The organism is Streptomyces sp. NPDC037290, assembly GCF_055603245.1.
This window is the reverse complement of record NZ_JBVJVZ010000007.1, coordinates 56098-267222: the sequence shown is the minus strand read 5'-3', so window position 1 is coordinate 267222 and position 211125 is coordinate 56098. Positions and strand designations below refer to the sequence as shown.

The following is a 211125-nucleotide window of genomic DNA, read 5'->3' as shown; positions in this document are numbered from 1 at the left end:
GGAGGCGATGGTCAAGCAGGGCAAGTCCCTCATCCGGGTGACACCCGAACGCTGGGGCCCCATCGCCACCGGCGGATTCCCGGCACGGCTGATGTCCGACGACAAGTGATCACCACCCCCACCGGAGCCCCCGGACGGAGTCCGGCGCAGCGCCCCGAAGCCTGCGCAGCAGTGCGAGGGACGCAGACAAAAGGGGCCCGGGAGGCGATGGTCAAGCAGGGCAAGTCCCTCATCCGGGTGACACCCGAACGCTGGGGCCCCATCGCCACCGGCGGATTCCCGGCACGGCTGATGTCCAACGACAAGTGATCACCACCCCCACCGGAGCCCCCGGACGGGGTCAGCCGCGTTCGACCATCGCCTCGATGCCTGCGAGCAGCAGGTCCAGGGCGAAGTCGAAGTCGCGGTCCAGCATCTCGGCGACCGTGTCCCCGCCCCTGGCCGCCATGAGGTCCCTGGACTCCTGGACCACCTCGGCGGTCTCCGGGGCCTCGGTCACCATGGCCATGGTCTGCTCGTAGTACTCGTCGGGGCTCAGCCCGGTGTCGGCGATCCGGGCGGAGAAGTGGCCCTCGATCGTGCCGTAGCCGTACACGAACTGGAAGACGGCCGAGATCGCCCCCGTCACCCCGTGCGCGGGCAGCCCCGCCCGGCGGACGACCCGCTGGACCACCCGGGAGAAGGCCAGCGAGTTCGGGCCGATGTTGAGGTAGCGCCCCGCCAGCGGTGACAGCCAGGGATGGCGCACCAGCAGCGCCCGGTACTGCGCGGCCAGCCCCCGCAGCTGCTCGCGCCAGTCCTCGCCCTCCGTCTCCGGATCGGGCAGCCGCAGCTCCCCGAAGGCCGCGTCCAGGGCGAGTTCGAGCAGGTCGTCCTTGGTGTCGACGTACCAGTACAGGGACATCGCGGTGACGTTCAGCTCACCGGCGAGCCGGCGCATGGAGAACTTCTCCAGACCCTCGGCGTCCAGCAGCCGCACGGAAACGGTCGTGATCCGCTCCCGGTCCAGCCCCGAGGGCTGCCCGCCACTGCGGCCGCCCCGACGGGCCCTCCCCTCCAGCCAGACACTGGCCCGCGGAGACCGACCTGCTTCCTTCGTCACCGGCGCACCTTTCTAGTTTTCGGCCACTGGTCCAACCTAAGGGGGCGCGATCAGCCGCGGACAACCCGCACCCGCACACATACCCACGCCCCCCGAGCTCTTAGGCGGCCTTCCGCTCCGCCCGCCTGAGCAACCCCGCCGCCACGAACCCACCGGCGAGCACCGCGACCGCCCCCACCAGCTGGCCGGCCCCCAGCCCCGCCGACATCGACTCCCCCGACGCCACGGAAGAGCTGAGCACAGCACCGAGCACGGCGACACCGAGCCCGTTGCCGAATTCGGCAAGAGTGCCGTTGATCCCCGCCCCCACCCCCGCCTTCTCCGGAGGAATCGCGCTCATGATGGCGTGCGCCATCGCCGGGTTGGCGACGGCGCACCCCGCGCCGATCAGCACCAGTCCCAGCAGGGTCCCCGCATAGCCCCCGGAGTCCAGCTCGGCGATGGCCGTGAGCCCCGCCGACATCAGCACCATCCCGAGCGCGATGGACACCGGCGTACCCAGCCGGCCGGACCACTTCGCCGACACGCCGGTGAAGTTGAGCAGCACCACGGTCAGGGCCAGCGGAGCGGTGCGCAGGCCCGCCTCCAGGGGGCCGTAGCCGAGCACGAACTGCAGGTGCTGGGTCAGCAGGAACAGCGCTCCTCCCATGCCGAAGGTGATGAGCACGGCCCCGGCGACCGCCCCGGTGAACCGCCGGTCCCGGAAGAAGTGCGGGTCGAGCATCGGGTCGGCGATCCTGCTCTCCCACCAGGCGAACAGGCACAGCACCACGACCGCCACGAGCGCGGGAGCGAGCACGCGCGCCGACGTCCAGCCGTGGACGGGGCCGGAGATGATCGCGTAGACGAGTGAGGCCATGCCGATGGTGGACAGCAGCGCGCCGAGCAGGTCGGGGCGCTCCCCTCGGGGGTTCTTGGATTCCGGTACCAGGGCCACGACCGCCACGAGGCCCAGCACCGCCACCGGAAGGTTGATCAGGAAGATCGCGCCCCACCAGAAGTGGTTCAGCACGAACCCGCCGATGAGCGGGCCCGCCGCGAAGCCGAGGGCGGCGACCGCGCTCCAGATGCCGATCGCCTTCGGCTGCTCCTCGGGCGTGAAGATCTGCATGGCCACGGCGAGGGTGGTGGTCATCAGCAGCGCGCCGCCGATGCCCATCCCGGCCCGGGCGGCGATCAACTCGGTGGTGGAACCGGCGAGTCCGGCCACCAGTGAGCCGGTGCCGAACAGGGCGAGCCCCGCGATCAGCATCTTCTTCCGGCCGTAGCGGTCGGCGGCGCTGCCCGCGGTGAGCAGCAGACCGGACTGCACCAGGGAGTAGGCGTTGATCATCCACTGGATGTCGGAGGTGGCCGCATGCAACTCGCGGGTGAGCGAGGGGATGGCCACGTTCAGGACGGTGTTGTCGAGCAGCACGGTCAGCTGGGCCAGGCAGATGACGCCGAGGATCAGCCAGCGCTGAGGGTGGCTTTGGGGCGAGGGCGTGGGCGAGGACGTGGACATGTTGTACACCGTATATCTGTGACTATACGGTGTACAACTCGGTTTTCCGTCAGCTCTTCTTCTGTGTGAGGTCGTAGAAGGTGGCCGAGCCGACCGTGACCTTCCTGAAGGTGCTCTCGACCCACGAGGTGATCCGGGACGACGTGCCGTTGCTGTTGCCGCCCATGCCACCGCGCATGCCTGAGCCGGCGATGAAGTAGTGGATCCTTCCTTCCTCCACGTACTTCTTGAACTGCGTCAGCGTCGGGGACGGGTCGGTGCCGTTGAAGCCGCCGATCGCCATCACCGGGTCACCCGTCGCGAGCTGGTAGCCGGCCGCGTTCTGCGAGCCGATGGAGGCGGCCACCCAGGTGTACCTCGAGGCGTCCTTCTCCAGCAGTTCCCTGGCGGCGGAGGAGACGTTCGCGCCGTTCAGCAGGCCACCGGCGCCACCGCCGCCCATGCCGCCTCCGCCCATCCGGCCGCCACCGGGGAAGCCGTTGCCGTTCCGCTGCCCCTGCCGGCCGGGCATGCCGCCGCCGGGGAAGCCGTTGCCGTTCTGCTGCCCCTGCCGGCCCTGCCGGCCCTGCTGGCCCGGCATGCCGCCGCCGAAGCCGCCCCGCATGCCACCGCCGGGACCCCGGCCGCCGCCGAAGCCCATCATGCTCGCGCCCGCCGGACCGGCCGTCGGGATGGAGCCGGTGTGTGCGGAGTCCACCGTGCTGAGGGTGTACGCCGTCGGACCGGCGAGCGCCGCCACCAGGCCCACCGCCGCCGCTCCGAGGGCCGGCTGCCGGGAGATCCGCCCGGCGAACACCAGGCCCAGCGCGGCCGCCAGACCGCCGACCAGCACCAGCCACTTCAGCCAGGGCAGATAGGAGGAGGTGCGGTTGAGCAGGACGTATCCCCACGCCGCCGCGGCCACGACGGACGCGGCGAGGGTGATCGACGCCCAGGTCTCCTTGCGCTTCTCCCAGAGCAGCCCGGCGCCCATGCCGACGACCGCCGCCAGGTAGGGGGCGAGGGCCACCGTGTAGTACTGGTGGAAGATGCCCGCCATGTAGCTGAACACCGCCATGGTGGTCAGCAGCGAGCCGCCCCAGACCAGGAACGAGGCCCGCGTGACGGACGTGCGGCGCAGCTTCCGGGTCGCCCACAGGCCCGCGGCCAGCAGGACCAGCGCGGCCGGGAGCAGCCAGGAGATCTGGCCGCCGATCTCGGAGCTGAACATCCGGTCCCAGCCGGTCGCTCCCCAGCGCCCCGTGCCGCCCGCGCCGCCGCCCCCGCCGCCGACGCTGCCGGTCTCGTCGCCGTTGATCCGGCCGAGGCCGTTGTAGCCGAAGGTCAGCTCCAGGAAGCTGTTGTGCTGCGAACCGCCGATGTAGGGACGGGAGGAGGCCGGCCACAGCTCGACGATCGCCACCCACCAGCCGCCGGAGACGACGAGCGCGACGGTCGCGAGGCCCAGCTGCACCAGGCGCCTCCTCAGCCTCACCGGACCGCAGACGGCGTAGACGATCGCCAGCGGCGGCAGGATCAGGAACGCCTGCAGGGTCTTGGCGAGGAAGGCGAAACCGATCGCGGTCCCGGCCCACACCAGCCACTTCGTCCGGCCGTCCTCCACCGCTCGTACGACGAAGTAGCAGGCCAGTGACATCAGGAGGGCCAGCATCGCGTCCGGGTTGTTGAACCGGAACATCAGCGCGGCGACCGGGGTGAGCGCCAGCACCGCGCCCGCGACCAGCCCGGCCACGGGGCTGAACCGGCGCCGTACGGCCGCGTACACGACCGCCACCGTGCCGACGCCCATCAGCACCTCTGGCGTGAGGATCGCCCACGAGTTCAGGCCGAAGATCCGGACCGACAGTTCCATCGGCCACAGGAACGCCGACGGCTTGTCGACGGTGATGGCATTGCCCGCGTCCAGCGAGCCGAAGAAGAACGCCTTCCAGGACGTGCTGCCCGCCTGCACGGCCGCCGAGTAGAAGGAGTTGGCGTAACCCGAGGCGCTGAGGTCGTACAGGTGGAGCAGGAGGGTGGCGGCCAGCAGGCCGAGGAGGGCCGGGCGCGCCCAGCGCGGGTCCTCGGGCCGGCCGCGCCACAGTCTGCGCGTCAGCGGCAGCCCGGGCCCGGCCTCCTCGGGAGTCTTCGGGGGAGCGGTCGTGGCGCTGTCCTGGTGGATGGTCATCGGGGGTCCTCCGGGTCGGTGTCGTGAGGGCGCACCGGCTGCAGTCGCATGGTGGCGTCCCTCCAGCTGCCGTCCGCGGCTTCACCGGCGCGGACCTGGGTGGCCGGGTACGGCTGCCGGTACGGCACCGGCTGCTGGGGCAGCGGTGTGCAGGGAGCCGCGGGGCTGGTCGTGCCGTAGGCCGGCGAGGGCGGGGTGTGCCCCACGACCGCCTCGGAGGGGCCGTTCCCGTCCCGGTCCGGGAAGACCCAGGCGCGGAAGAGCAGGAACCGCAGCACGGTCGCGGCGAGGTTGGCGGCGATGAGCACCGCCAGCTCGGTGGAGTGCGCCGGGCGGTCGGCGGCCGCGTTCAGGGCGGCCAGCGAGCCGCTGGTCAGGGCGAGACCGATACCGAAGACGACCAGGCCCTGCGCCTGGTGGCGTACGGCGCCGCCCCGGCCACGCACCCCGAAGGTGAGCCGGCGGTTGGCGGCCGTGTTGGCGACCGCCGAGACGAGCAGCGCGAGGGCGTTGGCGATCTGGGAGCCGGAGAACTGCCGGAAGACGCTGTAGAGCAGGAGGTAGAAGAGGGTCGACAGACCGCCGACCACGCAGAAGCCGACGAGCTGGCGGGCCAGCCCGGTGGGCAGGTTGGTCAGGTCGCGGTCGCGCGGGTCGTCGCCGAAGGGCCGGGTGAGCCGGTCCAGTGGCAGCGAACCGGTGGCCAGGGCCTTGCCGATGCGCCAGACGCCCCTGAGGTCGTCGGTCGCGGTCTTCACGAGGTGCACGGTGGAGTCCGGGTCGTCGACCCAGTCGACCGGCACCTCGTGGATACGCAGCCCCGCCCGCTCGGCGAGCACCAGCATCTCGGTGTCGAAGAACCAGCCGCTGTCCTCCACCAGCGGCAGCAGCACCTGCGCCACGTCCCGCCGGATGGCCTTGAAGCCGCACTGCGCGTCCGAGAAGCGGGCCTGGAGCGAGCCCCGCAGGATGAGGTTGTAGGCCCGGCTGATGAACTCCCGCTTGGGGCCGCGTACGACCCGGGAGGCGCGGGCGAGCCGGGAGCCGATGGCGAGGTCCGAGTGACCGGAGATCAGCGGTGCCACCAGCGGGAGCAGGGCGTTGAGGTCGGTCGACAGGTCGACGTCCATGTAGGCGAGGACCGGCGCCTCGGACGCGGACCACACGGTCCGCAGCGCGCGCCCCCGGCCCTTCTGCGCCAGGCGGAAGTTGGTGACCTCGGGGATGTCCGCCTCGAGCCGCGCCGCCACCAGCGGGGTGGTGTCCGTGGACGCGTTGTCCGCGATGGTGATGCGGAAGGCGTACGGGAAGGTGCGCGTCAGATGCTCGTGCAGTCTGCGGACGCACGGCTGGAGGTCCTTCTCCTCGTTGTAGACGGGGATCACTACGTCCAGGACAGGCGTGCCGGCGTCTGTGGCCGGGAGATGCTCCCGCGCCGGCAGGGTGCCGGGAGAAGAGTCGGTTCGCATGGAACCGACTCAACTCAAGCGCCCTGTCGCGCCCGTGTGGTGGCACTGTGCTGTGCCTGTGAGTGCGACTGCCAGTTGGATTCGGGCGCCGGCCGGGGAACGGCGGGGGCGAGCGCCGGCAGATGCACGGTGAACACCGTCCGCCCCGGAACGCTGTCGACGGTCACCGCGCCGCCGTGCGCGGCCGCGACGGCCTGCACGATGGCGAGGCCGAGGCCCGTGGACCCCGTCGCCCTCGACCGCGCGGAATCCCCTCGGGCGAACCGCTCGAAGACATGCGGCAGCAGGTCGGGCGGAATCCCCTGCCCGTCGTCCTCGACGTCGACGCACATCCACGGCCCGCGCCGCTGTACGCGCGCGGTGACGGTCGTACCGGGCGGGGTGTGTTTGCGGGCGTTGCCCAGCAGGTTGACCAGCACCTGCTGGACGCGGGCGGCGTCCGCGGACACCAGGGCGGGCTCGTCGGGCAGGTCGAGCCGCCAGGTGTGGTCCATGCCGGCGGCGCGGGAGTCGCTCACGGTGTCCACGACGAGCGGAATCAGATCGGTCTGCTCGAACTGCAGGGGCCGTCCGGCGTCCAGCCGGGCGAGCAGCAGCAGGTCCTCGACGAGCAGGGTCATCCGCCCGGCCTCGGACTCGATCCGACCGAGCGCGTGCCGGGTGTCGGGCCCGACCTGCTCCCGCCCGCGTCTCGTGAGTTCCGCGTACCCGCGGATGGAGGCGAGCGGAGTGCGCAGCTCATGGCTGGCGTCGGCGACGAACTGCCGCACCCGCGTCTCGCTCTGCTGACGGGCGTGCAGGGCGCCGTGCACATGGTCGAGCATCCGGTTGAGCGCGGCGCCGACCTGGCCGACCTCGGTGTGCGGGTCGCACTCGGACCCCGGGACCCGCTCGCTGAGGTTCACCTCCCCGCTGTGCAGGGGGAGTTCGGAGACCCGGGTGGCGGTGGCGGCGACCTTGCGCAGGGGGCGGGTGGCGACGCCGACGAGTGCGTATCCGGCGATACCGGCGGCGACGAGACCGGCGGCGGTGACGCTGATCTCGACGAGGATCAGGGTGCTGATCGTGTTGGTGACCGTCTCGGTCGGCAGGGCGACGTAGTAGGTGCCACCCGCTCCGGGGACGTACCGCACGAGGTACTCACCCAGGCCCGGGATGCCGACGGTGTGCATGCCCGTGGTGGGCACCTTGTTCAGGGCGGCCTTCTGCTCACCGTTGAGTTCGACGGCGTCGTTCCGCTGGAAGGGGCCGTTGTCGGCGGGGGTCTGCCGGGCGATGACCGCCCGGGTGACCGTGCCGCCGGTGCCGACCTCGGCGGCGATCGTCTTCGGCTGCGTCGGTCCCCTGACGAAGCCCGTGAGCCTGTCCGACAGCCTGGAGTCGTTCATGCCGCCGGGCCTCATGGGCCCCGACAGACGCTTGCCCGCCTCCGCGACCTGCCCGTCCAGCTGTTCGTACAGATGGGTCCGCAGTGCCAGCGTCGTCACCGTGCCGATCACCGCGGACACCACGGCGATCAGCACCACCGACGCGACGACGAGCCGGGTCCGCAGGGTGCGCGGCTGCCCCGCTCGTCGCTTCTGCCGCTTCTGCCGTTGCTGGGGACCGGGCCGTCGTCGCCCGCTCATGAAACGGCGGGCTTGATCAGATATCCGGCCCCCCGCCGCGTGTGGATCATCGGCTCGCGCCCGGCGTCGATCTTCCGCCGCAGATAGGAGATGTACAGCTCGACGACGTTGGCCTGCCCGCCGAAGTCGTACGACCAGACCCGGTCGAGGATCTGCGCCTTGCTGAGCACCCGCCGCGGGTTGCGCATGAGGAAGCGCAGCAGCTCGAACTCGGTGGCCGTGAGGTGGATGGACTCCCCGGCCCGCGACACCTCGTGGCTGTCCTCGTCGAGCGTCAGGTCGCCGACGACGAGCACGGAGTCGGACCGCCGGTCGGCGGCACCGGACCGCCGGATGAGCCCCCGCAGCCGGGCCACGACCTCCTCCAGGCTGAACGGCTTGGTGACGTAGTCGTCCCCGCCTGCGGTGAGACCGGCTATACGGTCCTCGACGGCGTCCTTGGCGGTGAGGAACAGGACGGGCACGTCCGGCAGTTCACGGCGCAGCCGCCCCAGCACGGTGAGCCCGTCCATGTCGGGCAGCATCATGTCCAGTACGACGGCGTCGGGCCGGAACTCACGGGCGGTCTGGACGGCTCCCTGCCCGTCTCCCGCACTCCTGATCTGCCAGCCCTCGTAACGAAGGGCCATGCTCAGCAGTTCGGTAATCGACAACTCGTCGTCCACCACAAGCACTCGGACGGGGCTCCCGTCCGGCCTCAGCAGTTCGGTGCGCCCCTGGGGCGAGGTCGTGGTCATGGTGGACACCTTGTCGCCGTCCTCTGAGAGGAGACTTTCCCGAATCTGTGAATCCCCTGAGAAACCCACAGGCCCCCCTCAGGGAGCACCTGGGAGGCGCACCGGGATCACGCCGGGCGGTCGAAGGTGTGGCCGTGCTCGACTCGGGCGATGTGGATGGCGTACCGCTCGTACCACCGCTCCCGCCCGCGCCGCTTGGCCGCGACGTGCGCCGGGTGGTCCCGCCACCGCTCGATCCCGGCGAGGTCCCGGAAGTAGGCGACGGAGATCGCGAGGCCGCCGGGGGTGTGGGCGAAGTCCTCGCCGAGGAAGCCAGGGACCTCGCGGACGAGACGGGAGAGGTCTTCGGCGGTGCGGGTGTAGCCGTCGGCGTCGTCGCCGGTGCGGGCGGACGTGAAGACGACGGCGTAATAAGGGGGTTCGGGAAGGGACGCGGGCCGGGAAGGGGTGTCCGTGCGGTCGCTCATGTCAACCACGGTCGCTCGTAAGGCCGTTCGCCGTCCATGGGCCTTACCGAAAGGGATCCGTACGGGATCCGAGTCTTTGCCCACGCCGCCGTTCACCTCGCCGGCCGCGGCCGGAAACCCTCAGAACAGCCCCTCCTGCGGCTGTGGGAACTCCCTGAGCGGAAAGGTGAGTCCAGCGGCACCCGAAGCGGCCGGGGGCACCAGATCCCAGCCGGTCATGAGCCGGGTGTCGAGAACGACGACCCCGCGCCCGTCCATCCCCAGGTGCAGATCGGGCCCGGCGGCCGCGACCAGCGCACCGCTCACACCGCCCCCCGGCACGAGCTCCACCACCTCCCCGAGCGCGGCGGCGGCACCGGTGAGGCCGAACGCCCCGACGTGGTCGGTCACTTCACAGGGCTCGGGGCGCAGGGACTCCGGCCACCCGCTGAGCGCAACGGCCCGGGCGTGCAGCTCCCGCAGCTCAGCCGCCCGCTCCCCTGGGCCCTGCGGCAGCGCCGCCCGCACCGCCCGCTTCTCGGCGTACGGAATCCGGTCCGGCACCTGGAGCGCGGCCCGCAGCAGCTCCTCGGTGCGCCGGGCCGCCATCAGCGGACCGGTGCCGAGCCAGCTGAAACAGACGGCACCCTGCTCCAGCAGCCGGGCGGCGCCCCGCTCGACCGCGGTGATCCCGACCTTGACCATCCCGGGTCCGAACCACGCCAGATACACCCGGTACGGCCGCGGATCGTCGGCGATCGTGTCGGCGGCCACGGAGTGCGCCCGGTCCAGCCGCGCGCACTCCTCGCACCGGGCCCCCGTACTCCGCCCCGGCACCACGGCCCGCACCGGGCAGGGGTGACCCCGCGCCCCCACACACGTCCGCACACCCCCTTCCGGCACCGCGAAGCCGACCCGCTTCCCCCAGGGCAGCGCACTGCGCCGCCCGCCGTCCCACACCAACACGGGACCATCGGGCGTCCAGCGCAGCCCCGAGCACTTCCATCCGTGTGCCATCACTGGTGAGAGTAGGTGGGGGGTCTGACAACGGTCCCGGTGGGCGCAGTCGCTCGACGCGTGACAAGAGGATGCCGTTCACCCGGCGGGGACAAGGGGAGGCCGTTCACGCGGCGGGGGACGGCGGGTGCCGTTCACTCGACGGGGGACAGGGGGATCGATTCGGCAGCCGTGGACACGGCCACCGCCGCGGGCCTGCGCCCCCGCCCCGCCAGCCGGCAGCTGACGCATGCGGGGTGCCCCTGCCGGGCCTGTGTGTCGCGGTCCCGCATGCCCCAGTGGCCCCACGACCGGACACCCGGCGGTTTGCCCCAGCCGGCCAGATGCAGCACCCACGTCACCAGGACGCTCACGGCCACGACGGCGAGCCCGCCCCCGACCACCGGCAGCGAGGCCGTACACACCCCCAGCCCCACCACACCGCTTCCCACGGTCGCGATGCCGAAGCCGGTCCAGCCGGCGATCGTGTGACCCTCGTCGTACAGACTCATACAGCCGCCTCCGGGGAGAAGTTTCCCTCACGAGCTAAGAAGTTCATCTCACCGAATATCTCACGAGCTAAGGGATTCCGAAAGATGCACGGCACGCCGCGACCGCCCGCCACTCCGGCCCAGGCGCTGTCGGCGATGGACCACCTCATCGCCGCCCACCTGATCGGACAGCAGGAGCTGGCCCGCCGGCTGGGCCTCACCGTCACCGACCTGACCTGTTTCGCCTTCGTCCTGGAGGCCGGCGACGACCTGCTGACGGCGGGCGACCTCGCCGCCCGCGCCCACGTGACGACCGGCGCGGTGACCGGCATCCTCAACCGCCTCGAACGCGCCGGCTACGTCACCCGCCGCCCCGACCCCACCGACCGCCGCCGGGTCAGGGTGGCCGCCGTACCGGCCGCCGTCGCCCGCGTGGAGGCGGTGTACGCGGGTCACTACGAACGTCTGACGACCCTGTTCTCCGACTACTCCCCCGAGGAACTGGCGAGCATCACCGACTGGTTCACCCGGGCCACGGCCCTGGCCCACGAGTACCTGGAGAAACTGAACCGGAACGACCCGGGCGAGGAGTGCTGACCGACGACGTCGGCCACCACGCCGGACGAGAAGCGTCCTTGTCCGTCTGTCAGTCCTGGCGGCACCGGCCGCCACGGCGGGACGTCTCACGCGGAAAGATCCTGGCCAGCGTTGGCGGATTCGTCCAGGAGCATCAACAATGGGAGTTGATGGCCGGATGCGCCGGATGCCATGCCGAGCGGTCGGCTCGGGTGGGCGGGCGGGCGCGCGCCAAACCCTTTTCCACAGGCCGGTGTGAGTCGACGCGCGAGTGATGCGTCCTGATGGCAGCCGGGAGGACGATCGTGGCACTCACCCAAGCGGATCTGCTCAAGATCGGCGACGCTGACCTGGTGGAACTGTTCCGCTCCAGCCCGTCGGGGGAGATCCCGAAGGGGCCGCTGGAGGGGTCGGCCTTCCTCCGGTGGGGGGACAGCTGGCCGGTCCGGTCACTCAGCCGCCTGGTGCCCCTGCTCCTGTGGCGGGGAAAGGTCTTCGTCCCCGACGGGTACCTGAGCAACCGGATGACCGCGTTCGACTTCCTCGGCATCGTGGCACAGGTGTACATCGGTCCGAGCCTGGTGGACAGTCAGGACTGCATCGTCATCGACTACTCCAGAATCTCACTGGTTGCCCGAGGGGTTCGCGATGAAATACGCGAAGTGAGCCCTGGACTGTATCTGGGCGTGGTCTGGCTCCTGGGGGCCAGGGTTGCCTGGTTCTCCCTGAGGGTGCCGGAAGGCGCCGAAGCGATGGGGTCGCAGGAATCCGCAACCGCGTGATGCAGAGCGAAGGGTTCGAGAACCATGAGCCCAACGGGTATACGTGCTCGTAGGCCGGCCCCGCCCGAGGGGCGCGGAGCAAGAAGGCGGCCCAGGGCTCTGCGATGGACGTCAGCCACCGCGGCAGCGGCCTGCGCGGCCCTCGCCCTGCCGGTGGCCGGCACCGCGGCACCGGCGCTCGGTGCCGCACCGGTCGCCGTGCAGGGAACCGTCACAGGGGCGGGGAAGCCGCTCGGAGGTGCCCGGGTCACGCTCATGGCCGGGTCACGCTCCGGAGTCACGAAGCTGGGACAGGCAACGGCCGATGCGCATGGTTCCTTCCGGCTGACGTACACGAAGCCTGCTGACGGAGTGCTCTATCTCGAGGCCACACCCGCGCAGGCGCACAAGCTGCGGCTGCGCTCGGTCGTGGGGTTCGGCGCGGGCGGCGGCCTGCCCGAGCGGGCCGTGAGCAAGGTGACGGTCAACGAACTGACAACGGTCGCCGCCACGTACGCCCTCGCCCAGTTCAGCGACCACCGCGGCATCACCGGACCCAGCCCGGGACTGCAGAACGCCGCCGCGACCTCGTTCAACCTGGCGGATCCGGCAACGGGCAAGCCCGGCGGTCCCGTTACCGGCGACAGCGCCAACAGCGACACGCGAGCGACGCAGAACACCCTGGCCAACCTCGTCTCCCTCTGCGTGACGGACAACGCGCGCTGCGACAGACTGCTCCAGCTGGCGACTCCCCGCGGCGGGACCGTGCCCGCCGACACGGTGCAGGCGGTCCTCAACCTCGTCCACGATCCGACGCTGTCCCCGGGCCGCCTGGAGGCCCTGGCACGTTCCGCAGACGTCTTCACGCCGGCGCTCACCTCAGCTCCCAGGGACTGGATCCTGGCCCTGCGCTACAGCGCGCCGCAGGTCTACGCCCCGGGCCGCATCGCGTTCGACGCCAAGGGCAACGTATGGGCGTCCAACAACTGGAAGCCGGGCACCCGGGACCCCAACCCCTACGTGACCGTGCAGGACCCCATCGGCCGGCCGACCCTGGGCAGTCCGATCAGCGGCGGTGGCATGAAGGCCGGGGCGTGGGGACTCGCGATCGCTCACGACGGATCCGTGTGGGTGCCCAGCTACGGCGGCAACGCGATGTCGAAGTACTCCGCCTCCGGCACACCGCTGTCACCCTCCGGCGGCTGGACGAACGGCGGACCGAACAAGCCGCAGGGGGTGGCCGTCGACCAGCACGGCAACGTGTGGTTCGCCAACTCCCTCGGCCTCAAGGGGAAACCCGGCGGGGGCAACGTCATCGTCTACCCCCACGGTGACCCGACCAAGGCCGTCGTCATCAACGACAAGAGCTTCAACCATCCGTTCGCCGTCCAGATCGACGGCCAGGGGCGGGCCTGGGTCACCAACAGCCACTTCTCCTTCGAAGAGATCAGGCAAGCGGGGCGACCCGGCAAGGTCGGTGGGAGTGTCACCGTCATCGGCCCCGACTTCAAGGCGGTCACGACCACCACCGACCGTTCGCTCCAGGGCCCCGTGGGCCTCGCACTGGACTCCAGGGGCAACGCCTGGGTCGCCAACTACTTCAGCAGCACGATCACCGAGATCCGGCCGAACGGCACGGTCGCGGGCGCCTACCGGCTGCCCAAGAGGGTTTTCCCCTGGTCGGTCGCCATCGACGGCCAGGACCGCGTGTGGGTCGCCGGTTTCGGTGACTCCTCCGTGTCCCTCCTGTGCGGGGTGAACAGCGCGGCCTGCCCGCCCGGCTCCTCCGCCGGCACCGTCCTGTCTCCCGCCCAGGGCTTCCGGAACAAAGCGATCCAGCACCTCACGGCCGTGCAGGTCGACTCTTCGGGCAACGCCTGGGCGGCCAACAACTGGTCGAAACTCGTCCCGCCCACCGGCGGAACGGGCCTGGTGGAACTCATCGGCGTCGCCACCCCGGTCTGCACCCCCCTGACCCCGCTGCCCGTGCGCTGTTGATGTCAGACATTGATGTCAGGGGGTCGTCGCGTTACCGCTGGGGCCTGCAGCCAAATGGCTGACCAGTCATGTCGATACATCATCGACCAATACTCAAACCGTACATTCCTCACTGACCAGCTAAATCTGGTGAAAAACGAGAGGTAAACAACGTGAGGAAGACCTTGCGGTTTGTGACCACACTGGCGGCGGCAGCTGCTGTGAGCAGCTTGGGTGCCGGCAACGCCCACGCCCAGGACGGCGGCGGACTACTGTCCGGACTCCTGTCGCCCGTACTCTGCGGCCTGCATCCTGCGACCTGCCTTCCGCCCCCGCCCGCCGGAGGTGGAATCACCGGATACCAGGTGATCGCGCCCGACAACATCGGGCTTGCTCCGGGTGCCTCGGTCACCTCGCTTCACGGACCATGCCCTACCGGAAAGCGCGTCCTGAGCGGCGGCGCGACGGTGTTGAGTGGCACAGCGAACAGCCTCCGCATCGACGAGTCTGGTCCGAGCGCTGACGGGACCAGCTGGACCCTGTCGGCAACGAACGAGGGAACCGACAATGTGAACTTCAATTTCTACGTCATCTGCGCGAACGCGGCCGGCTGACTCCGGAAGAGCATGACCACAGCCCAGAGCTGGTTCGCCTCCCCTCACGGGACCCTGCGGGCAAGGGGTGCTGCGGCAGGGCCACCTCCCCGGCGCGACGTTGAGCGAGCCACGGACGGGCTGATCTTCACCACGACGACCGGTCGCGCCACCGACCCCCGCGGCCTGAACCGGATGCTCACCACCCTGCGCCGGGACGCCGGCGTACGGCGTGTGCGAGTGCACGATCTTCGGCACACGTGCGCGTCGCTCCTGCTCGCTCAGGATGTGGACGCTCGCACGATCATGGAAACGCTCGGGCACAACACGATCATGATGACGCTGGACACACAGTGATCGGCGTCTTTGGACCGCGTTGATGTCAGCCGTTGATGTCAAAGGCCCTTCAGGATGATCCTGAAGGGCCTTTGATCTGTGTGCACTCGGCAGGATTCGAACCTGCAACCTTCTGATCCGTAGGATCGGGCGGGCTGCTGGGCGGGGGCTCCGCCCTCCTCCCGGCTGATCGCTGATGATCGCGATCAACGGCCTCTGTGTGCCGTCGTTGCCGTCAGCACTGAACAGTGGCACCGGCAAGCACCGACTCCCGGCATGCGCAGGACTTCAGGCTCAGCCCGGCTGAGAGTTACAACTTTCTCTACGGGTTCAAGGCGGCTCGCCCCGTTCACCGCGCGCGACGTGGGCGCCTGAGCCAGAGAAGGGGTACGTCGTGGCTGGGGCGGTCGGCTCCACGGCCTTACGGAGCCACTTTGGCGCGAGCCTCGAAGCAGTTCCGCCGACCTTCGTGCCTGAGCCTGGGCCCCGGGCGAACAGGAGACGTGGATCTTTCAGAAACCCCACGATTGATCTTCCGCTTGCACATACTGGTGTGCACCCAGTGACTGCGGCTGCGAGGCCGCCCGAGCGAGTGGTGAACGCCGTGAGCACTCCTATCGCGCAAACCAACCGACTGTTCGTCAGCTACGCCCACGCCGACAACAATCTTTTTGATGACGCCGTCGCTTCCTTTGTGCGAGACCTGCAAGGATTCTACACCGCAAAAACAGGAAACGAACTCTCTGTCTTTTTTGACCGGGAAAGCATCGGATGGGGCGAGGAGTGGCGGGATGCAATTGACACTGAACTCAGAAACGCATCCATTTTCATGCCAATTATTACCATGCAGTACTTCAACCGCCCGGCCTGCCGCGACGAGCTTAACGCGTTCCACAGTAGTGCGGGCCGCCTGAACGCTCGATACTTGATTCTTCCCGTTGTCATTTCAGGAGCAAGGTCCATCAACACGGATCATCCAATTCCGGAGGTTGTGACGATCGAATCGCTTCAGTACCGGGATCTGGAAGACGTGTTCCTCGCTGGGCCAGGAACGAGTGAGTGGCGAAGGGCGATCAGCGGCCTTACCGACGAACTAATCTCGATCATCTCTAAGGCCGAAGCAGCCATGGCGGAGGCCGCCGCTTCGGAGGCGGCCGAGCTTCCAGACCCGTCGGGTTTTAACGAGGATGACGACTTTCTCGAAACCGTCGCGGAGATCGAAGCAATAACGCCTCTAATGGACTCCGAGCTGACGCAAGCCCTTACGGACCTGCAAGCTTGGATTGAGATTGCCACCGAAAGCATGGAGGGATTCGGCCCAGGTAAGTCGACACAGCAATTGAGAGCGGCTTCCATGCTCATGGCGGACAAGATCCGAGAACCATCGAAGCGGCTGCAAGAATCAGGCATTCGCCTGGCATCTTCGGCCGAAGTAGCCGACGCGGCAATGAGCGCGCTCGTCAGGCAAATCGCGCAGGTGGAGGCCCCAGTAGCCAAGGATATGGCCCAGAAGATCGTCACTTCCACTAAGTCTGGGTCCTCTGAACTACGCACAGTAACACAGCAGATGTCCGAGTTCTTGACCATGTTGACCATGGTCGAACTCATGAGCGCTCCCTTGCGCAAGGCGATCAAGCCCGCGCGCATCGGGATCACCAAAATTCAGGATGCCGTTCGCGTGGTCGATCGCTGGGCGAACATTCCGGACCTCTGACACGGGAGTGCCCCAGGCTGAAAGGCCTACATCAAGAGGGCGGGCGTACCGGGCGGCCGTGAGCCGTCTGAGTCGGGACGGCCTACGCGAACCCGTGGGGCCAGGAGGGGTAAAGTCGCTGCCCGCCAGCAAGGTCACTGCGCGGCTCCTGGGGCGTCACCGCTCAGCAACAGCCGCCCCTATCCGGACTGACGCCGGACACACTGAGCCCGTGAGGTCGCAGCAGGTGAAGGGTCTGGCTCTGTGCCAGACCACCTCAGTTTCCGTCTCATTCAGTGAGGTTCAAGAGGTCAGCCAAGATAGGGCCCCTCACGGTGCTCAAGGAAGTGACGGATCCGGAGCCGCTGCGTGTGATGCATCGGCAGTTGATCAATCTCCTCAGGCCGGACGAACCGCAGCTCCGTGGACTCGTCCGAGATCGCGAGCCGACCCCCGACCACGCGGGCGGTGAAGCAGACGTTGAACTGCCTGCGCACCTCGCCGTCCGAGTAGGCGATGATGTGGCGAGGGTCGGTGTACGTGCCCACGAGCCCGGTGATCTCCACGTCCAGACCCGTTTCCTCCTTCACCTCGCGGACGGCCGTTCCGGGAAGTGAGTCGGTCATCTCCATGCCGCCACCAGGGAGCGCCCAGAGATCGTTGTCCCGGCGGCGCTGGAGGAGCACCCGCCCCTCGTCGTCGGTAACCACGGCCGACGCGGCGACCACCATGCTGTTCGGCTCCGGTGCCGCCGGGTCGTCGTAGTACTCGGTCCGTGCCATCGTCACCCTTCTTCGCTTACCGGCGTCGCGGTCTCCCACACCGCGTCGAAGCTGCTGGCGTAGGTGTCGAACATGCCGCCCGCTCCGCTGCGCCGAAGATGCCACACAGGTGCACCGTAGGCGTTCACACCCCAGACGTGGGCGTTGACCATCACCTCGTCGTCCGCTCGATAGATCGAGTTGTAGAGCGTGGTGGCATGGGTCCGCACCTCGATGCCAGGTACCCCGGCAAGAGGGCGATAGTGCAGGAGGGCGAGCCGGCAACGGGACTCGATCCCATGGCCGAACCTCTCTTCGGCACCCCGCTGTTGGACATTCGTGCTGTCCGGGTCGCCGACCGCGATACGGACCGCACACCCGTCGGCAGCTCGCTCTCGCAACAGCTCGTTGAGCCGCGGGTACGCCTCGTGCAGGAAGACTGCGGCGTACACCAGCACGTCGATGTGCTCGCGGGCCTGGGTCATCAGGTCCACGAACGCAGAGACGGGGACGTCCGCCCGCTGGTCGTAGAGCGTCACAAGTTCCGGGCTGACAGCACGGGCAGGGCGTGCCTGCCTGAGTGATGGCCATAGAGCATGCACGTCTTCTCCTAGTGTTTCCGCTGCCAGCATGGCCGTGACACGACGCGGCGTACGCCCCAAATTGACCCATCGTTCGACGGACTTGGGATCGACTTCGACCTTGTCCGCGAGCGCGGTGTACGTCCAGCCGCCTGCCGCCATGGCCGCACGTAGCCTCTCGTTCGGCATCCCAATCTCTCCCAACACTCGGGGACGGCACTAGGGACGTTCTACCCGACGCGGGACGTCCCGAAGTGGTGTTTGTCGGAGGTTCCGACGTCCCGATGAGCGGCAGGATGCTCGTGCGCATGGCGAGCAACCAGCAGACCAGACCAGGCATCGGCGAACTGGCGAAGGACACCGCCAGTGGACGAATCGGCGTCGTCATGGGTGAGGTCGGCGCCAGGGTGCAGATAAGGCCCGTCGGCGGCGGCGTCGAATGGGACGCCCTGCCGGACAACGTGGTGGCCCTGACCGCGCGGGAGGAACTGAGCGCCCGCCTTGCCATCCGCAACGGCATCAGCCGGAACGGCCTTTGATGCGCGTCATCGGCCGGTATGCGGGGGTTCTCTTCATCATCATGATCAGCGGGTCCTGTGGCCTGGTGATCGGCATGGCCCTCGGTACCAGCCAGTAGACCGGCCGCCCGAATGGGGTGCCACCTTCCTTGGCTCCCCCTTCCCCGTTCGGGCCGGCCTTCCATCCCACTCGGTCGTCCTCGTCCACGCCTCGGCGACCGATGGAGGCGCAAGTGCCAGAGCACAGCGACACTCAAGGAGTACTCGCATGACAGCAACGGCCAACGACCAGAGGACCGGTCGCGCGGTGGCTGGTGAGGACCTGTTCGACAGCCTCGCCCACTTCGTGGTCGCCCACAACGGACAGCCGCGTGAGCGCGCCGAGCGGATCGCGGACCAAGCGGTGGCCTTCGTCGTCACGGCAGCGACCGCCACCGTCCCCATGGTCCCGTCGGACGACGTGGACTTCGGCCTGCACGCGCTCATCCTGCACACGAAGGAGTACGCCGAACTGTGCGAGCGGTTCGCCGGCCGTTTCGTCCACCACAACCCCAAGCCGGGTGGAGGGGCGCGTGACCCGAAGAAGGTCGCCGCCTCGGCACACGCGATGAAGGCGGCCGGGTTCATGGTCTTCGACGATCTGTGGACCGTGGACGGCACGAACCTCGCGCAGTGCGACTCGGACTGCGGCCGTCCGTACGGTCAGGCGTAGCGACACGACACCAGCGACGCGGCCGGCCTCGACATGCGGTCGGCCGCGTCGCCCGGAAGGAGAACAGACGTTGTCCGGGACACCCCCTGAACTGCCGATCGTCGTGCTCGACGCACTCATGCCCACGGCTCAGCGCCTGGTCCTCAACCGCCGGGGCTCCATGGTCTGGGGGGTGGAGAGCCATCGGGGCCACTACGCCGTGAAGGTCGGTTACCCCATCGAGGAAACGGCCGACTGGCCTGCCCAGCCCTGGACGGCGCTCGCACCCGCACGCGAAGGCGCCGTGCTGCACCGCCTCGGCTTCCACGACTTCGCGTACGGCGAATGGGAAGGCGGTACCTGGAACTACCAGCCCTGGCGGGAAGGACCGGACCTCTACCAGCTGTGGGAGCCCTGCCGTACGCCGGACTCGCACATCGAACCGCACACCAGCGTGGCCCTCGGCTGCGTGGAGGCACTGGTCGAACTGCACGCCCAGGGCTGGGCCCACGGCGACGTGCAGCCCGCGCACTTCATCATCGGCCCGGAACGGACACACCTCATCGACCTGGCCTTGGCGCGCGGCGGACACGTGCCCGAGGGGTACGACTTCCCGTTCCGCGGCTGCCTCGTCCACTACGAGGCACCGGAGATCGCGCGCAGTGTGCTCGAGACCGGAGAAGCTGAGGCGACGCAGCAAGCAGACATCTACGCGCTCGGCGCATCCCTGCTCATCTCCGCCACGGGCTGGCGGGCCGTCGAATACCCGGACGACGCACCGCGCCCCGTGCAGCGACAGGCGGTGGCAGACGGCAAGCGTCGGCCCGTCAAGGCCCGTGGTGAACTGGGTGAGCTGATCGAGGCCATGCTCAGCAATGCTCCCGAAGACAGGCCCACGATCTACGAAGTCGGTAAGGCTCTGAGCTGAGTCCGACGCGCCGGCGCTCGCCGACGGTGCATCCCACAACGAAGACCAACCACACAAAGACCGGATCACCCCTCAGCCTGGACAGCATTCCGGTTTCATGACCTCCGCCACACCTGCGCGTCCCTGCTCCACGAACAGGGCGCCGACGCCCGAATGATCATGGAGGTCCAGGGCCATAGCTCCATCCGCGTGACCATGGACATCTACACGTTCGTACGGCTCGACTCCCAGCGGTCCGCCTTCGACCGCGTCGGGGATGCGCTGAGGGGTGACAGCAACGATCCAGATGATGACGACGGCGCGGCGGGCGTCCCGGTAGCCGTCTGATCAACCCTGCCTCCGCCTTCTGAGGCGGTTGCCGTCAAACATCGCCGTCAAGGAAAAAGCCAGAGGCCCTGTGGATCTCTCCACAGGGCCTCTGGACTGTTGTGCACTCGGCAGGATTCGAACCTGCAACCTTCTGATCCGTAGTCAGATGCTCTATCCGTTAAGCTACGAGTGCTTGTGTTCTTTTGTTTTGGTCTCCGTTTCGGTCCTTTCGGCCCGTCCCGGCGACAGGAAGAACATTACATGACTGCCGCCGACATGTGAAATCCGATTGGCACACCCCTTGTGACCTGCACAAATGCCCTGGGAGCGAGGATGGGGCAGGGCAGGGCCGGGAACGCCGAAGCCCCGGTCCTGGGGACCGGGGCTTCGGGATCGGTGCGGAGGCGGAGGGATTTGAACCCTCGATGGGCTGTAAGACCCAAACCGCATTAGCAGTGCGGCGCCATAGACCGGACTAGGCGACGCCTCCAGCACAACCGCTCACGCGAGCGCGCGAGTGGTGCGTGCAGATGATGACACAGCCGAGCGGCCTGTCACCAATCGCCCCCCACGGTACTAGGCAGTCGGGCCGCAGGGCAAAGGGCTTCTCTCCGGCGAGGCGCGGCGCAACGTCCGGGGGGCGGAGGCGTTGGGCAGGGCATGGTCATTCTTCTTCCGCGAGGTCCGGTCGGGGGCGGCGCCGGGCCGGTGCTCGCCGCCGTGTGCGGTCTCCTCGCCCTCTGCGCCGTACCCGCCGTCGCCGCGCCCGCCGTGCCGCCGCCCGTGCGGTCCGGGGACCGGAGCGGTGATCACCTCACCGTCGTCGTGCGGCAGACCGGGTCCGGGCGGGACGGCACGTACGAGCTGTCCTGCCATCCGGCCGGCGGCAGTCACCCGGACGCGGCCGAGGCCTGCCGGGCCCTGGACGAGCACACGCGCTGGGGGCGGGACCTCTTCGCCCCGGTGGCGCCCGGCACCACCTGCACCATGCTCTACGGCGGACCCGCCACCGCCCGGGTGACCGGTACCTGGGCCGGGCGCAGGGTCGACGCCGGCTACGACCGCAGCGACGGGTGCGAGATCGGACGCTGGGACGGGATGGTGCCGCTGCTGCCGAAGCTGGGCCCGACGACGGCCTAGGCGGCCCGCCCGCGCGACGGGCGAAATCACCGGTCCGGTAAAGGTCCGGCGAAGGTCTCGCGGAGCCGTAGCCGGTGCCGCGGCCGTGGCGCGGCCGTGGCGAAGCCGGTACCGGAGGCGGTACCGGCGGCGGTGCCGGAGGCCGTGGGCCGCATGCGGTCACGCGTTCGGTGTCACTTCGTCGTGGGACCTCCCTCTCATCCGGCGTCGCGAGCGCAACGGGTGCGCTTAGACTCCCTCGCGTGACACGTCGCGGGCCGGTTGGCAAGATGGCCCGAGCGGTCGGCAAGGTGCGGTAACAGGGAGGAAGGCGTCTCGTGAGCAGCAGGCCATCCCGAGGCGCTGCTCGCCTCGCAGCCATACTCGACGCGCTGCCGGACGCGTTGGTCCTGGTCAACGCCAACGGAACCGTCGTCAACGCGAACACCATCGCGCTGGAGGCCTTCGAGGCGCCCGGCACCGCGCTCGTCGGGCGAGGGCTGCTCGATCTGCTGCCGGAGTTCGACTCACGGCTCATCCCCGGGTCGATGCGGCGTCCCGCCCACATGGATCCGCACGGGCGGACCAAACCGACCCGGATGATCGCGCGGCGTACCGACGGGGCCGAGTTCCCGGTCGAGGTCACGAGCGCGAATCTGGAGAACGGCCAGCAGGCGTACGACGGTTACGGCTACACCGGCGACGAGCTGCTGATGGTCGTCGTACGGGACCTGTCCGGGACCGTCGACACCGAGGCCGAGCTGGCCCGCTCGCAGCGGCAGACCGAGATGATCCTGCGGGCCGCGGCCGAGGGCGTCGTGGGCACCGACACCGAGGGGCGGATCGTCCTCGTCAATCCGGCCGCCGCCCAGATACTGGGCTACCGGGCCGGCGAGCTGGGCGGCAAGGAGCTGCACACGCTGGTGCTGCACTCGCGCCCCGACGGTTCCCCCTTCCCCTACGAGGAGTCCCCGCTCGCCGACACCCTGCGCTCCGGGCGCAAGCACCGGGTGCGTGGGCAGGTGCTGTGGTCCAAGGGCGAGGACAGGGTCTCCGTCGACCTCACCACCGCTCCGGTGCGCGACGGGGACCAGCTCGTCGGCGCCGTGATGACCTTCACCGACCGGCGCCCGTACGAGGCCCTGGCCGAGGAGAAGGCGGCGCTGGAGAAGGCGCACGCGCAGGAGGTGGAGCGGCTCACCGAGGAGCACGCCTCCGACCTGACCGCGCTGCGCCAGCAGCACGTCACCGAGCTCGAGGAGCTGCGCGAGAAGCACGCGGAGCAGCTGGCGGCCGGCGAGGAGCGGTACGCCGCGCTCGCCGAGCGGGAGAAGGACCGGTACGAGGCGCTCGCGGGCCGCCACGAACAGTTGCTGACCCTGCTCGGGCAGTCGCTGCGCGGGCCCCTTGACGAGCTGCGGCGGGAGCTGGCCGCGCTGGCGGCGGACGACGCCGGACAGCTGTGGCCCGAGGCCAACCAGGTCCTCCATCACCTGTCCGCCGGGTACGCGCGGATCACGACCCTCATCGACAACGTCCTCGGGTACCAGCGGCTGGACGCAGGCGCCGAGGACATCACCCGGACGAAGGTGATGCTGGACGCCGTCGTCGCCGCGGGTGTGGACGGGGCCGTCGAGCTGATCGGCCCCGGGCGGGTGCAGTTCGCCGTGCACGCGCCGCCCATCGAGGCCGAGGTCGACCCGCAGCGGCTCGCCACCGCGCTGGCGCATCTCGTGGCGGACGTGGCCGGCGTCGACGCGACCGGCAACTCTCCCGTCTCCGCGGGCGGTTACCTGGACAACACCGTCGTGGTCGCGGCCGCGCAGCGCGGTGAGGTCGCACGGATCGAGGTGCGCGGACCGTACGCCGGAGGAGACGCGGTGCACGAGCCGATCGTGCGCGGGATCGTGCGGGCCCACGGCGGCGTGCTCCAGACGCACGAGGTCCCGGGCATGAGCGGCAGCGCGTATGTGCTGGAGGTGCCGCTCGGCGGTGGCGCCGGGACGGTCGCCGGCCAGGTACCGGTGCAGGCGGCGCTTCCGGCCGGGCCGGGCACGGGCGCGGCGGAGCCGGACGAGCAGGCCTCGGGCGGCGGTGAGCCGGTCGCCGAGGAGGCGGCCGGCGGCGCCGAGCAGCCGGCCGGTGGCGGACGGCGGCGGGCCCGGCGGGCCTCCACGGACGCCTTCCTGGACAGTGACGTGCCCGGCGCGGGCCAGGCCGGTGAGGCGGAGGGGCCCGTACCGACGGGACGGCGCCGCAGGCGTGCCGCCGCGCCCGCCGAGGAGACCGGCGCGGTCCCGGCCGAGGGCGCGGACACCACGTCCGGCGGTACCGGGCGACGCCGGGGCCGGCCCGCCGAGAACAACGCCGGTGACGGGACGGCCGTGAGCGAGGGCGCGGTGGTGACGGCCGCCGAGCACGCCGCCGGGGCCGCCGCCTCGGGTACGGGCCTCGGTTCCGCCGTTCCGCCCCAGGGCGTGCCCGCGCCCTCGGGCCTGCGCGCCGCCCACGACTCCGGCGCCCCCCAGGCCGCGCTGCCGCCCGCACTGCCCGCGGTGGCCGGCGAGCAGGCAGTTCCCGGTGCGCAGGCCGTTCCGGCCGAGGGTGAGCAGCCGACCGGGCGGCGCCGGCGTGCGCTGGCCGCCGCCGCGGAGCGTGCCGCGGCCCAGGAGGCGGGTGCGCGTACGGTCTTCGCCCTGCCGCCGGCCGAGGCCGACCGCTCACCGCAGTCCGCGGACGCGGCGAACGGCGTGGGTACGGTTCCCGCGGCTGGTCCGATTCCGGCGGCCGGCGGGGTTTCCGGCGCGGGGGCGCCTGTCGTGCCCGCGCCTGTCGCGCCTGGGGCGGGTGCGCCCGTCGGGCCCGGTGCCGGGCTCGTCCCGGCCGCCGGTGCGGGTGCCGTTCCGGGAGCCGGTGCGGGTGCCGTTCCGGGAGCCGCCGAGGGGCAGCCGCAGCTTCCGGGGCAGGGCGCCGGACAGGTGCGGGTGCCGGCTCAGCCGGCGCCGGCCGCCGCGGGGGTGCCCGGTGACGACGGCCGGCACGACGCCGTACCGCTCGACCAGGCCTCGGACCACACTCCGCCGCAGCCGCATCCGACCAGCGCGCCGACCGGCCGGCGCCGCCGGGCCGCGGCCCAGTCCGCCGAGCCCGCCCCGTCGACGGCACCGGAGGCACCGGGCACACCGGCGGGCGCACAGCCGGCACCGACGCCTCCCGCCCAGACGCCTCCCGCCCCGCTGCCACCGGCACAGGCCGCTCCCGGCCAGGTGACTCCCCCTCAGGGGGTTCCCGTCGGTCCCGGGCAGGGCATCCCCGTGCAGCAGCCGCCCGCCGCGGCGGCCGCGACTCCGCCCGGGGGCGTTCCGAACGGCGGGCCGCTGCCCGCGCAGGCCGCTCCCGGGCAGGTGCCGCCAGCCGCACAGGCGCCCAGCGTGCCCCAGCAGTGGCCCGGCGCGGGCACACCGGTACCGCAGACCGGCACGCCGGCCCCGGGTACCCCGCTCCCCGTGGAACGCGCCGGTGTCCAGGCGCCGCGGACCGCACAGCCGTTGGCCGCCGAGGACGCCGCGGTCGATCCGAACTCCACGCAGGGCCGTGCGATCAGTGTGCGCACGCTCGGACAGGGCGTGCCGTTCTCGCGGCAGGCCGCGCAGGTGCAGCAGCCGACGGCGACCCCGCCGCCGCACACGCCGGGCGGATCCGGCCGGCGGCGCAAGCTGGGCACGCCTCCCGACCCGGCCCAGCGCACGGAGCAGCAGCCGGAGCAGGCGGCGCTGCCGCGTCCGCCGGCCGAACCGGCGCCCGCGCAGCCGTCGCTCGGCGGCCGGCCGGTCTCCGCGCCGGCGCAGCCGTCGCTCGCCGGGCAGTCCCGGCTCGCCCCGGCCACCGAGGGAGCCGGGCGTTCGTACGCCATAGGCGCGCCGGACGCCGATGCCGCGGAGGGGCCCGAACCGCTGGACGGCCCCGGTGGGGCGGTCGAGGTCGCGGACGCGCCGTTGCCACAGCCGCTCGACGACGAGCTGCCCCCGGAGCCGCTGGACAACCCGCGCCGGCTGCTGGTGTGGCCCGCGCCGGACGCGACGACCCAGCAGGCGCTGAGCGACCGTGGCTACCGGCCGGTGATCGTGCACTCCCGTGAGGAGGTCGACGCACAGATCGCGGCGTTCCCGGCCGCGCTGTTCGTGGATCCGCTGACGGGTCCCATCACGCGTACGGCCCTGCAGTCGCTGCGGCAGGCCGCCGTCGCCGCCGAGGTGCCGGTGCTGGTGACGGCCGGGCTCGGGCAGGCGACGCGCGAGGCGGCGTACGGCGCCGATCCCGCGGTCCTGCTGAAGGCGCTGGCGCCGCGCGACAGCGAGCAGCACCCGCCGCGGGTGCTGCTCATCGAGGAGCACGCGGAGATCGCGCTGGCGCTGACCTCGACGCTGGAGCGGCGCGGGATGCAGGTGGCGCGGGCCGCGAACGACAACGACGCGGTGACGCTCGCGGGGCAGTTCCGGCCGAACCTCGTGGTGATGGACCTGATGCAGGTGCAGCGGCGGCAGGCCGGCTCCATCGGGATCATCGACTGGCTGCGCGCCAACGGGCAGCTCAGCCGCACCCCGCTGGTCGTCTACACCGCCGCCGTCGACCAGGCCGACCTGCCGCCGCTGGCCTCGGGCGAAACGGTGCTGTTCCTCGCGGAGCGCTCCACGAGTACGGAGGTGCAGGGCCGGATCGTGGACCTGCTGGCCCGGATCGGCACGAACTAGGCGGCGCCCGGGCGCCGATGCCGGGTGGCTTGTCCCATCGGGCGGCTGTGGGCTTCAGGGGCCGCCAGGGTCTGTCCTGGGGCCGGCGTACCACCAGCCTGCGGGCCGCCTCGCGCTGTGGGCGTCGCCGGCGCTGCTGCTGACCGGCCCCGCCTGCGGCCTGTCGACCGCGACCGCCGGACTCTTCGGCCGGTCCGGACTGTCCTCCAGCGCGGTGGCACCGCTGTCCGGCGGCCTGGTGGACCGTTTCGGCGCCGCACGTGTCGTCGGCACGGCCCATCTCCTCGCGGCCGTGGCCGTGCCGCTGTTCCGGCTCGGCGGTCACGCCCTGGTGGCGCTGTTCGCCGCCGCGAGCGCCGTCCACGCCGCGCTGGCCGCCTCGCGCGTCGCCAACCAGACCCTCGCCCCACCACGAGGTCCACCCCGGCCACCGCCAACACCGCCTACGTCGTCTCCGGCTTCGCCGACGGCGGCCTCGCCTCCGCCGCCACCGCGGGCCCCGCCTTCGGCCGCCGGGGCTGGGCCGGGGTGTGCGCGGTGGCGGCCCTCCGGCTGCTCCCGGGCTGGACGTCCACGCTGCGTCGCCACTGAGCGGCGCGGCCGGGACGGCGCAGGACGCCGGGGCTACGGCGCGTGCCGGACGGTAAGGGCACACGGGCGGGGCCGCGGGGCGCTGCGCACCACGGGGTCAGCCCGAACCGACGACCTCCATGGCTGGTGCGGTCACCCCGGCGGCCTCCCGCGCACCGCCGGCGACCACCGCGCACGTGACCGCGATCGCCAGGGCCCTCCAGCCCCAGGAGGCGAACACGATGACGGGTGCGACGAACACCGAGTGGACGGCGGACGCGGCAAACGCCCCCCGCGCCCACCCTCCGCCGATCATCGGCCGAGGTACGGCCGCCCAGTGGGACCACCACAGTCCGGCAGCCACCGCCGCGATGCCGGCCATCAGGACAGCGGCCAGCCGGGCCACATCGGCATCGGTCACGCTGTCGGGGTCCAGTACGGTCGAGTCGGTCGTGTGCACGCTCAGTGCAACCGCAGTCCATACGACGGCGGCCGCACTCAGCAGGGAAGCAAGAACCGCTGCGCGCCGCCGGCTCCAACTCGGTCCGGAATGGGTGGAGTTCGATTCCATGACTCATTCTAGCCCGGGTGTGCGCATCCGGGCCGGCATCCGAGGAGAGCGTGGGGCCGTGCGAGGTCACGTCACCGTGATCACGTCGAGCTGGCCCAGCCTGTGCGCTTCGCGGATCTTCTTCTTGTCGAACTTGCCCACGCTCGTCTTCGGCACCGACTCGACGATCGTCCAGCGCTCGGGCAGCTGCCACCTGGCGATGCGGCCCTCCTCGGCGAGGAACGCGCGCAGGGTCTCGAAGTCGGCGGTGGCGCCCTCCCGCAGGACGACCGTGGCCAGCGGGCGCTCGCCCCACTTCTCGTCGGGCACGGCGACCACCGCGGCCTCGGCGACGTCCGGGTGGGACATCAGCGCGTTCTCCAGATCCACCGAGGAGATCCACTCGCCGCCGGACTTGATGACGTCCTTGGCGCGGTCGGTGAGGGTGAGGAAGCCGTCCGGGGAGATGGTTCCGACGTCACCCGTCTTCAGCCAGCCGTCCTCACTGAACTTGTCGGCGGGACACAGGGGTTCGGCGTCGGGACCGTTGTAGTAGGCACCGGCGATCCACGGGCCGCGCACCTCCAGCTCGCCCGCCGACTCGCCGTCCCAGGGGAGGCGTTCGCCGCCGGGGCCGGTGAGGCGGGCCTCGACTCCGGCCGGGAAGCGGCCCTGGGTGAGGCGGTAGGCGAACTCCTCGTCCGTTCCGGCCGCGTGGGCCGGCGGGCGGGAGACCGTGCCGAGCGGGGAGGTCTCGGTCATGCCCCAGGCGTGACAGACCCGCATGCCGAGGTCGTCGAAGGCCGCCATGAGGGAGGGCGGGCAGGCGGAGCCACCGATGGTGACCTGGGTGAGGGACGTCACGTCGCGGGGCCGGGCGGTCAGCTCGGCGAGCAGGCCCTGCCAGATGGTCGGTACGGCCGCCGCGTGGGTGGGCTTCTCGCGTTCGATCATCTCGGCGAGCGGGGCGGGCTGCAGGAAACGGTCCGGCATCAGCATGTTCACGCCGGTCATGAAGGTCGCGTGCGGCAGGCCCCAGGCGTTGACGTGGAACTGGGGCACCACGACCAGCGAGGTGTCCTGGTCGGTCAGGCCCATCGACTGGGTCATGTTGACCTGCATGGAGTGCAGGTAGATCGAACGGTGGCTGTACACCACGCCCTTGGGGTCACCGGTCGTGCCGGAGGTGTAGCACATGGCGGCGGCCTGGCGTTCGTCCAGCTCCGGCCAGTCGTACGTCGTGGGCCGGTCCGCGATCAGCTCCTCGTACTCGTGCACCCGCGCGGTGGCGCCCGCGAGCGGCGTACGGTCGCCGGGGCCGGACACGACGATGTGCTCCACCGTCGGCAGCTTGGGCAGCAGCGGCGCGAGCAGCGGGATCAGCGAGCCGTTGACGATGACGACCTTGTCGGCCGCGTGGTTGACGATCCACACCAGCTGCTCGGCGGGCAGCCGCAGATTGAGCGTGTGCAGCACCGCGCCCATGGACGGGATCGCGAAGTAGGCCTCGACGTGCTCGGCGTTGTTCCACATCAGGGTCGCCACCCGGTCGTCGCCCCGGACGCCGAGTTCGTCCCGGAGCGCGTTGGCCAGCTGTACGGCACGTACGCCCGCCTCGGCGAAACTGCGCCGCTGCGGCTCGCCCTCCCCGGTCCAGGTGGTGATCTGGGACCGCCCGTGCACCAGCGTCCCGTGCACGAGGATGCGGGTGACGGTCAGCGGTACGTCCTGCATGGTGCTCAGCACGGAGTCCTCCCGGGGCGGCGTTGCCTACGCGGTGGTAGAGGTAGCGCTGATTCTGCTCACATACCGCGCGGTATGTCACTAGGGTGCGGGCCACCGGGGAGGAAAACGGAAGGAAATTCCGCGCTAGCGGACCAGTCCCAGCTCAGGGTCCTCACGCAGCTTGGCGAGCGCACGCGACACCGCCGACTTCACCGTCCCCACGGACACCCCGAGCACCTCGGCGGTCTGGGCCTCGCTGAGGTCCTCGTAGTAGCGCAGGACGACCATCGCCCGCTGCCGGGCCGGCAGCTTCATGACCGCCTGCCACATGGCGTCGTGCAGCGCCTGCCGCTCGGCCGGGTCGCCGGCACCGGGCACGGGCTCCGGCTCGGGCAGCTCGTCGCAGCTGAACTCGTCCACCCTGCGCTTGCGCCACTGCGAGGTCCGGGTGTTCAGCAGCGCCCGGCGCACATAGCCGTCCAGCGCCCGCTGGTCCTCTATCCGCTCCCACGCCACGTAGGTCTTGGCGAGCGCGGTCTGCAGCAGGTCCTCGGCGTCGCTCGGGTTGGCGGTCAGTGAGCGCGCGGTGCGCAGCAGGACCGGCTGACGGGCCCGCACGTACGACGCGAACGACGGGTAGGCGGGGGTCTCCCCGCCCTGCCTGTGCCGTGGGTGCGGGAGGGTCTGCCGCCTTGGTGCGGCGGCGGCCGAGGCGCTGGTGCAGACGGGTGTGGTCATGGCTCCACGCTAGGAGCGGGCTCCCCGTGGGCGGATCGCCCGCAGGTCCCTAAGCGGGGTCCCCCTCAGGTTGTAGGGCTGGGGCCGACTCCACCTCCTGAAGGTGGACGGCGGATGCATCCCGTCTGCGGGTACGACCCTGACTCGGGGTGCGGGCCGGGGCCGGCCGGCGGAACTCCGAAGCGCGGTTCCCAGGCGAGGCCCGCTCCTCCGGTCAGCCGTCCCCCGTCAGCACCAGCCCCGACGTCGGCACCCCCGTACCGGCCGTCACCAGGGTCCGGGCCGCGCCCGGTATCTGGTTCACCGCCGTGCCCCGCAGTTGGCGCACCGCCTCCGCTATGCCGTTCATGCCGTGCAGATACGCCTCCCCGAGCTGGCCCCCGTGCGTGTTGAGCGGCAGCCGCCCCTCGGCCACGAGGTCCGCCGCCTCCCCCCTGCCGCAGAACCCGAACTCCTCCAGCTGCATCAGCACGAACGGCGTGAAGTGGTCGTAGAGGATCCCCACGTCGATGTCGGACGGGCCGAGCCCGGACGACCGCCACAGCCGGCGGGCCACCACGCCCATCTCCGGCAGGCCGGTCAGCTCGTCCCGGTAGAAGCTGGTCATCTGCTCCTGCGCCCGGCCGGCGCCCTGGGCGGCCGCCGCGATCACGGCGGGGGGATGCGGCAGGTCCCGGGCCCGCTCCAGGGACGTGACGACGATCGCCTGCCCGCCGTCGGTCTCCTGGCAGCAGTCCAGCAGCCGCAGCGGCTCCACGATCCAGCGGGAGGCCGCGTGTTCGGCGAGGGTGATCGGGCGGCCGTGGAAGTACGCCGCCGGGTTCGTCGCCGCGTACGCGCGGTCCACCACGGCCACGTGCCCGAACACCTCCGGCGCCAGCCCGTACGCGTGCAGATACCGCTGTGCCGCCATCGCCACCCAGGAGGCCGGGGTGAGCAGCCCGAACGGCAGCACCCAGCCGAGCGCCACGCCCTCCGCCGAGGGCTCCCGGTGCTGCACGCCCGCGCCGAACCTGCGGCCCGACCGCTCGTTGAAGGCGCGGTAGCAGACCACCACCTCCGCAACGCCCGCCGCCACCGCGAGCGCCGCCTGCAGGACCGTCGCGCAGGCCGCGCCGCCGCCGTAGTGGACCCGCGAGAAGAAGGACAGCTCGCCCATCCCGCACGCCTGGGCCACCGTGATCTCGGGGCTGGTGTCCATCGTGAACGTCACCATCCCGTCCACGTCCGCCGGCGCCAGCCCCGCGTCGTCCAGCGCGGCCCGCACCGCTTCCACGGCCAGCCGCAGCTCACTGCGCCCGGAATCCTTGGAGAACTCGGTGGCGCCGATCCCGGCGATCGCGGCGCGTCCGGCCAGGGTGTCACGGCTGCGCACGCTCATGAGCGGCCCTCAGGGACCGTGACCGTCACCGTGCCCGTCACATGTCTGCCGAGGGCGTTCGCACCGATGACCCGCACCGTCGCGGTGTCGCCGTCGACCGCCTCGATGCTGCCCGTCAACACCATCGTGTCCCCCGGATAGTTGGGCACACCCAGCCTGATCGCGACCTTGCGGAGCACCGCCGCCGGGCCGAAGTGGTCCGTGATGTACCTGCCGACCAGTCCGTTCGTCGTCAGGATGTTCATGAAGACGTCCGGTGAGCCCTTCTGCCTGGCCAGCTCGGCGTCGTGGTGGACGTCCTGGTAGTCCCGCGACGCGATGGCGCCCGCCACGATCAGCGTCCGGGTGACCGGGATCTCCACCGGGGGCAGCTGCTCCCCGGCCCTCACCGTTCCACCACCCGGAACACCGGCAGCGTCAACTCCTCGTCGCAGGACTGGAATTCGAGGCGCACGGGCAGCCCGATGCGCACCTTGTCGTACGACATCCCCACCACGTTGCTCACCATCCGCACCCCCTCGGCGAGCTCGATCAGGCCGACCGCGTACGGAGGTTCGAAGGCGGGGAAGGGCGGGTGGTGCATCACCACGTACGAGTAGACGGTCCCCTCGCCGCTCGCCTCGACCGTGTCCCAGTCGAGGCAACCGCACGCGTTGCAGCCCGGCAGCCAGGGGTGGCGCAGGGTGCCGCAGTCCGCGCAGCGCTGGATGAGGAGCCGGCGGGCGGCCACCCCCTGCCAGAAGCCGGCGTTGTCCCGGTTGACCACCGGGCGGGGGCGCGGGGCGCCGGGTTCCCGGCGGGCCGGGGCGTACTTCAGGATGCGGAAGCGGTGGGTGCCCACGAGGGCGCCGTCGACCCGGACGTCCGTGCGGGTCGTGACGAAGTACCCGGTGCCCAGTTTCGTCGTCTTGCGGCCGGAGACCGACTCGATCACCGAGTCGAACGTGATCCGGTCGCCCGGGCGCAGGGGCCGTAGGTACTCCTGCTCGCAGTCGGTGGCCACGACCGACGTACAGCCCGAGGCGTCGAGGAGGGCCAGCAGCTCGTCGTAGGCGCCGGTGCGGCCCTCGTGTCCGGACAGGCCGCCCATCGTCCAGGCCTGGAGCATGGTGGGCGGGGCGATGGCCCCGGGGCCGCGGTAGGCCGGGTTGGTGTCGCCCATGGCCTCGCACCAGTGCCGGATCATCGGTGCGTTCACCGGGTCCTTGCCGACCCCGGCGACGGCGGCGGGGCGCCCCTGGTACGCCCTGAGTCGCGCGCCGAGCTCGTCGGGAACCACCTCTGCCGTGCTCATCGCCGCTCCCTCGCCGCCCCGGGCCGCGTTCCTGTGGGCCTCGCGTGCCTGAAAGAACCGTTTCTGACTGTCCGTCAGATAACGGCGGGTGTCAAGGTCGGCCGCCGGCGCTCGCGGGAAAGACGGCTGCGCGGCGGCACCGAAGCACCGCCGCGCAGACGCGTCACGACCCCTGAGCACACCCCACGAGGCCCCTTACCGGAAGGGACCTGAGCCGAGGCTCACCACAGCCGGGTGAAGTGGACGGCCACGTTCTCGTTGCCCTGCTGGATGGCTGTGAACGCGGAATGGCCGACCTGGGCGCTGTTGCTCTGATTCGAGGCGCCGGGGCCTACCGCACTCTGCTGCGTGGTGGACGAGTTGCCGCTGTTGTTGTGACCGACTCCGCTGCCGATGAGGGACGCCACACCCGCGTTCGATCCGTTGTCCGCGAAGGCGCCGTTGTCGGCTGCCGCCACGCCGCCGAAGAGGGCGGCTGCGAGCGGGAGCGCGGCGACGGCGGCGAGAACGCGGACGGTACGGATGCTTGCCATGTTGTTCCTCCAGAACCAAGCACTCGGCGGCCCTGGTGCCGCGAGTACGTGAAGTACGGCTTGCGTCAGGGCAGTTGGCCGACCGCTCTGACTGTCTTGGACGACGTCGCGAGATCAGAGTTGCCCACCGAATCCCCGGCGAACCACCCCGGAAGCCGCCATTCGCACGCAAGCGTGATGACAAGTCGATAAACCCCTATCGTCACCTTTCGCCTCCCCAGCCCCCAGGAGAGATCAGGAGGACACCCTCAGCCCTCAAGCGGGACAAGGGGTGAATCGTCCCTTCGCACATCCGGCCAATTTCTCCCCATCCGGCGCGTCGCCAGGGACCGCCCTTCCCTTTTTCGAACATGCATACGAACATGAAGGCATGGCCACCACCGACCGGCAGGCCACGACGCTGGCCCTCGCACACGCCCTGTCAGCCGCCGAACGCGGACTGGCCGTCCTCCCCCTGTCCCGCACGAAACTCCCGGCCCTGCGCTCCCCCCACCGCGACGACCCCGACCCCACCGGACCCCGCTGCCACGGGGAGTGCGGCCGCCTCGGCCACGGCGTGTACGACGCCTCGACCGACCCGGTCCGCATCCGGGAGCTGTTCACCGCCGCGCCCTGGGCCACCGGCTACGGCATCGCCTGCGGGCTGCCGCCGTACCACCTGATCGGCGTCGACCTGGACACCAAGTGCGGCACCGACTCCTCGACCGCGCTGCGCGAACTTGCCCTGCGCCACCTGTTCACCATTCCGGAGACGGTCGTCGTGCGCACCCCGAGCGGCGGCCGCCATCTGTGGCTCACCGGTCCGCCGGACGTCGTCGTACCGAACTCCGCCGGCCGCCTGGCCCCCGGCATCGACATCCGTGGCGCCGGCGGCTACCTGGTGGGCCCCGGTTCCCGTACCGACCACGGCATGTACACGACCGCCCCCGGCACCGCGCACCTGGCCCCGGCGCCCTGCCCGCCGTCCCTGCTGCGCCTGCTCGTGCCACCGCCCCGGCCTCCGCACCCGGCCCCGGCCGCTCCCGGCGACCACGGCCGCGGCCTGGTCCAGTTCGTCCTCTGCGCGCACGAGGGCCAGCGCAACACCCGTCTGTTCTGGGCGGCCTGCCGCGCCTACGAGAACGGCATCGGCCCCGCCCTGGTCGACCCCCTGACCGAGGCCGCCCTCAACACCGGCCTGTCGGAGCGCGAGGCCCGGGCGACGATCGCCTCGGCGGCACGGATGACGGGGCACCGGCCGTGACGGCCGGAAAGCCGGCCGCACACCCGCGAAGGGGCGCCCCCTTGGGAGCGCCCCTTGCCAACATCCGCGGTGGGTGTGGGATTTGAACCCACGGTGACTCGCGCCACGACGGTTTTCAAGACCGTTCCCTTAGGCCGCTCGGGCAACCCACCTCGCTCCACTCACCTGGGGCGGAGCGGGTACAGCGTACCGGGATCGGGCGGCGGGCGGGGGCGGTGGTCCCGCACGGGGTCCACCGGATCCGTCCCGCCCAGGCGACCTCGCGGCCCCACCCCGCGCCTGGCCGGGCTTCTCAGGAAGCGACGACGGAGATGCCGTCCCCGAGCAGTTTCAGCCCGAGGACGAAGAACAGGACGGCCATCACGGCGACATTGTGCCGAGCTGCCCATTCCCTCCAGTCGCCGAGCGTGGTCCTGGCCCGCTCTCCCCCGAGGAGAAAGACCGCCAGCGGGATCAGCAGGCCGAGGGTGGCGATGACGACGAAGATCGCCAGTGCGGCGGTCTGCTGCCCGACCGGTACTCCCGCTGAGCCGATGGCGGCGCCCGCGGCGATGGTGAGCGGTGCGTTCTTGGCGTTGAGAGCCGCCAGGGCCACTCCGAGCGCGAAGGTCTTGACCGGCGTGAGGCGGTCGATCGCACCCATCCACTTCGGCAGCCGGGCTTGCGAGGGATCCCTCGGGCGCCGGTGCCACTGCCGGGCGCCGAAGACGACGAGGAACACGCCCAGGGCGAGCTTGAGCGCTCCCACCCAGGTGGCCGGGTGCTTGTGGGCGGAGGCACCCGCCGGGGAGGCGATCGCCAGCATCACCGCACCCAGCACCGCGAGTCCCACGATCCAGCCGACGGTGAACAGGACGCCGTTGAGACGTCCTCGGGGCGTGGCGAGCACGAGGATGACGGCGATGATCGGGAGCGGGCTGACCGCGACGGCCGCCGCGAAACCCAGCACGTCACCGAGAACTGCGCCCATGACTGCCTCCGCACCTCGGCCACCCGGACGAAACCGGCAGCCCGCCGCCCGTGCCGCAACCCGATGTGCCGGGACGCAACGGCACCTGCGCGGCCGTTCGCACGGCCCGCACCGACGTGGCGGCCTGGCGCCGTTTCCCGCGTGCGAACAGCTCCAGCGCGCGCGAGGGTACTCCGCCCGGCCCCGTGAGACCGGCCGACATGAGCGGTCAGTTGTCGCCCACGCGCGCGCCCAGCGTCAGCTGCACCGTGTGCTCCTGGCCGTCGCGCTTGTAGGTGATCGTCACCTTGTCACCCGGCTTGTGGGTCCAGATCTCGCCGATCAGGGTCGGGCCGCTGTCGATCACCATGTCGTCCAGCTTGGTGATCACGTCGCCGGGCTTGAGGCCCGCCTTGTCGGCCGGACCGCCCGACTCGACCGCGGCGGCACCGGCCGCACCCTGGTCGGTGATCTTCGCGCCGTCGCTGGAGTCCTGCAGCGAGACGGAGGCGCCGATCTTGGCGTACACCGGCTTGCCGGTCTTGATCAGCTGCTGGGCGACGTACTTGGCCTGGTCGATCGGGATGGCGAAGCCGAGGCCGATCGAGCCGGACTGGCCGGAGCCGCCGAAGCCGCCGCCACTGCTGCTCGACTGGATCGCCGAGTTGATGCCGATGACCGCGCCGGAGGCGTCCAGCAGCGGGCCGCCGGAGTTGCCCGGGTTGATCGAGGCGTCGGTCTGCAGGGCGCTCATGTACGACGCCTTGCTGGTGGAGCTGCCGTCGCTGGAGGCCACCGGGCGGTTCTTGGCGCTGATGATGCCGGTCGTCACCGTGTTGGACAGACCGAAGGGGGCGCCGATGGCGATCGTCTCGTCGCCGACGGCCACCTTGTCGGAGTCACCGAGGGCGAGCGGCTTGAGGTCCGACGGGGCGTTCTTGAGCTTGATGACGGCGACGTCGTACCCCTGCGCGTGGCCGACGATCTCGGCGTCGTACTTCTTGCCGTTGGGGAACGTGGCCGTGAGCTTGCCGCCGTCGACCGCGTCGGCCACCACGTGGTTGTTGGTGACGATGTGGCCCTGGGTGTCGAAGACGAAGCCCGTACCGGTGCCGCCCTCGCCGTTGCTGCTCTCCGCCTCGATGGTGACCGTGCTGGGCAGCGCCCTGGCGGCCACGTTGGCGATGGTGCCGGGCGCGCGCTTGACCTGCGCGGCACTGCTGTCGGAGGCGGAGACGGTGGTGGAGCCGCTGCTGTCGTCGTTCTTGGCCAGGGTGTAGCCGAGGCCACCGCCCAGGCCGCCCGCGACCAGCGCGGCCACCAGGACCGCGGCGACGAGGCCGCCGCGCCCGCTGCGGGGCCTGGGGGCGGGCTGCTGGTACGACGCTCCCCAGCCTGCGCCACCCGCGCCACCGAAGCCGGCGGCACCGCCGTCGCCGTAGGCCGCGCCGTCGCCGTACGGCGGGGTGGCCGGCGGCGGGGGCGGCCAGGAGCCGGTGGCCCCCGGGGCGCTGGGCGGCCCCGCCGGTGTCCCGGCGGCGGCCGACGCGTCCCCGGGCACCGGCGGAAGGGGAGCCGTCGGCGCGCTCCCCTCGGGTGCGGGGCCCTGCGGGGAGGCGGGAGAGGCCACCGGCACGGGAGGCGCCGACGGGGCCGGGGGTACCTCGTTGCCCTCGTTCTCGGTGCTCACAGCTCTTCTCCTCGATCCACGGCTGTTGTCCCGTTGTATGCAGTCAGCTTTTCCCACGGGCCGTCAGAGCACGATAAGCGGTGGCTGTGGGTCCGGGGGTTCTCTTTATATAAGACCTTCTGGGCAAAAGTTATATAAACGCACAGATGGGTGCCGTCGTTCGCCGGACGGACGCGTCCGCGCCGCCACGCGTACCCCGCGACGGTGGCACCATGACGCGGTGACCCACGCACCACAGCGCTCCATCCAGGTCGTAGCCCACCGAGGCGCCTCCGAAGACGCTCCCGAGCACACCCTGGCCGCCTACAAGAAGGCGATCGAGGACGGCGCCGACGCCCTCGAGTGCGACGTACGGCTGACCGCCGACGGCCATCTGGTCTGCGTCCACGACCGACGCGTGAACCGTACCTCGAACGGCCGCGGTGCCGTCTCGGCGCTGGAACTGGCCGATCTCGCCGCCCTCGACTTCGGCTCCCGGAAGACGCGTGACGCCTGGCGCGGGCGGGACGAGGAGCCCGACTGGGTGCACCGGCCGGAGGACCCGGCGGACACCTCCGTGCTCACCCTGGAGCGGCTGCTGGAGCTGGTCTCGGACGCCGGGCGGCGGGTGGAGCTGGTCATCGAGACCAAGCACCCCACCCGCTGGGCCGGGCAGGTCGAGGAACGGCTGCTGACGCTGCTGAAGCGGTTCGGGCTGGACGCCCCCGCCTCCGCGGCCGAGTCCCCGGTGAGGATCATGAGCTTCTCGGCGCGCTCACTGCACCGCGTGCGTGCCGCCGCGCCCACCCTGCCGACCGTCTACCTGGTGCAGTTCCTCACGCCGCGGCTGCGCGACGGACGGCTGCCCGCGGGCGTGCGGATCGCAGGGCCCTCGATCCGCATCGTGCGCAACCACCCCGCCTATGTGGAACGGCTGAAACAAGCCGGTCACCAGGTGCACGTATGGACCGTGAACGAGCCCGAGGACGTCGACCTCTGTGTGGACATGGGCATCGACGCCATCATCACCAACCGACCGGGCGCGGTCCTGCGCCAGTTGGGGCGGGTGTGACCTCAAGAGACCGGTAAAGAGCTGTGCGCAGCCCTTGACCCGGCTGTGCCGCTGCTGAATCCTCCCTTCTCGGCCACACCACTGAAATCCAGCCATACGACGACCAGAGGAAAGGCCTTCGTCACAGGGAGTGCTCCGGCGCGTTCGCTCCGTGCAGGGCCGTTGCAAATGCGTCACCGGAAGGGGATTGGCCGGTTTCCGGTACAGGCCAATGGGGCATCCACACCGTGGCGTGGGGCAAAGGAGGTCTCGGGGGTGGCGTTGGTGGTGGCACAGGAGGTGCCCACGTCGTCGAGCATGGCCGTACCCCATGGCCCTGCGGGCGTGGGGAAGGCGAGGCACCGGATGCGTTCACAGTTGCGCAGCGGTGGCGTGGCCGAAGCGGTCATCGACGATGCCGTACTGATCCTTTCCGAACTGTTGAGCAACGCCTGCAAACACGGGCGGCCGCTGGGTGACGCGCTCTCGGGCGACGGTGACGTGCGCGCCGCGTGGCGGGTCGACCCACGGGGCCGGCTGGTCGTCGAGGTGACGGACGGCGGCGGTCCGACCCGGCCGGCGCCGGCCACCCCGTCGGTGACCGCGCACGGCGGCCGCGGGCTGAACATCATCACGGCCCTCGCCGACGACTGGGGCGTCCGGGACGGCGTCCGCGGCGAGGTGACGGTCTGGGTGGTGGTCCACGAGGACGTCCACGATCCCGACGCCGGGGCGCGCCCGGACGGTTTCGCTACGCGCGTCACGGCACCCGTTCTCGCGGACATGGCCGACCTGGACTTCGCGGACGCCTTCGAGGACCTGGACTGACCTTCGAGGACCTGGACCGGCCTTCGAGGGTCTCGACTCGGCCTCCGAGGACCTGGACCGGCCTTCGAGGGTCTCGACCGGCCTTCGAGGAACGGGAAGTTGTCCACAGGTTCACTCCCCTGGCGTCCCGCGGGCGTGCGTTGTCCACAGGTTCCCGCCGGTCATGGCCCGAACGGCTAGGCTCGCGCCCGTACCAGAAGAGCCGTAACCGGGAGACACCCACGATGGCCAAGAAGCGACCCCAGACGAAGGCCGAGCGGCCGCAGCTCAGTGATGCAGAGGTCCCGGTGGTCGGCGCCCGCGAGCCCTGCCCCTGCGGCAGCGGCCGGCGCTACAAGGCGTGCCACGGCCGGGCTGCGGCACACGCGGCGACCGAGCTGGTGCACCGCCCGTTCGAGGGGCTGCCCGGTGAGTGCGACTGGGTGGCGCTGCGCGAGCTGGTGCCGGCCGCGACGGTCGAGCTGACCCTCAAGGACGGCCTGCCCGAGGGCGTTCCCTCGGTCACGCTCGCCACGGTGCTGCCGATGGCCTGGCCCGCCCTGCGCCGCGACGACGGCTCGGTCCTGCTCGGCCTGCAGAACGACACGTCGTCCGGCGACCTCAGCCGCGACCTCGCCGACACCCTGCAGCGCGCGCTCCGGGCCGACCCCGGCACCCCGGTGCAGGGCCGCCGCGCCCCGGCCGGCGGCCCGCGGCTGCAGGAACTGCTCGACCCGGAGGCGCCGTTCGAGCCGGTCGTGCACGAAGGATTCGAGTTCTGGGTGCCGGACGCGGAGAACGCCACGCCGGAGGTGACCGCCTCCCTGGAGCGGGCCAACGCCGCCGCCATCCCGACGGCGAAGCTGACCGGCGTGGACGCGGCGTACTGGTGCCAGACCCCGGAGAAGAACCACCTGCGCTGGGTGATGCCGCATCCGGAGGAGCAGCTTCTGGACGCTCTCGCCCGGCTGCACGCGGCGGGCCGCTCCAGCCTGGGCGAGGGCACCCGGCTCGTGGGCTCCTTCCGCGCGCACGGCCTCACCGTCCCGGTCTGGGACCTGCCGAGCGGGGTCACGGCGGACGACGTGGAGAAGCCGGCCGCCGAGTTCGCCGAGCGGCTCGCCGCCGCCCTGACCGCCACCGAGCCGCTCACGGCGGACGAGCGCCGGGCACGCGGCGGGCTGACCAACCGGCAGGTCACCCTCAGCTGACGGCACGCGCGGGTCGCGACTGAACGGTCGGTAAGGCACGGAGCGGCCCGCGCACCAGGTGACTCCTGTCACAACTCCCCGCTGTGACAGGGAAATCGGTGGCCGAATGACCCGGGCGGAATTTGCTAACCGCCGATCTCTTGTTACCGTTCCAGTAGCCCGGTTGCTGGTGCATCCCCCGTCGCCAGCAACCGGGTCTTTGTATCTCCGCGAGCGCCACACATCGCGTCGCGGGCCGTCAACTCCCCTTCTGTACGACGGAGTTGCTGTCACGGTCCGACGAATCACTGCCCGAGCGCAGCAGCAGGGCGCCGTCGGTGCCGCGCGAGGCGAACTCGGTGACGGCCGTATAGCCCTCCGGTCCCCCCTTGCTGCGCTGACGGGGTGTCTCGCAGGTGGCGGGCTCGTCGTCGGTGCTCGTGACACAGCGCATCTGCAGCGTGTGGCCGTCCGGCCCCATCAGGCTCAGCACGGAGTCCAGCGGCTTGCCGGTGGCGTTGCGGTAGTAGGTGCGGGCCCAGGTGTCCTTGCCCTGGGTCAGCACACACGTCTGCGCCTCGATGCCGTCCGGCGAGGTGAGCTGGGGGCCGCACCGCGCGGCGGTGGCCAGGCCCAGCCCGAGCAGCCGGGACGCCCCGCCGGACGGCACGATCTTGCCGTCCGCGATCCCGACGCCGTCGTCGCTTCCGGCCGTGCCGTCCTCGGTGGCGCCGGCGCCGTCGTCGCTTCCGGACTCGCCCTTTCGCCCTGGCTTCTCCCCGCCGTGCGGCTTTGCGGCCGCCGCGTGCCGGGCCGCCTCGCGCACCTGCTCCGCGGACGCCACGGCCAGCGGCAGCACGACCGCGGCCGTCACGACGCCGAGCAGCGCGAGGAGCCGCAGCCTTTGGGAGTCCGGCCCGCCCCGCTGTGGCGATCTGCGGCCGTGCCGCCCGGAGTTTCGACGGCTGTGTCCCCCAGAAATTCGCAGCATGTGCGGAAGATAACGATCGGGCGCGGCTCGCCCGCCTCGACCGCGCCGGAGATCCCTACAACTCGGGTGCGCTCACACCCGTACGAGTGAGGGCGTCGACCACGGCGTCGACGACGGCCTCCACATCGGGCACCCAGGGCGCGGCCGAGCCGGGCAGCGGGGCGCGCTCCCAGCGGACGGCGCCCTGGCCGGTCTCGGACGGGGGCAGGGCGAGATAGCCGCCCTCGCCGTGGAAGCGCAGGGAGCCGGGGACGAAGTCCTTGGCGTAGAGCAGTTCGCCCAACTGCTCCATGGAGTACGGCTTGACGAGCAGCGCCCAGCGGTTCGGCGAGGCGATCACCGGGCCGAGGCGCATGCCCCGCCGGTCGAGCAGGGCGAGGGCGCGTGAGGCGGCGAGCGCCGGCAGGCTGACCGCGCAGGGCGCCCTGCCTCCGGTGGCCAGGACGATCGGCGCGCTCGGCCGGTTGGCCCACCACCAGCGCACCATGCGCGCGTCGGTCGTGGCCGCGAGCAGGCCGGGGTCGAAGGGGTGCGCTCCGGGCACCGTGCACTCCGGGTCGGGGCAGGCGCAGCGGGCCCGTCCCTGCGGGTCCGGAGCCACACCCGGGAGTACGGGCCACTGCCACTCGGTCGCGAAGGTCAGGGCCGCGCCGATCAGCTCAGGCCGCCCGCCGTTCCGCCTGGACAGGAGCCTGCGTCGCCTTCCGAGGATCTCGCGCATGAGCGCTCGTTCCTTTCCGTTGCACCGCTGGCAACACCGTGGTCCACATCACACCATGTGTCGATCACTTCACTGTGCGTACCTGTTGGCGCATCACACCCCTGCGCACGGCAGGGGGAACCCCAGGGGGTCGAGCATGGGCCGCGTCCGCGTCCTTGGTGCATCCGTCAAAAGCACGGTGCGGCGCGAGGGTGGCGAAGTATGGCGTTTTGCCGTCGCGCGTGTTTCTCTCCGCCTCCGCCAGGGAGGATGGGGCTCGGCCGTCGGTGACTATGACGCCCGGGTCCGTCGCCAGGTTCCGGGTGGCCCCCAACCACCCCTGGCCTTCTCCGAGTACGTACCCATCACGACCGCTGTGACGCTCTGTGGAGCAAGGCCAGTCGACCGCAATGAACCGTTACCCGAGGCAGTTTTCAGCCAACTTGGCAGTAAGGCAAGGGGTTCGGAAGAAACCCTCACCAACCCCATGGACACCAGGAATCCCCGCAGGACAATGCTGGACATCCCCTCACGAGTGCGTGTACATGTGGAGACACTGCTAGCGGCGCAGAATGACATGGGGGTTTGCGATGCTTTTCAGCAATACGCACCGGTCTGAAGGCCGGACGCCATGAACGCCCCGCACCCACCGAAAGTGGCCGGAATCGATCCAACGGTTCCCACGCCCGCACACACTGTCGCGCCCGCAACCCCCTCCCCCAGCGCCTCTCCCGTCCCCGCCCCCCACGCCCCCGCGCCCGGCGCCGTCCTCCAGGACCGGCTGGCCGGCTGGGTCTCGGACCTCACGACTCTCCACGAACTCACCGAGCGCCTGTCCCGCACGGACACACTCGAAGGCGCCCTGCACGAGCTGCTGCGCGCCGGAGCCGCCCTCGTCGGCGCCCGCCGCGGCCTCGTCGCCCTCGAGCCCGGCGACGGCCTCGGCCCCCGCACCACCCTCGGCCTCGGCCTCGGCCGCGCCGACCTCGGCCACATCGAGACCGTCCCGCGCGGCGCGCTGCCGTACGACACCGGCACGGCCGACGAGATCGTCCACCCCGACCTGCTCGCCGAGGACGGCCTCGATCCCCGGCACCGGGAGGTGGCCGTCCGCCTCGGCTACGCCGCCAGCTACGCCCTGCCCCTGGCCACCCGATCCGCCGGCCGCCTCGGCGCCGCCGTCTGGTTCTACGACGAGCCCGCCGAACCCCACGAGCGGCAGCGCCATCTCGCCGGCCTCTACCTACGGCACGCCACCGAGCACCTCGCCCGCCTGCTGGAAGTGGCACGCGCACGCGCGTGCGTGGCGATCCTCACCGAGGAACTGCTGCCCACCCGGCTGCCCCGCGTGCCCGGCGTCCAGCTCGCCGCCCGGCACCGCACCGGCCCGCGCGGCGGCGGCGACTGGTACGACGCGCTGCCGCTGCCGGAGGCCGCGCTCGGCCTCTCCGTCGGCTCGGTCACCGGCTCGGGGCCGAGCGCCGTGGCCGCGATGGGCCGGCTGCGCGCCAGCCTGCGCGCGTACGCCGTGATGGAGGGCGAGGACCCGGTGGCCGTCCTGTCCGACCTGGAGCTGCTGCTGCGGCTGACCGAGCCCGCCCGCTCGGCCACCGCCCTGTTCGCCTACTGCGAGCCCGCCCTGCGCAAGGTCACCCTCGCCGGCGCCGGCCACAGCCCGCCGCTGCTGATCGGCGAGCGCCGCACCGAGTTCGCCGAGACCTCCGTCTCCGCACCGCTCGGCATGCTCGCCTGCTGGGAGGCGCCCAGCGTGGAGATCCAGGCCGAGGCGGGGGAGACGGTCCTGCTGTACACCGACGGGCTGCTGCACCGCACCGGCGACTCGATGGACCGTGCCTTCGCCCGGCTGCACTCGGCCGCCGCGAGCATCCCGCGCGCGGTGCGCCACGACCCCGGTGCCGTCGCCGACCACGTCCTGCGCACCGTCCTGCCGGACGGCCTGGACGCGGCCGACAGCGTGGAGGACGTGGTGCTGCTGGCGGCCCGGTTCGACTGAGCCCACCTGGCATGACCGGGCATAACAGGGCATCCGGCCCTGCTCCGCTCCTGGTACGACCGTACGATGATGGAGGTCCCCGCTCGGCCACAAGCAGGAGCGTCGCGGGCCCCGGGGGAGATCACAAGGCGTATCGAGGAGGATCACGTGTCCGACGAGCTCAACCCGGCTGTGCCCGACTCCGCTACCGCGGAGGGCCCCGAGACCGAGTCCGAGGAGCCCATCAAGCAGCGGAAGAACGGCCTGTACCCGGGCGTCTCCGACGAGCTGGCCGAGAACATGAAGTCCGGCTGGGCCGACACGGAGCTGCGTGACCTGAAGCCGATCCCGCAGGCCGCCGAGACCGCGCGCCGCCGCGCCGCGCTCTCCGCCCGCTTCCCGGGCGAGCGCCTGGTGATCCCGGCGGGCAACCTGAAGACCCGCTCGAACGACACCGAGTACCCCTTCCGGTCCTCCGTCGAGTACGCGTACCTCACCGGCAACCAGACCGAGGACGGCGTCCTGGTCCTGGAGCCGAAGGCCGACGGCCACGAAGAAACGATCTACCTTCTGCCCCGCTCGGACCGCGAGAACGGCGAGTTCTGGCTCTCCGGCCAGGGCGAGCTGTGGGTCGGCCGCCGCCACTCCCTCACCGAGTCCGAGGCGCTGTACGGCATCCCGGCCGCCGACGTGCGCGAGCTGGCCGACCGGCTGCGCGAGGCCACCGGCCCGGTCCGTGTCGTACGCGGCCACGACGCCGGCATCGAGGCCGCCCTGACCGACAAGGTCACCGCCGAGCGCGACGAGGAACTGCGCGTCTTCCTCTCCGAGGCCCGGCTGGTCAAGGACGACTTCGAGATCGGCGAGCTGCAGAAGGCCGTCGACTCGACGGTCCGCGGTTTCGAGGACGTCGTGAGGGTCCTCGACAAGGCCGAGGCCACGAGTGAGCGCTACATCGAGGGCACGTTCTTCCTCCGCGCGCGCGTGGAGGGCAACGACGTCGGCTACGGCTCCATCTGCGCGTCCGGCCCGCACGCCTGCACGCTGCACTGGGTGCGCAACGACGGCCCCGTCCGCTCCGGCGATCTGCTCCTGCTCGACGCCGGCGTGGAGACCCACACCCTCTACACCGCCGACGTCACGCGCACGCTGCCGGTCAACGGCACGTACAGCGAGATCCAGAAGAAGATCTACGACGCCGTGTACGAGGCCCAGGAGGCCGGCATCGCGGCCGTGAAGCCGGGCGCCAAGTACCGCGACTTCCACGACGCCGCCCAGCGCGTCCTCGCCGAGAAGCTCGTCGAGTGGGGCCTGGTCGAGGGCCCGGTCGAGCGCGTCCTGGAGCTGGGCCTGCAGCGCCGCTGGACCCTGCACGGCACCGGCCACATGCTCGGCATGGACGTCCACGACTGCGCCGCCGCGCGGACCGAGACGTACGTCGACGGTGTTCTGGAGCCGGGGATCGTGCTGACGGTCGAGCCGGGACTGTACTTCCAGGCCGACGACCTGACGGTGCCGGAGGAGTACCGGGGGATCGGGGTCCGGATCGAGGACGACATCCTGGTGACGGAGGACGGCAACAGGAACCTGAGCGCCGCGCTGCCCCGGCGGTCGGACGAGGTCGAGGCGTGGATGGCCTCGCTGAAGGGCTGATCTGAGATTCAATGGCCGGGTACCTGGGGGAGGTGCCCGGCCGTCGTCGTCTGCGGGTCCGTCCGTGGCTGGTCGTGCAGTTCCCCGCGCCCCTCACGGGGCGCTGCGCTCACGGGGGTGGAGAAGTGGACGATCTCTGGGCCGGCTTCGGCGTCGACCTGCATCTGGAGCCCGACTCGGCGGAGGGGCGCCGTATCGGGCTCGAGCGGGCATTGCGCAATGCCGTGCGGGACGGGCGGCTCGTGCCCGGGACCCGGTTGCCTGCCACCCGGCGGCTCGCCACCGAACTCGGCATCTCACGCGGCACCGCCAAGGCCGCCTACGACCAGCTCGTCGCCGAAGGCTATCTGACGGCGCGCCAGGGATCGGGCACCCGGGTCGCCGAGCTGCCGACCGTCGAGTCGGCCGAACCCGGCGCGGCGACACGCACGCGTGCCCCGCGTTTCGATCTGCGTCCCGGCAGCCCCGACGTCGGCGCGTTCCCGGCGGCGGCCTGGCTGCGCGCCCTGCGCGGGGCCATAGCGACGGCCCCCTCACTGGCGTACGACTACGGCGACCCGCGCGGCCGGATCGAGCTGCGCACCGCGCTCTCCGGCTATCTGGGCCGGGCGCGCGGGGTGCTCGCGCCGCCGGAGCGGATCGTCATCACCTCCGGGTACGTCCAGGGCCTCGCGCTCCTCACGCGCGTGCTGGACGGTGCCGCCGTGGCCATGGAGGACCCGGGGCTGCCGTTCCACCGGGAGGTGGTGCGGCGCAACGGCGGAACGGTCCTGCCGGTTCCCGTCGACGCGCGCGGGCTGCGCCCCGAGAAGCTGGGCGAGGCGGCCGCCGTGGTGGCCACCCCGGCGCACCAGTACCCGACCGGCGTGACCCTGCACCCCGAGCGGCGCCGGGCGCTCGGCGACTGGGCACGTGCGCGTGGCGGGCTGATCGTCGAGGACGACTACGACGGGGAGTTCCGCTACGACCGCCAGCCGGTGGGCGCGTTGCAGGGCATGGCGCCCGGACAGGTGGTGTACCTCGGCACCGCCTCCAAGACGCTCGGCCCGGCGCTGCGGCTCGGCTGGATGGTGCTGCCGCCCCAGCTGGTCGACGCGGTCGCCGACGCCAAGCTGCACAGCGACCACCACACCGAGACCATCGGGCAGCTGGCGCTCGCCGAGCTGATCGACAGCCATGCCTACGACCGGCACGTACGCGCGTGCCGGCTGCGTTACCGGCGCCGCCGCGACCAGTTGCTGGACCGGCTGGGCGCCGGGCGGAGCGTGCACGGGATCGCGGCGGGGCTGCACGCGCTGATCGACGTGCCCGACGAGACGGAGATGCTGGCCCGCGCGGAGGCCGAGGGCCTCGCCCTGGGCGCCCTGGGCGACCACTGGCACACCCCCGGCCCCGGCCGGCCGCAGGGCCTGGTCGTCGGCTACGGCACGCCCCGGGAACGGGCCTATCCGGAGGCGCTGGAGGTCCTGGCCAAGGTGCTGGACATGGGCTGAACCCGCCGAGCCCGGGCTCAGAGGACCGGATCGTCCTCGTGCAGGACCCGCTGGAAGAGCCGGCAGTCCCGCCACTCCCCGTCGATGTGCAGGTACTTCGGCGCCATGCCGATCGGTTCGAACCCGCACTTCTCCAGGACCCGCTGCGAGCCGGCGTTCCGCAGCAGGGTGGACGCCTCGATCCGGTGCAGCCCCACGGTGTCCCGCGCGACCTGGCACACCCGCTCCACCGCGGCGCTGGCAAGGCCCTGTTTCTGCTGGTCGGCGGCCACCCAGTAGCCGAGGGAGGAGCTGCAGAAGGGTCCTCGGACGACCCCGGTCAGGGTGATGGTCCCGACGATCCGCCCATCCGCCGCCTGGAGCACCCAGGGCACCGCGGCGCCCTCGGAGAACAGCCTCAGCACCCCGTCGATGCGCTTGCGCTGCCCCGCCTCGGTGAAGAAGGACTCCGGCCGGCGCGGCTCCCACGGCCGCAGGTGATCCCGGTTGTCCGCATAGGCCGCGCACAGCGCGCCCGCGTCGGCCTCCGTCACAAGCCGTAGCGTCACCCCGGCCGCTATCTCCCCGCTGTCGATTCGCATGCGGTCACTATGCCGTCCCTGGGCCGTCCCTGGGCCGTCCCTATGCCGTCAACAGGGAGGGATCCTTCTTCCACTTGAGGATCTTGTCGAAGCTGACCACCGTGCCGACCCGGCCGGGCCTGGGGCCGATGTGGACATGGTCGGCGAGTTCCCGGATGAGACAGAGCCCGCGGCCGTGCTCGGCATCCGGGCAGGCCGGCCGGATCTCGGGGGCGCGGGCGAGGCCCGGTCCGGAATCGGCCACCTCGATGCGGCACTTCTCGCCGTCGAGGTACGCGGTCACCCGGTACGCCTCCGAGGAGCCGCCGCTCAGGGCGTCACCGCCGTGCTCGACGGCGTTCGCGCAGGCCTCGCTCAGGGCGACGGACAGGTCGTAGGAGATCTCGGGATCGACGCCCGCCGTCTCCATGGTGCCGATCAGCAGCCGTCGGGCGAGCGGCACGCTCGCGGCCTCGCGGCGCAGATGGAGTGACCACCAGATGCTCATGCTCCAGCCTCCTGGCCGCGGCTCGACATACCGATACGTATTGCCGCCCGTAGGCGGACGTAAGCACACCGTTGACGTGACTCCGCCCATACAGCCGATGCGCGACGGGAGGAATCGGTGTATGAGGGGACGTTCCCGCGGCCCTGCCATGGGACGCCGGTAAGCGCAGTGCGATGATGAGGCCGCCATGACTGCCCCCCAGCCGCGCACGGCGCGCCCCGGAGCGGGGCTCCGGATCCTGCGGGCCGCGGTGTTCGCCGCGGTCTGCGTCGCGCTGGCCGCGTGCGGGCACACCCTTGCCTCCTGCGCGGGCGTGCCGCTGTGGTCGCTGGGCGCGGGCTTCCTCGGGTGCCTGCTGCTCGTGGCGCCGCTCGCCGGGCGGGCCCGCTCGCTGCCGGGCATCGCCGCGCTTCTCGCACTCGGCCAGACCGCGCTGCACACGCTGTTCGGACTGGGCCAGCACGGGGCCGCCATGGCCTCGGGCGCAATGGTTTCGGGCGGCACGGGGGGAGCGGCGCCGGGTGCGCGCGGCTCCTCGCTCGGCGACACCGCGCTGGTCGAGCAGGCCGCGCGCTTCCTGTGCGGGTCGAGCCCCGCCGCCCTGACCCCGGGGCGCGCCTTGCACGTCCTGCTCGCCGCGCACCTCATCGACCCCTCGGGCCGGCCCATGAACGTCATGCGCGGCATCCACCCCGCGCACGACGCCGGCGCCTCCTTCGCGGGGCTGCTGCCCTCGCTGCCGATGCTGCTCGGCCACGTCCTCGCGGCCGTCGCCGCCGGCTGGCTGCTGCGCCGCGGCGATCTGGCCCTGCTGCGGCTGATCGAGCTGTCGACGCATGGAGTCACGGAGGGGGCGCTCGTACGATCCCTGCGCGCCGCTCTCGCGCTGACGCACGCCCTGTGCGCCGGGCTGCTCCCCGCCGCCGGACCCGGCCCGCGCGGCCGTCGTAGCGCCCGGGACGAGGCACCCGGCCCGCACACCACCGCACTCCAGCACACGGTGATCCGGCGCGGACCGCCGGCCGCCGGTTTCCTCCTCGCCGCCTGACGCGACGCGCACCGCCACTCCACGAAGAGGCTGCCGCCGTCGCGCGGCACGCGCGTGCGCACCCGTGCACCCACCGAGTGACACGGTTCCGCACCCGCATACCTCTCTTCGTCACCTGAACTCTCAGAGTGGAGTGCTCCTGCCATGCAGGCTTCTCGTATCGCCTCCCGTCACGCCGTCTCGCGCCGCGTCGTCTCCCGTGTCGCCACCCGTGTCGCCGCCGCCGGCGCCGTCGCGGGCACGGCCGTACTGGCGCTGTCCGCCCCCGCCTTCGCGCACGTCACCGTGCAGCCGGAGACCCCCGCGGCCAAGGGCGGCTACGCGGTCGTCGACTTCAAGGTCCCCAACGAGCGCGACAACGCCTCGACCACCAAGGTCGAGGTCAGCCTCCCGGCCGGCCACCCGATCGCCTCGGTCATGCCGCAGGCCGTCCCCGGCTGGAACGCCCAGGTCACCAAGGCCAAGCTGGCCAAGCCGCTGACCCTGCACGGCGAGAAGATCGACGAGGCCGTCACCAAGGTCACCTGGACCGCCGCCGACGGCAAGGGCATCCGGCCCGGCTACTTCGAGAAGTTCCCGCTCTCCCTCGGCGCCCTGCCCGAGAACACCGACCAGCTCGTCTTCAAGGCGCTCCAGACCTACTCCGACCACGAGGTCGTGCGCTGGATCGAGGTGCCGCAGACCGGGCAGGACGAGCCGCAGAACCCGGCACCGGTGCTGGAGCTGTCCGCCGCCACCGACGACCACCACAGCACCGGGAGCGCCGAGGACGCCTCCGAGAAGACCGGGAACGCGTCCGCCGCCACCGGCTCCCACACCGACACCACCGCGCGCGTGCTCGGCGTGGTCGGCATCGTCGTCGGCGTCGCGGGCGTGGCCTACGGCGTCCTCGCGGGCCGCCGCCGCACCGTCTGAACCCCACCGCTTCCGCACCGCGCAGTACTCACGTCTGGGATATTTCTCTATGCGCAAGAAGACCTTCGCCGCGGCCGCGCTGCTCGCCGCCGCCACGCTGACCCTCTCCGCCTGCGGCAGCGGGAACGACGGCACCTCACCGGTCTCCGTGGTCTCGGAGGAGTCCGGCTCGGGCAAGGCCGCCACCGTCCTCGACCAGCCCTTCGAGAAGCCGGATCTGGTCCTCACCGACACGCACGGCAAGAAGTACGACCTCCGCAAGGAGACCAAGGGCCGTCCGACCCTGCTGTACTTCGGCTACACCCACTGCCCCGACATCTGCCCGACGACGATGAGCAACATCGCCGTCGCGAAGAAAGCGCTGCCCAAGGCCCAGCAGAACGATCTGCAGGTCGTGTTCGTCACCACCGACCCCGGCCGTGACACGCCCGCTGAGCTGGGCAAGTGGCTCAAGGGCATCGACCCGCAGTTCATCGGCCTGACCGGGGACTTCGCCACCATCCAGGCCGGCGCCCGCTCCGTCGGTATCTCTGTCGAGCCGACCACGAAGGACAAGAACGGCAAGCTGGTCTCCGTCCACGGCACCCAGGTCATCGTCTTCTCGCCGAAGACCGACGGCGGTTACGTCCTCTACGGCGAGGACGCCACGGTCGACGACTACACCAAGGACCTGCCCAAGCTCGTCAAGGGGGAGAAGCCGTGAGGCACCGCCCCGCCGTCCTGACCGCGGCCGCCGCGCTCGCCGGCGCCCTGGCCCTCGCGGGCTGCTCGGACTCCGGGTCCGGGTCCGGGTCCGCGACGGCCGAGCTGTCGGTGAACGGGCCGTACATGCCGCAGCCGGTCTCCGCCGACATGGCGGCCGGCTTTCTGACGATCACCAACAAGGGCGGCGCCAAGGACGAGCTGACCGCGGTGACCAGCGATGTCGCCGGCCAGGTCACCATGCACAGCACCATGGGCGGCGCCATGCGGGAGCAGACCTCCTTCGCCATACCCGCCCATGGTCAACTCGTGTTCAAAAGCGGCGGCAACCACCTGATGTTCGAGAAGCTGAAGCACCAGCCGAAGCAGGGCCAGACGGTCAGCGTGAAGCTCACCTTCGCCAAGTCCGGGCCCCTCACCGTCGAGATGCCGGTGAAGTCCGCCACGTACAACCCGTCGACCGGACACTGAAGGAGGGACCCCCCACCGTGACGCGGACCCACACCCCCACGCTGCACAGGGGCAGCCTGCGCACCCTGGTGCTGCTGCTCCTCGCCGTCACCGGCGCACTGCTCGCGGGTGCCGGACCGGCCTCCGCACACGCGGCGCTGACGGGCAGCGACCCCGCGCAGGGGGTGGTGGTCAAGCAGGCACCCAGCCAGGTGGCGCTCACCTTCTCCGAGAAGGTGGCGATGAGCGACGACTCCCTGCGCGTCCTCGACCCCAGGGGCAAGCCGGTCCAGACCGGCGGACCCGCCAACCTGAGCGGCACGACCTACGCCGTGAAGCTCAGGAGCGGCCTGGGCAAGGGCACCTACACGGTCACCTACCAGGTCGTCTCGGCCGACAGCCATCCCGTCTCCGGCGCGTACACCTTCTCCATCGGGGCGCCCTCGCAGACCGTGGTCTCCGACGCCGGGCCGGCCGCGGGCGGCGGGGTCGTGGGCGGGCTCTATGCCTTCGGGCGGTACGCCTCGTACGCCGGCTTCATCGTGCTCGCGGGCGGCGCGGCCTTCGTGCTCGCCTGCTGGCAGCGCGGCGCGGGCGTACGGTCCCTGCAGCGGCTGGTCGTCGGCGGCTGGCTCACGCTCACCGCGGCCACCCTGTGGCTGCTGCTCCTGCGCGGCGCGTACACCACCTCCGGGGAGGTCGCCGACGTCTTCGACCTCGGCCTGCTCGGCCAGGTGCTGCAGACCAAGACGGGTGCGGCGCTGGTGTCCCGGCTGCTGCTGCTCGCCGCGGCCGCACTGTTCATCGCCGTCCTCTTCGGTGCGTACGCCAAGCGGGAGGAAGGCGAGGAGAAGCGCGATCTGACGTTCGGGCTGGCGGTCGGCGGTGTGGTCGTCGCGGCGGGGCTCGCGACCAGCTGGGCCATGGCCGAGCATGCCTCGGTCGGGCTCCAGCCGGGCATCGCCATGCCGGTCGACGTCGTCCATCTGCTCGCGGTCGCCGCCTGGCTTGGCGGGCTCACCGCCCTGCTGGTCGCCCTGTACCGGGCACCCGCCGAGACACCGGTCCAGTCCGCCGCGGTCCGCCGTTTCTCCCGCGTGGCCTTCGGCAGCGTCGTGGCGCTCGTGGCGACCGGCACCTACCAGTCCTGGCGCCAGCTGGGCTCCTGGTCGGCGTTCACCGACACCCGGTACGGGCAACTGCTGCTGGTCAAGATCGGCCTGGTGGCGCTGCTGGTCGGCATCGCCTCGGTGTCGCGGCGCTGGACGGGCCGGCTCGCCGACACCGTCGCCGCCGCCAAGAAGAAGCCCGCGAAGGAGCGCGAGAAGGAGGCCGCGAAGGAGCGCGTCTCCGCGACGAAGGCGGCCGGAAAGAGCGGCGGCTCGGAGGACTCGAAGCGCGCCGCCGAGCTCGCCCGGCAGCGGGCCGCGATGGACGCGGCCCGCCAGAAGCGGGTGCGGGACGGCGATCCGAACCGCTTCGGGCTGCGCCGCTCGGTGCTCGCCGAGGCCGGTGTCGCGGTCGTCCTGCTCGCTGTCACCACCTGGCTGACCCAGACCGAGCCGGGCCGCACCGAACTGGAGGCCAGGGCCGCCACCTCGTCCTCTGCCGGCTCCGCGACGGCGCCCTCGAACGGCGCGCTCACCCTGGACATGCCCTTCGACACCGGCGGCACCGACGGCAAGGGCGTCGTCAGCATCGACCTCGACCCCGCGCGCGTGGGCGGCAACGAGATGCACGTGTACGTCCAGCGGCCCAACGGCCGGGCCTTCGACATCCCCGAGGTGAAGGTCGAATTCACCCTCGAGGCGAAGAAGATCGGCCCGCTTCCCGTCACCCCCGACCACATCACGACCGGCCACTGGTCGGCGAGCGGAGTGCAGATCCCCATGGCCGGCGACTGGAAGATCGCCGTCACCGTGCGGACCTCCGACATCGACCAGGTGACCGTCTCCAAGAACGCGCAGATCGGCTGAACGACACCATGCCCGACCAGTCCATCCCCCAGGCCCGTACGCCCGAATCCGCGGTGGCGGAGTCCGCGCCCGGCGGCGGCGCGGGCATCTCCCGGCGGACGCTGCTCGGCACCGCGGGCGCCACCGGTCTCGTGCTCGGCGCGGCCGGCGGGGCCGTGGGCTATGCCTCCGCCCCCGCCCAGGCCACGCCGCTGACCTCGGTGGGCTCCGAGCGGGCGATGTTTCACGGGAAACATCAGCCCGGCATCAGCGAGGGCCTCCAGGCACGCGGTCATCTCGTCGCCTTCGACCTGGCGGCGGGGGCGGGCCGCAAGGAGGCGGCGGCCCTGCTGCGTCGCTGGTCCACGACGGCCGAGCGGCTGATGGCGGGCGCGGCCGCACCGCACGACGACACCGATGTGGCCCGCGACGCCGGCCCCTCCTCGCTCACGATCACCTTCGGCTTCGGGCACTCCTTCTTCGGCAGGACCGGCCTGGAGAAGCAGCGGCCGACCGCGCTGGACCCGCTGCCGGACTTCTCCTCCGACCATCTCGACAAGGCGCGCAGCGACGGCGACCTGTGGGTGCAGATCGGCGCGAACGACGCCCTGGTCGCCTTCCACGCCCTGCGCGCGATCCAGAAGGACGTGGGGGCCGCGGCCCGGCTGCGCTGGCAGATGAACGGCTTCAACCGCACTCCGGGCGCCACCGCGCACCCCATGACGGCCCGCAATCTCATGGGCCAGCTGGACGGCACCCGCAACCCGAAGCCGGCCGACTCCGACTTCGACAAGCGGATCTTCGTGCCCGCCCCGGGCGAGCCCGCCTGGATGGCGAACGGCTCCTACGCCGTCGTACGCCGGATCCGCATGCTCCTGGACGACTGGGAGAAGCTGTCGGTGCCGGCGCAGGAGGCGGTCATCGGACGCCGGAAGTCCAACGGGGCGCCGCTGTCCGGCGGGGACGAGACGACCCCGATGGACCTGGAGAAGACCGACACCAAGGGCGCGTACGTCGTGCCGCTCAACGCGCACGCGCGGATCACCCGGCCCGACAGGAACGGCGGCGCGGCCATGCTGCGGCGCCCCTTCTCCTACCACGACGGCTTCGACGCGGACGGCACGCCCGACGCCGGTCTGCTCTTCGTCTGCTGGCAGGCGGATCCGCTGCGGGGCTTCGTACCGGTGCAGCGCAAGCTCGACCGGGGCGATGCGCTGTCGCAGTACATCCGGCACGAGGCGAGCGGGCTGTTCGCGGTGCCGGGCGGGGCGGCGGAGGGGGAGTATGTGGGGCAGCGTCTGCTGGAAGGGTGATTTTCCGGTTCCAAACCACCCGGTCGTGTGGTGGTCATGAGACACCGAGGCTGCTCGGCTCTGCGCCCATTAGGGTGAGGACATGCCAGCGAGCTATGCGTATCTCGGCCCCGAGGGCACCTTCACCGAGGTGGCCCTGCGCACGCTCCCGGAAACGGCCACCCGGGAGCTCGTCCCGTATGTGTCGGTTCAGTCCGCGCTGGACGCGGTGCGGACCGGCGAGGCCGAGGCGGCGTTCGTACCGATCGAGAACTCCGTCGAGGGCGGCATCACCACCACCCTGGACGAACTGGTCGCGGGCGAACCGCTGATGATCTACCGCGAGGTGCTGCTGTCGATCACCTTCGCGCTGCTGGTCCGGCCCGGCACGAAGCTCACGGACATCAAGACGGTCTCCGCCCACCCGGCCGCGCAGCCGCAGGTGCGCAACTGGATGCGCAAGCACCTGCCGGACGCCACCTGGGAGTCGGCCGCCTCCAACGCGGACGCGGCCCGTCTGGTCCAGGAGGGCCGCTACGACGCCGCCTTCGCGGGCGAGTTCGCAGCCGGCCGGTACGGCCTGGAGGCGCTGGAGACCGAGATCCATGACGCGGAGAACGCGCAGACCCGGTTCGTGCTGGTCGGCCGTCCGGCCCGGCCCGCCGCGCCGACCGGCGCCGACAAGACCTCGGTGGTGCTGTGGCAGCGCGACGACCACCCCGGTGCCCTGCGCGATCTGCTCGGCGAGTTCGCCTCGCGCGGGATCAACCTGATGCTGCTGCAGTCCCGGCCGACCGGTGCCGGCATCGGCAACTACTGCTTCTGCATCGACGCCGAGGGGCACATCTCCGACCGCCGTATGACGGAGGCGCTGATGGGCCTGAAGCGGATCTGTCTCCAGGTGCGTTTCCTCGGCTCCTATCCGCGCGCGGACCTCGGGCCGGCCGAGGCTCCGGCGACCAGGGCGGGGACCTCGGACGAGGAGTTCATGGCGGCGGCGGACTGGGTGGCACGGTGCCAGGACGGCCGGTTCTAGCCAGTCCTACCTGCGTATCATCGTTATCCACAGAGGTTATCCACAGGTGCCCTTCTCGACCTGGGGACAAGTCGACAGACAAGGCCGACCGAGTCGACAAATCGCCCTGCGGCCCACAGATCGGGTCACCGTCACCTGGGTCACCCTTCGTCCACCTGTTTCCTTTGGTTCATCTTTCAGGGCGACCGTTTTCCACCCGAAAGCAGGTGTCGAGGCGGTTTGACCCAGGAATTCTTCCCTCCGTTCCTCACTTCCGGAGTGATCAATTCCGAAATCCACAGACCTTCCACACAGCCTGTGGATAACCCAGCGGGGGATGTGGATTTCTGTGGACAACCAGCTCGCCAAGTCCCGTTCTCCACAAGGGGATCCAGTCAACCCGGCGCCCCGGAGATGCCCCGTCCCAGGGAGTGAGACACTTTTCCTTGACACGCTCGGCAATTACCGCATAGCGGAGCGTAAGCCGCGAATGGGAACACGTCGGAATAGAGATTCGTGAGCGGCAACCCAGCACCGGTAGCCTTGGCCTCGTGATTGACCTTCGCCTGCTCCGTGAGGACCCCGACCGTGTGCGCGCGTCCCAGCGCGCCCGTGGAGAGGACGTCGCGCTCGTCGACTCCCTCCTGTCTGCCGACGAGCGGCGCAGGTCCTCCGGCGTCCGCTTCGACGAGCTGCGTGCCGAGCAGAAGCAGCTCGGCAAGCTGATCCCCAAGGCCACCGCCGACGAGAAGGCCGAGCTGCTCAAGCGTGCCGAGCAGCTGAAGGCCGACGTCAAGGCCGCCGACGCCGAGCGCGACGCGGCCGACGCCGAGACCCAGGAGCTGCTGCTCCAGCTCGGCAACCTCGTCCACCCCGACGTCCCGGTCGGCGGCGAGGAGGACTTCGCCACGCTGGAGACGCACGGCACCATCCGTGACTTCGCCGCCGAGGGCTTCGAGCCCAAGGACCACCTGGAGCTGGGCCAGCTGCTCGGCGCGATCGACGTCGAGCGCGGCGCCAAGGTCTCCGGCTCCCGCTTCTACTTCCTCACCGGCGTCGGCGCCCTGCTGGAGCTGGCCCTGGTGAACGCGGCGATCGCCCAGGCCACCGCGGCAGGCTTCACCCCGATGCTGACCCCGGCGCTGGTCCGCCCGCAGTCCATGGCCGGCACCGGCTTCCTCGGCCAGGCCGCCCAGGACGTCTACCACCTCGACAAGGACGACCTGTACCTGGTCGGCACGTCCGAGGTGCCGCTCGCGGCCTACCACATGGACGAGATCATCGACGCCGACAGGCTGCCGCTGCGGTACGCGGGCTTCTCGCCCTGCTTCCGCCGCGAGGCCGGCTCGCACGGCAAGGACACGCGGGGCATCTTCCGCGTGCACCAGTTCGACAAGGTCGAGATGTTCACCTACGTCGCTCCCGAGGACTCCCAGGCCGAGCACCAGCGGCTGCTGGAGTGGGAGAAGCAGTGGCTGACCTCGCTGGAGCTGCCGTTCCGGGTCATCGACGTCGCCACCGGCGACCTCGGCGCCTCGGCCGCCCGCAAGTTCGACTGCGAGGCGTGGATCCCGACCCAGGGCAAGTACCGCGAGCTGACCTCGACCTCGGACTGCACCGAGTTCCAGTCCCGCCGCCTGTCGATCCGCGTCCGCGACGGCAAGCAGGTCAAGCCGCTCGCCACGCTCAACGGCACCCTGTGCGCCGTACCGCGCACGATCGTGGCGATCCTGGAGAACCACCAGCAGGCCGACGGCTCCGTCCGGGTCCCCGAAGTGCTGCGCCCGTACCTGGGCGGCCGGGAGGTCCTGGAGCCGGTCGCCAAGTGACCGGTTTCCCCTACCGATTGATCGCCACCGACCTCGACGGAACGCTCCTGCGCTCCGACGAGTCGGTCTCCGAGCGCACGCGTGACGCGCTCGCCGCGGCCACCGCGGCGGGCGCGGCCCACATCGTCGTCACCGGCCGCGCGGTCCCGTGGACCCGGCACATCCTGGACGACCTCGGCTACGACGGCCTCGCGGTCTGCGGCCAGGGCGCCCAGGTGTACGACGCCGGTGCGCACCGCCTGCTGACCTCGGTCACCCTGGACCGGCAGCTGGCGGGCGTGGCCCTGGCGAAGATCGAGGCCGAGGTGGGCCCGCTGTACCTGGCGGCCAGCCGCGACGGCCTCGACGGCGAGGTGCTGGTCGGCCCGGGCTACGCGGTCACGGGCACACTGCCCGCCACGCCCTTCACGGACGCGTCCGACCTCTGGGCGGCTCCGCTGGGCAAGATCTACCTGCAGCATCCGACCATGAGCGACGACGAGCTGGCGGAGGCCGCCCGGCAGGCGGCCGGAGGCTTCGTCACCGTGGCCATGGCGGGTGAGGGCATCGTGGAACTGCTCCCGCTGGGCCTTTCCAAGGCCACCGGACTGTCTCTCGCCGCCCGCCGCCTCGGTCTGAAGGCCGCCGACACGATCGCCTTCGGCGACATGCCCAACGACATCCCGATGTTCGCCTGGGCCGCTCACGGCGTGGCCATGGAGGGCGCCCACGAGGAGCTCCGCGCGGTGGCCGACGAGGTGACGGCGTCCAACGAGGACGACGGCATCGCGGTGGTGCTGGAGCGGTTGCTGGGCTGAGATGTCCGGCTTCTTCTGCGGAGGATGCACGGATCGAACGTGCGCGGGGTCGCCCCCGACCATGGCTTAGCAAGCCAGTGCCTTACCACTCGGCCAATCCTCCGGGAGGGCGGCCCACGCGAGAGACACATCGCGTGCTCGAAGCGGCCGCCCCGGGCAGCTCCTGGAGCTCCACGGTGGGGTAACTACACCGGAGCCGGCCTCGGGCTGCCCTGTCGGGAGCTGGGCGTACTGCCGTGCATGGACATCGCCCACCTCCTCTCCCAGAACGCGGCGCCGGGAGGTTCCCGGCGGGTGGGGCACAACCACTCTGCCCCGCCGCCGAGTTGAGCGCCACCGAATAAGGCGGGCGCTATCGGCGGCGCCACCGGCGTCTGCGCCCCTTGCTGAAGAACCAGCCCGCCGGCGGCTCGTCGGAGCGCCACGGCTGTGGCCCCGGCTCCTCGGCCCGCCAGCGGGCGGCGAGCATCCGGGCCCGGGCGGACGGCTCGGAGGTCTCGGCAGCGCGTATGAAGGCCTCGTCCAGGACCAGCCCGTCCCAGGCGTCGGCCTCGGGCTGCTCGCGCCCGTCGTTTCGGGGCGTCTCCTCCGCCATCACCGGCCTCCTAGCCGTACATCCACTGTGCCCAGTGTGCCGGGGACGGGGTGAAGCCCCCGTCAAGGCGCCCCGGGCCTACTCCTCGCCCGCCAGCTTCAGCGACCGCAGCTTCTGACCGGCGTACCAGGTGGCCAGCACGGTGACCGCGACCAGCAGCACGGTGGCCGTGGACAGGCCGACGTCCGAGGTCACCAGGTCACCGCCGGCGATCTTGTGGGCGACGGCCAGCGACCACTGCTGGACGCTCAGCGTGCGCGCGCCGGGCACCAGGGAGCCGAACAGGGCCTCCCAGACGAGGGCGTAGACGAGTCCGAAGACCACCGCGTGCCGGGAGACCGTGCCGAGGAGCAGGAACAGCGCGGAGTACGCGATGGAGCTGACCAGGGCGGCCACGGTGTAGGCGACGGCGATCTGCTGGCCGTTGCCGTTGAGGATCAGGCCCGCGATCAGCGTCGGCAGTGCCGAGAAGACCATGGTCACGCCGATGGCGACGATCAGCTTGGTGAAGATGATCGTGGTCCGCTTCAGCGGCTTGGACAGGAGGTAGACGACGGAGCCGTCGATCTCCGGGCCGATCGCACCGGTGCCCGCGATGACGCCGATGATCGGCACCATCGTGGCGATCGCGAAGCCGCCGAGCACGTCCGCGGCAATCTGGTCGTCGGCTCCCGTCAGGCCGCGCACGGCCACGGAGAGCACGATCAGCAGCAGCGGCAGCGCGCCCAGGATGAGGGCCCGACGACGGCCGAGCAGGGCCCGGTAGGTGAGCCGGGCGACGGTGGGGTCGTACATATGGGCCTCCTACGCCGCGACCAGGTACGAGAAGACGGACTCCAGGGACTCGTCGGACGGCGAGACCGTGAGCAGCCGGATGCCGTGGTCCCTGGCGACCTTCGGCAGCAGCGCGGTGAAACGGCCGAAGTCGACGGCCTGGACGCGCAGCGCGCCCTCGGTCAGGTCGACCTCGATGCCGGCCGTCGAGGGGTCGGCGATCAGCACGGCCGCGAGGGCGCGGTCGTCGCTGGAGCGGACCAGGTAGCGGTGCGGGCGGTCGGTCATCAGCCGGCGGATCCTGCGGAAGTCGCCGCTGGCCGCGTGCCGTCCGGCGACGACGACCTCGATGTGCCGGGCGAGCTGTTCGACCTCTTCGAGGATGTGCGAGGAGAACAGCACCGTGCGGCCCTCGTCGCCCATCTTCCGCAGCAGGTCCATCAGTTGCATGCGCTGGCGCGGGTCCATGCCGTTGAACGGCTCGTCGAGCAGGAGCAGCGACGGGTCGTGCACCAGCGCGCTCGCCATCTTCACGCGCTGCCGCATGCCCTTGGAGTACGTGGAGATCTTCCGGTCCTGCGCGTACTCCATCTCGACCGTGGCGAGGGCGCGTTGGGCGGCCTTGGCGCCGAGTCCGTGCAGTTCGGCGTTGGCGACGACGAACTCGCGGCCGGTCAGGAAGTCGTACATCGCCTCGCGCTCGGGGACGATGCCGATGTGCCGGTAGATCTGCTCGTTGCGCCACACCGGCTGTCCGTCGAGGGTCACGGTGCCGGTGGAGGGGGCGAGGAAGCCGCCCATCATGTTGATCAGGGTGGACTTGCCGGCGCCGTTGGGGCCGAGCAGGCCGGTGACACCGGGGCCGATGGTCATGGTGATGTCGTTGACGGCGACCACGTTGCCGAACCACCGGGAGACATGGTCGATGCTGAGCGTGGTCACAGTCCCACCTTCTTGTAGCGGCGCATCAGCAGGCCGTAGCTGCCGGCGATCAGTGCGAGCACGACCAGGACGTAGACGACGCCCTGCCCGGCCGACGGTTCGACCGAGCCGGGGTTGCGGGCGGTCGCGCCCAGGAAGGCCGACTGGACGCCGTCGATGAGCGTGACGGGCGAGAACAGGCCGATCCAGGGGATGGCGGAGGTGTGGTTCTGCACGTTGGCGATGGCCTGGAGCGTACTGACCGCCCCGTAGGAGATGATCATCACGGCGATCACCGCGGCGATGCCGAAGCCCCGGCGCGGGGTGACGGCGGCGATGACCAGGCCGATGCCGGCGAAGAGCAGGGAGAGCAGGGCCACGGAGACCAGTCCCTCGGCGAATTCCTTCGTCTGGTGGGCGAAGCCCAGTTTCGAAAGCAGCGCGCCCACGTACATCACGAGCAGGGGAGCGGCGGTGAGGATGAAGATCGCCGAGGCGAGCGCGGCGAACTTGGCGCGGACGTAGTCGGCGGTCTCGATGGGCCGCGAGAAGTACAGCGGTACGGTCTTGAAGCGCAGGTCGCGGGAGACGGCCTGGGGTGCCTGCGCGGCGACGTACAGGCTGATCACGGCCTGCAGCATGATCGCGTAGCGGGTGTAGGCGACCGGCAGTTCGTGCGCCTTGGTGGCGACCGCGACGGCCACCATGATGGCCGCGGGCACGCACATCACCGTGAACAGCAGCATCGGCAGCACCTTGGACTTGGCCGAGCGGCCGAGGCCGTAGGCGCCGCGCAGGGACTGCGAGTACAGCGAGCGGCGGGCGTAGGCGCGGCCGAGGCGCGGGCCGTCGTAGCCGCGGTAGCCGATGTCGTGGATGCGGGTCTGGTCGCCCGCGGGCGAGGTCAGGGGCTGCTCAACCGCCATGGCCGACGGCCTCCTTCCGTTGCTCGTCGTCGCTGTCCTGCTCGTCCGCGCTGGTGAACACCTCGGAGATGTGGTGCCGGCGCTGCTCCATGCGCACCAGGCCGAGGCCGAGGTCGGCGACGACGTCCCGGATCAGGTCGTGGGTCTCCTCACCCTGGGCCGTCAGCAGCAGGATGTGTCCGGCGCCGGGCAGGCCGGCACCCTCGTTCTCCGTGACCACTCCGCGCGCGTGGAGGGCGTCGCGGACCGCGCGGGTGCCGTCGGGGTGGGTGTCGCTGTCGGTGACCTCGATCGCGAGGGTGGTCGTGGTCTGCGTGAAGTCGGTGGTGGAGCTGGAGCGCAGCAGCTTGCCGCCGTCGATGACGACGACGTGGTCGCAGGTGCGTTCCAGCTCGCCGAGCAGGTGGGAGGTGACCAGGACCGAGATCCCGAACTCGGTGTGGATGCGGCGGATGAGGCCGAGCATCTCGTCCCGGCCGACCGGGTCGAGCCCGTTGGTCGGCTCGTCCAGGAACACCAGCTGCGGGTCGTGCACCAGTGCCTGGGCGAGCTTCACGCGCTGCTTCATGCCGGTGGAGTAGCCGCCGATGGGGCGGTAGCGCTCCTCGTACAGGCCGACGTGGCGCAGGGTGTCCGCGGTGCGCTCGCGCGCGGCGGTGGGCGGCAGGCCGGACATGCGCGCCATGTGGACGACGAACTCGGTGGCCGAGACGTCGGGTGGCAGGCAGTCGTGTTCCGGCATGTAGCCGACGCGCTCGCGGATGGCGCCGCCCTTGGTGGCGACGTCGAGGCCGAGCACCTCGGCACGGCCCTCGCTCGCGGGGGACAGACCCAGCAGGATCTTGATCAGGGTGGACTTGCCGGCGCCGTTGGCTCCGACGAGTCCGGTCACACCGGGCCCGATGTCCACGGACAGCCGGTCGAGCGCGGTCACCCGGGGGAACCGCTTGCTCAGGCTTTCGGTCGCGATCACAGTCACGCCTACGACGGTAGTGATCCGGGCCACGACCGTCGTCAGACCTCAGAGCCGTGTTCGCATCAGACCCAGGTATTACGGGGCCCTAAGGGATGCCCCACCCAGGGGTCCCCCCTGACGTGTCCCCGGCCTTCCACCGCTCCTATTGACGCCGCCTCTAACAACTGTCACATTCACCAGTGTCAAGTTACGGACGCGTACCGCAGTCGGCGCAGGAGTCGACGGCACGACGGGACGGGGCGGCATGACGACGGCAGTGAGCAGCGAACTCTCCGTGGAGCTACGGGGATTCAGGCGGGTGCAGCGCCTCGCCTACGAGTGCGCGGAGGCGGTCGCGGCGCGCCTCGAGCCGGGCGTGACCGAGCGCGAGGCCGCGCGGATGCAGCGGGAGTGGCTGCGCGAGCGCGGGGTGCGGGACTGGTTCCACCTGCCCTTCGCCTGGTTCGGCGACCGCACGGCGTTCGTGAACTTCCGCATACCCCTGCAGTTCTTCCCCACCGACCGCGCCCTGGCGCCCGGCATGCCGTTCATCCTGGACATGGCGCCGGTGTACGAGGGATACACGGCGGACATCGGCTACTCGGGCTCGCTCGGCGTCAACCCGGTGCAGGACCGGCTGCTGGCCGACCTGGAGGCCCACCGGGAGCTGATCCTGCGCGAGGTGCGCGAGCGGCGCCCGCTGCGCGAGATCTACGAGGACGTGGACCGGCTCATGGTCCGCCAGGGCTACGCCAACCGGCATCGCGCGTACCCGTTCGGCGTGATCGCCCACAAGGTGGACCGCGTGCGGCAGCGCCGTTTCTCGCCCCGCCTCTTCGGGTTCGGGACGCAGTCGCTGAAGGGCCTGGCCGCCGACGCGCTGCACGGCCACCGTGAGGGCTGGTCACCGCTGTGGTCGCCGTACCGCTTCTCCGACCACCCGCCGCAGCCGGGCCTGTGGGCGGTCGAACCACACCTCGGCTTCCGGGGTACGGGCGCGAAGTTCGAGGAGATCCTGGTGGTCACCGACTCCAGGGACCCCGAACAGAGCGCCTTCTGGCTGGACGACGATCTGCCGCACGTGCGGCGCTGGGCGGAGGAGAAGTGACGGCGGACGTGACGCTGAAGGGTGCGCGGGAGCGCCGGGTGGCGACCGGCGGGATCGAGCTGTGCGTGGCCGAGCTGGGCGACCCCCAGCAGCCGACCGTGGTGCTGGTGCACGGCTACCCGGACAGCAAGGAGGTCTGGTCACAGGTCGCCGTCCGCCTCGCCGACCGCTTCCACGTGGTCCTGTACGACGTCCGGGGCCACGGCCGCTCGACGGCACCCCAGCCGCTGCGCGGCGGCTTCACGCTGGCCAAGCTCACCGACGACTTCCTGGCCGTCGTGGACGCGGTCAGCCCGGACCGCCCGGTGCACCTGGTCGGGCACGACTGGGGCTCGGTGCAGTCCTGGGAGTTCGTGACGGTGGGCCGTACGGAGGGCCGTATCGCCTCCTTCACGTCGATGTCCGGGCCGTCCCTGGACCACTTCGGGCACTGGATCAACGCGCGCGTGAAGCGCCCGACGCCCCGCCGGGTGGGTCAGCTCCTCGGCCAGGGCGGCAAGTCCTGGTACGTGTACCTGCTGCACACGCCCGCCCTGCCCGAGCTGGCCTGGCGCGGCCCGCTCGGCAAGCGCTGGCCCAGGATCCTGCAGCGCGTGGAGAAGCTCCCGGCCGACGGCTATCCGACCTCCTCGCTGCCCTCCGACGCGGCGCACGGCGCCTGGCTGTACCGCGACAACGTCCGCGCCCGCCTGGCGAGGCCGCGCTCCGACGCGTACGCGCACGCGCCCGTGCAGCTCATCACGCCCCAAGGGGACGCGTTCCTCTCGGAGCGGCTCTACGACGACCTGGAACAGTGGGTGCCCCGGCTGACCCGGCGCACGCTGCCCGCCAAGCACTGGATCCCGCGTACCCGCCCCGACCAAGTCACCTCCTGGATCGAGGAATTCATCATGGCGGTGGAAGGCGGCCGCCCGGCACCGAAGGCCACCGGCCGCCACGCCGACCGGTTCGGCGGCCAGTTGGTGCTGGTCACCGGCGCGGGCAGCGGCATCGGCCGGGCCACGGCGTTCGCGTTCGCGGAGGCCGGAGCGCGCGTGGTGGCCGTCGACCGCGACACCGAGGCCGCGGCCCGCACCGCCGAGCTGTCCCGGCTGGCCGGCGCGCCCGAGGCGTGGGCGGAGACGGCCGACGTCTCGGACGAGCAGGCGATGGAGAAGCTCGCCGAGAAGGTGCACCGCGCGTACGGCGTGCTGGACGTGCTGGTCAACAACGCGGGTGTCGGCCTGTCCGGCTCCTTCTTCGCCACCACGTCCGAGGACTGGCGCAGGGTCCTCGATGTGAACCTGTGGGGCGTGATCCACGGCTGCCGGCTGTTCGGCGGGCGGATGGCCGAACGCGGCCAGGGCGGCCACATCGTCAACATCGCCTCCGCGGCCGCCTTCCAGCCCTCCCGGGCCCTGCCCGCCTACAGCACGTCCAAGGCGGCGGTGCTGATGCTCTCCGAGTGCCTGCGGGCCGAACTCGCCGGTCAGGGCATCGGCGTGAGCGCGATCTGCCCCGGCATCGTCAACACGAACATCACCGCGACGGCCCGTTTCGCCGGTGTGGACGAGGCGGAGGAACGCCGCCGCCAGAAGAACTCGGCCCGCCTGTACGGCCTGCGCAACTACCCGCCGGAGAAGGTGGCCGAGGCCATCCTGGACGCCGTGGCCGGCAACCGGGCGGTCGTCCCGGTAACCCCGGAGGCCCGCGGCGCGCATCTCATGTCGCGTTTCCTGCCGGGAGCGCTGCGGCGGATCGCGCGCGTGGAGCCGAGGCTGTGACATGACCGACCCGCCACCCCGGGGGACCTACCGCATCGAGGCTCTGGCCCACCACACCGCCACCACGGTCCGGACCATCCGCGCCTACCAGGACCGCGGTCTGCTCCCCCGGCCCGAACGCCGGGGGCGGTCCAACCTGTACTCCGAGGCGCACGTCACCCGGCTCCACCAGATCGCCCATCTCCTCGACCGCGGCTACACGCTGGCCTCGATCAAGGAGCTGCTGGACGCCTGGGACACGGGTCGTGGCCTGGGCGGGGTGCTCGGCCTGGTCACCGAGGTGGAGGGGCCGTGGACGGACGAGCGCCCCGACCGCGTCACGCGCGCGGAGCTGGACGCCCGCTTCGGCGGCACGCCAGACGACGCCGCCGTGAACGAGGCGGTCGAACTGGGCGTGCTGGAGCGGATCGAAGGTGATCCCGACGTCTTTCTCGTGCCGAGCCCCCAAGAGCTGTCCGTGGCCGTCGAGTTGCACGCCGCCGGAGTACCGTTGTCCGCGATCTCGGACCATCTGCGGGAGTTGAGGGGACAGGTCGAGCACATCGCCGCTCGCTTCCTGGAGTTCACCACCGAGTACGTCTTCGCGCGCTACCTCGACGATCCCGGGCACCGCACGGACGCGCACGCCGCGGAGGCCGCCTCGCTCGTACGCCGGCTGCGCCCGCTGGCCCAGCAGACCATGGAAGCCGAACTGGCCCGGGCACTGCGCTCGTTGGCGACCCGGCAGCTGCGCACACGCCTCGGTGCCGGGAAGCCCGGGGAAGAACGTTCCGGCACCCGCCCCGTCACCCTGCCCGCCCGAACGATCGACGCTGTGGAACGCCTCGTTGGGCGCGCACAGGTTTCCGAGTTCATCGCACTGGCAGCCGAACGTGAGGTGATGGCACGCACGTTGAACGAGCTGACGGCAGGCACCTTGACCGAGACGGAAGTTCACGAAACGCCATAAAGCGCCCGCCACTTGTCCACAGATTCGCCAATTCCCCTGTGGATAACTTTAGTTGGTTGTGGATCAAACCTACGCGCCAAAAAAACCTGCGTGATCCGCGCCTCTGGCACACGCTGAGCGTATGAACGCACGATACGACGAAAGACGCACCGTGCAGGTGTCGAAGTACCTCTCCAGACACCTGCGCCACCAGCCGGAGCGCATCGGGCTCACTCTCGACCCGGGCGGCTGGGTGGAGATCGACACGCTGATCGCCAGGGCCGCCGCGCACGGATTCCGGTTCACACGCGAGGAACTGGACCATGCGGTGGCCACCAACGACAAGCGGCGCTTCGCGATCGAGGGCACCAGGATCCGGGCCAGTCAGGGCCACAGCATCGACGTCGATCTCGGCCTGCCCCCGGCGACCCCACCGCCGTACCTCTACCACGGGACCGTCGCAGGGAACCTGGACGCGATCCGCGCCGACGGCCTCAGACCCATGAGCCGGCACGACGTGCATCTCTCCGCCGACCGCGAGACCGCCACCCGGGTCGGCGCCCGCCGTGGCCGCCCCGTGGTGCTCGCCGTCGACGCCGGCGCCATGCACCGCGACGGCCATGTGTTCCGCGTCAGCGCCAACGGAGTCTGGCTGACCAAGGCCGTCCCCCCGCGCTACCTGCGGTTTCCGGGGACCCGCTGACACCGGGCTCCGGCCTGCGGTCATGATCGGTGGTATGGACCATGCTCATGAGCACCTGCCGACCACGGAGGCAGCCGTCACCGCGCTGCGCGCCCTCGCCGCCCATTACGCGCGCGAGATCGAGGTGACCCACGACATCGGCGCCGACCAGACCTCCCGCCGCGGCACCGCGGGCATCGGCGTGACCACGGACCCCGACGGCTCCCTGCCGCACGAGGCGTACGCCGAGTTCGGCGGCGTACCCCGGGTGAGCGTGCGGCTCTACCCGGAGGACGACGCGCTGATCACGGTCGAGGGCATCGAGTGCCCGGACATCCCGCGCGACGACGTGCCCGCCTTCCTCCGCTCCGTCTTCGAGGGCCTCGCCCACGTCAAGGCGCGCCGCTTCCCGCCCGGCTACCGCCTGGTCGTCCCGCTGCCCGGCGACCGCACGCACAAGGAGTACGTCCCGATGGTCCTGCTCAGTCCGTGGCTGAGCAGCCGCGTTCAGTGACCGTTTGGTCCGTTGTCGGTGGGGCCGCTTACTCTCGAGCGCATGAGCCTGCGTCTGAGCACCGTGATCCTGCCGTACCGCCGCTGGAGCGAAGGCGGCCGTTCGGCCTGGGTGCGGGCCGAGCAGCTCGGCTTCCACACCGCGTACACCTACGACCACCTGTCCTGGCGCAGCTTCCGTGACGGCCCCTGGTTCGGCGCCGTTCCCACGCTGACGGCCGCCGCCGGCGTCACCGAGCGGCTGCGCCTGGGCACGCTGGTGACCTCGCCGAACTTCCGGCACCCGGTGACCCTCGCGAAGGAGCTGATCTCCCTCGACGACATCTCCGGCGGCCGGATCACCCTCGGCATCGGCGCCGGCGGCACAGGCTTCGACGCCACCGCGCTGGGCCAGGAACCGTGGAGTCCGCGCGAGCGAGCCGACCGGTTCGTCGAGTTCGTGCCGCTGCTGGACCGGCTGCTCACCGAGGACGCGGTGACGCACGAGGGCCGCTTCTACTCGGCGCACGAGGCCCGGAACATCCCGGGCTGCATGCAGCGGCCCCGGCTGCCGTTCGCGGTGGCGGCCACGGGCCCGCGCGGCCTCAGGCTCGCCGCCCGGCACGGCCAGGCATGGGTGACCACCGGCGACCCGAAGCTGTACGAGACCGGCACCCCGGAGCAGTCCGTCGAGGCTCTGCGCGGCCAGATCGCCAGACTGTCCGAGGCCTGCGCGGACGCCGGGCGGGACATGGCCGGCCTGGAGAAGATCCTGCTCACGGGCTTCACCCCGGACCGCGCCCGGCCGCTTCAGTCCCTGGACGCCTTCGTGGACTTCGCCGGCCGCCACAAGGAACTCGGCTTCACCGAGATCGTGATCCACTGGCCCATCCCGGACTCCGACTTCGCCGCGGACGAGAAGGTCTTCGAGCAGATCGCCATGGAAGCCCTCGCCCAGCTGGGCTGACCGGACGTCTCCCGGGACCTGCGTCGAGCGTCATCTGTGTCTCATCTGTGCGCACTCCCGCACGGCCGTGCTGGCATATGCGTGAGAATGGCCGGGTGACCTCAGCGACCAGACAGCCCGGGACCCCGTCCGCCGCCGTACGGCCGCGGTTGATCGCCACCGACCTCGACGGCACGCTGCTGCGCGACGACAAGTCGGTCTCACCGCGTACGGTCGCCGCGCTCGCCGCCGCGGAGGAGGCGGGCATCGAGGTCTTCTTCGTCACCGGCCGCCCGGCCCGCTGGATGAACGTCGTCAGCGAACACGTCCACGGACACGGCCTGGCGATCTGCGGCAACGGCGCCGCCGTGGTCGACCTGCACGGCGGCCCCGGCGCCCACCGCTTCGTGAAGGTGCGCGAACTGGCGCGCGAGAACGCCCTGGACGCCGTACGGCTGCTGCGCGAGGCGGCACCCGGCACCGTGTTCGCGGTGGAGCAGACCTACGGCTTCCACCAGGAGCCGGACTATCCCAAGCTGCACAGGGAGATACCGGACAACCTCCTGCCCGCCGAGCAACTCCTCGCCCCCGACGGCCCGGACGCCGACCAGCCCGTGCTCAAGATCCTGGCCTACCACCCCGCCCTCGACCCGGACGCCTTCCTCACCCTCGCCCGGCTCGCGATCGGCAACCGCGCCAACGTCACCCGCTCCAGCCCCAGCGCCCTGCTGGAACTGAGCGGCCCCGACGTCTCCAAGGCCAGCACGCTCGCCCTGTGCTGCGCCGAGCGCGGGATCTCGCACGAGGAGGTCGTCGCCTTCGGCGACATGCCCAACGACGTCGAGATGCTGAGCTGGGCCGGCCACTCGTACGCGATGGGCAACGCCCACCCGGACGTCGTCGCCGCCGCGTCGGGCCGTACGGTCGCGAACAACGAGGACGGAGTCGCCGTCGTGATCGAGCAACTGCTCGCGGAAAGTCCCTGACCGGGACGGTCACTGGTACGGCGCCTCCCACACCACCGTCGTGCCGCCGCCGTTCTCCCCGATGAACCCCAGCGGTACGGCAGCCGTGTTGATCTCGCGCACCACCCGTGTGCGCAACCCCGCCGGTACCTCCACGCGGGGTCGGTCTCGCCGCGCGGGGCCGGGAGAGGGCACAGCGCACATGCCACGGCCACCGAACAGGACCCGGTCACCCCACCGCCACCAACGACTCCGCCTCCGCCTCCCGCCGCACCAGCGCCCGCAACGGCCCGTCCACCGCGAGCAGTTCCGCGTAGGTGCCCCGCTGCACCACCCGTCCCACGTCGAGAACGATCACCTCGTCCACCGCCTCCAGCCCGGCCAGCCGGTGCGTGATCAGCAGCGTCGTACGGCCCCGAGTGGCGGCCAGCAGGTCGGCGGTCAGCGCGTCGGCCGTCGGCAGGTCCAGGTGCTCGGCGGGCTCGTCCAGGACCAGTACGGGGAAGTCGGCCAGCAGAGCGCGGGCCAGCGCGAGCCGCTGTCGCTGACCGCCGGACAACCGCGCCCCGTGCTCGCCGACAAGCGTGTCCAGGCCGTCCGGCAACCCCTCCACCCAGTCCAGCAGCCGGGCCCGGTCCAGCGCCCGCCGAAGCTCGGCCTCGGTGGCGTCCTTCCTGGCCAGCAGCAGGTTCTCGCGCACCGAGCTGTCGAAGAGATGCGCGTCCTGCGCACACAGCCCGACGAGCCGCCGTACGTCGTCGCCGTCCAGCGCACAGGCGTCCACACCGGCGACGGTGTACGAGCCCTCGCTCGGGTCGAGGAAGCGCAGCAGCACTTGGGCGAGGGTCGTCTTGCCGGAACCGGACGCCCCGACCACCGCGATCCGCCGCCCCTCCTCCAGGGTGAGATCGAACCCGGCCAGCGCCTCCCGCCGCTGGCCCTCGTACCGCGCGGCCAGCTCCCTGACCACCAGCGGGAACGGCGAGGCGGGCGCCTGCCGGGGCCGCTCGGGCTCACGCACGGGCGCCGGGGCGTCGAGCACTTCGCGGACGCGCTCCGCACTGCGCCGCACCCGCTGCCGATGGCGCACGGCGAGCGGCAGCCCCAGTACGGCCTCGAAGACGGCCAGCGGAGTGAGGACGACCACGGCCATGGCCACACCGCTGAGCCGGCCCGCGACCACCGCCTGGGCACCGAACAGCGCGGTCGCCGTGACCGTCAGGCCGGAGATCAGCGCGGTGAGACCGTCGCCGAGCGCGGTCACGGCGGCGGCACGCGAGGCGATCCGGGTGAGGGTGCCGTCCGCTCGCCGGGCCACGTCGGTACGAGCGGGCAGCGCCCCGGCGACGGTGAGTTCGGCGGTTCCGGTGAGCAGGTCGGTGACGCGGGTGGCGAGGGCGCCGCGGGCCGGGGCCAGCCGTCGCTCGGTCCGCCGGGCCACCGTCGCGGTGACGAGCGGGACGCCGACACCAGCCGCGACGAGACCCGCCGCGAGGGCGGCACCGGCCTCGGGCAGCAGCCAGGCCGTGAAACCGACGGAGACGGCCGACACGGCGACGGCGACCGATGCGGGCAGCAGCCAGCGCAGCCAGTAGTCCTGGAGCGCATCGACGTCCGCGACCAGCCGGGTCAGCAGGTCACCGCGGCGAACGCTGCGCAGTCCAGCAGGCGCCAGCCGCTCCAGGCGCCTGTACACGGCAACCCGGGTGTCGGCCAGCATCCGCAGCACGGCGTCGTGCGACACCAGCCGCTCGGCGTAGCGGAAGACGGCCCGCCCGATCCCGAAGGCCCGCGTCGCCGTCACGGCGACCATCAGATACAGCACCGGCGGCTGCTGCGAGGCCCGCGAGATGAGCCACCCGGAGGTCGCCATCAGCCCCACGGCACTACCGAGCGCCAGGCTTCCCAGCACCAGGGCCAGCACCAACCGGCCCCGCCGGGGCCCCGCCAGCCCACGAACCCAAGCAAGCACTCGCCGCGGTCGCCCCGAAGTCACGTCCGCTGCGCCATCCCCGGCCCGCCCAGCCCGAGAACCCGACAGGCCCCCTTCCGCGCGCCCGAGCCCGGAGACCGGGCGGTCATCTTCGAACGTGCCGAGTCGGGATCCCGCGGAACCCTGCCAGGGGTCCAGGGGACGGAGCGCCCTGGGGGGCTCATCGCCGCTCCGGTGCGTCACCGGCTCCGCGTCCCGTAGCCGCACCACCCGATCGGCCAGCGACAACAACGCCGGCCGATGCACGACAAGCAGCACCGTGCGCCCGACAGCAAGCCGCCGCACCGCCGCGACGATCTCCCCCTCCGTTGCCCCGTCCAGGGCAGCCGTCGGCTCATCCAGCAACAGCACGGGCCGGTCCGCGAGAAACGCCCGGGCCAGAGCCAACCGCTGCCGCTGCCCCGCCGACAGCCCGGCCCCGTCCTCCCCGAGCACCGTCTCGATCCCCTCGGGCAGCGCGTCCACGAACTCCAGCGCACCCGCGTCCCGCAGTGCCCGGCGTACGGCAGCGTCATCTGCGTCCGGCCGGGCCAACCGCACGTTCTCCGCGATGGTCCCGGCATACAGGTGCGGCCGCTGCGGCACCCATGCGATGCGTGACCGCCACTCCTCCACATCGAGTCCGGTGAGGTCCGCTCCCCCGATCCGCACCCGCCCCTCGGTGGGCTGGACGAACCCGAGCAGCACGTTCAACAGTGTCGACTTGCCCGCCCCGCTGGGCCCGACCAGCGCGACCGTCTCGCCGGGCTCGACGCTGAACGACACCTCCGTCACGGCGTGCACGGAACGGCCGGGGTAGCGTACGGAGACCTCCTCGAAGGTCACCGTGCCCGCCGGCACCGCACCGGCACCCGATGCCGGAACCGGCGTCTCCAGCACGCCGAAGATCTCCTCCGCGGCGGCGAGCCCCTCGGCCGCCGCGTGGTACTGCGCACCGACCTGACGCAGCGGCAGGTAGGCCTCGGGCGCCAGCACCAGGATCACCAGGCCGATGTACAGGTCCATGTCGCCGTGCACGAGCCGCATGCCGATCGTCACCGCGACCAGGGCGACCGACAGCGTGGCGAGCAACTCCAGCGCGAAGGAGGAGAGGAAGGCGATCCGGAGGGTCCGCAGGGTGGCCTCGCGGTACTCACCGGTGATCCGGCGGATCGACTCGGCCTGTGCCTTGGCCCGCCCGAAGACCTTCAGCGTGGGCAGTCCGGCGACCACGTCCAGGAAGTGCCCGGAGAGCCGGGACAGCAGCCGCCACTGACGGTCCATGCGGGCCTGGGTGGCCCAGCCGATCAGCATCATGAAGAGCGGGATGAGGGGCAGGGTGCCGACGATGATCGCCGCCGACACCCAGTCCTCGGTGACGATCCGCGCCAGTACCGCCACCGGTACGACCACCGCCAGCCCCAACTGCGGCAGATAGCGCGAGAAGTAGTCGTCGAGGGCGTCGACCCCGCGCGTGGCCAGCGTGACCAGCGAACCGGTGCGCTGACCGGCCAGCCACCCGGGACCGAGCGCCGCCGCACGGTCGAGAAGGCGCCCCCGCAGTTCCGACTTCACCGCCGCGCTCGCCCGATGGGCGGCACGTTCGGTGAGCCACGCGACAACCGCCCGCCCCGCGGCCACGGCCACCAACAGCAGCAGGGGTGTACGCAGCCCAGCGGCGGACTCCCCGTGCTGGAATGCTCCGACAACGACCTCGGCGATGAGCATCGCCTGGGCAATGACCAGTCCCGCACCAACGGCACCCAGGCCGACGACCGCAGCCAGGAAGAGCCGGGTGGCGCGGGCGTAGCGCAGAAGACGAGGATCGATTGGTTTCACGTGAAACGTGCCCTTCGGTCCAGAGGGTGTGTTTCACGTGAAACACACCCTCGGCGGACTCAGTGTGCGGCGCCCGCCGCAGCGTCGGGAGCGATGTGCTGCGTGCCGATCCGCTTGCGGAACACCCAGTAGGTCCAGCCCTGGTAGAGCAACACCAGGGGCGTGGCGATGGCCGCCAGCCACGTCATGATCTTCAGGGTGTACGGGCTGGACGAGGCATTGGTGACCGTCAGACTCCAGTCCCCGTTGAGCGAGGACGGCATGACATTCGGGAAGAGCGACAGGAAGAGCACCGCCACAACGCCCACGATCGTGACGCCGGACAACGCGAACGCCCATCCCTCACGCCCGAATTGGTTGGCCACCAGAGCGGCCACCAGGGCGGCGACCGCCACGATCAGGGCCACCAGGCTCTTGTCGTCACCGCTGTGGGCCTGCGTCCACAGCAGAAAGGCGAGCGCCGCGACGGTCGTGACAAGACCCACCCGAAGAGCCAGCTGCCGTGCCCGCACCCGGATGTCCCCCACGGTCTTGAGCGCGGTGAAGACCGCCCCGTGGAAGGTGAAGAGCGTGAGCGTCACCAGACCGCCGAGCAGGGCGTAGGGGTTGAGCAGGTCCAGGACACCGCCGACGTACTCGAAGTGCTGGTCGATCTTCACGCCCCGCACGATGTTCCCGAAGGCCACGCCCCACAGGAACGCCGGGATCAGCGAGGTCCAGAAGATCGCCGTCTCCCAGTTGCGCTGCCAGTTCTCCTCGGGACGCTTCGCCCGGTACTCGAAGGCGACGCCCCGGACGATCAGGCAGACCAGGATGATCAGCAGCGGCAGATAGAAACCTGAGAAGAGGGTGGCGTACCACTCCGGGAACGCGGCGAAGGTCGCACCGCCGGCCGTGAGCAGCCACACCTCGTTGCCGTCCCAGACGGGCCCGATGGTGTTGATCAGCACCCGCCGCTCCGGCCGGTTTCGGGCCAGCAGCTTGGTGAGGATGCCGACCCCGAAGTCGAAGCCCTCCAGGAAGAAGTAGCCGGTCCACAGGACGGCGATCAGGACGAACCAGACGTCGTGAAGTTCCATGGCTGTTCCCTCGGCCTAGTACGAGAAGGCCATCGGCTTGTCGGCGTCACGAGTGTCGCCGCCGATCTTCGTGGGTGGGTTGAGATCGGCTTCGGTCAGCTCGGGCGGGCCGGACCTGATGTACTTCGCGAGCAGCTTGACCTCGACCACGGCGAGGATCGCGTACAGCGAGGTGAAGACGATCATCGAGGTGAGGACCTCGCCCTGGGAGACACCGGGGGAGACCGCGTGCCGGGTCTGCAGGACGCCGTAGACGACCCACGGCTGGCGGCCCATCTCGGTGAAGATCCAGCCCCACGAGTTGGCGATCAGGGGGAAGGCCAGCGTCCAGGTGGCGATGCGCCAGTACCAGGGCGTCAGCTTCGGGCTGAGCGCCTTGTTCTTGAACAGCACCAGATGAGGCACCTCGTCCTCGCCGACCCGCAGGTGGTCCGGCAGCATGAACTTCTTGCGGGTCAGCCACAGCCCGGCCAGGCCGATGGCGAAGGAGGCCATGCCGAAGCCGATCATCCAACGGAAGCCCCAGAAGGCGACCGGGATGTTGGGCCGGTAGTCGCCCGGCCCGAACTTCTGCTGCTCGGCCTTGTTGACGTCGTTGATGCCGGGGACGTGCGAGGTGAAGTTGTCGTTGGCGAGGAAGGACAGCAGGCCCGGGATCTCGATCGCGACGGTGTTGTGCCCCTTCTCCACGTCTCCGTAGGCGAAGATCGAGAAGGGTGCGGGCTTCTGCCCGTCCCACAGCGCCTCGGCGGCGGCCATCTTCATGGGCTGCTGCTTGAACATGACCTTGCCGAGGGTGTCGCCGCTGACCGCGGTGAGCATGCCGGCGATGACCACGGTGACCAGTCCGAGCCGCAGCGAGGTCTTCATCTCACGGATGTGCTTCTTGCGGGCCAGGTGGTAGGCGGCGATGCCCACCATGAAGGCCCCTCCGGTCAGGAAGGCCGCGGACAGGGTGTGGAAGGCCTGGCTGAGCGCGGTGTTCTGGGTCAGTACGGCCCAGAAGTCCGTCAGCTCGGCGCGCCCCTTCGCCTTGTCGATCTTGTAGCCGACCGGATGCTGCATCCACGAGTTGGCAGCGAGGATGAAGTACGCCGACAGGATCGTGCCGATCGAGACCATCCATATGCAGGCGAGGTGGATCTTCTTGGGGAGCTTGTCCCAGCCGAAGATCCACAGGCCGATGAAGGTGGACTCGAAGAAGAACGCGATCAGCGCCTCGAAGGCGAGCGGTGCGCCGAAGATGTCGCCGACGAAGCGCGAGTAGTCGGACCAGTTCATACCGAACTGGAACTCCTGCACGATGCCGGTGACCACGCCCATGGCGATGTTGATCAGGAAGAGCTTGCCCCAGAACTTCGTCGCCCTGAGGTACTTCTCCTTCTCCGTACGCACCCAGGCCGTCTGCAGCCCGGCCGTGAGGGCGGCCAGAGAGATGGTCAGCGGGACGAACAGGAAGTGGTAGACGGTGGTGATGCCGAACTGCCAGCGCGCCAGTGTCTCCGGCGCCAGAGCCAGGTCCACGTCGTCACTCTCCTTACTACGCCGTGGTACAGCGGCGGTTTGCCCTGTTTATCGCGCACATACAGGACAATCGGGACGCGCTTGTGAACGCGTTCACATTCACAAGCTATTATGACGCACTGATTTTCGGCAACCGACGGGGGGTCCCCCCTTCGCCGTCGCGTCAAGGCCTTGGCAGCGACTCCAACATCTTGTTGAATTGCGCTCCATGCAGATACGCATTTCCTGGCCCGCGGGAAACACCACCGCGACCCTCGACGCAGACTCACCGACGGCGCAGGCCCTCGCCAAGGCGCTGCCACTCACCTCCAGCGCCTGCACATGGGGCGAGGAGGTGTATTTCGACACAGGAGTCTCCGTTTCACGTGAAACGGACGCCCGGCAGGTCGTGGAGCCGGGCACGGTGGCCTTCTGGACGGAAGGCGACGCGCTCGCCCTCCCCTATGGGCCCACGCCGATCTCGCGAGGCGACGAGTGCCGCCTCGCGAGCCCGTGCAATGTGCTCGGGAGCCTGGACGAGGACCCCGGCGTTCTGGCAACCGTACGAGCCGGCGACCCCGTCCGTGTGGAACTGATCAACGAGTAGAGCTACAGCTCCTTGCAGAACGCCTCGGCCACCTTCAGGAAGATGTCGTTCGCCTCGGTCTCTCCGACCGTCACCCGCACACCCTCGCCCGGGAACGGCCGGACCACGACACCGTGCTGCTCGCAGGCCTGTGCGAACGCGACCGTACGCTCGCCCAGCCGCAGCCAGGCGAAGTTCGCCTGCGTCTCCGGCACCGTCCACCCCTGGGCACGCAGCGCGTCGACCACGCGCTTGCGCTCGCACACCAGCGAGCCGACCCGGCCGAGCAACTCGTCCTCGGCCCGCAGCGAGGCGATCGCCGCTTCCTGCGCGAGCTGGCTGACGCCGAAGGGCACCGCCGTCTTGCGCAACGCCGCCGCGACCGGCTCATGGGCGATCGCGAAACCGACGCGCAGCCCGGCGAGCCCGTACGCCTTGGAGAAGGTCCGCAGGACACAGACGTTGGGCCGGTTCCGGTACAGCTCGACGCCGTCGGGCACCTCCGGGTCGCGGATGAACTCGCGGTAGGCCTCGTCCAGCACCACCAGGACATCACCGGGCACCCGGTCGAGGAACCGCTCCAGTTCGGCCCGCCGCACCACCGTGCCGGTCGGGTTGTTGGGGTTGCAGACGAAGATCAGACGCGTCCGGTCGGTGATCGCGTCCGCCATCGCGTCCAGGTCGTGCACGTCACCGGGCGTGAGCGGCACCTGCACCGACCGGGCGCCGCTGATCTGCGTGATGATCGGGTACGCCTCGAAGGACCGCCAGGCGTACATCACCTCGTCGCCGGGGCCGCTGGTGGCCTGGATGAGCTGCTGGGCAACGCCCACGGAACCGGTGCCGGTGGCCACGTGGGAGACCGGGACACCGAAGCGTTCCGACAGCTCGTCCATCAGCCCCGTGCACGCCATGTCCGGGTAGCGATTGAAGTTGCAGGCAGCCGCCGTCACGCTCTCCATCACACCCGGCAGCGGCGGGTAGGGGTTCTCGTTGGAGGACAGCTTGTAGGCAACCGGCCCACCGGCCGCGGCGGGCTTGCCCGGCTTGTAGGTGGGGATCCCCTCCAGCTCGACACGCAGCTTGGGGCTCGTCTCGCTCACCGCAGTCCTCCTCGCGATCGCCGGCGGACCGTCGACGCCGCCGGCTTCCAATACTCCTCACCTTATGAGGATTCAGCCCCGCTGCGTACAGGTGCGGGCAGGCAATACGAGAACCACCGCCGCCCCGGCCCCATCGCGGGCATCACCGTACGAAGGCGTACGTTTCAGGGGGCGCGCCGTACATATATCTATGCGCCGGTGGCTCGCGCCGTAGCGCGCATCACCCGTGCAGGTGAGTTGAGACCTCTTCGAAACATCGGGCACTTGGCAGGCCCATCCGCGTTGACAAGTCACGTCCTACCGCCGGATCGATGAACTGCCTTTATTTCAAAGGCAGTTGACTGCTTGCGACCATGCAGAAACGTGCCTGTCAACGCGTGCATATGCGTCCGCACTACCCCACCGCATGAGCCCTACTATCGGCTCGCCATGACAGCAGCAGGGAAGCACCAGGTGAGCCGCGCGGAAACCTCACGGCGAGGCAGCCGGCCGGGCCGGGCGGGCATCAGAGACGTGGCCGCCGCCGCCGGAGTCTCCATCACGACCGTCTCCGACGCCCTCAACGGCAAGGGCCGACTCCCGGATGCCACCCGGCGCCACGTCCGCGAGGTCGCCGACCGGCTGGGGTACCGTCCCTCGGCCGCCGCCCGCACCCTCCGTACCGGCAAGTCCGGCCTCATCGGCCTGACCGTGACGACGTACGGGGATGAACCTTTCACCTTCACGGAGTTCGCGTACTTCGCCGAGATGGCGCGGGCCGCCACCTCGGCCGCGCTTGCCCGCGGCTACGCCCTCGTCATCCTGCCCGCGACCTCCCGCCACGACGTGTGGTCCAACGTCGCCCTGGACGGCACGGTCGTCATCGACCCCTCCGATCAGGACCCGGTGGTCAGCGAGCTGGTCCGGCAGGGACTCCCGGTCGTCTCCGACGGGCGCCCGGCCGGCTCGCTGCCGGTCACCGCCTGGGTCGACAACGACCACGAGGCCGCCGTCCTCGGCATCCTCGACCACCTCGCCGACGCCGGCGCCCGACGGATCGGCCTGCTCACCGGCACGACGACGGACACGTACACCCATCTGTCGACCACCGCCTACCTGCGCTGGTGCGAGCGCGTCGGCCAGGACCCGGTCTACGAGGCCTACCCCGCGCACGACCCGTGCGCGGGCGCCGTCGCCGCCGACCGGCTGCTCGCCCGCCCGGACCGGCCCGACGCGGTCTACGGACTGTTCGATCCCAACGGCACGGACCTGCTGGCCGCCGCCCGCCGCTACGGGCTCCGCGTCCCCGACGACCTGCTGCTCGTGTGCTGCAGCGAGTCCATGGTCTACGCGAGCACCGAGCCGCCCATCACCACGCTCTCCCTGAAACCCCGCCGCATCGGCACCGCGGTGGTCCAGCTCCTCATCGACGCCATCGAGGGCGTGGATTCGAACCAGCCGGTTGAGCAGGTGATACCGACCGAGCTGATCGTGCGCACCTCCTCCCAGCGGCGCCCGCCGCGCACGACGGTCAGTCCGCCGCGAATGCCGGACGACAAATAGCGCCCAAAGCAGGGCGCTCACCCCGCACCTTTCTCGGCCGGTGGAGGGAGCAGGGCGGGCCGGCGGTCAGTGAGCCGGGGGTTCGGCCGGCGTGGAGTCGGCCGAACCCCTGCCCAAACGGGGCGAAAGCCGCGGTGAACTGGAGTCTTGTTCCGATTCACCACCCCTGGGTCATCACACGGCGCGACGCGCATTCCTATGATGGGCCCACGACACCGTGGACCGCTGCGACCAGGCAGTCCGAAGCGGTGCAGCTGCGGCGCGATGGTGGAGGGGTCTGATGACTCAGGGGGCCGGTCAGGGACCCGAAGTGGAGCGGACGGCGACGCTGCGCGACTTCCGGGTGCCTGCATACGTCCACGAGACCGGTCCGTACGTCCGCACCGCCCCTCCGGGCGACACCGTGCCGCCCGCCGACGAGGCGTACCCCGACGGCTACACGCCCACCCGGCGTGATCTTCCCGTCATCAACCGGACGGAGACGGTCCAGGTCCCCGTCGAACCGGCACCCACGGCCCCCGCCCCGCAGCCCGCGGCCGGGCCCGGACCGCTGTTCGTCGTCGGAGACGTCCACGGATACCTCGACGAACTGGTGACCGCCCTGCAGGAACAGGGTCTGATCGACGCCTCGGGTCAGTGGTGCGCGGGCGCCGCCCGGCTGTGGTTCCTCGGCGACTTCACGGACCGCGGGCCCGACGGCATCGGCGTCATCGACCTCGTGATGCGGCTGTCCGCCGAGGCCGCGGCGGCCGGCGGCTACTGCAAGGCCCTCATGGGCAACCACGAACTGCTGCTGCTCGGTGCCAAGCGGTTCGGCGACACGCCCGTCAACTCCGGCGCGGGAACCGCCACCTTCCAGGCGGCCTGGCTGCTCAACGGCGGCCAGAAGACCGACATGGACCGACTCCAGGACCACCACCTGCAGTGGATGGCCCGCCTTGACGCCATCGAGGAGGTGGACGGCTATCTGCTCGTGCACTCGGACACCACCGCCTATCTCGACTACGGCGACTCCATCGAGGCGGTCAACGACACCGTCCGCGAGACCCTCACCCGCAATGACGCGGACGAGTGCTGGGATCTGTTCCGCAAGTTCACCAAGCGCTTCTCCTTCCGCGACGAGGGCGGCGCCGACGCCGTGCGCTCCCTCCTCGATACGTACGGCGGGACCCGCATCGTTCACGGCCACAGCCCGATTCCCTACCTCCTCGGCGAGGTCGGCTCCGAGGAGGGCGAGGAGGGCACCGGCCCGGTCGTGGAGGGACCGCACGTCTACGCCGACGGGCTCGCCATCGCCATGGACGGCGGGGTGACCATGGCCGGAAAACTCCTGGTCCGGCAACTTCCCCTGACTACCTGACCGTTCCGCGGGCAGGCGTCCCCCGGCGGAGTACGCGCAGGCCGAAGGGCAATTTCCGGCAACCCCCTGTCACCGTGCGCCGTCACGGCTCTACCATCGGCTTATCCGTAGCAGGCTCCCCTCCGTTTCTGCCCGACGGCTCGCCGGCGTGCGAGCCCCAAGCCCTACGGAGCATCGGGGGATGCACATGAACAGCGTTCCGCAGCACCTGCAGAGCGAGGACCGCCTGGAATTCGAGCGGCTCCTCGATGAGGCGCTGCGCTCCGCACCGCACCGGCCGGAACTGGCCGCTGTCGGACAGCGGCTCAATTCCGAGCAGTTGCGCACCATGGCGCTCAATGCCAGCGCCCTGATCACGGCCGCCGCCGCGGCCGAATACCAGCACTATGTGAAGGTCCGCGAGGAACTGCGCCATCCGGCGATGGCCCCGTCGACCACCCGCGACTCCCCCCTCGATGACGAGAGTCCGGCCACGACGGGACTCGTCACCAGCCTCGGCGAGGCCGCCGAGAACACCGGTGCGGGCGCCGTCGCGGTCATCGCCGTACTGGCTCCCGTCCTCTCCGGAACCGCCGCCGCGATCTTTCTGCTCGTCGGCTACATCCTGAAGACGCTCAGCCCCGGACAGGCCTTCGGGCAGACCATGCTCACCGCCGGCTGGGTGTTCGGCGCGGTGACGGCGGCCACGATCCTCGTCGCCGCCGTCGGACTGCTCCTCACCGCCCTGCGCAACGGCAGTTCGCCCCAGGCCCAGGCACTGGACGCGGCCCACCGGGAACTGGACAGGGCCAGAGAGGCCTGGCGGGACGCTCTGCTGGAGCGCGGCATCCTGCCGTTCCTGCGAGAGGCACTCGCCGATCCCGGACCGGCCGCCCTGCACCACACGACGCCGCCCGCCCCGAGCGGCCGCATGCCGCGCCTGGGATACGGCCGCCCCGGCTTCAGCAGCCCCGACGACGGCACAGACTCCGGCCGCCCGAGCTTCACCAGCCCGGACTACACGAGCCCGGAATTCGGCGGCCCGGAGCACCAGCCCGACTGACCCCGCAGCACTATCCGAACAACCCGGCTCGCGCTCCCGGACTCCAGGGGCCCGACCGGGCGGACCGAGCGGCCAACCGGTGTGGCGTCACCACCCCGGTCAGCCGCGATCCCGCCGTCCCCAGCCGCACCTGCCACCGCACCGGCCGCACCGGAGCGGCGATTTCCTTCCCTCTGCCTCAGTCGGCGATCGGCAGGTACACCCTGTTCCCGCTCGCCGCGAACTCCTTCGACTTCTGGGCCATGCCCTCCTCGATGTCGGCCCGGCTGCCGCCGTGTTCGCGGCGGATGTCCTGCGAGATCTTCATGCTGCAGAACTTCGGCCCGCACATGGAGCAGAAGTGGGCCGTCTTGGCGGGCTCGGCCGGCAGGGTCTCGTCGTGGAACTCCCGTGCCGTGTCCGGGTCCAGGGCGAGGTTGAACTGGTCCTCCCACCGGAACTCGAAGCGCGCGTCGGACAGCGCGTCGTCCCACTCCTGCGCACCCGGGTGTCCCTTGGCGAGGTCGGCCGCGTGTGCGGCGATCTTGTAGGTGATGACGCCGGTCTTGACGTCGTCCCGGTTGGGCAGGCCCAGGTGTTCCTTGGGCGTGACGTAGCAAAGCATCGCCGTGCCCCACCAGGCGATCATCGCGGCACCGATGCCGGAGGTGATGTGGTCGTACGCCGGCGCGATGTCCGTGGTCAGCGGGCCGAGCGTATAGAACGGAGCTTCATCGCAGATCTCCTGCTGAAGGTCGATGTTCTCCTTGATCTTGTGCATCGGGACATGCCCCGGGCCCTCGATCATCGTCTGTACGTTGAAACGCTTCGCGATCCGGTTGAGTTCCCCGAGCGTGCGCAGTTCGGCGAACTGGGCCTCGTCGTTGGCGTCCGCGATCGAACCCGGCCTGAGGCCGTCGCCCAGCGAGTACGTGACGTCGTAGGCGGCGAGGATCTCGCACAGCTCCTCGAAGTTCTCGTACAGGAACGACTCCTTGTGGTGCGCCAGGCACCACGCGGCCATGATCGAGCCGCCGCGCGAGACGATGCCGGTCTTGCGATTGGCGGTGAGCGGGACGTACGGCAGCCGCACGCCGGCGTGGACGGTCATGTAGTCCACACCCTGCTCGGCCTGCTCGATGACCGTGTCCTTGTAGATCTCCCAGGTCAGTTCCTCGGCCCTGCCGTCGACCTTCTCCAGGGCCTGGTAGAGGGGCACGGTACCGATGGGAACGGGGGAGTTGCGCAGCACCCACTCGCGGGTGGTGTGAATGTTGCGGCCGGTGGAGAGGTCCATGACCGTGTCGGCGCCCCAGCGGGTCGCCCAGGTCATCTTCTCCACCTCCTCCTCGATGGAGGAGGTCACCGCCGAGTTGCCGATGTTGGCGTTGACCTTCACCAGGAACCGCTTGCCGATGATCATCGGCTCGATCTCCGGGTGGTTGACGTTGGCCGGCAGCACCGCACGACCGGCCGCGATCTCCTCACGGACCACCTCGGGAGAGACGTTCTCGCGAATGGCCACGTACTCCATCTCGGGGGTGACCTCGCCCCGGCGGGCATACGCGAGCTGTGTCACCGCCTCGCCGTCCCGGCCCCGGCGTGGCTGACGCGGCCGCCCCGGGAAGACCGCGTCCAGGTTGCGCAGCCCACCGCGCGGCGAGGTGTGCTTGATCCCGTCGTCCTCGGGACGGACGGGACGGCCCGCGTACTCCTCGGTGTCGCCGCGGGCGATGATCCAGTTCTCCCGCAACGGCGGCAGACCCCTGCAGACATCGGTGTCGACGAGTGGATCGGTGTACGGGCCCGACGTGTCGTACAGCGTGACCGACTGCCCGTTGGTGAGGTGCACCTGACGGACCGGCACGCGCAGGTCGGGGCGCGAACCCTCAACGTACGCCTTGTGCCAGCCGATGGACTTCCCGGCCTCCTGGGACGTGTCGTCCTGAACGGAGGCAGGCGTGCGTGCGTCCTTGTTGGTCATGAGACCTACTCCCTACGCCGGCATTACCCGGTAACAGGTTCGGCGGTCGACGCAGCGGTTTCCGTTCGGCGACGTTTCCTGCGGAACATCGTCTGTTCCACGTGAAACATCGCGTGTACGGAGGTCAGCGCCCTCTCAGCCCGGTGCTCCGAGCTCCCGCGTGTGCAAAGGTGCCTCCACGCTAGCGTCATATGTGGCGCGGTGAACAGTGGGCCCCTGCCCTTCTTGCAATGATCCGGCGGTGACCAGGATGGAGCAGTATCCGTATCAGCCGCCTGAGCCGCGCCATCAAGGCGGCTCGGGACCGGACGACGGCTACGGCCACGACGACCCTGTGACCAGCGGTCATGGGCAGGGAGCCGGGTTCGCCGGGGGCGACCGGGGCACCGGACAGGCATCCGGAGGGGACGACGACCGCGGTCACGGCCACAGTAAGGGCCACTCGCACGGCCACAGCCACGGCCCCGCTGCTCCCGTCTCCCAGCACCTGCGCAAGGTCATCGCCGCGATCCTGGTCCCTTTCACCGCGGCGGTCGTCGTCGGCCTGCTGGTGCTCTGGCCGGGGGAAGCCCCACCCCACAAGCGCACCGGTGTCGGCTTCGACCGGGAGACGCAGCAGGCCACGGTCACCGCGGTCGTCGAGGTGAGCTGCAAGTCGGTGAACGCTTCCGGTGACACCCCGACCGGCGACACCGCCACCGCCGAGGGCACCTCGGCGGAGCAGGAGGCGAAGGGCACCTGCAAGAAGGCGACCGTCCGGGTCGACACCGGCAAGGACAAGGGCCGTACGTTCACCGAGATCGTCCAGCCGGACCAGCCACGACAGCTGCACCAGGGCGAGAAGGTGGTGGTCGCCTACGAGCCCTCGGCGCCGAAGGACCTGCAGTACTCGGTGGCCGACGTGGACCGGAAGTTCCCGATGACGCTGCTTGCGGGGATCTTCGCGCTCGCGGTCGTGGTGGTCGGCAGGCTGCGCGGTGTCATGGCGCTCGTCGCACTGACCGTGAGCTTCCTGATCCTGACCCTCTTCATCCTGCCCGCGATCCTCCAGGGCTCGAACCCGCTGCTCGTGGCAGTGGTCGGAGCGAGCGCCATCATGCTGATCGCGTTGTACATGTGCCACGGCCTGTCGGCGCGGACTTCGGTGGCGGTGCTCGGCACGCTGATCTCCCTGTCACTGATCGGTGTACTCGGCTCCCTGTTCATCGGCTGGGCCGCCCTCACCGGCAACACGGACGACAACACCGGTCTGATCCACGGCCTGTATCCGTCGATCGACATGAGCGGTCTGCTGCTGGCCGGCGTCATCATCGGCTCACTCGGCGTCCTGGACGATGTGACCGTGACGCAGACGTCGGCGGTCTGGGAGCTGCACGAGGCCAATCCGTCGATGGGCTGGCGGGGGTTGTACCGAGCCGGTATCCGTATCGGCCGCGATCACATCGCTTCCGTGGTCAACACCCTTGTCCTCGCCTATGCCGGTGCCGCGCTGCCGTTGCTGCTGCTGTTCTCGATCGCGCAGAGCAGTGTCGGGACCGTGGCCAACAGCGAACTGGTGGCCGAGGAGATCGTGCGCACGTTGGTGGGTTCGATCGGTCTCGTCGCCTCGGTCCCGGTCACGACCGCGCTCGCCGCCCTGGTGGTCTCGGCCGACCGTCCGGGCCCCGGCACAACGGCCGTGACAGGGGGTCAGCCGGCCCCGGCGCGCGGCGGCCGTGGCCGCCGCCGGAAGCGGTGAGCGTGCCCCCGGGCCGACGCCGTGAGCGGCGAACGGTGAGCGGCGAGCGCCGAGCCACAGTGGGCCGACCTGAGACGCGGTGCGTCCAGCCGCAGCCGGCATCGGAACGGGAAGCGCCGGGGCGCCCGAAACGGGGTACGCCCCCACGTCCACGCAGAAGCGTTCCTGCATGCGTCCACGCGGCACGGTGGAGCGCCCGGCGCCCCGTGCCGTAACACTTCAGCCCGCGCTCTGTTCCTCGGCCAGGATGCGGTCCAGGGCCTCCTCCAAATGGGCGTCGAAGTCGGCCAGGGCGCCTTCCTGACCCAGTGGCACGAGCTTGTCGGTACGGTCCAGGAAGGCCACGAGCGGAGGGGCGGAGGAGCGGAACAGGGCCTGGTCACTTCCCACCTGAAGCCTGATCAGCACCTCGCCCAGCACCTCCCCACTGACGGGAGCGATGTGGACATCCCCTTCCCCGCACGGCCGGCCGACGCCGTCGATCAGCAGCTCACGTCCGAACGCCCAAGTCACCGGGGCATCTCCGGGCAGATGGAAGGTGAGCCGCACGGCATAGGGATCACAGGTCTCGTAGCGCAACTCCACCGGGATGCGGAAGGAGAGTTCCTCCGACACGAGAAAGCTCATCATGACCTCTGCCTGTACGGACTCGCGCATCGTCTACCCCGTCATATGACATCGACTGGCCGGGATTGATCCCTGTCGCCGTGGTCAAATCTTGCTGAACGTACACGGGAGATCACAAGGAGTAAGTTTTCAGATACTGATAGAGAGCGTCAGGGTGCCCAGATGCCGCCCGATCTCCGTCTGGAGCCGATGGGCCGCGGGCAGCAGCCGGTCGGCCTGGTCGGCCGGCAGCGACATGGCCATCGTGGCCACGGTTGTACCGACGGTGATCGGAACCGCCGCGCACACCGTCCCGAGCGCGTACTCCTGGCGCTCCACCACCGGTTCCATGCGCGGCATCCGTGCCAGCCGCCGCAACAGGGCATCGTTGTCGCGGACCGTGTAGGGAGTGAGGGACCGCACGGGATAGCGGGCGAGATGCTCGCGGCGGGCGTCCTCGTCCAACTGCGAGAGCAGACACTGTCCGATGGCGTGCGCGTGGCCGGTCTCGCGGAAGTCGGCCCACTCCTCGACCGCCGGCGCCTCGGGAGAGTCGGAGACGCACATGACCTCGATCTCACCGGCCCGGTACATCGCGTAGTACACCGGCACACCGATGGAATCACGCCAGTGCGCGAGCGTATCGGCCACCGCGCTGCGACGTTTCTGCTGGGCTCCGCTGCTGCTCAGCCGCTCGGCCGCGTCACCGAGGAAGAACCGCCCCTTCTCGCGGCGCAGATAGCCCTCGTGCACCAGGGTGCGCAGCAGGTGGTAGGTCGTCGGGAGGGCTAGGCCGGTCTCGCGGGCGAGTTGCTTGGCGGGCGCGCCGTAGACATGCGTGGCGACGGTCTCCAGCAGGCGCATGGCGCGCTGGACGGACCCGATGAGCGTCGCGGCGGCCGGGGGGCCGGGAGCGCCGGCAGGAAGCCGTGGACCGGGGGCGTCGGCGCGCGGCGCGGGGCCCGGGGCGTCGGCGCGCGGCGCGGGGCCCGGGGCGTCGGCGGCGTGCGGTTGTTCGGGGACCGCGACGGCAGGCGGCCGGTGGGTGGGGTGCACGCAGGGGCGCGGTGGGGTGGGGGGTGCGTGGGGTTCTGCCGGTGCGGTGTCAACCGTGGCCAAGGGGGTCACTCCCGGAACGCGAGGGGCAGCCCGTGCGAAGGAAGAGCACGGAGGGGATCTGCGCCGTCCGCGGGGCCGGTCCCCGCGGGAGTTCCGGACTCTAACCGTCCGCCACCGCACGCAGACGGCCTCCGGGGAAACTTCCCTCCCCCGAGGGAAACCCGTGCTCACCTTGCCGGGAACCGGAGATCCCGTCAGCGGTCGCCCGTTCCCGCGTCCGTCACCAGTCGCTGCGCGACGAGGAGTTCGACAGGAACTTGCGCACGATGTAGATGAGTCCGCCGACCAGGGCGACGAAGACCAGGGCCTTGAAGAGCAGGCCGATCACGATGGTGAGCACGGTCGCTATCAGGCCGCCGAACACGACCAGAGCGATGACCGGCACCGCGACCCACTTCACCCACCACGGCAGTCCCGCGAATATCTCTCGCATCGCCCTCGTCCTTTGCCTTCTCGTATGCGTTCCCGTACGGCTCTGTTCCCGCACGGTGTTGATGTCTGCACTCGAATGCTAGGGCCGACAGGGGGCCCCACGGGGGCCTCGCGTCCCTTGTCCTCCCCTGACCCGTCCCCTAGGGAACCCGGAGGTCCGGGCTCACGCCTCGGGCGGAGAGAAGACGACGAGAACCCTCAGGTCCTCGCTGATGTGGTGGAACTTGTGGGCGACCCCGGCAGGCACGTACACCACGCTGCCCCGCGCCACCTCGGTCGTCTCCAGGCCCACCGTGATCGACGCCCGGCCGCTCACGACGAAGTACACCTCGTCCTGATTGTGCGGCTTCTGCGGGTCGTGCTCGCCCGCGTTCAGGGCGTACAGGCCGACCGACATGTTCCGCTCCCGCAGGAACTGAAGGTACGCCCCCTCATTGGCGGCGCGCTCCGCCTCCAGTTCGTCCAGCCGGAATGCCTTCATCGCCGTTGTCGCCCTCGCCTCACTGCTCGGTTCCGATCCGGTCTGCCACGATCAGACCATGAAGAATTTCGTAGTCAAGACGATCGCCAACGCGGGTGCCCTCGCAGTCGCCGTGTGGCTGCTGGACAAGATCACTCTGACGGGTGACAACACGGCCAAGAAGGCCGGCACGCTGATCGTCGTCGCGCTGGTCTTCGGCCTGGTCAACTGGCTGGTCAAGCCGATCGTGAAGGTGCTCACCTTCCCGTTGTTCATCCTCACCCTGGGCCTGATCACCCTGGTCGTGAACGCGTTGATGCTGCTCCTGACCTCCTGGGTGTGCGGCAAGCTCAACCTGAGCTTCCACGTGGAAGGCTTCTGGACGGCCGTGGTCGGCGGCCTGATCATCTCGGTCGTCTCGTGGGCCCTGCACATGATCCTCCCCGACGAGGACTGAGCACGCCATGACCTACCGCGTCTGCTTCGTGTGCACCGGCAACATCTGCCGCTCCCCGATGGCCGAGTCCGTCTTCCGCGCGCGCGTGGCCGAGGCCGGCCTCGAGGACCGGATAGAGGCCGACAGCGCCGGCACCGGCGGCTGGCACGAGGGCGAGCCCGCCGACCCGCGGACCGTCTCGGTCCTCGAGGAGCACGGCTACGACAGTGATCACGTCGCCCGCCAGTTCCAGCCGTCCTGGTTCTCCCGCCTCGATCTCGTGATTGCCCTCGACGCCGGTCATCTCAAGGCCCTGCGCCGTCTCGCTCCCACCGAAGAGGACGCGCGCAAGGTCCGCCTGCTGCGCGCCTACGACCCCGCCGCCGGTGACGACCTCGATGTGCCCGATCCGTACTACGGACGCCGGGACGGCTTCGAGGAGTGCCTTGAGATGGTGGAGACGGCGAGCACCGGCCTGCTCGCCGCCGTACGCGAGCAACTGGAAGGACGGGCCGCATGAGCGACACCAGCAAGGCCCGGGGTCGTAACGGCGACGGCACGCGCGCGGTGCGCGCCGGACTGCCCGAACCGGTCAAGCACGAGCCGACCCTGCCCGGACCGGTGTTCGCGGCCCACTTCCACCTGCCCGGCGAGGTGACGGGCCCGTACGCGTACGGCCGTGACGACAATCCGACCTGGACGCTGCTGGAGCGCGCCATCGGCGAACTGGAGGCGCCCGGGCGGGCCGACGTCGAGACGCTGGTCTTCGCCTCCGGCATGGCGGCGATCTCCTCGGTGCTGTTCTCCCAGCTGCGCGCGGGAGACGCGGTCGTACTGCCCTCCGACGGCTACCAGGTGCTGCCGCTGGTCCGGACCCAGCTGGAGGCGTACGGCATCGAGGTGCGCACCGCGCCCACCGGCGGCGACGCCCAGCTGGAGGTCCTCGAGGGAGCCCGGCTGCTGTGGATCGAGTCCCCGTCGAACCCTGGGCTCGACGTGTGCGACATCAGGCGGCTGGTGGAGGCGGCCCACGCCCAGGGAGCCCTGGTGGCCGTCGACAATACCCTCGCCACGCCGCTCGGGCAGCGCCCGCTGGAGCTCGGTGCCGACTTCTCCGTGGCCAGTGGTACCAAGCAGCTCACCGGGCACGGTGACGTGCTGCTGGGCTACGTCGCCGGCCGCGACGCCGAGGCGATGGCCGCCGTACGTCGCTGGCGCAAGATCGTCGGAGCGATCTCCGGGCCCATGGAGGCATGGCTCGCGCACCGGTCCATCGCCACTCTCCAGCTGCGCGTCGACCGGCAGAACGCCACCGCCCTCGCCGTCGCCGAAGCCCTCAAGCAGCGGCCCGAGGTCTCGGCCCTGCGCTATCCCGGACTGCCCGACGACCCCTCGCACAAGATCGCCGCGCAGCAGATGCGCCGCTACGGCTGCGTGGTCTCCTTCACGCTGCCCACGCGCGCGCGTGCCGAGCGTTTCCTTGAGGCGCTGCGCCTGGTCGAGGACGCGACGAGCTTCGGCGGTGTGCGTTCCACGGCTGAGCGCCGCCGCCGGTGGGGCGGGGACGCGGTCCCGGAGGGCTTCATCCGTATGTCCGTGGGCGCCGAGGACCCGGAGGACCTGATCGCCGACCTGCTGCGCGCCCTGGACGAGTCCGCCGAGTGACACCGTCGCCGTCCGCCCCCTGAGGTCGCGGGACGGTCCGAGCCTCCCCCCTCGTGACTCGGACCGTCATCGGTTCCGCGCGCGAAGAACCGCGCGAACAAGGCTAGTTGACTCTGTGTCAGTGTCCAATCACGCTAGCGACAGAGGCGTATCGACTTATTTATAGTTGGGGCCTGCCTTGGGGGCCGGAGAAGGGCAGGGATAGGGGAGGCATGCCATGGACCTGGCCTTGCTGCGCACCTTCGTCACCGTGCACCGGGCTGGTTCCTTCACCCGTGCCGCCGCTCTGCTCGGTCTCTCCCAGCCCGCCGTCACCTCGCAGATCCGCACCCTGGAACGCCAGCTGGGCAGGCCTCTCTTCCTCCGTCAGGCGCGCGGGGTGACCCCGACGACCATCGGCGACGAACTCGCACACAAGGCCGCGCCCCATCTCGACGCCCTGGTGGAGATAGCCGAGAGCGGACTGGACGACGAGTCCTCGCTCAGAACCCTTCACCTCGCCGGCCCTCCCGAGTTCACCGCCGAACGCGCATTGCCCGCCCTGACGGAGCTGACCGGCGACGACGGCCAGGGTTTCGCACTCCGTGCGTCCTTCGGCACGGCTGAGGAAACGCTGGACGGCCTGGCCGCCGGGCACCATGACCTGGCCATCAGCACGGCTCGTCCGCGCGGTGCCCTGCTCACCGCGACCCCGCTCTGCGACGAGGAGCACGTGCTGGTCGCCGCCTCTCGCTGGGGCGAGCGGATCGACAGGGAGACGCTGCGCCTGAAGGGGGCGCCCGCGCTGGAGAACCTGCCCGTCGTCGAGGTCCACGAGTCACTGCCCTTCGTCTCGCGCTACTGGGCCTCCGTCTTCGACTCACGCCCCGCTGCCTCGGGCACGGTCATCGTCCCGGATCTCCGGGCCGTGCTCGCCTGTGCGGTCGCGGGCGCAGGACTTGCCGTGCTGCCCCGCTATCTGTGCGCCGCAGCCCTCAGCGACGGCCTGATCGCTGCCCTGCACGACCCGGCGGTGCCGCCACTGCGCACATACTTCCTGGTGGTGCGGACGGGAACCCTCGCCATGCCTCATGTGGCGCGGGCCCACGAGTGGCTTCTGCGGGCGGCTACAGCCTGGTGCTGAGGCCCTCCCGGCCCTGCCTCCACGTACGGCGGTCACGTGGTGACGCTTTGCGATGTTTCACGTGGAACCAGCCGGGCCACATTTCTCCCATGACCGTCCGACCCGTGGTCAAGCGCACCGCCCGTGCCGTTCTTCTGGACGGTGACGACCTCATCTTGATCAAGCGCACCAAGCCCGGTGTCGATCCCTACTGGGTCACTCCCGGTGGCGGGGTCGAGCCCGAGGATCCGACCGTCGTGGACGCCCTGCATCGGGAAGTGTCCGAGGAACTCGGCGCCAAGATCACCGATGTGGTGCCGTGCTTCGTGGACACCGTGGAGCACATCGGCGAAGACGGCGGCGCGACCGGCGTCAAGGTGCAGCACTTCTTCGTCTGCCGACTGGAATCCATGGACCCGGCCCTGCGGCACGGCCCCGAAGTGGACGAGCCGGCTGGTGAGTACGAGATCGTCCGCGTCCCCTTCACCCGCGTCGGCATCGCCTCTGTTCACTTGGTTCCGCTCTCGCTGCGCCACTATCTGGACGGCAATATCGAGGGGGTACGCGCCATGCACGCCCCCGACCTCGGTTAGCGCTCTCAGTTCCCGAGCCGCCCCCGACTCCAAGAAGCCCTGTCACCTGCCGGGCAGGGCGACCAAGGCATAGGCGTCCCACAGATCCCGTCCCGCGTAGGAGTGGGTCGCCAGCCCGGCCAGGTGGGCGTCCGCATTGACCGCCACCGATACCGGTACGGCGGCGAACAGATCCTTGTCGGACGACGAGTCGCCGTAGGCCACGCAGTCAGCTCGTGTCACTCCGAACTCCGTGCAGAGCCGGTCTGCGATGGTCACCTTGGCAGCGGCGCTGAGCACCCCGGACGGATCGACGGGCTCGGTGAACGGCACGGCCGGGAAGCGGGATCCGTGCGCCGCGTGAGCGCCCCAGTCGAGAAGACGCTCCACGAAGAACGACGGCGAGAGCGATACCACCGCGCAGTATTCGCCCGCGTTTCTGATCTCCGCCCAGACCTCACGGATGCGGGCCAGCCAGGGAGCCGCCTCGAAAGCGGCGCCGACATGCGCCTCGGTGAGGCCGGCCCACAGGTCGTACACCTGCGCCGCGTACTCCGGCGGACCGATCCGTCCCTCCGCGATCGCACGGTCCAGTGCCACGGTTTCCGCTTCCAGCCCCAACTGACGGGAAATCTCCACCGGTGCGGTGCTCCCGTGCAGCAACGTGCCGTCAAGATCGAAGAGATGCAGTCTCGCCATGGCCTGGAGGCTAACCGGCTGCCGGTGTTTCACGTGAAACACATCCTGCTGTCCGCGGGCTTTACATATGGCCACGGCATGGCCAAAAGCACGTGTGTCTGCGTCGAAACGGGTGGACGCCGGGGGCGCCGGTCGGAAAGCCTGACCTGCGTGTCGACTCCTTCCCTCGCCGCTCTGCCCATCCGTCGCCTGACGCTTCGCGATCTCACCGCCTGCGCCGACTTGTCCGAAGACCGGGGGTGGCCACGTGAGGAACACAAGTGGGGGCTTCTCCTCGCGGCCGGCAAGGGCTTCGGCATCGATGACCCCCGGGGTGGTCTCATCGCCGCGTGCGTCGTCACGGAGTACGGCTCATGGGAGCGCCCGGATCTCGGCGCCATCGGCATGGTTCTGGTCGCCGAACGCCATGCCCGTCGGGGCGTCGGACGCCGCTTGATGCGCCATGTCGTATCGGCCATGGGAACCACCCCGCTCACCTTGCACGCCACGCCCAATGGCCGTCCGTTGTACGAGGAACTGGGCTTCAAGGTGACGGGCCGGGCGGAGATGCTGAGTGGCCGCTTCACCCCGGGCGGGCCGGAAACCGGCGTGTTCACTCGCGCGGCCACCGCCGAGGACCTTCCCGCGATCCTGCGTCTCGATGAGGAGGTGTTCGGCGCCGACCGCACTCCCCTGATCACCCGGCTCCCTGCCTTCGCCGACCAGCTGCGGGTAGCCGAGGAGGACGGCAGGGTCATCGGCTACGCGGCCGCGTGGCCCAACATGGACACCCACGTGGTTGGTCCGCTGATCGCCCGGGACACCGAGACCGCCCAGGCTCTCATCTCCTCGCTGGCGGCCCGTACGGACCGTCCGCTGCGCACCGACATCGACGTGCGCCATGAGGAGCTGCGGGCATGGGCCAAGGCGCGCGGACTGGCCTCCGTGACGTTCAATGCGGTGATGACCTACGGCATGACGGACCTCCCAGGGGACTGCACCCGACGGTTCGCGCCCCTGACCGTGGCCGCGGGCTGAGCCGTCGCAAGCCGAGCGCCGGCCCCGCCGCGATGTGCGGCGGGGCCGGCGTAGTCCGTCCCGGCTGGCTGATCAGGCGAGCGCCTGCAGGGCCGCGGTGGCGAAGCCGTGATCCTGCTCCGGCGCAGCGCCACCGACACCGATCGCGCCGATCAGTCGACCGTTGCGGTGGACGGGCACGCCGCCCGCGATGAACAGCAGAGGCCGGTCGAGGGCGGTGGGCAGCGTGTGGAAGAGGCCGCCGGGCTGGACGGCGTCGACCAGGTCGGCGGTCGGGGTGTTCAGCTGAAGAGCGGTATAGGCCTTGCGGGTGCTGGTCTCGCCGGAGATCAGCACGGCCCGGTCGTCCCGGCGGAAGGCGAGCAGATGGCCGCCGGCATCCAGGACGGTGACGCTGACCGTGACTCCGGCGTCCTCGGCCGCGCGGCAAGCTGTGGCGACGAGCAACTCGGCGTCCTCGATGGACAGCGGTGCGACGGCGGTGGTGCTCATGGAGTTTTCTCCTCAGGTGTTGCTGACATGGATTGCTTGCCGTGCCGGGATGCGCCCGGCAGGGAGGTCTGTCTGACCGGGGTGGTGCGGCGCGTCCAGGGGGCTCAGTGGTGGACCGGCGCCTGCTGCCCGGCGGAGGTCCGGGAGGCGACCACGGTGCTGCGGGAGCCGTCGCGCCGCTCCAGCGCCGCCGAGAGCACGGCGAGGATCAGAGCGGCCGCTGCGAGGGCGGCGCCGACCCAGTTGGGGGACGTGTAGCCGAAGCCGGCCGCGATCACGATGCCGCCGAGCCAGGCGGACAGTGCGTTGCCCAGGTTGAAGGCGCCGATGTTCACGGCCGACGCGAGCGTCGGGGCACCGTGGGCCTGGTCGAGCACGCGCTTCTGCAGCGGCGGTACGGTCGCGAAGCCCAGGGCACCGATCAACGCGATCGTCACGGCCGCCGCGATCTTGTTGTGGGCGGTGAACGTGAAGAGGGCCAGAACGAGGGCCAGGGCGCCCAGGGAGACGTACAGCATCGGCATCAGGGCGCGGTCGGCGAACGTGCCGCCGATGAGGTTGCCGCCGACCATGCCGAGGCCGAACAGGACGAGCAGCCAGGTCACCGAGCCGTCGGCGAAGCCGGCGACGTGGGTCATCATCGGCGCGATGTAGGTGATGGCCGCGAAGACGCCGCCGAAGCCGAGGACGGTCATCGCCATGGCGAGCAGGACCTGGGCGTTCTTGAAGGCGGCCAGTTCGTGCCGCAGGTGCACACCCTCGGGCCGCGGCATCTCGGGCACCAGCTTGGCCACACCGGTGAGACCGAGGACCCCGAGGGCGGCGACGATGCCGAAGGTGACGCGCCAGCCGACGTGCTGTCCGATGAGCGTGCCCAGCGGGACGCCTACGACATTGGCGACGGTCAGACCGGTGAACATCATGGCAATGGCGCCGGCTTTCTTGTCGGGCGCCACCAGCTCGGCCGCCACGACGGAGCCGATGCCGAAGAAGGCGCCGTGCGCGAGCGAGGCGACCACGCGTCCGATCAGCATGATCGCGAAGGTGGGGGCCACTGCGGAGAGCAGGTTTCCGGCGATGAAAAGTCCCATCAGCAGCATCAGCATGCGCTTGCGCGAGACCTTGGTGCCGAGCACGGTCATCAACGGGGCGCCGATGACCACGCCGAGGGCGTAGCCCGTCACCAGCAGGCCCGCCGTGGGGATGGAGACCCCGAAGTCGCCCGCGACCTGGGGCAGCAGTCCCATGATCACGAACTCGGTCGTTCCGATTCCGAAGGCCCCGATCGCGAGGGCCACAAGCGCGAGAGGCATGGAGGGGTACACCTTCCCAGAGATTGCAGGAGCGCTTTACGTGCATCCACAATAATTGCAGACGCGGGTTAATGGCAACCGCGCACTATTGCGGACGTGCTCTACCCTTGATGCAGCCGCTCCGGGACGGAGGAAACGCCCATGACAGCGACGGACCCCGCGCTCACCGCCCTCGCGCAGGGCTGGTGCGCCCTCTCTGCCCTGCACGGAAGGATCGAGGCGCACATCGAGCGCGCTCTGCAGGCGAAGCACGACCTGAGCGTGCGCGAGTACTCCCTGCTCGATGTGCTGAGCCGCCAGCACGACGGCGAAGGTGGTCATCTGCAGATGAAGCAGGTCGCCGACGCAGTCGTCCTCAGCCAGAGCGCGACCACGCGCCTGGTGACCCGGCTGGAGGACCGCGGCCTGCTGGAGCGCTACCTCTGCCCCACCGACCGGCGCGGCATCTACACCAACGTCACCGAGGCGGGCCTGCGGCTACTGGAGGAGGCAAGGCCGACCAATGACGCCGCCCTCCGTGAGGCTCTGGACGACGCCTCCAAGAGCCCTGAACTGGCCCCGCTGGTAAGGGTCGTGGAGTCTTTGAACGTCCCGGCATAGGGTGCCCGCATGGGAGATCTTGAAATACGTCGCGCCACGGTTGACGACCTTCCGGCCATCGTGGCCATGCTTGCCGACGATCCCCTGGGCGCCCAGCGCGAGTCTCCCGATGACATGGCCCCTTACCGGGACGCACTGGAACGCCTGGACGCCGATCCTCACCAGCATCTCGTCGTCGCCGTCCGCGAAGGCCGTGTGATCGGAACCCTCCAGCTCACGATCGTTCCAGGGCTCTCCCACAAGGGTGCGACGCGCGCGCTCATCGAGGCTGTACGTATCCACGCCGACGAACGCGGCAGCGGGCTGGGCGGCCAGCTGATCGAGTGGGCGATCGACACCTCCCGGCAGCTCGACTGCGCGATGGTGCAGCTGACATCCGACAAGACGCGCACCGATGCCCACCGCTTCTACACGCGGCTCGGTTTCAGTGCCACGCACGAGGGCTTCAAACTGCGTCTCTGACAGCCGCAGAACCACCGCCGGACGGAGTGTGTTTCACGTGAAACGCGCCCTGCCACTCAGGGCCTAACGGATTCCCCGCCAGCCCTCCGGGTCCACTCCACCGGGGATCGCCGCGTCAGGGGCGTAGGGCTGTCGCGTGAACACGAATGAGCCGAGGTCAAGGTGGCTCAGCGCTCCGTCCGGACGTCGTACAGGCCGCAGCAGTTCACCGGCGAAGTATCCCTCCAGACCGGTCCAGATGCCGTCACCGTTCGAGCGGAAGCGAGCGCGTCGGCCGCTGCCGGTCAGCGGGCCGAGCGCAAGAAGGCCATCGGCGGTCAGCCGCAGGCCGAAGGCGTTGGTCCCCCAGTACCACTGCCCCACCAGCTCCAGGACCGCCGGATCGACTTCAGGCAGCGGCCGCCAGGGCACGGGGATCCGAGGCTCCGCCTCAGCGACGATCCGGACCAGATCGGCGCCCACCGCTCCCAGCAGCGGTCCACTCGTGCAGTTGGCGAGCACCACGGCCGCCACGTCGTCCTCCACGCTGATGGTCAGATTCGCCAGGAAGCCCGGCAGCGAACCGGAGTGCCCGACCAGAAGCCGGCCGTCACGGCGCTGGATCTGCAGACCGAGACCGTAGGTGGCACCCTCGAGCAGGTCGGCGGCCTCGGCGGGCGCCGCCGGAGTGCGCATCTCCCGCACCGACTCCGCACCCAGGACCCGGTCGTCTCCGGCGACGAGAAACACGGCGAACCGCGCCAGGTCCCCCGTGGTCGACCACAGCTGACCGGCCGGCGCCATCCTGCCCAGGTCCTCCAGCGGCTCAGGCAGCATCGCGTCCGCCCATGGATGCACAGCCCATCCGCCGGCGTGCGGGGCCTGAGGCTGCGTACTCGTGCGGTGCAGGCCGAGCGGCTCGAGGATCTCGCGCCGCAGCACTTCCTCCCAGGCAGCGCCGCGCAGCTCCTCCACCAGTGCACCGAGCACCGTGTAGCCGGGGTTCGAGTAGTGGTGCCGCCGACCGACAGGGTGCACCAGGGGCTGCTCGCCGAGCACATCGCTCAGCTCCGGGCGGAGGGTGCCCGATGTCCGCTCCCACCAGGGGGCGGGCGACTCGGCCGCCAGTCCCGCGGTGTGCGCGAGCAGTTCGGCGATCGTCGCCTCGCCCACGCCGGTGCCCGGCAGATGCTTCTCCAAGGGGTCACCGAGGTCGAGCAGGCCCTCGTCACGCAGCCGCATCACCAGGACGGCCGTGAAGGTCTTGGTGATGGAGCCGATCCGGTACTGCACGTTCTCGTCCGGACCGTGGCCGTCCACCGAGGTGCGTGCCCCGTGCCAGACGGCGCGCCCGTCGCGCACGACGGCCGCGACCAGGGACGGCGACCGCCCTTCGGTCTGGGCCACGGCGATCCGGTGCAGCAAGGCTCGCCGGGTCGTGGGGAGCAGCTCTTCCTGAGGTGTCGTCATGGGCCCAGTCCACCCGGTGATCCAACCCCCGTCGAGTTCATTTCGCCGACGGCGTCACACGCAGCAGGACGTTCGCGGACGGGCCGAGCGTACGAGCCCCTGGCATCACCTGATCGAGGGATCAGGTCTGGGCCATGTCCACGAAGCGGGAGTAGTGACCCTGGAAGGCAACCGTGATCGTGGCGGTGGGGCCGTTTCGGTGCTTGGCCACGATCAGGTCGGCCTCGCCCGCGCGCGGCGACTCCTTCTCGTACGCGTCCTCGCGGTGCAGCAGGATGACCATGTCGGCGTCCTGCTCGATGGAGCCCGACTCACGCAGGTCGGAGACCATCGGCTTCTTGTCGGTGCGCTGCTCGGGGCCACGGTTGAGCTGGGAGAGCGCGATGACCGGGATCTCCAGCTCCTTGGCGAGCAGCTTGAGGTTACGGGACATGTCCGAGACCTCCTGCTGACGGCTCTCGGCGCGCTTGGAGCCGCCAGACTGCATCAGCTGGAGATAGTCGATGACGACCAGCTTCAGGTCGTTGCGCTGCTTGAGGCGCCGGCACTTGGCGCGGATCTCCATCATCGACAGATTGGGCGAGTCGTCGATGTAGAGCGGTGCGGCCGAGACGTCCGGCATGCGGCGGGCGAGCCTGGTCCAGTCCTCGTCGGTCATCGTGCCGGACCGCATGTGGTGCAGGGCGACCCGGGCTTCGGCGGACAGCAGACGCATCGCGATCTCGTTGCGGCCCATTTCGAGCGAGAAGATGACACTCGGAAGGTTGTGCTTGATCGAGGCGGCCCGCGCGAAGTCCAGTGCGAGCGTCGACTTACCCATGGCGGGGCGAGCGGCGATGACGATCATCTGTCCCGGGTGCAGACCGTTCGTCAATGAGTCGAAGTCGGTGAAGCCGGTCGGCACACCGGTCATCTCACCGCTGCGTGAACCGATCGCCTCGATCTCGTCAAGGGCGCCTTCCATGATGTCGCCGAGCGGAAGATAGTCCTCGCTGGTGCGCTGCTCGGTGACGGCGTAGATCTCGGCCTGGGCGCTGTTGACGATCTCGTCCACATCACCGTCGGCCGCGTATCCCATCTGCGTGATGCGCGTACCGGCTTCGACGAGGCGGCGCAGCACGGCCCGTTCGTGGACGATCTCCGCGTAGTACTCGGCGTTGGCGGCCGTCGGCACGGTCTGGACGAGGCTGTGCAGATACGCGGCCCCGCCGACCTTGTTGATCTCGCCGCGCTTGGTGAGTTCGGCGGCGATGGTGATCGGGTCGGCCGGCTCGCCCTTGGCGTAGACGTCGAGGATCGCCTGGTAGATCGTCTCGTGCGCAGGCTTGTAGAAGTCGTGGCCCTTGAGGATCTCGACGACGTCAGCGATGGCGTCCTTCGACAGCAGCATGCCGCCCAGCACGGACTGTTCGGCGTCCAGGTCCTGCGGCGGCACCCTCTCGAAGGAGGAGCCCCCGCCGTCCCATGAGGCGTTCTCCCTGCCCCGGTCGTGCTGTTCCTCACGGCCCCGGCCACTGTCACCGCGTCGACGGGAGGCGGGCAGACGATCACTGGGTCCGGCCTCGGCCCACGGATCGTCCAAGGGCTCGGAAATGCTCACCGAGCCACCTCCTCCCGTCCGCAGGGCGGACCTCGCCATGCCCTCTTTTGTACGGCACGGCACTGACAAATGAGAGGCCCAACTCCGGTTCTGGCGCGTCGGATTTGTGACGGTTCCAGGCCCCGAAGGAAGGACGATTCCAGAGCCGGGGGAAGGAGCGGGCGCCGGACCACGGTAGGCCCGTCGGCACCGTCAGCCAATCTGGTTATCCACAGGCCATGTGGACGACGGCCCGGATGCTGTGGAGAACTCGCCGAAACCTGTGCACGACCCGGTGGACAGCCCTGTGAACAAGCACTCGCTCCCGCCCTACAGGCCGCTCTGACCTGCACCTTTACCGTCCACCGGCTGTGCAGAAGAAAAACTTCCCCAGTCGGATCAAGATCGCGTCGAACGGTGCACGAAAGGACACACCCCAGCGCGAGCGGTAATAGTCACTTGCCGATTGCATCACTTACCTGTGGACGATTAGATTAGTGCTCATGACACAGGCTCCCGCGAGACCCAGGGCCGTCCGCCGACGGCACGACCGAGAGATCGTCGCGCTGGCCGTCCCGGCCTTCGGCGCGCTCGTCGCCGAGCCTCTCTTCGTCATGGCGGACAGCGCCATCGTCGGCCATCTCGGGACCTCCCAGCTCGCCGGTCTCGGCGTTGCCTCGGCCCTTCTCACCACCGCGGTGAGCGTCTTCGTCTTCCTCGCCTACGCGACCACCGCCGCCGTGGCCCGGCGCGTCGGCGCCGGCGATCTGCAGGCTGCCATCCGCCAGGGCATGGACGGCATATGGCTGGCGCTTCTGCTGGGCGGCGCCGTCATAGCCGTCGTTCTCCCACTGGCCCCCGGCATCGTCGACCTTTTCGGCGCCTCTGCGACCGCGGCCCCCTATGCCACGACGTATCTGCGCATCTCCGCGCTGGGCATCCCGGCCATGCTCATCGTCCTCGCCGCCACGGGAGTGCTCCGCGGACTGCAGGACACCAGGACCCCGCTCTACGTCGCCATCGCGGGCTTCGTTGCCAACGGAGCACTCAACGCGGGACTTGTCTATGGCGCCGGGCTCGGCATCGCCGGTTCGGCCTGGGGCACGGTCATCGCCCAGTGTGGCATGGCAGCCGTCTATCTGACGGTGGTCGTCCGCGGTGCCCATAGGCACGGGGCTTCTCTTCGCCCGGATGCCGCTGGCATCCGGGCCTCGGCTCAGGCAGGCGTTCCGCTCCTGGTGCGCACGCTGTCCCTGCGGGCGATCCTGATGATCGCGACGGCGGTCGCGGCACATCTGGGCGACGCCGACATCGCCGCCCATCAGATCATCCTGTCCCTGTGGAGTCTGCTGGCCTTCGCCCTCGACGCGATTGCGATCGCGGGACAGGCCATCATCGGCCGCTATCTCGGCGCGAAGGACACCCAAGGAGCGCGGGAGGCCTGCCGCCGCATGGTCCACTGGGGCATAGCGACGGGAGTGGTCCTCGGTCTGCTCGTGGCAGCCGCCCGGCCACTCTTCCTGCCGCTGTTCACCAGTGACTCCGTGGTCAAGGATGCGGCGCTGCCCGCGCTGCTGATGGTGGCGCTCTCGCAACCCGTCTGCGGGATCGTCTTCGTGCTGGACGGAGTGCTGATGGGCGCGGGTGACGGGCCCTACCTGGCCTGGGCCATGGTCGTCACTCTCGCGGTGTTCGCTCCGGTCGCCCTGCTCGTCCCCCTACTCGGCGGCGGTCTCACCGCGCTGTGGGCTGCGATGACGCTCATGATGACCATCCGCATGCTGACCCTGTGGCTGCGCACCCGTTCGGCCCGTTGGATCGTCACGGGTGCCACGCGCTGACCGTTTCACGTGAAACAAGCCAGCTGTCGTGTTTCACGTGAAACACCCGCCCTTCCCCACTGTGCACGTGCGCGAGCCCGGCCCATGCGAAAGGGGCCGCACCGTAAAGATGCGGCCCCTTTCAGAGCTGCTCAAGCAGAGCGCAGCGATCAGGCCGAGACGACCTCGATGTTGACCTTGGCGGCAACCTCGGGGTGCAGACGCACGGACGTCTCGTGGGCGCCCAGGGTCTTGATCGGGGCGGACAGCTCGATGCGGCGCTTGTCGACCTCGGGGCCACCGGAAGCCTTGATCGCGGACGCGATGTCGGCCGGGGTGACGGAACCGAAGAGACGACCGGCGTCGCCGGAGCGCACGGCCAGACGGACCTTGACGCCCTCGAGCTGAGCCTTCACAGCGTTGGCCTGCTCGATGGTCTGGATCTCGTGGATCTTGCGAGCGCGACGGATCTGCTCGACGTCCTTCTCGCCACCCTTGGTCCAGCGGATAGCGAACTTCCGCGGGATCAGGTAGTTGCGAGCGTAACCGTCCTTGACGTCGACGACGTCGCCCGCGGCACCGAGGCCGGAGACCTCGTGGGTGAGGATGATCTTCATGTGTCGGTCACCCTTCCCTTAGCGCGCGGTGGACGTGTAGGGCAGCAGCGCCATCTCACGGCTGTTCTTGACGGCCGTGGCGACGTCACGCTGGTGCTGCGTGCAGTTGCCGGTCACGCGGCGGGCACGGATCTTGCCGCGGTCGGAAATGAACTTCCGCAGCATGTTCGTGTCCTTGTAGTCCACGTACGTGACCTTGTCCTTGCAGAAAGCGCAGACCTTCTTCTTCGGCTTGCGCACAGGCGGCTTCGCCATGGTGTTTCTCCTGTGTGATCAAGAAGTTGGGGTACGACCCACCCTTGGTCCGAGGACCTAGAAGGGGGGCTCGTCCGAGTAGCCGCCACCGCCGCCGGAGCCTCCGCCCCAGCCGCCGCCACCCTGGTTGCCACCGGCGGGAGCACCGGTCGCCCACGGGTCGTCGGCCGGAGCGCCGCCGCCCTGCTGGCCGCCACCGGGGCCTCCGCCCCAGCCGCCGCCACCCTGGCCGCCGCCGCCCTGCTGGCCACCACCGCCGTAACCGCCCTGGCCACCGCGAGCGCCACCGGCGGTCTTGGTGACCTTCGCCGTGGCGTTGCGCAGGCTGGGGCCGACTTCCTCGACGTCCAGTTCGTAGACCGTGCGCTTGACGCCCTCACGGTCCTCGTAGGACCGCTGCTTCAGCCGGCCCTGCACGATGACGCGCATGCCTCGCTGGAGCGACTCGGCGACGTTCTCCGCCGCCTGACGCCAGACCGAGCAGGTCAGGAACAGGCTCTCGCCGTCCTTCCACTCGTTCGTCTGACGGTCGAAGGTGCGGGGAGTGGACGCGACACGGAACTTCGCGACCGCCGCACCGGACGGGGTGAAGCGCAGCTCGGGGTCGTCGACAAGATTGCCGATGACCGTGATGACGGTCTCGCCTGCCATGGGGGAACCTCTCGGCGGGTTTGCTCTGGCTGCTTGCTTGCTACTCGAATCCCGAGATCAGCTGAGCGGAAGGGCTCAGTGGGTCTCGGGACGGAGGACCTTGGTCCGGAGGACCGACTCGTTCAGGTTCATCTGGCGGTCGAGCTCCTTCACGACCGCAGGCTCGGCCTGCAGGTCGATGACCGAGTAGATGCCCTCGGGCTTCTTCTTGATCTCGTACGCGAGACGACGACGGCCCCAGGTGTCGACCTTCTCCACCTTGCCGTTGCCCTCACGGACGACGGAGAGGAAGTTCTCGATCAGGGGGGCGACAGCGCGCTCCTCCAGATCGGGGTCGAGGATGACCATCACCTCGTAGTGACGCATGTGGAACCCACCTCCTTTGGACTCAGCGGCCACGGTCGTTCCGTGGCAGGAGGGTTGTGATGCGTGCGCAACGGTATCGGCCACCACTGACCATCGGGGTCCCGAGGGGATCCCGTGGTGTTACCTGGGCAGGGGTGGGCAGACACCGGTGCAGACGGTACAGACTACCCGCACACCCGCTTCCGGTTGAAATCCGGGCGTGCAGGCCGTCACCCTGTACACGTCGGGTGTGTACGGCGCTACTATGCGCCGCCTTCCGCAGGAGGTGCCCATGGCACAGACATTGCATCCCAACGTCGCCGGTTCCCTCTTCGCCACGGACGGCAAGGCCCGTCCGCTTCAGGACACCCTGATGGCGGTGACCTTCGTCCTCGGCGTGCTGTCCTTCGTCACGTCCTTCTTCCACGGCCTCCACCTGCTGAGCTCGTGGACAGGGCTGGTGGGGCTCGCCGTCGGCATCTACGGACAGTGGATCTCGGTGACCACTCGGGAGCGCTTCGTTCTGATCCTGGGCCTGGGCGCTGCGGGAGTCGGTTTCCTGATCAGCATGGCGCACGGCGGACTGTTCGGCGGAATCATCAGCAGCTGACCGCCGGACGACGTCCGCACCACGCCTTTTCGAACACCGCGGGCCGCCCCGGTCGCCCGCCCGGCCGGGGCTAAGGCCCGTGCGCCCAGTCGGGGCGTTCGCAAGGCGCAGTAGGCTTCGGCGCGAGAGCCGGAGCCCCTGTACCCATGGGGACACACCAGCCCGAGGAGCGCCCCGACATGAGCCTGACCCTGAGGACCATCAGCCGCGAGCAACATCTGGCCTACATCCAGAGCCTGCCGTCGGCGAGCCACATGCAGGTCCCGGCCTGGGCCGATGTGAAGGCGGAGTGGCGTTCGGAGAACCTCGGCTGGTTCGACGAGCGCACCGGCGAGATGGTCGGTGCGGGCCTCGTTCTCTACCGCCAGCTGCCCAAGATCAAGCGTTACCTCGCCTACCTTCCCGAGGGCCCGGTCATCAACTGGTTCGCGCCGAACCTGGACGACTGGATCCAGCCGATGCTGGCGCACCTGAAGCAGCAGGGCGCCTTCTCGGTGAAGATGGGCCCGCCGGTGATCATCCGTCGCTGGAACGCCGAGACGATCAAGAAGGGCATCCAGGACCAGGACGTGAAGCGTCTGCGGGACATGGAGGCCGACTTCATCGAGCCGCGCGCCTTCGAGGTGGCGGACAAGCTGCGCCGGATGGGCTGGCAGCAGGGCGAGGACGGCGGCGCCGGCTTCGGTGACGTCCAGCCGCGCTACGTCTTCCAGGTGCCGCTGGCCAACCGTTCCCTGGAAGAGGTCCACAAGAACTTCAACCAGCTGTGGCGGCGCAACATCAAGAAGGCCGAGAAGGCCGGCGTCGAGGTCGTACAGGGCGGCTACCAGGACCTGGCCGAGTGGCAGCGGCTGTACGAGATCACGGCGGTCCGTGACCACTTCCGGCCCCGCCCGCTGTCGTACTTCCAGCGCATGTGGACGGCCCTCAACACCGAGGACCCGAACCGGATGCGGCTGTACTTCGCCCGCCACAACGGCGTGAACCTGTCCGCCGCGACGATGCTGATCGTCGGCGGGCACGTCTGGTACTCCTACGGCGCCTCCGACAACATCGGCCGTGAGGTCCGGCCCTCGAACGCGATGCAGTGGCGGATGCTGCGCGACGCCTACGCGCTCGGCGGCACCGTCTACGACCTGCGCGGCATCTCCGACTCGCTGGACGAGACGGACCACCTCTTCGGTCTGATCCAGTTCAAGGTCGGCACCGGCGGTCAGGCCGCCGAGTACCTCGGCGAGTGGGACTTCCCACTGAACAAGCTGCTCCACAAGGCGCTCGACATCTACATGTCGCGCCGCTGAGCCGCGGGCGTTTGATTCCATAGGCTTCACAGTCCGCACACCTCTGACCCACCGCAGCCACGAGAAAGGTTCCAGGTCCGGCCATGGCGCTCACGCTCTACGTCGACACCGCGCGCTGGCGGGCGCACCACAAGCACGTGCACGAGCAGTTCCCGGGCCTGATCCCGGTCTGCAAGGGCAACGGCTACGGATTCGGGCACGAACGGCTGGCGGAGGAGGCCACGCGGCTGGGCGCGGACCTGCTCGCGGTCGGCACGACCTACGAGGCCGCGCGCATCAAGGACTTCTTCGGCGGCGACCTGCTGGTGCTGACGCCGTACCGGCGCGGCGAGGAGCCCGTGCCGCTGCCCGACCGGGTGGTGCGCTCGGTGTCGTCGGTCGACGGCGTGTACGGCCTCGTCGGCGCACGGGTCGTCATCGAGGTGATGTCCTCGATGAAACGCCACGGCATCAGCGAGCAGGACCTGCCCCAACTGCACCAGGCCATCGAGAACGTCCGGCTGGAGGGCTTCGCCATCCATCTGCCGCTGGACCGCACCGACGGCTCGGACGCCGTCGAGGAGGTCATCGGCTGGATGGACCGGCTGCGCGCCGCCCGGCTGCCGCTGCACACGATGTTCGTCAGCCACCTCAAGGCCGACGAACTCCACCGGCTGCAGCAGCAGTTCCCGCAGACCCGGTTCCGCGCCCGCATCGGCACGCGGCTGTGGCTGGGGGACCACGAGGCCACCGAGTACCGCGGCGCCGTCCTGGACGTCACGCGCGTGGCCAAGGGAGACCGGTTCGGCTACCGGCAGCAGAAGGCGGCCTCCGACGGCTACCTGGTGGTCGTGGCGGGCGGAACGTCGCACGGCGTGGGTCTGGAGGCCCCGAAGGCCCTGCACGGCGTCATGCCGCGCGCCAAGGGCGTCGCACGGGCCGGCCTCGCCACGGTCAACCGGAACCTTTCTCCGTTCGTCTGGGGCGGCAAGCAGCGCTGGTTCGCCGAGCCGCCGCACATGCAGGTGTCGATCCTGTTCGTCCCCTCGGACGCGCCGGAGCCGAAGGTCGGCGACGAGCTGGTGGCCCATCTGCGGCACACCACCACGCAGTTCGACCGGCTCGTGGACCGCTGATCCCGGCCCAGGACAGCGAGAAGGCCGTACACGCGCGCTGTGTGTACGGCCTTCCTCATGTCCCTTCCGCCGGCGCGTTCGCTCAGAGCGAACGGTCTTCCGGGGACGACGGGACCGGCCTGCCCCAGTCCACCTGAGGCCCCTCGAAGTGGGCGGCGTGCCGCGGCGGGTGGGCTGCCACGCCGAGCACGAAGACGTCCGGTGCGCCGTCGAGCACCCCGCCCGAGGGATCGTCGTCCCCCGAGCGCCGCACCACGTCCCGCTCCGGCATGAGGATGTCCCGTACGACGACGGCGCACAGGTACAGCGTGCCCACCAGGTGCAGCACGATCGCCCACTGATAGCCGTGCGTCGGCAGGCCCTTGTGGGCGTCTCCGCTGGTCGTGTAGGCGAGATACATCCAGATGCCCAGGAAGTACGCCACCTCGCACGCCTGCCAGATCAGGAAGTCGCGCCACTTGGGCCGGGCGAGGACCGCCAGCGGCACCAGCCACAGGACGTACTGCGGTGAGTAGACCTTGTTGGTGACGATGAAGGCCGCCACCATCAGGAAGGCCAGCTGGTCGAAGCGCGGCCGGCGCGGGGCGGTGAACGTCAGCGCGACGATACCGAGGAAGCACAGCACCACCAGCACCATCGCAGCGGTGTTGACGAAGCCGATGCCGGGCGGGTTGCTGGAGTTCTGCGCCCAGACCAGCCAGAACGAGCCGAAGTCGACGCCCCGCTCCTGGCTGAACGTGTAGAACTTCGACCAGCCCTGGAAGGCGAAGAGCATCACCGGCAGGTTCACCACGAGCCAGGCGATCGCCGCGCCGCCGACGGCCTGGGCGTACTCCCGCCATTTGCCGGCCCGCCAGCACAGCACGAGCAGCGGGGCGAGCAGGAACACGGGGTAGAGCTTGGCGGCCGTGGCGAGGCCCAGGAGGACACCGAAGGCGACGGGACGGCTCCGGGACCACATCAGCATGGCCGCGGCCGTGAGCGCCACGGCCAGCAGGTCCCAGTTGATGGTCGCGGTGAGCACGAAGGCGGGCGCCAGGGCGACCAGCAGGCCGTCCCAGGGGCGCCGGCGGTGGGTGCGGACCACGCAGACGGCGATGACGGCCGCGCACACCATCAGCATCCCGGCGTTGACGAACCAGTACCACTGCTCCTGGTGCTGGATGGAGCCGCTGTGCGGGGTCAGCCAGGACCCCACCTCCATGAACACGCCGGTCAGTACCGGGTATTCGAGGTAGTCCATGTCGCCCGAGAGCTTGTCGAAGTACGGCACGAGGTGATCGGCGAACCCACGCCCCTGGTAGAGGTGCGGGATGTCCGAGTAGCAGGCGTGCGTGTACTGGCTGCTCGCGCCGAAGAACCAGGCGCTGTGGTAGCAGGGTGCCTTCTGGACCAGGCCGAGGGCGAACATGCCGATCGCCACGAGCGCGACGACCCGCACGGGGGTCCACCAGGAGGTCCCGAGCAGGGCCAGCCGCCCCAGGGGACCGCCGATCAGCTCGCTGCCGGCCCGGGCGATCTCGTCCTCACTGGTCGGCCGCACCGGTTCTGCCGTGGCGGGCCGCACGGCCTCGGGCTCGTGCATGCTCGCGGGCGTCATCTCTGCACTGGGCATGGGGCACATCCTGCCGTACCCGCCTGTGGAGCGGCGTGGCGCTCGGACGGCTTCTCGCGCTGATCCGGTCTTGTGTCTGTCCCGTTTCCCCGCAGAACGTTTCCCCCGCAGAAAAGGGGGAGGGGCCGTCGGGAGACCCGACGACCCCTGTTCATGTGCCTCATGCCACAGCCGGCGCCTACGGCGTGGGGCTCCTCACCTCAGCCGGTCGGGCCCCCGAAGATGCCTCCATTGCCGTTGCCGTTGCCCCGGGTGTTGCCGCCGGTCCCGGTCGTCTCCGTGGCCGTCGGGGTCGGAACGGTGCCCCCGTCGGTACCACCCGTGTCCGTGCCACCGGTGCCGTTGCTGTTGCCGTTGCAGTTATTGCCCCAGCTCCACTGGCAGGTGTCGCTCGCGGACGGGGACGGGGACGTGGCGGTGTCGCTGGGTGACGGGCTCGGCGACGGACTCGCGGTCTGGCTCTGGCTGGCCGACGGCGTCGGCGCCGGGCTCGGGTCGGCGTTGAGCACCTCGCCGATGGGCGGCGGGGGCGGGAAGTTCTTCGCCGGTGTCCCCTGCAGCGCCTGGGCCATGTAGTCGTGCCAGATCTCGGCCGGGAACGAGGCACCGTGGATCTTTTCCTGGGCACCCGTTCCGTACATCTCCAGGAACTTGCGGTTCTTGTTGTTCGCGTTGTCGTCCAGGCGGAACATGCTGATCGCGGTCGACAGCTGCGGGGTGTAGCCGACGAACCACGCGGACTTGTTGCCATCCGTGGTACCGGTCTTACCGGCGACCTCCCGGCCGGGGAGCTGGGCCTTGGTGCCGGTGCCCTTGTCCACCACGGTCTTCAGCACGTCGGTCACGTTGTCGGCGACCGCCGGGGTGAAGGCTTCGGTGGACTTGTCCTGGTGAGTGAAGACCACCCCGTCCTTGTCACTCACCTTCACGACGGAGTAGGGATCACGCCGCTGACCGCTGGCCGCGAACGTGGAGTAGGCGGAGGCCATGCGGATGGCGCTGGGGTCCGACGTACCGATCGAGAAGGACGGGTAATCGGCGCTGGCGAGGCTCCCCTTGAGAATGCCCGCGTCCATGGCGCTCTCCTTGACCTTGTCCAGCCCTACGTCCATGCCGAGCTGGACGTAGGCGGAGTTGACCGAGTACTGCATCGCCTCGCGAAGGTCGATCTTGTAGTTCGGCGCCTTGCCGACGGACTCACCGCCGTCGTTGGTCTGCAGCCACTCGTTGCCGTCCTTGTCGGTCCAGACCTGACCGTTGTATTCCTTGATCTTGAGCTTGTTCTTGCCGCTGTACAGGCTCTCGGGGGAAGCCTTCGTGCGCGCGTCCTGGGGCTGTTCCGCCGGACCGTGCGGATCGCGCACGCCCCACTTCATGGCCGCCGCCAGCACGAACGGCTTGAAGGTCGAACCCACCTGGGCACCGGTCGAGTCGGCGTTGTCGGTGAAGTGCTTCGTGGCGTCCTCACCGCCGTAAATGGCCTTGATGGCACCCGAGGTCGGGTCCACGGAAGCCCCACCGAACTGGACGTGGGTGTCCGTCTTGGGCCGCAGAGCGGGTTTGATGTTCGCCTTCTGGACGTTCTTGACGGCGGCCTCCAGCGCCTTGACCTTCTTCTTGTCGAAGGTCGTGTAGATCTGGTAGCCGCCCTTCTGCAGATCGTCCGCAGTGATGTGCGTCTCCGGGTTGTTGACCAGGTACGCCTTGGCAAGGTCGACGAGATAGCCGATCTGACCGCCCAGCTGGCCGTTCGACCGGGGATTCTGGATCTTGGGGAGGGTCCTGTACTTGTCGCGCTCCGCAGGACTCAGATGGCCGTACTGGACCATTTTGTCAAGAGTGTCCTGCATCTGCGCCAGCGCCCGCCTGCTGTTGGCGTCCGGCGTCGCGGCGGGGTCGAGGGACGTCGCGCCCGCCGGGTCGTAGTACGTGGCGCCCTTGACCATCGCCGCGAGGAAGGCACACTCGCCCGGGTTCAGCCTCGTCGCGTCCTTGTTGAAGTACGCCCGGGACGCGGCCTGGAGCCCGTAGGCCCCACGGCCGAAGTACGTCGTGTTGAGGTAGCCCTCCATGATCTTTTCCTTGGGGACCTGGGCTCCCACCTTGATCGCGACGAAGATCTCCTTGAACTTCCGGGACAACGTCTGTGCCTGGTCGTTCAGCATCGCGTTCTTGACGTACTGCTGGGTGATGGTCGAACCACCCTGTGTCTGACCGCCGCGGGCCATGTTCAGGACGGCGCGCGCAATACCCTTCGGATCGACACCGCTGTCCGTCTCGAAGGTCTTGTTCTCCTGCGAGATGACGGCGTAGCGCATCTCTTTGGGGATGCTGGCGTAGTTCATGTTCTGGCGGTTGATCTCGCCGCCGGTCGCGACCATCACCGAGCCGTCGGACCAGTAGAAGACGTTGTTCTGCGCCTTGGCGACCGCGGCCTCGTTGGGGACGCTCACCATCGCGTATGCGATGCCCGCCACCGCCACGAGGCTTCCCACGAACCCGATGCACAGTCCGGTGACGAGCCTCCACGACGGCACCCATCGGCGCCAGCCGTACTTGTCGGCGCGCGGATAGTCGATGATGCGTTTCCTGGTGGGGGAAGCCGCGCGGCCAGCGCCGCGGCCAGGCCCGCCCGGCCCACCGCGCCGGCCACCGGGACCGGCCGGCTCGGGTCCTCGGCGGCGACCGCCTCTCTGGGCCGCGCGCCGGGCCTCGGCGCGACCTCCGTACGGCCGTGCCGCGTCTTCCGATTCGTAGGACGCGGTCCCGTACGAGTCGGCAGGCGATCCGCTGGCGCCCCGCGGTGCCGCACGGCGACCGGAGGACGAGCCGGGCTGGCCGCGTCGGGCCGCGGCACGTCCGCCTCCCTGCGGCTGCGGCGGTTTGCGACGGTGCTCGCTCATCGAACGATTACTCCTCGGGCAGGCGCATCCGTGCGCGCCTGGAACGGCGGCTGATTTCCGGTCCCCCCGAAGTACGGATGTGGTCGGTCCTGCATTCACCCGTACTGCACCGGGGACGACGACGCTCCCCGGGCGTCACTTGGTTCCCGGTGGCGTGCATGCCGCACAGACTACGCACCCCCAAAACCCGCCGAGCCCTGAAGTTCACCCCAAATCAGGCAACCTGCACCGTATGAATCGGTGATGTGATCCCGTTCACCACGGCCCCTCTTGTCGCCCGAGGCAGGCCGTTCTATCGTCGTGATGTATCGAGTCGATACATCAGCGCGAGATAAAGACGCTCGGGACCGAGAGGAGGCGACGATGAGCCGACGTTCCGGCATCCTCGAGTTCGCCGTGCTCGGCCTGCTGCGCGAGTCCCCGATGCACGGCTATGAGCTGCGCAAACGACTCAACACGTCCCTGGGTGTGTTCCGTGCGTTCAGCTACGGGACCCTGTATCCCTGCCTCAAGACGCTGGTCACCAGCGGCTGGTTGATCGAGGAACCGGGCAGCACTCACGAGGACGCCCTCGCCGCTCCGCTCGCCGGACGCCGCGCCAAGATCGTCTACAGGCTGACGGCGGAAGGCAAGGAGCACTTCGAGGACCTGCTCTCGCAGACCGGCCCCGACGCGTATGAGGACGAACACTTCGCCGCACGCTTCGCCTTCTTCGGGCAGACGTCGCGCGATGTGCGCATGCGCGTGCTGGAGGGCCGCCGCAGCCGGCTGGAGGAGCGTCTGGAGAAGATGCGTGCCTCCCTGGCCCGCACACGGGAGCGCCTCGACGACTACACACTTGAGCTCCAGCGCCACGGGATGGAGTCCGTGGAGCGCGAAGTGCGCTGGCTGAACGAGCTCATCGAGAGCGAGCGGGCCGGGCGGGACCTGAAGGGTTCCGCGTCCGGGGAGTCCGCTCAGCAGGACACCACCACTGGATCGACGGGCGGCCTGCCCCGTCTCGGGGACACCCCCCGGACGGATACGCCCGGAGACACCGCCACGTGAGACCCAGTCAGGGCCTCACTCGTACACACAGGGAGCAACCGGAATGGGTTCGGTTCGCGTAGCCGTCGTCGGCGTGGGCAACTGCGCGGCGTCGCTGGTGCAGGGAGTCGAGTACTACAAGGACGCCGACCCGGCGTCCAAGGTCCCCGGCCTGATGCACGTGCAGTTCGGTGACTACCACGTGCGCGACATCGAGTTCGTCGCCGCGTTCGACGTCGACGCCAAGAAGGTCGGCCTCGACCTCGCGGACGCGATCGGCGCCTCCGAGAACAACACCATCAAGATCTGCGACGTGCCCAGCACCGGTGTCACCGTGCAGCGCGGCCACACCCTCGACGGTCTCGGCAAGTACTACCGCCAGACCATCGAGGAGTCGGACGCCGAGCCGGTCGACGTCGTCCAGGTCCTGAAGGACAAGCAGGTCGACGTCCTGGTCTGCTACCTCCCGGTTGGCTCCGAGGACGCGGCGAAGTTCTACGCCCAGTGCGCCATCGACGCCAAGGTCGCCTTCGTCAACGCCCTCCCGGTCTTCATCGCCGGCACCAAGGAGTGGGCGGACAAGTTCACCGAGGCCGGTGTGCCGATCGTCGGTGACGACATCAAGTCCCAGGTCGGCGCCACCATCACGCACCGCGTCATGGCGAAGCTCTTCGAGGACCGCGGTGTCATCCTCGACCGCACGATGCAGCTGAACGTCGGCGGCAACATGGACTTCAAGAACATGCTCGAGCGTGATCGCCTGGAGTCCAAGAAGATCTCCAAGACGCAGGCCGTCACCTCCCAGATCCCCGACCGGGACCTCGGCGAGAAGAACGTCCACATCGGCCCGTCCGACTACGTGGCCTGGCTGGACGACCGCAAGTGGGCCTACGTCCGCCTCGAGGGCCGCGCCTTCGGTGACGTCCCGCTGAACCTGGAGTACAAGCTCGAGGTCTGGGACTCCCCGAACTCCGCGGGTGTCATCATCGACGCCCTGCGTGCCGCGAAGATCGCCAAGGACCGCGGCATCGGCGGCCCGATCCTGTCGGCTTCCTCGTACTTCATGAAGTCCCCGCCGGTCCAGTACTTCGACGACCAGGCCCGCGAGAACGTCGAGAAGTTCATCCGCGGCGAGGTCGAGCGCTAAAGCCCCCGAGGGCGATCGCTCCCACCGGAACGCTCCTGCCAGGGCTGTGAAGGTCCCCGGGTTCACCGACCCGGGGACCTTCCGCATGTGTGAGGCTGTGCCCCATGCCCGTCGTCCGTGACCTGCGCGTCCTGTTGCGCCTGCGGTACTTCCGACGTCTGCTGTCCATTCGCCTGCTGTCCCAGGGCGCGGACGGCGTCTACCAGGTCGCGCTCGCCGCGTACGTCGTCTTCTCCCCCGAGAAACAGACCTCGGCCACCGCCATCGCCTCCGCCATGGCGGTTCTGCTGCTCCCCTATTCACTGGTCGGCCCGTTCGCCGGCGTCCTGCTCGACCGCTGGCGACGTCGACAGGTCTTCGTCTACGGCAATCTGCTGCGCGCCCTGCTGGCCGCGATCACCGCTGTGCTGATCGTCAGCCAGGTCCCGGACTGGCTGTTCTTCGTCTCCGCGCTGTGCGTGACCGCCGTCAACCGCTTCGTCCTCGCCGGGCTGTCCGCGTCCCTGCCCCGCGTGGTGGACGCCGACCGTCTGGTGCTCGCCAACGCACTGTCACCGACGGCCGGAACACTTGCCGCGACCGCGGGCGGCGGTCTGGCCTTCGCCGTACGGCTCGTGGCGTCGGGTTCCGACGCGGCGGTGGTACTCCTCGGTGCCTTCCTCTATCTGTGCGCCGGCCTCACCGCGCTCACCATGGCGCCCGATCTCCTCGGTCCCGACCAGCAACCGAAGCGGCCGCACATGGCCACCGCCCTCGCCGAGACGGCACGCGAGCTCATGGCGGCCGTCCGGCATCTGACCGGGCCCCGGCGCAGGGAGGCCGCTTGGGCACTGGCCGCGATGACGCTCATGCGCTTCTGCTACGGCGCGCTGCTCGTCCTCCTGCTCATGCTGTGCCGGTACGCCCTCTCCACGACGCCCGAGGAAGGGCTCCGGCTGCTCGGGCTCATGCTGGCGATGTCCGGCGCAGGATTCTTCGCGGCGGCTGCCGTGACGCCGTGGGCGGCCGGATACCTGGGCCCCGGGCGCTGGATCGCGGTGTGCGCGGGCGCCGCCACCGTACTGGTGCCCGCCCTCGGTCTTCCCTTCGCCAGCCGGCCCCTCCTGATCGCGGCCTTCGTCCTGGGACTGATCACCCAGGGCGCCAAGATCGCCACCGACACCATCGTCCAGGCCGGTGTCGACGACGCATTCCGCGGCCGGATCTTCTCCGTGTACGACGTGCTCTTCAACGTGGCCTTCGTCGGCGCGGCCGGAGTGGCGGCTCTGATACTGCCACCGGACGGCCGCTCGACATTCCTGGTGATCCTCGTCGCCGTGCTCTACGGCGGGGTCACCGCCGCCGTGGCTCGTTTCGAGCGTCGCTGAGGCGGTGGCCGGGAAACGGAAAGGGGCGATGTTTCACGTGAAACATCGCCCCTCGGTGCCAGGAGTCCGGGCGGGGTGTTTCACGTGAAACATCGCCGAGCCCGACCCAGCAGAGATCAGTTCTGCTCGGCCCACCAGTCCTTGAGAGCCGTCACGGCCGCGTCATGCTCCATCGGGCCGTTCTCCAGACGCAGCTCCAGCATGTGCTTGTACGCCTTGCCGACGACCGGGCCCGGACCGACGCCCAGGATCTCCATGATCTGGTTGCCGTCGAGATCCGGGCGGATCGCATCCAGCTCCTCCTGCTCCTGCAGCTGAGCGATGCGCTCCTCCAAGCCGTCGTAGGCCCGGGACAGCGCGACGGCCTTCCGCTTGTTACGGGTGGTGCAGTCCGAGCGGGTTAGCTTGTGCAGACGGTCCAGCAGCGGGCCGGCGTCACGGACGTAACGCCGCACCGCCGAGTCCGTCCACTCTCCGGTGCCGTAGCCGTGGAAGCGCAGGTGAAGTTCGACCAGCTGTGAGACGTCCTTCACCAGCTCGTTGGAGTACTTCAAGGCGGTCATGCGCTTCTTGGTCATCTTGGCGCCGACCACCTCGTGGTGGTGGAAGGAGACCCGGCCGTCCTTCTCGAAGCGGCGTGTGCGGGGCTTGCCGATGTCGTGCAGCAGCGCGGCCAGCCGGAGCGTGAGATCCGGACCCTCCTGCTCCAGCGCGATCGCCTGCTCCAAGACGATCAGCGTGTGCTCGTACACGTCCTTGTGCCGGTGGTGCTCGTCCCGCTCCAGCCGCAGCGCCGGCAGCTCGGGCAGCACATGACCGGCGAGCCCGGTGTCGACGAGCAGGCTCAGCCCCTTGCGCGGGTGAGCGGACAGGATCAGCTTGTTCAGCTCGTCCCTGACCCGCTCGGCCGAGACGATCTCGATACGGCCGGCCATCTCCGTCATCGCGGTGACGACCTCCGGGGCGACCGCGAAGTCCAGCTGGGCGGCGAACCGTGCGGCCCGCATCATCCGCAGGGGATCGTCCGAGAAGGAATCCTCGGGCGTGCCCGGCGTTCGCAGCACCCGCGCCGCAAGGTCCTCCAGGCCTCCGTGCGGATCGATGAACTCCTTCTCGGGCAGCGCCACGGCCATCGCGTTGACCGTGAAGTCCCGGCGGACCAGATCCTCCTCGATGGAGTCGCCGTACGACACCTCGGGCTTGCGTGAGGTGCGGTCGTAGGCCTCTGACCGGTACGTGGTGATCTCGATCTGAAAGTGCCAATCCGTGTCTCCGACACGGGCGCTCTTGTGCGCGCCGACGGTGCCGAAGGCGATGCCGACCTCCCAGACGGCGTCCGCCCAGGGACGGACGATCTTCAGTACGTCCTCGGGGTGGGCGTCCGTCGTGAAGTCCAGGTCGTTCCCGAGCCGGCCGAGCAGCGCGTCGCGCACCGAGCCGCCGACCAGGGCGAGGGAGAACCCGGCCTCCTGGAATCGACGGGCAAGATCGTCGGCGACGGGGGCCACCCGCAGCAGCTCGGCGACCGCGCGCTGCTGCGCCTGGCTCAGGGCAGAGGGAGTGTCTTCGTTGGGGTTCGGCACAACAGAAGAGGGTACGTGCCCCGGCGACCAGGGGCGCTCTCCATTTCCTCCGGGTCCGGCCCCGGAGGGGCTGCGGACAGCCCCTTGCATACCCGTCGCAAGCACTGCCCTCGCGGCGTTCGGAAGCTCTCGGCTCGATACTGGATATAGAGGATGTGCCGCCGGAGTTTCCCGATCTTGTGAGGGAGACCGCGGCACTTCCCCTCCGCGCGCATCGTTACCATGCGTGGACGCACATTCCGACGACCACTGACGACGACGAGGGACGGGCGAGCGCGTGGCCGAGGCGGCAGACTTCCAGGGGACCAGTGCCTCACCTGCCCGCCGGTGGCTGCGGCGCACCGGCGCGATGCTCGCGGGGGCGCCTCTGCTGGCCGGGCTGCTGCAGCTGCCCGCCGCGGCGCCCGCCCAGGCCGCCTCCTCGGACGCGGTGTCCGTCTCCCTGGACTCGCTCAGCCCCAGCGCCCCCACGGACGGGGACACGCTGACCGTGTCGGGCACAGTGACCAACAACGGCAAGCAGCCCGTCACCAGCGCCCACGTGGGCCTGCAGGTCGGCCCCATGCTGGACACCCGCTCGGCGATCGACGCCGTCGCCCAGCACTCCGACGAGGTGCAGGGCGGCACGGGCTCCGAGGTCGGCGGCAAGTACGAGGAGAAGTTCTCCAAGCTGTCCCCGGGCGTCGCGGAGCACTTCAGCATCTCCGTCCCCGTGGACAAGCTCGACCTCGGTGACGACGGTGTCTACGAGCTCGGGGTCGCCCTCTCCGGCCAGACCGCCGCGCAGCCCTGGGACCAGGTGCTGGGCATCCAGCGGACGTTCCTGCCGTGGCAGCCGTCCGAGGCCGACACCAAGACCCGGACGACGTTCCTGTGGCCGCTGCTCTCCACGGTCCACATGACGGCCAAGACGGGTGCCGGCGAGCTCCAGACACCGGTGTTCCGCAACGACGACCTGGCCAAGGAGCTGGCGCCGGGCGGCCGACTGGCCCAGATGGTGGACCTGGGCAAGGACCTGGACGTCACCTGGGTGATCGACCCGGACCTGCTGGCCTCGGTGGACACGATGGCGACCGGCAACTACCGGCTGCCGGGCGACGGGGACACCACCACGCCCGGCCCACGGGAGCACCAGGTGCTCGCCAAGCAGTGGCTGGCGAATCTGCAGAAGGCGGTGGCGGGCAAGGAAGTCGTCGCGCTGCCCTTCGGTGACCCGGACCTCGCGTCCCTCGCCCACAGCGGCACCAGCGTCACCGGCTCCCTCAGCCACCTCAAGGACGCCACCGACGTCGCAGCCATCACCGTCAACACCGTGCTTCACGTCACGCCGAGCACCGACTTCGCCTGGCCGGCGGAGGGCGCAGTCGACCCGGCGATCATGAAGGTCGCCACCTCTGCCGGGGCCGACCGCGTGATCGCCCGCAGCGACAGCCTCCGGGAAACCGCCGGACTGCCGTACACGCCTTCTGCCGCCCGCCCGGTCGGCGGGGGCACCACGGCGGTGGTCTCCGACGCCCGGCTGTCCACTGCCTTCGAGGGCGACCTGACGAAGGCGGACTCGGCCACGCTCGCCGAGCAGGAGTTCCTGGCCCAGAGCCTCGAGGTGAACGCGCAGACGGACAAGCAGCGCAGCATCGTCGTCGCCCCGCAGCGCATGCCCACCGGGAGCCAGGCACAGGCGATGGCGGCGGCGGTGAAGGCGCTCCAGGGCAGTAACTGGTCCCAGACCCAGGGCCTCGGCGCCGCCGCCAAGGACAAGCCCGACCCCAATGCCACCACGCGCATCCCGTCGGGGTCCGCCTATCCCTCCTCGCTGCGCTCGCGGGAGCTGCCCCAGGCGGCCTTCGAGCAGATCGCGCGGACCCAGGACAAACTCGACAGCTTCCAGGTGATCCTCTCCGACCAGTCCCGCGTCGTGACGCCGTTCGGACGGGCCATAAACCGTGAGATGTCCACGTCGTGGCGGGGCAGGAGCGCGGAAGCCACCGGTTACCGCAACGGCGTCGAGGGGTGGCTCGACCACCTGGCCGACCAGGTCAACCTGATCCACAAGTCGGAGACCAAGCTCTCCGGCCGCAGCGCCACCATCCCGGTGACCGTGCAGAACAACCTCGTCCAGCCCGTAGGCCATCTAGTCCTGCGTCTCACCTCGAACATGCCGACCCGTCTGAAGATCGGCGGCAAGGCCTACTCCGAGCAGCGGGTCGAGATCTCCGGCGGGCACAGCCAGTCCGTGAAATTCACCACCTCGGCCAACGCGAACGGCCGGGTCACGGTGGTCGCCCAGCTGTACACGGAGGACGGCCAGAAGTACGGCGACCCCGTCAGCTTCGACGTGAAGGTCACCGAGATCACGCCCACGGTGATGCTGGTCATCGGCGGCGGCGTACTCCTCCTCGTTCTCGCCGGATTCCGGATGTACACCCAGCGCAAGCGCGCCGCGGCCCGCCAGACGGAGGAGGACGGCCCCGGCCCGGCGGAGGACACCGCAGACGAGCCGGGGAACCCCGACGCCCCCGCAGACCGTCTCCCGGACACGCCCGAGGAATCGGGCTCCCCCTCCGGGGCAGACGACCCGGAGCACCCGAGTGACCCTGCGCCGGACACCGCACCGGAAAGCGCCGACCCGTCCGGGACGGGTGAGAGAGTGGACCGTTGAGCGATGTCGTGGCCGGTGAGCCAGGGACGATGAGGTGGGGTAAGCATGAACGCGCCGTACGACGGTGATCGCGGCCAGGGCGCGGCCGGCTCGGGCTCCCCCGGGACGCCGCCGGAGCCCGGTCAGGTACCGCCGCAGCAAGCGGCGGACATGTACCTCCAGGACGCCTACGACCAGGACCCCTACCGGGCGCACGACCTGACCGCGCAGGATCCGGTGGCCGAGGCGCTCTACGACCGCGCCGCGCACCCGCCGCCCGCTCCGGGCAGCTATGAGCAGCAGCAGCCGCTGTACGGCACGCCCGCCCAGTCCCCGTACGCCCCTGACCCCCGGGTGTGGGCGCAGACGCCGGCGCCGGAGCCCGAAGGTGCCGCCCCTCATATGCCGTACGGCGACGATCCGCGCACCACCCAGTTCGTCGGCGTGGACGACCTGGTCACGCACTCCGGCGAGGAGTACCACGAGCCGGACGCCTTCGCGCACCTCTTCAAGGACCAGCAGCAGAGCGGTGGGCAGGCGCCCATGGATCCGCCGGGCTTCCCCGGACCGGCCGCCCCTCCGGGCGCCGGGCACGGTCCCGTCGGCCAGTACCCGCCCGCGCCCGGCCAGGGCCCCCGGCAGGGCTATCCGTACGCCGAGGCCTCCTACCCGGCTACACCGGCACAGCCGCCGGTACCCGCCCCGGCGCCGGCTCCGGATCCCGCCGGTCCGCACAGGGACGCGGAGTCCGTCGCGGCGACCGCTCCCGCCGCTCATGCGGCACCCGCGCCCTCCGCCGCGCCCGCGAAGAAGGGCGGCAAGGCCGCCGGGCTGCTGAAGTCCAGTGCCGTGATGGCGGCGGGCACGATGGTCTCCCGCCTCACCGGCTTCATCCGCTCGGCGCTGATCGCGGCGGCGCTGGGTCTCGGCTTCCTCGCCGACTCCTTCCAGGTGGCCTACCAGCTGCCGACGATGATCTACATCCTCACCGTCGGCGGTGGTCTCAACTCCGTCTTCGTGCCGCAGCTGGTGCGGTCGATGAAGGAGGACGAGGACGGTGGCGAGGCCTTCGCCAACCGGCTGCTGACCCTGGTGATGGTGGCCCTGGCCGCCCTGACCGGTCTCGCGATGTTCGCCGCGCCGCTGCTGGTGCGTCTGCTGTCCAACCCGGTCGCCACCAACCCCGCAGCCAACGACGTGGCGGTCACCTTCACCCGCTACTTCCTGCCCTCGATCTTCTTCATGGGCATCCACGTGGTGATGGGCCAGATCCTCAACGCGCGCGGCAAGTTCGGCGCGATGATGTGGACCCCGGTCCTGAACAACATCGTCATCATCGTGACCCTCGGCATGTTCATCTGGGTCTACGGCACCGCCGCCAACTCCCACATGGACGTCACCAACATCCCGCCGGAGGGCCAGCGGCTGCTCGGTGTGGGTGTGCTGCTCGGCCTGGTCGTCCAGGCGCTGGCGATGATCCCGTACCTGCGCGAGACCGGCTTCCGGATCCGGCTGCGGTTCGACTGGAGGGGCCACGGCCTGGGCAAGGCCGCGATGCTCGCCAAGTGGACGGTGCTGTTCGTCCTCGCCAACCAGGCCGGCGCCATGGTCGTCACCCAGCTGTCCACCGCCGCGGGCAAGGACTCCGGCATCAAGGGCACCGGCTTCGCCGCCTACGCCAACGCGCAGCTGATCTGGGGCCTGCCACAAGCCATCATCACGGTCTCCCTGATGGCCGCCCTGCTGCCGCGCATCTCGCGCTCGGCCGCCGAGGGTGACGCCGGCGCGGTCCGCGACGACATCTCCCAGGGCCTGCGCACCACCGCCGTCGCCATCGTCCCGATCGCCTTCGGTTTCCTCGCGCTCGGCATTCCGATGTGCACGCTGATCTTCGGCTCCGCGGGCACCGACTCGGCCACCAACATGGGCTACATGCTGATGGCCTTCGGCCTCGGCCTGGTCCCGTACTCGGTGCAGTACGTCGTCCTGCGGGCCTTCTACGCCTACGAAGACACCCGCACGCCGTTCTACAACACCGTCATCGTCGCCGCCGTGAACGCGAGCGCCTCGGCGCTCTGCTACTTCCTGCTGCCGGCCCGCTGGGCGGTCGCGGGCATGGCAGCGGCGTACGGGCTCGCCTACGCGATCGGTGTGGGCGTCGCCTGGCGGCGGCTGCGCAAGCGGCTCGGCGGCGACCTGGACGGCGCCCGGGTGATGCGGACGTACGCGCGCCTGTGCATCGCCTCCGTACCGGCGGCCCTGCTCAGCGGCGCGGCCTGCTACGGCATCGGGCACACTCTCGGCCAGGGCGCCATCGGCTCCTTCGCCGCACTGCTCGCCGGCGGTGCCGTCCTGCTCGGCGTCTTTTTCGTCGCCGCCCGCCGGATGCGCATCGAGGAACTCAACTCGCTCGTGGGCATGGTCCGCGGACGTCTGGGCCGCTGAGGCGGGGGTAGGTGCACAACCATCGTCCGCCGCCGTGTGTCGTGCATAGCGGCGGACTGTGGGCACAATTGGTTTCGGCGTCGGACAGCGTGCAACGGATGGGGAGGCAGGGACGACGGTGGCGGAACGGAGCACGGCTGCCGTCGACGTGGCAGACAACAGCGGTGACCAGCCGCTGACCGCCAAGGCGGAGCAGTCCACGGCCGACGGGGTGGCCAAGAACCCGGAGCGGGACACGGACAGCGACGAGGCACGGGGGAGTGACGGGACCGGGACTTCCGGGAAGAAGGCCTCGCCTCCCGAACTGCACAGTGGTCACAAGCTGGCCAGACGCTACCGGCTGGAGGAGTGCGTCACCCGTCTGGACGGATTCAGCAGTTGGCGTGCGGTCGACGAGAAGCTCCGTCGGGCCGTCGGCGTGCATGTTCTTCCCGCGGACCATGCGCGGGCCCGTGCCGTCCTGGCTGCCGCCCGTTCGTCCGCGCTGCTCGGCGATCCACGGTTCGTCCAGGTCCTGGACGCCGTCGAGGAGAACGACCTCGTCTACGTCGTGCACGAGTGGCTGCCCGACGCCACCGAGCTGACCACTCTCCTCACGGCCGCCCCCCTGGAGCCGCACGACGCCTACCAGATGGTCAGCCAGGTCGCCTCCGCCATGGCCGCCGCCCACCGCGAGGGCCTCGCCCATCTGCGGCTGAACCCGAACGCCGTACTGCGCGCCTCGACCGGCCAGTGGCGCATCCGGGGCCTGGCCGTGAACGCCGCGCTGCGCGGCATCAGCTCCGACACCCCGCAGCGCACCGACACCGAGGCGCTCGGTGCCCTGCTGTACGCCGCGCTGACCCAGCGCTGGCCGTACGAGAGCGACGCGTACGGTCTGTCCGGCCTCCCCAAGGGCGTCGGTCTGATCGCGCCGGACCAGGTCCGGGCCGGTGTTCACCGGGGCCTGTCCGAGCTGGCCATGCGCGCTCTCGCCAATGACGGGGCCACCGCCTCCCGTCATGAGGCTCCGTGCACCACGCCGGAGGAGCTGGTGAAGGCGATCGGTGAGATGCCGCGCATCCGCCCGCCGGAGCCGGCGTTCACGGCCCCGCCGGAGTACCAGCGCACGACCTACCAGCAGGGCACGTACGGCCGCCCGATGCCGCACCCCGGCGCGGCCCAGCCGATCGCGACCCCGCCGCCCCCGCTGCAGAGCCGCACCGGCAAGGCCCTGAAGTGGGCCGTGTCGGCTCTTCTCATTGCCGCCCTCGGCCTGGGCAGCTGGCAGTTGGCGGACGCCCTGATGGACCAGAGCGGCAAGTCGGAGGACACCAAGAAGAGCCAGACGACCGACGACGGGGGCAAGGGCGCCACGAAGCCCAAGCCGACGCAGCTGAAGATCCAGAGTGCCCATGAGTTCACGCCCAGTGGCTCGGGCATCCAGCAGGGTCAGGTGCCTCTCGCTGTCGACGGGGATGCGGGGACTGCATGGGTCACCCCCCAGTACCAGGGATACGCCAATTTCGGCAACCTGCCGAATCGAAAAGAGGGAAGCGGAATCATCGTTGACCTCGGAAGCGTACAGAGGGTCACCGATCTCGATATCTTGATGTATCGAAGCAACCAGAAGGTGGAAGTCCTGGCCGCGGACGAGAACGCTTCCGGAGCCACCTCTCTCAGCGATTTCCCTCAGCGATTGACTCCGCTGGCAACGGTGGGCGAGCGGCTTAAGACCACGCTCAGCAAACCAGTGCGCACGCGTTATGTACTCGTTCATGTAACCGAGTTGCCCACAGACGGCTCTCCGGATCTCTTTCGGGGCGGTATTTCAGAAGTAAGGCTGATGGGCGCCTCCTAGTTCCCGTCGCAGAGTTGAACGATCTTGCGAACCAGAGTGCGGATCTGCAATGATGATCTTCGTGCTGGCCAGATGAGCCGACCACCTCATCGCTATGCATGCCGGCCCGCACTCTGGAGGGGAAACAATGAAGCGAAGGTCGCTCGGGGCATTTGCCATTACTGCGGCACTGACGTTCGGCGGGATTTTGACTGCCACGGGAACGGCGAGCGCATACGCGACTTGGGATTGCAGCTACCGTATGCAGAAGACGAACTCCGGACACGGAGACGACATTATTCTGCAGATTTACCGCTGCCCCGACGGACATGACTACGGCAGAGGCATCATTTCCGGAAGTCTGAACGCTCGCAATGCACGCGTATGGATCGATGATTCCATAAACGGCGGAAGGACGTGGACTGCGCGCCAGTACACAACCACTCCGTCGCGCTCCACCCAGACTCCTCAAGGGGAGATTCTGTTCGATGGCTCACCCCACACGGTGCGGGCCTGCGGAGACACAAGCGGCCATGGCACCATTTGCACCGGTTGGTACTGATTGACCGTAGGTGAGGTGTAAGGGGATTACACCCTCGCCCCATGGCTCACAAAGGACTGACCCCGTCTCGGCCATGACTTGACGGAAGAAAAGCACCCGATCGAACGGACGATCGGGTGCTTTCCCTTATCGGCGAAGGGGCAAGACAAGACACCGGACCGGCGTCGGAGGGATACCTCGTCCAAAGGGATATGTCGTAGGGTCTGCGCGGAAGGAGGGACAAGTGCCGGACGGATCCGACGTGAGTGATCAGGACCTCCTGGCCCGTCACGTGGCCGGCGACCCGGATGCCTTCGGTGAGATCGTGCGGCGGCACCGGGATCGGCTCTGGGCGGTTGCGCTGCGGACGCTGGGGGATCGTGAGGAGGCCGCTGACGCGGTCCAGGACGCCCTGGTGTCGGCCTACCGGGCTGCCCATACCTTCCGGGGCCAGTCGGCTGTCACGACGTGGCTGCACCGGATCACGGTGAACGCCTGTCTGGACCGTGCCCGTAAGGCGGCCTCGCGGAAGACCTCGCCGGTGGACGACACCGAGCGGCTGGAGCAGCTGCTGGAGCCGCACGAGTCGGCCTCGGCACCGGCCGAGCGCAGCGATGTGCAGCGCCAGCTCTTCGAAGCCCTCGGCACCCTCCCGCACGACCAGCGGGCCGCCTTGGTCCTCGTGGACATGCAGGGCTATCCCGTGGCCGAGGCCGCCCGGATCCTCGATGTGCCGACGGGCACGGTGAAGAGCCGCTGTGCCCGGGGCAGGGCCCGGCTGCTGCCTCTGCTCACCCATCTACGACCTGAAGGCTCCGGAAGCGGAAAAGAACCCCCCGCGGGACGGAACCGGGTGGAGGGGACATCCGTCCCACCGGCAACGGGGTCTTCGAAGGAGAGCCCCGAGGACACCGGGCCGAGCGATTCAGCCGTAGTGAAGGGCGGAGGTGGGCGAGCGTGACTTCCACGACGGACACGGCCGGGCACCCGGACGTCGCCGAGATCTCCGACCTCACCGAGGGCCTTCTCCCTCCGGACCGCAGCGTGGACGTACGGCGCCATCTTCAGACCTGTGAGCTGTGCGCGGACGTCCGTGCCTCACTGGAGGAGATCCGGGGTCTGCTGGGCTCCGTATCGGCGGCGGAGCGCATGCCTGCCGATGTGGCCGGTCGGATCGATGCCGCCCTCGCCGCCGAGGCACTGCTCAGCGCCTCCGCTTTCGACGTGCCGAGCGCTCAGGTCTCCGGGACGGCCGGGCCTGCCCGTGAGAGCGCTGAGCACGCCGAGCGTCATGTTTCACGTGAAACATCGCTCCCATCCGACCGGCCCGCAGGACGTCCGCGCGCAGCGACGACCGGCCCGGGACGCACGGGTCGCGAGCGAGGTCGACGCCGCACACGCGTGGTCCTTGGAGCCGTTCTCACCGCGGCCATCCTCGGAGCCGGATCCCTGGTGCTGCAGTCGCTCGGCGATCACTCCTCCGATGACACCACGGCCCATGGAAAGCCGGCTCCTTCCGTCGGGCCCTTCTCCGGCGCGAGTTTGGAGAGCCAGGTGAAGGATCTGGTCGCCACCAAGGAGAAGTCACAGCACGGACAGCGGCCCCGGTCAGGCCTTGATACGGAGCAGAACAGCCCCCACTCGACCGAAAGCGCGAACACTCTTCTCCAGAAGGATGTGGCCGTCCCCAGCTGCGTCCGGGCGGCGCTCCACCAGGGCGACGACGTTCTGGGCGCCAAGACGGGAATGTACGAAGGAAAGCCCGCCTATCTCGTCGTCGTGCCCGATGCCGGCGACAGCACACACGTCACGGCCTACATCGTCGACGAGGCCTGCATCCGGCAGCAGCCCGGAACCGTCGGCAAGGTTCTGCTGAAGCACTCCTTCACCCGCTCCTGAGTCTGCTGGCCGCTCCATCAGTCGCTCCGCGCATGCGTGTGCCCCGACACAGCGGGAATGCGCGCCCCGTAGGATCCGTTGGGTGGGGTGGGAGTTCCGAAAGGCGCTCCCGCCGGTCGACTGACGCAGACCAGAGACGAGGAATCAAGCCGTGAGCGACGTCCGTAACGTGATCATCATCGGCTCCGGGCCCGCAGGCTACACGGCGGCGCTCTACACCGCGCGCGCGTCGCTGAAGCCTCTGGTGTTCGAGGGGGCCGTCACCGCCGGTGGCGCGCTGATGAACACCACCGAGGTCGAGAACTTCCCGGGCTTCCGCGACGGCATCATGGGCCCCGAGCTCATGGACAACATGCGGGCGCAGGCCGAGCGATTCGGCGCCGAGCTCATCCCGGACGACATCGTCTCCGTCGACCTCAGCGGCGAGATCAAGACCGTCACCGACACCGCCGGTACGGTCCACCAGGCGAAGGCCGTCATCGTCACTACCGGCTCCCAGCACCGCAAGCTGGGTCTGCCGAACGAGGACGCGCTCTCCGGCCGAGGCGTCTCCTGGTGCGCCACCTGTGACGGGTTCTTCTTCAAGGACCAGGACATCGCCGTGATCGGCGGCGGTGACACCGCGATGGAGGAGGCCACCTTCCTCTCCCGGTTCGCCAAGTCCGTGACGATCGTCCACCGTCGGGACACGCTGCGTGCTTCCAAGGCGATGCAGGAGCGGGCCTTCGGCGACCCGAAGATCAAGTTCGTCTGGGACAGCGAAGTCGCCGAGGTCCAGGGCGAGCAGAAGCTCTCCGGTCTGAAGCTGCGCAACGTCAAGACCGGCGAGCTGTCCGACCTCCCCGTGACCGGTCTGTTCATCGCGATCGGTCACGACCCGCGCACCGAGCTGTTCAAGGGCCAGCTGGACCTGGATGAGGAGGGCTACCTGAAGGTCGCTTCCCCGTCCACCCGTACCAATGTGACCGGTGTCTTCGCCGCCGGTGACGTGGTCGACCACACCTACCGCCAGGCGATCACCGCGGCCGGCACCGGCTGCTCCGCCGCTCTCGACGCCGAGCGTTTCCTCTCCGCCCTCGCGGACGAGGACAAGGCGGAGCCCGAGAAGACCGCCGCCGTCTGATCTTCCCCCCCTTCACCTCGCCCCACCCCACGATCCAGTTAAGGAGCCCGCCGTGGCCGGCACCCTGAAGAATGTGACGGACGATTCCTTCGAGCAGGACGTCCTCAAGAACGACAAGCCCGTCCTGGTGGATTTCTGGGCCGCCTGGTGCGGTCCGTGCCGTCAGATCGCCCCGTCCCTGGAGGCGATCGCTGCCGAGTACGGCGACAAGATTGAGATCGTCAAGCTGAACATCGACGAGAACCCGGGTACGGCCGCCAAGTACGGCGTCATGTCCATCCCGACCCTGAACGTCTACCAGGGTGGCGAGGTCGCCAAGACCATCGTGGGTGCCAAGCCGAAGGCCGCGATCGTCCGCGACCTCGAGGAGTTCATCACCAAGTAGGGCGAAGCATAGAGCGGTACCGTCGCGCCGGCGGTGCATGTTTCACGTGAAACACGAATGGGCCAACCCGGCTGGGTTGGCCCATTCACTTTAGAGCGGCCGCAGCGCGGGTTCCTTCTGGACAGCCCCCAGCAGCCGGTCGAGCGCCATCTCCACGTCTTCCTTCCAGGAGAGCGTCGACCGCAGCTCCAGCCGCAGCCGGGGATGTGCGGGGTGCTGCCGGACCGTTTTGAACCCGACGGCCAGCAGATGGTCCGCCGGCAGCAGACAGGCGGGTTCCTTCCAGCGGGCGTCACCGAAGGCCTCGATCGCCTTGAAGCCCCGCCGCAGCAGATCCTTGGCGACCGTCTGCACGAGCACGCGGCCCAGTCCCTGGCCCTGATAGCCGGGCATGATGAACGACGTCATCAGCTGCACAGCGTCGGGAGAGACAGGACTCGTGGGAAAGGCCGTCGAGCGCGGGACATAGGCGGGAGGAGCGTAGAGCACAAAGCCCACCGGCACGTCATCGACGTACACCACCCGGCCGCACGACCCCCAGTCCAGCAGGACGGCGGAGATCCAGGCTTCCTTCTCCAGCGCGCAGGTGCCCGCCTTTACCGCCGCTTCACCGCTGACGGGGTCCAGCTCCCAGAAGACACATGACCGGCAGCGTGAGGGAAGGTCCTGAAGGTTGTCCAGCGTGAGCGGCACGAGCCGACGCCCCATGAAGGCTGTTCCTCGCTTCCTTCGCCCGCCGCATCACGGGCGGCTGTCAGAGCGCTCCGCTCCCTGAGCAGGCTGCCGACGAATCCGCCGACCGCTCCAAGGCCCAGGCCCGCGCTCACCAGTCCGGTGCGGCTCATCGATCGCATGGCCCCCGTCTCCCCACTCAGAGATGCAGATGCTGTCCGGTGGATGTGCCATACCCGATCGCATCGTATCCACGATGTGATTCCCTCGATACCGCCTCAAAGCAAAGAGCGGGCCGTGTTCCGGTACACACCGGACACAGCCCGCTCTCTGAACGACCGGGACGGTCGGACCAGGCTCAGTCGTCCTGGTCCTCCGTGGCGTCGTCCTGCAGCTCCGGCGTCAACACCGGCCCCTCACCCGGAGCGAGGGTGCTCAGGATCCGCTGGAGATCGTCCACGGAGGCGAACTCGACGGTGATCTTGCCCTTCTTCTGACCGAGGTCGACCTTCACCCGGGTCTCGAAGCGGTCCGACAGACGGGTCGCCAGCTCGTTCAGGGCCGGGGAGAGCCGGGAGCCGGCGCGCGGGCCCTTGGGGCGCTGCGGCTTCTGGGGCCGCGAGCCCATCAGGGTCACGATCTCCTCGACGGCGCGCACGGACAGGCCCTCGGCCACGATGCGGTGAGCCAGCCGGTCCTGCTCCTCCGGATCCGTCACCGACAGCAGGGCCCGCGCGTGACCGGCGGAGAGCACTCCGGCGGCAACGCGCTTCTGAACCGTCGGGGAGAGCTTCAGCAGACGCAGGGTGTTGGAGACCTGGGGCCGGGATCGCCCGATCCGGTCGGCCAGCTGGTCATGCGTGCAGTTGAAGTCCTTGAGCAGCTGGTCGTAGGCGGCCGCCTCTTCCAGCGGGTTCAGCTGCGCGCGGTGCAGGTTCTCCAGCAGCGCGTCCAGGAGGAGCTTCTCGTCCTCCGTGGCCCGGACGATCGCCGGGATGGCCTCCAGGCCGGCCTCACGGCAGGCACGCCAACGGCGCTCACCCATGATCAGCTCATAGCGGGCGGGCCCCAGCTGCCGGACGACGACAGGCTGCAGGAGACCGACCTCCTTGATGGAGGTGACCAGCTCGTGCAGTGCGTCCTCGTCGAAGACATCTCGCGGCTGGCGCGGGTTCGGCGAGATCGCGTCAAGAGGGATCTCGGCGAAGTGCGCACCCATCGGAGGAGCCGGCGTCTCCGTGACCGGGCCCGTCGGCGGCTCCTCGGTTTCATGTGAAACAGGCGGCAGCGTGGCCACCTTCGCCGCGGCCACTCCACGGTCGGTCGTCAGCACCGGAACCGCCGCCGGGGAGACGGACGCTCCGCCTCCCAGCGCGGCCGGTGTCGGCGTCTTCTCGGTCGGGGCAGCGGGGATCAGTGCGCCGAGCCCACGGCCCAGCCCCCTCCGTCGCTCGCTCACTGGATCCCCTCCACCATGCTCGGGTCGTTCTGTGCGCCGATATGGGCCTGGCTTGCGTCGTAGCTGACGCCGATGCCCCTCAGCGCGATTTCTCGGGCCGCCTCAAGATACGAGAGGGCACCGCTCGAACCAGGATCGTAAGTCAGCACCGTCTGCCCGTAGCTCGGCGCCTCGGAGATACGGACCGAGCGGGGAATGCTTGTCCGCAGCACCTCGTCGCCGAAGTGGGTGCGCACCTCTTCGGCGACCTGGGAGGCGAGACGCGTCCGGCCGTCGTACATGGTGAGCAGGATGGTCGACACATGCAGCGTGGGGTTGAGGTGCCCCCGCACCAGGTCGACGTTGCGCAGCAGCTGGCCCAGGCCCTCAAGTGCGTAGTACTCGCACTGGATCGGGATGAGGACCTCCTGGCCCGCCACCAAGGCGTTGACCGTCAACAGTCCGAGCGAGGGCGGGCAGTCGATGAGGATGTAGTCCAGTGGCTGTTCGTACGCCTGGATCGCCCGCTGCAGTCGGCTCTCGCGGGCCACCAGGGACACCAGCTCGATCTCGGCTCCGGCCAGATCGATGGTGGCGGGGGCGCAGAAGAGACCTTCCACGTCGGGGACCGGCTGGACGACCTCGGCGAGAGGCTTGCTCTCGACCAACACGTCATAGATGGAAGGGACTTCGGCGTGATGGTCGATACCGAGGGCCGTGGAAGCGTTTCCCTGGGGGTCGAGATCGATCACCAGGACACGGCCGCCGTGCAGAGCCAGCGAGGCGGCAAGGTTGACGGTCGTCGTCGTCTTGCCCACGCCGCCCTTCTGGTTGGCGACCACGATGACTCGGGTCTGCTCCGGTCGTGGCAGGCCTTCGCCGGCGCGGCCCAGAGCCTCTACCGCCAGTTGGGCCGCACGACCGATGGGAGTGTCGTCCATCGGGGGCGGTGTTTCACGTGAAACATCCGCCCCCATCGACTCGGTACGGGGACCGGGGACCGGATCGGTCATCGGTCCCGCGATGTTGGCGTCGGACCGCAAGGATTCACTCTCCTCGACTTCAGGCTCGCAATGAACAGAGCCTCCCATGCCTTCGGGGTCGTGAACCAGTGAGGCCTGGTGTTCTGTGGAGAAATCCACCTCTGTGGACAACTCCGTGCCTCTGGAGATGGGCGGAGTTCCCCGAGAGACGGGCTCATCCCCCAGGGAACCGAGGGGCTTGCGGTCGCGAGGTTCGGCCGCAGCCCGGCCGCGACTGATGATGCCGTGCAACAGTGAGCGACGTTTCACGTGAAACACGATGCACAGCGACGGCGACAGGATCTTCGCGACACTCCGGCCTGCATAGGTTTGGCAGCTTGTGTGGAGTACGTCTCGTCGTCAGGCCGGACCAGAGGCGTCCATACCACCCAGCATGGACGCCTCTCCTTACATCAGCGGCGTCGACGGGCCCGGCCGGTCCGGGCGGCCTTCGCGCGCTTCGCCGCGAACCGCACACCGCCGGGGCTCTCCCCGACCTCAACCCGCACGACGGTGGACAGCGGGTCCACCACTCCCTCGCCCACATGCAGGATGGAGGTCTCCACCGCACCGAGCTTGCTGAGTGCCGTGGCCGCGGCCTTCAGCTCCTCCTCGGCGGTGTCCCCCTTGAGCGCGAGCATCTCACCGTAGGGGCGCAACAGCGGGATGCCCCAGGCAGCCAAACGGTCCAGCGGGGCCACGGCACGAGCAGTCACCACATGGACCGGCGACAGCTTCCCCAGAACCTCCTCGGCACGGCCCCGTACGACCGTGACGTGGTCCAGGCCGAGCAGTTCCACGACCTCGGTGAGGAAGTTGGTGCGCCGCAGCAGCGGCTCCAACAGGGTGATGTTCAGGTCTTCCCGGACCAGAGCCAGCGGGATGCCGGGCAGGCCGGCGCCAGAACCGACATCGCAGACCGTCACTCCCTCGGGGACGGCCTCGGAGAGCACCGCACAGTTCAGCAGATGCCGCTCCCACAGACGGGGCACTTCCCGCGGGCCGATCAGGCCACGCTGCACACCCGCCTCGGCAAGCAGCTCCGCGTAGCGGACCGCATCGGCGAAGCGATCACCAAACACTGCCCGCGCCTGTTCGGGCGCGGGGGGAAGCTCCGCTGCCTCCGTCACGGGGACCGTCCTTCCGTACAGCGCCGGCGCTTCGCGCACCGGCCACCAGAACTACCAGGCTGACAAAGTTCGGCCCCGTCTGCTCAACAGACGGGGCCGGTGGAACGTGGGGACCGATCAGGCGGGCAGCACGACGACGAACCGCTGCGGCTCCTCGCCCTCGGACTCGCTGCGCAGTCCTGCGGCCTTGACCGCGTCATGCACGACCTTGCGCTCGAACGGGGTCATCGGCTTGAGCTTGACGGGCTCGCCGGTGCTCTTCACGTCGGCAGCGGCCTTGGCGCCCAGCTCGGACAGCTCGGCCCGCTTCTTGGCCCGGTAACCCGCGACGTCCAGCATCAGACGGCTACGGTCGCCGGTCTCCCGGTGCACGGCCAGGCGCGTCAGCTCCTGCAGTGCCTCCAGCACCTCGCCGTCCCGGCCGACGAGCTTGTGCAGATCACGGCTGCCGGTGTCGCTGATGATCGACACGGAGGCGCGATCGGCCTCGACGTCCATGTCGATGTCGCCGTCGAGGTCGGCGATGTCCAGCAGACCCTCCAGGTAGTCCGCCGCGATCTCACCCTCCTGCTCCAGGCGGGTCAGGGTGTCTGCACCCTCGGCAGCGGCGGAGGTGGTGCCTTCCGTCACGGGATGGGCTCCTTCTTACTTCTTGGACGGGGACTTGGGCCGCTGCGGGCCACCCTTGCGCTGGCCGGACTGGGCCTTGCTGCGGGCGCCGGAGCTGGGCTTGGAGGCCTGGTCGGCAGCGGCGGGCTTGGCGTCCTGCGGCTCGTCGGACTTCTCCAGCGAGGTGGACGAGGTGGTCCCGCCCGCCGGCTTGGGCCCACCCTGACGCTGGGACTTGGACTGGCGCTTGGGCTGCTGGCGCCGTGCCGCGGCGCCGGCACCGGCTGCCGAGGTGGTCTCCGCACCGTCCGCGGTCTGCGCCTCGGCCTGGGTCAGGCTCTTGACCACGCTGCCGTCGGCCTGGGCGGCGAGACCGGCCTTGTTCAGGGCGTTGATGAACTTGCGCTCGAACTCGTTGCGGTCACGGCCCTTGGCGACGATCGCCTTGACGATGGTCTTCTCGCTGCGACGGCGGACCTTGCCGGCGTGCGTGACGTGCTTGGTCAGGCGCTCCAGGTAAGCGGCCTGGGCCTTGGAACCCGGGGTCGGGTTGTTGCGGATGACGTACATCTGCTGGCCCATGGTCCACACGTTGGTGGTCAGCCAGTAGACGAGGACACCAACCGGGAAGTTGATACCGAAGACGGCGAACATGACCGGGAAGACGTACATCAGCATCTTCTGCTGCTGCATGAACGGCGTCTTGACCGTCGTGTCGACGTTCTTCGTCATCAGCTGGCGCTGCGTGTAGAACTGCGAGAACGACATCATGACGATCATGACCGCGGTCACGACCCGGACGTCGGTCAGCGAGGCGCCGAGCGCCGCGACCTTGTCCGAGCTGTCCATGAACTTCGCAGCGAGCGGGGCGCCGAAGATGTGCGCCTTACGGGCGCTGGCGAGCAGCGGCTCGTTGATGACGCCGATCGTCTTGCCCGTCGCGATGCCGTTGAGCACGTGGTACAGGGCGAAGAAGAACGGGGACTGCGCCAGGATGGGAAGGCACGAGGAGAGCGGGTTGGTGCCCGTCTCCTTGTACAGCTTCATCATCTCTTCGGACTGACGCTGCCGGTCGTTCTTGTAGCGCTCCTGGATCTTCTTCATCTCCGGCTGGAGCGTCTGCATCGCGCGCGTCGACTTGATCTGCTTCACGAAGAGCGGGATCAGGCAGATGCGGATCAGGATCACCAGGGACACGATGGACAGGCCCCAGGCCCATCCGGTGTTAGGGCCGAAGATCGCGCCGTACACCTTGTGGAACTGGACGATGACCCAGGAGACGGGCCAAGTGATGAAACTGAAGAGGCTGGCAATCGTGTCCACTAATCATGCTCCTTGGGCATGGGACGAGGTCTCTGCGGCCGGGCTCGGAGGAAGCGCGGAAGGAGACTTCTCAAGCTTCACTTCGGTGGCCGGTTCGGCGGCGGAGGGCCCGCCCTTGCGTGCGCGCCAAGCGTTGCGCAGCATTTCGTGCCACCGCGGGCGCTTGCGCGGCGGAACATGGTCCACACCACCCAGCGACCACGGATTGCACCGGAGGATGCGCCAGGCGGTGAGTGCCGTTCCCTTGATCGCACCGTGCCGGTCGATGGCCGTGTAGCCGTAGTGGGAGCACGACGGGTAGTACTTGCACACGGGCCCCAGCAGTGGACTGATCGTCCACTGGTACAGCTTGATCAGAGCCAGTAGTGGGTACTTCATCGCGTGCCCCCTCCCAGCAGCCGCTGGAGGGCGGCATCCAGGTCTCGGGCCAGCTGTGCGTGGTCTGCGTCGCCCGATCCGGGCAGCGCTCGTACGACTACCAGGCTACCGGGGGGAAACAGGGCTACTCGGTCACGCATCAGATGACGCAGTCTGCGCTTCACTTTGTTGCGCACGACCGCGCCACCCACGGCCTTGCTCACGACGAAACCCGCACGCGTCAGGGGAGCGCTCTCCCCAGGCGCGTGCGGGTCCGTGGCACCGCTACGAAGGTGGACGACGAGGGTCGGGCGTCCTGCCCGGCGTCCTCGTCGGACCGCGGTCGCGAAGTCCTCGCGCCGCCTCAGCCGATGCTCGGTAGGCAGCACGACGTCATGACCTGATCAGGATCAGGCGGACAGGCTGGCGCGACCCTTGGCACGACGGTTCGCGAGAATCGCGCGGCCGGCACGGGTGCGCATCCGCAGGCGGAAGCCGTGGGTCTTCGCGCGACGACGGTTGTTCGGCTGGAAGGTGCGCTTGCTCACTCGGGGGCTCCAGAAATAAATCGGTAGTGGCGGGGTGCCGTCTTGGCTGTCACCGTGCGCCCACGAGTAGCTCGCGTCACGCCCGAGTGCACCGCTTCCCGATCACCTGAAGTGATCTGTGCCCATCGGAGGCAGGCGGCAGCAGCCATCGACAACTCGACCTGGTTACGGTACGCGGGGCTACGCCATCCGGTCAAACCGAGGGTCACGGAGAGACACTATCCACAGGCTGGGGACAACAACTTGAACCGCACCCGCCGCGCTGACTACCGTGGCTGAACTCCGATTCGTTCTTTTGTCCCCCGCCCCGGCGGGTTTGACCCACCGACCACCCGATGTACCCCCCGACCCGTCCCGCGATCACACGTTCGTGGGACCTGTGAGAGAGCGTGCCCTGTGGCTGACGTACCTGCCGATCTTGCCGCAGTGTGGCCACGAGTACTCGAGCAGCTCCTCGGCGAGGGCCGTGGGCAGGGTGTCGAGGCTAAGGACGAGCACTGGATCCGGCGCTGCCAGCCGCTCGCGCTGGTGGCGGACACCGCCCTGCTCGCCGTACCGAACGAATTCGCGAAGGGCGTACTGGAGGGCCGTCTCGCACCGATCGTCAGCGAGACGCTGAGCCGCGAGTGCGGCCGCCCCATCCGCATCGCGATCACCGTGGACGACTCCGCCGGCGAGCCACCCCCTCCCGCGGCGCCCCTGCAGCAGCAGCCCAAGCCGCGCTACGAGGAGCCGGAGCTGCCGTCCGGCCCGTCGTACGAGGAGCGGCCGTACGAGGAACGGCCGTACGAGGGGTACGGCCGCCACCGCGCCGCCGACCAGCCACCGGCGGAACAGCAGTCCCACCCCGATCAGCTGCCCGGCGGCCGCGCCGACCAGCTCCCCGTCGTACGCCCGGCATACCCCTCCGAGTACCAGCGCCGCGAGCCGGGCGCCTGGCCACGCCCCACGCAAGACGAATACGGCTGGCAGCAGCCGCGGCTCGGCTTCCCCGAGCGCGACCCGTACGCGTCGCCGTCCTCACAGGACGCCTACGGCTCCGGTCCGGACTCCTACGGCCCGCCGTCTGCGGACTACCGCTCACAGGGCATGGACCGGCCGTCGTACGAGCAGCAGCGCGGCGAATACGACAGCCAGCGCGCGGACTACGACTCCGCACGCCCCGACTACGACTCCGCGCGCTCCGGGTACGACCCGGCGCGAACCGAATACGACCAGCGCGACCCCGTGCGCCGTGAGCTGCCCGAGCAGCCGGCGGGCGGGGGCCCGGCGCACCGCGGCGGCCCCGGCCGCCCGGACCTGCCCCCGACCGGCGCACCCGGCCCGCTGGCCGCACAGCCGGCTCCGGCGAGCGGTCCCGGTGAGCCGACCGCGCGGCTGAACCCGAAGTACCTGTTCGACACGTTCGTCATCGGCGCCTCCAACCGGTTCGCGCACGCGGCCGCGGTCGCCGTCGCCGAGGCACCGGCCAAGGCGTACAACCCCCTGTTCATCTACGGGGAGTCGGGACTCGGCAAGACGCACCTGCTGCACGCCATCGGGCACTACGCGCGCAGCCTCTACCCGGGCACGCGCGTGCGCTACGTGAGCTCGGAGGAGTTCACCAACGAGTTCATCAACTCCATCCGCGACGGCAAGGGCGACAGCTTCCGCAAGCGCTACCGCGAGATGGACATCCTGCTCGTCGACGACATCCAGTTCCTCGCGGACAAGGAGTCGACCCAGGAGGAGTTCTTCCACACCTTCAACACCCTCCACAACGCCAACAAGCAGATCGTGCTGTCCTCCGACCGGCCGCCGAAGCAGCTGGTCACGCTGGAGGACCGGCTGCGGAACCGTTTCGAGTGGGGCCTGATCACCGACGTCCAGCCGCCCGAGCTGGAGACGCGTATCGCGATCCTGCGCAAGAAGGCGGTGCAGGAGCAGCTGAACGCCCCGCCGGAGGTGCTGGAGTTCATCGCCTCCCGGATCTCGCGGAACATCCGCGAGCTGGAGGGCGCGCTGATCCGGGTGACGGCGTTCGCCTCGCTCAACCGGCAGCCGGTCGACCTCGGCCTGACCGAGATCGTCCTGAAGGACCTGATCCCGGGTGGTGAGGACAGCGCGCCCGAGATCACGGCAACGGCGATCATGGCGGCGACGGCGGACTACTTCGGGCTGACCGTGGAGGACCTGTGCGGCACCTCGCGCGGGCGCGCGCTGGTCACCGCGCGGCAGATCGCCATGTACCTGTGCCGGGAGCTGACGGATCTGTCGCTGCCGAAGATCGGGGCGCAGTTCGGCGGCCGTGACCACACCACCGTCATGCACGCCGACCGCAAGATCCGTGCGCTGATGGCCGAGCGGCGGTCCATCTACAACCAGGTGACCGAGCTGACGAACCGGATCAAGAACGGGTGAGGTGCGGCTGACGCCGGTCGTACGCCGACGCTGAGGGCGCCTTCGGGATACCGCATCCCGGGGGCGCCCTTTGTCATGGGCGTCCACCGTGCCCGGCGTCCACCGTGCCCGGCGTCCACCGTGCCCGGCGTCCACCGCCGGCTGTTCGATTACCTGCCTGGTTACGGCCGCTCTCCACAGATTTGGTGACTTTCTTCCGTCCACATGCTGGGGACTGCGGAGTTGTCCCGAACCGCGTCCACAGGAAGCCTGTTCATACGACGTTCGCCCAGCTCAACAGCCTGTGGAATCGTGGACGAGCGATCTCCACAGCCTGTGGACCAAGCGAAGATCCACAGGCTGTGTACGAGGTTTTCCACCGGCGGCCCACAGGCTGGAGCCGGTTGTCCCCAGCGATCCCCAGCTTCTCCACACGGCTGTCCACTGTTCGGCAACGCGACGCACCCGCTCACCGCGTCGAGTGAAAGCCGTCACACGAAGGTGCCGGGTTGGGGTGTGGGAAACCTGGGTAAACCTGGGGACGCAGCTGGGGAGAACTGCCCTCAGGCTGTGGGCGGGGTGTGCAGAACTTTCCGTTCTCCACAGACACCCCCGATTGTCCACCGGCGTCACCCACAGGGCCAGTGGACAAAATCTCCGTGCTGAGCTGGGAAAACGTGGTTATCCACGGTATCCACAGGCCCTACTACTACCCCCGACTAGAGAGAGTCCGGCAATCGCTTTGAAGCGGGGGCTGTGCACAACTCGCCGTCTCGGGCCCGGCTGCCTCCCGGAGCGACTTGACCCCGACGGGCACCTACTGTCAGTGCGGTGCGTCAGACTGGTCCCCGGTGTCCTGCCCTTCGCAGTGGGCGGTGACACCGAGTCGGAGGACTCAGTAGCAACAGCAGGAGGCGGCTTACGGTGAAGATCCGGGTGGAACGCGACGTACTCGCGGAGGCAGTGGCGTGGGCGGCACGCAGCCTCCCGGCCCGTCCGCCGGCGCCTGTCCTCGCCGGCCTCCTCCTCAAGGCCGAGGACGGCCAGCTGAGCCTGTCGAGCTTCGACTACGAGGTCTCCGCTCGCGTGTCCGTGGAAGCCGAGGTCGAGGAGGAGGGCACCGTCCTCGTCTCCGGCCGGCTGCTCGCCGACATCTCCCGCGCCCTCCCCAACCGGCCGGTGGAGATTTCCACAGACGGTGTACGGGCGACGGTGGTCTGTGGATCCTCCCGGTTCACCCTGCACACCCTGCCTGTGGAGGAGTACCCGGCGCTGCCGCAGATGCCGAACGCCACCGGCACCGTCCCCGGCGAGGTCTTCGCGGCCGCCGTGTCACAGGTGGCCATCGCCGCCGGCCGTGACGACACGCTGCCCGTCCTCACCGGTGTGCGCATCGAGATCGAGGGCGACACGGTCACCCTGGCCTCCACCGACCGCTACCGCTTCGCCGTCCGCGAGTTCCTGTGGAAGCCGGAGAACCCGGACGCCTCCGCCGTCGCCCTGGTCCCGGCCAAGACGCTGCTGGACACCGCCAAGTCGCTGGGCGCCGGTGACAGCGTGACGCTGGCCCTGTCCGGGTCGGGCGCGGGCGAGGGCCTGATCGGTTTCGAGGGCGCGGGGCGGCGTACGACCACGCGTCTGCTCGAGGGCGACCTGCCGAAGTACCGCACGCTGTTCCCGACCGAGTTCAACTCCGTCGCCGTGATCGAGACCGCCCCCTTCGTGGAGGCCGTCAAGCGTGTGGCCCTGGTGGCCGAGCGCAACACCCCGGTGCGGCTCAGCTTCGAGCAGGGCGTGCTGATCCTGGAGGCCGGTTCCAGCGACGACGCACAGGCTGTGGAAAGGGTCGACGCCCAGCTGGACGGCGATGACATCTCGATCGCCTTCAACCCGACGTTCCTGCTGGACGGTCTGAGCGCGATCGACTCGCCGGTGGCCCAGCTGTCGTTCACGACGTCCACGAAGCCGGCGCTGCTCAGCGGGAAGCCCGCGGTGGATGCCGAGGCCGACGACGCGTACAAGTACCTGATCATGCCGGTGCGGCTCAGCGGCTGACCGGTTGTCCACAGCTGTTGACAGTGCCGGGCGCCCGCTGTGGGTGCCCGGCACCGTGGTCGGCGGGGCAGGCCCGAGGCGGGGCACAGCCACCGGCCGCCCCTCAGCAAAGCCGCAGGTGAGCGCCTATGCCCACAGCTGTGCGCGCGAGGTCGCGACTAGGCTCGGCACGGCACGTGAGTGCCTCTCCCGCCACACAGCGACCTAAGGAACACAACTGATGGAGCTCGGTCTCGTCGGCCTCGGCAAGATGGGCGGCAACATGCGCGAGCGGATCCGCCGCGCGGGCCACACCGTCATCGGATACGACCGCAACGCGGACCTCGCGGATGTCCACAGCCTGGAAGAGCTTGTGGGCAAGCTCAGCGGTCCCCGCGTGGTCTGGGTGATGGTCCCGGCCGGCGAGCCCACGCAGTCGACCGTCGACCAGCTCGCCGAGCTGCTGGAGCCCGGCGACGTGGTCGTGGACGGCGGCAACTCCCGCTGGACGGACGACGAGAAGCACGCCGAGGAGCTGGCGGCCAAGGGCATAGGCTTCGTCGACTGCGGCGTCTCCGGCGGCGTCTGGGGCCTGGAGAACGGGTACGCGCTGATGTACGGCGGCGACGCCGAGCACGTCGCCAAGGTCCAGCCGGTCTTCGACGCGCTGAAGCCGGAGGGCGACTTCGGCTCGGTGCACGCCGGCAGGGTGGGCGCGGGCCATTTCGCGAAGATGGTCCACAACGGCATCGAGTACGCGATGATGCAGGCCTACGCCGAGGGCTGGGAGCTGCTGGAGAAGGTCGACTCCGTGGAGAACGTCCGCGAGGTCTTCCGCTCCTGGCAGGAGGGCACCGTCATCCGCTCCTGGCTGCTCGACCTCGCGGTCAACGCACTGGACGACGACGAGCACCTGGAGGGCCTGCGCGGTTATGCACAGGACTCCGGTGAGGGACGCTGGACTGTGGAGGCCGCGATCGACAACGCGGTGCCGCTGCCGGCGATCACCGCGTCGCTGTTCGCGCGGTTCGCCTCCCGGCAGGAGGACTCGCCGCAGATGAAGATGATCGCCGCGCTGCGCAACCAGTTCGGCGGTCACGCCGTAGAGAAGAAGTAATCCACAGGGATTCACAGGCCCGCCCTCGCGGGAGCCCGTGATCCACAGCTCATCAGCACTCTGGGGAAGGCCGGCGAAACGACCATGCACGTCACGCATCTTTCGCTGGCCGACTTCCGCTCGTACGCCCGGGCCGAGGTTCCGCTCGATGCGGGCGTCACCGCCTTCGTCGGCCCGAACGGACAGGGCAAGACCAACCTGGTGGAGGCGGTCGGATACCTCGCCACCCTGGGAAGCCACCGGGTCGCCTCCGACACCCCCCTCGTCCGCATGGGTGCCGACCGGGCCGTCATCCGGGCGCAGGTCCGGCAGGGCGAGCGGCAGCAGCTGGTCGAGCTGGAGCTGAACCCCGGCAAGGCCAACCGCGCCCGTATCAACCGGTCCTCGCAGGTCAGACCCAGGGACGTACTGGGGATCGTACGAACCGTGCTGTTCGCCCCCGAAGATCTCGCCCTTGTCAAGGGCGACCCGGGCGAACGGCGGCGGTTCCTCGACGAGCTGATCACGGCCCGGTCGCCGCGTATGGCCGGGGTGCGTTCCGACTACGAGCGGGTGCTGAAGCAGCGCAACACACTGCTGAAGACCGCCGCTCTGGCGCGCCGGCACGGCGGTCGGTCGATGGACCTGTCCACGCTCGACGTGTGGGACCAGCACCTCGCGCGCGCGGGCGCCGAGCTGCTCGCGCAGCGGCTGGACCTGATCGCCGCGCTGCAGCCGCTGGCCGACAAGGCGTACGAGCAGCTGGCCCCCGGCGGTGGGCCGCTGGCGCTGGAGTACAAGCCGTCCGCGCCCGGCGAGGCCCACGCGCGCGAGGATCTCCATGCCCAGCTGATGGCGGCTCTCGCGGAAGCGCGCAAGCAGGAGATCGAGCGCGGGGTCACCCTCGTGGGGCCCCATCGCGACGATCTGGTTCTCAAACTCGGTCAGCTGCCGGCCAAGGGGTACGCCTCGCACGGTGAGTCCTGGTCCTACGCGCTCGCCCTGCGGCTGGCCTCCTACGACCTGCTGCGGGCCGAGGGCAACGAGCCGGTGCTGGTCCTGGACGACGTCTTCGCCGAGCTGGACACGCGCCGCCGTGAGCGGCTGGCCGAGCTGGTCGCGCCCGGCGAGCAGGTACTGGTCACCGCGGCCGTGGACGACGACGTACCCCATGTGCTGGCCGGGGCGCGGTACGCCGTGTCCGGGGGGACGGTGGAGCGGGTATGAGCACCGACGACCCCACCCCGCGGACGCCCGGCAAGGCTCCGGAACCCTCCGGTGTCGACCTCGCGCGCGTGGCGTTGCGCGCGGCGAAGGAACAGGCACGCGCGCGGGGGGACGCGGCGCGGCAGAAGAAGCAGGCGCGGCGGGGCGGCGGTCTGCGTTCCGGCGCGCGTGCCGACGGGCGCGATCCGATGGCGCTGGGCGCCGCGATCAACCGGCTGCTGACCGAGCGCGGCTGGGAGACCCCCGCGGCGGTGGGCGGCGTGATGGGCCGCTGGCCGCAGATCGTCGGCGAGGACCTGGCCAAGCACTGTGTGCCGCAGCGCTACGACGAGGACGAGCGCGTGCTGGTCGTCCAGTGCGACTCGACGGCCTGGGCGACCCAGCTGCGCCACCTCGCGCCCGCGCTGGTCGCCCGGCTCAACGAGGACCTGGGGCACGGCACCGTACGGATGATCAAGGTGCTCAATCCGGGCGGCCCGGCCCGGCGCTACGGCCCGCTGCGGGCTCCGGGGAGCTCCGGACCCGGCGATACGTACGGGTGACGTACCTCACGTCGTAGAGCGGGAGCGTGCTGTCGGCGCGGCTCCGTACACAGGTGTGGAGAGCCGCCGTGACGGCGCCGGAGCGCCATCTGACCCCCCAGTAGCCAAGGGTTGACGCCTCGAAGCGCTGAGTGCCGCTGTGAGCCCCTTGGAGCCCCCATCCGTATATCGGGACCCGATCGAGGCGGGTTCAGGGCGGCACATGGGGACTCAGGTACCGGCAAACCCCCATCGATGTCAGAGCTACCGGTAGACTGGAAGACAATCCCGCCCCATTGTGGGGAACGCCCGGGAAAAGCTGAGCAACGCTGATCAAGGCTTACCAACGCAACATGCCGCAGCCGCTCCGGCAACCCGCCGACGAGCCCGGCTCGTGCTGTGCCAGAAAGGGCGCTTCGTGGCCGATTCCGGCAACCCCAACGAGAACATCCCGTCCACCGACGCCGGCGTGAACGGCGAGCCCGCCGAGGCCCCCGTGAACGCCGAGGTCACCGCCTCGGCTTCGTACGACGCCAGCGCCATCACCGTGCTCGAAGGGCTGGACGCGGTCCGCAAGCGGCCCGGCATGTACATCGGTTCCACGGGCGAGCGCGGTCTGCACCACCTGGTGTACGAGGTCGTCGACAACTCCGTCGACGAGGCACTGGCCGGGTACGCGGACACGATCGACATCACGATCCTCGCCGACGGCGGTGTCCGGGTCGTCGACAACGGCCGTGGCATCCCGGTGGGCATCGTGCCCTCCGAGGGCAAGCCGGCCGTCGAGGTCGTGCTGACCGTGCTGCACGCGGGCGGCAAGTTCGGCGGCGGCGGTTACGCCGTCTCCGGCGGTCTGCACGGTGTGGGCGTGTCCGTCGTGAACGCGCTGTCCACGAAGGTCGCCGTCGAGATCAGGACCGACGGTCACCGCTGGACGCAGGACTACAAGCTCGGCGTCCCGACGGCCCCCCTCGTCAAGCACGAGGCGACGGAGGAGACCGGCACCTCGGTCACCTTCTGGGCCGACCCCGACATCTTCGAGACCACCGAGTACTCCTTCGAGACGCTGTCGCGGCGCTTCCAGGAGATGGCCTTCCTCAACAAGGGCCTGACGATCCGGCTGACCGACGAGCGCGAGTCGGCGAAGGCGACCAGCGGTGCGGACGAGGCGGGCGCGGACGAGAAGGCCGAGGTCAAGTCGGTCACGTACCACTACGAGGGCGGCATCGTCGACTTCGTGAAGTACCTCAACTCCCGTAAGGGAGAGGTGGTGCACCCCACCGTCATCGACCTGGAGGCCGAGGACAAGGACAAGAGCCTGTCCCTCGAGGTCGCGATGCAGTGGAACAGCGGCTACAGCGAGGGTGTGTACTCCTTCGCCAACATCATCCACACGCACGAGGGCGGTACGCACGAGGAGGGCTTCCGCGCGGCCCTCACGAGCCTGATCAACAAGTACGCGCGCGACAAGAAGCTGCTGCGCGAGAAGGACGACAACCTCACCGGTGACGACATCCGTGAGGGCCTGACCGCGATCATCTCGGTCAAGCTGAGCGAGCCGCAGTTCGAGGGCCAGACGAAGACCAAGCTGGGCAACACGGAGGCCAAGACCTTCGTGCAGAAGGCGGTCTACGAGCACCTGACGGACTGGCTGGACCGCAACCCGGTCGAGGCCGCGGACATCATCCGCAAGGGCATCCAGGCGGCCACCGCGCGCGTGGCGGCCCGCAAGGCCCGCGACCTGACGCGCCGTAAGGGCCTGCTGGAGTCGGCCTCCCTGCCGGGCAAGCTGTCCGACTGCCAGTCGAACGACCCCACCAAGTGCGAGATCTTCATCGTCGAGGGTGACTCCGCCGGCGGCTCGGCCAAGTCCGGCCGCAACCCGCAGTACCAGGCGATCCTCCCGATCCGCGGCAAGATCCTGAACGTGGAGAAGGCCAGGATCGACAAGATCCTGCAGAACCAGGAGATCCAGGCGCTGATCTCGGCCTTCGGCACGGGTGTGCACGAGGACTTCGACATCGAGAAGCTCCGCTATCACAAGATCATCCTGATGGCGGACGCCGACGTCGACGGTCAGCACATCAGCACCCTGCTGCTGACCTTCCTGTTCCGCTTCATGCGGCCGCTGGTCGAGGCCGGGCACGTGTATCTGTCCCGCCCCCCGCTGTACAAGCTCAAGTGGGGCCGGGACGACATCGAGTACGCCTACTCCGACCGTGAGCGCGACGCGCTGATCGAGATGGGCCGCCAGCGCGGCAAGCGCGTCCGCGAGGACTCGATCCAGCGCTTCAAGGGTCTCGGCGAGATGAACGCCGAGGAGCTGCGCGTGACCACGATGGACCAGGAGCACCGGGTCCTCGGCCAGGTCACCCTCGACGACGCCGCCCAGGCCGACGACCTGTTCTCGGTCCTCATGGGCGAGGACGTCGAGGCCCGGCGCGCGTTCATCCAGCGCAACGCCAAGGACGTCCGCTTCCTCGACATCTGAGTCGGTCTCAGCTGACCGCACCAGGAAGGATCTTCACCAGCAATGGCCGACGAGAACACCCCAGTCACCCCGGAAGAGGGCGGCGAACTCGTGATGCGTGTCGAGCCCGTCGGGCTCGAGACGGAGATGCAGCGCTCGTACCTCGACTACGCGATGTCCGTCATCGTCTCGCGTGCGCTGCCCGACGTCCGGGACGGCCTCAAGCCCGTCCACCGGCGCGTGCTGTACGCCATGTACGACGGCGGCTACCGCCCCGACCGCGGCTTCTACAAGTGCGCCCGTGTCGTCGGTGACGTCATGGGCAACTACCACCCGCACGGCGACTCCTCGATCTACGACGCGCTGGTGCGGCTCGCCCAGCCGTGGTCGATGCGGATGCCGCTGGTGGACTCCAACGGCAACTTCGGCTCCCCGGGCAACGACCCGGCGGCCGCCATGCGGTACACCGAGTGCAAGATGGCGCCGCTGTCGATGGAGATGGTCCGCGACATCGACGAGGAGACCGTCGACTTCACGGACAACTACGACGGCCGCTCCCAGGAGCCGACCGTCCTGCCGGCCCGCTTCCCGAACCTGCTGATCAACGGCTCGGCCGGTATCGCGGTCGGTATGGCGACCAACATCCCGCCGCACAACCTGCGCGAGGTCGCGGCCGGCGCCCAGTGGTACCTGGAGAACCCGGACGTCTCGCACGAGGAGCTGCTGGACGCGCTCATGGAGCGCATCAAGGGCCCCGACTTCCCGACCGGCGCGCTCGTCGTCGGCCGCAAGGGCATCGAGGAGGCGTACCGCACCGGGCGCGGCTCCATCACGATGCGCGCGGTGGTGGAGGTCGAGGAGATCCAGGGCCGGCAGTGCCTGGTGGTGACCGAGCTGCCGTACCAGGTGAACCCCGACAACCTGGCGCAGAAGATCGCCGACCTGGTGAAGGACGGCAAGATCGGCGGTATCGCCGACGTCCGCGACGAGACGTCGTCCCGCACGGGTCAGCGACTCGTCATCGTCCTCAAGCGGGACGCGGTCGCCAAGGTCGTCCTGAACAACCTGTACAAGCACACGGACCTCCAGACGAACTTCGGCGCCAACATGCTGGCGCTGGTCGACGGCGTGCCGCGCACCCTCTCGCTGGACGCGTTCATCCGGCACTGGGTGACGCACCAGATCGAGGTCATCGTCCGCCGTACGCGCTTCCGGCTGCGCAAGGCCGAGGAGCGGGCGCACATCCTGCGGGGTCTGCTGAAGGCCCTGGACGCCATCGACGAGGTCATCGCGCTGATCCGGCGCAGCGACACCGTCGATGTCGCGCGCACCGGCCTGATGGACCTGCTGGAGATCGACGAGATCCAGGCCAACGCGATCCTCGAGATGCAGCTGCGGCGCCTGGCGGCCCTGGAGCGGCAGAAGATCGTCCAGGAGCACGACGAACTCCAGGCGAAGATCAACGAGTACAACGAGATCCTCGCCTCCCCGGTCCGCCAGCGCGGGATCGTCAGCGAGGAGCTGGCCGCGATCGTCGAGAAGTACGGCGACGACCGCCAGACAAAGCTGATCCCGTACGAGGGCGACATGTCCATCGAGGACCTGATCGCCGAGGAGGACATCGTCGTCACGGTCACGCGCGGCGGCTACGTCAAGCGGACCAAGACCGACGACTACCGGGCGCAGAAGCGCGGCGGCAAGGGCGTGCGCGGCACGAAGCTGAAGGAAGACGACATCGTCGACCACTTCTTCGTCTCCACCACGCACCACTGGCTGCTGTTCTTCACGAACAAGGGCCGGGTGTACCGGGCGAAGGCGTACGAGCTGCCCGAGGCCGGCCGGGACGCGCGCGGCCAGCACGTGGCGAACCTGCTCGCCTTCCAGCCGGACGAGGCGATCGCCGAGATCCTGGCGATCCGTGACTACGAGGCGGCGCCGTACCTGGTGCTGGCCACCAAGTCCGGTCTGGTCAAGAAGACGCCTCTGAAGGATTACGATTCGCCTCGCTCCGGCGGTGTCATCGCGATCAATCTGCGCGAGCAGGGGGACGGCAGCGACGACGAGCTGATCGGCGCGGAGCTGGTCTCGGCCGACGACGATCTGCTTCTGATCAGCAAGAAGGCACAGTCGATCCGCTTCACCGCCTCGGACGACTCCCTGCGCCCGATGGGCCGCGCCACCTCCGGCGTGAAGGGGATGAGTTTCCGCGAAGGCGATGAACTTCTGTCGATGAATGTTGTTCGACCCGGTACGTTCGTGTTCACTGCCACCGACGGTGGGTACGCGAAGCGGACCGGCGTCGACGAGTACCGCGTCCAGGGTCGCGGTGGCCTCGGCATCAAGGCCGCCAAGATCGTGGAGGACCGCGGTTCGCTCGTCGGCGCGCTGATTGTCGAGGAGAGTGACGAGATCCTCGCGATCACCCTCTCCGGCGGTGTGATTCGCACGCGAGTCAGCGAGGTCAGGGAGACGGGCCGTGACACCATGGGCGTCCAACTGATCAACCTGGGCAAGCGCGATGCCGTGGTCGGTATCGCACGTAACGCCGAGGCGGGGCGCGAGGCGGAGGAGGTCGACGGTGTGGACGCCGTCGACGAGACCGCCGAAGGTGCCGCGACCACCGGCATGGACGAGGGTGAGGCGCCCTCGGCCGAGTAGGCACGAGGAGTGAGTCATCGTGAGCGGAGCCACGGGCGCCGGATCGGCCGGTACCTCCACGGGTACGGAAACGGACGGCGGCGGCCGTGGCTCCGCCGCGAACGGGACGGGTGCGGGGAGCGTGACCGATCCGCACACGACCAATCTGAAGCCGGTACAGGTGTCCGGTACGGACTCCTCCGGCACGTCTGGAACCCAGGGGGGCACTGTGACGGACACCCGAGGCCCGGCCGCGGCCGGTGCGGCCCAGCAGCCGGCGTCCCCGCTCCCCGGGGAGCGGCGCCCGGAGCAGCCCGCGGGGCCGTACCACCCGCCGCAGGCCTATGCGGCGCAGGTGCCCGCCGGTGCCGTACGCCGTCCGCGCACCGGTGCGCGCACGGCACCGCGCACCCGCAAGGCCCGGCTGCGCGTGGCCAAGGCGGATCCCTGGTCGGTGATGAAGGTCAGCTTCCTGCTCTCCATCGCGCTCGGCATCTGCACGATCGTCGCCTCGGCGGTGCTGTGGATGGTCATGGACGCAATGGGCGTGTTCTCGACGGTGGGTGGCACGATCTCGGAGGCCACCGGCTCGAACGAGGCGAACGGCTTCGACCTGCAGGCGTTCCTGTCGCTCCCCCACGTCCTGACGTTCACGACGATCATCGCGGTCATCGACGTGGTCCTGGCCACGGCGCTCGCGACGCTCGGCGCGTTCATCTACAACCTCTCCGCGGGCTTCGTCGGTGGCATTGAGCTGACGCTGGCCGAGGACGAGTGACCCGACCTGCCCGGCTGTCCTGACGGTGCCCCGACAACCGATTTTGGGACTGGCGTGGTCGTGCGCTAATCTTCAGGAGTCAGCGCGCGGGAGACACCGCAGAGCGCGGCGGGGCTATAGCTCAGTTGGTTAGAGCGCATCCCTGATAAGGATGAGGCCACAGGTTCAAATCCTGTTAGCCCCACCAGTACGAAGACCCCCAGTCGACAGTGGCTGGGGGTCTTCGACATCTACGGATGACATCAGCCGATGAGTGGATCTTCCCGTAGCTCGGCGAGGTGGAAAGACCCCCTGCGCTGCCCCGATAGAGGAGCCGCACAGGGGGAATGGACTCCTCAGACCAAGTCGAGCGGGACTCGCCCCTCGGAAGGTCCGGCCAGCGTTTCCCGTCTCACGAGAAGGCGGGAGTCACATTGGCGTGTGCCTGAGCAGGCATGTACTTCTCGCTGCCGTCGTAGACAGCCTGGTATCCGGTGCTGACCGCCTTGAACCAGAACACGGGGTCCCCCAGGTACGACCCGGAGTTCACCGTCGCTGTGCCGGTGGCATCGGTAATGCCGGTGCCGACCACCGTCTCACCGACCTTGAAGGTGATCTTCTCGCCTACGACCGGCTTGCCGTTCTTGTCGGTGAGAGTTGCCCTTCCCGTGCCGCTCGCCAGGCCGGTGACGGTGCCCTTCGTATCCGACGCGGTGAGCTGGACGGGCTCCTTCTGGCCGACCTGGCCGTTGTGACTGCCGCCGTGCTGGCCGTCCGGGTCGGTCTTGTCCTGCTTCTTCTTCAGCTCTTCGTTCTGCTTCTTCAGCTGGTCGTTCTCCGCCTTCAGCCGGGTGATCTCAGCCATCATGCTGTTCAGGAGATCCGTGTCGGTGGCTGGCATGGAGCCCTCCTCGCTTCTCGTGCATCGCGCCTTGCGATGACGTCACCAGCGCGGGCATGACGAGATGCAACCGGCATATTCAGTTGCGCCAACTGGGTTATGTGCGGGGCCCTCCCGAGGACTGATGTTCTCAAGCTCACCTGTTCGGATCCTTCCGGTGGCGGCCCGACATGGAACGGCAAAACCATGGAGGCGGCCAGCAATGTCAGAGGCATTTGACAGCGGCCACCACATCTTGGTGACCACGCGAGACACGGAGGATCGCCCATGCCCATCACGCCCGTACGCCCTGTACCGCCCACAGACTCCCCGCAGGTGATCGTGCACTCGGTCAGCGGCCTGTTCATCACGCCGATCGGTCACACGCACGATCCCGGGGAGGTCCGGCTGTGGCGGGGCGGGGTGAAGACGAACAACAAGCAGGACATGTGGGAATTCATGCCCGCTGACGAACAAGGTCTCTGGCGGATCAAGAACGGGCAGGACGATCTGTACCTGACGATCAGGGACAAGCACCCGAAGGCCGTCGTCTACCAGGACCGCTGGAGCGACAGCAACAAGGGGCAGCTCTGGAGGATGGTCCAGGCGGACCCCGCGCAGGCCGACGTGGTCATCGCTTCAGCGCTGGATGAGCGACTGGTGATCTCGCCGGTCGAGAGCTGCCAGTGGGCCGAGACCACCTTGGAGGTCGACCAGGTCGGCCCCTACACGGACCAGTTCTGGCGCTGGCGCAGCCCGCGCGGCTGACCCGGCGTCACGCCACGGCCATCGGCTGGCGGAGCCTGGCCGGCGATCAGGCGTCGGGCTTGCACCGGGCATCGGCCCCACCAGTTTCGAAGACCCCCAGCCGGTGTCGGCTGGGGGTCTTCGGCGTTCAGGGCCCCGGGTGCCGTGCACCGGGAGTGGGCAGAAAAAGGCCCGACCGCTGGCGACGGGGGATGCACCAGCGATCGGGCTGTGGCCAAGGGTAACAAGCCCGGGCGCTTTGCGGGGCGAACTCGGACGGGATTCAGTCAGGTCGGTCGATCACTGATCGCACGGAGGGTCGTAGGAAAGGCGGGGAAGGTACTCGTGCCACTTCTGCGGGGTCAGTACGCCCCGGGTGACCCTGCAGACCCGCTCGATCGCCGCGTCGGCGTCCAGGCTCCACAGGCGGACCGTGTCGGTGCCGCTGGAGACGCCGAGGACGTTGCTCCTGGGGCCGAAGGACAAGAACGTGCCCGACCTGGCGTTGGGGCTCATCGACTGGCCGATGGGGGTCGCCGAGGCAGGGTCGCTGACGTTCCACAGCCGGTCCGTGTTGTCGTTGCCGCCGCTGACCAGGACATGCCCGTCGGGGCTGAACGTCAGCAACTTGACCGCTTCGGTGTGGCCGACGAGCGGCGCACCCAGCGGGCTTGCCGAGGCGGGGTGGCCGACGTTCCACAGCCGGACCGTGTCGTCGTCACTGCCGCTCGCCAGTACCTGCCCGTCCGGGCTGAAGGCGATCGCGTTGACCGGTCCCGAGTGGTCGGTGAGCCGGCGCAGCGCGGTCGGCCGGCCCGGGTCGGCGACGTTCCAGAGGCGGACCGTGCTGTCCGCGCTGCCGGAGGCGAGGGTGTGGCCGTCGGGGCTGAAGGCGATCGCGTTGATGTAGCCCCGGTGGCCCGTCAGCGGCCTGCCGAGCGCGGTGGGGTGCGCGGGGTCGGTGATGTCCCACAACTGGATGGTGGTGTCGTCGTAGGCGGTGGCGAGGGTGCGGCCGTCGGGGCTGAAGGCGATCGTGGCCGGTCCCGCGAAGCGCGTCCGCAGGGCGATGGGCGATCCGGTGGCGACCGGGTGGGACGGATCGCTGACGTTCCACAGGTACACCGCGTGGTCGTAGGTGAGGACGGCGAGGACGCGGCCGTCGGGGGAGAACCGCAGCGAACGATGGCCGGCGTCTCCCCGCATGAACGGTCTGCTCAGCAGTACCGGCCGGTCGGGCCGGGTCACGTTCCACAGCCGGAGCCTGCCGTCCCGCGCCGCCGTGCCCAGCACCCGCCCGTCCGGCCGGAACGCGCCGGTGCGGCCGACGATGTCCGAGGTCGGCAGCGACCACAGACGCACCTTGCTGTCGCCGCTGCCGGTGGCCAGGGTCCGCCCGTCGGGGCTGAACCCGAGGGCGTACATCTCCCCGCTGCTGCCCGCGAGCGGCTCCCCGACCTGCGACGGGGACGAGGGGTCGCTGACGTTCCACAGGCTCGCCGTGCTGTCCGCGCTCGCGGCGGCCAGTCTGCCGCCGTCCGGGCTGAAGGCCACCGACCAGATCGGCCCGGTGTGCCCGGCCAGCGGTGAGCCGAGCGCGGAGGGGTGCGCGGGGTCGGTGACGTTCCACAGCCGGATCGTGTCGTCCGCGCTGCCGGAGGCGAGGGTGTGCCCGTCCGGGCTGAACGCCACCGAGTGCACGAGGTCCGTGTGGCCCCGCAGCGCGGTGCGGTACTGTTTCGGGTGGCGTGGGTCGGCGGTGTTCCAGAGCAGGATCGTGTCGTCGTCACCACCCGCCGCGAGGGTGTGTCCGTCCGGGCTGAACGCGACGCTGCGCGCCGCGGCGCTGTGCCCGCGCAGGGCGCCGAGCGCACTCGGCCGGCGCGGATCGGACACGTTCCACAGCCGTACGGTGTGATCCTCGCCGGCCGAGGCCAGCGTGTGTCCGTCCGGGCTGAAGGCGACCAGGTAGATCGTGCCGCGGTGCCCGGTGAGCGGCTTGCCGAGCGGCGCCGGATGGGCCGGGTCGGTCACGTCCCACAGCCGGATCGTGCCGTCGTCGCCGGCGCTCGCGAGGGTGTGCCCGTCGGGGCTGAAGACCGCGCTGCTCACCCAGCTGGTGTGTCCGGTCAGCGGCCTGCCGAGCGGCTTGGGGTGACCGGGGTCGGCCACGTTCCACAGCCGGACGGTCCGGTCGTAGCTGGCCGTGGCCAGGGTCCTGCCGTCGGGGCTGAACGAGGTGAGGTAGACGGCACCGGTGTGGCCGGACAGCGGGGTGGCCAGCGGCGCGCTCACGATCGAGATCAGCCTGCTGTACGTGCCCTCGTCGTCCGGGCGCAGCTTGTGGGCGACCAGGTCGAGCTGGGCGGCCAGGGACGGATCCGTGCGCTGGACCCGGTCGGCCTCGGCGAGCACCTGCTCGAACACGGCGTCGTCCCGCTGCTTCCAGGCGATCACCGCCGTACCGCCCGCGACCAGGGCCAGCGCCACCAGCGCCGCCACCGCGGCCCGGCCGAGCCACACCGTGCGCTTGCGCAGCCGGACCGCGGCGGCCAGGAACTCCACCGCGCTGCGGGTCAGGTACGTGTCCCCGGCCGACCTCGCCCAGCTGCGCGCCTGCTCCAGCCGGGAGCCCCGGTAGAGCAGGGAGCTGTCCCGGCCCGAGTCCTCCCAGGCCCGGCCGTCCTCCTCCAGCCGCTGGCGCAGCAGCTGGTCGCCCCGGTCGTCGTCGATCCAGTTCCGCAGCCGGGGCCAGGCGTGCAGCAGTGCCTCGTGGGTGATCTCCACGGTGTCCGCGTCCAGGGTGACCAGCCGGGCCTGTACGAGGGCCTCGAGGGACTCCTCCGTCTTGCCGGGGTCCGCCGACTCCTGCGCCAGCTGCCGGCGGGTGCCGCGCCGGCGAGTGGCCTGGGTGTCCTCGCCCAGCCGCACCAGCCGCAGCAGGAGCAGCCGGGCTGCCGTACGGGCGGCGGGGTCGAGCCCCGACCAGGCGCGCTCGGCGGTCGCCGCGACCGCGCCCTGGATCCCGCCCGCCGCGCGGTAGCCGGTCAGCGTCAGCCGGCCGGCCTTGCGGCGCTGCCAGGTGGCGAGCAGGGCGTGCGACAGCAGCGGCAGCACGCCCGCGTCATGCGCCCCGCGCGGGGCGTCGGCGCTCACCTCGCGCAGGATCAGCTCGGCGAGCCCCGGTTCCAGTTCGAGGCCCACCGCCTTGGCCGGTCCGGTCACCGCCTCGCGCAGTTCGGCGCTGGTCAGCGGGCCGAGCACCATGTGGCGGTGCTGGAGGGCGTCGGCGAGTTCGGGATAGCCGAGGCACTGTTCGTAGAAGTCGGCGCGCACGCCGAGGACGACGAGCACCGGCGCGGCCCCGTCCGCGTCGGCGGGCGGGGTGCAGGCGGCGTGCAGGAGCTGGATGAACGTACGCCGGTTCGCCTCGTCGGGGCAGAGGGTGAACGCCTCCTCGAACTGGTCCACGATCACGACCGGCCGGTGCCCGGCGGGCACCTCGCGGCGCGCCCACGCCGCCATGGCCTCCCGGGCGGCCCGCGCCACGCGCGGGGAGTCGGAGCCGGGGACCGCCGGGTTCTCCGTGGCCTCCTGCTCGGCCCGGCGCGCGTCGGTGGCGACGGGGGTGAGGTCCGGGATGCGGCGGACCAGCTCACCCAGGGGGTCGGCGCCGGGGACGAGGTGCAGCACGTGGCCGGCGCCGGTGTCCTCGGCGACCTGGGGCGGTGTGCCCGTGCCCTCGCCGTCGCGCAGGGCGCCGCCGCGTACGGCGGGGACCAGGCCGGCGTTCAGCAGGGACGACTTCCCCGCTCCCGAGGCGCCGACCAGCATCACCAGGCCGCCGGTCCGCTCAGCGGCACGCAGCTGGGCGACGAGCGCGCTCGTGCTCCGGTCCCGGCCGAAGAACCACCGGGCGTCCTCCTGCCGGTAGGGGGCCAGGCCGCGGTAGGGGCACACGCCTCCGGCGACGGGCGGGGCCTGGGCGGGCGGGCGCCGGCTCTCCTCGGCGGGCGGTGCGGGCCGGTCGCCGACCGGGTCGGCCAGCGCGCGCTCCCACAGCCGCTGCCAGTGCGCGAGGTCGTACAGGCCCGTGGACACCGGTGCGGGCCGCAGCCGGCGTGCCTCCGGGATCAGGATGTGCAGCACCGCCGCGAGCGCGGCGAACTGGGCCGGTACGTTCCGGGCCCGGCGCCAGTCGCTGATCCGCTGCGCGGACACCCGCACGGGCCGTCCGCGCTCGTCGACCCGCTGCAGTCGTGCGACCGCCTCGGCGACGGACTTGAGGGGAGGGTTTCCAGCCTCCTTGTACAGCAGCGCGAGCCGCTCGGCGAAAGCTGTACGTGTCCCTGAGTCGGAACTCAAGGTCCCACCCCTTTACTTCCCCCGCGTCTGGACGTCCGGACCGGAAAACCCACCTTATACGTCTGACCTGCAAAGAAGCACGGGAAAGGGGGCTGCGGCCTCCTCGGTACGGGCCACAGATGGCAGGATCCCGACCCGGTGGCGGAGCCCCCGGACACCATCCGGACAGGCCACGGAGCCGTGCTCGGAGAGGCAGCCCCGGGTGCCGAAGCATCTCGGCCAACCTCGTTGAATCCGCGAGCTTCCGGAAGCGGCTCCCCGCTTCGGCCCGCGCCGAGCCGACGCGGCACGGGCCGACGACCCGCACCGTCCGGCACCGGTCCCCACGAGGGGAGGGACCGGCGCCGGGCGGCCCGGGTGCCGGGTGGTCCGTCAGCGGTCCGCCGTCCGCACGTCAGCCTTCCGTCGTCCGCGTGTCGAGCCAGCCGGCCGCGCGGGCCGTGGCAACGGCGTGCCGCTCGGCCTCCTCGGCAGAGGCGTTCAGGGCCGGGTTCCGCCCCTGGGCTCTGCCGCCGGCCGCGGCCGCCGCGGCCTGGGAGGCGGAGAGCGCCGCGCGCAGGGCCGTGACGGAGGCCGTGGCGGCTGTCGTGCCGCTGTCGGCGCGGTCCCGTGTCGCGGCCACCTGGGCGGCCAGCGCCGCGGTGGCCGCGGCGTTGCGGGCGCAGCGGGCGTCCGCCGCCGGGTCCGGGGTGCCCGTGGTCAGCGCGGCGAGCGAACCGGCCGACAGGCGCAGGGCGTTGGCGGCCCGGCCGACGGGGTCCCTCGGTACGGCCTCGGCCGCGTCCTGGCCGACACCGGCGTACCGGCACGCGGCGACCGCACGGTCGTAGGCGCTGTGCGCGCGGGCCGTGTGGCGCCGGCGCAGCACCTCGGCCCCGGTGACCGCTGTGGCCGCTGTCTCTTCCCGTCCGCTCATCCTCGGCCTCCCTCGTCCGGGACGCATCGCACCCTCGCTGCGGGGTGCGGGCAGGGTGCCACGCCGGCCGTGAAGAGGCCAGAGGCACCGGGGCACTCCTGGCGGGCGGGCACTGGTTATCTGACGATGCGTCAGATAAGGTCCGTTCCGCCTGCTGCTCTGGAAGGGGTGAGTGTCATGGAGAAGCGTCCCTCGTGCCCGCGACCGCCCGGTGCTCCGCGCTGGGTCGCGATGTTCCACCGGCCCGCGCAGGGCTCCTGGACGGTGGGAGCCGAGTCCCCCGACCGCGATCCGGTGCTGTACGCCGTCGGAGACATGACCCAGACCGTACGGGCGCGCGGCGAGGAGGTGACGGTCGCGCTGTGGGGGCCGCAGGACGGCGAGTGGCGCCGCTACGACGCCCCGGCCGCCAGGGAACCCGTCCCGGCCGGCGCGCCCGCGCCCGACGCGGGGCCCGGCAAACCGGCCAAGCTCGCGGAACGCATGACGGACCGCCGGCACCAGGTGCTCATGGCCGGTCTGAGCAAGGCGGGCCTGTACGACCTGAGCGCCGAGGACGGCGAGGCGGTACGGGCGATGGCCGACCTGCTCGACGAACCCACGGTCCGCCGGGTCGCCCACTGGCTCTCGGCCGCGGGCGGGCCACGGTAGCCGTCGGTTCGGGGCGGGGACTGGTGGGCAGGGAGGTGGTGGAGGTCATCGAGCCGACCCGCGGCCGGAGCTGTCGGCCGGGGTCGTTGACGACTGGAGGACGCATGAAGGTCTCCGTCGACCGTGCCCTGTGCTACGGCTCGGCCGAGTGCGCGTACCGGGCGCCGGCCGTGTTCGCGTTCGAGGACGGGTACGGAGTCGTACGGCCCGGCCGGGAGGAGTCCGCCGACGACCCGCAGGTCCGGGAGGCGGCCGAGAAGTGCCCCTCGCAGGCGATCCTGCTGGTGGCCGACCGCCTGGCTCAGGACGGATAGGCCCAGGTGAGGCCGGCCAGGGCGTGGGCCCGGGCCTCGGCGACCGCCATGCGGGCCGCCCGCTCGACCGGGTCGACGTGCGGCGCCTGGCCCGTGACCTGGCCCTCCCACTTGCGGTACAGCAGGCCGACCTCCGCAGAGAACCAGCCGCGGCTCACGGCGTCCAGCGCCAGCAGCAGGCCCGTGTCCTCGGAGGCGGGCAGGGCCATCCAGCCGCCGAGCGCGAGGAGCAGCTCCCGCCGGACGCACAGGCTCGCCGGATGGACCGGTGCGCGGAAGCCGTTCCGCTTCCAGTGGCCGAGCACGGCACCCCGTTCGAGCGGGCCGTCGTCCGGGTCGCCGGGGAAGCCCGCCGTCGAACCGTCGGGGAGCAGGTCGAGGACCCGTGACGTGGTCCAGCCGACCGTGCGGTCCGCCTCCAGCACGGCCAGATCGCGGGCCAGCACGCCGGGCGTGAGCTGGTCGTCGGCGTCCAGGACCTTCACATACGCGCCCCCGGCGCGCGCCAGCGCGATCGTACGGGCGACTCCCGGGCCGCCCGGCCGTCCCTGGCCGAAGCTCACGCGTGTGTCGTCCGGGACGTACGGGCGGACCCGGTCCGTCGTGCCGTCCTCCTGGATCACCCACTCCCACTCCCAGTCACCGGGAAGCCGCTGCCCGGCCAGGGACGCGTAGGCCTCCGGCAGGAACCGCGCGGAGGGGCCGTGGACAGCGGTGACGACGGTGACGCGCCGGCTCACGGCAGCACTCACCACCGTGTGCGGGGGCGTGATCGGTGTGTCGGTCATGGTCCCAGGTAACAACAGCTCCCGGGCCACAACAGCGCGAGACCCCCGGCCGCATGCGGCCGGGGGTCTTTCCGTATCGACTGGTGCGTACGCAAGTCGCCTGGTGTCGAGACGTTGCGGTACTGCGAGGGGCGGGCGGTTCAGCAGTCGAGTCTGGCCGCCGTCGCCTGCTCGGGAATGGTCACGGTCTCCGCCTGGGGGTCGGTGACGGGCCGGTGCCGGCAGCTCGGGGACTTTCCGTGGGCCTCGGCCCGGATGCGCTGCTTCATCGTGGGGGGCAGTGCCCTGCCGTGGGACCAGGCCCAGTGATGGGCTGCTGGGATCGTCGGGATCGCCGGGATGGTGCGGTGCGCGGTACCGGAACGGGGGCCCTCGCTCCGGGGGGTGGCCGCCGCGGACGTGGCGGTCGAGCCGGCGACGAGTCCGAGCGCCGTGCACAGTGCGAAGAAGGCGGTGACGATGGCGGTCCACAGCTTCATGACCTTGTTCTCGGTCATGGCCCCTCACTTTCGGGTTGGGCGATTTGCGTACTTTCCTCATGATGTGTATGAGGGCCGCGAAGTGGTGGACCGACGCCCGTGGCGCGTTGATGTTCCGATGAACACCACCCGGATGGAGGCAAGGCGGTCGGAAAACCCCCAAAATCTGGTGAGGGCGACCGAAGGGGGATCAAAGTAACCTTCCGTCGAGGTGTGATCACCCTCCGATCGGAACGGCGCCGGACCTGGCCTATTGCTCTGTCGCAGGCGGCAGTTGGGGCCCGAAGCAGGTCACCGATCGATATCGGTCGGTGTGTATAGTCGGGCGCCAGAGGTCCCCTACGTCAAGGAAAGACGAGGTCGCGCGGTGAAGAAGCTGCTCCTGGTCGCACTGGCCGCCATCGGCGGGCTCCTCGTGTACCGCCAGATCCAGGCGGATCGCGCCGAGCAGGATCTGTGGACGGAGGCGACTGACTCCGTGCCCACGGGTTCGTGAGTGCCGATATCAGAGTCTGAACAGACCCCGACCGCCCTTCGCGGTCGGGGTTTTGCGTTTTGCGTTGCCCGCCGGCTCCGCGTGCGACGGGTTCGTGTTGCGGCGGCTCACCGGGTGCGGTAGGCGTTCCGGGGAGCGCGCGGCCGGCACGCGGGTGCCCGGCAGGGCGTTGCGGGCGTTTCGGACGGCCGTACGCGTTGCCCGGATGGCGCAGGCACGCCCGGGGCAGGATGGGACGCGGTCCGGTACAGCGCGTGCGACGGCGGCGCGGCGACGACAAGGGGAGGGCGGCAGGTGCGGGGGCGAGGGCGACGTACGGCGTGGTGGCGGCGGTACGGTCGCCGGGCGGTCCCCGGCGCGGTGAGGACGGCCCTGGTCACGGGGCTGTGCGCGCTGCTCGCCCTGCCGGTGGGCACCGCGTCCGCGACCGCCGCCGAGCTCACGCGGTCACCGTCGTACGCCTTCGCGCCCGGCGCCCGTACCGTCGCCGGCGCCACGGGCACCGCCACGGCTGAGCGGCTGGAACCCGGCCGTACCTACCGCAGCTCCCTGCCGAGGAACGGCGGGCTCTACTACCGGCTCGACCTCACGGCCGCCGACACGGCGTACGTCCCCGTCACCGCCGTACCCCCGCCGGGCACCGCCGTCACCGCAACCGACGGCATCAGGGTGTCCCTCCGGGACGCGCACGGCACGCCCTGTTCCTTCGGTTCCGCCCGGTTCGGCGCCGGGCTCAGCGCGCGCCCGGTCACCGCGCTGGCGCAGCGGGAGGCGGGCAAGGCGCTGTGCCAGGGCAGCGGGACGTTCTACGTGCTCGTCCAGCGCATGGACGCCGAGGGCTCCGGTGCGGCGGCCCCGGCGCAGCGCTGGGACCTGGAGATCGCGCCCGTCACGGAACCGCGCCCGGCGCGGGCCGGGGCCACGTCCGCGCCGGGGAACTGGGACTCCGCCACGCCCGAGCCGCTCACCGGTGAGGCCCGCGACCGCTCGGGCGGCACCGGTTTCGCCGCGGCCCGCCCGCTGGGCCAGGGGGTCTGGACGACCGCGCTCGTGCCCGGCGAGACACGGTTCTACAAGGTCCCCCTCGACTGGGGCCGGCAACTGCACGCCTCCGTCGAACTGGGTGACGCCCAGGGCCACGGCTATGTCGGCGGCGCCCTGAACCTCTCCGTCTACAACCCCGTCCGCGGCTCTGTGGAGGACGCCGCCCTCGGCTACACCGGCGCCCGGAAACCCGCCGTGCTCGCCCCGCTGCCGCCGGTGGAGTACGCCAACCGCTACGCCGCGCCCGCCGCCGTGACCTCCGTCCGCTTCGCCGGCGACTACTACCTGGTCCTGCACCTCAGCGAGCAGCTTGCCGGCCCGTTCGGCCAGGGACCGTTCCGGGTCACGCTGCGGGTGCGGGTGGCCGGGCGGGCACACGCGGGGCCGCAGTACGCCGGGCGGCCCGTGCCGGGTGACGCGTTCACGGTCACCGAGCAGGACCCGGCGGCGGCGCTCACCGGGACCCCCGCAGGCGGGGGTGGCAACCGGGCGATGAGGCTGGTGGCGGCCGGTGGGATCGGCCTGGGAACCGTGCTGCTGGCGGTGCTCGCCGGCTGGACGGTGGCGGCCCGGCGGGCTCAGACGCGGGTCAGCGCCCAGAAACCCACGGCGTAACAGGCCAGCGCGAGCAGCAGAAGAGGGATCGCGGCCCTGGCGGGCGGCCCCGGCCGTCCGCTCCGGCGCGCACGGTGCCCTCCGCGCCCCCGGGCGGGTGCGGCGGTGGCGGGTACGCCGTGGACCGGCTGGGCCGGAGACGGAACCTGTGCGTCCTGAGCGGTGTACGAAGCAGTGGAGGCGTCGGCACGGTACGCCGGCATCCCGCTCGACGAGGTGGCGTAAGAGGAGGCGTAGGGAGAGACATAGGGGGAGACGTAGGGCTGGTGGAGCGGGCGTTCGGGCGGTGGGTGCTGCTGGGCGTACGGCTCGGGGGCCGAGGGTTCCCGGGCGTACGGCTCGGGGGTCGAGGGTTCCTGGGGCGGCGGCAGACGGAAACTGCCGGTGTCCGAGAGGGAGCCGGTGGTGCCGGTGTCCGCCCGCTCGTCGGCCACGGCACCGGGATCGTCCTCCGCCCCGGCACCCGGATCCGCCTCCTCGGACCGGCTCAGGGCCACCCCGGAGGCCCTGCTGAGGGGGCCGTCGGGAGCGAATCCCGGTGGTAACGGCGGGAGTTGGTCGAAGATCTCGATCAGCTCGTCGTCGGGCTCGGGCTCCGGCAGGAGTTCCACGGCGGAGGCGAGGGCCTTGCGCGCGCCCGTGGCGGTGCGGAAACGCGCGGCCGGATCGGGCTGGAGCAGGGTCGCGACGACCTGCCAGAGCGGTTCCGGTATCCCCTTGGGCGGGCCGGGCGTCCCGTGCTCCGCGAAGTACTGCACCAGCGCCTTGGCGTCCGGCTTGGCACCCTCGAGGAGGTACAGCGCGACCAGGCCCACCGCGAACAGGTCGGCGGGGAAGTCGGGTTCGCAGCCGAGCATCTGCTCGGGCGCCAGATAACCGGGCGTGCCCACCACCAGGTTGGTCTCCGTCAGCCGGGGTTCGCCGAGCCGCATGGCGATCCCGAAGTCGGACAGCCGCAGCCGGGGCCTGCCGGTTCCGGTGGCTTCGAGGAGGACGTTGGCGGGCTTGACGTCCCGGTGGATGACACCTTCGGCGTGGACGGCGGCGAGACCGGACAGGAGCTGGTCGAGCAGGGTGCACACGAACGCCGGCGGCAGCGGGCCGTAGTCCCCGACGAGGTGGACCAGCGAGCCGCCGGCGACCAGGTCCATGGTGAAGAGCACCTTGTCGTCGTCGGCGGCCCAGCTGGCCGGGGCGAGGACATGGGGGTGATCGATCCGCAGGGCCTGCTCCCGTACGAAGCGCAGCAGGGAGTGGGCGTCGCGCTGCTGGAGCACCTTGGCGGCCACATAGCGCCGTCGGCGGTGGTCCCAGGCACGCCATACGGCGCCCACGCCGCCGCGTCCGATCGGGTCGGCCAGCTCATAGCGTCCGGCGAACACCTCACCCATGGCAGCTCATCGCTCCTCCCCCTGCACCCGCCTCACCCGCGGCTGATCCCCCCTGCCCCCTACTTCCCGCGATTCCCGTCCGCCACTCCGGCCCCGGGACTTCATGGACCGGCGCCCGGACCCCCTCCGGCGCGCCGGGCCGTGGCCCTCAGCTCTGGTGGGACTGGTAGTGCGCGACCGCGTCCGAGGTGCGGCCGGCGCCGTAGACGCGAAGGAACTCCGCCAGCTCGGGATGGCTCGGGGCGAGGCTCTCCGCGGCGTCGATGATGTCGCCCGCGGCGGCCACCGAGCGCAGCAGCGACTGGATCTCACGGACCACGCGCTTGACCGTCGGCGCCCCCGAACCGCTCGTGGTCTGCGTGGTGTTGCTGAGCACCGAACCCCCCTGCGCCTTCTTGATCTCGTCCATGCGCTCGGTCGCCTCGGCGGCGCTGACGCTGCCGTCCGCGACCTGGGCCGCCAGCTCCTGCAGCAGCTGCACCCGCTGGACCACGGCGGGATTGCCGATCTTCGCGCGCTGGCCGCTCATCAGCTGCGAGAGCATCGGGGCGGACAGCCCCAGGACCGCGGCGAGACGGGCCTGGTTCAGCCCGAGATCGTCGATGAGCTTACGGAAGAGCGCCCCCAACGGCTCCCCGTACCAGTTCCGCTGCAGCTCCCGCGCTCTCGCGGTGGCTTCCTGCTGTGCGGCGTCCATGCGTCTCCCCATCGCTTCCCCTGAAAAACCGCGGTTCGCTGTAGCGAACCACGTCGTGCATCTTACGGAGAGTGGTCATCCACGGGGAGCCCCAATCTTTTTGCGGGATACCCGGGGTGACCCGGTACTCTGGTGTGCGGCGCCCGCCGGAACGCGATGTCTCCGGGCGGCCGCTGCTTTCCGGGGCCTTAGCTCAGTTGGTAGAGCGCCGTCTTTGCATGGCGGATGTCAGGGGTTCGACTCCCCTAGGCTCCACATATAAAAGCCCTCCGACCTGCGGAAACGCGAGGTTGGAGGGCTTTTTCGTGCTGACGCGTCAGCACGGTGGTGCTGACGTGAGCTCCAGGAGGCCTGTGATTGCGGGGGCTTTGGCGGCTCTGGACCGTGCACGGCTTTCTGGTTTCCTACTTGTTTGACACAATGGGTGCATGTCCGAGACGGCGTACAGCATCGGCGAAGGGCCGGCGACGCGGGTCAGCCTCTCCCTGCCCGAGGGGACCGCGGAGGCCATCCGCGCCAGGGTCGGTAAGCGGGAGTTCTCCGCGTTCATCGCCGCGGCCGTCGAGCGGGAGCTGAGGGGGCAGGTGCTGGACGAGTATCTGGCCGACTATGAGAGCCGCAAGGGGCCGGTGTCCGAGCAGGCACAACAGCGGGCGCGGCAGGTGTTCGACGAGGTCTTCGCCGAGGAGGACCAGTGGCCCGCCGCAGGCTGAGCCACGAGGGGACGCTGGTCCTGGACAGCGAGGGACTCTCCAAGCTGCTCGCCGATGACGAGACCGTGGTGGCGCTGGTCGCGGAGGCGCGGTCGCGGGGCATGGAGGTGGTGAGCTGCGCGCTCACCATCATCGAGGCCGTGCACGCCCGCACGAACAAGGCTCGGCTGAGCCGGCTGCTGACGGGACTGCGGGTGATTCCGGTGGGGGATGAGGAGGCGAAGGCGGCCTCGGCCCTGTTGGTGGGCGCCGGCCTGCCTGGTCACAAGTACGCTATCGACGCGGCCGTTGCTGAGGCTGCCCTGCGGCAGCAGCGTCCAGTGGTCATGCTGACATCCGACATCGACGACATGACCAAACTCTGCGGCGATCGGGTTCGGCTCGTCGCTGTGTGAGGCGGGCCGAACGATCGGGGAAAGGCGCAGAGCGGCATGTGAGCGGTTGGGATGACCCTGCCACCGCCGTCGACTGCGTACCCGGCTGATCACCGCGTGCCCGCGCTCCATGGCTCACTCCGAAACGCTCTACCTGTACGTCGTGGCCTCATTGCACAGGCGAGGCGGGGAGAGCGACATGGCCCGGGTGACTGGCGGCGGCACTTTGCAGGCCCGTCAACTCAGTGCCGTGCTCGGCCGTTGGCTCGGCGATCTCATCGACACACAGGACGTGGTGACCTCCAAAGCCACGGGAGAGCTGTGGCTGATCCAGGCCAAGTGGAGCGACAGCACCACGGCCCGCCCCGACCACGCAGCGGCTTCGCAACTCGTGCAGGGCTTCCGAGCGCTTGAAGGAGGCGACTTCGAGCGTTTCAATCAGCGGCTCCAGCCGCACGCGGCGGCAATCGACGAAATTCTCGCTGCACCGGGCGCCGTGGTCCACCCCGTTCTTGCTGCCATGGGAACAGCCGAACCCGGGGGCGCCGCGATTGATTCGGAACTTGCCGAACTCCACCGCTTCGGGCCCCTAGCAGACCTGCGGGTACTCTCAGCTGCGGACTTCCATGCCGCTGTACAGGCCGAATTGGAGCCCCACTCGGCCGATCTGACGGCCACGTTCTCGCGTGGCTGGCTCCACGAGGCCCTGCCGTATCCGGCCTACTTCGGGGTGGTCAGCGCGGATGGGATCGCGCATTGGTACCTGGAACAAGGCTCGGCTCTCTTCGCACGGAACATGGTCCGGCGAGGCGGCGGCCGGTCCGAGCCTGAGGCAGGCCGGCGAGCAACCCCTCCAACCCGCAAAAGCGTGGTTCGGAGGGGTTTTTCGATCGGTGACCGGCCCTCGCTCCCGGAGCGTGTGAGGGATGGAAACCAGTCACGGCCGGACCTCGCGGTGCTCGTCAACACCTTCAGCGCCCTGGGTGTCGTGGCAGGTCAAGCGCTTTTGGCGCGTCAGGTGGCGATGAGTTTTCCAGCCAGAAGACAGGTCTCTCCTTGCCCCCGGTAAGAGTTGGTTCATAGATTGAGCATCTCTGCGTGATCTTGAATGCTCAGAGGGGGAGCGAGCACATGGGGGAGCTGTCGGCACGTCCGCCGGTCCGCATCCGGACGACGGTGTTCGCGCGCAGGAGACCTGCGGGCGACTGACCGTGCCTTGACGCAGCCCTTCCCCGACACGACACGACACACGACTGCGATTCCGCCTTCGACCCCGACTTCCATCCGGTTCGAACGTTTCCGATCCTTCTTGTCTCACCGGGCCGTTCAGGCCTGAGTTCTGATCCCACATGTCCAGGCCCCGCGCATCGTGCGCCGGAGGCCAGTTCGGTGTGCGTGGCCGGTGCCGGGCACGACCGTCACGGAAAGGCTGTCATGGAAAGGCTGAGCGAGGCGCACGAGAGCGCCGGTGCGCTTGCAGCGACCGACGGGCCGGAGATACCGATTCCGGACAACGGTCTGAGCGAGGTCTTCGAGAAGCAGGTCGCACAGACCCCCGAGGCGGTCGCCGTCGAGTACGGGCCGCACGGGGAGCACCAGCTGTCCTACGCGGAGTTGAACGCCCGCGCCGAGCGTCTCGCCCGGTGTCTCGTCGCCCGGGGTGCCCGCCGCGGCGGTCGCGTCGGCGTGCTGGTCGAGCGGTCCGCCGCCGTGGTGGTGACCCTGCTCGCCGTCGCGAAGACGGGCGCCGCCTACGTGCCGCTCGACACGCGGTCCCCCGAGGCGCGGCTGGGCGCGATCCTCGACGGCTCCGACTGCGCGCTGCTGGTGGTGGACGCGAGCACCGGGCGGCATCCCGCGGCGGTGGGGCGGCGCACCGTGCTGGTCGGCGAGGACGGCGTGCCCGCCGGCGGGTCCGACGGGACGGAACCGCCGTACGACGCCGCCGTCGACGAGCCGGGGACCGGTGCGCCCGGGGCCGACGACGTGCTGTACGTCATGCACACCTCCGGATCCACGGGCGTCCCCAAGGGGGTGCGGGTCACGCACCGCAACGTGCTGGCCCTGGCGCTCGACCGCGTGTGGCGCGGCGGCGCCCACGAGCGGGTCCTGTTCCACTCCCCGCACGCCTTCGACGCCTCCACCTACGAGATCTGGGTGCCGCTGCTGTCCGGCGGCCGCGTCGTGGTGGCCCCCGAGGAGATCAACGCCCCGCTCCTGCGGCGTCTGGTGGGCGGTGGCCGGGTCACGGCCCTGTGGCTCACCGCGGGCCTGTTCGGGGCGCTGGCCACCGGTGACCCGGGCTGCCTCGAGGGTGCCCGTGAGGTGTGGGCCGGCGGTGACGTGGTCCCGGTGCACGCGGTGCGCCGCGTCGTCGAGGCGTGCCCCGGGATCACCCTCTACAACGGCTACGGCCCCACCGAGACCACCACCTTCGCCACGCGCCACCGCATCCACCCCGGGCCGCCGGCGGACGGGGACATCCCCATCGGCCGCCCGATGGACCACACGCGCGTGTACCTCCTCGACGAGGAACTGGCACCCGTCGCGGACGGGGAGACCGGGCAGCTGTACGTGGCCGGGGCGCATGTCGCCGCCGGGTACGCGGGTCACGAGGGGCTGACCCGCGAGCGGTTCCTGCCCGACCCGTTCGGCGCGCCGGGCGAGCGGATGTACGCCACCGGGGACCTGGCCCGCAAGGACGCGGCCGGTGACCTGCGGTACGTGGGGCGCGCGGACCGTCAGGTCAAGGTCAACGGGTTCCGCATCGAACCGGGTGAGACGGAGGCGGCGCTGGTGCGGCAGCCCTCCGTCGCCCAGGCGGCGGTCGTCGTCGACAAGGACGCAGACGGCGGTGGCCGGATGACGGCCTACGTCGTTCTCGAAGACGGACCGGAAGGCGGTGCGGCAGACGCAGTGGGCGTCGACGCCGGGGCGTTGCGCCGTGCCCTGCGGGACGAGCTGCCGTCCTATCTGGTGCCCGACGACGTGGTGACGCTGCCGCGCCTCCCGCTCACCGCCAACGGCAAGATCGACCGTGCCCGGCTCGCCGAGACCTCCGGTGTGCCCGCCCTGGTGGAGCGCTGGGTGCGCCGCCGCCCGGCCGAACCCGCCGTGCACGACCCGGTGACCGGCATCCGTCTGACGTACGCGCAGCTGTGGCAGCGCTCCGGGCGGCTCGCCGCCACCCTCGCGGGCCGCGGCGTGGGGCCCGGTGACCTCGTGGCCGTGGACCTGCCCCGGTCCGCCGACCTCGTGGTGGCGTTCCTCGGCATCGCCCGCGCCGGTGCCGCGTACCTGCCGCTCGACCTGCAGGCGCCGCCCGAGCGGGTCGCCGAGCTGCTCGCCGAGTCGGGTGCGGTCGCCGCGGTGGCCGGTGAGCGGACGCGCGTGCCGGCCTCGACTCCGGTGCTGCGCCCGGACGGTGGGGACGACGCCGGACGGCCTCCGGTGCTCGCCACCCGGTCCGACGAGGACCCGCTGTACGTCACGTACACGTCCGGTTCGACGGGGCGGCCCAAGGGCGTCGCCGTACCGCACCGCGCCGTCGAGCGCCTGGTGGAGGGGGCCGAGTACTGCCCGATCGAGCCCGGTGACCGGGTGGCGAGCACCTGCAACCCGGCCTTCGACGTGACGACCTGCGAGATCTGGTCGACGCTGTGCGCGGGTGGCACGGTCGTGCCGCTGCCCACCGTCACCGACCTCGCCCTGGACGAATGGGCCGCGCTCGTCCGTGACCAGGACATCGCCGTGATGTTCCTGACCACCTCGCTGTTCCACACCGCCGCCTGGGAACTGCCCGACGCCTTCTCCTGTCTGCGCACTCTCGTCGTGGGCGGCGAGCAGCTCGATCTGGCCGCCGCGCGCCGGGTGCTCGCCGCGGGCGGGCCGAGGCGCCTGGTCAACGGGTACGGGCCGACCGAGGCGACGGCGTTCGCCACCTGGTTCCTGTGCAGCGAGAAGAGCCTCGCCGGGCGCGAGCGCATCCCGATCGGCCGCCCGCTGCAGCGCACCACCGCGTACGTCCTCGATGACGAGCTGCGGCAGGTGCCGGCCGGCGAGCCGGGGGAGCTGTGCCTGGGCGGACCGGGGGTCGCGCTCGGCTACCTGCACCGCGCGGAGCTGACCGCGCAGCGGTTCGTCACCGCACCCGGCACCGGCGAACGCCTCTACCGCACCGGGGACCTGGCGCGCCTGCTGCCCGACGGGGAGCTGGAGATGCTCGGCCGGCGCGACCGGCAGGTCAAGCTGCGCGGCTTCCGCATCGAGCTGGAGGAGGTCGAGCGCGCCGCCGTGGCCACCGGGCTGGTGGAGGCCGCCTTCGTCGAGAAGACCGACGACAGCAATCTGGCGGGCTGCGTCCTGCCCGACGCGAGCGCCGACGTGGCCCGCGCCGACCTGGCCGGCGCCCTGAACGCCCGCCTCGCCGAGCGGCTGCCCGAGTACATGATCCCGGCGCGCTGGCTGGTCCTGGACGAGCTGCCGATCGGTTCCACCGGCAAGGCGGACCGGGCCCGCATGCTCGAACTCCTCACCCGGCAGCCGGCAACGGGCGGCTCGGCACCCGAGGCCGAGGACCTGCGCACCCCCACCGAGCGGGCGCTGGCCGCGATGTGGTCGGAGCTCCTGGAGGTTCCCGTGACCTCGCGGGACGCCTCGTTCTGGGATCTCGGCGGGCATTCGCTGCGCGGCGTCACGCTGATCGCCCGGATCCGGGAACGCCTGGGGGTGCGGCTGCGGCTGCGGGATCTGTTCAGCGTCCCGGTCCTCGCCGATCTGGCCGCGCGCATCGACGCCGAGGCGGAGCCCGGCGACCCGGACCCCGCCGCCCAGCCGGCCCCCGCCCCCAGGGAGATCGAGGCCACCGCGTTCCAGCAGCAGATCTGGCTCGCCGAGACCCTCGATCCGCAACCCGGGCTCTACAACGTGCCGTTCGCATGGCGGGTGGCCGGGCACCTCGACGCGGACCGGCTCGCCGTCGCCCTGGAGCGGGTGGTGGCGCGGCACGAGGCGCTGCGGACCACGTTCGCCCGGCGCCCGGACGGGCTGCGCCAGCTCATCGGCGGCCCCTGGCGGCCGGAGATCCGCACCCGGCGGGCCGACGGGCGGGAACAGCTCGCGACCCTGCTGCGGGCCGCCGCCGACGACACCTTCGACCTCGCGGCGGGACCGCTGCTGCGCGCGGGGCTGATCGACGGTCCCGACGGGCAGATCCTGGCCCTGACGGTGCATCACATCGTCTTCGACGCGGGATCGCTGCCGGTCCTGCTGGAAGATCTGCGCGAGGAGTACGAAGCGGGCGCAGGCGGCGCGGGTGGTGCGCCCGGGCCCCAGTTCAGGGAACTGGCCGCCGTGACCGAGCGGCCCGACCCCGAAGCGCTCGCCCGCTGGACCGACATGCTGCGCGACGCCCCCAGCCGGCTCGGACTGGCCGCACCCGCGGTGCCCGAGCCGCACGGCACCGTGCCGCTCGATCTGCCCGACGGCCTGCTGCAGCGGATGCGTCCCCTGCAGGAACGCCTGGGCGTGTCGTGGTTCATGGTGGCCTCCGCGGCGCTCGCCGCGCTGCTGCACCACGTCACCGGTGACACCCGCCTGACGTTCGGGTTCCCGGTGGACACGCGAGAAGGCGACGGATTCGCACGGGTCGTCGGACCCTGCCTCAACACCGTCGTCGTGCCCTTCCGTTGCGATGCCGGCACGACGGTCGGCGAGCTCCTCGAAGCGGTCCGCGACGGTGTCCTCGACGCCCTGGAGGACCGGAACGTCCCCTTCGCGCAGGTCGTCGAGGCCCTCAACCCGCCCCGCAGCGCGGGCGCGACCCCGTACCTCGACGTGGTGCTCGCCCCGCAGACGCGTGCCCAGACGCCGCCGCGCATCGGCGACGCGCGGCTGTCGCCCCTGGAGGGCACGCAGGGAAGCGCGACGTACGGGAAGTTCGCCCTGACCGTCGGCCTGACCGTGACGGGTGAGCGGCTGAGCGGGGAGCTCGTGTACCGAGGCGACCGGCTCGCGGCCGACGCCGTACGGGAACTGGCCCGCCTGTACCCGGCGTTCCTCGCGGCGTTCGCCGAGCAGGACGGGACCACCGTGGCGCAGCTGGCGGCGGCGCTCGGCGCCCCGGAGGGCGCCCTGCGGGCCGAGGTGACGACCGCACCCGCGGTCGCGGCCGACGCCCCGGACACGTCCCCTGTATTTGGCGCCGAGCAGCGCGTCGCCGCGATCTGGGCGTCCGTCCTCGGCCTCGGCCCGGACCGGGTGCCCGGCGGCGACGCCAACTTCTTCGACTGCGGCGGAACGTCCCTCAAGCTCGTCACCCTGCACGCCGAGCTGTGCCGTGCCTTCGGCACCGAACTGCCCATCCAGCGCCTGTTCGAGAGCACCACGGTCAGCGCCATGGCGCGCCTGGTCGGGCGCCCCGACGAACAGCCGGCCACGGCAGGGAGCGCCGCGAGCGACCTCGACGCCCGCGCCGCCGCCCGCCGCCGCACCCGCCGCCCCGGCACGGGAGGCCGCATATGACCACCCAGCCCTACCCCCATGACTCCGAGACCGCGATCGCGGTCGTCGGCATGGCCTGCCGCTACCCGGGCGCGCCGGACGTGCGCGGTTTCTGGCGCGGGCTGCGCTCCGGCACCGAAGGGATCACCCAGTTCAAACGCGACGACCTCGTCGCGGCCGGCGCGGATCCCGACCTGGTGTGGCACCCCGACTACGTGGCCGCACGCGGCGTACTCGACGGCTCCCGCCGCTTCGACTGGCGTGCCTTCGGCTACAGCCGCGCCGAGGCCGCGTTGCTCGACCCGCAGCACCGCATCTTCCTGGAGTGCGCCGCCGCGGCGCTCGACGACGCGGCCCTCGACCCGGCCCGCTTCCCCGGCTGGATCGGCCTCTACGCCGGGTCCGAGGGACCCGTCCGGCCCGAGCGCGGCGACGTGGACGCGCTCGCCCAGATGATCGGTCGCCGGCCGGACTTCCTGACCACCCGCGCCGCGTACAAACTCGGGCTGCGCGGCCCGGCCGTGACCGTGCAGACCGCCTGCTCCACCTCGCTCACGGCCGTTCACACGGCGGTGCAGAGCCTCCTGTCGTACGAGTGCGACGCCGCCCTCGCCGGAGGAGTGTCCCTGACGCCGCAGGGCGAATGGGGCTACCTCTACCAGGAGGGCGGCATTCTCTCGCCGGACGGGCACTGCCGGCCCTTCGACGCGGAGGCACGGGGCACCGTGCCCGGCGAGGGCGTCGGCATCGTCGTCCTCAAGCGGCTCGACGACGCCCTGCGCGACGACGACCACATCGCCGGTGTGCTGCTCGGCACCGCCCTCAACAACGACGGCAGCGACAAGATCGGCTACACCGCGCCGTCCCTCACCGGACAGCGCGACGCGATCCTGCTCGCGCAGAAGACGGCCGGTGTCGACCCGGCCGAGATCGGCTACGTGGAGGCGCACGGCACCGCCACCACGATGGGCGACCCCGTCGAACTCCAAGCGCTCACCGATGCGTTCCGCACGTCGACCGACGCGGTGGGCAGCTGCTGGATCGGAGCCGTCAAGAGCAACATCGGGCACACGGGCTCCGCGTCCGGCGTCGCGGGCCTCATCAAGACGCTGCTCATGCTGGAACACGGCGAACTCGTCCCCACCCTCCACTACCAGCGGCCCAACCCGCTGCTCGGCCTGGACCAGACCCCCTTCAAGGTGTGCGCGCGGCTCGCGCCGTGGCCCGAGCCCGACGGCCACCGTCCCCGGCTCGCCGCCGTCAGCTCCTTCGGGGTCGGCGGCACCAACGCCCATGTGGTGGTGGCCGAGGCCCCGGTACGGACCCTGCCCACCGGCACGCGCGGCGGGGCCCGGCTGCTCGCCCTGTCCGGCACCTCCGCGCGCTCGCGCGACCTCCTGCGCGAAGGGCTGGCAGACGCCTTCGAGCCCGACGCCCCGCACGAAGGGGGCGCGGTGACCCGCACGCGGGACCGGGCGGCCGGCGACGAGCTGCTCGCGCAGGCCGCCCGGACCCTCGCCGACCGCCGACGCCACCCCTGGCGCCAGGCTGTCGTCGTCGACAGCCCCGGGAACGCGGCCCGCGCCCTGCGCGCGGCCGTGCCGCCCGCCCCCGGTGCGGGCCTCGACCGGGTCGCCTTCCTGCTGCCGGGCCAGGGCACCCTCACCGACGCGGCGGGCGCCGCCGCGTACCGGCTGCAGCCCTCCTTCCGTGCCGCCTTCGACACCTGGCGGGAGACGGTGCGCGACGTGTGCGGCATCGACCTCGCTCCCGTCGTCGGCGAACAGAGCGCCCCGCCCGGGTGGTTCGAGGACACCGTGCACCAGCAGCTCGGGCTGCTCGCGCTCGGCCACGCCCTGGGCCGCCGTCTCATGGACCTCGGTGTGACGCCGAGCGCCCTGCTCGGCAACAGCATCGGCGAGTACACGGCCGCGACCCTCGCCGGGGTGTGGTCCCCCGAGCAGGCCGCCCGTCTCGTGCACGCCCGGGCCACCGCCATGCGGGACACCGAACCCGGCCGGATGGCCGCCGTCACCGCGTCCGCCGCTGAACTGGCCGGCCGCCTGGGTGAGGCCCACCCCGCTGTCGAGGTCGCTGTCGCCGGCCCCGGCCGCACCGTCCTGACCGGCCCGTGCGCCGCCATGGACCGGCTGCTGGACGGCGACACCCTCGCAGGGCTCGACGTACGGCCCCTGCAAGTGCGGCGCGCCTTCCACTCCTCCGCCATGACGGAGGCGGCCGACGCCCTGCGCGCCGCCGTCGCCGCCGTGCCCGCCCAGCCACCCGCGCTGCGCGTGGTGGCCAACACCACCGGCACCTGGACCGACCCGGAGCAGCTGCGCACGCCGGACCACTGGGCCGCCCAACTGCGCGGCACCGTACGCCTGGAGGACGGCCTGACCACCCTCCTCGACGCGGGCTGCGACCTCTACGTCGAGCTGGGCCCCGGAACGTCGATGGCCGGGGCGCTGCGCCGGCACACCGCGTGGGACCCGTCGCACACGACCCTGCCGCTCATCGGCGGCGACGCGGACCGCGCCGGAGCCACGTTGCTGCGCGCCCTGGGCACGCTGTGGGAGCGGGGCGCCGACATCGACCTCGCGGAACTCGCCGGTGTCCCCCGGCCCCTGCGGTGCTCGCTGCCGGTGCGGACCTTCGACCCGGTGGAACCCGATGACGAGGCCGCTGACACCGCCGACGGGGGCGCCTCTCCGAGCGCCCCGCGGCGGCCGGCGGGGCCGGCGCAGGACAGCAGCGCAGCGGCCCGTACCGTCGAGCGCCTCTGGTGCTCAGCCCTCGGCGTGACCGGCGCCGTCGCCGACGACGACTTCCTCGCGCTCGGCGGCGAGTCCCTCACGGCGGTGGCGCTGATGGGCGACGTACGACGGCACACCTCCGTCACGGTCCCGGTGGCCGACTTCCTCGCGGATCCGACCTTCGGCAACCTGCTCGCCCTCGTCGAGCGGGCCACCGAGACGGCGGCGCCGCCGGGAACGGTCCGGCTGCGGCCGGGCACGGGCCGCCCGGTGTTCCTGGTCGCCGACTCCCTGGACAGCACCGCCGGTTACCGGGAGCTGGCCGCCGCCCTCGACACCGGCCGGCCGGTGTACGGGCTGGAGAGCGCGCACGCGCTCGGCGCGTCCGTCCGGCAGATCGCCGGCCGGCACGTATCCGCACTGTGCGCCGTGCAGCCCGAAGGCCCGTACACGCTCGGCGGCTGGTCCTTCGGCGCCGTCGTCGCCCAGGAGGCCGCGCGACAGCTCACCGACGCGGGGGAACGGGTGGAGGTGCTGCTGTGCCTGGACGGGTACGCGCCCGACCGCAGGGGGCGGCCCGTGGCCACCGACCCGGTCTTCCTCGCCGCACAACTACGGCTGCAGGCCGACGTGCTGCTCGGACGCGGCACGTTCGGCGCGAAACTGGCCCGCGCGCCCCGGATGCGCCGGATCTTCCTCTCCCGTATCCGCGCCCTGCTGCGCCACCGGCCGCGGCCGGTGCCCTGCCCCGCCGTCGTCCTCACGGCGGCGGCGCGCCCCGCCGACGTGGCCCGCATCCGGCGCGGGCTCGCCCCCCTGCACCCGTCCGTCGAGATCAGGCCCGTTCCCGGCGACCACTGGTCGATGCTGACCGCACCCCAGGTCGGCGCCGTCGCCCGCGAGGCGGGCCGGGCTCTCGCCCGCCACGGGCACACCGACCGCACAGAAGGGGAGACCCGCCCGTGACCCCGCCCGAAGAGACGACGACCGAGCAGCCGGCCGCTGCCGGCACCGCGCCCGACGCGGATGTCCCCCTCATCCGCAACCGCGACTTCCAGGCCCTGTGGATCAGCCGCTTCCTCGCGTCCATCGGCAAGGAGTCCGTCGAGGTCGCCTACCCGCTGCTGATCCTCGCCGTCACCGGCAAAGCGGCCTACGCGGGCGCCATCGGCGCGGTGCAGCTGCTCGTCGCCGGTGCCACGTCGATCTGGGGCGGAACGCTCGCCGACCGCATGGACCGGCGCCGCCTGATGATCCTGTGCGACGCCGGACGCGCCGGACTGCTCGGTCTGTTCAGCCTGCTCGTCGTCAGCGGCCACGCGAACGTCCCCTCCGTCTTCGCCCTCGTCGCGCTCTCGGCGCTGTGCCTTGGCCTGTCCGAGCCGCCCGCACTCGCCGCGATCAAGCAGGTGGTGCCGCCCTCGCAACTGACGAAGGCCACCGCGCAGAACCAGATCCGGCCGCTGGGCGCCACTGTCGCCGGTGCCCCGCTGGGCAGCTCACTGTTCGGGGTGGCGCGCTCCCTGCCCTTCGTCGCGACCGGCCTGGCCTTCGCCGCCGCCGCCGTCTCGCTGCTCTTCGTGCGGCGCCCGCTGCAGGCCGCGCCGGTCGCGGGCGGCGAGCGCGGCAGGGCGGCGGAGGGGTTCCGGTTCATCGGGCGCACGCCGGTGCTGCTCGTCTGGATCGTGTGGATCATGGGCTCCAACATGGCGTTCAACCACACCGGCGCCTTCCTGGCACTGATCGCCACGGGCAAGGACCGGGGCGCCTCGGAGGGCTCGATCAGCCTCATGCTCAGCATCGCCGGGGCCGGCGGCCTGGTCGGCGCGGCCCTGGCGACCGCGGCCCTGAAACGGCTGAAGCCCGCCACCCTGTTCCTCGCGGCGGCGTGGATCGGCCCCGTCGCGGCCGTCCTGCTGATGACCGTGCCCGGCGTGGTCTCGCTCGGCGTCGTGCTCGGCCTCGTCTTCCTGCGCGGCCCGATCGTGAACGCCCTGTTCTTCGCCTACGTCGCCGTGCTCGTCCCCGACGAGATGCAGGGCCGCGTGATGGGCGCCGTCACCTTCCTCGCCTACGTCGCCCAGCCGCTCGGCATCCTCGCGATCGGCACCATCTTCGACGCGGGCGGAGCCCCCTGGGTGTTCGCCTTCATGGGCGTCGTGTCGACGCTGGCCGCGCTGCCCACCCTGACCCGCCTGATCCGGCGGCTACCCGCCCCCGAGGCGCTGGCGGAGACGTGAGGACAAGGAGCCCGCTGCGGACGATCCCGACGCCGGCTCCCGGCCGGAACCGGCCCCCCGACATCCCGCCCCGCCCACCGACTTCCGCCGTACCAGGCACATGTGCCCTGACCGAGGAGTGAGTAGTGTCCGCCCTTCCTGAGGAGTCCCGGTGCCCGTTCTCGGGTGACGAGCCCGTCGTTCCGGCCCAGTACGTCACGTGCCCCGGCTCCGACCCGCACTCCGCCGCCGCGCGGCTGCGCGAGCGCGGTCCCGTCCACCCCATCGACTTCCCTGCGGGCTCCGCCGACCACGCGTACGTCGTCGTCGACCACGCGAGCGTCATGCGCGCCTTCAGCGACCCGGGCATCTCCAAGACCCTGGAGGCGGCACCGGCCTGGTTCCGCGAGCAGACCGTGCAGAGCAGCTCCGTGCTCACGAGCAACATGCTGCTTGCCGACCCGCCCGAGCACACCCGGCTGCGCAGGCTCGTCAGCCGGGCGTTCCTGCCGCGCCGCATGGAACTGCTGCGCCCGCGCGTCCAGGAGATCACCGACGACCTGATCGACGCGTTCCCCGAGTCCGGCGAGTTCGACCTCCTGGAGGCCTTCGCGCTGCCGCTGCCGATGATGGTGATCTGCGCGTTCCTCGGCGTCCCCTACGCCGACCGGGACCGGTTCATCGACTGGGGCAGGGTGCTCAGCCAGGACCCGAGCCAGGAGGGCGAGGCCGCCCTGGAGCGCAAGCGCGTCAACGACCAGGTCGTGGAGTACTTCACCGACGTGCTCGCCCAGCGTCGCGCCCAGCCGCAGGAGGACCTGCTCGGCGACCTGGTGCGCGCCGCTGACGAGGACGGCATGTTCACCGACGAGGAACTCGTCTCCACCGCCATCTTCCTCGTCATCGCCGGCCACAAGACCACCGCCAACCTCGTCGGCAACGGCGTCTGGGCCCTGCTCCGCCACCCCGACCAGCTCGAACTCCTCCGTTCGAAGCCCGAGTTGACGGAGTCGGCGATCGAGGAGTTCCTGCGCTACGAAGGCTCCGTCGACCGCGGAACGCTGCGCACCGCCGCCCGGGACGTGACGCTCGGCGGACAGCCGGTCCCCGCGGGCAGCTTCGTCCACCTCTCGGTGTCCGCCGCCAACCGCGATCCCGCCGTCTTCCCCGATCCCGACCGTTTCGACATCACCCGCTCGCCCAACCGCCACATGACCTTCGGGCACGGACCGCACTTCTGCGCCGGCGCACCGCTCGCGCGTCTCGAAGGACACATCGCCTTCGAAACACTGCTGCGCCGCATTCCGGACATCGCGTGCACGGTGCCGCCTGAGACGCTGACGTGGGTCGCGGACAGTTCCATCAGCCGGGGCCTGGAGCGGCTGCCCGTCCGGATCACGGGCAAGAAGCCGCGCCACACGCCCACCGTCTGACACGTGATGCACGGACTCCAGAAGTACAGAACTCCGGAAGTACAGAACTCCAGAAGTACCGAACTCGCAGAGCAGGAGCACCACTTCATGACCGATGAATCCACCGCCCCCGTAGCCCTGATCACGGGCGGATCCAGCGGCATCGGCGCGGCCACCGCCCGCAAGCTCCTCGCCGAGGGGCACCGCGTCGCCGTCACCGGCCGCAGCGGCGAACGGCTGCAGCGCTTCGCCGAGGAGACCGACGCCAAGCCCGGCACCCTCCTCACGCTCCCCGGCGACGCCGGCGACCACGCCAGTGTCGAGGCCGCCGTGCAGGCCGTCCTGGACGCGTACGGCCGCATCGACACGGTCGTCGCCAACGCCGGGTACGCCACGCACGACTCGCTCGCCGACGGCGACCCGGCCGGGTGGCGCGACATGGTCCTCACCAACGTGCTCGGGCCCGCCCTCCTCATCCACTACGCGCTGCCCGCGCTCAAGGAGACGGGCGGCCGGATCGTGCTGATCGGCAGCGTCGCCGGGGTCGTCTACACGCCCGGGAACATCTACGGCGCCACCAAGTGGGCGGTCACCGGCCTGGCCGAGAACACCCGCCGCATGGTCACCGCCGACGGTGTCGGCGTCACCCTGGTCGCCCCGGGCCGGGTGGAGACCGGCTTCTGGGACGCCGCGGGCGGCGCACCCCAGGGCGGCATCAACCTCACCGCCGACCAGATCGCCGACTCGGTGGTGTGGGCCGTGCGCCAGCCCGCCGGCGTCGACATCAACTCCGTCGTCGTCCGCCCGGTCGGTCAGGCGGTCTGACCCTCCGGTCAGCGCGACGCCGCCCCGCGCGGGCGTCCTGGAGGAGGGACGCCCGCGCCGGGGGGAGGCGCGTGGGGAGAGGCGCGCGGGGAGGGCCGCCACCGGGCATGGGCCGTGCCGCCCTGCCCACCCCGCTCGCCTCCTCGCCTCCCGCCCCCTCGCCTCCGCCCCCTCCACCCTCGGCCCCTGGGCCGACGACCGCGGCCCGCGCGCGTGGCCGCCACCGCACCCTGCCAGGACGCCCGCACACGTCCTCGCCCCCTCGGGGGCCACTGCCCACCCCGCCCCGCAGCACCCAGGAGCGCAGTCATGTCCACCGAGACGTCCGCCACGGCCCCCACCCCGGCACACGCACCCTCGGCCGGCGACCCGCACACCGCACACGACCGGCTGTGCACCGACCTGGCCCGCATGTGGGGCGACGTGCTCGGCACCGGGCCGGTCGACGCCACGGCCGACTTCACCGAACTCGGCGGCAACTCCCTGCAGGCCGCGCGGATCGCCGCCCGCATCCGCACCCGCCTCGGGATCCCCGTGTCCGTGGCCGAGTTGTTCGAGCACGGCACCGTCACCGCCCTGGCCCGCCTGCTCGCCGACCGGCCCGGCGACACCGGTGACGCGCTGCCCCCGGTGACCCCCGCTCCCGGCGCCGGCCCGCTGCTCGCCCCGGCCCAGCGGCGCCTCTGGTTCCTCGACCAGCTCAGCCCCGACGCGGGCACCGCGTACAACGTGCCCGCCCTCACCCGGCTGCGTGGTCCGCTGGACACCGCCGCCCTCGACGCCGCCTGGCAGGACGTGGTCGACCGGCACGAACAGCTGCGCACCGTGTTCACCTGCACCGGCGACGTGCTGCACGCCGAGCCGACCGACAGCCGGGCCGGACTCGACCTCGTCGACCTGACCGGCCACCCCGACCCGTACGGGCACGGCCTGCGTGCGGCCGAGGAACGCGCGGCCCGGCACATCGACCTTGCCACCGGCCCCCTGGCCCGGCTCACCCTGTACCGGCTCGCCGCCGACGACCACCTGCTGCTGCTCGTCCTGCCGCACCTGGTCTCCGACGGCCGCACCCTGGACGTCATCGACCAGGACCTCGCCCACGCCTACAGCCGCCGCACGGGCGGCGCACCGGCACACGAGCTGCCCGAACCCACCCTGGGCTACCGCGACTACGCCCACTGGTCGGCCGGCCTGGACGCCGAACGCCTCCTTGCGGCGTGGCGCCCCCGCCTCACGGGCGCACCGACCGTCCTCGACCTGCCCGCCGACCACCCCCGCCCGGCAACCCGCTCACACCGCGGCCACCGGCTCACCCGGCGCACCACCGGCGCCCTGCTCACCGCAGCGGCCCGGCTCGCCACCGCCACCCGCACCACCCCGTACGCGGTGACACTCACCGCCTACGCCACGCTGCTCGGCGAACTCACCGGCAGGGACGAGCTGTTGATCGCGACCCCCATGGACGGACGCCCCGATCCGGCCCTGGAGGACGTCGTCGGCTACTTCGCCACCACCGTGCCGGTGCGCCTGCGCCCGTGCGGTGACCCCGACCGTCCCGGCGCATTCCGGCGGTCGGTGAAGGAAACCCACGGCGTGGTGCTCGACGCCGCGAACGACCAGCACGTGCCTTTCGAGCAACTCGCCGCCGAACTCGCCCCCGCGGGAGACCTGTCCCGCACCCCCCTGACCCAGGTGGCCCTCGCCTACCAGGGCCGCCGCCGTCCGCTCGCCCGGTTCGACGGCCTCGACGCCGAGCCGCTGCCTGTGGACAACGGCACCGCCAAGTTCGACCTCACCGTCGAGATCCACGAGCTGGACGACGAGTTCGAGGTCACCGTCGAGTACGCCACGGACCTGTTCACCCGGGAGCGGGCGCAGCGGATGCTCGACCGCTACCTGGACATCCTCGGTGCGGCGGTGCACGCGCCGGAGGCACCGGAGGCGGCTGCTCCCGCTCAGGCTTCGGCCGGACGGCGGTCCACCCGGGAGCTGGCCGACCCGCGCCGCCTGCACGAGATCTTCGCCGAGACCGCCGCCCGGCACCCGCACTCCGTCGCCGTCACCGACGGCACCCGCAGCCTCACCTACGCCGAGCTCGACCGTGCCGCCAACCGGCTCGCCCACCGTCTGCGCGCCCACGGCGCCGCACCGGAGAGTCTCGTGGGCCTGTGCGCCGAACGGACCGTGGACCTCGTCATCGGCGTCCTCGCCGTCCTCAAGTCCGGTGCCGGCTACCTGCCGCTCGATCCCCGGCACCCGGTCGCCCGGCTGCGCGACACCCTCGCCGACGCCGAGTGCCGCATCCTGCTCGGCGACCAGGCGTCCTGCGCCCCGCTGCTCGACGGCGACGCCCCCGTCTTCGTCCCCCTGACCTCCGACGGCGACGCCGGACCGGACGAGGCGCCCGAACCCCACCCCGGCGCCGGTGCCGACACCATCGCGTACGTCATCTACACCTCGGGCTCCACGGGCCGTCCCAAGGGCGTCGTCGTCACCCACGCCAACGTGACCCGTCTGTTCACCGCCACCGAGCACGACTTCGGCTTCGGCGCCGACGACGTGTGGACCCTTTTCCACTCCATCGCCTTCGACTTCTCCGTGTGGGAACTGTGGGGGCCGTTGCTGCACGGCGGCCGGCTCGTCGTCGTGCCGTACCTGACCAGCCGGGACCCCTATGCGTTCCTGGACCTGTTGCGCACCCAGCGGGTCACCGTCCTCAACCAGACGCCCACCGCCTTCCGGCAGCTCGCCGCGGCGGCCGAGGACGCCGGTTACCCCGACCTCGACCTGCGCACCGTCGTGTTCGGCGGCGAGGCCCTCGACCCGGCCACCCTCGACGGCTGGGTCGGCGCGTACGGCATCCGCAGGCCACGCCTGGTCAACATGTACGGCATCACCGAGACCACCGTGCACGTCACCGTCCGCCCGCTCACGCTCGCCGACCTGTCCGGCTCCCTCAGCCCCATCGGCCGCCCCATATCCGACCTCCGCGTCCACGTCCTGGACGCGGACATGAACGAGGTACCGGACGGCACCGAGGGCGAGATGTACGTGGGCGGCCCCGGCGTCGCCCGCGGCTACCTCAACCGACCCGAGCTCACCGAGCAGCGTTTCGTACCGGACCCGTTCGGCGCCCCGGGGGAACGCCTGTACCGCTCCGGCGACCTCGCGGTGCGCCGGGAGGACGGCGAACTCGAATACCGCGGCCGCATCGACCACCAGGTCAAACTGAACGGCTTCCGCATCGAACTCGGCGAGATCGAACGGGCCCTCCTCGACCAGCCCGGCGTCCGCGCCGCCGCCTGCGTGCTGCGCGAGGACACCCCCGGCCTGCCCCGTCTCGTCGGTTACGTCGTCCCCGCACCCGGCCACGACGACCCGCAGCCGGCGCGTCTGCGCGAGGCGCTGAGCGTACGGCTGCCCGCCCACATGCTCCCGGCAGCCGTCGTCCCCCTCGCCGAACTCCCGCTGACCGGCAACGGCAAGCTCGACCGCGACCGCCTGCCCGCCCCCGAGACACACCGCGCCACTCCCGCCGAGCACCGGACGACGGGGCCCCGCACCCCCGCCGAGCACACGCTCGCCGCCGTCTGGCGCCAGGTCCTCGACGTGCCCGGCCCGGACGTCGACGACAACTTCTTCGCTCTCGGCGGCGACTCGCTGCGCGCCGTCCGCGTCGCCGCGCTCGCCCGTGAGGCCGGTCTCCCGGTCTCGGTCGAGCAGATCTTCCTGCACCCGAGCGTGGCCGCCCTCGCCGCGGCCGTGGACGTACCGGACGAGGGCCCGCCGCCCGCCCCGGTCGTCTGCTCGACGACCCTCGCCGACCTCGACCCCGCCCAACTGCCCGCCGGCACCGCCGACGCCTACCCCACCGCGGCGATGCAGCTCGGCATCCTCTACGAGTGCGAGTTCGCCGAGGACGAGACCACCGGCCTCTACCACGACCTGATCAGCGTCCGCCTCGACGGCCCCTTCGACCGCACCGCCCTCGAACGCGCCCTTGCCACGCTGACCGCACGCCACGCCATCCTGCGCACCTCCTTCCGCCTCGGCACCTTCCGCGAACCGATGCAACTCGTCGCCGAGACCGCGCAGATCCCCCTGACCGTCGAGAACCACCTCGCCCCGCAGCCGGACGCCAAGACGCACGAACACCTGCTCCGCACCTGGTGGGACGGGGAGAAGGCGGACCCCTTCGACACTGAGCGCCCCCCGCTGGTGCGCTGCCATGTCCTGCGCACCGACCCTGACAGCTTCCAGCTCTCCCTCGCTGTGCACCATGCGATCCTCGACGGCTGGAGCCTCGCCCTGCTCACCACCGAACTCCTGCTCGCCTACGACGACGCACTGCGTCCCCACACCGCCGAGCCCGCCCTGCCGCCCGCGACCGGCGCCCGGTACCGCGACTTCGTCGCCGCCGAACAGCGTGCCCAGGCCGACCCGGCCGCCCGCGCCTGGTGGGAGACGCTGCTGCGACAGGAAGGCGAGCCCGCCGATCTGCCCCTCGACCCGGGTGGCGCCGCCGAGGACGAATTCGCCTTCCACGCACCGCTGCCCGACGACCTGGACACCGCCCTCGACGAGACGGCGGCCCGTCTCGGCCTGCCCGTCAAGAGTCTCTTCCTCGCCGCCCACGCCCGGGCCCTCGCCGAACTCACCGCATCCGAGCGGACGGTGACGGCCGTCCAGGTGAACGGCCGCCTGGAAGAGCCGGGGTCGGACCGCGTCCTGGGCCTGCTCCTGAACATGGTGCCGCTCCACCTCACCGCCCGCGGCACCTGGGCCGAACTGGCCGGCGCCGCCTTCGACGCCGAACGCGAACGCCAGCCGTACCGCCGCTACCCCCTCGCCGCCCTGCAACAGCTCACCGGACGCGGCACCACCCTTTTCCACGTCGCCTTCAACTACACCGACTTCCACACCTTCGACGACCTCGCCGCGCTGCGCGCGATCAGCCCGCGCGACTGGTGGTTCTCCGACCGGCACAGCTTTCCGCTCATGGTCGAGATCACCCGCACCCCGCACACCGGCCGCCGCGCCCTCGCTGTCACCCTCGGCGCCGACAGCCCGTACGCGGCGACGGGCGCCCGCCTGGGCCGCCTGGTACTCCGCGCCCTGCACGCCATCGTCGCGGACCCGTACGCGGCGGTCTCCCCCACCGAGGCGACGGAGCCCCGACGATGAACCGATCCACGCTGCCCCGCGGCCCGGTCCTGCTGACCCCGACACCCCGGCCCCAGGCCGCACACCGACTGCTCGTCTTCCCCCACGCGGGAGGAGGCCCGTCCTTCTACCGCGGCTGGGGAGGGGCGGCCGACGCCGACATCGAGGTGTCGCTCGTGCAGTACGCGGGGCGGGAGCAGCGCATCGGTGAACCTCCCGTACCCGATGCCCGGGCCGTCGCCGCCGAGGTGAGCGACGCCCTGCGGGCCCAGGGTGACAGCCGCCCCGTCGCGCTCTTCGGCCACAGCATGGGCGGGATCACGGCCTACGAGACGGCACTCGCCCTCACGGACGTGGACCTGTCGGCCCTGTTCGTCTCCAGCCGCCGTGCCCCCGCGACCATCACCCTGCCGGCCGGCCCGATCCCTCCCCGCACCGACGACGAAATCCTCTCCCACCTGCGTGCCCTCGGTGGCACCCCCATGTCCCTCTTCGACCACCAGGCGATCCGCGACGTCTACCTGCCGGTGTTCCGCGCGGACTACCGCCTCGTCGACTCGTACGCCCCCGGGCCCGCCCGCCACGCGCTCACTCTGCCGGTCACCGCCCTGTGGGGTACCAAGGACCCCACGGCCGACGAGGCCCTGATGGCCCCCTGGCAGGAGACGACCACGGGCCGGTTCCGCTTCCACGCTTTCGACGGCGGCCACTTCTACCTGGTGGACCATCTCGAGAGCGTCCTGAAACTGGTGGAGGAGCAGCTGGCCGGGCGAGGTTTCACGTGAAACGAGCCACGGGGCAGGCGAACGTCACCTCTCGCCTGCCCCACAGCCGCTCTGGTGGCCGCCGGTGTCCGACCTACTGGTCGTCCTGGTCCGCAGCCTCCTCCTCCGCCTGCTTCGCCTGAACCTCCGGGTCCAGGACCGAGGCGCCGCTGCCGTCCACCGAACTGAGCCGGGCACCCGACTCGGGCACCTCCGTCGCGGCGGGCGGTTCGACCAGCCAGTCGGGGTTGGCCTGCTTGTCCCACCACTTCCACGCCGCGAAGGCACCGCCGGCCAGTGCGGTCAGCAGCCCCAGCACCTTCACCGCCCGGCCGGCCCGGGAGCGGCGCTCGTGCTTGCGCGCCAGCTTCTGGATCTCCTCCGCGGAAACCTGGCCCCGCAAGGCGGCCAGGGCGGCGGCGCCACGCGCGGCCGCCTCGTCACGGACCGGGCCGGCCGCGGCCACAGCATGCTCGATCTTCGGACGTGAATAGTCGGCGGCCTGCCGGGCCGCCTTTCGGGCACGCACGGCGGCCTCCTGCGCCGCCAGGTCCACCCTCGGCGGCACATGCGCGCGTGCCTGTTCGAGACGTGGGGCGAGCCGGGCGTCGTACTGCACACGGGCCTGTTCAGCGGCCTGCGACACCACGGGCGCCAGCCGTACGCGTGCCTCCTGCGCGTAGAGCGCGGCACGCTCCTTGGCCGTGTCGGCATAGGGCGCCACCACTTCCGCGGCGTGCAGCACGCTGTCCTTTGCCGAGCCGGTCGCGGCGCGCACGCTGTCGATGCGGGTCACGGGTTCCTCCTCCTCGGTGGCGTACGGTATTTCGACTTTCCACCCTTTTACGGATCATGCCTGCCAACGGTCCGTGCGGCATGCGAGGGCGGGCATATGGGTGCTGATCGCTCCCTTCGGCTCCATCCGGATGATTTCCGGGCAACCCGAGCCTGTCTCGACCCTGCCACGAATCACCGCCCGGCGCTGCCTTCCGGGCGGAACTCGTGGCCGTCGGGCGACGCACGCGCCCGGCCGTGCGAGGATCAGGGAGTCACAGGAAGACAACGGAAGGCAGATCGTGGCCGAGCAGCTTTACGCCACCCTGAAGACCAACCACGGCGACATCGTGGTGCAGCTTTTCCCGAACCACGCGCCCGAAACGGTCAAGAACTTCGTCGAGCTGGCCCAGGGAGAGCGCGAGTGGACGCACCCCGGAACCGGTGAGAAGAGCAAGAAGCCGCTCTACAACGGCACGATCTTCCACCGCGTCATCAGCGGCTTCATGATCCAGGGCGGCGACCCGCTGGGCACCGGCATCGGCGGCCCCGGCTACAAGTTCGGGGACGAGTTCCACCCGGACCTGTCCTTCAACAAGCCGTACCTCCTCGCCATGGCGAACGCCGGCCCGGGCACCAACGGCTCGCAGTTCTTCATCACCGTCGCCCCCACGACCTGGCTGAACCGCAAGCACACCATCTTCGGTGAGGTCACGGACGCGGCCAGCCAGAAGGTCATCGACGCCATCGTCGCCGTTCCCACCGGCCGTAACGACCGCCCGGTCAACGACGTCGTCATCGAGTCGGTCGTCGTCGAGAAGCGCGAGGGCTGAGCGCCTCACCGCTCCCCGGCCGGTTCATCCCGCAGGGAACCAATCGCCCCGCTCGTCCGTACCAAGGATGAGCGGGGCGGGGCATTGCCGGGGGCAGTCCCACGACGAGCAAGGGGAGCACATGGACCAGGCCGAAGCCGGCACGCAGGGCGCCCACCACGTGCCCGTGTGCTATCGGCACCCGGACCGCGAGACCGGCGTACGCTGCACCCGCTGCGAACGCCCCATCTGCCCCGAGTGCATGGTCAGCGCCTCGGTCGGCTTCCAGTGCCCGGAGTGCGTGCGCGGCGGCAGCGGCACCGGACACCCCCCGACCGCCGCCCAGCCCCGCACGATCGCCGGAGGCACGCTCACGGCCGACCCGCGGCTGCTCACCAAGGTGCTGATCGGCGTCAACCTCGCCGTCTTCCTGGTGCAGATCGCCGTCGGCGACCGCTTCACCAACCGGTTCGAACTGATCGGACAGGCCTACACCCCCCTGCTCCCCGGGGTGCAGGGCATCGCCGAGGGCCAGTACTACCGCCTGCTGACCGCGATGTTCCTGCACGGCGGCTACGCCCACATCCTCTTCAACATGCTCAGCCTGTGGTGGATCGGCGGCCCCCTGGAAGCCGCCCTCGGCCGCGCGCGCTACCTGGCCCTCTACGCCGTCTCGGGCCTTGCCGGCAGCGCCCTCACCTATCTGCTCGCCGCACCCAACCAGCCCTCACTCGGCGCCTCCGGAGCGATCTTCGGCCTCTTCGGCGCGACGGCCGTGCTGATGCGCCGCCTCAACTACGACCTGCGCCCGCTCATCGCCCTGCTGGTGATCAACCTGATCATCACCTTCACCTGGGCGAACATCGCCTGGCAGGCCCACATCGGCGGCCTGGTCGCCGGGGTCGTCACGGGGTACGCCATGGTCCACGCCCCCCGCCAGAAGCGGTCAATGGTCCAGTACGGCACCTGTGCCGTCGTCCTCGCGGTCGTGGTGGTACTCACGCTGGTCAGGACCGCACAGCTCACCTGATACCGAACCGTTGTCCACAGCCTGTGGCGGATCTTGTGCACCGTGTGCGGACACAGTTGCGCCCCCTGTCGCTCGGATGTGTTTCCGCAGGTCAGACAGGGGGCGAACAGGTGTATCAGGAACGCTAGGCCAGTCACACCGGCGTCAACGCCCGATGAGTTATCCACAGATCGTCTTTCTTTTCCCCATGTGGACAACGCTGTGGATAACTCAGAGGACAGCCCTGGGGAGAGCTACTTCCACTGCGTGGAGACGCCGAAGCCGGCGGCGATGAAGCCAAAGCCGACCACGATGTTCCAGTTGTCCAGCGCGTCGATGGGCAGCGAGCCGTTGGTCACATAGAAGACGACGATCCAGGCCAGACCGATGACGAACATGGCCAGCATGACAGGGGCGACCCAGGCGCGGCTGTTCAGCTTGATCGCCTGCGCCTGCTTCGCCGCCGGCGGCGTGTAGTCGGCCTTCTTGCGGATACGTGACTTCGGCACGAGGGTCTCTCCTGTCGATGCGCTGCGTGGCCGCGCAGGGAACTGGGTCGGGGCTCGGGGCAGCGTACAAGGGGCCAACACGACGACTCTGTGGTGCTCCCCCGGGCGTCCGTTAGCGTAGTGCTTCCGTGGCGCCGAAGGAGATAAGGGTACGTTGAGCAATTCTGCCGACTCCCCCGGGACGGGGGCAACGGGCTCGGGCCCTGGCCGCAGCCGGCGTTTCCGCCCGGTGCGGGTGCTCACCGCTGCCGTCTTCGCCCTGGCGGGGCTGATCTTCTTCACCAGTTTCAACACGGCCAAGGGCACCGACATCCGGCAGGACGGTTCCCTGCTGAAGCTGTCCGATCTGATTCAGCAGCGCAGCCGTAAGAACAAGGAGCTGGACGAGTCCAACGCGGCCCTTCGGGGGAGCGTGGAGTCCCTCGCCGAGAGCGACGACGGCAGTACGAAGGCGCAGGACCGGGAGCTCAGCGGACTGGAGGAGAGCGCCGGTACCCAGAAGCTCACCGGCCGGGCCGTCACCGTCACGCTCAACGACGCCCCGCCCAACGCCACGGCCAAGCTGCCCGGCTACCCCGAGCCGCAGCCCGACTACCTGGTCATCCACCAGCAGGATCTGCAGGCCGTGGTGAACGCGCTGTGGCAGGGCGGCGCCAGGGGCATCAAGGTCATGGACCAGCGGCTGATCTCCACGAGCGCGGTGCGCTGCGTCGGCAACACGCTGATCCTCCAGGGCCGTGTCTACTCGCCGCCCTACAAGATCACGGCGGTGGGGGACCCGGACCGGCTGCAGCAGGCGCTCGCGGCGAGCAAGGCGATCCAGACCTACATGGTCTACGTCAATGTGTACGGCCTCGGCTGGAAAGTCACCGACGACGGGACGGTGACTCTTCCGGGCTACTCGGGCACAGTGGATCTGCACTACGCGAAGCCCGTGCAGTAGCCATCCGCAGCCGTCCGTACACGGAGGCGCCGGTGCGCGTGATCGTCCGGACCGTCAGCGAGCTGTGCATCACCGCCGGCACCCTGATCGTGCTCTTCGTCGTCTATGTGCTGTTCTGGACGGGGGTGCGGGCCGACGGCGCCATGAACGACCAGATCGACCAGTTGCACCGGCAGTGGTCGAAGGGGAGCGTGCAGTCGGCGGCCGCGGCTCCGGGCGAACAGACGGTCAGGGCGACCAGGCCGGAGCCGTACCGCTACGGCAAGGCGTTCGCGATCATGTACATCCCCAGGCTCGGTTTCACGTGGAACAAGCCGGTCCTGGAGGGCACGGGCCGGGACGTGCTGGCGAGGGGGCTCGCCCACTACCAGGGCACGGCGCGGCTCGGCCAGGAGGGCAACTTCGCGGTGGCCGGCCATCGGCGGACGTACGGCGATCCGTTCAAGGACTTCCCGAAACTGCGGCCCGGGGACGCGGTCGTACTCACGGACGGGAGGACCTGGTTCACGTATCGGATCGACAAAGGGCCCTACAAAACCGTGCCGACGGACGTTGAGGTGATCGACCCTGTGCCACGTAAGTCCGGGTACACGCGTCCGGGCCGGTATCTGACGCTGACCACGTGCGATCCCGAATGGGGGCACAGTCACCGGCTGATCGTCTGGGCGCACCTGGACTCCACACAGTCTGTGGAGGCAGGCGAACCGAGGGCTCTGCGCCGTTAGTCTGGTGGCGTACGGCGTGAGTCCGGTGCCGTGGGGAGATGGAAGGAACGGCATGTACGGCTGGATCTGGCGGCATCTGCCGGGGAACGTGTGGGTGAAGGCCCTCCTCTCATTCGTCCTGGTCCTGGCTGTGATCTACATCCTCTTCCAGTACGTCTTCCCGTGGGCGGAACCGCTGCTGCCCTTCAACGATGTGACGGTGGACAACCAGTGAGTGCGCGGATTCTCGTCGTCGACAACTACGACAGCTTTGTCTTCAACCTCGTCCAGTACCTGTACCAGCTGGGTGCAGAGTGCGAGGTGCTGCGCAACGACGAGGTGTCGACGGCGCATGCCCAGGACGGCTTCGACGGGGTGCTCCTGTCCCCCGGACCGGGGACGCCGGAGGAGGCGGGGGTGTGCGTGGACATGGTCCGCCACTGCGCCTCGACGGGGGTGCCGGTCTTCGGGGTGTGCCTGGGCATGCAGTCGATGCAGGTGGCCTACGGCGGTGTGGTGGACCGTGCGCCCGAGCTGCTGCATGGCAAGACCTCGCTGGTGGAACACGGGGGCAAGGGGGTCTTCGCGGGCCTGCCCTCGCCCTTCACGGCGACCCGCTACCACTCCCTCGCCGCCGAGCCCGCGACGGTGCCGGCCGAGCTGGAGGTGACGGCCCGGACGCACGACGGCATCGTCATGGGCCTGCGTCACCGTGAACTCGCCGTCGAGGGTGTGCAGTTCCATCCCGAGTCGGTGCTCACCGAGCACGGTCACCGGATGCTGGCCAACTGGCTGGTGGAGTGCGGCGATGAGGGTGCCGTGGCGAGGTCGACGGGGCTCGCCCCGGTGGTGGGCAGGGCCACGGCGTGACCGCGCTGCGCCCGGAGCGCGAGACCGATGCCTCGTACGGGGATCAGTCGTACGAGGCTTCCGGTGCGCTTGGGGACTGGGACGCGGCAGTGGCGGGGGGCGCGGCCCACCAGGGGTCGTACGAGGAGTCGTACGGCGAACCGTATCCGCGGCCCGCGGACGACGAGACGATGGCGCTGCGGCTCTCCGACCTGTCGACGGGCGGCGAGAACGGGTCCATACGCGCCTCTGCGGCCCCTTCCGCCTCGTCCGCCACGGCAGCGACGGTCGGCGGCCGTGCCGCCCGCAGAAAGGCCGCCAAGCGGCGCGGTGGGCGTCATGGCGGCGGCCGGGAGGCGGCGCCTGAGGAGACCCGTGAGTCCGGCCGGCCGTTGTCCCGGGTGGAGGCGCGGCGGCAGGCGCGGTTGCGCAAGGCGAGTCCGGCCGTCGTCGCGAGCCGGGCGATCGGAGAGGTGTTCATCACCACCGGTGTGCTGATGCTGCTGTTCGTCACGTACCAGCTGTGGTGGACCAACGTCCGTGCCCATGCGCAGGCGGGCAGTGAGACGCATCAGCTGCAGGACGACTGGGCCAGCGGCAAGCGCAACCCGGGTGTTTTCGCGCCGGGGCAGGGTTTCGCCATCCTGCACATACCGAAGCTGGACGTGGTGGCGCCGATCGCGGAGGGCGTCAGCAATGCGAAGGTGCTCGACAAGGGCATGGTGGGGCACTACGGCGAGCCTCCGCTGAAGACGGCGATGCCCGGCGACAAGACCGGTAACTTCGGTCTCGCGGCCCACCGCAACACGCACGGTGAGCCGTTCCGGTACATCAACAAGCTCGCGGCCGGCGACGTGGTCGTGGTCGAGACGCAGGACACGTACTTCGTGTACAAGGTGACGTCGATGCTGCCGGTGACGGCACCGTCCAACACCAGCGTGCTGAACCCCGTTCCGAGGGGCTCGGGCTTCACCAGGCCCGGCCGCTACATCACCCTCACCACCTGCACGCCGGAGTTCACGAGCAAGTACCGGCTGATCGTCTGGGGCAAGATGGTCGAGGAACGCCCGCGCAGCAAGGGCAAGCCGGACGCGCTCGTCGAGTAGGGCATCGAGCAGGGCTGAAGCGAGTAAGGGCAAAGGCAGAGGAAACAGTGGCAGCGACCGCCGACGACACCGAAGAACACACGGACGCGTCCGACTCGGATCCGGCTCCGCGCGGCCGTCCGGGCCGCATCGCCATGGCGGTCAGCGTCCTCGGTGAAATCCTCATCACCGCAGGCCTGTTGCTCGCTCTGTTCGTCGTGTACTCCCTGTGGTGGACGAACGTGATAGCGGATCGCAAGGCGGACAAGCGTGCCGATCAGGTCCGCGACCACTGGGCCCACACGACGGATTCCGGGCCGGGGGCGCTGGACACCAAGGACGGCATCGGCTTCCTGCATGTGCCGTCGATGAAGAACGGCGAGGTCCTGGTCGAGAAGGGCACGGGCACGGACGTCCTCAACGACGGTGTGGCCGGCTACTACACGGACCCGGTCAAGGCGACCCTCCCCATGTCCGGCAAGACGGGCAACTTCACCCTCGCCGCCCACCGCGACGGCCACGGAGCGAAGTTCCACAACATCGACAAGGTGCGCCAGGGCGACCCGATCGTCTTCGAGACGCGGGACGACTGGTACGTCTACAAGGTCTTCTCGGTCCTCCCGGAGACCTCGAAGTACAACGTCAAGGTCCTTTCCCAGGTCCCGAAGGAGTCCGGCAAGAAGAAGCCGGGCCACTACATCACGTTGACGACGTGCACACCGGTGTACACCTCGGAGTACCGGTATGTGGTGTGGGGGGAGCTGGTGCGGGTGGAGAAGGTGGACAGCAAGCGGACGTTGCCGAAGGAACTTCGGTAGGCCCCCGGGGAGCGAGCTCAGGACGAGGAAAGGCCCTGGAACACCGCTGTGGTGCGCCAGGGCCTTTCTCACGGGCCGGTGACGTCGTCAGCCGTTGAGGCCGCCGAAGATGCCGCCGTTGTTGTTGCCCCCGTTGTTGCCGCCGCCGAAGTCCGCGGTGGTCAGGATGACCTGGGTGCTGTTCGGGTCGGCCTGCGTCCCCCCGTTCGGGTTCTGCTGGATGACCCGTGCCTTGTCGTCGGTGGGGCCGGTGACCTGGATCTGCGTGTAGCCGGCCTGCTGCAGGATCTGCTGGGCCTGCTGCACGGTCTTGCCCAGGACGGTCGGCACCTGGCCCTGCGTCTGCTGTCCGCCCTGGAACTTGCCGACGCTGAGGGTGACGGGCGTGTCCTTGGAGACCTGCTGGTTCGGCTGCGGGTTGGACCCGGTGACCTTGCCGTCGTCGTCCTGGTTGGTGGTGGGGGTGTCGGCGCAGGTGGCCGACAGGCCGAGCTGCTGCAGTTCGGCCTTCGCCTCGTCGCAGGACTTGCCGATGACGTCGCCGGGGATGGTGACCTTGTCCTCGGCCTTGGCGACCGTCAGCGTGATCTTGGAACCCTTCTGGACCTCCGTACCGAGGTCGGGGTTCTGCTTGATGACGGTGCCCGCCGGCTGCGTCGAGACCTCGTCCTTGCGGACGACGTCGAACTTGTACTTGTCGCCCTCAAGGGTGGACTGGGCGTTGTCGAAGGTCTGCCCGAGCACGTTCGGCACCGCCACCTTGGGCGCGCCCGTCGAGATCACCAGGCTGATGGTGCTGCCCTTGGCGACCTTGCCCTTGTCCGGGGACTGCGAGCACACGTTGCCCTTGGGCTGGTTCTCGCAGGGCTTCCTGGAGGTGCTGAGCTTCAGGTCGACGTTCTCGGCCATCTTCTCGGCCGTGCCCTTGGACACACCGACGAAGTTCGGTACCGGTACCTTGCCGTCGCCCGCGTTGCCGCCGCTCGCCACCCACTTGCCGATCAGGATCGCGCCGATCAGGACCAGGATGCCCGCGACCACCAGCAGGATCGTCGAGGTGTTGGACTTCTTCTGCTGCCGGCCGCGGCGGCCGGGGCCGTCGTCGTAGCCGTAGCCGCCGTCGTCCGGGTTCATCGGCGGGAGCATGGCCGTGGCGCCCGCTCCGGCGCCCGCGCCCAGGGCCGTCGTCGGCTGGTCGTCGGGGTAGCCGCCGTAGCCCACCGCGCCCAGCGCGGCCGTCGCCGCGACCGGCTGGCCGTCCAGGCAGGCCTCGATGTCGGCGCGCATCTCGTCGGCCGACTGGTAGCGGTAGTTCGGGTCCTTGACCAGGGCCTTCAGGACGATCGCGTCCATCTCCGGAGTGATCTCCGGGTCGAAGACCGAGGGAGGCTGGGGCTCCTCGCGGACATGCTGGTAGGCCACCGCCACCGGTGAGTCACCCACGAAGGGCGGCCGGACCGTCAGCAGCTCGTACAGGAGGCAGCCGGTCGAGTACAGGTCCGACCTCGCGTCGACCTGCTCGCCCTTCGCCTGCTCCGGCGACAGGTACTGGGCCGTGCCGATGACCGCGGCCGTCTGGGTCATGGTCATGCCGGCGTCGCCCATGGCGCGGGCGATGCCGAAGTCCATCACCTTGACCTGGCCGTTGCGGGTCAGCATGACGTTGGCCGGCTTGATGTCGCGGTGCACGATGCCGTTGCGGTGGGCGTACTCCAGGCCCTGCAGGATGCCGATGGTCATTTCCATCGCGCGTTCGGGCAGGAGTTTGCGGCCGGAGTGAAGAAGCTCACGGAGCGTGGAGCCGTCCACGTACTCCATCACGATGTACGGGATCGAGACCCCGTCGATGTAGTCCTCGCCCGTGTCATAGACCGCGACGATCGCGGGGTGGTTGAGCGAGGCGGCCGACTGGGCCTCCCGGCGGAACCGGGCCTGGAAGGAAGGGTCGCGTGCCAGGTCGGCGCGCAGGGTCTTCACTGCCACGGTGCGGCCCAGGCGGGTGTCATGCGCGAGGTAGACCTCGGCCATGCCACCACGGCCGAGCACCTGGCCCAGCTCGTACCGGCCGCCGAGGCGACGCGGCTCTTCCATAGCTACCTACCAGCCCTCTCCGTCGGTCTCGGTCGCACGGTGGTGTGCGGCCGGAGGCTGCCGTCCGGGCCTACGGTACCCGGCTCGCTTTGTATGACCTGGCCAAGCCCGGAACCCGATACAGGACCGGTATCGCAACGTGCGGCGATGTGAAGACGACGTGAGCGGCGTCACTTCCTCGGGTGGTCTGTGTCACTTCTTGGAGTTGATGACCGCCTCCATGACGTTCTTCGCGATCGGCGCGGCCAGGCCGCCACCGGAGATGTCGTCACGGTTGGCGCTCTCGTCCTCGATCACCACGGCCACGGCGACCGGCGAGCTGCCGTCGGGCAGCTTGGCGTAGGAGATGAACCACGCGTACGGGTTGGCGCTGTTCGCCACACCGTGCTGCGCGGTACCGGTCTTGCCGCCCACGGTGACGCCCTGGATCTGCGCCTTCGTGCCGGTGCCCTGCTTGACGACCGTCTCCATCATGCCCTGCAGGATCTGCGCGTTGGCCGGGGACAGCGGCCGGCTCATCTCCTTCGGCTCGGTCTTGTCGACCGGGTCGAGGTTGGAGGACTGCAGCGAGTCGACCATGTACGGCTGCATCAGCTTGCCGTCGTTGGCGACCGCCGAGGCGACCATGGCCATCTGCAGCGGGGTCGCGGCGGTGTTGTACTGGCCGATGGAGGACAGCGCGGTCTGCGAGGGGTTCATGTTGTCGGAGAACGTCGACGCGTTGGAGCGGACCGGGATGAACTGCTCGGCGTCGAAGCCGAACTTCTTCGCCTCCGCCAGCATCTTGTCGTTGCCGAGGTCGGCGCCGATCTTGCCGAAGACCGAGTTGCAGGACCAGCGCAGCGCCTCGCGCAGCGGCGCGTTCTTGCAGGGGATGTTGCCCTCGTTCTTCAGCTCGGTGCGGGTGCCCTTCATGATGTAGGGCAGCGGCGAGTCCGTCGGCTCGTCGGCCGACTTGTACAGCCCGTTCTCCAGCGCGGCCGCCGCGGTGACCACCTTGAAGGTGGAGCCCGGCGGGTAGGTCTCGCGCAGCGCCCGGTTCAGCATCGGGTCGGCCGGGTTGTTCTTCTTCTGCAGCTTGTTCCAGGCCCGGGCGTCGTCGTCGGAGTAGCCCGCGAAGGACGAGGGGTCGTACGACGGGTAGGAGGCCAGGGCCAGGATCTTGCCGGTGGAGGGCTCCAGGGCGACGACCGCGCCCTTGCCGCCCTGCTGGGCCAGCCCCTTGTACGCCGCCTTCTGTGCGGCGGCGCTCAGCGTGGTGACGACGTTGCCGCCCTGCTGCTTCTTGCCGGTGACCATGTCCAGCGTCTTGCGGAAGAAGAGCCGGTCGTCGTTGCCGGTGAGGATGCCGTCCTCGACTCCCTCGAGGAAGCTGCTTTGGAAGGCCTGCGAGGAGTAACCGGTGACCGGGGCCCACATGGGGCCGTTCTTGTAGGTGCGCTTGTACTTGAAGTCGCCGTGCTTGGTCTCGACCGAGCCGGTTATGGGGTTGCCGTCGACGATGATGTCGCCCCGCGGGTGCGCGTACCGCTCGATGATCACGCGGCGGTTGGCCGGATCGGACCGCAGTTTGTCGGCCTGGACGTACTGAAGCCAGTTGTCACGGATCAACAACGCCAGGACGAGGAGTCCGCAGAAGATCGCGATTCGGCGCAGTGGCTTGTTCACATCCGGCCTTTCCACAAGCTAACAGGTGCGCCTGTTGCTTCAGTCTCTCGGTGCCGATGGTGCTGGCGCTCATCCTTGGCCGCGCACAGTTTAGTGGCAGCGGCTGTGTGTCCCGGGCGGGGCCGTCCACAACGACTGATCAGTAGACGCGCCCGGGGCGCGAGAGGTTCCGGAAAACAGCGGACGGCTTCCGGTTCCGGCAGGTGCCGGTCCCGGAAGCCGTCCGTCAGGAACGCGCCGAGGGGCCGTTCAGCACTTCGGCGGGTTGCCGCTGGCCACGCTGAAGTAGTAGTCGGACGTGTAGCCCCAGACGTTGGCGCTGGAGCTGTTGTCCTTCACGTACCACCAGATGTTGTCGCCGTAGACGCCCTCACCGCGGACCCAGCACTTCACGAAGGCGCCGTCGCCCTTGTAGGCGTGGTCCACGATCGCCGTGTCGGTGCTCGGACCCTTGCGGATCTTGACGTCGTCCGTGGTCCAGCTGCCCCCGTAGCTGCCGGCGGCCTGCGCGCTCGTCGCGCTGGTCACGGTGAACAGTGCGGCGCCCAGCGCGGCGGCCGCGCCCACGGCGAGACGCTTTCCGCGCGAACCCATGCGAGGCATGAGATCCCCCAATGTGTCGTTCGTCCCGTCCCGTGGTCACGGGACGGGCAGGTCGTCCGTCACTCTAGTGGGCGGCCCGTACTGAAACGATCTTCACATTGGTGATCAGGATCACTCGACGGGGTTGGTGCCGCCGGGGCGGACCACCTGGGTCATCTCGGCGTCGGAGTTCGTGGCGGGGGTGGGCGCCGGGCGGCGGGCGGTGTCGCTGATGCGGATGAGGATGCCGATCAGCGCCCAGTTGGCGATCACGGAGGAACCGCCGTAGGCGAGGAACGGCATCGTCATACCGGTCAGCGGGATGAGTCCCAGCACACCGCCGGCCACGACGAAGATCTGGAGCGCGAAGCCACCGGACAGGCCGATGGCCAGCAGCTTGCCGAACGGGTCGCGGGCGGCGAGCGCGGTACGGATGCCACGCTCGGCGATCAGGCCGTAGATCAGCAGGATTGCCATGATGCCCGCCAGGCCCAGCTCTTCGCCGAAGGTGGCGAGGACGAAGTCGGAGTTGGCGGCGAAACCGATCAGTTCGGAGTGGCCCTGGCCCCAGCCGGTGCCAAGAGTCCCACCGGAGCCGAACGCCCACTGGGCCTGCATGAGCTGCTCGGAGTGGCCCTGGAGGCCCTGACGGCTGAGCTTGAACTCCTTCATCGGGTCGAGCCAGGCCTGGACACGCTGCTGCACGTGCGTCTCGAAGCTTGCCACGCCGACGGCGCCGACTGCGGACATCAGCAGACCGAAGACGATCCAGCTGGTTCGCTCGGTGGCGACGTACAACATGATCACGAACATGCCGAAGAACAGCAGCGATGTACCGAGGTCGGTCTCGAAGACGAGGATGAGGATCGAGATCGCCCAGACGACGAGGATCGGGCCGAGGTCACGGCCACGCGGCAGATACAGCCCCAGGAAACGGCGGCTGGCCAGGGCCAGCGCGTCCCGCTTCACCATCAGATAGCCGGCGAAGAACACCGCCAGCACGAGCTTGGCGAACTCACCGGGCTGGATGGAGAAGCTGCCGACGTGGATCCAGATTTTCGCGCCGTACACGTTCAGGCCGAGGCCCGGGACCAGCGGCAGGAGTAGCAGGACCAGCGCGCCGACCATCGAGATGTAGGTATACCGCTGGAGCGTGCGGTGGTCCTTGAGGAAGATCAGCACCACGGAGAAGAGCGCGAAACCCAGCGCCGTGTAGAGCAACTGGTTGGCCGCCTTGCCGCCTGCGGCATGCATCTGCTGGAGCAGCTTCGACTGGTCCAGCCGCCAGATCACGACGAGCCCGAGCCCGTTGAGCAGGGTGGCCAGCGGCAGCAGCAGCGGGTCGGCGTACGGCGCGAACTTCCGCACGGCGAGATGGGCGACTCCGGCCAGCAGACCGAGACCGAGGCCGTAGGACAGCAGGCCGGCGGGCATCGAGTTGTTGATGGCCAGGCCCACGTTGGCGTAGGCGAACACCGGGATGACCACGGCGAAGACCAGCAGGGCCAGCTCGGTGTTGCGGCGGCTCGGCGCGCCGATCGCGCCGATCGTGGACGTGTGGTGCGTCGGTGAGTTAGTCGTACTGCTCATCGTGTGACAGGGCCTCTCGCGGCTCGGCTACTGCTTGCCGCACTGATCGACGACCTTCTGCTCATCCTCGGAGAGGCTCGGGCCGGGGTTCGGAGTGGGGGACGTGGACGGGTGCTTCGAGGGCGATGTCGGCGGCTTCACCGTCCCCGAACCCGTCGAGGGGTTCGGCGTCGGTGACGCCTTGGACGTGAAGGCGGTACGGGTGGTTCCCGTGGTGCCTCCCGCCTCGCCCTGGCCCGTCTTCCTGTTCCGCTCGGACTCGGCCGCCGTGCGCTCCGCCTGCTTCTTGCACGCGGAGGCCTGTACGGACAGTGCCTCGATCTTCGCCTGGGCCTGCGGCAGACCGCCCGCGGTGATCGTGGCCTTGACCTGCTTCTGCTGGTAGGGCGGCAGGTACTTGAGTTCGATCTCGGGGTGGTCCTTCTCCACCTTCGACAGCGACACCCAGGCCAGGTCCTGGCTGATCCCGCGGTACAGCGCCACGTGCTCGCCCTTGGCGCCGACGTAGTACTGCGTCTGCGTCCAGCGGTAACCGCCGTAGAGGCCGCCGCCGATGACGGCGAGGGCGAGGGCGCCGTAGAGGGATCTCTTGAGCCACCTGCGCCCGCCGCGCGGCTTGGTCAGGTCGCCCTCGGCGTAGTCGTCGAAGCTGCCGGCCGGGATGTAGCCGGTGGTGTCGCCGGAGCCGGGCGGGCCGAACTCGCCGCCGCCGTGCCCGTGGTTCTGCCGGCCCAGGTGGGAGGCGCGGCCGGCCGGGGTCTGCATGATGCCGTTGTCGTGCAGGTGGTGCTGGTTCTCGGCGACCGCGCCGACCACGACCGGCTGGTCGGACAGCTGCCCGGCCATGGTGTCGCCGGTGTCCAGGTCGAGGACGTCGGCGACGATGACCGTGATGTTGTCGGGGCCGCCGCCGCGCAGCGCGAGCTGGATCAGCTCCTGGACGGTCTCCTGCGGGCCCTGGTAGCTGGCGAGGGTCTCCTCCATCGTCTGGTGGGAGACGACGCCGGACAGGCCGTCGGAGCAGATCAGATAGCGGTCGCCGGCGCGGACCTCGCGGATCGACAGGTCGGGCTCGACGTGGTCGCCGCTGCCGAGGGCGCGCATCAGCAGGGAGCGCTGCGGATGGGTGGTGGCCTCTTCCTCGGTGATCCGGCCCTCGTCGACGAGCCGCTGCACCCAGGTGTGGTCCTGCGTGATCTGGGTGAGAACTCCGTCACGCAGCAGATAGGCGCGCGAGTCACCGACGTGGACGAGTCCGAGCCGCTGGCCCGTCCACAGCAGGGCGGTGAGGGTCGTCCCCATGCCCTCCAGCTGGGGGTCCTCCTCGACCATGGCGCGCAGCTGGTCGTTGGCGCGCTGCACGGCCACGCCGAGCGAGGTGAGGATGTCGGAGCCGGGCACGTCGTCGTCGAGCGTGACCAGGGTGGAGATGACCTCGGAGGAGGCGACCTCGCCGGCAGCCTGGCCGCCCATGCCGTCGGCGATCGCGAGCAGCCGCGGACCGGCGTAACCGGAGTCCTCGTTGCCCTCGCGGATCATGCCCTTGTGCGATCCGGCGGCAAAGCGCAGTGACAGACTCATGCGCACCTCGCCCGTCGGCTCCGAATGCAGCCGGTCGTGTCGAGCCACACTGCCCACCCTCCGGTCGGGAGCGCGCCGGCGGCCGGGTGGCGGCCTGCCGCTGCGTGCTCGCTCCGCTCGCTCATTGTCGTACTACTTCCGCAGCTCGATGACGGTCTTGCCGATGCGGATCGGCGCGCCCAGCGGGATCGGCGTGGGAGTCGTCAGCCGGGACCGGTCCAGGTAGGTGCCGTTGGTGGAGCCGAGATCCTCGACGATCCACTGACCGTCGCGGTCCGGGTAGATCCTGGCATGGCGGCTGGATGCGTAGTCGTCGTCCAGCACGATCGTGGAGTCGTGTGCCCGCCCCAGGGTGATCGTCTGGCCCTGCAGCGCGACCGTGGTGCCGGTCAGTGTGCCTTCGGTCACGACCAGCTTGGTGGGGGCGTTGCGGCCGCGGCGGCCGCCGCTCTGCTGGCCACGCTGCGGCGGCGGCGCGGCCTGCTGCCGGGCCGCCTGACGGCCGCCCTGCTGCTGCGCCCGTCCGGCCTCCCTACGCGATCCGCGCTGGGTGACGCGCGTACCGAACAGGTCGCTCCGGATGACCTGTACGGCCACGATCACGAACAGCCACAGTACGGCCAGGAAACCCAGCCGCATGACCGTGAGGGTCAGCTCTGACATTGCCCCCGCTTCACCCTTCGGCTTGCCTATAGATAACGGTGGTGCTGCCCACGACGATCCGCGAGCCGTCGCGGAGCGTAGCGCGGGTGGTGTGCTGCCCGTCCACCACGATGCCGTTGGTGGAGCCGAGATCCTGGATCGTCGAGGGCGTTCCGGTCCGGATCTCGCAGTGCCGGCGCGAGACGCCGGGGTCGTCGATCCGCACGTCGGCGTCGGTGCTGCGGCCCAGCACCAGCGTCGCGCGGGAGATCTGGTGGCGGGTGCCGTTGATCTCGATCCAGTAGCGGGTCTGCCCGCCGCTCATCGGGGCGGCCGAGGGCCGCTGGGTGGCGGGCTGAGGGTAGCCGTAGCCGCCGGGGCGCGCGCCGGGAGGCGGCGCGGACGGCATCGGGGGTGCGCCGGCGGGTGCGCCCGCCGAGTGGCCGTAGCCGCCGCCGGAGGCGCCCTGCGCGGAGCGGCCGGGGGCCGGGGCCGCGGGGGCCTGCTGACTGCTGGAGGAGGCGAGGGTGCGCGAGCGCACCCGGTACAGACCGGTGTCCAGGTCGTCGGCCTTCTCCAGATTGACCTTGATGGGGCCCATGAAGGTGTAGCGCTGCTGCTTGGCGTAGTCGCGCACCATGCCGGCCAGCTCGTCGCCGAGCTGCCCGGAGTAGGGGCTGAGGCGCTCGTGGTCCGGCGCGCTCAGCTCCACGATGAAGTCGTTGGGTACGACCGTCCGGTCGCGGTTCCAGATCGTGGCGTTGTTGTCACACTCACGCTGGAGCGCGCCTGCGATCTCCACGGGCTGGACCTCGGACTTGAAGACCTTGGCGAAGGTGCCGTTCACCAGACCTTCGAGACGCTGCTCGAACTTCTTCAGGACTCCCATGGGGCACCTCCTCCGTCCCTGTGCTGCCTTGCCCTGTTGTGTGCGCTGCCTTGCCCGGTGCTGCTGGTACTGCTCACTGATCGTATCTACGCGTCCGGCAATCAGCCGGTTCCCCCAGCGACTCCCCTTCGAACTCCCGGCACGCACTCCTGCTGCCATGGATCGTAGAGGCGGGCGAAGACCAGTGTCCCGCACCCGGCTGTGGACCCGGCCCGCCTCCTGGACAGATGCCCGGGACCGGTACGAGGTTGATACGCGGAGCGGGTCTCCTTGATACGTCAGAGATGCGTGAGGGGCGCATGCGGGCGCTGGGACCGGCGGTGACGGGCGCTGTGCCGCCGGGCGGCCGCCCGGAAGGGATGTGAACCCACCCCGTACGGCGTGCTAATGTTCTGGATGTCGGAAGGGGCCAGCCCGAAAGGGTCGGAGCCGGAAGACACACCCAATGCGCGGGTGGCGGAATAGGCAGACGCGCTGGATTCAGGTTCCAGTGCCCGCAAGGGCGTGGGGGTTCAACTCCCCCCTCGCGCACAGAGGAGAGACGGGTCTCCACCGGTGACGGAAGTCACGGTGGAGGCCCGTTTCTCGTTGTCCGAGGTGGTGACAGAGCGCACACCCGGGCTCCCCGTGCGCGTCCAGTTCCGGGCGCCGGTGCGCCGTGAGGCCGTGAGGCATGTCACGGACGCCCTGACCGGTTCCGGGGTGCTGTGCCGCAGTGCGTCGGTCCTGCCGGGAGGGGTCTGCCGGGGAGGTCTGCCGGGGGAGGTCTGCCCGGGGACGCGTCAGGGTGCCGAGAGGCAGGGCCGCCGTCCTGACCGCCCGCCCTGATCGCCGCCGTGCTGCGGCCGGTGCGGCCGGGGTCTTCGACGAAGTGACGGACCGCGTCGATGGCGGGTCTGCCCGGGGCGCGGGGGTGTGCCGAACGTTCAGGGTGCGGGCGCGCGGGGGTGTGCCGAACGTTCAGGGTGCGCCGGGCGTCATCGTGGTGACGCGGATGCCCGCCCCCCCCAGCGGCGAACAGGCCCTGCCGCCCGTCGGCCGCCGGTTGTACGGTCTTCCCGAGTTGATGTTCGTACCGCGTCTGGTCGGCAGACGGCGGCAGTACGGGGGAGGCGGTCGCGATGACCGGAACCGGCGTGGCAGTGGCGGACGCGGCAGACACGGCGGACCGGGACACGCGCCGGCTGCCCCGGGTACGCGGCTTCGCCCACTGGCCGCGGCAGGGCTCGCCCAAGGAAGAGGGCAAGGCACTGCGGACGAGCGTGCCGCGTTCCGCGCACCGCACGCTCGACCTGGACGCCTCCCGCCCCGACGCGGTGAGCGCGGTCACCGAGTCCAACGCCGGCCGGATCCCGGAACTGACCCCCATCCGCGTCGGGCGCATGGCGGCCACCCCCTTCGCCTTCCTGCGCGGCTCCGCCGGACTCATGGCCCACGACCTGGCCCGCACCCCCATGACCAGGATCGGCACCCAGATATGCGGCGACGCACACGCCGCCAACTTCGGCCTGTACGGCGACGCCCGCGGCGGTCTCGTCATCGACCTCAACGACTTCGACGAGACCGTGCACGGCCCCTGGGAATGGGATCTGAAGCGGCTCGCGGCCTCACTGGTGCTCGCCGGACGGGAAGCCGGTGCCGACGAGGACACCTGCCGCGCGGCCGCACGGGACGCGGTCGGCGCCTACCGCCGCACCATGCGGCTGCTCGCCAAACTGCCGGTCCTCGACGCCTGGAACGCCATCGCGGACGAGGAACTGGTCTCCCACGCCGACGCCCACGACCTGCTCGGCACCCTGCAGAGGGTCTCCGAGAAGGCCCGCGCCAACACCAGCGGCCGGTTCGCGGCGAAATCGACCGAGACGGCGGCGGACGGCGGACGCCGGTTCATGGACGCCTCCCCGGTCCTGCGCCGCATCCCGGACACCGAGGCCCACGCCGTCGCCGCCTCCCTCGAGGAGTACCTGGCCACCCTGTCCGAGGACCGGCACCCCCTGCTCGCCCGGCACGCCGTGCACGACGTGGCCTTCCGCGTGGTCGGCACGGGCAGCGTAGGCACCCGGTCCTACGTCGTACTGCTCCTCGACCACCGTGAGCAGCCGCTGGTGCTCCAGGTGAAGGAGGCCCGGCCCTCCGCGCTCGTCCCCCACCTGGCCACGGCCGGATTCGACGCGGCGCCGGTGCAGCACGAGGGCCGCCGGGTGGTCCTCGGGCAGAAGCGCATGCAGGTCGTCAGCGACATCCTGCTCGGCTGGACGACCGTCGACGGCCGCCCCTTCCAGGTCCGCCAGTTCCGCAACCGCAAGGGCAGCGTGGACCCCGCCGCCCTCGCCGCCGACCAGATCGACGACTACGGGCGCATGACCGGCGCCCTGCTGGCCCGCGCCCACTCCCACAGCGCCGACCCGCGGCTGATCGCCGGCTACTGCGGCAAGAACGAGGAACTGGACGAGGCGGTCGCCGCCTTCGCTGTCACCTACGCCGACCGCACGGAGGCGGACCACACGGAGCTGGTGGCGGCGATCAGGGCGGGGCGGATCGCGGCCGAGCTGGGGGTGTGAGCCACGCCCGGGCGCGGGGAGCGGTACGGCGAGGTCGTACCGCTGTGCGGCTCCGCCGCATGGGCGCGAGGCACCACGACGAACCCGCACCCGGCGGGCGAGCCGCAGTCCCACGGCGGGACAGCGAGACACCGCACCCGGCGCGAGCCGCGCTCAGCGCTACGCTTGCCGGGTGACGACCCCGGAAGCCGAACAGTCCGCACCGCGGCCCGAGGAACGGCTCGAGCAGGCCGTACGGGCCGCCGAGCAGGCATTGATCGAGTACGAGATCGCCGTCGAGACGTTCCGTGTCGAGGTCGAGAACTTCTCCCGGCTGCACGAGCAGAGACTCGGCCCGCTCTACGTCCGCATCGAGGAGCTGGACGCCGAGATCGCCGAGGCGAAGGCCGCCCGCACCGGTGACCCGGAGGACATCCGCCGCGCCGAGGAGGCCCGCGCCCGGGTGACGCCGATCCCCGGGGTGGAGGAACTGCTGCACGGCTGGATGGACGGCCACGGCCTGTTCCCGGAGGCCGCCGCCATGCTCACCGACCAGGCCGTACGGCCCCCGGAGCGGGTCCGGCCCAGCGAGGAGGCCCGCCGGCTCTACCGCGAGCTGGCCCGCAAGTCCCACCCCGACCTCGCCCAGGAGGAAGAGGAGTGCCGCCGGCGTGAGGAGTTCCTCGCCCGCGTCAACGCCGCCTACGCCCGCGGTGACGAGGCCCTGCTGAAGGAACTGGCCGAGGAGTGGGCCGCCGGCCCGGTACCGCCCGAGCGGCGCCCCAGCCCCGCCGAGGAGCTGTACGCCCGCCTCGAATGGCTCGCCCAGCGCAAGGAACTGCTCACCCTCGTCGCCCGCGAACTGGAGGACGGCGCGATCGCCGGCATGCTCCGGCTCGCCCCGGACGACCCCGACAGGCTGCTCGAAGAGATCGCCGCCAGGCTGCGCTCCGACATCGCCCAGCGCGAGGCGGAACTGGCGACACTGCTGGAGCAGGGCTGAGCCCACCGTGCCTGCGCTGGTGTCCGGGACCTTCGGGTAGCGTCGGAGACATGAATTTCGCAGCACGTGTGCCCACGGTCGAGATCACGGACCTCAAGGACGGCGACTTCCTGCTGGACGTCCGCGAGGACGACGAGTGGCAGGCGGGCCACGCCGAGGGAGCACTGCACATCCCCATCAGCGAGTTCGTGGCCCGCTACGGCGAGCTGACCGCGGCCGCCCCGCAGGACGGCCGCGTCCACGTCATCTGCCGCTCCGGCGGCCGCTCGGCACAGGTCACCATGTATCTGGTCCAGCAGGGCATCGACGCGGTGAACGTCGACGGCGGCATGCAGGTCTGGCAGGCCGCGGGCCGCCCGGTGATCACGGACGACGGCCGGCCCGGCTTCGTGGTGTAACTCACCTGCTGTTCAGCTCACCCCGACGGCCCGGGGCCGCGCGGTCAGCCCAGCGGATGGGCGGCCAGCAGGTCCCCGAGCCGCTCCTCGTGCGCCGCCGCCGGGCCGAGCGCCAGCTCCAGGTGCTTGGCCCAGGCGTGATAGCGGTGCAGCGGGTAGTCGGTGTCGGCACCGAACCCGCCGTGCAGGTGCTGTGCCGTCTGCACCACCCGGCGCACCCCCTCCGCCGCCCAGATCTTCGCCACCGCGACATCCGCGGCGGCGGGCAGCGCCCCCACCGCACCCGAGGCGATCCGCCAGGCGGCCTGCCAGAGGGTGGCCTCCATGGCACGCAGATCGACGTACCGGTCCGCGGCCTGCACGGCCACCGCCTGGAACGTCGCGATCGGATACCCGAACTGCTCCCGCTTGCCGGTGTACTCGGCGGTCATGCCCAGCACCCGCTCACCCAGACCCAGCGCCAGCGCGCAGGTACCGGTCGCGAGCAGCGCGTGCAGCCACTCCCAGGCTCCGTCGGCCTCGATGACGTCGTCCGCCCCGATCCGCACCGACGCGAGCCGCAGCTCGGCCAGCCGCTCCCCGCTGGTGGACACCTGCTCGGCGAGCACCACCCCGTCCAGCTCGCGCGGTACCAGCGCGAGGACGGTACGGTCGGCGGCCGTTCCCTCCAGGTGCGCCGGTACGACCACGAGATCGGCGTCGTACGCCCACGGCACCGCCGTCTGCACCCCGTCCAGCACCCAGACCGAGCCGTCCCGCCGTGCGCCGACGGCCAGTTCGGCCGGATCGTGGCCGCTACGGCCGCTCGCCGCGACGGTCAGCACCAGCTCGCCCCGCCCGGCCCTGGCCAGCAGCCGATGCGCCAACCCGGCCTCGCCGTAGGCCTGTACGGCAGCTGCCGCCGCGCTGTGCTCCAGCAGCGGCACCCGGGCGAGCACCTTGGCGGACTCACGCAGCACCAGGCACAGCGCGATCGCGTCCAGACCGGAACCGCCGTACGCCTCGTCGAGCAGCAGACTGAGCAGGTCCGCCTCGGCCAGCCGGGACCACAACTCCCGGTCGAAGCCCTCGGCCACGGCACCGGTGGTGAGCGCCGGGCTGGGCACCGCGTCCGGCACCACGCCGGCGAACACCCCGCGCGCCGCTTCGGCCGCCGCCCGCTGCTCCTCGGTGAAGGTGAAGTCCACGGCCTGTCCCTCCGACGGTGCGGTTGTCTGACGGGGCGTCAAGATAGAACAGGTTCTAGGAGAAGGGAATGGGGGTGGGGGTTTCGGTGTTCCTGGGGGCTTCCCCTCCCCCTCCCCCCCACCCCTCCCCACCCCAAGCCGCCCCCGTGCAGGACTCAGCGGTCGAAGTCCAGCTCCACCTGCTCCGTCAGCGGATGCGACTGGCAGGCCAGTACGTATCCCGCTTCCGTCTCCTCCGCCTCCAGGGCGAAGTTGCGGTCCATGCGGACCTCGCCGGAGACGAGGAAGGCGCGGCACGTACCGCACACTCCGCCCTTGCAGGCGTAGGGCGCGTCGGGGCGGTTACGCAGCACCGTCTCCAACAGGGACTCGCCCTCCTGCACCGGCCAGGTGCCGCCGCGTCCGTCGAGCCGGGCGGTGACCGTGCTGTGCGCAGGAGTCCCGGTGGTGGCCGGCGGCGAGCCCGCGTCCACGTGGAAGATCTCCTGATGGATCCGGGAGCGGTCCACGCCCAGCTCGCGCAGCGCCTTCTCCGCTCCCTGCACCAGGCCGTACGGTCCGCACAGGAACCAGCCCGCGACCTCGCCGACCGGCAGCAGCGCGGGCAGCAGCCCGGTGAGCCGCTCACGGTCGAGCCGGCCGGACGGCAGGCCCGCCTGCTGTTCCTCGCGGGAGAGCACGGTCACCAGCTGAAGCCGCTCGGGGTAGCGGTCCTTCAGGTCGGCGACCTCCTCCAGGAACATCGTGGACGCGGCCGTGCGGTCGCTGCGTATCAGGCAGAACCGGGCAGCCGGCTCGCGTGCCAGCAGCGTGGCGACGATGGACAGGACCGGGGTGATGCCGCTGCCACCGACGACCGCCGCGTACAGCCCTGGCGCCGGTTCCAGGGTGAAGCGGCCGGCCGGGGTCATCACCTCCAGCTCGTCGCCGACGTTGATCTCCTTCAGCGCGTAGGCGGAGAAGGCGCCGCCTTCCACCAGCCGTACGCCCACCTTCAGGGTGCCCGGGCCCGGGCCGGCCGGATCGGGCCCGGGGGAGCAGATCGAGTACGTGCGCCGTATCTCGGTGCCGTCGACCTGTCGGCGCAGCGCCAGGTGCTGGCCGGGTGCGTGCCGGTACTCCTCGCGCAGCTCGGGCGGGATGGTGAAGGTCAGGGCGACGGAGTCGTCGGTGATCCGGTCGACCGCGGCCACCAGGAGCGGGTGGAAGCGCGCCATCACAACTCCTTGAAGTGGTCGAACGGTTCACGGCAGGCGAGGCAGCGGCGCAGGGCCTTGCACGCGGTGGAGGAGAACCTGCTCAGCAGCTCGGTCTCGGGTGAGCCGCAGTGCGGGCAGCGGACGGGGTCGGTGGGTGCGCCCGCGGTGGGCGCACCGACAGTGGCTGCGTCCGCGGTGGATGCATCCCCGGTCCGGGTCGGGCCGAGGGTCAGGGGGACCGGGCCGGAGGTGCTGCGCACGCGCGGGGGAGCGATGCCGAACTCCCGGAGTTTGCGGCGGCCTTCGGGGCTGATGTCGTCGGTCGTCCAGGCGGGGCTGAGCACCGTGCGGACCGTGACCTCGCGCATACCGTGGGCGCGCAGCACCCGTTCGATGTCCACGCTCATCGCCTCGATGGCGGGGCAGCCGGTGTAGGTGGGGGTCAGGTGGACCTCGACCGTGTCGTCGGCGTGCAGCCGCACCGCGCGCACCACGCCCAGCTCCTGGAGCGTGAGCACCGGCAGTTCGGGGTCGGGGACCGAGCCGGCCAGCTCCAGCAGCTCCGCCTCCAGGGCGGTGGCGGTCACCATGACGCCCCCGGGTGACTGCGGTGCAGATGCTGCATCTCGGCGAGCATCCGCCCGAACGGCTCGGTGTGCAGGCCCTGTCGGCCGGCACCGGCCGACCAGGCGCCGGTGCGCGGGCCCTCGGGGACGGGGAGGGTGGCGCGGGTGAGGACGTCTGCGACGGACCGCTGCCAGTCCTCGTCCAGGCGTGCCCAGTCGGCCTCGAGGCCCTCCACCGGCTGGAACATCTCGCCGGTGAACCGCCACAGTGCCTCGCAGGCGCGGTGCATCCGTTCGTGGCTGGTCTCCGTGCCGTCCCCCAGGCGGAGCGTCCACTGCTCGGCGTGGTCGCGGTGGTAGGCGACCTCCTTGACAGCCTTGGCGGCGAGGGGCGCGAACGGGCCGTTTCCTGCGGCTAGTTCGGCGTAGAGCAGCTGCTGGTAGGTGGAGAAGTACAGCTGGCGGGCGATGGTGTGGGCGAAGTCGCCGTTCGGCTGCTCGACCAGCTGGAGGTTGCGAAAGGCCCGCTCCTCGCGCAGATAGGCCAGTTCGTCCTCGTCGCCGGCCATGGACAGCAGCACCCGGGCCTGGCCCAGCAGATCGAGGGCGATGTTGGCGAGGGCGACCTCCTCCTCCAGGACGGGGGCGTGCCCGACCCACTCCCCCAGCCGGTGGGAGAGCACCAGGGCGTCGTCGCCGAGGGCGAGCGCGGCGGTCACCGGGACGGTGGCGGGGCCGGTGGCGGTCACAGGTGCTTCACCCCTTCCGGGATGTCGTAGAAGGTCGGGTGCCGGTAGGGCTTGTCGCCGGAGGATTCGAAGAACGGGTCCTTCTCGTCCGGCGAGGACGCGGTGATCGCGGCGGCCGGGACGACCCAGATCGACACGCCCTCGCCGCGGCGGGTGTACAGATCACGGGCGTTGCGCAGGGCCAGCTCCGCGTCGGGGGCGTGCAGGCTGCCGGCGTGGGTGTGGGAGAGGCCGCGCCGGGAACGCACGAAGACCTCCCACAGGGGCCAGTCGGTGGTGCTCATGCTCGCTCCGCTCCTGTCTCGTGTGCTGCCTCACCGGCGCCGCCGGTGTGCTTGGCCGCGTAGACGGCGGCCGCTTCCCGCACCCATGCGCCCTCGGTGTGGGCGCGCCGGCGCTGCGTGATCCGCTGTTCGTTGCACGGGCCGTTGCCCTTGAGGACGCCCCAGAACTCCGTCCAGTCGATCGGGCCGAAGTCGTACTGCCCGCGCTCCTCGTTCCACCGCAGGTCCGGGTCGGGGAGGGTGAGGCCCAGGGACTCGGCCTGGGGGACGCAGATGTCGACGAAGCGCTGGCGCAGCTCGTCGTTGGAGTGGCGTTTGATCTTCCACTCCATCGACTGCGCCGAGTGCTGGGATTCGTCGTCGGGCGGGCCGAACATCATCAGCGAGGGCCACCACCACCGGTTGACGGCGTCCTGTGCCATCGCATGCTGTTCCGGGGTGCCCTTGCTGAGGGCCAGCAGCATCTCGTAGCCCTGGCGCTGGTGGAAGGACTCCTCCTTGCAGATCCGCACCATCGCACGGGCGTACGGGCCGTAGGAGCAGCGGCACAGCGGCACCTGGTTGGTGATCGCGGCGCCGTCCACCAGCCAGCCGATCGCGCCGACGTCGGCCCAGGTCAGCGTCGGGTAGTTGAAGATCGAGGAGTACTTCTGACGGCCGCTGTGCAGCTTGTCGAGCAGCTCGTCGCGGCTGGTGCCGAGGGTCTCGGCCGCGCTGTAGAGGTACAGGCCGTGCCCGGCCTCGTCCTGGACCTTGGCCATCAGGATCGCCTTGCGGCGCAGGGAGGGCGCGCGAGTGATCCAGTTCGCCTCCGGCTGCATGCCGATGATCTCGGAGTGCGCGTGCTGGGCGATCTGCCGGACGAGGGTGGCGCGGTAGGCGTCGGGCATCCAGTCGCGGGGTTCGATGCGTTCGTCGGCGGCCACGGCCGCGTCGAAAGCGTGCTGGTAACCCGCCGTGTCGACGGTGTCCGGTGCGCCGTCCGGCTCCGTGCGGGCCGTGCGTTGCGCGGCTGCTGTGGCCATGCGGTCCCCCTGATCTCGGGCTCTCGGGCTCTCGGGCCTTTGCTGTTGGACTCTTGGGCTCTTGGTGAATCCGTCCCGACCGATCGTTCGGTCCGTGCGAATCAATGGTGTGCTGGGCCGCCGTGGGGTGTCAACCGCTGTGGAAAACTCGGGCGAGCGGCCTGTGGACAAGGGCGTCGGCCGATGGGTACGGCCGGTCCGGCGCCGTACCGCGTGGCGAAGCGCACGGCCTGCGGCTCGTACCCGGGGCTGCGCGGGGCGGCCGGGGCTGAGTACCGTTCCGTGCGGACGCCGCGAGTGGCGTGCGTGCATCATGGGGCGCTCGCGGCGGGCGTCGCAGCACCGAGCTGGGCCACTGAGCCGAACGACTGAACCGAAACGGGGGACGGGGCGGAATGGACGCGTACGACGAGGACCCGGGGGCCCCACCCCGCCCCGGCGGGTCGGCGGGGGCGCGTCTCCCAAAGGGGGCACAGGAGGGCCGGCAGGCTCGTGTACCCCGGCAGTCTTCGGCAGCTCAGGAGATAGACAGCGCGCGCGAGGGCTCGGAAGCCCAAGCGACGCAGCAGTCCCAGCAGTCCCAGCAGCCCCGGGCATCGCAAGAAATCTCCGACACCCCCGCAGTCCCGTCGGGCCGGCAGGATGAGCCGGACGCGGCCGCCCGCTGCGTCGAGGCAGCCGACTCCGGGGGGCCGGTGCCGCCCCCCGCCCCCCGTACCGGCGTAGCCGCCCTGTCCCCCCGCTACCAGGTCGCCGCGGCGCTGACGCTCGCGGTGGTCGGTGTCGCCGCCTGTGTGCACCTGCTGATGGTGTTTCTCAGCCTCGCCCCGGCGAACACGGTGTCCAAGCAGCACGGCAAGGCCGTCGAGCAGTGGGTGTACCCCGAGTTCGAGCAGAACTGGAAGCTTTTCGCCCCGAACCCGCTGCAACAGAACATCGGTGTGCAGGTGCGGGCCGAGGTGCGGATGAAGGACGGCACCCTGCGCACCACCGGCTGGACCGACCTGTCCGCCCAGGACGGCGCCGCCATCGACGGCAATCCGGTGCCCAGCCACACCCAGCAGAACGAGCTGCGCCGCGCCTGGGACTTCTTCGTCGCCACGCACACCGCCGACAACCGTGCCGTCGGCATGCGCGGCTCCCTCTCCGAGCAGTACGTACGCCGGATCGTGGTCATGCGCCTGTACCGCACCGATCCCACCAGTCAGGACGGCGTCATCCAGCGGGTGCAGGTCCGTTCCAGCACCACCAATGTGCAGCCGCCCGCGTGGAGTCGTGAGCGGGTGTCCGACAAGCCTGTCTACCGGGTGCTGCCCTGGTGGACGGTGACCGCCGACGAGGCCGCCGGAGGTGTGCGGTGAACCAGTTCTCCCTGAGCCTCTCGCGCGGGATCGCCCGGGTGACCGGGACCGCCCTGGGGCCGTACCAGAGCGCCGTGATCCGCATCGGGTTCGCCGGGACCTGGCTGCTGTTCCTGCTGCGCGAGTTCCCCCACCGCCAGGAGCTGTACGGTCCGGCCGGGCCGTGGGGCTGGAACCTCGCCAAGGAGCTGACCGCCGACAATCACGCCTTCACTGCTCTGCTGTGGTCCGACGGGCAACTGTGGTTCGAGTGCTTCTACGCGCTGGCGATCCTCGCCAGTGCCGCGCTCCTGCTCGGCTGGCGCACCCGGACGGCGTCCGTGCTGTTCATGGTGGGCGTGCTGTCGCTGCAGAACCGCAGTGTCTTCGTGGGCGACGGCGGCGACAACGTGCTGCACCTGATGTCCCTGTATCTCGTGTTCACGCGGTGCGGACAGGTGTGGTCCCTGGACGCGCGGCGGGCGGCGCGCGTCGAGGCGGCACGCGCGCGTGGGGAGCGGGTTCCCGCCGACCGGGTGGGACCGGCCCTGTGGACGGTGTCCGGCCTCGCACTGGTCCTCGCGACGTTCACCGGCCGGTTCGACAACAGCTGGCTGATCCCCGCGCTGCTGTGGACGGCCTGGGCGGTGCTCGGGCTGTGGTGGGCCGTCGGCCGCTGGGGCAGGTCCCCGGAGCCGCGGATGCTGCTGGACGTCATCGCCGACGTCCTGCACAACGGCGCCCTGTTCGTGATCATGGCCGAGGCCTGTCTGATCTACGCCACGGCCGGCTGGTACAAGATCCAGGGCTCGCGCTGGCAGGACGGCACCGCCGTCTACTACCCGCTCCACCTGGACTACTTCTCGCCCTGGCCCGGACTCGCCGACCTGATGTCCTCCAGCGGCACGATCATGATGGCTGTCGCCTACGGAACGGTCATGGTGCAGGTCGCCTTCCCGTTCACCCTGTTCAACCGGCGGGTCAAGAACGTCCTGCTGGTGGTGATGATGCTCGAGCACACGGTGATCGCGGTCGTGCTCGGACTGCCCTTCTTCTCGCTGGCGATGATCGCCGCGGACGCGGTCTTCCTGCCGACGTCGTTCCTGCGCCGGCTGGGTGCGCTGGTCGTACGCGCGCGTGGCCGGATCGTCCGGCGCGGCGACCGTACGGTGCCCGCGCCCCGCTCCTTCGAGGAGACGCCCGAAGGGACGCCCGAGGAGAGCGCGCAGGGCCGCGTAGGGTTCACCGCATGACCGACCCGCTGACCCGCTGGCGCGAGCACGCCGGTGCCGGCGTGCTGCTCGACGGCTTCCATGCCCTCAAGCACGCGCTGCGCTTCGGGGCCGAGGTCCCGGTGGCGGTCACCACCGACCGGGGGGCCGCGCTCGCCCTCGCCGGTGAGCTGGCCGAGGACGTACGGGACGCGCTGGACGCGCTGCTCACACAGGTGTCCACGCAGACCTACGCCTCCCTGGTCCCACGGCCCCACCCGACCGGCGTGGCCGCCCTCGCCGTACGGCCGTCCCGCGAGGCCAACCTGCGCGCGCTGGCCCACGCCCCCCGCACCGCGCCGGTCGTGGTCCTGGACAACCCCCGCAACCTGGGCAACGCCGGCGCCGTGATCCGGCTGGCCGCCGGTTTCGGGGCGACCGGAGTGGTCACCACGGGCACGCTCGATCCCTGGCACCCCACGGTGGTGCGCGGAGGCGCCGGCCTGCACTTCGCGACGGCCGTGGAACGCCTCGGCGTCGACGAACTGCCGGCCGGACCGCTGTTCGCGCTCGACCCGGAGGGCGAGGACATCCGCGGCACCGAACTGCCCGACGACGCCGTGCTGGCGTTCGGCTCGGAGCGCAGCGGGCTGTCGGCCGAGCTGCGCGCGCGTGCCGACCATCTGCTGGCTCTGCCGATGCGCCCCCAGGTCTCCAGCTACAACCTCGCCACCAGCGTGGCGATGACGCTGTACCACTGGAGCGCCACCGGGGGCGCACCATCCGCCCACTGAGCGGACTCAGACCTCCCGGCGGACCTCCACCACCCGGAACCGGTTGGCCACGAACGCGCCGTCGCACAGCGCGGCGTTCGCCGCCGGGTTGCCGCCCGAGCCGTGGAAGTCGGAGAACGCGGCCGTCTGGTTGACGTACACCCCGCCGGTCAGGTTGAGCGACAGCTGGGCCGCCTCCTCCAGGCACACCTCCTCGACGGCCTGCTCGACCTCGCTGTCGGTGGTGTACGCGCCGACCGTCATCGCACCCTTCTCGCGGACCGTGCGGCGCAGCAGCTCCACCGCGTCGGTCACCGAGTCGACGGCGACGGCGAAGGAGACCGGGCCGAAGCACTCGCTCATGTAGGCGGCCTCGTCGTCCGGCTTGGCGCCGTCCAGCTTGACGAGGACGGGGGTGCGCACCACCGCGTCCGGGAACTCCGGGTTGGTGATCTCGCGGGAGGCGAGGGCCACTTCACCGAGGCCGGCGGCGGCTTCCAGGCGGGCCTTGACGTCGGGGTTGACGATGGCGCCCAGCAGCGCGTTCGCGCGCGCGTCGTCACCGAGGAGGCCGTCGACCGCGCGGGCGATGTCGGCACTGACCTCGTCGAAGGTCCTGGAGCCCTGATCGGTCCGGATGCCGTCCCGGGGGATCAGCAGGTTCTGCGGGGTGGTGCACATCTGACCGCTGTACAGGGACAGCGAGAACGCCAGGTTGGACAGCATGCCCTTGTAGTCGTCCGTGGAATGCACGATCACCGTGTTGACGCCGGCCTTCTCGGTGTACACCTGCGCCTGGCGGGCGTTGGTCTCCAGCCAGTCGCCGAAGGACGTCGACCCGGTGTAGTCGATGATCCGGATCTCGGGCCGGGTGGCGAGCGTCTTTGCGATGCCCTCGCCGGGGCGCTCGGCGGCCAGCGTCACCAGGTTCGGGTCGAAGCCGGCCTCGGCGAGCACGTCCCGTGCCACCCGCACGGTCAGGGCGAGCGGCAGCACCGCGCGCGGGTGCGGCTTGACCAGGACCGCGTTGCCGGTCGCCAGGGAGGCGAACAGGCCCGGGTAGCCGTTCCAGGTCGGGAAGGTGTTGCAGCCGATGACCAGGCCGATGCCGCGCGGCACCGCAGTGAACTCCTTGCTGAGGACGAGCGGGTCGCGCTTGCCCTGCGGCTTGCTCCACTCCGCCGTCCCGGGCGTGCGGACCTGCTCCGCGTACGCGTAGGCCACCGCCTCCAGGCCGCGGTCCTGGGCGTGCGGGCCGCCCGCCTGGAACGCCATCATGAAGGCCTGGCCACTGGTGTGCATGACCGCGTGCGCGAACTCGTGCGTCCGGTCGCTGATCCGCTTGAGGATCTCCAGACACACCACCGCCCGGGTCTCCGCGCCCGCGTCCCGCCAGGCGCGCTGTCCGGCCTTCATGGCGGGGATCAGCACGTCCACGTCCGCGTGGGGGTAACTGACGCCGAGCTCGATGCCGTACGGCGAGACCTCGCCGCCCACCCAGTCGTCCGTGCCGGGCTGGCCGAGGTCGAGGCGGGTGTTCAGCAGGGCGTCGAAGGCGGCCTTGCCGGCGGCCGCGTCCAGGCTGCCGTTCTCGCCGTAGGCCTTCGGATGCTCGGGGTGCGGGGACCAGTACGCGCGCGTGCGGATCGCTTCCAGTGCCTGGTCGAGCGTGGGCCGGTGCTTCGCGATCAGCTCGTCGGTGGTCAGTTCGGCGGCCATACGGGACCAACTCCTCGTCTGGAGAACTCTTCGTCGAGTTCATGACCTGGGCAGAAACATGGGCGGGAACGGCCGGTCAGAGCTAGAGTAACCGAACGATCGGTCGGGACAAGGGGGTCCGCCGCATCTGTGGAAAACGTCGTGCGGGAGGATCGCGCACATGACAGCACTCGACCTCACCAGCCCCGTGGCCGTCGTCGGCACCGGCACCATGGGCCAGGGCATCGCCCAGGTCGCGCTGGTCGCCGGCCACCCCGTGCGGCTGTACGACGCCGTCGCCGGGCGCGCCCGGGACGCGGCCGCAGCGATCGGCGCCCGCCTCGACCGGCTCGTGGAGAAGGGCAAGCTCACCGGCGCCGACCGGGACGCGGCCCGCGCCCGCCTCACGCCCGTCGAGCGCCTCGCGGAGCTGGCGGACTGCGGGCTGGTCGTCGAGGCCGTTCTGGAGCGGCTGGACGTCAAGCAGCAGCTCTTCCGCGAGCTGGAGGAGATCGTCGCCGAGGACTGCCTGCTCGCCACCAACACCTCCT

At 70.4% G+C, this 211125-nt stretch carries 182 protein-coding genes, 7 tRNA genes and 5 pseudogenes (1 of these 194 only partly in view); 107 read left to right on the top strand and 87 right to left on the bottom strand.

The window, feature by feature from the left end:
• Positions 1-109: pseudogene (locus tag ACZ7HQ_RS25445) on the top strand (PPOX class F420-dependent oxidoreductase); the annotation flags it as partial.
• A gap of 89 nt (positions 110-198) precedes the next feature.
• Positions 199-309, top strand: a pseudogene (locus ACZ7HQ_RS25440) (PPOX class F420-dependent oxidoreductase); the annotation flags it as partial.
• Between the two features lie 31 nt (positions 310-340).
• Here the strand turns inward: ACZ7HQ_RS25440 and ACZ7HQ_RS25435 are convergent.
• The 9 genes from ACZ7HQ_RS25435 to ACZ7HQ_RS25395 all read right to left on the bottom strand — a co-directional run bounded on the left by ACZ7HQ_RS25435 (position 341) and on the right by ACZ7HQ_RS25395 (position 10561).
• Positions 341-1102 (bottom strand): TetR/AcrR family transcriptional regulator, encoded by a 762-nt coding sequence (locus ACZ7HQ_RS25435; protein ID WP_470994127.1) that lies wholly within the window; start codon positions 1100-1102, stop codon positions 341-343.
• Between the two features lie 100 nt (positions 1103-1202).
• Positions 1203-2615, bottom strand: coding sequence for an MFS transporter (locus ACZ7HQ_RS25430; protein ID WP_470994126.1), 1413 nt, complete (start codon positions 2613-2615; stop codon positions 1203-1205).
• Between the two features lie 40 nt (positions 2616-2655).
• Entirely contained in the window at positions 2656-4773 is a 2118-nt protein-coding gene (locus ACZ7HQ_RS25425) for a glycosyltransferase family 39 protein (protein ID WP_470994125.1), read from the bottom strand.
• On the bottom strand, positions 4770-6242 hold the full coding sequence (locus ACZ7HQ_RS25420; protein ID WP_470994123.1) for a bifunctional glycosyltransferase family 2/GtrA family protein: 1473 nt from the start codon (positions 6240-6242) through the stop codon (positions 4770-4772). The genes ACZ7HQ_RS25425 and ACZ7HQ_RS25420 overlap by 4 nt, the downstream gene beginning before the upstream one ends.
• Before the next feature lie 14 nt (positions 6243-6256).
• Positions 6257-7870, bottom strand: coding sequence for a sensor histidine kinase (locus tag ACZ7HQ_RS25415; protein WP_470994121.1), 1614 nt, complete (start codon positions 7868-7870; stop codon positions 6257-6259).
• Positions 7867-8607 (bottom strand): response regulator transcription factor, encoded by a 741-nt coding sequence (locus ACZ7HQ_RS25410; protein WP_228624329.1) that lies wholly within the window; start codon positions 8605-8607, stop codon positions 7867-7869. Before ACZ7HQ_RS25410 ends, ACZ7HQ_RS25415 begins: the two co-directional genes overlap by 4 nt.
• Before the next feature lie 107 nt (positions 8608-8714).
• Positions 8715-9074, bottom strand: coding sequence for an antibiotic biosynthesis monooxygenase family protein (locus ACZ7HQ_RS25405; protein WP_470994119.1), 360 nt, complete (start codon positions 9072-9074; stop codon positions 8715-8717).
• Positions 9075-9194: 120 nt separating this feature from the next.
• Complete coding sequence (locus ACZ7HQ_RS25400; RefSeq protein ID WP_470994117.1) at positions 9195-10070, bottom strand: DUF2797 domain-containing protein; 876 nt, start codon at positions 10068-10070, stop codon at positions 9195-9197.
• A 134-nt stretch (positions 10071-10204) separates the two neighbouring features.
• Positions 10205-10561, bottom strand: coding sequence for an HGxxPAAW family protein (locus ACZ7HQ_RS25395; protein WP_470994115.1), 357 nt, complete (start codon positions 10559-10561; stop codon positions 10205-10207).
• Between the two features lie 84 nt (positions 10562-10645).
• Here ACZ7HQ_RS25395 and ACZ7HQ_RS25390 point away from each other — a divergent pair, with 84 nt between their 5' ends.
• From ACZ7HQ_RS25390 to ACZ7HQ_RS25365, 6 genes and pseudogenes are all read left to right on the top strand, one after another.
• On the top strand, positions 10646-11137 hold the full coding sequence (locus ACZ7HQ_RS25390; protein ID WP_470994113.1) for a MarR family transcriptional regulator: 492 nt from the start codon (positions 10646-10648) through the stop codon (positions 11135-11137).
• Between the two features lie 284 nt (positions 11138-11421).
• A complete protein-coding gene (locus ACZ7HQ_RS25385) occupies positions 11422-11898 on the top strand; it encodes a hypothetical protein (protein WP_470994111.1) in 477 nt (158 codons plus the stop codon).
• A 351-nt stretch (positions 11899-12249) separates the two neighbouring features.
• Positions 12250-13875, top strand: a complete 1626-nt coding sequence (locus tag ACZ7HQ_RS25380; protein WP_470994110.1) for a Vgb family protein — start codon at positions 12250-12252, stop codon at positions 13873-13875.
• A gap of 152 nt (positions 13876-14027) precedes the next feature.
• Entirely contained in the window at positions 14028-14468 is a 441-nt protein-coding gene (locus ACZ7HQ_RS25375; RefSeq protein WP_470994108.1) for a hypothetical protein, read from the top strand.
• Between the two features lie 114 nt (positions 14469-14582).
• Positions 14583-14798 (top strand): annotated as a pseudogene (locus tag ACZ7HQ_RS25370) (tyrosine-type recombinase/integrase); the annotation flags it as partial.
• Positions 14799-15387: 589 nt separating this feature from the next.
• A complete protein-coding gene (locus ACZ7HQ_RS25365) occupies positions 15388-16497 on the top strand; it encodes a toll/interleukin-1 receptor domain-containing protein (protein WP_470994106.1) in 1110 nt (369 codons plus the stop codon).
• A 290-nt stretch (positions 16498-16787) separates the two neighbouring features.
• Here the strand turns inward: ACZ7HQ_RS25365 and ACZ7HQ_RS25360 are convergent, their stop codons facing one another.
• Together ACZ7HQ_RS25360 and ACZ7HQ_RS25355 are read right to left on the bottom strand one after the other, a co-directional pair.
• Positions 16788-17258, bottom strand: a complete 471-nt coding sequence (locus tag ACZ7HQ_RS25360) for an NUDIX domain-containing protein (protein ID WP_470994103.1) — start codon at positions 17256-17258, stop codon at positions 16788-16790.
• 2 nt (positions 17259-17260) lie between these two features.
• The gene (locus tag ACZ7HQ_RS25355) at positions 17261-18007 is read right to left on the bottom strand and encodes an XRE family transcriptional regulator (RefSeq protein ID WP_470994102.1); all 747 of its coding nucleotides are present in this window, start codon (positions 18005-18007) and stop codon (positions 17261-17263) included.
• A gap of 107 nt (positions 18008-18114) precedes the next feature.
• On the opposite strand from ACZ7HQ_RS25355, the gene ACZ7HQ_RS25350 reads away from it, so the two are divergent.
• The 5 genes and pseudogenes from ACZ7HQ_RS25350 to ACZ7HQ_RS25330 all read left to right on the top strand — a co-directional run bounded on the left by ACZ7HQ_RS25350 (position 18115) and on the right by ACZ7HQ_RS25330 (position 20282).
• On the top strand, positions 18115-18357 hold the full coding sequence (locus tag ACZ7HQ_RS25350) for a hypothetical protein (RefSeq protein WP_470994411.1): 243 nt from the start codon (positions 18115-18117) through the stop codon (positions 18355-18357).
• A gap of 247 nt (positions 18358-18604) precedes the next feature.
• Positions 18605-19048: a glycine-rich domain-containing protein gene (locus ACZ7HQ_RS25345; RefSeq protein ID WP_470994099.1), complete on the top strand. Its 444-nt coding sequence runs from the start codon at positions 18605-18607 to the stop codon at positions 19046-19048.
• A 70-nt stretch (positions 19049-19118) separates the two neighbouring features.
• Positions 19119-19955, top strand: a complete 837-nt coding sequence (locus ACZ7HQ_RS25340; protein ID WP_470994097.1) for a protein kinase family protein — start codon at positions 19119-19121, stop codon at positions 19953-19955.
• Between the two features lie 30 nt (positions 19956-19985).
• Positions 19986-20105, top strand: a pseudogene (locus tag ACZ7HQ_RS25335) (hypothetical protein); the annotation flags it as partial.
• A gap of 45 nt (positions 20106-20150) precedes the next feature.
• Positions 20151-20282: a hypothetical protein gene (locus tag ACZ7HQ_RS25330; protein WP_470994094.1), complete on the top strand. Its 132-nt coding sequence runs from the start codon at positions 20151-20153 to the stop codon at positions 20280-20282.
• A 102-nt stretch (positions 20283-20384) separates the two neighbouring features.
• On the opposite strand, the gene ACZ7HQ_RS25325 is transcribed toward ACZ7HQ_RS25330, so the two are convergent.
• Positions 20385-20457: transfer RNA gene (locus ACZ7HQ_RS25325), tRNA-Arg, on the bottom strand.
• A gap of 206 nt (positions 20458-20663) precedes the next feature.
• Positions 20664-20754 (bottom strand) — tRNA-Ser (locus ACZ7HQ_RS25320).
• 170 nt (positions 20755-20924) lie between these two features.
• Here ACZ7HQ_RS25320 and ACZ7HQ_RS25315 point away from each other — a divergent pair.
• The 3 genes and pseudogenes from ACZ7HQ_RS25315 to ACZ7HQ_RS25305 form a co-directional block, all read left to right on the top strand.
• Complete coding sequence (locus ACZ7HQ_RS25315; protein WP_470994092.1) at positions 20925-21404, top strand: SSI family serine proteinase inhibitor; 480 nt, start codon at positions 20925-20927, stop codon at positions 21402-21404.
• Positions 21405-21721: 317 nt separating this feature from the next.
• Complete coding sequence (locus ACZ7HQ_RS25310; RefSeq protein WP_470994089.1) at positions 21722-26134, top strand: PAS domain-containing protein; 4413 nt, start codon at positions 21722-21724, stop codon at positions 26132-26134.
• Positions 26135-26246: 112 nt separating this feature from the next.
• A pseudogene (locus ACZ7HQ_RS25305) lies at positions 26247-26725 on the top strand (MFS transporter); the annotation flags it as partial.
• Between the two features lie 97 nt (positions 26726-26822).
• Here ACZ7HQ_RS25305 and ACZ7HQ_RS25300 read toward each other — a convergent pair.
• The 7 genes from ACZ7HQ_RS25300 to ACZ7HQ_RS25270 all read right to left on the bottom strand — a co-directional run bounded on the left by ACZ7HQ_RS25300 (position 26823) and on the right by ACZ7HQ_RS25270 (position 32925).
• Positions 26823-27164 (bottom strand): hypothetical protein, encoded by a 342-nt coding sequence (locus tag ACZ7HQ_RS25300; RefSeq protein WP_470994088.1) that lies wholly within the window; start codon positions 27162-27164, stop codon positions 26823-26825.
• A 177-nt stretch (positions 27165-27341) separates the two neighbouring features.
• Positions 27342-29000 (bottom strand): long-chain fatty acid--CoA ligase, encoded by a 1659-nt coding sequence (locus tag ACZ7HQ_RS25295; protein ID WP_470994085.1) that lies wholly within the window; start codon positions 28998-29000, stop codon positions 27342-27344.
• Between the two features lie 123 nt (positions 29001-29123).
• The gene (locus ACZ7HQ_RS25290; RefSeq protein ID WP_470994083.1) at positions 29124-29717 is read right to left on the bottom strand and encodes a SigE family RNA polymerase sigma factor; all 594 of its coding nucleotides are present in this window, start codon (positions 29715-29717) and stop codon (positions 29124-29126) included.
• A 214-nt stretch (positions 29718-29931) separates the two neighbouring features.
• On the bottom strand, positions 29932-31098 hold the full coding sequence (locus ACZ7HQ_RS25285; protein ID WP_470994080.1) for a lipid-transfer protein: 1167 nt from the start codon (positions 31096-31098) through the stop codon (positions 29932-29934).
• On the bottom strand, positions 31095-31487 hold the full coding sequence (locus tag ACZ7HQ_RS25280) for a MaoC family dehydratase (protein WP_470994077.1): 393 nt from the start codon (positions 31485-31487) through the stop codon (positions 31095-31097). Before ACZ7HQ_RS25280 ends, ACZ7HQ_RS25285 begins: the two co-directional genes overlap by 4 nt.
• Positions 31484-32392: a bifunctional MaoC family dehydratase N-terminal/OB-fold nucleic acid binding domain-containing protein gene (locus tag ACZ7HQ_RS25275; RefSeq protein WP_470994075.1), complete on the bottom strand. Its 909-nt coding sequence runs from the start codon at positions 32390-32392 to the stop codon at positions 31484-31486. The genes ACZ7HQ_RS25280 and ACZ7HQ_RS25275 overlap by 4 nt, the downstream gene beginning before the upstream one ends.
• 221 nt (positions 32393-32613) lie before the next feature.
• Positions 32614-32925, bottom strand: coding sequence for a hypothetical protein (locus tag ACZ7HQ_RS25270; protein WP_470994073.1), 312 nt, complete (start codon positions 32923-32925; stop codon positions 32614-32616).
• Positions 32926-33295: 370 nt separating this feature from the next.
• Here ACZ7HQ_RS25270 and ACZ7HQ_RS25265 point away from each other — a divergent pair, with 370 nt between their 5' ends.
• A complete protein-coding gene (locus ACZ7HQ_RS25265) occupies positions 33296-34168 on the top strand; it encodes a bifunctional DNA primase/polymerase (RefSeq protein ID WP_470994072.1) in 873 nt (290 codons plus the stop codon).
• Positions 34169-34235: 67 nt separating this feature from the next.
• Here ACZ7HQ_RS25265 and ACZ7HQ_RS25260 read toward each other — a convergent pair.
• The 3 genes from ACZ7HQ_RS25260 to ACZ7HQ_RS25250 all read right to left on the bottom strand — a co-directional run bounded on the left by ACZ7HQ_RS25260 (position 34236) and on the right by ACZ7HQ_RS25250 (position 36807).
• Positions 34236-34320 (bottom strand) — tRNA-Ser (locus ACZ7HQ_RS25260).
• A gap of 140 nt (positions 34321-34460) precedes the next feature.
• A complete protein-coding gene (locus ACZ7HQ_RS25255; protein ID WP_470994070.1) occupies positions 34461-35138 on the bottom strand; it encodes a GAP family protein in 678 nt (225 codons plus the stop codon).
• Between the two features lie 208 nt (positions 35139-35346).
• Positions 35347-36807 (bottom strand): S1C family serine protease, encoded by a 1461-nt coding sequence (locus tag ACZ7HQ_RS25250; RefSeq protein ID WP_470994068.1) that lies wholly within the window; start codon positions 36805-36807, stop codon positions 35347-35349.
• 220 nt (positions 36808-37027) lie between these two features.
• Here ACZ7HQ_RS25250 and ACZ7HQ_RS25245 point away from each other — a divergent pair, with 220 nt between their 5' ends.
• The 3 genes from ACZ7HQ_RS25245 to ACZ7HQ_RS25235 all read left to right on the top strand — a co-directional run bounded on the left by ACZ7HQ_RS25245 (position 37028) and on the right by ACZ7HQ_RS25235 (position 39855).
• The gene (locus ACZ7HQ_RS25245) at positions 37028-37858 is read left to right on the top strand and encodes a glycerophosphodiester phosphodiesterase (RefSeq protein ID WP_470994067.1); all 831 of its coding nucleotides are present in this window, start codon (positions 37028-37030) and stop codon (positions 37856-37858) included.
• Positions 37859-38026: 168 nt separating this feature from the next.
• Positions 38027-38665, top strand: a complete 639-nt coding sequence (locus tag ACZ7HQ_RS25240; RefSeq protein WP_470994065.1) for an ATP-binding protein — start codon at positions 38027-38029, stop codon at positions 38663-38665.
• Positions 38666-38889: 224 nt separating this feature from the next.
• The gene (locus tag ACZ7HQ_RS25235) at positions 38890-39855 is read left to right on the top strand and encodes a DUF5926 family protein (RefSeq protein ID WP_470994063.1); all 966 of its coding nucleotides are present in this window, start codon (positions 38890-38892) and stop codon (positions 39853-39855) included.
• A 238-nt stretch (positions 39856-40093) separates the two neighbouring features.
• Here ACZ7HQ_RS25235 and ACZ7HQ_RS25230 read toward each other — a convergent pair whose 3' ends face one another.
• Positions 40094-40825 carry a hypothetical protein gene (locus ACZ7HQ_RS25230; RefSeq protein WP_470994061.1) on the bottom strand — a complete coding sequence of 244 codons (732 nt, stop codon included), beginning with the start codon at positions 40823-40825 and terminating at the stop codon, positions 40094-40096.
• A 55-nt stretch (positions 40826-40880) separates the two neighbouring features.
• Positions 40881-41546, bottom strand: a complete 666-nt coding sequence (locus ACZ7HQ_RS25225) for a bifunctional DNA primase/polymerase (RefSeq protein ID WP_470994059.1) — start codon at positions 41544-41546, stop codon at positions 40881-40883.
• Between the two features lie 610 nt (positions 41547-42156).
• On the opposite strand from ACZ7HQ_RS25225, the gene ACZ7HQ_RS25220 reads away from it, so the two are divergent.
• The 3 genes from ACZ7HQ_RS25220 to pdxR all read left to right on the top strand — a co-directional run bounded on the left by ACZ7HQ_RS25220 (position 42157) and on the right by pdxR (position 46664).
• On the top strand, positions 42157-43539 hold the full coding sequence (locus ACZ7HQ_RS25220; protein WP_470994058.1) for a PP2C family protein-serine/threonine phosphatase: 1383 nt from the start codon (positions 42157-42159) through the stop codon (positions 43537-43539).
• Between the two features lie 147 nt (positions 43540-43686).
• Positions 43687-45171 (top strand): aminopeptidase P family protein, encoded by a 1485-nt coding sequence (locus ACZ7HQ_RS25215; RefSeq protein WP_470994057.1) that lies wholly within the window; start codon positions 43687-43689, stop codon positions 45169-45171.
• Positions 45172-45296: 125 nt separating this feature from the next.
• The gene (gene pdxR / locus ACZ7HQ_RS25210) at positions 45297-46664 is read left to right on the top strand and encodes a MocR-like pyridoxine biosynthesis transcription factor PdxR (protein WP_470994055.1); all 1368 of its coding nucleotides are present in this window, start codon (positions 45297-45299) and stop codon (positions 46662-46664) included.
• Between the two features lie 17 nt (positions 46665-46681).
• Here pdxR and ACZ7HQ_RS25205 read toward each other — a convergent pair whose 3' ends face one another.
• Positions 46682-47245 (bottom strand): GNAT family N-acetyltransferase, encoded by a 564-nt coding sequence (locus tag ACZ7HQ_RS25205; protein WP_470994052.1) that lies wholly within the window; start codon positions 47243-47245, stop codon positions 46682-46684.
• Positions 47246-47285: 40 nt separating this feature from the next.
• The gene (locus ACZ7HQ_RS25200; RefSeq protein WP_470994049.1) at positions 47286-47732 is read right to left on the bottom strand and encodes an ATP-binding protein; all 447 of its coding nucleotides are present in this window, start codon (positions 47730-47732) and stop codon (positions 47286-47288) included.
• A 187-nt stretch (positions 47733-47919) separates the two neighbouring features.
• Between ACZ7HQ_RS25200 and ACZ7HQ_RS25195 the strand changes: the two genes are divergently transcribed.
• From ACZ7HQ_RS25195 to ACZ7HQ_RS25155, 9 genes are all read left to right on the top strand, one after another.
• Positions 47920-48780 (top strand): hypothetical protein, encoded by an 861-nt coding sequence (locus tag ACZ7HQ_RS25195; protein ID WP_470994047.1) that lies wholly within the window; start codon positions 47920-47922, stop codon positions 48778-48780.
• 144 nt (positions 48781-48924) lie between these two features.
• Positions 48925-49695 (top strand): YcnI family copper-binding membrane protein, encoded by a 771-nt coding sequence (locus ACZ7HQ_RS25190; RefSeq protein WP_470994045.1) that lies wholly within the window; start codon positions 48925-48927, stop codon positions 49693-49695.
• 49 nt (positions 49696-49744) lie between these two features.
• Positions 49745-50398 carry an SCO family protein gene (locus tag ACZ7HQ_RS25185; RefSeq protein WP_470994042.1) on the top strand — a complete coding sequence of 218 codons (654 nt, stop codon included), beginning with the start codon at positions 49745-49747 and terminating at the stop codon, positions 50396-50398.
• On the top strand, positions 50395-50868 hold the full coding sequence (locus tag ACZ7HQ_RS25180; protein WP_470994040.1) for a copper chaperone PCu(A)C: 474 nt from the start codon (positions 50395-50397) through the stop codon (positions 50866-50868). Before ACZ7HQ_RS25185 ends, ACZ7HQ_RS25180 begins: the two co-directional genes overlap by 4 nt.
• Before the next feature lie 17 nt (positions 50869-50885).
• Positions 50886-52823, top strand: a complete 1938-nt coding sequence (locus tag ACZ7HQ_RS25175) for a copper resistance CopC/CopD family protein (RefSeq protein ID WP_470994038.1) — start codon at positions 50886-50888, stop codon at positions 52821-52823.
• 8 nt (positions 52824-52831) lie between these two features.
• On the top strand, positions 52832-54115 hold the full coding sequence (efeB, locus tag ACZ7HQ_RS25170; RefSeq protein WP_470994035.1) for an iron uptake transporter deferrochelatase/peroxidase subunit: 1284 nt from the start codon (positions 52832-52834) through the stop codon (positions 54113-54115).
• Positions 54116-54197: 82 nt separating this feature from the next.
• Positions 54198-55130, top strand: a complete 933-nt coding sequence (pheA, locus tag ACZ7HQ_RS25165) for a prephenate dehydratase (protein WP_470994033.1) — start codon at positions 54198-54200, stop codon at positions 55128-55130.
• Between the two features lie 530 nt (positions 55131-55660).
• A complete protein-coding gene (serS, locus tag ACZ7HQ_RS25160) occupies positions 55661-56938 on the top strand; it encodes a serine--tRNA ligase (protein WP_470994031.1) in 1278 nt (425 codons plus the stop codon).
• Positions 56935-57735 carry an HAD family hydrolase gene (locus ACZ7HQ_RS25155; protein WP_470994028.1) on the top strand — a complete coding sequence of 267 codons (801 nt, stop codon included), beginning with the start codon at positions 56935-56937 and terminating at the stop codon, positions 57733-57735. The genes serS and ACZ7HQ_RS25155 overlap by 4 nt, the downstream gene beginning before the upstream one ends.
• A gap of 18 nt (positions 57736-57753) precedes the next feature.
• Here ACZ7HQ_RS25155 and ACZ7HQ_RS25150 read toward each other — a convergent pair.
• The 6 genes from ACZ7HQ_RS25150 to ACZ7HQ_RS25125 form a co-directional block, all read right to left on the bottom strand.
• Positions 57754-57838: transfer RNA gene (locus ACZ7HQ_RS25150), tRNA-Ser, on the bottom strand.
• 249 nt (positions 57839-58087) lie between these two features.
• The gene (locus tag ACZ7HQ_RS25145; RefSeq protein ID WP_470994026.1) at positions 58088-58330 is read right to left on the bottom strand and encodes an SGM_3592 family protein; all 243 of its coding nucleotides are present in this window, start codon (positions 58328-58330) and stop codon (positions 58088-58090) included.
• 78 nt (positions 58331-58408) lie between these two features.
• Positions 58409-59125, bottom strand: coding sequence for an ABC transporter permease (locus ACZ7HQ_RS25140; RefSeq protein ID WP_470994023.1), 717 nt, complete (start codon positions 59123-59125; stop codon positions 58409-58411).
• A gap of 9 nt (positions 59126-59134) precedes the next feature.
• Positions 59135-60046 (bottom strand): ABC transporter ATP-binding protein, encoded by a 912-nt coding sequence (locus tag ACZ7HQ_RS25135; RefSeq protein ID WP_470994021.1) that lies wholly within the window; start codon positions 60044-60046, stop codon positions 59135-59137.
• Positions 60043-60951 carry an ABC transporter permease subunit gene (locus ACZ7HQ_RS25130; protein ID WP_470994018.1) on the bottom strand — a complete coding sequence of 303 codons (909 nt, stop codon included), beginning with the start codon at positions 60949-60951 and terminating at the stop codon, positions 60043-60045. Before ACZ7HQ_RS25130 ends, ACZ7HQ_RS25135 begins: the two co-directional genes overlap by 4 nt.
• Entirely contained in the window at positions 60941-61924 is a 984-nt protein-coding gene (locus tag ACZ7HQ_RS25125) for an ABC transporter ATP-binding protein (protein WP_470994408.1), read from the bottom strand. The genes ACZ7HQ_RS25130 and ACZ7HQ_RS25125 overlap by 11 nt, the downstream gene beginning before the upstream one ends.
• 247 nt (positions 61925-62171) lie before the next feature.
• Between ACZ7HQ_RS25125 and ACZ7HQ_RS25120 the strand changes: the two genes are divergently transcribed.
• The 7 genes from ACZ7HQ_RS25120 to ACZ7HQ_RS25090 all read left to right on the top strand — a co-directional run bounded on the left by ACZ7HQ_RS25120 (position 62172) and on the right by ACZ7HQ_RS25090 (position 68811).
• A complete protein-coding gene (locus tag ACZ7HQ_RS25120) occupies positions 62172-63014 on the top strand; it encodes a M24 family metallopeptidase (RefSeq protein ID WP_470994016.1) in 843 nt (280 codons plus the stop codon).
• 8 nt (positions 63015-63022) lie between these two features.
• Complete coding sequence (locus tag ACZ7HQ_RS25115; protein ID WP_470994405.1) at positions 63023-64777, top strand: SDR family oxidoreductase; 1755 nt, start codon at positions 63023-63025, stop codon at positions 64775-64777.
• A 1-nt stretch (position 64778) separates the two neighbouring features.
• Positions 64779-65726: a MerR family transcriptional regulator gene (locus ACZ7HQ_RS25110; RefSeq protein WP_470994013.1), complete on the top strand. Its 948-nt coding sequence runs from the start codon at positions 64779-64781 to the stop codon at positions 65724-65726.
• A gap of 121 nt (positions 65727-65847) precedes the next feature.
• Positions 65848-66408, top strand: a complete 561-nt coding sequence (locus ACZ7HQ_RS25105) for an RNA 2'-phosphotransferase (protein ID WP_470994011.1) — start codon at positions 65848-65850, stop codon at positions 66406-66408.
• A 22-nt stretch (positions 66409-66430) separates the two neighbouring features.
• Positions 66431-66901 carry a hypothetical protein gene (locus tag ACZ7HQ_RS25100; protein ID WP_470994008.1) on the top strand — a complete coding sequence of 157 codons (471 nt, stop codon included), beginning with the start codon at positions 66431-66433 and terminating at the stop codon, positions 66899-66901.
• 42 nt (positions 66902-66943) lie between these two features.
• Positions 66944-67846: an LLM class flavin-dependent oxidoreductase gene (locus ACZ7HQ_RS25095; protein ID WP_470994007.1), complete on the top strand. Its 903-nt coding sequence runs from the start codon at positions 66944-66946 to the stop codon at positions 67844-67846.
• 77 nt (positions 67847-67923) lie between these two features.
• On the top strand, positions 67924-68811 hold the full coding sequence (locus tag ACZ7HQ_RS25090; protein ID WP_470994004.1) for a Cof-type HAD-IIB family hydrolase: 888 nt from the start codon (positions 67924-67926) through the stop codon (positions 68809-68811).
• Between the two features lie 9 nt (positions 68812-68820).
• On the opposite strand, the gene ACZ7HQ_RS25085 is transcribed toward ACZ7HQ_RS25090, so the two are convergent.
• The 4 genes from ACZ7HQ_RS25085 to ACZ7HQ_RS25070 form a co-directional block, all read right to left on the bottom strand.
• Positions 68821-68946 carry a hypothetical protein gene (locus ACZ7HQ_RS25085; RefSeq protein ID WP_470994003.1) on the bottom strand — a complete coding sequence of 42 codons (126 nt, stop codon included), beginning with the start codon at positions 68944-68946 and terminating at the stop codon, positions 68821-68823.
• A gap of 73 nt (positions 68947-69019) precedes the next feature.
• On the bottom strand, positions 69020-72601 hold the full coding sequence (gene cydD / locus ACZ7HQ_RS25080; RefSeq protein ID WP_470994000.1) for a thiol reductant ABC exporter subunit CydD: 3582 nt from the start codon (positions 72599-72601) through the stop codon (positions 69020-69022).
• A gap of 59 nt (positions 72602-72660) precedes the next feature.
• Positions 72661-73680, bottom strand: a complete 1020-nt coding sequence (gene cydB / locus ACZ7HQ_RS25075) for a cytochrome d ubiquinol oxidase subunit II (protein ID WP_470993998.1) — start codon at positions 73678-73680, stop codon at positions 72661-72663.
• Positions 73681-73695: 15 nt separating this feature from the next.
• Positions 73696-75204, bottom strand: coding sequence for a cytochrome ubiquinol oxidase subunit I (locus ACZ7HQ_RS25070; protein WP_470993995.1), 1509 nt, complete (start codon positions 75202-75204; stop codon positions 73696-73698).
• Between the two features lie 208 nt (positions 75205-75412).
• Between ACZ7HQ_RS25070 and ACZ7HQ_RS25065 the strand changes: the two genes are divergently transcribed.
• Positions 75413-75790 carry a cyclophilin-like fold protein gene (locus ACZ7HQ_RS25065; protein ID WP_470993993.1) on the top strand — a complete coding sequence of 126 codons (378 nt, stop codon included), beginning with the start codon at positions 75413-75415 and terminating at the stop codon, positions 75788-75790.
• 2 nt (positions 75791-75792) lie between these two features.
• On the opposite strand, the gene hisC is transcribed toward ACZ7HQ_RS25065, so the two are convergent.
• Complete coding sequence (gene hisC / locus ACZ7HQ_RS25060; protein WP_470993992.1) at positions 75793-76872, bottom strand: histidinol-phosphate transaminase; 1080 nt, start codon at positions 76870-76872, stop codon at positions 75793-75795.
• A gap of 429 nt (positions 76873-77301) precedes the next feature.
• Here hisC and ACZ7HQ_RS25055 point away from each other — a divergent pair, with 429 nt between their 5' ends.
• The 3 genes from ACZ7HQ_RS25055 (at position 77302) to ACZ7HQ_RS25045 (ending at position 80816) form a co-directional block, all read left to right on the top strand.
• Complete coding sequence (locus ACZ7HQ_RS25055; RefSeq protein WP_470993989.1) at positions 77302-78414, top strand: LacI family DNA-binding transcriptional regulator; 1113 nt, start codon at positions 77302-77304, stop codon at positions 78412-78414.
• 280 nt (positions 78415-78694) lie between these two features.
• On the top strand, positions 78695-79774 hold the full coding sequence (locus tag ACZ7HQ_RS25050; protein ID WP_470993988.1) for a metallophosphoesterase: 1080 nt from the start codon (positions 78695-78697) through the stop codon (positions 79772-79774).
• A gap of 181 nt (positions 79775-79955) precedes the next feature.
• On the top strand, positions 79956-80816 hold the full coding sequence (locus tag ACZ7HQ_RS25045; protein WP_470993985.1) for a hypothetical protein: 861 nt from the start codon (positions 79956-79958) through the stop codon (positions 80814-80816).
• Between the two features lie 178 nt (positions 80817-80994).
• Here the strand turns inward: ACZ7HQ_RS25045 and thiC are convergent, their stop codons facing one another.
• Positions 80995-82779, bottom strand: a complete 1785-nt coding sequence (gene thiC, locus ACZ7HQ_RS25040; RefSeq protein WP_470993984.1) for a phosphomethylpyrimidine synthase ThiC — start codon at positions 82777-82779, stop codon at positions 80995-80997.
• Positions 82780-83029: 250 nt separating this feature from the next.
• On the opposite strand from thiC, the gene ACZ7HQ_RS25035 reads away from it, so the two are divergent.
• Positions 83030-84517, top strand: coding sequence for a YibE/F family protein (locus ACZ7HQ_RS25035; RefSeq protein ID WP_470994403.1), 1488 nt, complete (start codon positions 83030-83032; stop codon positions 84515-84517).
• Positions 84518-84736: 219 nt separating this feature from the next.
• Here the strand turns inward: ACZ7HQ_RS25035 and ACZ7HQ_RS25030 are convergent, their stop codons facing one another.
• The 4 genes from ACZ7HQ_RS25030 to ACZ7HQ_RS25015 all read right to left on the bottom strand — a co-directional run bounded on the left by ACZ7HQ_RS25030 (position 84737) and on the right by ACZ7HQ_RS25015 (position 87155).
• On the bottom strand, positions 84737-85174 hold the full coding sequence (locus tag ACZ7HQ_RS25030) for an SsgA family sporulation/cell division regulator (protein WP_470993981.1): 438 nt from the start codon (positions 85172-85174) through the stop codon (positions 84737-84739).
• A gap of 99 nt (positions 85175-85273) precedes the next feature.
• Positions 85274-86008, bottom strand: coding sequence for an IclR family transcriptional regulator (locus tag ACZ7HQ_RS25025; protein WP_470994400.1), 735 nt, complete (start codon positions 86006-86008; stop codon positions 85274-85276).
• 454 nt (positions 86009-86462) lie between these two features.
• On the bottom strand, positions 86463-86675 hold the full coding sequence (locus ACZ7HQ_RS25020; RefSeq protein WP_470993979.1) for a DUF5326 family protein: 213 nt from the start codon (positions 86673-86675) through the stop codon (positions 86463-86465).
• A gap of 162 nt (positions 86676-86837) precedes the next feature.
• Positions 86838-87155, bottom strand: coding sequence for a cupin domain-containing protein (locus tag ACZ7HQ_RS25015; RefSeq protein WP_023548672.1), 318 nt, complete (start codon positions 87153-87155; stop codon positions 86838-86840).
• A gap of 58 nt (positions 87156-87213) precedes the next feature.
• Here ACZ7HQ_RS25015 and ACZ7HQ_RS25010 point away from each other — a divergent pair, with 58 nt between their 5' ends.
• The 5 genes from ACZ7HQ_RS25010 (at position 87214) to ACZ7HQ_RS24990 (ending at position 90930) form a co-directional block, all read left to right on the top strand.
• Positions 87214-87591 (top strand): phage holin family protein, encoded by a 378-nt coding sequence (locus ACZ7HQ_RS25010; protein ID WP_470993977.1) that lies wholly within the window; start codon positions 87214-87216, stop codon positions 87589-87591.
• A gap of 7 nt (positions 87592-87598) precedes the next feature.
• On the top strand, positions 87599-88090 hold the full coding sequence (locus ACZ7HQ_RS25005; protein WP_470993975.1) for a low molecular weight protein-tyrosine-phosphatase: 492 nt from the start codon (positions 87599-87601) through the stop codon (positions 88088-88090).
• Positions 88087-89235, top strand: coding sequence for a cystathionine gamma-lyase (locus tag ACZ7HQ_RS25000; protein ID WP_470993972.1), 1149 nt, complete (start codon positions 88087-88089; stop codon positions 89233-89235). The genes ACZ7HQ_RS25005 and ACZ7HQ_RS25000 overlap by 4 nt, the downstream gene beginning before the upstream one ends.
• 217 nt (positions 89236-89452) lie before the next feature.
• Positions 89453-90358, top strand: coding sequence for a LysR family transcriptional regulator (locus ACZ7HQ_RS24995; protein WP_470993970.1), 906 nt, complete (start codon positions 89453-89455; stop codon positions 90356-90358).
• 89 nt (positions 90359-90447) lie between these two features.
• Positions 90448-90930 carry an NUDIX domain-containing protein gene (locus ACZ7HQ_RS24990; protein ID WP_470993967.1) on the top strand — a complete coding sequence of 161 codons (483 nt, stop codon included), beginning with the start codon at positions 90448-90450 and terminating at the stop codon, positions 90928-90930.
• A gap of 42 nt (positions 90931-90972) precedes the next feature.
• On the opposite strand, the gene ACZ7HQ_RS24985 is transcribed toward ACZ7HQ_RS24990, so the two are convergent.
• On the bottom strand, positions 90973-91608 hold the full coding sequence (locus ACZ7HQ_RS24985) for an HAD family hydrolase (RefSeq protein ID WP_470994398.1): 636 nt from the start codon (positions 91606-91608) through the stop codon (positions 90973-90975).
• A 150-nt stretch (positions 91609-91758) separates the two neighbouring features.
• Between ACZ7HQ_RS24985 and ACZ7HQ_RS24980 the strand changes: the two genes are divergently transcribed.
• Positions 91759-92625, top strand: coding sequence for a GNAT family N-acetyltransferase (locus ACZ7HQ_RS24980; protein WP_470994395.1), 867 nt, complete (start codon positions 91759-91761; stop codon positions 92623-92625).
• Positions 92626-92697: 72 nt separating this feature from the next.
• Here ACZ7HQ_RS24980 and ACZ7HQ_RS24975 read toward each other — a convergent pair whose 3' ends face one another.
• Together ACZ7HQ_RS24975 and ACZ7HQ_RS24970 are read right to left on the bottom strand one after the other, a co-directional pair.
• Positions 92698-93117, bottom strand: a complete 420-nt coding sequence (locus tag ACZ7HQ_RS24975) for a GlcG/HbpS family heme-binding protein (RefSeq protein ID WP_470993964.1) — start codon at positions 93115-93117, stop codon at positions 92698-92700.
• A 104-nt stretch (positions 93118-93221) separates the two neighbouring features.
• Positions 93222-94430: an MFS transporter gene (locus ACZ7HQ_RS24970; protein ID WP_470993962.1), complete on the bottom strand. Its 1209-nt coding sequence runs from the start codon at positions 94428-94430 to the stop codon at positions 93222-93224.
• Between the two features lie 141 nt (positions 94431-94571).
• Here ACZ7HQ_RS24970 and ACZ7HQ_RS24965 point away from each other — a divergent pair, with 141 nt between their 5' ends.
• Positions 94572-95030 carry a MarR family winged helix-turn-helix transcriptional regulator gene (locus ACZ7HQ_RS24965; RefSeq protein ID WP_470993958.1) on the top strand — a complete coding sequence of 153 codons (459 nt, stop codon included), beginning with the start codon at positions 94572-94574 and terminating at the stop codon, positions 95028-95030.
• Between the two features lie 9 nt (positions 95031-95039).
• Positions 95040-95492, top strand: coding sequence for a GNAT family N-acetyltransferase (locus ACZ7HQ_RS24960; RefSeq protein ID WP_470993956.1), 453 nt, complete (start codon positions 95040-95042; stop codon positions 95490-95492).
• Positions 95493-95555: 63 nt separating this feature from the next.
• Here the strand turns inward: ACZ7HQ_RS24960 and ACZ7HQ_RS24955 are convergent, their stop codons facing one another.
• Both ACZ7HQ_RS24955 and dnaB read right to left on the bottom strand, forming a co-directional pair.
• Positions 95556-96941 (bottom strand): serine hydrolase domain-containing protein, encoded by a 1386-nt coding sequence (locus ACZ7HQ_RS24955; protein WP_470993953.1) that lies wholly within the window; start codon positions 96939-96941, stop codon positions 95556-95558.
• A gap of 121 nt (positions 96942-97062) precedes the next feature.
• Positions 97063-98541, bottom strand: a complete 1479-nt coding sequence (gene dnaB / locus ACZ7HQ_RS24950) for a replicative DNA helicase (RefSeq protein WP_470993950.1) — start codon at positions 98539-98541, stop codon at positions 97063-97065.
• Between the two features lie 482 nt (positions 98542-99023).
• Here dnaB and ACZ7HQ_RS24945 point away from each other — a divergent pair, with 482 nt between their 5' ends.
• Positions 99024-100361: an MATE family efflux transporter gene (locus tag ACZ7HQ_RS24945; RefSeq protein ID WP_470993948.1), complete on the top strand. Its 1338-nt coding sequence runs from the start codon at positions 99024-99026 to the stop codon at positions 100359-100361.
• A gap of 149 nt (positions 100362-100510) precedes the next feature.
• Here ACZ7HQ_RS24945 and rplI read toward each other — a convergent pair whose 3' ends face one another.
• From rplI to rpsF, 4 genes are all read right to left on the bottom strand, one after another.
• Positions 100511-100957 carry a 50S ribosomal protein L9 gene (gene rplI / locus ACZ7HQ_RS24940; RefSeq protein WP_470993946.1) on the bottom strand — a complete coding sequence of 149 codons (447 nt, stop codon included), beginning with the start codon at positions 100955-100957 and terminating at the stop codon, positions 100511-100513.
• Between the two features lie 18 nt (positions 100958-100975).
• Complete coding sequence (gene rpsR, locus ACZ7HQ_RS24935; RefSeq protein ID WP_003949403.1) at positions 100976-101212, bottom strand: 30S ribosomal protein S18; 237 nt, start codon at positions 101210-101212, stop codon at positions 100976-100978.
• Between the two features lie 57 nt (positions 101213-101269).
• Positions 101270-101863, bottom strand: a complete 594-nt coding sequence (locus ACZ7HQ_RS24930) for a single-stranded DNA-binding protein (protein WP_470993943.1) — start codon at positions 101861-101863, stop codon at positions 101270-101272.
• Between the two features lie 75 nt (positions 101864-101938).
• Positions 101939-102229, bottom strand: coding sequence for a 30S ribosomal protein S6 (gene rpsF, locus ACZ7HQ_RS24925; RefSeq protein WP_003956532.1), 291 nt, complete (start codon positions 102227-102229; stop codon positions 101939-101941).
• Between the two features lie 271 nt (positions 102230-102500).
• On the opposite strand from rpsF, the gene ACZ7HQ_RS24920 reads away from it, so the two are divergent.
• The 3 genes from ACZ7HQ_RS24920 (at position 102501) to ACZ7HQ_RS24910 (ending at position 105234) form a co-directional block, all read left to right on the top strand.
• Positions 102501-102818, top strand: a complete 318-nt coding sequence (locus tag ACZ7HQ_RS24920) for a hypothetical protein (protein WP_470993941.1) — start codon at positions 102501-102503, stop codon at positions 102816-102818.
• A 179-nt stretch (positions 102819-102997) separates the two neighbouring features.
• Positions 102998-104119 carry a peptidoglycan bridge formation glycyltransferase FemX gene (femX, locus tag ACZ7HQ_RS24915; protein ID WP_031164375.1) on the top strand — a complete coding sequence of 374 codons (1122 nt, stop codon included), beginning with the start codon at positions 102998-103000 and terminating at the stop codon, positions 104117-104119.
• A gap of 83 nt (positions 104120-104202) precedes the next feature.
• Positions 104203-105234, top strand: coding sequence for an alanine racemase (locus ACZ7HQ_RS24910; RefSeq protein ID WP_470993937.1), 1032 nt, complete (start codon positions 104203-104205; stop codon positions 105232-105234).
• Positions 105235-105316: 82 nt separating this feature from the next.
• On the opposite strand, the gene ACZ7HQ_RS24905 is transcribed toward ACZ7HQ_RS24910, so the two are convergent.
• On the bottom strand, positions 105317-106849 hold the full coding sequence (locus ACZ7HQ_RS24905; RefSeq protein ID WP_470993935.1) for a glycosyltransferase family 87 protein: 1533 nt from the start codon (positions 106847-106849) through the stop codon (positions 105317-105319).
• A 200-nt stretch (positions 106850-107049) separates the two neighbouring features.
• Positions 107050-109752 carry a transglycosylase domain-containing protein gene (locus ACZ7HQ_RS24900; RefSeq protein ID WP_470993932.1) on the bottom strand — a complete coding sequence of 901 codons (2703 nt, stop codon included), beginning with the start codon at positions 109750-109752 and terminating at the stop codon, positions 107050-107052.
• A gap of 363 nt (positions 109753-110115) precedes the next feature.
• Between ACZ7HQ_RS24900 and ACZ7HQ_RS24895 the strand changes: the two genes are divergently transcribed.
• The 3 genes from ACZ7HQ_RS24895 to ACZ7HQ_RS24885 all read left to right on the top strand — a co-directional run bounded on the left by ACZ7HQ_RS24895 (position 110116) and on the right by ACZ7HQ_RS24885 (position 113292).
• A complete protein-coding gene (locus tag ACZ7HQ_RS24895) occupies positions 110116-110799 on the top strand; it encodes a PadR family transcriptional regulator (RefSeq protein ID WP_470993929.1) in 684 nt (227 codons plus the stop codon).
• A 43-nt stretch (positions 110800-110842) separates the two neighbouring features.
• On the top strand, positions 110843-111925 hold the full coding sequence (locus tag ACZ7HQ_RS24890) for an inositol-3-phosphate synthase (protein ID WP_470993927.1): 1083 nt from the start codon (positions 110843-110845) through the stop codon (positions 111923-111925).
• 104 nt (positions 111926-112029) lie between these two features.
• Positions 112030-113292 carry an MFS transporter gene (locus tag ACZ7HQ_RS24885; protein ID WP_470993924.1) on the top strand — a complete coding sequence of 421 codons (1263 nt, stop codon included), beginning with the start codon at positions 112030-112032 and terminating at the stop codon, positions 113290-113292.
• Between the two features lie 116 nt (positions 113293-113408).
• On the opposite strand, the gene ACZ7HQ_RS24880 is transcribed toward ACZ7HQ_RS24885, so the two are convergent.
• On the bottom strand, positions 113409-114875 hold the full coding sequence (locus ACZ7HQ_RS24880; RefSeq protein WP_470993922.1) for a CCA tRNA nucleotidyltransferase: 1467 nt from the start codon (positions 114873-114875) through the stop codon (positions 113409-113411).
• A 277-nt stretch (positions 114876-115152) separates the two neighbouring features.
• Here ACZ7HQ_RS24880 and ACZ7HQ_RS24875 point away from each other — a divergent pair, with 277 nt between their 5' ends.
• The 7 genes from ACZ7HQ_RS24875 to trxA all read left to right on the top strand — a co-directional run bounded on the left by ACZ7HQ_RS24875 (position 115153) and on the right by trxA (position 125725).
• A complete protein-coding gene (locus ACZ7HQ_RS24875) occupies positions 115153-117534 on the top strand; it encodes a DUF6049 family protein (RefSeq protein ID WP_470993920.1) in 2382 nt (793 codons plus the stop codon).
• Between the two features lie 45 nt (positions 117535-117579).
• Positions 117580-119958, top strand: a complete 2379-nt coding sequence (gene murJ, locus ACZ7HQ_RS24870) for a murein biosynthesis integral membrane protein MurJ (protein WP_470993919.1) — start codon at positions 117580-117582, stop codon at positions 119956-119958.
• A 118-nt stretch (positions 119959-120076) separates the two neighbouring features.
• Complete coding sequence (locus tag ACZ7HQ_RS24865) at positions 120077-121798, top strand: protein kinase family protein (protein ID WP_470993916.1); 1722 nt, start codon at positions 120077-120079, stop codon at positions 121796-121798.
• 764 nt (positions 121799-122562) lie between these two features.
• The gene (gene sigM, locus ACZ7HQ_RS24860) at positions 122563-123279 is read left to right on the top strand and encodes an RNA polymerase sigma factor SigM (protein WP_470993913.1); all 717 of its coding nucleotides are present in this window, start codon (positions 122563-122565) and stop codon (positions 123277-123279) included.
• Complete coding sequence (locus ACZ7HQ_RS24855) at positions 123276-124217, top strand: anti-sigma factor (protein WP_470993911.1); 942 nt, start codon at positions 123276-123278, stop codon at positions 124215-124217. Before sigM ends, ACZ7HQ_RS24855 begins: the two co-directional genes overlap by 4 nt.
• Positions 124218-124368: 151 nt before the next feature.
• Positions 124369-125340, top strand: coding sequence for a thioredoxin-disulfide reductase (gene trxB, locus ACZ7HQ_RS24850; RefSeq protein ID WP_470993908.1), 972 nt, complete (start codon positions 124369-124371; stop codon positions 125338-125340).
• A 52-nt stretch (positions 125341-125392) separates the two neighbouring features.
• Complete coding sequence (gene trxA, locus ACZ7HQ_RS24845) at positions 125393-125725, top strand: thioredoxin (RefSeq protein ID WP_470993906.1); 333 nt, start codon at positions 125393-125395, stop codon at positions 125723-125725.
• Between the two features lie 90 nt (positions 125726-125815).
• On the opposite strand, the gene ACZ7HQ_RS24840 is transcribed toward trxA, so the two are convergent.
• The 9 genes from ACZ7HQ_RS24840 to rpmH form a co-directional block, all read right to left on the bottom strand.
• Positions 125816-126433 (bottom strand): GNAT family N-acetyltransferase, encoded by a 618-nt coding sequence (locus tag ACZ7HQ_RS24840; protein WP_470993903.1) that lies wholly within the window; start codon positions 126431-126433, stop codon positions 125816-125818.
• A gap of 322 nt (positions 126434-126755) precedes the next feature.
• On the bottom strand, positions 126756-127856 hold the full coding sequence (locus ACZ7HQ_RS24835; protein ID WP_470993900.1) for a ParB/RepB/Spo0J family partition protein: 1101 nt from the start codon (positions 127854-127856) through the stop codon (positions 126756-126758).
• Positions 127853-128926 carry a ParA family protein gene (locus tag ACZ7HQ_RS24830; RefSeq protein ID WP_470994393.1) on the bottom strand — a complete coding sequence of 358 codons (1074 nt, stop codon included), beginning with the start codon at positions 128924-128926 and terminating at the stop codon, positions 127853-127855. The genes ACZ7HQ_RS24835 and ACZ7HQ_RS24830 overlap by 4 nt, the downstream gene beginning before the upstream one ends.
• A 344-nt stretch (positions 128927-129270) precedes the next feature.
• A complete protein-coding gene (gene rsmG, locus ACZ7HQ_RS24825) occupies positions 129271-129987 on the bottom strand; it encodes a 16S rRNA (guanine(527)-N(7))-methyltransferase RsmG (RefSeq protein WP_470993897.1) in 717 nt (238 codons plus the stop codon).
• A 117-nt stretch (positions 129988-130104) separates the two neighbouring features.
• Entirely contained in the window at positions 130105-130617 is a 513-nt protein-coding gene (locus tag ACZ7HQ_RS24820) for a Jag family protein (protein ID WP_470993894.1), read from the bottom strand.
• A gap of 15 nt (positions 130618-130632) precedes the next feature.
• Complete coding sequence (yidC, locus tag ACZ7HQ_RS24815) at positions 130633-131919, bottom strand: membrane protein insertase YidC (protein WP_470993891.1); 1287 nt, start codon at positions 131917-131919, stop codon at positions 130633-130635.
• A 3-nt stretch (positions 131920-131922) separates the two neighbouring features.
• Positions 131923-132297: a membrane protein insertion efficiency factor YidD gene (yidD, locus tag ACZ7HQ_RS24810; RefSeq protein ID WP_470993888.1), complete on the bottom strand. Its 375-nt coding sequence runs from the start codon at positions 132295-132297 to the stop codon at positions 131923-131925.
• Complete coding sequence (gene rnpA, locus ACZ7HQ_RS24805) at positions 132294-132665, bottom strand: ribonuclease P protein component (RefSeq protein ID WP_470993886.1); 372 nt, start codon at positions 132663-132665, stop codon at positions 132294-132296. Before rnpA ends, yidD begins: the two co-directional genes overlap by 4 nt.
• 21 nt (positions 132666-132686) lie before the next feature.
• Positions 132687-132824 carry a 50S ribosomal protein L34 gene (gene rpmH / locus ACZ7HQ_RS24800; RefSeq protein WP_015659252.1) on the bottom strand — a complete coding sequence of 46 codons (138 nt, stop codon included), beginning with the start codon at positions 132822-132824 and terminating at the stop codon, positions 132687-132689.
• Between the two features lie 396 nt (positions 132825-133220).
• Here rpmH and dnaA point away from each other — a divergent pair, with 396 nt between their 5' ends.
• The 9 genes from dnaA to ACZ7HQ_RS24755 all read left to right on the top strand — a co-directional run bounded on the left by dnaA (position 133221) and on the right by ACZ7HQ_RS24755 (position 146153).
• The gene (gene dnaA, locus ACZ7HQ_RS24795) at positions 133221-135224 is read left to right on the top strand and encodes a chromosomal replication initiator protein DnaA (RefSeq protein WP_470993883.1); all 2004 of its coding nucleotides are present in this window, start codon (positions 133221-133223) and stop codon (positions 135222-135224) included.
• A gap of 903 nt (positions 135225-136127) precedes the next feature.
• The gene (gene dnaN, locus ACZ7HQ_RS24790; protein WP_069779831.1) at positions 136128-137258 is read left to right on the top strand and encodes a DNA polymerase III subunit beta; all 1131 of its coding nucleotides are present in this window, start codon (positions 136128-136130) and stop codon (positions 137256-137258) included.
• Between the two features lie 220 nt (positions 137259-137478).
• Positions 137479-138354, top strand: coding sequence for a phosphogluconate dehydrogenase (NAD(+)-dependent, decarboxylating) (gene gnd / locus ACZ7HQ_RS24785; protein WP_470993880.1), 876 nt, complete (start codon positions 137479-137481; stop codon positions 138352-138354).
• An 84-nt stretch (positions 138355-138438) separates the two neighbouring features.
• Entirely contained in the window at positions 138439-139560 is a 1122-nt protein-coding gene (gene recF, locus ACZ7HQ_RS24780) for a DNA replication/repair protein RecF (RefSeq protein WP_470993878.1), read from the top strand.
• Positions 139557-140102: a DciA family protein gene (locus ACZ7HQ_RS24775; RefSeq protein WP_470993877.1), complete on the top strand. Its 546-nt coding sequence runs from the start codon at positions 139557-139559 to the stop codon at positions 140100-140102. Before recF ends, ACZ7HQ_RS24775 begins: the two co-directional genes overlap by 4 nt.
• A gap of 373 nt (positions 140103-140475) precedes the next feature.
• A complete protein-coding gene (gyrB, locus tag ACZ7HQ_RS24770; RefSeq protein ID WP_470993874.1) occupies positions 140476-142572 on the top strand; it encodes a DNA topoisomerase (ATP-hydrolyzing) subunit B in 2097 nt (698 codons plus the stop codon).
• 42 nt (positions 142573-142614) lie between these two features.
• A complete protein-coding gene (gyrA, locus tag ACZ7HQ_RS24765) occupies positions 142615-145209 on the top strand; it encodes a DNA gyrase subunit A (RefSeq protein WP_470993872.1) in 2595 nt (864 codons plus the stop codon).
• Positions 145210-145228: 19 nt separating this feature from the next.
• Positions 145229-145966, top strand: a complete 738-nt coding sequence (locus ACZ7HQ_RS24760) for a DUF3566 domain-containing protein (protein ID WP_470993869.1) — start codon at positions 145229-145231, stop codon at positions 145964-145966.
• Between the two features lie 110 nt (positions 145967-146076).
• Positions 146077-146153: transfer RNA gene (locus ACZ7HQ_RS24755), tRNA-Ile, on the top strand.
• 204 nt (positions 146154-146357) lie between these two features.
• On the opposite strand, the gene ACZ7HQ_RS24750 is transcribed toward ACZ7HQ_RS24755, so the two are convergent.
• The gene (locus tag ACZ7HQ_RS24750; protein ID WP_470993866.1) at positions 146358-146846 is read right to left on the bottom strand and encodes a hypothetical protein; all 489 of its coding nucleotides are present in this window, start codon (positions 146844-146846) and stop codon (positions 146358-146360) included.
• A gap of 267 nt (positions 146847-147113) precedes the next feature.
• Here ACZ7HQ_RS24750 and ACZ7HQ_RS24745 point away from each other — a divergent pair, with 267 nt between their 5' ends.
• Positions 147114-147593: an RICIN domain-containing protein gene (locus ACZ7HQ_RS24745; RefSeq protein ID WP_470993864.1), complete on the top strand. Its 480-nt coding sequence runs from the start codon at positions 147114-147116 to the stop codon at positions 147591-147593.
• A 279-nt stretch (positions 147594-147872) separates the two neighbouring features.
• Here ACZ7HQ_RS24745 and ACZ7HQ_RS24740 read toward each other — a convergent pair whose 3' ends face one another.
• Together ACZ7HQ_RS24740 and ACZ7HQ_RS24735 are read right to left on the bottom strand one after the other, a co-directional pair.
• Positions 147873-151937: an nSTAND1 domain-containing NTPase gene (locus tag ACZ7HQ_RS24740; RefSeq protein ID WP_470993861.1), complete on the bottom strand. Its 4065-nt coding sequence runs from the start codon at positions 151935-151937 to the stop codon at positions 147873-147875.
• A gap of 394 nt (positions 151938-152331) precedes the next feature.
• On the bottom strand, positions 152332-152853 hold the full coding sequence (locus ACZ7HQ_RS24735; RefSeq protein ID WP_470993858.1) for a hypothetical protein: 522 nt from the start codon (positions 152851-152853) through the stop codon (positions 152332-152334).
• Positions 152854-153030: 177 nt separating this feature from the next.
• Between ACZ7HQ_RS24735 and ACZ7HQ_RS24730 the strand changes: the two genes are divergently transcribed.
• A complete protein-coding gene (locus ACZ7HQ_RS24730; protein WP_470993855.1) occupies positions 153031-153504 on the top strand; it encodes a hypothetical protein in 474 nt (157 codons plus the stop codon).
• Between the two features lie 104 nt (positions 153505-153608).
• A complete protein-coding gene (locus ACZ7HQ_RS24725; RefSeq protein ID WP_470993853.1) occupies positions 153609-153818 on the top strand; it encodes a ferredoxin in 210 nt (69 codons plus the stop codon).
• Here the strand turns inward: ACZ7HQ_RS24725 and ACZ7HQ_RS24720 are convergent.
• Both ACZ7HQ_RS24720 and ACZ7HQ_RS24715 read right to left on the bottom strand, forming a co-directional pair.
• Positions 153806-154606, bottom strand: coding sequence for a glycosyltransferase family 2 protein (locus tag ACZ7HQ_RS24720; RefSeq protein WP_470993850.1), 801 nt, complete (start codon positions 154604-154606; stop codon positions 153806-153808). The genes ACZ7HQ_RS24725 and ACZ7HQ_RS24720 overlap by 13 nt on opposite strands.
• 140 nt (positions 154607-154746) lie before the next feature.
• Entirely contained in the window at positions 154747-155103 is a 357-nt protein-coding gene (locus ACZ7HQ_RS24715) for a DUF6344 domain-containing protein (protein WP_470993847.1), read from the bottom strand.
• Positions 155104-155452: 349 nt separating this feature from the next.
• Here ACZ7HQ_RS24715 and ACZ7HQ_RS24710 point away from each other — a divergent pair, with 349 nt between their 5' ends.
• Complete coding sequence (locus tag ACZ7HQ_RS24710; protein ID WP_003999697.1) at positions 155453-155581, top strand: DLW-39 family protein; 129 nt, start codon at positions 155453-155455, stop codon at positions 155579-155581.
• Between the two features lie 360 nt (positions 155582-155941).
• A complete protein-coding gene (locus tag ACZ7HQ_RS24705) occupies positions 155942-157240 on the top strand; it encodes a hypothetical protein (protein WP_470993845.1) in 1299 nt (432 codons plus the stop codon).
• Here the strand turns inward: ACZ7HQ_RS24705 and ACZ7HQ_RS24700 are convergent.
• Together ACZ7HQ_RS24700 and ACZ7HQ_RS24695 are read right to left on the bottom strand one after the other, a co-directional pair.
• Positions 157204-158631, bottom strand: coding sequence for a serine/threonine-protein kinase (locus ACZ7HQ_RS24700; protein WP_470993843.1), 1428 nt, complete (start codon positions 158629-158631; stop codon positions 157204-157206). The genes ACZ7HQ_RS24705 and ACZ7HQ_RS24700 overlap by 37 nt on opposite strands.
• Before the next feature lie 148 nt (positions 158632-158779).
• Entirely contained in the window at positions 158780-159328 is a 549-nt protein-coding gene (locus tag ACZ7HQ_RS24695; protein ID WP_470993840.1) for a helix-turn-helix domain-containing protein, read from the bottom strand.
• A 182-nt stretch (positions 159329-159510) separates the two neighbouring features.
• On the opposite strand from ACZ7HQ_RS24695, the gene ACZ7HQ_RS24690 reads away from it, so the two are divergent.
• The 11 genes from ACZ7HQ_RS24690 to ACZ7HQ_RS24640 all read left to right on the top strand — a co-directional run bounded on the left by ACZ7HQ_RS24690 (position 159511) and on the right by ACZ7HQ_RS24640 (position 180076).
• Positions 159511-159583: transfer RNA gene (locus tag ACZ7HQ_RS24690), tRNA-Ala, on the top strand.
• A gap of 173 nt (positions 159584-159756) precedes the next feature.
• Positions 159757-160041: a hypothetical protein gene (locus ACZ7HQ_RS24685; protein WP_470993837.1), complete on the top strand. Its 285-nt coding sequence runs from the start codon at positions 159757-159759 to the stop codon at positions 160039-160041.
• Positions 160023-160436 carry a DNA-binding protein gene (locus ACZ7HQ_RS24680; RefSeq protein WP_470993835.1) on the top strand — a complete coding sequence of 138 codons (414 nt, stop codon included), beginning with the start codon at positions 160023-160025 and terminating at the stop codon, positions 160434-160436. Before ACZ7HQ_RS24685 ends, ACZ7HQ_RS24680 begins: the two co-directional genes overlap by 19 nt.
• Positions 160437-160614: 178 nt before the next feature.
• Complete coding sequence (locus ACZ7HQ_RS24675) at positions 160615-161484, top strand: hypothetical protein (RefSeq protein ID WP_470993832.1); 870 nt, start codon at positions 160615-160617, stop codon at positions 161482-161484.
• 365 nt (positions 161485-161849) lie between these two features.
• Positions 161850-166937, top strand: a complete 5088-nt coding sequence (locus ACZ7HQ_RS24670; RefSeq protein ID WP_470993830.1) for an amino acid adenylation domain-containing protein — start codon at positions 161850-161852, stop codon at positions 166935-166937.
• Entirely contained in the window at positions 166934-170638 is a 3705-nt protein-coding gene (locus ACZ7HQ_RS24665; protein WP_470993828.1) for a type I polyketide synthase, read from the top strand. Before ACZ7HQ_RS24670 ends, ACZ7HQ_RS24665 begins: the two co-directional genes overlap by 4 nt.
• A complete protein-coding gene (locus ACZ7HQ_RS24660; protein WP_470993825.1) occupies positions 170635-171912 on the top strand; it encodes an MFS transporter in 1278 nt (425 codons plus the stop codon). Before ACZ7HQ_RS24665 ends, ACZ7HQ_RS24660 begins: the two co-directional genes overlap by 4 nt.
• 125 nt (positions 171913-172037) lie before the next feature.
• Positions 172038-173324: a cytochrome P450 family protein gene (locus ACZ7HQ_RS24655; RefSeq protein WP_470993822.1), complete on the top strand. Its 1287-nt coding sequence runs from the start codon at positions 172038-172040 to the stop codon at positions 173322-173324.
• 87 nt (positions 173325-173411) lie between these two features.
• A complete protein-coding gene (locus ACZ7HQ_RS24650; protein WP_470993819.1) occupies positions 173412-174128 on the top strand; it encodes an SDR family oxidoreductase in 717 nt (238 codons plus the stop codon).
• 309 nt (positions 174129-174437) lie between these two features.
• Positions 174438-179312 carry an amino acid adenylation domain-containing protein gene (locus ACZ7HQ_RS24645; RefSeq protein ID WP_470993816.1) on the top strand — a complete coding sequence of 1625 codons (4875 nt, stop codon included), beginning with the start codon at positions 174438-174440 and terminating at the stop codon, positions 179310-179312.
• Entirely contained in the window at positions 179309-180076 is a 768-nt protein-coding gene (locus tag ACZ7HQ_RS24640) for a thioesterase II family protein (RefSeq protein WP_470993813.1), read from the top strand. Before ACZ7HQ_RS24645 ends, ACZ7HQ_RS24640 begins: the two co-directional genes overlap by 4 nt.
• 73 nt (positions 180077-180149) lie before the next feature.
• On the opposite strand, the gene ACZ7HQ_RS24635 is transcribed toward ACZ7HQ_RS24640, so the two are convergent.
• The gene (locus tag ACZ7HQ_RS24635) at positions 180150-180851 is read right to left on the bottom strand and encodes a DUF5324 family protein (RefSeq protein ID WP_470993812.1); all 702 of its coding nucleotides are present in this window, start codon (positions 180849-180851) and stop codon (positions 180150-180152) included.
• Between the two features lie 280 nt (positions 180852-181131).
• Between ACZ7HQ_RS24635 and ACZ7HQ_RS24630 the strand changes: the two genes are divergently transcribed.
• Both ACZ7HQ_RS24630 and ACZ7HQ_RS24625 read left to right on the top strand, forming a co-directional pair.
• A complete protein-coding gene (locus ACZ7HQ_RS24630; protein ID WP_470993809.1) occupies positions 181132-181662 on the top strand; it encodes a peptidylprolyl isomerase in 531 nt (176 codons plus the stop codon).
• 121 nt (positions 181663-181783) lie between these two features.
• Positions 181784-182671: a rhomboid family intramembrane serine protease gene (locus ACZ7HQ_RS24625; protein ID WP_470993806.1), complete on the top strand. Its 888-nt coding sequence runs from the start codon at positions 181784-181786 to the stop codon at positions 182669-182671.
• A 233-nt stretch (positions 182672-182904) separates the two neighbouring features.
• On the opposite strand, the gene crgA is transcribed toward ACZ7HQ_RS24625, so the two are convergent.
• Positions 182905-183159, bottom strand: coding sequence for a cell division protein CrgA (crgA, locus tag ACZ7HQ_RS24620; protein ID WP_470993803.1), 255 nt, complete (start codon positions 183157-183159; stop codon positions 182905-182907).
• A 154-nt stretch (positions 183160-183313) separates the two neighbouring features.
• Between crgA and ACZ7HQ_RS24615 the strand changes: the two genes are divergently transcribed.
• From ACZ7HQ_RS24615 to ACZ7HQ_RS24590, 6 genes are read left to right on the top strand one after another with little or no spacing between them, the layout of a single operon-like run.
• Positions 183314-184102 (top strand): DUF881 domain-containing protein, encoded by a 789-nt coding sequence (locus ACZ7HQ_RS24615; RefSeq protein WP_470993801.1) that lies wholly within the window; start codon positions 183314-183316, stop codon positions 184100-184102.
• A gap of 32 nt (positions 184103-184134) precedes the next feature.
• Positions 184135-184827, top strand: coding sequence for a class E sortase (locus ACZ7HQ_RS24610; protein WP_470993799.1), 693 nt, complete (start codon positions 184135-184137; stop codon positions 184825-184827).
• 52 nt (positions 184828-184879) lie between these two features.
• Positions 184880-185041 (top strand): hypothetical protein, encoded by a 162-nt coding sequence (locus tag ACZ7HQ_RS24605; RefSeq protein ID WP_470993796.1) that lies wholly within the window; start codon positions 184880-184882, stop codon positions 185039-185041.
• Positions 185038-185676, top strand: coding sequence for an aminodeoxychorismate/anthranilate synthase component II (locus ACZ7HQ_RS24600; RefSeq protein WP_470993793.1), 639 nt, complete (start codon positions 185038-185040; stop codon positions 185674-185676). Before ACZ7HQ_RS24605 ends, ACZ7HQ_RS24600 begins: the two co-directional genes overlap by 4 nt.
• Positions 185673-186761, top strand: a complete 1089-nt coding sequence (locus tag ACZ7HQ_RS24595; RefSeq protein WP_470993790.1) for a class E sortase — start codon at positions 185673-185675, stop codon at positions 186759-186761. The genes ACZ7HQ_RS24600 and ACZ7HQ_RS24595 overlap by 4 nt, the downstream gene beginning before the upstream one ends.
• Positions 186762-186808: 47 nt before the next feature.
• Positions 186809-187558 carry a class E sortase gene (locus tag ACZ7HQ_RS24590; protein WP_470993788.1) on the top strand — a complete coding sequence of 250 codons (750 nt, stop codon included), beginning with the start codon at positions 186809-186811 and terminating at the stop codon, positions 187556-187558.
• An 87-nt stretch (positions 187559-187645) separates the two neighbouring features.
• Here the strand turns inward: ACZ7HQ_RS24590 and pknB are convergent, their stop codons facing one another.
• The 7 genes from pknB to ACZ7HQ_RS24555 form a co-directional block, all read right to left on the bottom strand.
• On the bottom strand, positions 187646-189649 hold the full coding sequence (gene pknB / locus ACZ7HQ_RS24585; RefSeq protein WP_470993785.1) for a Stk1 family PASTA domain-containing Ser/Thr kinase: 2004 nt from the start codon (positions 189647-189649) through the stop codon (positions 187646-187648).
• Positions 189650-189841: 192 nt separating this feature from the next.
• Positions 189842-191317 (bottom strand): peptidoglycan D,D-transpeptidase FtsI family protein, encoded by a 1476-nt coding sequence (locus ACZ7HQ_RS24580; protein WP_470993782.1) that lies wholly within the window; start codon positions 191315-191317, stop codon positions 189842-189844.
• Positions 191318-191566: 249 nt separating this feature from the next.
• Positions 191567-191911, bottom strand: coding sequence for an SH3 domain-containing protein (locus ACZ7HQ_RS24575; RefSeq protein WP_470993779.1), 345 nt, complete (start codon positions 191909-191911; stop codon positions 191567-191569).
• A 120-nt stretch (positions 191912-192031) separates the two neighbouring features.
• On the bottom strand, positions 192032-193489 hold the full coding sequence (locus tag ACZ7HQ_RS24570; protein WP_470993776.1) for an FtsW/RodA/SpoVE family cell cycle protein: 1458 nt from the start codon (positions 193487-193489) through the stop codon (positions 192032-192034).
• A gap of 27 nt (positions 193490-193516) precedes the next feature.
• Positions 193517-195070 carry a Stp1/IreP family PP2C-type Ser/Thr phosphatase gene (locus tag ACZ7HQ_RS24565; protein ID WP_470993773.1) on the bottom strand — a complete coding sequence of 518 codons (1554 nt, stop codon included), beginning with the start codon at positions 195068-195070 and terminating at the stop codon, positions 193517-193519.
• Positions 195071-195202: 132 nt separating this feature from the next.
• Entirely contained in the window at positions 195203-195733 is a 531-nt protein-coding gene (locus ACZ7HQ_RS24560) for an FHA domain-containing protein FhaB/FipA (RefSeq protein WP_470993770.1), read from the bottom strand.
• 10 nt (positions 195734-195743) lie between these two features.
• Positions 195744-196601: an FhaA domain-containing protein gene (locus ACZ7HQ_RS24555; protein ID WP_470993766.1), complete on the bottom strand. Its 858-nt coding sequence runs from the start codon at positions 196599-196601 to the stop codon at positions 195744-195746.
• Between the two features lie 447 nt (positions 196602-197048).
• On the opposite strand from ACZ7HQ_RS24555, the gene ACZ7HQ_RS24550 reads away from it, so the two are divergent.
• The 4 genes from ACZ7HQ_RS24550 (at position 197049) to ACZ7HQ_RS24535 (ending at position 200542) form a co-directional block, all read left to right on the top strand.
• A tRNA-Leu gene (locus ACZ7HQ_RS24550) sits at positions 197049-197132 on the top strand.
• Between the two features lie 590 nt (positions 197133-197722).
• Positions 197723-199162: a DUF2252 domain-containing protein gene (locus ACZ7HQ_RS24545; RefSeq protein WP_470993763.1), complete on the top strand. Its 1440-nt coding sequence runs from the start codon at positions 197723-197725 to the stop codon at positions 199160-199162.
• 172 nt (positions 199163-199334) lie between these two features.
• Positions 199335-200144, top strand: coding sequence for a hypothetical protein (locus ACZ7HQ_RS24540; protein WP_470993760.1), 810 nt, complete (start codon positions 199335-199337; stop codon positions 200142-200144).
• A 68-nt stretch (positions 200145-200212) separates the two neighbouring features.
• Positions 200213-200542: a rhodanese-like domain-containing protein gene (locus tag ACZ7HQ_RS24535; protein WP_470994391.1), complete on the top strand. Its 330-nt coding sequence runs from the start codon at positions 200213-200215 to the stop codon at positions 200540-200542.
• A gap of 44 nt (positions 200543-200586) precedes the next feature.
• Here the strand turns inward: ACZ7HQ_RS24535 and ACZ7HQ_RS24530 are convergent, their stop codons facing one another.
• The 6 genes from ACZ7HQ_RS24530 to paaA form a co-directional block, all read right to left on the bottom strand.
• A complete protein-coding gene (locus ACZ7HQ_RS24530; RefSeq protein ID WP_470993757.1) occupies positions 200587-201729 on the bottom strand; it encodes an acyl-CoA dehydrogenase family protein in 1143 nt (380 codons plus the stop codon).
• Between the two features lie 155 nt (positions 201730-201884).
• Positions 201885-202946 (bottom strand): 2Fe-2S iron-sulfur cluster-binding protein, encoded by a 1062-nt coding sequence (locus tag ACZ7HQ_RS24525; RefSeq protein ID WP_470993754.1) that lies wholly within the window; start codon positions 202944-202946, stop codon positions 201885-201887.
• Positions 202946-203518 (bottom strand): 1,2-phenylacetyl-CoA epoxidase subunit PaaD, encoded by a 573-nt coding sequence (gene paaD, locus ACZ7HQ_RS24520; protein WP_470993752.1) that lies wholly within the window; start codon positions 203516-203518, stop codon positions 202946-202948. Before paaD ends, ACZ7HQ_RS24525 begins: the two co-directional genes overlap by 1 nt.
• Positions 203512-204243, bottom strand: a complete 732-nt coding sequence (gene paaC / locus ACZ7HQ_RS24515; RefSeq protein ID WP_470993749.1) for a 1,2-phenylacetyl-CoA epoxidase subunit PaaC — start codon at positions 204241-204243, stop codon at positions 203512-203514. The genes paaD and paaC overlap by 7 nt, the downstream gene beginning before the upstream one ends.
• Positions 204240-204527, bottom strand: a complete 288-nt coding sequence (gene paaB / locus ACZ7HQ_RS24510; protein ID WP_470993746.1) for a 1,2-phenylacetyl-CoA epoxidase subunit PaaB — start codon at positions 204525-204527, stop codon at positions 204240-204242. Before paaB ends, paaC begins: the two co-directional genes overlap by 4 nt.
• Entirely contained in the window at positions 204524-205552 is a 1029-nt protein-coding gene (gene paaA / locus ACZ7HQ_RS24505) for a 1,2-phenylacetyl-CoA epoxidase subunit PaaA (RefSeq protein WP_470993743.1), read from the bottom strand. The genes paaB and paaA overlap by 4 nt, the downstream gene beginning before the upstream one ends.
• Positions 205553-206247: 695 nt before the next feature.
• Between paaA and ACZ7HQ_RS24500 the strand changes: the two genes are divergently transcribed.
• The 3 genes from ACZ7HQ_RS24500 to ACZ7HQ_RS24490 are packed head-to-tail and all read left to right on the top strand — an operon-like array spanning position 206248 to position 208897.
• Positions 206248-206913 carry a DUF5819 family protein gene (locus tag ACZ7HQ_RS24500; protein WP_470993740.1) on the top strand — a complete coding sequence of 222 codons (666 nt, stop codon included), beginning with the start codon at positions 206248-206250 and terminating at the stop codon, positions 206911-206913.
• On the top strand, positions 206910-208145 hold the full coding sequence (locus tag ACZ7HQ_RS24495) for an HTTM domain-containing protein (RefSeq protein ID WP_470993737.1): 1236 nt from the start codon (positions 206910-206912) through the stop codon (positions 208143-208145). Before ACZ7HQ_RS24500 ends, ACZ7HQ_RS24495 begins: the two co-directional genes overlap by 4 nt.
• Positions 208142-208897, top strand: a complete 756-nt coding sequence (locus ACZ7HQ_RS24490; protein ID WP_470993735.1) for a TrmH family RNA methyltransferase — start codon at positions 208142-208144, stop codon at positions 208895-208897. Before ACZ7HQ_RS24495 ends, ACZ7HQ_RS24490 begins: the two co-directional genes overlap by 4 nt.
• Before the next feature lie 6 nt (positions 208898-208903).
• Here the strand turns inward: ACZ7HQ_RS24490 and paaN are convergent, their stop codons facing one another.
• Positions 208904-210595, bottom strand: coding sequence for a phenylacetic acid degradation protein PaaN (paaN, locus tag ACZ7HQ_RS24485; RefSeq protein ID WP_470993732.1), 1692 nt, complete (start codon positions 210593-210595; stop codon positions 208904-208906).
• A gap of 160 nt (positions 210596-210755) precedes the next feature.
• Between paaN and ACZ7HQ_RS24480 the strand changes: the two genes are divergently transcribed.
• Positions 210756-211125 carry the 5' end (the start) of a 3-hydroxyacyl-CoA dehydrogenase gene (locus tag ACZ7HQ_RS24480; protein ID WP_470993730.1) on the top strand. Its footprint extends 1148 nt past the window's final position, so the window shows 370 of its 1518 coding nt (coding positions 1-370); it begins with the start codon at positions 210756-210758; its stop codon lies beyond the right edge, outside the window.

Coding starts and splice junctions, on each gene's coding strand:
- ACZ7HQ_RS24490 (WP_470993735.1), top strand. CDS start 208,142: ATGACCGACCCGCTGACCCGCTGGCGCGAGCACGCCGGTGCCGGCGTG.
- ACZ7HQ_RS24985 (WP_470994398.1), bottom strand. CDS start 91,608: ATGGCGAGACTGCATCTCTTCGATCTTGACGGCACGTTGCTGCACGGG.
- ACZ7HQ_RS24930 (WP_470993943.1), bottom strand. CDS start 101,863: ATGGCAGGCGAGACCGTCATCACGGTCATCGGCAATCTTGTCGACGAC.
- ACZ7HQ_RS24965 (WP_470993958.1), top strand. CDS start 94,572: ATGACAGCGACGGACCCCGCGCTCACCGCCCTCGCGCAGGGCTGGTGC.
- efeB (WP_470994035.1), top strand. CDS start 52,832: ATGCCCGACCAGTCCATCCCCCAGGCCCGTACGCCCGAATCCGCGGTG.
- ACZ7HQ_RS25315 (WP_470994092.1), top strand. CDS start 20,925: ATGGTCATTCTTCTTCCGCGAGGTCCGGTCGGGGGCGGCGCCGGGCCG.
- ACZ7HQ_RS24560 (WP_470993770.1), bottom strand. CDS start 195,733: ATGTCAGAGCTGACCCTCACGGTCATGCGGCTGGGTTTCCTGGCCGTA.
- ACZ7HQ_RS25225 (WP_470994059.1), bottom strand. CDS start 41,546: ATGCGCGAGATCCTCGGAAGGCGACGCAGGCTCCTGTCCAGGCGGAAC.
- ACZ7HQ_RS24955 (WP_470993953.1), bottom strand. CDS start 96,941: ATGACGACACCTCAGGAAGAGCTGCTCCCCACGACCCGGCGAGCCTTG.
- ACZ7HQ_RS24895 (WP_470993929.1), top strand. CDS start 110,116: ATGAGCCGACGTTCCGGCATCCTCGAGTTCGCCGTGCTCGGCCTGCTG.
- ACZ7HQ_RS25350 (WP_470994411.1), top strand. CDS start 18,115: ATGCTCGTGCGCATGGCGAGCAACCAGCAGACCAGACCAGGCATCGGC.
- ACZ7HQ_RS25205 (WP_470994052.1), bottom strand. CDS start 47,245: ATGCGAATCGACAGCGGGGAGATAGCGGCCGGGGTGACGCTACGGCTT.
- ACZ7HQ_RS24670 (WP_470993830.1), top strand. CDS start 161,850: ATGGAAAGGCTGAGCGAGGCGCACGAGAGCGCCGGTGCGCTTGCAGCG.
- ACZ7HQ_RS24990 (WP_470993967.1), top strand. CDS start 90,448: ATGACCGTCCGACCCGTGGTCAAGCGCACCGCCCGTGCCGTTCTTCTG.
- ACZ7HQ_RS25035 (WP_470994403.1), top strand. CDS start 83,030: ATGGAGCAGTATCCGTATCAGCCGCCTGAGCCGCGCCATCAAGGCGGC.
- ACZ7HQ_RS25400 (WP_470994117.1), bottom strand. CDS start 10,070: ATGGCACACGGATGGAAGTGCTCGGGGCTGCGCTGGACGCCCGATGGT.
- ACZ7HQ_RS25405 (WP_470994119.1), bottom strand. CDS start 9,074: ATGAGCGACCGCACGGACACCCCTTCCCGGCCCGCGTCCCTTCCCGAA.
- ACZ7HQ_RS24885 (WP_470993924.1), top strand. CDS start 112,030: ATGCCCGTCGTCCGTGACCTGCGCGTCCTGTTGCGCCTGCGGTACTTC.
- ACZ7HQ_RS25330 (WP_470994094.1), top strand. CDS start 20,151: ATGGACATCTACACGTTCGTACGGCTCGACTCCCAGCGGTCCGCCTTC.
- ACZ7HQ_RS25015 (WP_023548672.1), bottom strand. CDS start 87,155: ATGAAGGCATTCCGGCTGGACGAACTGGAGGCGGAGCGCGCCGCCAAT.
- ACZ7HQ_RS24840 (WP_470993903.1), bottom strand. CDS start 126,433: ATGGGGCGTCGGCTCGTGCCGCTCACGCTGGACAACCTTCAGGACCTT.
- ACZ7HQ_RS24565 (WP_470993773.1), bottom strand. CDS start 195,070: ATGAGTCTGTCACTGCGCTTTGCCGCCGGATCGCACAAGGGCATGATC.
- yidD (WP_470993888.1), bottom strand. CDS start 132,297: ATGAAGTACCCACTACTGGCTCTGATCAAGCTGTACCAGTGGACGATC.
- ACZ7HQ_RS25095 (WP_470994007.1), top strand. CDS start 66,944: ATGAGCCTGCGTCTGAGCACCGTGATCCTGCCGTACCGCCGCTGGAGC.
- ACZ7HQ_RS24555 (WP_470993766.1), bottom strand. CDS start 196,601: ATGGGAGTCCTGAAGAAGTTCGAGCAGCGTCTCGAAGGTCTGGTGAAC.
- ACZ7HQ_RS24605 (WP_470993796.1), top strand. CDS start 184,880: ATGTACGGCTGGATCTGGCGGCATCTGCCGGGGAACGTGTGGGTGAAG.
- ACZ7HQ_RS25140 (WP_470994023.1), bottom strand. CDS start 59,125: ATGTACGACCCCACCGTCGCCCGGCTCACCTACCGGGCCCTGCTCGGC.
- ACZ7HQ_RS24890 (WP_470993927.1), top strand. CDS start 110,843: ATGGGTTCGGTTCGCGTAGCCGTCGTCGGCGTGGGCAACTGCGCGGCG.
- ACZ7HQ_RS25360 (WP_470994103.1), bottom strand. CDS start 17,258: ATGGCACGGACCGAGTACTACGACGACCCGGCGGCACCGGAGCCGAAC.
- pheA (WP_470994033.1), top strand. CDS start 54,198: ATGCCAGCGAGCTATGCGTATCTCGGCCCCGAGGGCACCTTCACCGAG.
- ACZ7HQ_RS25285 (WP_470994080.1), bottom strand. CDS start 31,098: ATGAGCGTGCGCAGCCGTGACACCCTGGCCGGACGCGCCGCGATCGCC.
- ACZ7HQ_RS25195 (WP_470994047.1), top strand. CDS start 47,920: ATGACTGCCCCCCAGCCGCGCACGGCGCGCCCCGGAGCGGGGCTCCGG.
- ACZ7HQ_RS25185 (WP_470994042.1), top strand. CDS start 49,745: ATGCGCAAGAAGACCTTCGCCGCGGCCGCGCTGCTCGCCGCCGCCACG.
- ACZ7HQ_RS24745 (WP_470993864.1), top strand. CDS start 147,114: ATGCCCATCACGCCCGTACGCCCTGTACCGCCCACAGACTCCCCGCAG.
- ACZ7HQ_RS25390 (WP_470994113.1), top strand. CDS start 10,646: ATGCACGGCACGCCGCGACCGCCCGCCACTCCGGCCCAGGCGCTGTCG.
- ACZ7HQ_RS24570 (WP_470993776.1), bottom strand. CDS start 193,489: ATGAGCAGTACGACTAACTCACCGACGCACCACACGTCCACGATCGGC.
- paaA (WP_470993743.1), bottom strand. CDS start 205,552: ATGGCCACAGCAGCCGCGCAACGCACGGCCCGCACGGAGCCGGACGGC.
- ACZ7HQ_RS24640 (WP_470993813.1), top strand. CDS start 179,309: ATGAACCGATCCACGCTGCCCCGCGGCCCGGTCCTGCTGACCCCGACA.
- ACZ7HQ_RS25065 (WP_470993993.1), top strand. CDS start 75,413: ATGCAGATACGCATTTCCTGGCCCGCGGGAAACACCACCGCGACCCTC.
- ACZ7HQ_RS25190 (WP_470994045.1), top strand. CDS start 48,925: ATGCAGGCTTCTCGTATCGCCTCCCGTCACGCCGTCTCGCGCCGCGTC.
- ACZ7HQ_RS24970 (WP_470993962.1), bottom strand. CDS start 94,430: ATGCCTCTCGCGCTTGTGGCCCTCGCGATCGGGGCCTTCGGAATCGGA.
- ACZ7HQ_RS24920 (WP_470993941.1), top strand. CDS start 102,501: ATGGCACAGACATTGCATCCCAACGTCGCCGGTTCCCTCTTCGCCACG.
- gnd (WP_470993880.1), top strand. CDS start 137,479: ATGGAGCTCGGTCTCGTCGGCCTCGGCAAGATGGGCGGCAACATGCGC.
- cydB (WP_470993998.1), bottom strand. CDS start 73,680: ATGGAACTTCACGACGTCTGGTTCGTCCTGATCGCCGTCCTGTGGACC.
- ACZ7HQ_RS25100 (WP_470994008.1), top strand. CDS start 66,431: ATGATCGGTGGTATGGACCATGCTCATGAGCACCTGCCGACCACGGAG.
- ACZ7HQ_RS25200 (WP_470994049.1), bottom strand. CDS start 47,732: ATGAGCATCTGGTGGTCACTCCATCTGCGCCGCGAGGCCGCGAGCGTG.
- ACZ7HQ_RS24735 (WP_470993858.1), bottom strand. CDS start 152,853: ATGAGCGGACGGGAAGAGACAGCGGCCACAGCGGTCACCGGGGCCGAG.
- ACZ7HQ_RS24545 (WP_470993763.1), top strand. CDS start 197,723: ATGACCGGAACCGGCGTGGCAGTGGCGGACGCGGCAGACACGGCGGAC.
- ACZ7HQ_RS25255 (WP_470994070.1), bottom strand. CDS start 35,138: ATGGGCGCAGTTCTCGGTGACGTGCTGGGTTTCGCGGCGGCCGTCGCG.
- ACZ7HQ_RS24900 (WP_470993932.1), bottom strand. CDS start 109,752: ATGAGCGAGCACCGTCGCAAACCGCCGCAGCCGCAGGGAGGCGGACGT.
- ACZ7HQ_RS25425 (WP_470994125.1), bottom strand. CDS start 4,773: ATGACCATCCACCAGGACAGCGCCACGACCGCTCCCCCGAAGACTCCC.
- ACZ7HQ_RS24905 (WP_470993935.1), bottom strand. CDS start 106,849: ATGCCCAGTGCAGAGATGACGCCCGCGAGCATGCACGAGCCCGAGGCC.
- ACZ7HQ_RS25120 (WP_470994016.1), top strand. CDS start 62,172: ATGACGACGGCAGTGAGCAGCGAACTCTCCGTGGAGCTACGGGGATTC.
- ACZ7HQ_RS24685 (WP_470993837.1), top strand. CDS start 159,757: ATGTCCGAGACGGCGTACAGCATCGGCGAAGGGCCGGCGACGCGGGTC.
- ACZ7HQ_RS25415 (WP_470994121.1), bottom strand. CDS start 7,870: ATGAGCGGGCGACGACGGCCCGGTCCCCAGCAACGGCAGAAGCGGCAG.
- ACZ7HQ_RS24975 (WP_470993964.1), bottom strand. CDS start 93,117: ATGAGCACCACCGCCGTCGCACCGCTGTCCATCGAGGACGCCGAGTTG.
- ACZ7HQ_RS25275 (WP_470994075.1), bottom strand. CDS start 32,392: ATGAGCACGGCAGAGGTGGTTCCCGACGAGCTCGGCGCGCGACTCAGG.
- ACZ7HQ_RS24750 (WP_470993866.1), bottom strand. CDS start 146,846: ATGCCAGCCACCGACACGGATCTCCTGAACAGCATGATGGCTGAGATC.
- paaN (WP_470993732.1), bottom strand. CDS start 210,595: ATGGCCGCCGAACTGACCACCGACGAGCTGATCGCGAAGCACCGGCCC.
- thiC (WP_470993984.1), bottom strand. CDS start 82,779: ATGACCAACAAGGACGCACGCACGCCTGCCTCCGTTCAGGACGACACG.
- ACZ7HQ_RS25030 (WP_470993981.1), bottom strand. CDS start 85,174: ATGCGCGAGTCCGTACAGGCAGAGGTCATGATGAGCTTTCTCGTGTCG.
- ACZ7HQ_RS25020 (WP_470993979.1), bottom strand. CDS start 86,675: ATGCGAGAGATATTCGCGGGACTGCCGTGGTGGGTGAAGTGGGTCGCG.
- paaD (WP_470993752.1), bottom strand. CDS start 203,518: ATGGTGACCGCCACCGCCCTGGAGGCGGAGCTGCTGGAGCTGGCCGGC.
- paaB (WP_470993746.1), bottom strand. CDS start 204,527: ATGAGCACCACCGACTGGCCCCTGTGGGAGGTCTTCGTGCGTTCCCGG.
- ACZ7HQ_RS25105 (WP_470994011.1), top strand. CDS start 65,848: ATGAACGCACGATACGACGAAAGACGCACCGTGCAGGTGTCGAAGTAC.
- ACZ7HQ_RS25090 (WP_470994004.1), top strand. CDS start 67,924: ATGCGTGAGAATGGCCGGGTGACCTCAGCGACCAGACAGCCCGGGACC.
- ACZ7HQ_RS24625 (WP_470993806.1), top strand. CDS start 181,784: ATGGACCAGGCCGAAGCCGGCACGCAGGGCGCCCACCACGTGCCCGTG.
- ACZ7HQ_RS24675 (WP_470993832.1), top strand. CDS start 160,615: ATGGCCCGGGTGACTGGCGGCGGCACTTTGCAGGCCCGTCAACTCAGT.
- ACZ7HQ_RS24730 (WP_470993855.1), top strand. CDS start 153,031: ATGGAGAAGCGTCCCTCGTGCCCGCGACCGCCCGGTGCTCCGCGCTGG.
- ACZ7HQ_RS25420 (WP_470994123.1), bottom strand. CDS start 6,242: ATGCGAACCGACTCTTCTCCCGGCACCCTGCCGGCGCGGGAGCATCTC.
- ACZ7HQ_RS25345 (WP_470994099.1), top strand. CDS start 18,605: ATGACAGCAACGGCCAACGACCAGAGGACCGGTCGCGCGGTGGCTGGT.
- ACZ7HQ_RS25265 (WP_470994072.1), top strand. CDS start 33,296: ATGGCCACCACCGACCGGCAGGCCACGACGCTGGCCCTCGCACACGCC.
- ACZ7HQ_RS24575 (WP_470993779.1), bottom strand. CDS start 191,911: ATGGGTTCGCGCGGAAAGCGTCTCGCCGTGGGCGCGGCCGCCGCGCTG.
- rplI (WP_470993946.1), bottom strand. CDS start 100,957: ATGAAGATCATCCTCACCCACGAGGTCTCCGGCCTCGGTGCCGCGGGC.
- ACZ7HQ_RS25270 (WP_470994073.1), bottom strand. CDS start 32,925: ATGGCAAGCATCCGTACCGTCCGCGTTCTCGCCGCCGTCGCCGCGCTC.
- ACZ7HQ_RS24960 (WP_470993956.1), top strand. CDS start 95,040: ATGGGAGATCTTGAAATACGTCGCGCCACGGTTGACGACCTTCCGGCC.
- ACZ7HQ_RS25045 (WP_470993985.1), top strand. CDS start 79,956: ATGCACATGAACAGCGTTCCGCAGCACCTGCAGAGCGAGGACCGCCTG.
- ACZ7HQ_RS24910 (WP_470993937.1), top strand. CDS start 104,203: ATGGCGCTCACGCTCTACGTCGACACCGCGCGCTGGCGGGCGCACCAC.
- ACZ7HQ_RS25010 (WP_470993977.1), top strand. CDS start 87,214: ATGAAGAATTTCGTAGTCAAGACGATCGCCAACGCGGGTGCCCTCGCA.
- rpsR (WP_003949403.1), bottom strand. CDS start 101,212: ATGGCGAAGCCGCCTGTGCGCAAGCCGAAGAAGAAGGTCTGCGCTTTC.
- ACZ7HQ_RS25145 (WP_470994026.1), bottom strand. CDS start 58,330: ATGGCGGAGGAGACGCCCCGAAACGACGGGCGCGAGCAGCCCGAGGCC.
- recF (WP_470993878.1), top strand. CDS start 138,439: ATGCACGTCACGCATCTTTCGCTGGCCGACTTCCGCTCGTACGCCCGG.
- murJ (WP_470993919.1), top strand. CDS start 117,580: ATGAACGCGCCGTACGACGGTGATCGCGGCCAGGGCGCGGCCGGCTCG.
- ACZ7HQ_RS25355 (WP_470994102.1), bottom strand. CDS start 18,007: ATGCCGAACGAGAGGCTACGTGCGGCCATGGCGGCAGGCGGCTGGACG.
- gyrA (WP_470993872.1), top strand. CDS start 142,615: ATGGCCGACGAGAACACCCCAGTCACCCCGGAAGAGGGCGGCGAACTC.
- ACZ7HQ_RS25005 (WP_470993975.1), top strand. CDS start 87,599: ATGACCTACCGCGTCTGCTTCGTGTGCACCGGCAACATCTGCCGCTCC.
- ACZ7HQ_RS25050 (WP_470993988.1), top strand. CDS start 78,695: ATGACTCAGGGGGCCGGTCAGGGACCCGAAGTGGAGCGGACGGCGACG.
- ACZ7HQ_RS25230 (WP_470994061.1), bottom strand. CDS start 40,825: ATGCTGCGAATTTCTGGGGGACACAGCCGTCGAAACTCCGGGCGGCAC.
- ACZ7HQ_RS24830 (WP_470994393.1), bottom strand. CDS start 128,926: ATGGGAGGCTCTGTTCATTGCGAGCCTGAAGTCGAGGAGAGTGAATCC.
- ACZ7HQ_RS24995 (WP_470993970.1), top strand. CDS start 89,453: ATGGACCTGGCCTTGCTGCGCACCTTCGTCACCGTGCACCGGGCTGGT.
- ACZ7HQ_RS24695 (WP_470993840.1), bottom strand. CDS start 159,328: ATGGACGCCGCACAGCAGGAAGCCACCGCGAGAGCGCGGGAGCTGCAG.
- ACZ7HQ_RS24775 (WP_470993877.1), top strand. CDS start 139,557: ATGAGCACCGACGACCCCACCCCGCGGACGCCCGGCAAGGCTCCGGAA.
- rpsF (WP_003956532.1), bottom strand. CDS start 102,229: ATGCGTCACTACGAGGTGATGGTCATCCTCGACCCCGATCTGGAGGAG.
- ACZ7HQ_RS24945 (WP_470993948.1), top strand. CDS start 99,024: ATGACACAGGCTCCCGCGAGACCCAGGGCCGTCCGCCGACGGCACGAC.
- ACZ7HQ_RS24700 (WP_470993843.1), bottom strand. CDS start 158,631: ATGGGTGAGGTGTTCGCCGGACGCTATGAGCTGGCCGACCCGATCGGA.
- ACZ7HQ_RS25240 (WP_470994065.1), top strand. CDS start 38,027: ATGCGTCACCGGAAGGGGATTGGCCGGTTTCCGGTACAGGCCAATGGG.
- ACZ7HQ_RS24715 (WP_470993847.1), bottom strand. CDS start 155,103: ATGACCGAGAACAAGGTCATGAAGCTGTGGACCGCCATCGTCACCGCC.
- ACZ7HQ_RS24650 (WP_470993819.1), top strand. CDS start 173,412: ATGACCGATGAATCCACCGCCCCCGTAGCCCTGATCACGGGCGGATCC.
- ACZ7HQ_RS25055 (WP_470993989.1), top strand. CDS start 77,302: ATGACAGCAGCAGGGAAGCACCAGGTGAGCCGCGCGGAAACCTCACGG.
- ACZ7HQ_RS24720 (WP_470993850.1), bottom strand. CDS start 154,606: ATGACCGACACACCGATCACGCCCCCGCACACGGTGGTGAGTGCTGCC.
- ACZ7HQ_RS24645 (WP_470993816.1), top strand. CDS start 174,438: ATGTCCACCGAGACGTCCGCCACGGCCCCCACCCCGGCACACGCACCC.
- ACZ7HQ_RS25110 (WP_470994013.1), top strand. CDS start 64,779: ATGACCGACCCGCCACCCCGGGGGACCTACCGCATCGAGGCTCTGGCC.
- ACZ7HQ_RS25220 (WP_470994058.1), top strand. CDS start 42,157: ATGAACGCCCCGCACCCACCGAAAGTGGCCGGAATCGATCCAACGGTT.
- pknB (WP_470993785.1), bottom strand. CDS start 189,649: ATGGAAGAGCCGCGTCGCCTCGGCGGCCGGTACGAGCTGGGCCAGGTG.
- ACZ7HQ_RS24525 (WP_470993754.1), bottom strand. CDS start 202,946: ATGGCGCGCTTCCACCCGCTCCTGGTGGCCGCGGTCGACCGGATCACC.
- ACZ7HQ_RS25395 (WP_470994115.1), bottom strand. CDS start 10,561: ATGAGTCTGTACGACGAGGGTCACACGATCGCCGGCTGGACCGGCTTC.
- ACZ7HQ_RS25000 (WP_470993972.1), top strand. CDS start 88,087: ATGAGCGACACCAGCAAGGCCCGGGGTCGTAACGGCGACGGCACGCGC.
- ACZ7HQ_RS25130 (WP_470994018.1), bottom strand. CDS start 60,951: ATGGCGGTTGAGCAGCCCCTGACCTCGCCCGCGGGCGACCAGACCCGC.
- ACZ7HQ_RS24725 (WP_470993853.1), top strand. CDS start 153,609: ATGAAGGTCTCCGTCGACCGTGCCCTGTGCTACGGCTCGGCCGAGTGC.
- ACZ7HQ_RS25290 (WP_470994083.1), bottom strand. CDS start 29,717: ATGACCACACCCGTCTGCACCAGCGCCTCGGCCGCCGCCGCACCAAGG.
- ACZ7HQ_RS25410 (WP_228624329.1), bottom strand. CDS start 8,607: ATGACCACGACCTCGCCCCAGGGGCGCACCGAACTGCTGAGGCCGGAC.
- ACZ7HQ_RS24665 (WP_470993828.1), top strand. CDS start 166,934: ATGACCACCCAGCCCTACCCCCATGACTCCGAGACCGCGATCGCGGTC.
- ACZ7HQ_RS25235 (WP_470994063.1), top strand. CDS start 38,890: ATGGCCAAGAAGCGACCCCAGACGAAGGCCGAGCGGCCGCAGCTCAGT.
- femX (WP_031164375.1), top strand. CDS start 102,998: ATGAGCCTGACCCTGAGGACCATCAGCCGCGAGCAACATCTGGCCTAC.